This is a genomic window from Frondihabitans sp. Leaf304, assembly GCF_001423105.1.
GTDB lineage: Bacteria > Actinomycetota > Actinomycetes > Actinomycetales > Microbacteriaceae > Frondihabitans.
This window is the reverse complement of the sequence record NZ_LMNV01000002.1, coordinates 769,034-996,104: the sequence shown is the minus strand read 5'-3', so window position 1 is coordinate 996,104 and position 227,071 is coordinate 769,034. Positions and strand designations below refer to the sequence as shown.

Genomic DNA, 227,071 nt, shown 5'->3' with positions numbered 1-227,071 from the left:
CCGGCTCCGGAACCGCATGCGCTCAGCACCCCGCAGCGAGCCGATGTCGGCACCGTCGAAGTCGATGGTGCCGCGGGTCGGCGCCTCCAGGCCCAGAACGAGGCGGGCCGTCGTCGATTTGCCGGATCCTGAGCCTCCGACGACCGCGACGGTCTCGCCGCGCGCGATGTCGAAGGTCGAGTCCTCGACCGCGACGAAGGGCGTCTTGGCCCCCCAGAGGCCATTGCGGATCGGGTACTCCTTGCCGACGGATCTGAGGCTCACGAGCGGCGCCGCAGACCCCTCCGCGACTCCACCGCCGGAGGAGTCCGGAGCGGGGCGGTCGGCGACGAGGCGTATCGAGTCGAAGTCGGGTGCCGCCGCCAGTAGGCGTTGCGTGTATTCGTGCTGCGGGGACTCGAGGATCCCGGTGGCGCCGCCCTGCTCCACGACGTCGCCTCGGTAGAGCACGACGATGGAGTCGGCGCGTTCCGCGGCCAGTGGCAGGTCGTGCGTGATGAGCAGAACCGCGGTGCCGAGCTCCGTGGTGAGCCGATCGAGCTCGTCGAGGATCGTGCGCTGCACAGTCACGTCGAGCGCGCTGGTCGGCTCGTCGGCGATGAGCAGCTTCGGGCGGCAGGCGAGCCCGATGGCGATCAGGATCCGCTGCCGCATACCGCCCGAGAGTTCGTGCGGGTACTGCCGCGCTCGTCTCTCCGGCTCCGGGATGCCGACCATCTCGAGCAGCTCGACGACCCGCGAGCGGGCCGCCGCGCCCTTAGCGAGACCGTGCACCTCGAGCGCCTCCCGGATCTGCGTGCCGACCCGCTGGATGGGATCGAGGTTCGACATGGGATCCTGGGGCACGAGGCCGATGCCCCGCCCTCGGATCCTGCGCATCGTCCGTTCGTCGGAATCCTGGATGGGGGTCCCGTCGAACACGATCGAGCCGCCCGAGATGCGCCCGTTGTCGGCGAGCAGCCGATTGACGCTGGCCGCCGTCGTCGACTTGCCGGACCCCGACTCGCCGACGATCGCCAGGGTCTCACCCGCGGCGATGTCGAACGACACATGCCGGATCGCGTCGAATTCACCGGCCGGAGTCGTGAAGGAGACGCCCAGGTCGTTGACGGAGAGAAGAGCGCTCACGGATCAGACCGAGGCGAGCGGCATGGGCACGGCGACGGTCGGCTGAGGCGTGCCGGCCGACGAGACCGGCTGACCCCAGGACGTCTCGACATCCGCGAGATCGACGACGTCGCCGAACGACCAGCCGATTCCGAAGAGGGCGAAGTGGTTCCGTTCCGGCGTGAACTCGGCCACGGCGTCGCGCACGACGTAGGTCGAGTAGTCGCGTTGGCCGGCATCTCTCGCCGTGGACTCGACGCAGATGTTCGTCGTCACGCCGCAGAGCACGATGTTCCGGATGCCGAGGCCGGTCAGCACCGGTTCGAGCCGTGTCCCGTAGAACGCGCTCGGACGGGACTTGTCGATGACGATCTCATCGGGCCGGACGCCGAGCTCGGGGATGAGGGCGATCTCGTCGGTGCCGTAGCCGAGCGAGTTGGCGGCCATGCGGTCGGCGGCTCGGGCTCCGTGTGTGACCCCGAAATCGACCATGCCCGGCATGTAGACGTAGCGGGTGAAGATGACGGGGACGCCCGCTGCCCGGGCGGCATTGACGAGAGCAACGGTGCCGGGGATCGCGTGCCGGAGGGGGCTGACGTCGATTCCCGAGCGGCCCAGTGAGTCGTCGTCGTCGAAGAAAGCGCGCTGCATGTCGACGACGATGACTGCGGTGTTCTCGGTGGGGATCAGAGTGTTCACGAGGGGCTCCTAGTTGAAGAGGATCATGCCGTTGGGACGAGGGGTCCAGTCGAGACCCTTCGTGACGCCGTACGTATAGGTGTCGGCGACGAGCGGTGCGTAGTACGTCTTCGCTGCGACGATTTTCGAGATGTCGGCGATGTCCTTGTCGCGGGCTGTCTCGTCGGACTCGGCCAGCTCGTCGGAGAGGAGGGCGTCGATCTGCGGGTCGGAGACGTAACCCTGGCCGCCGGTCTTCAGCAGCATCTCGAGGGGCAGGTCGGCGTCGAGTGCCGACGGTGCGAAGGCGTAGAGGTAGAGGCCGGCGAATTTGGCGGCGAACCAGTTGGCCGAGAAGGCAGAGAACTCCTGGCCGTCAAGCTTCACGGCGATGCCGACCTTCTCGAGATACTGCTGGACCGACTGCGCGAGCTGCTGGATCTGAGGCAGTGTCGTCGTCGGGTAGCTCAGCGTGATCGTCGACCCGTCGTAGCCGGAAGCCGCGACCAGCCTCTTGGCCTCCGTCACATCCTGTTCAGTCGGCTCGATCGACGCGTCGTAGCCCTGTGTCACCGAAGCGATCAGCTGGCTCGCCGGCTCCGTGGTGCCGCTCATGAGGTTCTCCGAGATGGCCTTCCGGTCGATCGCCAGGCTCACGGCCTTGCGGAAATCAGGATCGTCGAGCCACTCCGCCTTTGCGTTGAATCCGGTGTAGATGACGCGATTCGACTTCGTGTCCACGACTTCGGCTGCGTCGGACGACGAGATGGTCGAGACGCTCGCCGGGCCGAGAAGCGCCACGTCGATGTCACCCGACTGCACGGAGTTCGCCCGCGTCGTCTCGTCCGGGACGAACTGAAGCACCACGTTTTCGTACTTGCCCTTGTCTCCCCAGTAGTCCGGGTTCCTCTTCAGAGTGATGGAGTCGCCGTGCGTCCATTTGACGACCTCGTACGGCCCGGAACCGACCGGCTTCTGGCCGAAGGCCTTCGCGCCTTCCGCCTCGTAGATCGCCTTCGGGAGGATCGACACCAGGGTGACCTGGCGGTCGAAGGGGGCGTACGCGGCCTTGAGATGGAAGACCACGGTCGTGTCATCCGTCGCCTCCAGCGATTTGATCGCCGTCATGTACCCGCCGAGGTTCGACTCGGGATTCTTCATCGCCGTCTCGTAGGTGTAGACCACGTCGTCGGCCGTCACCGGGCTGTCGTCGGAGAACTTCGCGTCGGAACGCAGAGTGAAGGTCCAGGTCGTGAGCGCCTCGTCGTGGGTCCATTTCGTCGCGAGGCCCGGCTGGACCGCGCCGTCCGCATCGATGGTCGTGAGCTGATCGAACACGTTCTGGAACACGTTCAGGGTCGGCAGGTTGGTGTCGAAGACGGGGTCGAGCGTCGAGGGCTCGCCCACGAGGGCCGCCGTCACGGTCGTTCTGGCGGAGTCCGTGCTGGTGGAGGACCCACCGGACGAGAAGTCGGCGCAGCCGCTGAGCACGAGAGCTGCGGTGCCGGTGATCGCGACTGCGGCGAGCAGGCGTCGGGCGATTGGGGCCATGGAAGATCCCTTCAGGATCGGGTGGGAGGGCAGAGAAGGAGGAGGGATTGCCTGTTGCGATAGAACGTCGGGTCAAAGAGGGGAGTGCAGGATCCTGGTCAGCGCCTTGCGCGTCTGGCCGTCAGTCCCTGAGAGACGAACTGGACGCCCCCGATGACCAGCAGGATCATCAGTGCGGGCACGATCACGAGAGCCGGGTCGGTCTGCAGGTAGTTCTTGCCGTCGGCAATGAGCCCGCCGAGGCTCGGGGTGGGCGGCTGGATCCCGAGGCCGATGAACGAGAGGGACGATTCGATCGTGATGACTGTTCCGATCTCGAAGGCGGCGAGGATGACGACCTGGGGGAGGACGTGCGGAAGCAGATGGCGGGTGATGATCCACCAGCTCGAACCACCGGCAGCTACGACGGCGGTGACGAACTCGCGTTCGCGCAGCGACACGGCTATCGACCGAGCGACGCGACCGTAGCCGACCCAGTTCGTGAGGCCGAGCATCACGACGAGGAGTCCGGTGCTCGAGCCGACGGCGGCCACGACCACGATGAGCAGCAGGACAACCGGAATCGACAGCTGGATATCCGCAACGCCCATCAGGAAGGCGTCAAGGCGGCCCCGCCGCCACCCCGAGACAAGCCCCACGGCCAGCCCGAGCGTCATCGAGATGAGCACGGCGCCGAACGCCACGATCAGAGACGTCCGCGTCGCGACCGAGAGCCGATCGAGGACGTCGCGTCCGAGAGCGTCCGTCCCCAGCAGGTGCGCCATGTCCGAGAAGGGGTGCTCCCTCACGGTCGAGAGATCCTGCGAGTAGGCGTCGAAGCCGGGGAGGAGCGGCACGACGATTACGATCAGCGCGACCACCACGAGCATGGCGGAGGCCACGACGAGCGAGGGGGCTGCCCCGAGGAGACCCGCGGTGAGGGCCTTCGCCTGGGTTCCCGAACGGAGTCGGGTGGTGGCCTGGGTCATGACAGCCTCACTCGCGGGTCGAGGACCGCGTAGAGCAGGTCGACGACGAGATTGACGACGACGAACAGGAGGGCGATGAGCACGACACCCGCCTGGACTATGGGGTAGTCGCGGTCGGTGACCCCCTGGACGATGAGGCGTCCGAGTCCCGGCCAGTTGAAGACCATCTCCAATACGACCGTGCCGCCCATGAGCACGCCGAGGTTGATACCGGCGATCGTGATGACGGGGAGGAGCGCATTCGGCAGCATGTGTCGAACGACGATCCTCGCTCGGGAGGCGCCCTTGGCACGAGCCGTCCGGACGTAGTCGAGCGATCGGGATTCGTCGAACGACGACATCAGGAGCCGAAGGTAGAGAGCGATCTCGAAGGTCGCCATAGTCGCGACCGGCAGGACGAAGCTGGCGTAGCTCGTTCGCCCGATAGCCGGAAGGAGGCCCAGCGAGACCGAGAAGACGAGAACCAGCAGGATGCCGAAGAGATACGGCGGGATGGCCTGCCGGATGGTCGCAAGCCAGAGCATCGCGCTCCGGAGGCGGCGGTTGCCGGTCGTCTCGGCGATGATCGTCAGAGCCACTGCGATGACGAAGCCGAGGACGAAGGAGGTCACGGCGAGCTCGAGCGTGTTCGGAAGCCGCTCGAGCACGAGTCCGAAAGCCGACTGACCCTGCCGGATCGAGTCGCCGAGGTCGCCCCGAGCGGCGTCGGCCAGGAAGAGGAGGTATTGCACGACGATCGGCCGGTCGAGGCCGAGCGTGTGCCGCATGGCCTGCACCTGGTCGTCGGTGGCCTGGTCGGGCAGCATGAGCCGTACCGGGTCGCCGGTGAGCCTAGCCAGGATGAAGGCGAAGGTCAGCACCGCGAAGATCGTGATGACGGTCCGCAGCAAGCGGGATCCGATGAAGCGCACCATGTCCGATCCTTCCTTCGAGATGAACGGCGTGGTGATGACGCTATGGGCCGATTGAGTCACTGCCGTGTCGGGGTCGTAACGGTTGATTTCGCCGAGCGGATCGCTGTCCTGGCGGGCATCGGAGGGGTTTCCGCCGTGGGCCGGGCACTCGTCAGACGGCGTCGTTCCGCATCGCGGGGACGCCGTCGTCCTTGGCCCAGAGCGCGACGCGGTCGCCCCGGTAGTGGCCGTAGGCCAGCATGCTCGGACGGCCGTCGGCTCCGTGGACGACCGTCTCGCGGACGAGGACCGCCGCCCCGACCGCAATACCCAGCATCTTCGCCGTGCGCTCATCGCAGTTCACGGCTTCGACCGTGGCCTCGACGTGGGAGAGCGCGACACGCCGGAGGGCGTCGAGTCCGTGGTCGATCTCGACCGTCGGCTCGGGGCCGTCGGCCGGGTAATAGCCGACCAGGATCCCCATCGGCTCACCCCCGCGACTGACGAGGTCCTCCCTCATGTAGACGTGCTCGCCGTTGAGCTGCAGCCGCGTCCGGATGTGCTCGTCCGCCAAGACGATGCCTCTCTCGAGAAACGAAAGCTCGAGGGGGACGGAAGGCCGCTCGGGATCCTCCTGGGCTCGGGTCCAGCCTCCGACCGGGAGGAGCTCGAGCAGGGGCAGTTCGGAGATGGAGGCGACGACGCTCGTGCCGACTCGCTGTCGCCGTTCGATGAGCCCTTCCTGTCCGAGTTGGACCAGCGCGGATCGAATGCTGTTTCGACTCATCATCATCGACATGATGAGGCTCTGCTCTTCGACCGGCCTCCCCGTGGCAAGGAGCCCACGACGAATGCTGGCCCGAAGGAGGACGTGCGCTCGCCGCGGCGATGACTGGAGGATGTCGCGCATCCGCTGCCGGCTGCCCGCTCGAGCGCGGCCGATGGCTTCTGTCAGTTCGGTCTGAGTCTGCATCGCGATTCTCCAGCCCGGATCTCCCACGTCGGGCGCGACCCTCGGTGGGGCGAGCATACGTGCGACGCGTGTCGGCTAGAGGCCGATTGTGTTTCCGTCTCATTGCGCCTGGAGACAGGCGCATCGGGAGGCAGTCAAGGCAACAGGTGTAGCATAAAGCCGACTCCCCCCAAGAGAGCCGGACTCGCCGCACCACACCGCTCCGAGCCCTTCATCGTCGAAGCAGGAGAAACACAGCCATGCCCAGCAGCACCCGATTCACCGGCCGCGTCGTCCTCATCACCGGAGGCGGATCCGGCCTCGGTCGCGCCACCGCCCTCCGTCTCGCCGCCGAGGGAGCGAAGCTCGCCCTCGTCGACATCTCGCAGAAGGGCCTCGACGAGTCGAAGGCCGCCGTCCTCGAGGCGACGCCCGAGGCCGAGGTTCTCACCACCCTCGCCGACGTCTCGAAGGAGGCCGACGTCGACGCCTATGTCAAAGCGACACTCGAGCGCTTCGGCCGCATCGACGGCTTCTTCAACAACGCCGGTATCGAGGGTCGTCAGAACCTCACCGAGAACTTCAGCGCCGACGAGTTCGACAAGGTCGTCGCCATCAACCTCCGCGGCGTGTTCCTCGGCCTCGAGAAGGTCCTGAAGATCATGCGCGAACAAGGATCCGGCATGGTCGTCAACACGGCCAGCGTCGGGGGCATCACCGGCATCGGCAACCAGTCGGGCTACGCCGCAGCAAAGCACGGCGTCGTCGGCCTCACCCGCAACTCCGCCATCGAGTACGGCCAGTTCGGCATCCGTATCAACGCGATCGCACCCGGCGCCATCTGGACCCCGATGGTCGAGAACTCGATGAAGCAGCTCAACGCCGACGACCCCCGCAAAGCTGCCGAGGAGTTCATTCAGATCAACCCGACGAAGCGCTACGGCGAGGCGAACGAGATCGCGTCGGTCGTCGCGTTCCTGCTGTCGGACGACGCCTCATACGTGAACGCGACGGTGCTGCCGATCGACGGCGGCCAGTCGATCAAGTACTGACAGCCCCGCCCCGCCCAACCCCCGCCCCGGGTGCCGAGTGCCGCCATTTGCCCGAGCTGGAAGCAGCAGAGGGGCATTTGGCGGCACTCGGTGTACGGCGCGGGGAGCGGACGCGGCGCGACCAGCGGGTCAGCGGGTGGCGACGGCGAAGCCTCCGGCCGGGAGGTAGATGCTGCGCTCGCCCGTGAGTGTCTGCTTGAGGCGACCCTTGTCGTCGTAGGTGCGCACCGTGGATCCTCGGCTGCCGATCGTCGCGCGCTGGGGGAGCAGCGACGTCGACTGGACGAGCTCCGACCGATTGTCACCGGCTCCCGAGAGCACGACCCGCGAGACGAGCGGCCGCACGAGCAGCGCGTCGACGGTCGTCGTCCCGCTGAGGGCACGCACCGACACCGAGGTCGCCGATCCGCGCAGCGGCAGCAGCAGCGAGGCGGGCAGAAGAGCACCCGGCACCGGGGTGACTCCCTGCGCACCGACGGTGGCACGGGTCACGCCGAGCGGTGTTCGCTTCGTCGAGCCCGTCCACAGCGCCACCGGAGCAGACCCCGTCGGCATCGCGATGACCGGATCGATGTGACGTGCACCACCCGAGGCCGTGGCGGGCACGGCGAACGTCGCCGTCTCACCGCGATCGAGCGCGAGCTCGGAGCCGCCGCTGAGCTGCGACTCGCCGTCGGAGGCCGAGGTCGGGGTGACGACGGTTCCGGTGGTGGCGGTCGCCTTCTCCGCCTCGACGACACTGAGTCCGTCACGCGAGACGACGGTCGAAGCCGACTGCGCCAAGGCCGACACGCGAGGGTGCGCATCGAGCGCGATCATCGACAGGAGGCCGTGGATGGTCGACTCGGCTCCCGATCCGGTGTTGACCGAGCCGGTCGGCTGCACGCCATCGAAGGTGACGCCGGTGGCGGGGTCGTAGGTCGGCTTGCCCGAGGTGTTGTTGCCGAAGTACCAGCTCGCCATGAGGCCGGCGAGCTGCTCGATGCCGGGGCTGTGCGCCGCATCCGCGGTGGCGAGGAGCGACTGAAGTCGAGAGTCGGCCCCGTAGGCGATCTGCGTCGTGTCGGTCGGCGCGGGCGAGAAGCCGTTGATCGGACCGGTCGAGGTCAACAGCGTCGACGAGAACGCCACCGAGTCGGTGACGGCGGGCTGGAGCAGCGACGGCTTCTTCAGCACGACCGATGCCTCGGCGAGAGCAGCCGGCATCTGTGACGCCCACGAGTGGAACTGTGACCGCGACTTCGTCTCGGGCAGGATCGCCCCGTACGGCCACTTCTGCACCGCAACGGCGGCGGAACGGGAGGATCCCATCGCGGCGATCCCCTCGGAGAGCTCTGAGAGTGCCGAGCGGGCCGGGCGATCGTGGGGTGCTGCCTTCGAGTAGGCGGCGAGACCCAGCACGGCCTCGGCCGAGGCGCCGGCACTACCGACGATGAGCCAGCTCGGCACACGAGTACCGTCGGCCACTCCGTACCTGCCGTAGGAGGCCAGTGTCGAGCGCTCGAGAGCCCTCACTCCGAGCTGCAGGCGGTCCTGCAAGAACGAGGCGAAGGCCGGGTCGGTCGACTTGAACGCCGCGTACCCCTCGCCGTAGGCCCAGAGCGTGCGTGCCAGCCAGTAGCTGTTGCCGCTGTCCGAGGGGTTCGGGAGCTCGACGGGCACCGGGCTCGGGTTGAGCGTGCCGTCGGGCTGCATCCACAGCACCACGTTGCCGGCGTCCGGCCCCGAGGTCGTCTGGAAATACGCCGTCGACCTCAGCAGCTCGTACGCCTTCTCACGGCTCGACGCCGAGCCGGTCTGCTTCCAGTCGCGCAGGTAGACGACGGCCGCACGCGACACGTCGTCGGAGTCGTACGACCCCTGACCCCAGTGCCCGGTCGCCGGGTCGAGCGGCCCGCCGCCGACCCGTTCGAACGTGTTGCCGGGCCGTGCATCGGCGTACACCCACGGCATGGTGAGCGTCGGCTGCGAGTCGAGGGCGTAGGTGGTGTGGCCCGCCGTCGCCGGGGGAGTCGTCTGATCGAGCAGGTAGTCGAGGTGCGCGAGATTGGTGAGCCGAGCCGTCGGGGTGCTCGCGGCAGGACGAGGATCCGGGGCGCTCGCGATCGCGGGGGAGGCGGCGGTGAGCCCGGCCCCGGCGGCGAGGGCGACCGTGCCGATCGCTGCGAGGGCCCGGATCCTGAAGGTCGTGCGCGACGCGGTCACGAGGCGACCCGCTCGAGGAGTGCGACGCCGATTTTGGAGTCGCCCATTCCGTAGAAGACGAAGTGCCTGCCGTCGATCTCTTCGATCGCGGTGGGGAACACGACGTTCGGCACGATGCCACCGGTCTCGTCGGCGGTGGCGGGAGCGAGGAGCGGCTCGGTGCTGCGCGAGAGGACGACAGAAGGATCCGCGGCGTCGAGAATCATCCCGCCTGCCGCGTAGTTCACGTTCTTCTGCTGCGCGAAGGCACTGTCGATCGTGCCGGTGACGCCGTGGTGCAGGAGCAGCCAGCCCTCGGGCACCCGGAGGGGTGCGGGGCCGCCGCCGATCTTGAGCTCCTCGAACGGGAACTCGGGTCCGGCGAGGAATCGGTGCTGACCCCAGCGGGTGAGGTTCGTGATGTCGCGGGCCACGTCGTCGACCGAGACGTAGCTGATCCAGATGCTCTGGCGGGTGTCGGTGGTGCCGCGGGGCACGCGAATGCCCTCGCCCGGTGCGGTCTCGCCGATGTCCCACATCGGCCGGTGCAGCACGGCGAACGAGCGCACGCCATCGGGGGCGGTGACCGGCTCGGGGAAGAACACGGTGTCTTTGTTGTGGAACAGACCGAGGTCCATGTCGAGGGTGTCGTCGTAGTCGAAGGTGACCGGGCCGAGTCGGCGCCACTCGCGGAGGTCGCTCGACACGGCGACGGCGGTGCGAGGTCCGAGGGGGCCGTAGGCGACGTAGGTCATCACGTCGAGGTCGAGCTCCGGGATCCTCGTCACTCGGGGGTCTTCGACGCCCGCGTGCGTGGCACCGCGCTCCCACCCGCGGTCGGGTTCGAGCACGATGCCGTCGCGTTCGACAGCGACGGGCACGCCGTCTTCGATGACGACCTTGGCCAGGCCGACGCGCGAGACGTTGCCTTCGGCGACCATGCGCGGGAGGAGGTGGAGGGCGCCGTCTGGCGTGCGGCCCGAGCCGGGGTTCAGGACGCCCTCGACCTCGAGGGCGTTGCCGGGCTCGGGCGTCATCACGACGCCCTGGCGGGAGAGACGGTAGGGAAATGCATCGGTCATGGGAGTTCTCCAGGTGGGTGGGATTCGAGGGTCGGAAGCGGGCCGGTCAGCCCTTGACGCTCGACCCCACGTCGGTCGAGATGAAGTAGCGCTGGAACACGATGAACAGCACGACGACGGGTGCGGCGAGCACCACGGCGCCGGCGAGCGTCGCACCGAACGGGTTGGACGCGGTGGCGGCCACGTTCGAGATGTAGTTGGCGAGCGAGACGGCAAGGGGCTGCATGCTGGCCTGCTTCGTGATGAGGAAGGGCCAGAGGAACTCGTTCCACGGGCCGATGAAGGTCAGCAGTGCCGCTGTCACGAGAGCCGGGCGCACCAGGGGGAGCGCGATTCGCCAGAGGAGCACGAACTCGTTCGCCCCGTCGATCCGCGCGGCCTCGAACAGCTCTTTCGGCAGCTGCAGGAAGTACTGGCGGAAGATGATCACGGCCGTCGAGTTGATCGCGAACGGCAGGATCATGCCCAAGTAGTTGTCGCCCAGCCCATACGTGCGGGTGATGAGCACGTAGAGCGGGATGATCAACAACTGGAACGGGACTACCTGCACGAGCAGGGCGAGAGCGAAAGTGACGCCTCGGCCCCGCCACTGCAGCACGGCGAGCGAGTAGCCGACGAGCACCCCGAAGATCAGCGTGCAGACCAGCACCCCGGCCGTGAAGATGCCCGAGTTGAGCAGCCCCGAGAAGAGGTTGATCCGATCGTTGATCGCGGAGTAGTTCGCCCCGGTGATGTTGCTCGGATGCGGAAAAGCGCCGCCGAGACTGGCATCCTGCTTCGTCTGCAGCGATCCGATGATCATGTAGTAGAAGGGGAACAGGAAGACGAGGGCGCCGAGGGCGAGCACTGCGCTCCGCAGGGTGGCTTGGAACTTCGACATCAGTCTTTTCCTCCCGCGAATCGGTTCTGGAGCAGGGCGATCACGAGCACCAGCACGACCAGCACGACGCCGATGGCACTCGCCTCGTCGGGGTGACCCTGCTCGATGCCCTTTTGGTACATCAGCAGCACGGGCGACGTCGAGGCGCCGTTCGGCCCGCCGCCGTTGGTCAGGAGGTACGGCTCGGTGAAGAGGTTCGCGCCGGTGACCGTCGAGACCAGCAGCACCAGGACGGTCGCGGGGCGCACGCCGGGAACGGTGACGGAGAAGAACTTGCGGATCGCTCCGGCACCGTCGGTCGACGCCGCCTCGTACAGCTCGTTCGGCACGTTCTGCAGGGCTGCCAGGTACAGCAGGATGTAGAAGCCCATCTGCTTCCAGGTGACGAACAGGGCGATCGACGGCATGGCCCAGTGCGAGTTGATCAGCCACGACGGACTGGGCGCCAACGGGCCGAGGATCTGATTGACGAGGCCCGAGCCGTTGAACAGGAACAGCCAGACCGCGACGACCGCGACACTCGCCGTCAGGTAGGGGATGTAGTAGGCCACCCGGTAGAACGCTTTGAGGTGGGTGACCTTGTTGAGCCCCGACGCCAGCACGATGCTGAGCACGACCGTGAGCGGCACGTTGATGATCAAGAAGATGCCGACGTTGCCGAACGACCGGATCACGTCGGGATCAGTGAAGGCGTCGACGAAGTTCGCCAACCCCACGAAGGGGCGGTCGACGACCGCCCCCGGTGCCGTGAAGAAGTAGTCGTGGAACGCGATGTAGACCGCGTACACCAGGGGGTAGGCGAAGACGACGAGCACGAACACGAGGTAGGGCGCACTGAAGAGGAGGCCGAGCGGGTGCTTGCCCAGGATCCGCGGCCCCCGACGCTTGGCGATCGTCGAGGGCGCTGTCTCAGCGCCGCCGGTGGTGGTGGTCACCGGGTCACCGTCACTTCTCGGCGGCGAGCTGATCGATCTTCGTCGCGGCGTCGTCGAGCGAGGTCTTGACGTCGCCCTTGCCGAAGATGACCGAGTCGCTCCACGCGTCGCGGAAGGCCTGCATCTCGGCAACGGTGTTGGGGCCGGACGGCACCTCGACGGTGCGGCTGGCCTGGTCGCCGAAGAGCTTGTACGACGGGTTCTTCGAGAAGTAGTCGGCGTAGGTGGTGGCCAGGTCGGTGCGCATCGGCATCTGGCCGGTGGTCTCGAGGAACTTCTGGTCGTTGCCGGTGCTCGTCGAGAACTTCAGGAAGTCCCACGCCGTGCCCTGGTTCTGGCAAGCGGTGAACATGCCGACGTTCTTCGCGTCGCTGAACGTGTAGGTCTTGTCGGCGGCGGTGCCGTTCTTCGTCGGCACGGGCACGGAACCCCAGTTGACGTCTTTGTAGACCGAGACGGCCCAGGGCCCGACGATCGCCATGGCGGCCTTGCCATCGGCGAAGGCGTCGCCCTGGTACTTCTCCTGACCGGCGAGCTTGTCGGCGTAGAGGGTGCGCCAGAAGTTCGCGGCGTCGTAGCCGGCCTGGTCGTTGAAGGTCGACTTGCCGTCTTTGACGAGCTGGGTGCCGCCCGACTCCGCCGCGTAGAGCGGGTAGAAGTCGAACGACATCTGGAAGAACTCACTCGTCGGTGCCGGCAGGATCGCGTTCGGGGCGACGCCCTTGTCGACGAGTGTCTTCGCCGTCGCAGTGAAGTCGGCGTAGGTCGAGAGCTTGGGGTTGTCGGCGTCGAGGCCGGCCTTCTTGAACAGGTCTTTGTTGTAGAAGATCATCACGGGGTTCGACTTCCAGGGGAACTGGTAGTACTCGCCGTCGGCGTCCTTGTACTGGTCCGCCTGGGATCCTGAGCGCGCCTCGATGTACTTCGCGCCGTCCGAGAACTTCGACAGGTCGACCATGCCCCCCTGCTTCACCCACTGGCCGACGGCCGAGGGGGCGGTGTTGTAGACCAGGCAGGGCGAGTTGCCAGCGGTGATGGAGGCGCCGATGACCTCTTCGGAGGTCTTGCCGGCGGGGATCTCCTGGCCGGTGACCTTTTCGTCAGGGTGGTCTTTGTTCCACGCGGCCACGGTCGCCTTGCCCCAGGCGACCTCCTGCTCGTTGTTCGAGTACCAGATCTTGATGGGGCCCTTGGCGGTGAGCGATCCGCTGCTGCTTCCGCCGCCGCTGCACGCGGTCAGGCCGATCATTGCTGCTGCGACTACGGCCGCGCCGATGAACTTTGTGCGTCGTTGCACGATGTCTCCTCCAGTGGTGACCAGGCGGGCGGCTTCGCTCGCCGACCGAAAGCCGAAACGTTTCGGTAGAGGTGACGGTAGCACAGCTTCGACCGGTAGGGCCGGTCAGCTGTGAGCGGGGGCCGGACCGGTGGAGCCGCGGGGGAGGAGCCGCGCGGGCGCGATGTCGACATCGTCGACGCGCTCACCGGCGATGGCGGCGAGCAGCATCCTGGCCGCCTCGACGCCGAGCAGACGCGGTGTCGTGGCGATCGTGCTGAGCGACGGGCGGATGTACGAGCCCAGCGCGATGCCGTCGAAACCGGCGACCGAGATGTCGTCGGGGGCGCGGACTCCGAGCTCGTCGGCCCGGGCCAAGAACCCGATGGCCGAGAGGTCGTTCGAGCACATCACGGCCGTGGGCCTCTCGTCCGGCGCGCGGTCGGTGAGGAGACGCGATGCCGCGGCCACACCGCCCTCGTACGTGAAATCACCCTCGACGACCTCACCCGGTGCGAGGTCGTGCGCCGCCACGGCCTCGCTCCAGGCCCTCAGGCGCTGACCGGCGTGGATGAACTCGGTCGGCCCGGTCACGAGGGCGAGCCGGCGGTGGCCATGCGAGACCAGATGGTCGACGAGCTCGCGGATGCCCTCGACGTGGCTCTGACGGACCGCGGGCAGGGGGAAATCGGGTTCGGCATTGACGCCGACAGCGGGCAGGCCGAGTTCTTCGACCAGGGGGATCCGCGGATCCTCGACTCCCAATTCCGACAGGAAGACGCCGTCGACCCGGCGATTCGCGGCCAGACTGCGGTATCGCTCGAGGGTCTCGATCTTCTCGGAACCCATCTGCAGGATGAGCGCGTAGTTCTGCGCGTCGAGCACCGTCTCGATGCCGCCGATAAAGCTGCCGAAGAACGGGTCGGACTCGAGCACGGACGGATCGCGGTGCACGACCAGGCCGACCGAGAACGCGCGCTTCGACGACAGGCTGCGGCCCCGGAGCGACGGCACGAAACCGAGCTCGTGGGCCGCCTCGACGATGCGCTTGCGGGTGGCCTCCGAGACGCCGGGCCGGTCGTTGAGCGCACTCGAGACCGAGCTGATAGCCACGCCAGCTCGGGCCGCGACGTCGACGATGGTCACTCGGTTGTTCACGGGGTCGACCCTAGCGGGCCTGTTGTTGCAGGCGAGTGCCGCCGATTGCTGGCGCCGGCCGCTGACCCGCTGCATTCGGCGGCACTCGACGGCGGGGGATGCGGAGGCGTGCCGGCGAGAGTGCCCAGACGGTGGCCTGGCGAGGATCCGCGGGGCCCATATGCGCACTCTCGCCGAGTGCCGCCAAATGTCGTGGGTGGCCGGCCGCCGGCGGCATTCGGCGGCACTCGGGTGACGGGCCGGAATCCAGCCCGGCTCAGCGCGGGTGCTGGTGCCCCGGCAGGTGGGCGCGCTCGCCGTCGTGGTCGAAGATCGTCAGGATCTCGACCGGCCCCTCGTGCGCGTGAATCGAGTGCGGGGTCATCGTCGAGAACTCGGCCGCTTGCCCCTCGCGCACGAGGATCGTCCGCTCGCCGAGTGTCAGCCGCACGGTGCCGCTCAGCACGGCGAACCACTCGTAGCCGGGGTGGACGCCCGGCCCACCCTCGTCGCGTTCGGCCGTGATGCGCATCTTGGCGATCGTCACCCCGCGCCGGTCGCGCTCGCGCGAGAGCAGCCAGACGGTGGAGCCCGGTCGCATCTCGGGCTCGGGGCGAATGACAACGTCGTCATCGCCTTCGGGTTCGACGAGCTGGTCGAGCGTGGTGCCGAGCGCCTGCGCGATCGGCACGAGCTGGTCGAGCGCTATGCGCCGGTGACCGGTCTCGATGCGACTGAGGGTCGAGGCCGAGAGGTAGCACCGGGCCGCGAGCGTGTCGAGCGTCCAGCCCCGGGCCACCCGGAGGCTGCGAATGCGTTGCCGGACGACCTCGTCTATTGTGTCTTGCGTCATACGCAAGAGTCTATGTCTGATAGGCACGACTCGCCTAGCGTGGTGCCTATGAACGACATACAGGAGACACGAACGACCGCAGCTCAGGATCCGGCCGACCTCGAGAGGGTCGACGTGGCCCTTCCCTTCGACGTCGTCGTCATCGGCGGCGGCGCTGCCGGCCTCGCCGCGGCAATCGCCCTTGGCCGATCGCGCCGCCGAGTGGTGGTCGTCGATGCCGGCGAGCCGCGTAATGCTCCTGCCGAGGGTGCCCACAACGTGCTCGGGCAGGAGGGTGTGTCGCCCCGCGAACTGCTCGCCCGGGGCCGTGCCGAAGCGAAGTCGTACGGCGTCTCGATCGTCGACGGGTTCGTCACGGCCGCATCCGGCGGCGTCGACGATTTCACCGTCGAGATCGACGGGGGAGCGTCGTCGGTGCGCGCTCGCCGTGTGATCCTCGCGACCGGTCTCGTCGACGAGCTTCCCGACGTGCCCGGCGTTGCCGAGGCGTGGGGGCGCACCGTGCTGCACTGCCCGTTCTGCCACGGCTGGGAGGTGCGCGACCAGCGCATCGCCGTGCTCGGCCGCACCGAGAACGCCCTGCACCAGGTCATCCTGTTCCGTCAGCTCAGCGAGGACGTCACCTTCTTCCTCCACGAGGCGCCCGAACCGACCGACGAGCAGTGGGAGCAGCTCGCGGCCCTCGGCGTCCGGGTCGTCGTGCCTCGGGTCGAGCGACTCGTGGTCGACGGCACGCAGGTGCAGGCCGTGGAAGTCGAGGGCGGCCGGTCGTTTCCGATCGACGCGGTCGTCGTCGCGCCGCGGTTCGTGGCCCGGACCGAGCTCTTCCAAGCCCTCGGCGGCGATGCGACCCCGACCCCGTTCGGTGCGCAGATCACGACCGACCCCCGCGGCGTGACCGCGCTGCCCGGGGTCTGGGCGACCGGCAATGCGAGCGACGCGATGGCGATGGTTTCGGCCTCGGCGGCCTCGGGCGTGATGGTGGGTGCCGCGGTGCACGGCGATCTCGCGCTGGCCGATCTGGCACGGGCTGTCACGGAGCGGCAGGAGCCCTTTTCGGCCGCCCGGGAGGCCGCGAACTGCGAGAAGATCCTCGGCGATCGTCGGCACGGGCTGTGACGGGCTAGCCGTCGTCGGTGGCAGGCTGACCGCATGGGGAAGAAACGTGGGGCACTGGTCGTCGGGGTAATCGCTGCGGGAGTGCTGATGCTGGGTGGGTGTTCGGCAACGGGGGGCCAAGGATCCTCGGCTCCGTCGTCGTCACCCACTGTCTCGGCCGAACCTCCCAGCCCTACCCCGACCCCGACCCCCACGCCGAGTGCGACGCCGACCACGCCCGCCGTCACACAGCCCGTGGCGAAGACCGTGAAGGCCGGTGTCGTGGCGTCCGGCGTGACGGCAACTGCTTCCGGCACCGGCCCGATGAACGTGAGCTACGAGCGCAAGGGCGAATTCGCCGTCGTGGTCGCGCTCAACTGCTCCGCCTGCAGGGGCGTTGCGACGGTGACCGCAGCGGGGCGGATGTCGCCGTTCGGTCGGGCTGCAGCGCCGTTGCGTGGATCCTTTTTGATGGACGTCTTCAAAAACGACCCCGTCAAGCAGACCTTCATCGTCGACGCGCAGGGAAGCTGGACGGTGACGCTGCAGAGCTGGAACGATCTGCCGACGGTGTCCGGAGCGCAATCGGGGACGGGGCCGGCGGTGCTGTTCTTCTCGGACGACGTCTCGAGGCTCAAGGTCGATTTCAGGCCGGCCAAGGCGGGCGAGTCGTTCTCCGGCCGAGCCTTCACGACCTCCGACAAGCCGTTGCTCTTCGGCGAAAGCGGGGCGTTCTCGAAGACGTTCGAGGTCGACCTGCCGGGCGTCCTGGCGATTCAGACGAACGGCACGTGGACGGTGACGCCGGTGTCGTGAGTGCCGGGCTTGGCGCTCCGGCGCGGCAGGGTCGTGCTGGGGGCAGCCCCTCCCTGGCGACCGTTTGCGCCGCGTCGACTTTGATCGCGCGCAATACGCCTCGACGTCGGATTCCTCGCCCGGAACTAAACGACACAAACGAGACGGCTCGTCGATACGAATGGGCCATGGCAGTCCTTAGAGCGTGTTCCACGATTGCTGACGCCCTCGGATGTCTCGACTGTCCTCGAGCTGATGCTGAACGCGGTGAGTGTCCTCCGCCCAGCGACTGTCTTCATCGTCGAGCTGGGCAGTGGGTCAGATGGCGAGGTCACCGAGCAGCTTTTCGTGGGGGCTGTACCCCCGCGCCGACACCTTCGGCCGCCTCGAACGCGGCCAGTGCCTTGTGGGCCTGTTTCCTGGTCACCGCCCCCGCAATCAGCGAAAAGATGCCGAGCATGCCCAAGATCAGCGGGAAACCGGACAGGCCTTCGAAGGCAATCTCTACGCAGCAGACCAGCGTGATTGCGACTCCGAATGCGACCGAATAGAGGCCCGAGAGGCGTTGGCGGTTGATCGCCATCCGTCGTTGTATGAGGCTGGGCACGACCGCAAGCTATCTTGCGGGTTCGTACCTGCGCAAGGCAATTTTGTGGGTGTCACGAGAACGGCCTCGTCGGCGAGTGCGTCACGATTCAAAGGAGCATGACGACGACAGGCTGACTTCGTCTCGGCGACCGCGGATCCGCGTGTCCGCTCGCTAAAACGCAGAGTCAGATCAGGGCTCTGCGGTGAGCGGGGCGTCTGGCTCGTGAGGATCGTTGCGGCTCTTTCTAGCGGCGCGAAATGAGCTGATCCAGCTGCGAAGCAGGAGGAGGAGCAGAACCACGCCAACGAAGGTGGCAGCGAACCAGGGCGGGTAGTCCTGCCACTCCCGCACAACGAAGTACGAACCAAATCCGACAAATGCGTAACCGATCACGCCGACGAAGGTCGGCTGCCAGAACCGCTGGTGCTCTGACTGTGCCGGTTCCACGGACACCCTTGGCGACGCGTCTTCTTCTTTTTCTTCTTCGTCGTCGTCAGGCTCCAAGCGATGCAGGTGAACCGCGAACACCGCGAGCAAGAACCCGGACACGGCCAGCGCCGCGAACGCGTCGATCGCTCCTCCCCGGGCAATCCCGACGACAGCAGCCGACACGAGTCCAAGGCCGATTACCGCGAAGAATCCCACGACGAGTCGGTCGAGGCGAAAAAGGCTCTCGGGATCGGAGGGCTCCTGTGTCGTCATGACTTCGCTTTCCGGGCAACCCGTAGCTGCCAACTCGTCAAGGGTAGACCGGCAGACGGCGCCAATCGGATGCCTCTCTACCCTTCGAGAGGGTCAGTGAGACTGCGCGTCCCGCGAGGATGACGGCGAACCGGGCGACCGCAAGCCACGCAGTGCGGTGGTTGGCGTCGTCAGTCGTGCTGGTTTTGCTCTCGTGGTGTGCGGGGCGGTTGGACTCCGGCACCGACGCCCTCGGCCGACTCGAACGCGACCATGGCCTTACGGGCACGCCGCCTCGTGACGAGACCAATGATCAGCCAGGCGACACCGATCAGGCCTTGACCAATGACGAAGCCGTTCAGCCTGTGGTCGACCACGTTGAGGCCGCACAGCACGATGAAGACCACGCTGCCTGTAACAAAGTAGAGGCCCGACAGGCGTTGGCGGTCGATAGCCATGCGGCGTTGAATGAGGCTGGGCACGTCCGCACGCTAACGCGCGGGCCAGGGTGTGTACAAGGGCACCCGCCCCAGTCGGTCCTTGTCAGCTTTGTCAGATCGTCGCGCAAGGAGCATTGGAAAATGCGTTCCACGGCTGCCTGCTGTCAACTGAGTACTCATACAGCAATCGTCAGCGCGCACTCTACGACTCCGCTTTCGACGGCGGTCGGGGTGCAAAGCTTCGCCTCTCGGAGAGGGCGAGTTTCTACGTTGATGCAACGAAAGGCACTTGGCTCCTGACGCAGTCCTAGTTCGTTCAAGGTCGTGATTGCACGCAAGCGTCACGCCTTTGCCTTCCTAGTGATCGTCAGACGTTGCCTCTGCGGCCACGGTCACGAGCGAAATTTCGCCAGAAGAGTTCAGGAAAATGTCCGGGTAGTTCCTGGCTCGAGCACCCACCTGTGAGGCTCGCAGTTCACCACCATCTGCTCTTCGGTAGAGATCGGCTACGTTGATGGCCGCAGCTATCTCTTTGCTAGTCTGCGGGCGGCCGACGATCAGAAGTACCTGCCGCATCGCTCGATGAAGGGTCTGCTGTTTGCCGGCCACGCTAGCTCGCGAATGTCTTGACGGCCTCGCGGATCGCGTCAGCGTGCTCGTAGATCTCGTCAAGGGCATCGATCGGGTGGCGAGTCTCGTTTTTCTCGGCGTCGAAGACGCCCAGATATTTCTGTCGCTTGCCGTTGAAGTGGAGCCGCGCGATCGGCTTGCGATTGTTGTCGTCAAGCAGGATGGCAAAATACGACTTTTGGTCCCGGTGAGCGACGCGCTGAGGTTTCACCTCGCTGCATGCGATGGCCTTGACGATCTGGTAGCCCTCGAGTTCTTCCAGCGTTGTCTCGATTTCGGTGTCTCGATCGAGGTCAGATTCCACTACGGGTTCACTGCTCATGACTGACGCGGGAGCCTGGGCAACAGGGGCAGACGGGAACGCGGTGGACCCCAGCGCCGTCTTGAGGCGGTCGTTCACTTGTTCGTTCAAGTACTGCTTTGCAGCCTTAGCGACGAGAACGGTGAATTGCTCTCGGACCTTCTGCGTGTACGTGCCGTCGTACACACGGTTGGTGAAAAACTTCACCCAGTCGTCTGCAGGCTCGCGGAACTCTGCTGCGATGGCGCGCTTCAAAGCACCCACGTACTTCAACTCTTCTGCTGCGCTGATGACAGAGTCGAGATCAAAAACCTCTTTGGTGAGCTTCTCGAGTTCTGGGAGAAGGGTTTCGTCGATGTCCGACAGATCGAGGACCAGGAAAGGTTTCTCGTCCATTCGATTTGCGGCGTCGAGGTCGGTATAGAACTGGTAGGTCTCACCGTTCGTGAGAACGGCAATGCGGGCATTGGTCACAGCGAAGTATCGAAACAGTTGCGAGGCATGCTCGATCTTGAGCGGCTCAGTCGATTTCTTGCACTCGATCAGAATTTGGACTTCGCCGTCTCGCATGATGGCGTAGTCGATCTTCTCGCCTTTTTTGACGCCGACGTCGGCGGTGAATTCGGGTACGACTTCAAGTGGGTTGAAGACGTCGTAGCCCAGGATCGTTGAGATGAACGGCATGATGAAAGCGTTTTTGGTGGCTTCCTCGGTCTGAATGGCAGCCCGCTGATTCTTTACCTTCAGCGCCAATGCTGCGAGTCGTTCGGCGAATTCCATTGCTGTTCCCCTTTGTTGAATACTTCTCATGACCTTAGGGGAGCCTGCGCCAAACCAACTGTCTTGGAGAACCCCAGTTCGCGTGTCACCTGTTCCGATCGCGGGTTCTCACGCTCTGCCGAGGATGCGCCTCAGTAGTCTCGGGCCATGACCGACGCCACCGCATTCGCAGAGATGCAACAGGCGTTCGATGCTGCCGCCGGCTGGTTCGAGCAGACGGTGGATGCCATTGACACCCGTGCTGATGAGTGGCACGTTTCGGCGCTCGGGGAGTGGACCGTGCGCGATCTCGTCGGCCACACATCGCGCGCTCTGCTGACGGTGGAGCAGTACCTCGGGCCCGGCCCATCGACGTCGAATGCATCGACGAGCGACTACTACCGGGCTGTCCGAGAGTCGCGCTCTGATCCGGAAGCAGTCGCCGAGCGGGGTCGACAGTCTGCGGCGGATCTGGGCGATGACGCTGCCGGTGCTGTCCGGGAGGTTTCAGCACGAGTGAGGCTTCTCATCGCTCACCAGCCGGCGGACGCTCGGGTCGTCACGCCGGTCGGGGAATGGCGGCTTGCCGCCTACCTTCCGACACGCGTCTTCGAGTTAGCCGTCCACACCGCCGACCTTCTCCGAGCCACCGGCCTCGAGGATGGCCGCGGTGCTCCGCCCACGGTGAATCGCGTGGCGCTGCGAGTGCTGAGCGGCCTGCTCGCGGAGGCGAGTGACGATGACGCGGGGATGCTGCTGGCGTCGTTGACCGGACGGGGATCCTTGTCGCCTGGATTTTCGCTTCTTTGACTGATGAGCGCGGATTCTTCGCCGTTCAGGGGGTGGGGGTGGGGGTCGTGACCGAGTTGATGTCGTCGGCCAGCCCCTGGTCGAAGGGGATAGCCGGGGCCGTAGCGGTACTAGCGGTCTGCAGGCCGACGACGGTATGGCCGTCAGATTTATAGACGTTCACGGTCGCAGGCTGCTCAGCTTCCACGGACTCCTTCCAGAAGACGTAACCCCATTCGCCGTTATCTGCCCTGACGCGAACGAGATCGGGGTGGCCCTTGAAGTTCTCCACACCGTAGGTCTGGCCATTCGCATTGACGCCCCAGTCAGAGGTGGTGGAGGTGGCGTAGTGGAAGACCGCGCGCCACTTGGCCTGCGGCGAGGCGTCCACACTGAGGATCGTCGTGCCATTCGCCGGCAGCTCGGCGTCTGAGATTCGCATGTGGTCTCCGGGATCGGCGATCCCGCAGCTGACCCCAGACTGAGTTCCGCCCAGGGTGTCAAACATGACGTTGCCGGTGGTACTGAGACAGGTGATGTCAACGATGACGGCATTCGCGAGGGGAGGGGCCTGACCGATGTCGACGAGAGCCGGTCCCGTGCGCGTGACGGTCGTCGTTGCGCCTAGGTCGTCGGTGACGGTCGATCCCGGGGTATTCGCGGCGACCAGTGCGGCGGCGCTGGTCGTAATGGCGATGGCCGCGACGCCGATGAGGGAGGCGGTGACGCGGGCGCGGCGTTGCCGGCGCTGGAGCCCGCTGCCCCTGGTGCCGATGGCGGTGAGTTCGGCGCGGATCGCGGCGGACGTGGCGGGCTGCATGTCGGTGTTCATCAGAACGTGCCTTCCGGAGCGGTGCGAATGGAGGGGTTGAGGTCGTGCAGGTCGGCGCGGAGTCGCTTGCGGGTGCGGTGGAGTCGTACGCGTGCCGCCGGTGGTTTCAGTCCGAGGGCCTGGGCTGCTTGCCAGACGGGCATGTCTTCGAAAGTGGTCAGCACGAGAAGCGCGGCGTCCGTGGGTGAGAGTTCTTGAAGAGCGGCGTGGAGCCTCTGGCGAATCTCGATCTCTTCCACGTCGATTGCTGGAGCGGGTTCGTCGCTGCGAGGCAGCTTGCTGAGAAGAGACCGGTAGCGGCCCGCGGCCCGACGGTTGTTGCGAGCGAGGTTGACCGTCGTCACCAACAACCACGGCAGAACGGACCCCGACACGAGCGCGACCGTCTTCCGCTTGCGCCACAGCTCATAGAAGGCAGCCGCTGTGACGTCTTCGGCGTCGTGCGGATCGGCGACCAGGCTCAGCGCGCGGCGGTAGACACGCGGTCGGTGCCTATCGAACAGCCCGGCGAAGCCGGCGCCATCATTGCGCTGGGCCAAAGCCCAAAGAGGGCCGTCGTCGTTATCGTGCTGTTCGTCCTTCACACTAGGGAGTGTCCGGCTGGCGTCGGCGCGTTACAAACTGACGGGCTCGGAGCGACAGGGTTTCTGGTGCAGGCCCGCCTTGCGTGCGGTCGACCGGGTGCCATGCGCAGTCGGAGACCAGCGGGAGCAGACCCCGCCGATCGACCGGGTGCTCTGTTCAGTCGGGGACCGTCGGGAGGCGACCCCGCCGATCGACCGGGTGCCGTGCGCAGTTCGAGCGGCCGGAAGACGACCGCCCGGGAGACGTTTTGCGCCGCATCAAATTTGATCGCGCGCAAAACACTTCTAAGAGGGACCCGTCCCCGGAACGGAGCGACACGAGCAGGCTGCTAGCGGCGTCGACCGAACGGCAGGCCTTGTGGGCTCGGGGCGTCAGCCCGCGACGTGCTCGTGGATCGCACCGTCGTAAAAAGACGGGTCATCCCACCATTCGTCGTGCAAATCGACAAGTCGCACCCAGGCGTATCCCGCAACCGAACGATCGCTGTGAGCCGTTAATTCGGCGAGGGCAACAACGCTCTCGTCACGTCCGAGCGAGACCAGCGCGTCCATCACGCCGACGTTTACACGCCAGGCGTCGAGGCCCTCGAGCTCGCGCGGCACATCGTCCACGATGCCCATGAGCACCGGAACCGCCTCCGCCGAGCCCGTCTCGCCGATCGCCTCGAGCACGTTCAGGTGGACGTCGTGCCAGTCCGCGTTCCAGAGCGCAGTAAGCGCGGGCAGATGCTCTGTGCCGAGCCCGAACTCGTTGCAGACATGGACCGCAGGCCAGACGTCGTCGCCCACCTGGGAGACTGCGACCTCCCGCAAAAGCGTCAAGCCGAGTGCGCGACCATCGACCGCGTCGAACCAGTACAGGAACTCCTCGTGCGACAACGGGTAGGGCATCGCCTTCGTGAGAAATCGCTCTCCCGCCAAAAGGCGACCGGCGATGCGAACACGGTCAATCGGAGGGATGTCGATATCGGCCAGCAGTCGGTGCATCGCGCGGAGGCGTCTGCGGGTGAGGCGGACCACGATGAGCCCGAGCGGCCAGAACAGGGCGACCGGGGTCAAGTTGTACAGGGCCTGTCCCGGTGACGCAGACGTTGCAAGCACGCCGATCCCCAGCACCACCGGCATTGCCAGCAGCATCACCGAAGCGAACCACTGCAGGAGTCGCTGCGTTCTCATCTCCCGACGCAGCGCAGAACGCCACGGGTCGAGCGGCACGTTAGCGGGAATCTCTCCACGACGCGCAGCTCGAAAGACGTCGATCCGACTGATCATCGGGCCGCTGGCGGCTCGGGCCCCCGCAGCCGGGGTGGTCGCGGCCTTGGCACGCCGCAGCACCAGAAGAGCCGGTAGCCATCCCTCTACCACTCCCCACCAGGCGCCGACGGTCGCGTCGGTGCCCAGGCCGTCGAGCATCGTGCGGAGCCGCGGAGCCGGAAACGTCCCAACGATGGTCGCGAGGTCAAGGGCTAGGCCAGCGGCACCACCGGCGAGAATGATCGAGAACCAGGTGAGCGCGAACCTAGCCGCATGATCGTCGACTCGGTTGGCCAGCGGAACGACGAGCCGAACGACAAGGGCGACGACCGCCGCCGCAAGCAGGGTCGTGCCGATTCGCCAGGCCCAGGGGTGGCTCGCGGGAGAGAACGAGCTCGTGGAGGGGAGGATCCCGCCGACGCTGCTCGGCAGTGCGCCCCTCCAGGTGATGGCGACTGCCAGCGCTCCACTGACTAGCCATAGCGCCGCAGCGACTCCGGCCGTGACCGCAGACCGTGGCGCGCGGGCACGCTCGACTGGCCCGGTACTTTCGTCTGTCTCGTCTGTCTCGTCTGTCGCGATCACCAGCGGCCCCCGTTTTCTGATCAACGTTGATTCTCGCAGGTGCCCTCAAGATCACCCCGAACCGTGACACCTGTCACGCCGCCTCGTGACATCGCGGCACTTCTCCGGGCACCGCGCCTCCGCTGAGATGGGAGAACACCCCCGCGGACTTCCGAGCCGCCCCCTGCCCGAGATGAGAACACCATGCGCAAACCCCTGAAGATCACCCTGCTGACGATCGGCGTCATCGTCGCGCTGCCGGTCTTACTGCTCACCACGACCTCGATCGTGAACGCGGTGGCGACGAAATCCGACCTGGCAGCCATCACTCCCTACGGCGAGTTAGTGTCGGTCGACGGCAAGAAGATGAACGTGGTCGTCAGCGGCACGGGAGCGGAGACGATCGTTCTGCTCCCGGGTCTCGGAACCGCCGCCCCGAGGCTCGACTTTCAGCCACTCATCTCGCAACTCGACGACAAGTACCGTGTGGTCGCCGTCGAGCCGTTCGGCACGGGGCTCAGCGACCAGACCGACGTGCCCCGCACGCCGAAGAACATCGCCCAGGAGGTGCACGAGGCACTGCACGAACTCGGTGTCGACCGGTACGTGCTCATGGGCCATTCGATCGCGGGAATCTACGCCCTCGAATACAGCAAGTTGTACGCGAGTGAGCTCATCGCGTTCGTCGGAATCGATAGCAGCGTGCCCGATCAGCCCGGCGCGAACGACCCCGTCCCGACCGGCGGGCTCGTGGAACTCCGCAACCTGGGCATCCTGCGCGCCGTCACCGCGATCTCCGGCGATCCCTTCGCCGGGATGCCCTACGACGAGCGCACGAAAGCCCAGATGCGGTTCTTGACCACCAAGAACTCGACCGCGCCCACCTTGCTCGACGAGATGAACCGCACCCCTGCCAACTTCGCGTCCGTCAGCGATGCGACTTTTCCCGCTGCCCTTCCCCTGCTGCTGTTCGTGGTGAAGGACGACGCGGGCTGGGTCAGCCTGCACGAGCGCCAGGCAGCGAGCGTCGACCACGGCGAGGTGATCACCCTCACCGGCGACCACTACCTTCACCACACGCAATCCGCACGGCTAGCGAGTGACACGTCGGCATTCCTCGACGCCCTCCCGGTACGCTGAACACGATGACGGAGGCCAGGGCAAGCCCGCCCCGACCCGCCCAAGACCTGTGGCGAATGCGCGGGTCGACAGCGGTCACGCTCTGGGTGCTGGTTCTGATCGGCGCGTACCTCCAGATCGTGCTCGGTGTCGACGGCATACCGGGGCTCCGGACGACCGTGCTCCTCGTTGCCACGAGCGCGTCCGTGATTCTGGCTCTCGTCGTCGTTCCGCTTCTGCTGCGACCTCTCACGGGGGCATCGGTGAGAAACCCGATGGTCGTCGCCCTGCTCGCCGTGAGCGGCGTGACATGGGGGTTGGCAGTCATACCTCCCTTCGCCGGATGGGGGTGGGGCTTTCTCTTCGCGCTCGCCGGGGGAATGCTCAGCTGCCTCGTGTCTCGCTGGTGGAGCGCAGTCGTGCTGGGCGCGGTCCTCTTTGTGCTCGCTCTCGGCGGCCTGTCGGCAGCGGCCTCATCATCGCGCTTAGTCGAGGGGCCGACCGCACCCGGTGACGGATTCACCCTGGTCATCGTCGGGACGCTCGCCTTGACGACGGTCCTGCCACTGAGCAGCGTCTGGGTTCTTCGCGTAGTCCTGCGCCTCGAGGTGGCCCGGCAGACCGCTTCCGACCTCGCCGTCGCAACGGAGAGACTTCGGTTCGCCACCGATCTGCACGATATTCAGGGTCACCACCTGCAGGTGATCGCCTTGAAAGCCGAGCTCGCCGAACGCCGTCTTCGTTCCGACCACCCCGCGCTCGCGGAGCAGGAACTCGCTGACATCCGCTCGATCGCCAAGGCCGCGCTCGACGACACGCGGGCCGTGGTGAACGACTACCGCACCGTGACGGTGGCCGTCGAAGCCAGGAACGCGGCGGCCGTTCTCCGCTCGGCCGGCATCGACTGTGAGGCACGCATCGAGGTGCCCGGTCTTCCCGCGGAGGTCGGAGCGGTCATGGCCGTCGCCATTCGCGAGGCCACGACCAACATCCTCCGTCACAGCCGCGCGACGCAGGCCTCCCTCGACCTGGCCCAGTCGGAAGTCGGCCCGTACGAGTTGACCGTGTCGAATAACGGGGCGGGTGCCCTCCGGTCGGGAGGAACGGGACTGGTGGGAATCAGCGAACGCGTGACGGTCTGGGGCGGAACGGTGGAGACCCGGCGGCGCGGCGATGTCTTCACACTGGTCGTCCGAATCCCCACAGACCCCACGAGCGAAGGATTCGAGGACGGCGCATGATTCAAATTCTCATCGCCGACGATGAAGAGCTCATCCGTGGAGCCCTCGTCGCGCTCCTGTCACTCGAGACCGACATCGAGGTGGTCGCCGATGTCAGTGACGGTCGCGAGGCTGTCACCGCGGGTTTGGCCCACCGTCCCGATGTCGTTCTACTCGACCTGGAGATGCCGCACCTCGATGGAATCGACGCGGCTCGAGAACTCCGAACGCTGATGGCGTGTCAGACCGTCATCGTCACTCGACATGCCCGACCCGGCACGCTCAAGCGTGCCCTGGCCGCGCAGGTCTGCGGCTTCGTGCCGAAATCGACCCCGGCGTCTCAGCTCGCCACCATCATCCGATCGGTCGCGTCCGGTGAGAGATACATCGATGTTCAGCTCGCGACAGCGGCGCTCACCGAGACGGAGAGCCCGCTGACCGACCGAGAGGCCGATGTGCTGCGCCTTACCCGGGCGGGCCTTCCCACGAAGGAGATCGCCCGAGCGCTCCACCTCGCCCACGGGACGGTTCGAAACCATCTGTCGTCGGCGATGTCCAAGCTGCATTTGTCGTCGCGGGTCACCGCGGCAGAACTGGCCCACGACAACGGCTGGATCTGACCGGGGGATTCGGCGCGGGAGGGCTGCCGGCGTCGATGACCGGACGGGGATCCTTGGTGGCTAGGCGCCGCGACGACGGCAAACTGACGCGGTTCGGCCATTCCGACCCGGCGCGCCGCGTCGTTTCGGCCGATCCGCGTCGCTTCGTGCGTGCAGGCCGTAGAGCGGCTCGCGGCGAGGTCATGCGCTCAAGTACGAGCGCGCCATGTACGAAGATGAGGTCCATTTAGTTGCCCACTGTTCACGACCAAGTCCTTCGAAATGTACAGGTAACGCACTCGGGGGAACGGCCCGGTCGGCGCGGGCCGCTTGTCGATAACCTCCGAGTATCGGAACATGATCGGGAAGCATCGGCAATGACGCCTTCATCGACTCCTCCCCACTCGCTGCCTGACGTGGCGTGGGGATGGCGGCTGCTGCGGCCAGCCCTCTATCTGCGCCTCTGGCGTTTCCGGCGCCTCGTGTCCGGCGGGTTCTATCTGCCAGATGATCCAGACGAGCAGACTCACGACGGTGACAGGATCCTTTTCGTCGGAAGCCTGGAAGCCGCGCGTTTCGGCGTCGTCGACGAGCAGCTGTCGACGCTGTCTCAGGTGGCGAGAGATCTCGAGAGGCGGCGCGACCGTCGGTGTGACTGGCTTTTTCCGCGGAACACGGTTCGTCGGCCCCGTGACGGATTCACCGAGGACTTCCGGAGCCACGGCGATATCGATGCCGCGGTGGTCGCGATCGGGTACTCCGACGTCCTCCTCATGACAACCGCACGGTCATGGTCGAGAGAGCTCCGTCGTCTACTGGAGGGAATCAGAGAGGGGTCGGGCACGTCATGCCCGATCGTCCTCGCCGGATTGCCGCCCATGGACAGGTTTCGGCAGACGCCTCGAATCGGCAGGAAGCGAATCAGGCAGCAGGTCATCCGTCTTAATCGGGCGTCGGAGGAGCTCGCGATGTCGATGCCCGAGTGCTTCTACGTGCCGTTTCCCGAAGTCACCGGCGCCGCGACTCAGGTCGGACCGGAAGAATTCTTGTGGGCGAACGTGCACCGTCTCTGGAGTTCCGAGCTCACGACGGCGGTTGTGAAAGGGCTCGACGCGCGAAACCTCTGAGCCCGAGTACTGGACGGGCTCGGGCCGTGGCGTCGGCCTTGCCTTCGTGCCATCGCGCCCGGGTCACGGGGTCAGAGGACGGCGAAGGCCGACACGAATGCGGCGGTTCCGGCGACGGCGAGAGCGACCGCGAGACCACGGTCGCGTCGGCGGCTGACGCGGCGCGCTAGCAGCCACGCGAGAACACCCACGCCGATCGCGATGCTGATGACCCAGTAGAGCCACCCCGTCTTATCGGCCACTCGCAGGAGGCCGGAGACGCCGTCGCCGATCATGACGGTTACGAAGATGCCGCCGCTGAGGGCCCGAAGAGCACCCGAGGGGAAACGCCACCAGTAGCCGGCCAGCCCGACGACCGGCCCGGCGAGGGTTGCCACGGTGAAGTAGAAGTCGCCGGGGCCGTAGGAGTCGGGAAAGCCGCGGAGTGTCGATACGACCGCGTAGCCCTGAAGAAGCGCATGGAAGACGACGAGCCCGAGCCCGGCGGCGACCCACCAGCGACGTGCACTGCTCCAGCGGGTGCAGACGACGGTGACGACGAACGCCAGGAGAGTCCAGCCGCTGTTCGAGTTGGCGAACGAGCTGACGCCCTCCGGCAGATACTGCTGGCCGAATGATGTCGCCCCGCCGAGCAGAAGACCGGCCGCCGCTCCGACCAGCCACCAGGCGAGCGTGTATCCGATGGATCGTCCCATGCGTCCACACTCGCAGAGGCGACGGGAGGGGGCGTCGCCCCAGCGGACGACTCGTGGTGGGCGCAAATACACCGCGGGGTGGACTGGGTCAGGGGTCAGCGCCCCACCCACGCCCGCGCGCCGGGCGTGGCTCGCAGCGTGCCATCGGCGAGGACGGCCACGACGTCGACGTCAGCGCTTGCTGTCAGGCGATCGAGGTCCTCGAGGTCGCCAGCAGTGATGGCGGTGGCGATGACGTCGGCGGTGACGACGTCGTCGGCCGCGACGGTGACCTGCACGAACGTCTCGGGGCCACGGCGCCAGATGTGCTGGCCCCGCTCGGCCACGCCAGAGGTGGCGAGGGCTCGACGTGTGCCCGAGAGCGTCGCGGTGCCAAGCAGACGGTCACGGGCATCCGGGTCGACGACTCCGACACGCCAGGCCGATCCGTCGGTGGAACCTCGCCCGAGGACGTCGCCTCCAACGGTGAGAAGCCAATCGGGGGAGTGCCTGTCGAGTTCCGTGCCGGCGTCGTGCATGGCGAGCGCTTTCACGACGCCCGAGAGATCGACCACGCCGTCGGGCCGATGCGGCGTGAAGGCACCGTCGGTGCGGGTGCGCCAGTCGAGGGCGAGGGCGTAGGTCTCGCGCACCACGGCGTCGGCCGCAGTCAGGGCGAGATCTCCGCGGGCGATCCGGCTGAGCGGCGACCGCTCGTCGTAGAGGCTGAACCGGCGGTCGAACGAGCGGAACACGTCTTCGATCGACTCGAGGGCGGCATCATCGAGCGGGCCGGCCGGCGTGCGCAGGCTCACCACCGTCCCCATCGTGTCGAAGACGTGGACGCTCACAGCCCAGCCTGGTCGATCGCCGACTGGAGCGAGGTCATGTAGCCCTGGCTCGTGTACGTCGCCCCACTCACCGACTGGATGCTCGCGGACTGCGCGGTGAGGGCCTCGGAGCGCAGGATCGGAGCGGCCTGGTTGCTGATCTGGACCGAGCGGCCGCCGTCGTTCGTCAGCTGAAGCGCCTTCACATCGGTGATCTTCCCGGACGAGACGACGATCTCGACCTGGACCGGCCCGAACTGGGTCTGCGTCGTGGCGCCGTCGAACGTTCCCGACACGGACGCCGAAGACGACGAGCCAGACAAGCCAGACGAGCCAGACGAGCCAGACGACGATGAGCCCGACGACGACTCGGACGACGAGCCGGAGGAGGATGAGCCCGACGAGGAGGATGCCGAGGGCGACGGGGCCGTGGTCGCGGAGCCGCTCGACGTCGACCCGGATCCTGCGCTGTTGGTCACCGGCGATGCCGCATTCAGCGCGGAGACCTGCGCGGCACCGATCTGCCAGCCGAGGGTGAGGACGGCAGCCGAGGCGACGACTCCGCCGGCAAGGGCGCGTGATCTCATGATTCGAACCTTTCCTGGTGGATCTGGTGTTCGGGAACACCCGCGCGTCGGGCGTCGCGGGCGACGAGGTCGGCCCAGACCTGCGGGCCGCAGATGTAGAGGTCCGACTCCATGAGGTGCGGAAACGTCGAGCCGAGCGTCACCCCGCGCCGGAAGTCGTCGGCGGACTGCCAGGCGTCGACCCCGGAGGGCCGGGGCCCGACCATCGCGAAGAGCTCTGAGCCCGAGCGGTGGGCGAGCGCGCCGACCTCCGCCCAGAGGTACTGCTGGTCGGCATCGGAGCCGCGCAGCAGCACTGTCGCTTCGCCCGGGCGGAGCGTCGCGTCTTCCAGCATCGAGCGCACCGGGGTGATGCCGATGCCTGAGGCGACCATCGCCAGGTAGGGGGCGGTGCGGGCGCGGGCCGTGAAGAGCCCGTAGGGGCCTTCGAGCGACACGCGTGCCCCGGGCCGGATCCTGCCCAGTCGACGGGAGCCCGCCCCGAGATCGCGCACGGTGATTCGGGCGCTGTCCGTTCCGGGCACCGCCGAGAACGAGACGGGGTGAGCGTGCCACCAGGTCTTCGCCGTCCAGAACCGCCAGATGCCGTACTGGCCTCCCTCGACGCCGAGGCGGTCGAGGTTGCGACCCGAGAGGTGGATGGAGACGACGCCGGGGGCGATCGTCTCGACTTCGCGGACGAGGATCCGATGCCGGTAGCTGAGCAGGATCGGCAGGGCGAACCGGTAGACGACCACCGCCGCGAGCACGACGACGTAGAGGGTCACCCAGTAGACGCGCTGCCAGGTGCCGTCGGCGAAGGCACTCCCGACGCTGAGCTGGTGCGGGAGCGCGACGGCCACGGCCGCGTAGCTGAGGAGGTGGATGGCGTGCCAGGCCTCGTAGGGCAGCTTGCGGCGGATGGCCACGAGCGAGGTCACGACGACGGTGATGAAGAGGCCGAGCCCGAGGTAGGCGAGCGGCATGTCGTCGACGGTCGTGAAGAGCGAGATCGTCTCGCCGATCGGGCTGCTGCCATCGGCGAGTCCGTAGCCGATCGTGATCAGGAGGCCGTGGACGAGGATCAGGTAGAGCACCGGCTTGCCGAGCGAGCGATGCACCGCGATGGCACGATCCTGTCCGAAGACCCGGTCGATCAACGGAACGCGGGCGGCGAGCACGAGCATGATCAGCACGAGGTCTGTGGCGACGAGGCCGGCGACGATGCCGAGCGAGGTCACGATGCCCGCGGTACCGGAAAGGTCGTGGGCGCCGGGGGAGGCGAGGTAGAGGGCCACCGCGATGGCGGCCGAGACCCAAACCAGGATGGTGAGCAGGTCGACGACGGCGCTGCGGCGACGGCGGTTGCGGCGACGCACGGCGGCGTCGGCGGCGACCTGCTGGGCCGGCGGTGGACGGAGTGTCGCCCGAGGGTGGGATTCGACGGTGGTGGTCACGGTGGCTCCTTTTGACGCGGTGCGTCGTGTTGGATCCATCGTGAGATCGCTCCCTATGCGTCGGCTATCGAAAGGGGGCCCGGTTCGTTCGAGGCTTCACATCTTCGGCAGATCGACGATCGCTCGTGCGCCGCCGCCGTCGCGGTTCGTCAGGTGCGCCTCGCCGCCGGCGCGCTCGGCGAGGCCGCGCACGAGGGCCAGCCCGAGACCGCTGCCGCCGCGCACGCGGCGCCGCGACTCGTCGGCTCGCGTGAATCGATCGAATGCGAGGGGCAGGAACTCCTCGGGCACACCGGGGCCGTCGTCCTCGACGACGAGCCGGAGGCGTCCGTCGTCGTTTTGTTCCAGCGTGGCCGTGACGAGCCCGTCTTCCGGGCTGAAGGTCACGGCGTTGCCGAGGAGGTTGTCGACGATGCGACCGAAGGCGACCGAGGGGATGGCGTAATTCGCCCCCGGGTCGGCGAACTCGGCGACTATGTAGTCGATGGTGACCGAACCCCGCCCCGGGCTCACCCGAGCTCGATCCACTCCCTCGAGAAGCTCCGCGAGCAGAAGCGAGAGAGACGACCCTTGGTGCTGGTAGGGAGTTCCGTCGGTCTGATCGAGCCGGGAGAGCTCGAGCAGCGTCGTCGTCAGGTGAGAAAGACGAGCGACCGAGGCCTCGGCCGCGACGATCTCGTGCTCGAGTGCCTCGGCGTCGCCGAACGACCGGTGCGCGAGCTCGAGTCGGGCAGTCAGGGCGGCGAGCGGTGTCCGCAGTTCGTGGCTGGCGTCCGAGACCATCTGCCTCTCGTGGTCGGCGCTCGCGCGGAGTCGCGCGATGAACGTGTTGAGCGTTCGAGCAAGGGTCGAGAGTTCGTCGCCGTTCGTCGACTCGGGCAGCGATCCGCCCGTGTCAGCGCGGCTCAGCAGCTCCGCTGAGCGGGTCATCGTCCGCACGGGCCGGAGCGACAGCGTGCTGAGGAGCCACGCGGCAAGGCCGAAGGCCAGGAAGGCGACCACGAGACCGATCAGGAGCGACCGATCGAGGGCGCGAATCGTGAGGTCTCCCGAGGCGGTCGACCGAGCCGCCCAGAGCGTGAAATCCCCGCCCGACGTGCTCAGATGCCGTTCCACGACGACATACGTCGTACCGCCGCTGGTCACTCGCCGGGTCGGTGCCTGCGAGTCGCGGCGGCTCCGGTCGACGCGCTCGAAGTCGCGGTCGTGCAGGTCTCGATCGTCCAGATTCCGCTGCAGCCCGGCTGGCAGTGTGTTGACGAGGAAAGTGCCCGACTCTCCGCGCACGGCGACCAAAATCCCGCTTGCCGGCTCGTCGGGATCCTCGTCCGGGTTGTTCTCGAGGTCGGCCACGTACGGGTCGAGGTCGCTGCGCGCGAGCGTCATCTCGCTCGCTGCGGTCGTCGCTCGGACCTGGTGAGCGAGCAGCACGGCCATCCCGGCGAGGACGACCCCCGCGACGAGAAGGCTGCCGAGGGTGATGCGGACCCGGATGGGCATCGAGCGCAGACGTCTCACGCGGACTCCGGGAGGTCGAGCCGATAGCCGACTCCGCGCACGGTGACGATCGAGACCGACGATCCGGCCGCCGTCAGCTTGCGACGGACGTAGCTGACGTACTGGTCGACGATCGTGGGATCGAAATGCTCGGCAGACCCCCACACATCGGTCAGGATCTGCCCTCGGCTCACGGCCTCCGGTGCGTTCTGCAGCAGGAAGCGCAGCAGAGAGAACTCCTTCACGCTGAATGCGACGACGCGGCCGGCGACCCTGGCTCGCACCGCTGTCGTATCGAGCTGCAGGTCGCCGCCCGCGACGACGTTCGGTGTCGTCGGCGCCGACGAAGCTGCCGACTGGCGGCGAAGCTGGGCACGGATCCGCGCGCTGAGCTCGGCGAGCGAAAAGGGCTTGGTCAGGTAGTCGTCGGCCCCGGAGTCGAGACCGAAGATGCGGTCGTCGACGGCATCGCGGGCCGTGACCAGGATCACCGGAAAGGTCTGCCCCGACTGGCGGAGGCGGCGGCAGATCTCGAAGCCGCTCATTTCGGGGAGCATTACGTCGATCGCGGCCGCATCGAAGGGGGTCTCGAGAGCGGCGATGAGCGCGGCGACCCCGTCGGCGACCGCCGTTACGTCGTGGCCGTCGTCGGTGAGGCTCGAGGTGACGAGCTCGCGCATCTCGACGTCGTCGTCGACCACAAGGATCCGTGCCATGGGTAGAGCATGTCCCGGCGCGTGGCGGCTCGCCAACTCGGCGCGCCTGTGCCGCCCTCGAATACGGGACCGGAGCCTCGCACATGTGAGCATTCGAGCAATATCACGCCCGTTTCGCGCGTCCGGCGCGGCCCGCTGCGCTTAGCGTCGCAGCCATGACCACTCCCACCACGCGCCAGAACGTTCCCGCCCGACCCGACGCCGCTGCGTCCGCACGCCGTCCGTACGCGATCTTCACCGGCCTCGCGGTGCTCTTCATCTTCTTGCAGTCGATCACCGCGGGGAACTTCATCGAGGACGGCCTCTCCGAGTCGGCCAAGACGGTCTGGACCGACATTCACGGCGGGTTCGCCTACCCGATCATGGTGTTCTCACTCGTCGCCGCAGTCATCGCGCTGACGCGGCTCGCCGACGCGGGAGCCCTGCGTTTCGCCGCCCTCGCGCTGTTCGTGCTCACCGTGGCTCAGTGGCTCACGGGTCACGCAATCTCCGGCCTCGGAATGGACTGGATCACGCCCTTCCACGTGGCGCTCGCCTTCGTCATCTACGGGCTCGCCATTTGGCTGTCCATCCGGTCGGCGGCGCTCCGCCGCATCGCGGCTTAGCACGGGTGCTTGTCGCTAGGCCCCTCGGTTGCTGGTCGCTACGGCCCTCCGAGCCAGTGGTCGATGCGGTGATGGTCGGGTGTGAAGCCGTGCCCGACGCCCCAGAGCACCGCCTGGGTGCGACTCTCGGCGCCGATCTTGCGGTACACCGACCGGATGTACGACTTGACCGTGTTCGGGCTGAGGTAGGTCAGCGTCGCGACCTCGGCATTGCTCTTGCCCTGGGTGATCAGGGCCAGGATCTCGGATTCACGGTCGGTGATGCCCTCGCGGCGCCCCGGCCAGTCGAGTCCGGCCGCGCTCGGCGCCCGTCGACCGGGCTCGCTCACGACGATCTCGCCGCGTGCTACAGCCTCAAGGGCCTCGACGAGCTCGCGAGCGGGCAGGGTCTTCGACAGGTATCCGTGCACGCCCTGACCGAGAGCCGTCTCGACCAGCTCGGGTTGGAAGTTCCAGGTATAGACGACGACATGACGGGCCTGCGGGTTGCCGACGAGCCCGGCGATCTCGTGATGGTCGGACTCCGGTTGGGCGAACGAGTCGTACAGCACGATGTCGATCGAGTCGTGCAAGACGGCGTTGGCGTCGATCTCGGACACGAGGATCCGATCGCGGTACGAATCGAACATGTGCGCCAGCCCCATCAGTACGACGTCGTAGTCGTCGACCAGCGTCACGGTGAGGGGCCTGGTCGTCGCGCCTGTCGCCGGGTTCGTCGTCGTGGTCATGGATTCAGCATCCCACCCCCAGGGGTGTGACGGCACACCCCACGGGGTGGTTGAGTCGACCTATCGCTGAAAATGGCGTTCCCATCCGCACCACCACCACCGCACGCCCCCCGCGTGCACCGAAAGAAAAGAGAACATCATGATCGGTCTGCTCATCACCCTCATCGTCGTCGGCCTCATCGCCGGCTTCATCGCCCGCGCCGTCATCCCCGGCAAGCAGAACCTCGGGATTCTCAAGACCATCATCCTGGGCATCATCGGCTCGTTCGTCGGTGGATTCCTCGGCTTCCTGATCTTCCAGCACGACCCGATGGACGGCTTCTTCCAGCCCGCCGGCCTCATCGGCTCGATCATCGGCGCCATCATCGTGCTGTTCATCTACACCCGCGTGGTCGGACGCAGCGCCGTCAACCGCTGACCCAGATCCTCGATCGCGCCGCGCCTCCCGGGCACGCAGCTTCGGCTGTGTCCGGGAGGCGGCTCTGTTCGGCGAGTGCCGCGAGATGACGCTGCGAGGCCCGGCTGGAAGGCGTTTGCCGACACTCACCGCGACGGGCCACCGGCGCGCGGCGGTAGGCGCGCCGCTGCCGAGGGCCCGGGTGGGTGCCGAGTGCGCGAATTCGGCCCGCGGCCTTGGTCGAGCGGGCCGTTTTCGCGCACTCGGTGGCGGCGCCGGCTGACGAGTGGCGCCGAATGTCGTTTCGGCGGCGGCCGAGCGTGCATTTGGCGGCACTCGGGGGCTGGCGGCAGGCGCGGGACTGGGCGGCGCCGGGCGCGACCGAACCTACAGCGCCCCGGCCGACACTTCGAACGTGTCGCAGGACGCAGCCCCGCGGCCGCGCCCGACCTCGAACCACTTCTGACGCTGGGCCGAGGATCCGTGGGTCCACGAATCGGAGTCGACGCCCGAGCCACTGGCGGCCTGAATACGGTCGTCGCCCACTGCCGCGGCAGCATCGAGAGCGTCGGCGACCTCGGCTCGGGTGACCGGTGCCAGGAAGGCGGTACCGGTGGAGTCGGTGGTCGTCGATGCCGCACCGACCCACGCCCCTGCATAACAGTCGGCCTGGAGTTCGAGGCGAATGGTGTCGGATCCTGGGCCCGTTTGGGTGCGGTCCGCAGTTGCAAAACTGCCGCTCTCCTGCTGGATGTGGTGACCCCACTCGTGCCCCACGACGTACATCTGGGCGAGGGGCCCCGCGGTCGCGCCGAAGTCCTGGCGGAGTTGGTCGAAGAACGCAGTGTCGACGTAGAGGGCTTGATCGGGCGGGCAGTAGAACGGTCCGGTCGACGAGCTTGCTGCGCCGCAGCCGGTGGTCGTCGAATCGGTGAAGAGGAAGAACTTGGGGGTGTTGTAGCGCACGCCGAGTTTCGGCGCCTCGGTGCTCCAGTAGGTGTCGAGGGAATCGGCGGCACCGGCCATTCGGCAGTCGATGTTGTTGTTGGCGTCGGCGCCGGTCGTGCAGCTGTCGAGGGAGCTCGATTCGATTTGCTGCGGGCCTGCCCCGGAGCCGCTCCCGTCGCCGCCGCTGAGCACGCCCGACAGGTTGACGCCGGTGAACTGCGCGATCAGATACACCGCGATCGCCACGACCCCGATGCCTCCGCCCGCGACCCCGGCCGTGCGGCCACGGCGCTTGACCTTGCTGCTGTCGATCCTCGCGTCGTCGTTGAATGACATGCCTGCACGTTAGTGGCCCGGCGCGGCGAGGGGCCGGTGCGGGCCTGGCTCGTGCGCGTTGTGCGCTCTGCAAATTCGAAGGAGAAACGCGAGGACGACCCCCGCCGATCGTGATGTCTGCGTTCGGCCGGGCGCGTTTCTCCTTCAAATTTGCAAGGGTGGGGGCATCTCGTCGCACTGGCGCGATCAGCAGGCGTTGCGCAACCCCAGTGTCGCTGCGCGCTGAGTCTCCGTCGCCGTGTCAGGGTGAGTACGCGGGAGGGTCAGCGTCGCCTCCCCTCGAGAAAGGCCGTCACCGTGTCAGAGAGAGATTCGCGCCGGGCCCTGGTGGTGCGCGGCGGGTGGGACGGCCACCAGCCGGTCGAGGCCACCAACCTCTTCCTCCCGTTCCTCCACGAGCATTTCGACGAGGTGCGGGTCGAGGAGTCGACCGCCGTCTATGCCGACACGGACTACCTGCAGACCGTCGACCTGATCGTCCAATCGGTGACGATGTCGACCATTGCAGACGACGAGTTCCGCGGCCTTCAGTCAGCGGTCGTCGCCGGCGCAGGGTTCGCCGGCTGGCACGGCGGCATCGCCGACTCGTTCCGGAACAACTCCGACTACCTGCACCTCGTCGGCGGGCAGTTCGCCACCCACCCGGGTAAGGCTCCCGGCGAACGCACCGGCACGCCCGCCGACAACTACGTTCCGTACACCGTCTCGATCACCGAGGTGGGCGCCACCCATCCGATCACGGCCGGCGTCCGCGATTTCGAGCTCACCACCGAGCAGTACTGGGTGCTCCACGACGACTACAACGACGTCTTGGCGACGACGACCCAGAAAGTCCGCCCGTGGGATCCTTTTCACCGAGAGGTCACGAGCCCCGCCATCTGGACGCGGCAGTGGGGCGAGGGTCGCGTCTTCGTCGCGACCCCGGGGCACCAGGTCGACATCCTCGAGCAGGATCCGATTCGCTCCATCATCGAAAGAGGGCTCCTGTGGGCAGCGCGCTGAAGGTCGGCATCATCGGAGTCGGCACCATCTCGGAGCAATACCTCGACAGCCTCCACCGGCTGCCCGGGCTCCGGCTCATCGCCGTGGCCGACATCGACGCGGCTCGGGCACAGCGGGTCGCCGACGAGCAGGGTGTGCGGGCGCTGAGCGTCGACGAACTCCTCGCCGACGACGAGATCGACGCGGTGATCAACCTCACGCTGCCGCAGACGCACGTCGAGATCGGAATGCGGGCACTCGCCGCCGGAAAACACGTGTTTGCCGAGAAGCCGCTCGGTCTTACCCCCGACGAGGCGCGTCCCATGCTCGAGCTGGCTGCGTCGAAGGGCTTGCGGGTTGGCAGCGCACCCGACACCGTGCTCGGCACCGGCGTGCAGACCGCTCGCAACGTTCTCGATTCCGGTCTGATCGGCGAGCCGGTTGCGGCGCAGGTGCACTGGTCGGCGCCCGGCCACGAAGCGTGGCATCCGGCGCCGCTCTTCTACTACCAGTCGGGTGGCGGCCCACTGCTCGACATGGCGCCCTACTATCTGACCGCTCTCATCACGCTGTTCGGGCCTATTGAACGCGTTACCGGTTCGTCGACCCGCTCCGGTCGGGAGCGGACGGTCGCCACGGGGCCGCTCGCCGGCACGCCGATCCCCGTCGACGTCGACACTCACGTCAGTGCGCTCGTGCAGCATACGAGCGGGGTGACGACGACCCTCACCGTGAGCTTCGAAGTGCGGGCGACGAGATCGCCGTTATTCGAGGTGTACGGAACGCAGGGCACGATCGCCGTTCCCGACCCGAACCGGTTCTCAGACGCGGTCGAGGTCTCGACGGTCGACGACCTCGCGTTCCGGGCGGTCCCGGTGTCGGCCGGCTACGAGGACGCCGGACGCGGCTACGGGCTCGCCGACATGGCCCGCGCCATCGAAACGGGTCGGCCGCACCGGGCCTCGGGCGAACTTGCGTTCCACGTGCTGGAGGCGATGGACGCGATCGTCCGGTCGAGCGCCGAGAAGCGGGTCGTCGAGCTGACGAGCACGGTTGCGCGGCCGGAGCCGGTGCCGCGCGGTGCTGCCCCCGATACGTGGTGAGGCGCGCTGGTTGCGTCTCGGCAGTGTTCCGCTGGCGACCTCGCCTACCGTTGCGCTCGTGAGTTCGTGACCTCGCGCGGATCGGCCGACCTCGCGCGCCGCGGCGTTGTGACGTTGGCCGATTCGCGCGACCTCGTAAGATCCGCTCATGACGAGCCAGTGGACGGTGCAGCGTTTCTTCGATGAGATCGTGCCGTCGGCGGTGCTTCCCGCAATAGCGACGTTGTTGACGCCGTCGGAACGCGCCTCGGTCAAAATCCGAATCGTCGACTGGGAGGGTGCCGACGTCAGCGGCGAGACACCGATTGGCGAGAACGAGCTCATGCTCGAGGTCACGGTGCTCGGCGAAGCGTGCGGGCAGTATCTTTTCGCGCCAGAGTCGGTCGAGGAGTTCGAACGCCGCTTTTACAACGGCCTTCAGGATTTCATCTCGGAAAGCACCTTCGGCTGGGGCCAGCTTCGGGGGCCGGTGCTGCCGTTGAGTCTCGACGAAAGCTGACGTGACGAGGATCGGCCGACCTCGCGCGCCGCGGCGCTGTGACGTTGGCCGTTTCGCGCGACCTCGTCGCGATCGCCGGGCGAAGCGACGCGGATCGGCCATTAGCGCACGGCTCGCCGCGTCGCTGTCGCCGATTCGCGTCGCATCACTCAGGCGTGTGAGGTCAACTGCCGAGGTGACCGGTCGGATCCTCAGCCGAGAGGTGGTCCGCCGTCGCTGCCATCGCGGGCTTTCCGTGTGGCCTCACGCTGAAACATCACGAAGTTGACGATCGCGAGCACGAAGCCAGCGATGCCAAACCAGGCGGCCGAGTAGTGGAAGACGAGCGAGCCGACCAGCGCGATTAGCAATGCGATATAGACAAACAGAAGGATCCGACGCCAGACCGTCATACGATTCCACCATTGGGGCATGCCGCTCATTATGGGCGCCCGCGCCGGCAACCTCGCGCGGATGGGCCGACCTCGCGCGCCGCGGCGCTGTAACGTCGGCCGATTCGCGCGACCTCGTAGGATCGGCGTATGACTACCCGGGCCTTGCAGCTGCGCTTCCATCTCTCGCGGCTCGCGAACGGCTTCGTGTCGGCGATGACCGATGTAGTCCGGGTCTTTCGCGGTGGGGTCTGACGGGGTCGGCGGAGGAAGCGACGCGGATCGGCCAACGGCGCACGGCTCGCCGCGTCACTTTGGCCGATTCGCGTCGCTTAGTGCGACTGCGCTGCCGCGAGGCGCACCCGAGTGACCGTCGCCACATACCCGATCACGCCGTTCGGCCGGATCAGCCCGACGCGCCGCGCGGTCGAGTCGACCTCGGTGAGCACCGTCGCCCCGCGCACTGGGAACCGCTCGCTCCTGGGTTCGCCCTCTCTCGCATACGCGTAGAGGGGCATCACCGCCCGCAACGCCGTCACCGTGCCGACGAGAGTGCTCGTGTCGGAGTCGTCGTCGCGATAGTTGTCGACCTGGCCTGCGACGGTGGGAGCGCGGTCGAACACAGTGTCCATCCACTCATCGTCGGATGCCGAGATAGTCCATTCGACGTGGTCGCCCACGTGGACGTCATCAGGCTCCTCCTCGACCTGCCAGTTGGTGAGCCAGATGGCCGTCACGCGCGCAGCAACGTCGTGCAGTTCTCTTGCGTCTACCGCGGCATCACGGGTGCGCAGCGCCGAGGCCGCCGTCCCCATCGCCAAGAGCCCGGACGCGACACCGACGACCAGAATCGACACGACGTCGAGGCTGTAGAACACGCCGATCCCGGCCCCCGTAAAGATCCCCACGAGCACGCCCTCCACAGCGCCCGTGGCGAGACGAGCCGACTTGGGTGGGAGTCGTCGCGAAAAACCAGAAAACGAGGATCCGGCAACCGCCCCCGCACCAGCCCCCAGCAGCCCCCAGACGACTGCCGCCACGACCCCGAACCCCGCGTAGAGAAGCGTCCATTGCGCTGCGGCGGCGACTCCATCGTTCGTCACGATCGTCGCTACGACCAGCCCTTCGGCGAACAGCATCGGGACGCCGTACGCGCTCAGGGCGCCGACGAGGGCACCGCGGAAAGCGAGTGTCGCGACGGGGGAGCGGATGGCGCGCGGCTCGGTCGGAGCCGCACTCACCTCTGCCGACGCCTCCCACGTCACTGGCGGCTGCGGCCGATGGCGCCGACGATGGCCGACGCAGAGATCAGGATCGCGCCCGCAATCAAGCCCGAGCCACCCAGGATCGACTCGACGACCGCACCGCCGTCGTTGGCCGTCCAGACGACGAGGACGAGGCCGAGGACGCCGAGTGGCACACCGATTCCAAACAGGATCATGGTCGTGTCGGCGGTGCGGGTTGCGGTTTTGGCCATGGTCGAGAGCCTAGGGGTGGTGGGGCCGGATCCTCGTACTGTGTCGTGTCGCGAGTGCTCGCGAGATGGCCGTGTCTGCGTCCCGCCGGCGCCGCGGCTGCAGATCAGGCCATCTCGCGGGCCTGCCCCCCCCGACGCTGACGTCGCGTGAAGCGGCCGACCTCGCGCGCCGCGGCGCTGTGACGTTGGCCGATTCGCGTCAGGTCGCGAGCCACGCCACCCGGAGCGGCGTCTCGCCCACCTACGCGGCTGGGTTGCCGTCGCGGAGGGAGCTGATCATGGAGCGCAGGATCCTGAACGCCTTTGCCTGCTCATCGCCCGACATGCCTGCGAGCATCCTCACCTCCACGGAACGCACGGCCGCCGTCGCCGCCGACAAGTGCTGCCGACCCCGGGGAGTGAGCCGAGTGGGCAGGGTCTTGCCGACCGGGGCCTGAGCTGGTCGCGTGACGAAGCCGTCGCGCTCGAGGGCCTGCAGCAGCACGTTCATCGACTGGCGGGTGACGAATGCGCCTCGCGCGAGGTCGGAGTTCGACAGGCCCGGCCGCTGCGCGAGGAGCTCGAGGCACGAGTAGTGAGTGATGGTCATGCCGAGGGGGCGCAGCACCTCCTCCATGGCGGCGCGGAGGGCGCTCGAGGCCTCTTTGAGCAGGTACCCGAGCGAGGTGTCGAGGTCGATCGCGTCTCCGTCTTGACTCATGTCAGTATTTTGACATAGGTTGATCTGTGTCAGAAAGCTGACACGACATAAGGAGAACCACATGCCCGTCACCGGCCCCGACTTCCTCTCGCTCCAGGTTCGTGATCTCGATGCGTCGCAGGCGTTCTACGAGAACTACCTCGGCCTCGTCCGCTCTAAGGCAGGTCCGCCTCACGCGGTCGTCTTCGAGACCGCGCCGATCGCCTTCGCGCTGCGCGACATCGTCGCCGGTACCGACCTCGAGTCGGTTGAGCAGCCCGGCATCGGCGCGGCTATTTGGCTCCACGCGACCGACGTACAGGCGATTCACGACGCGCTCGTCGCCGACGGGCACACGATCGTCGCGGCGCCGATCGACGGTCCGTTCGGTCGCACCTTCACCTTCGCCGACCCCGATGGATACCAGATCACGCTGCACGATCGCGCTTGAGCCGACCTCGTCGTAACCGGCGACGTCGCGGGAATCGGCCGACCTCGCGCGCCGCGGCGCTGTGATGTTGGCCAATTCGCGTCACCTCGCACTCGCTGAACGCCCGCGCCGGCGCTTCAGGCGCGTACGGTGAGCATCATGCAGAGCAGAACCGGGCGCATCGCCCTCGTGGCAGCCGGACTCGTCATCGCAATCGTCGGCGCGGTCTTCGCGGGGCAGGGTCTCAACCTGATTCCGGGGAGCACGATGACGGGCGACCGGACGTGGCTCTACGTTGGCGCCGTGATGGTCGTGGTCGGCCTCATTCTCGTGTGGCTCGGACTCCGTCGTGCGCCGAGTGGTCGCGCCTGAGGCCGGAGCAGCTCCAAACCGAGACCGGATGGATACGTCTGGCCCTCGTCCCACGACGCACGGTGAGTAAGACTCGGCTCTATGCGACACCGTCCGCTCATTCTGCTTCCGCTCTCGGCAGTATTGATCGCGTTGTCTGCGCTGAGTGGCTGTGCATCAGCGGAGGATGATCCGGCGGCATGCGTCCCTCTCGTTGATGTGACACCGAGGGCAGTCTCACCCGGAGACTCGATCACCGTGGTGATCGACGAGGGCTGCGATCGTCCCCGGCCCCGAGGTGGTTGGAGCGTCGCTGCCAGCCCTATTGACAAACCCGAGCTTGCGGTGACGTCGACCTCAGATGCTCAGCTCGTCGACGGGTTCTCGGTGAAGATGACCGTTCCCGCCTCGTTCCCGGCAGGAGAGGCATATGCCGAGATCGCGGGCTGGGATTACTCGCTCTGCAACGACAATGGAAGCTGTGCGAGCCCCTCCGGCTCGTTCATCGTCAGCGCCGGTCAGTGACCGAATCAGCCCTCGTTGCCGACCTTGTGCAGCACGTCCAAGGCGGAGTCGATCGCAGCTTCCAGTGGCCATGACGCTTTCTCGGGCTGACTCAACACGAGCCCACCCTGGAGCGCCGCGAGAATGGCCACCGCGATTCGCTGAGGGTCGGCAGCGATATCAACCCAGCCGGCGTCTTGCATTTTCGTGACCCCCGACGCCAGCAGCAGCCTCCAGGTCGTCATGCTCTCGGTGATGATTCGAGCCAGCTCAGGATCCGTCATGGCGGCCTGCGTCGCCATCGAACCGATCGGGCAGGCCCAGCGTCCGAGCCCGATGTAGTAGTCGACGAGGGCGTCACGCCAGGCGTGCCACGACTCCCAGCTCGAGAGATCGTCGATGTGCGGCTTCTGTGCCGCGAAGAGTTCGCCGCCCTCCCAGACGGCGACCTCGCGCACCAGCTCGGCCTTGCCGCCGGGGAAATAGTGGAACAGCTGGCTTTTGCTGGTGAGCGTCGCTGCTCGAACGGTGTCGAGGGTCGTTCCGCCGATGCCGGACGCGAGGATCTCGCGCCCTGTCGCCTCGATGATGCGTTGCCGAGTGGCCCGGCCGCGCTCAGTGATGTTCGCCTCCTGCATTGTTCAAGACTACCTTGATGGACTCACCGGTCCAATCCATGCTAGTAATGGACTATGAAGTCCAACGAAGAAGAACTCGTCTCCCTCACGCCCGACGCCCGCCTTGTCGGCCGAACCGCCCTCGTCACCGGATCGAGCAGCGGCATCGGCGAAGCCATAGCTCGGGTGCTCGCCGCCTCCGGTGCCCACGTCATCGTCAGCGGTCGCGACACAGCCCGCACGCAGAGCGTCGTCGCGACAATCGAACGCGCCGGCGGCAATGCCTCGGCACTCGTGGGCGACCTCGGGTCGTCGACCGCCGACATCCGCAGGTTCGCCGCCGAGGCCGTCTCTCTCGGTGGTGGCCGCATCGACATCCTCGTCAACAACGCCGGCATCTATCCCGCTACACCGACCGCCGATCTCACCGACGACGACCTCGACGCCGTGCTCGCGACCAACGTCCGTGCCCCGCATGTACTCGTAGCCGCCCTCGCGCCCGCTATGGCCGAGCGGGGGAGCGGATCCATCGTCAACATCGGTTCGTGGATGGCCCGCGTTGGCGTGCCCTTCGGGGCGATATACACGGCCTCGAAGGCGGCACTCGAGCAAATGACGCGCACGTGGTCGGCGGAGTTCGGCCCTCGTGGGGTCAGCGTCAACACGGTATCGCCGGGTGCGACAAGCACGCCCGGCAACGCCGAGAGCGCCGACGTCCTCGCTGTGATGACGGCCGGCACGGTGGCCGGCCATCCGGTGCGACCGGTCGATGTCGCCTACGCGGTGCGCTTCGCCGTCTCAGACGAAGCGGCTTTCCTGCACGGATCGGTCATCGACGTCGACGGCGGAATCGCTTACACCCGGCTCGGCTGACGTTCGACCCGCGGGCGGTTACCGGCGGGTGGCGACCCGCGACCCGCGAGGCATAACTGCTTCTTGCGTGCGTCGCAGGGTTCGGTGACAGTGGCGTCTATGGAGTTCGACGGCCCGGGCAGCGATCCGATGGGGGAGCTGTTTCGTGCGGGCGCGACCGAGACGACACCGGTGAAGAGGTCCCGTCGAGCGGCGATGCTTCTCGGCGCGATGCTCGTGCTGGCAGTGGGTTTCACGCTCGCGGGCCTCGTCTTCTTCACGGGTGTCGAGCGCGGAGTGGTCGCGGCGTACTACTTCGCGCTGCACATGATGCGCGGGCTGTAGCGGCGAGGGGCTCGTGTGCCGCTCGGTAGGCTTCGGTCGTGTCCAAATCACCCGCTGCCCCCGCGCCTCAAGGCCGCCGCCGCGCAAATATGACTCTTACCGTCACGGGCCCGGCAGTAGCCATCTTCGGGCTCGTGGTGTTGGGGGCGGCCCTCATCTTTAACTACAACACCAGCGACGACGGCAGTGGCGCGAACATCGGCGCCGGGGTGCTGGCATTGTTCGGTACGTTCATCGGCGTGTGCGGCCTCGTGGTTCTGCTGATTGCTGCGGCAATTGCTCTCGGGCGTCATCGCGCTCGCTGAGGGCTAGTGCTTCGGAGAGCTCACACGGGCTGGAGAGGCACGGCTTCGCCGGCCGGTAGCTCGACCCGAATCTCGTCGCCGGCGCGAACAGTGCCACCCGCAACGACCACGGCCATCACCCCGCCCTTGCGTTCGACGGCTCCGTCTTCGGATCGGCCGAGGACTTCCCGGAGCAACCCGGGCTCGAAGCCGTTGATCTGCTGGCAGGGGTTGCGCAGCCCGGTGACGCGGACGACGGCCTCCCCGCCGAGGCGAAGGAGAGTGTCAGCCGGGAGCGCGAGAAGATCGACACCGCGCGTGGTCACGTTCTCGCCGAGCTGGCCAGCCTCAACCCGGTAGCCGGAAGCAGCTACCTCATCGAACAGCTCCGCGTGGATGAGGTGCACCTGCCGCAGGTTGGGCTGGTTCGGGTCGCGGGCCACTCGTGACCGGTGCTGGACCGTCACGCCCGCATGGGTGTCGCCCTCGATACCCCAGCCGGCGACCAGCGTGATCTCGTCGACGACGGGCTTGCTGAAACGATGGTCAGGATCCCGGCTCACTGCCACGACGGATCCTTCTGGGCTGATCGACGGCATGCGTCGATTCTTGCTCATTGTTCGGGCGGATCGAAGTCGCGGCGAAGAGAAGACAAGACTTGGAGAAGTACACCAAGCTGGCGTTCACCCACCTCGAACGATCTTCCGAGGGCTGTTCGGCACCGCAGAACGAGCGTGCGGTCATCGGTATGAATGGAGATTCCGTAGCCCGTCAGTTGCCCGCGGTACTGCTTGTTCGCCACGCGGATGTCGTGAATCGCTGACCAGGCCACTACAACCGTTGGGACCGCGGTGTTCCGGGCCCAGCCGTGCAGTCCAGCCCGGTCGATGGTCCAGATGAGAGGCCGGGGTTCAGGGAGATCTTCGCTGATGCGGATGCCCTTGGCGATGACCGGCAAATAGAAGTGAGGCATGGATGAGGCGCGGATAATTCGCAGGATTCTTCGGTCTTGACGGCTACTAAGCCACGTGGAGATCGCGATGACGGGACCGGCGACGAGTACGAGAATTGGCAGGAGTACTAAAACAGGGCCGCGATGATGTGCCCCCGATTCTGTAACAAAACCGGGATGCGTGAACTCCGCCAGAAGTAGGACGACGCTACCGATAGTCATGACGCCGAGTCCGATTAGGAGCGGCCACAAGCGGGGAGTTCGGCCGTCGCGGAGATCCTGTACCCACTGCTCGGTCAACTGATCCACCAGAAGATAATCACATGCGGACCGATTCCGCCTTCACATCAAACCAGTGCATCGCGATCTGGGTCGACGCCTGGCCCGTGGAGGCTGAGGTAGGCCACGCGCCCGCGAGACCTCATAAACGACGTGTTTCAGCCGCGGCGAGCAGTCAAATTTGAGGTCTCACGGTGCCGACGGCAAGACGGGCGGGAGGAGGTCGGCCAGGAGCGCCTCGACGCGCGAGCGGATATCGTCGCGGATGGGGCGCACCTCGTCGATCGCCTTTCCTGCCGGGTCGACGAGCTCCCAATCGTCGTACCGCTTCCCGGGAAAGATCGGGCAGGCGTCGCCGCAGCCCATCGTGATGACCGCGTCGGATTCGCGAACCTGATCGGTCGTCAGGCGCTGGGGAACGTTGCCGGTGATATCGATGCCCACCTCGGCCATCGCGGCGACGGCTACGGGGTTGATTGCGCTGCCCGGTTCGGATCCACCGGACAGCACCTCGACGCGACCGCCCGACAGCTCTCTCATGAAACCGGCGGCCATCTGAGACCGGCCCGCGTTGTGGACACACACGAACAGCACTGTCGGCTTCTCGGCCATTGGTTCTCCAGTCAGTGACTCTCGCCGTAGTCGTTCATCTTGTCGGCGGGCAAGCGCCCCGGCAGCACGGTCTTGGCGCCTCGACGCGTAACCAGCCTAGGCGGGATCGTAGGTGTCGGTCGGCGAGACGGCGAGAGGTGGGGTCGATGGGGCCGGGTCGATGTGGCCGGGTCGGCGTCGCCGCTGAGGCCATACTCGAACCATGACTCGCGCACTCCTCCTGGTTGACATCCAGCTCGACTACTTCCCGGGAGGCGCCTTCCCCCTGGTCGAACCCGAAGCGGCAGCGGTCGCCGCGCGCACCGTTCTCGACTCGTTCCGCGAGTCGGGTGAGCTCGTCGTGCACATCTTCCATGTGGCGACCGCCCCTGACGCGACGTTCTTCGTGCCCGAGACCCCCGGCATTGGCTTCCACCCGGCAGTCGCGCCCCTCGATGGGGAGACAGTTCTCGAAAAGCACCAGCCGAACAGCTTCATCGACACCGGGCTGGAGGGGGTGCTTCGCGAGGCCGGGGTCACCGAGCTAGTCATCGTGGGGATGATGAGCAGCATGTGTATCGACTCCACCACCCGGGCCGCGCACGAGCTCGGCTTCGTCTGCACGGTCGTCTCGGATGCGTGTGCCGCCCCCGATCTGACCCTCGGCGAGACCACCGTTCCCGGTGCCAGCGTGCATGCCGCATTCATGGCAGCCCTCGACGGAAGCTTCGCGACAGTCACGCCCAGCGCGTCGCTCGTGTGACAACTGGTGGGTGCGGGGCGAGCGACGTGGGCTGAACCCCCGCGCGGCTCCGGCCCCGGCAGATGAACCCCCTGCGGCTCCGGCCCCAGCAGCTAAACCCCCCGCGCGGGCCCGGCCCCATCAGCTGAACCCCCGCACGGCCAGAGCGGGCTGGCGCAAGGTGGGTCGCCAGACCGCACGGGGGTGCAAGTGCGGTCGCAACCCGCGCGTAGGCTCGCGCACCACCCCGCGAGTCGACGCACCCGACAACCGAGATGTCCCGTCCCCGCAGACATCGGAGCGTCGGTGCCCTAGATTCTCGGCATGGCCTTTGAGCAGAAGTACGACGCCGCGACTCGCGAGGCGGCAACAGCCCGTGTCCTCGAACGCCGCGCCACGAACCCGAAAGACCGGCACGTGTTCATGGTCGTCGCCGATGAATTCGGTGTCGGCCAGCAGTCGCTCCGCACCTGGGTCGCTGCTGCGACGCCGGAATCCGACAAGCCAGCACGAAAGAAGCACCGACCGCGATTCTCGGCCGTGGTCACGACGAAGGTGGCCGCAGACGACGAACCGGCCGCGGCGTCCGACGAGATCGAGGCGGTCGCGGATCCTGAAGTACCCGTGTCTCGTTCCGCGATGACACCGGACAAGGATCCGGCCCCGGCCGACACAAAGGTCACCGCCCTCGAGGCGGAAGCAGCCGATCTGCGCCGAGGCAACGACGCTCTCAAGGCGGCTATGCGGCTGCTGCTCAACGCGTGACAGGCGAGAGGTCGCCGTTGCCGGCGAGCCCGTCGACAGGCCCGCCGGCAGCTCCTTACCGCTGACCGCGACGCGGCCGGGCCATCAGTCAGCCCAGACGTTTTCGGTGATCTTGCGCGGGGGGTTCGCCCCGACGGGCGCGTAGCCGTCGGTCGTGAAAAGGTAACCGTGCTGGGTCTCATCGGACATCCCGGTCACCTGGGCGGCCTTGTCCATGTGGTCGCTGGAGCAGATGGTCCAGGTGTTTGCGCTCTTCGGGTTGGGGTTGTGCGCAATGAGGCAGGCGCCGCCCGACTTTGTCTCGGCGATCCAGAACGTCGTGCCGTGGTCGGAGCCCGCGCGACGCTGGCTGTTCAGAACGACCTCGTCGTCCTCGACGGCGGTGGTGTCATCGGGGAGTGCATCGGTCGAGGTGAAGGCACGGTGCAGGATCGCGAACCGGTCTTCGGCATTGGCCTTGTGAGCTACCGCGGCGACGGTCTTGTGCGAGGACGGCTGCACCGTGGACGGCGCGAAAGCGGTACAGCCCGCGGTGGCGAGCGCTGCAGCGACGACGGCGACGGAGCAGAGAATGGTACGGCGATAAGACATGGTTCCCCCTTGTTGGGCCCGAGCCTAGGGGCGACTCAGCCCCCGGGGCAATCGTTACTGCCGGAGAAGCAGGGGCGATAGTCGGCGGGGAGAGGCTCGTGGACTGGATCCTGGTTCCACCGGTTCTGCGGGACGGCCAGGACGTACGCGAATCCGAACATGCCTATGGACAGAGCTAACGAGCAAACGACCGCGAGCCCTTTCCGGCGCAAGAGGGCCAGCACCAGGCTGGCAGCAACCACTGTGGCTCCGACCCCGGCCGTGACGAGGTAGCGCAGGCCGTCGCTGGGCGCCGCGGTGGGGACTGTCCCGCCAATGGCGAAGTAGACATCGAAGAACTGCCATGCGAGGGCCGCCATGATGCTGGAGCCGAGCACCCCGAGGCCGGCCTGGATACCGGCGTGACCGATCGGCTGACGGCTGGCCGCCATGGCATTGTGCTCTCCGTTCATGGGTCGAACCTACGGCGTGGGGCCCCACGGCGGCATCCTTCTCGCGAGGGAGACGCGGGCGCGCCGAGGGGGCAGAAAGTGCTTGGTTCGCGAGCAAAAGGGCCCCTAGGATCCGGGTATGAGTGATTCTCGGGTCGTCCTGGCCCCCGCTTCCGCTCCCGCACCCGAGCCCTCGGGGTCGGCCAAGCGAAGGCGACCACGCCTGATCGCAGCCGTGGCCATCGCGGCACTGCTGGTCGCGGTGGCCGCGGCCGCGGCCATTGCCTGGCCCGTGAGCGCGGCGGTCGCCCGCGGCGGCGTCGTCATCCGTCAGGACGCCCGCCCGTGGGCCTGCGCCTCGGGCGCGATCACCACGCAGCCCGTCGACGACTCGCTCGACGACGGTCAGCAGCAGTTCGATTCGCTCGTCACTGTCACGAAAGGGCTCGACTGCCGACTGCGCATCATCGTCGATAACACCGGCGGACGCGCGGTCTCGATCGACCGTCTCACGCTGCCGCTCTTCGGCCCGGGCAGCCGTGTCGACGTCGTTGCAACGCAGCTCGATGGCGACTTCTCCACGACCTATCCGGTGCAGACGGCGGGTGACGACCTCGACGCCCGCTTCGATATCGCCGGCGGCCTGACGGTCGACCCCGACACCGCCGAGGTGCTCTCGGTCGAAGTGAAGTACAGCAAGAAGGGTTCCGGCTGCTCGCTCAGCGCCGGAAGCAGCACGTCCGACTTCCGGCCGGTCGTGCAAGTCACATCCCGGCGGATGACGGGCGACGTCGTCGCAAGCCACGGCTGGTTCGGCTTCGCCGGCGCCGCAGGCTGCCCCTAACGGTTCACCAGCGAAAATGGGCCACCACCCGTGTGCGGCGATCTGCCATGATCTACCCATGACCCCCTGGTGGTGCGCGCTGTACCTAGCCGGCTTTGCCGTCGTGAGCCTCACGCCCCTGCTCCGAGCACGCCGCGAGCCGGGCCGGTGGAAGTGGAACTGGGGCATCGACAAGGGCCAGCCCCGACTCGAGCGCTGGATCGACACGGCAGCCAACGCGGCGATGTTCTTCTCGGTCATCATGGTGCAACTGCAGATCGAGTTCTCGCCCCTAGTGTCGGGAGCCGTGGTCGGTCTCAGCGTGATCGTTCCCGGGCTCCTGTCCACCGCGATCCACAACATCGCCGTCACGCGTCGGGGGCGCGGCGCTCGAGCTCTGACAGTCGACTAAAGCGCAGGATCCAGGGTGACCCCGAGGTCACAACCGCGGGTGGGCCGCCGACGTCGGCCGGGTCGGCGGTGCCCCGGATCCTCGTTGCCTGGTCGCTCGCCGAAAGTGCGCTAATGGCCCTCGTTGGCTGACTTTGAGGGCAAATTCTGCACTCTCGGCGCCTGGCCCCCAGCCCGGCGACCTACGCGATGCCGCCCGTATGAAGCAGCAGCCCGATGCCGTAGGTCGCAGCCAAAGCGACCGCGCCGCCGACCACCACGCGCACGGTGGCGCGAGTCGTCGATCCGCCGCCGATGCGCGCCCCGACGGCTCCGGTCAAAGCGAGCGCCACCAGCACCGCTGCAAAGGTGACCGGCACCCGAATCGACTCGGGCGGAAGCAACATCGCCAGCAGCGGAAGAATGGCCCCGATCGTGAAAGCCGCCGCCGACGCGAATGCGGCACGCCAGGGACTCACCACGTCGTCTTCGCTGATTCCGAGTTCGACGCTGAGGTGCGCCCTGAGGGCGTCTTTCGCCGTCAGCTCGCGAGCGACCGTGGCGGCGGTGTCGCGACTGAGGCCTTGCGCCACGTACAACTGCGTCAGCTCATCGAGCTCCTCCGCAGGATCCTGGGCCAGCTCCTGCCGTTCCTTCTCGATCAGGGCCCGCTGACTGTCGCTCTGGCTGCTGACCGAGACGTACTCGCCGAGTGCCATGGAGATGGCGCCACCCACCAGGCCTGCCGCACCGGCCGTCGCGATCGCACCCGTCGACGTGGATGCCCCGGCGACGCCGACGACGATCGCCGCGACAGACACGATGCCGTCGTTGGCCCCGAGCACGCCGGCGCGGAGCCAGTTGAGGCGGCCGGCGAGGTTTCCGCCGTGGGGTTCATCGGGGTGGGTGGCGGTGGTGTCGGTCGAGGTGGTCATGGACGTAACACTCGTCGTAATGGGGCGCTGGCGCCAGCATGCGGAGCCTTGCCTTGCTCGCCTGCTGCTGCTGCTGCCGCCGCTGCCGCCTGCCTTCGCGAATGCGCCCAAACGGCCGCTCGCCGGTGGGCTGTGGGCACTTTCTGTGCTCTCGCGGCACCCACCCCACGTCAGCGTGACCAGACGCCGAGAGCGGATCAGCTCTTCGGCACCCGCACGGTCAGACCACCGGGCTTGACTCGTGTGCGGAATCCGACGGCCTTGCCGAATCCGTCGCCGTCGATCTCGATGTCTTCGGCGTCACGCAGCTTGACGGTCACCGACTTGACCTTCACGTAGCGGAGCTCTTCGTTCTCGGTGCCCTTGAGCTTGTCGGCGAAGGGCAGTCGGCGGATGACCCCGTTCTCCCAAAACACCTTGTACAGGATCTTGAGCCAACCGAGCACGCTCTCCGGGCGCAGCAGGAGCACGTCGAACAGGCCGTCGTCGATTGCCGCATCGGGTAGCAGCAGGATGTTCGCAGGCAGAGCGCCGCAGTTGCCGATGATGATCGTGTTCGCCCGCATGGAGCGAGCGGGCTTCTCGTCGAAGCTGTAGCGGAAGTTCAGCGAGTTCTTCTCGAGCAGCGTGGTGACGAGCGCCTTCGCGTAGGCGAGCCATCCGACGCGCTTCTTGAGGTCGGCGTCGGTGTTGGCGAGCATGCGGGCGTCGATCCCCAGGCCCGCCATGACGACGTAGACGTGCTTCGTGACCGAGTCGTCTTCGCGGCGGATGTCGATCAGGCCGAGGTCGATGGCGCGATCATCGCCGCTGAAGGCGGTGTGGAGCGAGTTGTCGAGATCCTCGAGGGTCAGCTTGAGGTTGCGCGCCAGCAGGTTGCCGGTACCGGACGGCAAAAGCGCGAGCGACGCCTCGCTGTCGTGCATCGCTTCGGCCACCGCGCGCACCGTGCCGTCGCCGCCGGCAGCGATGATCATGTCGGCGCCCTGCTCGAGCGCCTTCTTGGTCACCTCCTGGCCGGCGTCCTCTTTCGACGTCTCGAACCACAGGGTCGTCTGCCAGCCGGCTTCACGCTCGGCGGTGGCGACGGCCGCTCTCACGGCGCCGACGTCGATCTTGATCGGGTTGTAAACGACAGCGGCACGGCGGGCGGCTGATGAGGAGCCGGAGGCGGAGGGCATGCGCTCAACATAGTGGGAGCGGTCGGGCGGAGCCCCGGGAGGGTGTACCCCGGCGCCTGCAAATTCGAAGGAGAAATCGCCGGCGGGCCCCCGCCGATCGCGATGTTCTCGTCGCCGGGAGCGCGTTTCTCCTTCAAATTTGCAAGGGGGGCGGAGGTGCAGCAGCGGGGAGCTACAGGCCGAGGGCGCGAGCGACCCGATCCCACCACGCGTCGGAGGCCGCGCGGATCTCGGCGACCCGCGACTCCCACGCCGAGCGGATCCCGTCGGCCGACGACCACACGTCGAGCACGCCGGCCACCGCCGACCCGTCGATCACGTCGGAGGCGGTGAGCACACCGGTCTGCCCGAAGTTGCCGAGGGCTCCGGTCAGCTTGACGGTCGTGTAGTCGTCGACGGCGATGCCCACGGTCGGTACGCCGGCCGACACGGCGAAGATCGCCGGGTGGTAGCGGCTCGATATCGCGAGCGACGCACCGCGAGCGAATCGGGCCGCGGCGATGCTGTCGGTGGTCGGCTCGATGCGGCTCGGCTGCGTCATGCGGTCGATCACGCGGCGGTGCACGAGCGAGTCGCCCGCCTCCGGAGCAGAACCGGAAGAAGCAGAGTCGGAAGAAACAGGCCCAGAAGAAGCAGACCCGGCAGGATCCGCGACACCCCCGCCAAGAGCCGCGAAGTGGGCGAAGAAGACGATCTCGAGTCCGGCCTCCTCGGCCACCCGATCGAGCAGCTTCGCCATGCCTTCGGCGAAGGCGTCGCGGTCGAGGCCGCCGACGTGGGCGGCGAGCGTCACGGCGCAGTACGGCCGAGCGGGCTCGGCGGGCGCGACGTCAGAGACCGGCGCAGGGGAGGCCGCGACGGATCCTGCACCTTCTGCCCCGAGGAAGCTCGCGTCGTCGATCGTGCCCGTCACCCGATCGCCGGTCACGCCGAGCTCGTGCACGAGTGCCAGCGACGCGGTCTCGCGGAGCCCGACGAGGTTCGCCGAGTCGAGGAGGCGGGCGACCAGATCGCGGTCGTCGCCGGTCAGCTCGGGGCCGATGGTCTGCCCGCTGACGACGAACGGCTTGTCGAAGTGGGCGGCGAGAGCGGCGAGGGTGGCGCGCTCGAAGATGTGCATCGGCCAGATGGAGGCCATGTTGCCGCCGCCCGAGACGGCGACGCCGTCGGCGGTGCGGACGGCCTCGATGACGGCCCACGCCCAGTCGTCAGTCGGCAGGGCTTCGTCGTCGCCGTCCGCCGCGGCGAGAACCCGCCGCATCCGATCCTCCTGCGCGGTTCGGAGCGCCTCGCCGGTGACCGCAAAGCTCGACGGAGCGAAGTCGACGTTGCGGATCGCCTCGACACCGTAACGCTGGCGGGTCTCGGCCGGGTTCGACGAGAGCGAGACGATCTCGACCCCGGCGTCACGGCGCCGCAGCTGCCGTACGAACTCCTCGAACATCGCTTCGTCGCCGATGTGGATCATGTCGGAGAGCACTCCGACGTCTCCGAGAAGGACAATTCGCACAGCGGTCTCCGTGACTCGTGGGGTTGCAGAACAGGGCCTCCCGATCGTACTGACTTCGCATTCGGCTGAACGACACCTGGAAGGCCTAGAGTTCGCTCGCAGGATCCGCGACGCCCTGTACCCCGCCCCGTACCCCGTCTGAGGCGTCTCCGTCCTGTCGCGCTCCACCAGAACTGCCCCGAACGAAAGGGGAATAGCCATGGGAATCCAGACTTCCCTCGACGCCCTGCACACCGCCGACCGTCTGATCGATGCGATGCGCCTCGCCGACGACCTCGCCTTCGAGGCCGGGCGAACCGGTGGCGTCCGCACCATCAGGATCCTGGCCGCGGCCATTGCCTCAGACGACCAGCTGACGGCCATCGCCGCCACCCATGCTCTCGCCGAGGTCATCGACGAGCAGGTCGACGGCATTCTCTCGGCGCTGCTGTCGAGCGAGCGGGGATTCCTGCGCGAACACGCCGCCAGCGCTCTCGGCTCCCGGTTGCCCCGGCCCGACACGGTGGGGCGTCTCATCGGCCTGGTCAGCGGCGGCGGGTTCGGCGGCATGGTCGCGCAGCGCACGCTCGAGCAGTGGTCGCCGCAGGTTCCCGACCTCGTGGCCGTCGGCCTCGAGGGCGCTTTGCTCGGCGTGCGCGAGCCCGCCGCCCGCTACCGCCTCGTCGAGACCCTCGGCCTCGTACGCGGTCGCGTCGCGACGCGACCGCTCCTCGCAATCGCCGCGGACGCCGCCGAAGAAGAGCGGGTGCGGGTCGCCGCAGTCGCGGCCCTCGGCCAGCGGCGCGGACACCGCAGCATCGCCGGCGTCGTCGAGCAGCTGGCGGTCGGCGACGGGTTCCTCGCGCAGGCGGCACGCATGGCCCTGGTCGACCTGGCCGCCGGAAGCGACCAGAACGGCCGACCCGACGACGGCCGCGACGACGAACCGCGCGAGCGCGAAACCGGTGGCCTCACCGTGGCTCAGCTCTTCCTCCACGCCGACATCGATGCGGGCCTGACCCAGGCGGGCAGCGGCGACAACGGAGGCATCGCGACCCTCCTCGTGCGTCTCGGCGATGAGCTCGTCACTGGTGACACCGTCGACCGCGTCCTTACTCTGTCGCGAGGCTCGGTCGCCGGGGCGCTCGACAGCGTCGCAGCGATCGCAGGATCCGACACGGGGCACCTCTATGGGCGCATCCCGCTTCTGAGCGACCCGGTTCCGTCGGCTGAGGCCTGGCCGCTGCGGGTGGCTGCGCGTCGCGGCATCCGCCGGATCCTTCGCGCCTCGGGTGGCGTCGACATGCTGCACCTGCGCATGGCCGATGTGGGCAGCCTGGCCGCCGCCGATGTGGCGCGCGAGCTCGACATTCCCGTGGTGTTCACCGTGGCGCCGGATCCGCACGCCGTCATTCAGTCGCTCGACCTGGCCGGCTCGCTGACGCGCTGGAACTTCGGCGACCTCGACGAGCGCGAGCACTTCTGGTTCCGCAGCCGTCTGGTGCAGGAGCTCGCGGCGGATGCCGCCCACACCGTGCTCTTTCCGCGGCCGAACCTCGAGACCGACATGCGCGAGCTCGTCGGCATCGACGTCACCGCGCACCCCGAGCGACACACGATCGTGCCCGAGGGCATCGACCTCGAGGTCGTCGATCGGGCCGTCGCCGAGGCGCGCTCCCATGCGGCGGGGGACGCGCCCTCCGCTGCTCTCGTCGAACTCCGCGGCCTCGTCGAGGCCCTCCCGGAGGAGCGTCGTGGGCTTCCCCTCATCGTCAGCGTCGGTCGCTTCCACCGGGTGAAGGGCATGGCGACGATCGTCTTCGCGTGGGCGTCGAGCGATCTGAAAGACCGCGCCAACCTCCTCCTGATCGGCGGAAACCTCGACCAGCCGAGCCCCGACGAGCGCGAGCAGCTCGGACTGATGGATCTCGTCGTGGCGTCGGCCGACCGAGCCGCAGCCGGTCTCCTGCTGCCGGGGCACCAGCCGAACGACACCGTCGCTCGCTGGGTCGCCGCGGCCCGCTTCGGTCTGCCCGGGCTGAGCGCTGCCCAGGGCGTCTACGTCTGCGGAAGCCTGAAGGAGGAGTTCGGCATCGCGCTCCTGGAGGCGATGGGCTCCGGACTGCTCGTGGTCGCTCCGAACGGTGGTGGCCCCGCCACCTATGTGCGCGACGGCGACACCGGGTTCCTCACCCGCACCTGGGATGCCGCACTGTTGCATGACGCGATGCTGTCGGCGCTCGACGCTGCCGCACGCGAAGACTCCGATGAGCGGGCCGACCGGTCGCGCGCGACGGTGGAAGACAGCTTCACCATCCAGGCCATGGCCCGGTCGCTCTCGGAGGTCTACGGGGACGTTCACGACGACGAGGTCGTCCTTCACGACTGGAGCCTTGCTACCCGATGACCCTCTTGATCATCAGCCCCGACTACGCCTCGCATCTTCTTCCGCTGGCGACTCTCGGCACGGAATGGCGCGACCGCGGTGACCGCGTCGTCGTCGCCACGGGCCCTGCGACGGCCGCCATCGTCGAGTCGTTCGGATTCGAACGCGTCAATTTGCAGCTCGCCCGCGGGTCGAACCCGGGTGTGATCCGGGCGGAGGAGCAGCCCGAAGGCGAAGACGACTCGCTCCGTGGCTTCTTCGACGCCACCCGCGAGGGCATGGTCGAGACCCTCGCGTATCAGGCCGCAGAGCGCCTCACCGACCTCATGTGGATGCCGGTCGACACGGCCCGGCAGGTGCAGCGCGTCGTCGCCGAGGTGCAGCCCGACCAGATCATCGTCGACCACCTTGCGTTCAGCGCCAGGCTGGCGCTGACCGCGGCGCGCATCCCCTTCGCCGATGTCGTGCTCGGTCACCCCAGTGCGCTGCCGGTAGCGGGAGAGGTGTACGGCTACCCGCCGGCGTGGCCGGGGGCGTTCGAGCCGGATCCTGCGTCTTTGACCGCTTTGCGCGAGCTCTGCGACCGCGTCAGCGACTCATTCACCCGCGAGTGGAACACCGCTCTCGCCGAGCTCGACCCGCAGGCGCCACCGAGCGACTCGGCGTTCGCGGAGCACGGCGACCTGCTTCTCTACAACTACCCGGCTGAGCTGCACGACCCCGCAAGGGCGCTGCCGCCTCATGCGTTCTTAGGCTCGGCCGTGCGCGACGAGCCGGTCGATGCCGAGGTCGAAGAGTGGCTCGCCTCGTCCGATTCGCCGTTCGTCTACGTGAGCTTCGGGTCGTTCCTGTCGGTGCGCTCGGACGTGGTGGCTCGGGTCGTGGACGCTCTCAAGTCGCTCGGCCTTCGGGCGGCGGTCGCGGTCGGCTCGGCCGATCGCTCCGATCTCGGTTCCCTCCCGGGTGACTGGTTGGTCCGGGAGTTCTTGCCGCAGGTGCGACTTCTTCGAGCTGCTTCGGCCGCGGTCACGCACGGGGGCAACAACAGCGTGACCGAGGCGATGACCGCGGGCGTGCCCCTGCTCGTGCTGCCGTTCTCGACCGACCAGTTCGCCGGTGCCGAGGCCATCGAGCGTGCGGGGTTCGGCATCGCTCTGGCTCCGAATACGGCTACCGTGCCGCAGCTCGGCGCGGCTCTCCTAGCGGTGTTGGACTTGCCCCGCGAGAAACTCGACGCATTGTCGGCCTCGCTCGGTCAGACGCCCGGGCGCACGCGAGCGTTCGATGCGCTCGTGTCGAACACGAACCTGGCCATGTCGTCGGAGCTGCCGGACGCCTCGCGGTAGCTCTCCATGAGGGTCGCGTTGGCGTCGTAGTGCGGCCCTTCGCGCACCTCGGCCGTGTGATGCAACGCATAGACGGCCCCCTCGTGACGCTGGGGCGGGGCGCCGAGCAGCGACTCGTGAGCGACGAACCAGGCGGCGTCTTCGAAACCCCAGCCGCGGAAGCGCTCGTCCTGCCCGCCGTGGCTCCACCAGGTCGCGGGTGTCGTGACGTAGACCCCCGAGCAGGCGCCGCGCACGAGTTCGAACTCGCAGTCGGCGAGCGGCGTTCCGGCGTGGAACTGCTCGGTGCCGTCGCGCCCGAGCCAGTGGTACTCGGTGTACGGGAGTTGCACGAGCGGCGACGTGCGGGCGGCGGCGATCGCGGACCGCAGCGGGCCGATCTCGGGGAGTGTGTCGGCGTCGCCGATCACGACGACCTCGTCGGCGTTGCGTGCGGCATCGGTCACGCCGATGTTGCGGCAGCGGGCCAGGTTGAAGACGTCGTCACCCGAGTCGACGGTGACGATCTCGGCCTCCGGAAGATGCTCGCGATACCAGGCGACGACGCGCTCGAAGGCGTCCACTCGAGAGGGCTGAGGGCGCCAGGGGAGCACGACGGTGACCATCCGTCGAGCCTAGCTGTGCGGTCAGGGCCGGGAACGCAGGATCCGGCACACGTCGCCCGGATCCTGCGCCCGTCGCGCCTCGAACTGCGCTCAGCCCTGCCGCCTGCAGGTCTGTGGGTCGTTTGCAAATTTGAAGGAGAAACCGCCGGTCGACCGCCGCCGATCGCGATGAATGCGTCGGGTGCCCGTGCATTCTCCTTCGAATTTGCAGCCTGTGCGGGTCGTTCCCGCAGGCACGGTCTCGTGCGGCAGAATACGAATATCGGTCTGGGAATCCAGGCAAGCCTAGGCCGGACTCGAAGGATAAAAGAGAAAAACCCCTGCAGGAACAGGGGTTGATCTCGCCTCGTGAGAGGCCAGTGGTCTGAGTTGCACGTAAACTCGGATAACTGACTATCCGAGTATACGTGTATCCCCTTCCTTCCGGTAGGGGTGCGCAGACCGCAAGCCTCCTGCCCTGGTGATACGGCGGCCCCGAGTCCACTCGGGGCCGCCTCGCCGGTTTCGAACCGCTCAGCGGCGGTGTGAAACGACCTTGACGACCTTGGCCTTGCCGCCGGTGCTCAGCACGGTGACCGTCTTGTTCTTGTTCAGCTGCACGGTCGCGCTCGTGGCGGCCGCGAGGTTGAGGCGCTGCCATGATCCGGTCGCCTTGCGGGTCTGGTCGAGCGGGTAGCCGGATGAGATCTCGGTCTGAGCGAGCACCGAGGTGCGCTGGGCCGCAGTGAGCGCCGGGAACGCGGTCTGGAGCAGATTGCCGGCGCCGGTGGGCACGGAGGCCTTGAGTCCACTCGTGCCGACCTTCGGAATTCCGTACGTGAGTCGGCTCGTGTAGACCTTCACGGCCGACTTTCGATCGGTGACGACCTGAGCCGTTCCGCCGGGCAGCTTTTTTCCGGCGTAGGGGTTGTTCGTGTAGGTCTTCTCCGAGGCGATGCACTTCGCGAGGGAAGCTCCGCACTGCTTCGAGAGGTAGCTCGTGAGCTCTTTGCGGGCAGGTGTTAGAACACCGTCGACGTACGCCTTGTCCGACCAGCGGGCAGCCAGCGCAGCCTCGCCGTCGATGCGACCGCCGATGATGTCGAGCGGGTAATGCACCCCGAGGACGATGCGGTTGTTGCCGGCCTCGGAAGCCCGGGTCAGGATCTCAGGCGCGAGCTGAGGCAGGAGCGTCGCGAGCGTGATTCCGGCCTGATACGCCGTCGTGGTGTGGCCGCTCGGGAGACCCTCCCGTGCAGATGCCTGTCGTGCTGTAGCTCGGCGACAGGGCGACATCGCTCGACGAGAAGCGGTGGCTCGAGTCGACCGCGTCGGCAACGCGCCTGATCTTAAGGTTGCCGGCGGCGTCGGCGTAGCTGTGGCCGACCCGGTTCGTCAGGAGTGACGAGGCGTTGACGACGGTGGGAGAGCAGCCGGCGGCGTCACCGGCGACCGGAGTCGAAGTGGAATCGGTGGGAACGAAGGGGCGCGGGTAGCTGAAGTTCGCTTTTGCGGCGCTCGTGCCGACATACGCGCCCGAGGTGCCGTTCGAGCTGTTGATGAGAGCCGACGTCAGGGGAAGCGCCCCCGAGTTGCGGCCCTTGATGTAGATCGCAGCGAGCTTCGAGCCGAGTGCATCGGCGATCGTCATCGACTGGTCGTACGCCGTGCCGGTTGCGTTCTGGTACTCGGAGTCTTGCAGCGCCCGGAACTTCTGTGCCGTGGTGGCGTGATTGTTGATCCAGACGGCGAGCTTGTCGTTGGCAGCGAGAGTGGGGCCGTCCTCAACCGTGCCGTGCAGGTCGTTCTTACCGGTCGACGTCCAGAACTGGTTGTAGCCGGTGAGCAGCGGGATGAGGTCGGGCGCGGTGGAGTCGCTCGGGTAGGTCGTCGCCGCGGTCGCCGCGGTAGCGGACAGCGGGGTCGCGACAAGAGCCGCGACGGCGACCGCGGCAGCGATACCGAAGCCGGCGCGAGTCAGTGCTCGGGAATGCGTGGGTGTGGGCATGAGTCCTTCTCCGGTTCGCCAGTGTCGCGGGCAGAGCGGCACCGAGGGGGTGGTGAAGGGCTGACGCTAAGACACGGAGTTGACCGGCACCCCACGAACTGGGGTCACGCAGGTGAACAATATTGCGCGGTGTGCACTATCGCGGGTCGGCTGCAGGCGCCGCGGGCCGCGCTGCAAATTCGAAGGAGAAACCGCCACTCGACCCCTGCCGATCGCGATGTTTTCGCCGGCCGAGCGCGGTTTCTCCTTCAAATTTGGAAGTAGGGGCTACACGGCAGACGCGACCTGCCCCAGCGCCGCTCGCGCCGAACCCCACGACGCCAACCGCTCGCGCACGTCGTCGCGTTGCTCTACCTCCAGCGCCGAAGCGAGCGACGCGTCGAGCACATCGTCGATCAGGATCCGTCGGCCCTCGCTTTTCGAGGCGATGGCCGCCTCGACCATGGCCAGGCTCAGCACGTTGCCGTGCACCTCGCCGTCGGGGCTCTCGCCCGTACGGAGGGCACTGACGAACGCCGCGAGGGATCCTGCGATTTCTACCCCGACCGATCCGAGAGCGCCTGGGTTGCCCGGCTGGCCGTCGATCTCGCTCACGGGAGCGTCGTCACCGCTCCAGATCGCGGCGCCGGCCTCGCCCGAGACCCGCCAGGAGCCGTTCCACGACGTCTCGAGGCCGGGGCTGCACCACGAGCCGTCGTACGTGTAGCGCAGGCCGCCCTCGAATTCGAAGATCGCCGAGGCTGCCGCATCGCCCCGGTACCACGACCACGACGGGTTGAACGATTCGCAGTAGACGGCGACCGGTTCGGCGTCGAGCAGGTAGCGGGCCGAGTCGAAGGCGTGGATCGCCATGTCGAGGAGGAGGACGTCGTCCATCTCGTCGCGGAACCCACCGAAGTGCGGGGCCTTGGCGAACTGTGTGCTGAGCAGGCCGAGCCGTCCGAGCAGGCGGGCGTGCTGCTTGAACGCGACGAGCTGGTCGTTGTAGCGGCGCGACTGCGACACCATGAACAGCTCGCCGGTGATCTCGGCCGCAGCGACCAGCGAGAGCGATTGCGCGACGGTCGGTGCGACGGGCTTCTCGCCGAGCACGGGCAACCCGAGGAAGAGCGCCTGGGTCGTCACCGGGTGGTGCGCGACCGGCACGGTGATATCGAGGATCGCGTCGGGCCGGGTCGACTGGACGAGGGCTTCGAGATCGACGTCTACCGGGAGAGTCGGGTCGCCGTAGTGGGCGGCACCGGCACGCGCCGTGTCGAGATCGAGATCGACGATGCCGACGAGTTCGACGTCGGGGGAGGCAGCGACCGTCGAGAGCCACGCCCGACCCATGCCTCCGGCGCCGACCTGGATCACCCGGAGTGGCCGGTCGGCGGAGTCGACCCGGCGGAAGGCGCTCACGCGGAGACCGAGGATCCGGCCGGCGCCGCGACGTCCGACCCCGAAGCGGAAGCCTCCGCCGGAGAGGCAGGGGCCTCGAGCGGGTGGTCGAACGGCCCGGCGTAGTGCTGCCCGTCGAAGTATTCGCCGAGGTCGTAGCGACGGAGCGTCGGCATCTCACGCGGGCGCTCGGGGCGTGCCCACTCGCAGCCGTTGGCGAGTACGCGACGGACGTCTTTGTGGAAGTAGACGGGGAAGTCTTGGTCGCCGGGCGAGAAGTAGAAGATCTTGCCGAGGCCGCGACGGTAGGTCATTCCGGAGCGGAACACCTCGCCGCCGGTGAAGCCCGAGATGAAGATGAGCTCATCGGGCGTCGGCACGTCGAAGTACTCGCCGTACATCTCTTGCTCGGGGATCACGATGGGGTTCGGCACGCCGCGGGTGATGGGATGCTGCGGGTTGACCGTCCACACGAGCTCCTGGTCGTGCTCGCTACGCCAGCGCAGGGTGCAGGTGGTGCCCATGAGCTTGCCGAAGATCTTCGACCAGTGGCCCGAGTGGAGCACGAGTAGGCCCATGCCCGAGAGCACGTGGCGGTGCACACGGTCGACGATGAGGTCGTCGACGTCGGCGTGGGCCGCGTGCCCCCACCAGGTGAGCACGTCCGTGTTCTCGAGCAGCTCGTCGGTGAGGCCGTGCTCGGGCATGTCCATCGTCACGACGGTGATGACGGCGTCGGGGAGGTTCTCCTGGATGCCGGCGGCGATGGCCCCGTGCATGCCGTCGGGGTAGCGCTCGGCGACGTGAGCTTCCACCTTCTCGTGGACGTTCTCGCCCCAGACGGTGATGCGAAGGGGCGCAGCGCGGAGGGGTGACGTGGTGTCAGTCATGGGGAGTCCTTTACTTGACCGCGCCACCGGTGGCACCGGCGGCGATGAATTTCTGGGCTGCGAGAAGCAGCACTATGGCGGGGATGGAGGCCATCACGGCGGCGGCCATGACGGTCGACCAGTCGGAAGTGAACGTGCCGATGTACTGGTAGATGCCGAGGGTGATCGGCTGGACGTCCTGCGTCGTCGTCAGGGTGAGGGCGAACAGGAAGTCGCTCCAGGTGAAAAGGAACGTGAACAGCCCGGCGGTGATCAGCGAGTTGACGCTGATCGGCAGCACGATGGAGCGGAAGGCCCGGAAGTTGCCGGCCCCGTCGACCTTCGCCGCCTCGATGATCGAGGTGGGGATGTTCAGCATGAAGGCCCGCATGATCAGGATCGCGAACGGGATGCCCGCGGTCGAGTCGGCGAGGATCAGCCCCGGAATCGAGTTGAGCAGACCGAGGTCGTTGTACGCGGCGTAGAGCGCGTTCGCGACCACGATGCCCGGGATCATCTGCGAGATCAGGATCCCGAACAGGAGGGCGTTCACGCCCCGCACCTTGAACTGGGCCAGCGCGTAGGCAGCGGGCGTCGCGATCACCAGGCTGATGATCACGCTCCCGAGAGCGACGAGCAGGCTGGTGACGAGGTTGCCCGCTTGATCCTGGAACGCCTGCACGTAGCCGTTGAACTGCGCGTGGATCGGGAACCAGGCCGCCTCGATGGCCGGCCCGGCGGGCTGCAGCGAGATGTTGATCATCCAGTAGACCGGGAAGAGCATGACAGCCAGGATGAGCACGCCGACGGCGGTGAGGAGGTACTTCTTCCCGTTCCCGCGGAGGCGGGGTTTGGGCGTTGCCCCGCGGCCGGAGGGGCGCCGGAGGGGGAGTGCGGTGTCAGTCATCGACGGCCTTCCTGTTGAGGCGGAGATAAACGATCGCGAACAGGGCCGAGATCACGATGAGGATGTTGCTGAGAGCGGCTCCCGAGCCGAAGTCGAACTGTTTGAACGACAGGTCGTACGACTGGGTCGCGATCGTCTGCGTGGCATTCGCCGGGCCGCCGTTCGTCAGGCCGAGGATGATGTCGAGCACCTTGACCGTGTAGACGACTCCGAGGACGAGCACGACGCTGACCACCGGTCGCAGCATCGGCCAGGTGATGTGGCGGAAGGCCTTCCACCCGGTCGCGCCGTCGAGCGAGCCCGCCTCGTACAGCTCTTCGGGGATGTCTTGCAGCCCGCCGTACAGGATCGTCGTGTTGAACGGGATCCCGATCCAGATGTTGACCAGGATCACGGTGATCAGGGCCACGCTCGGGCTTGTCAGCCAGGGCACGGGGCCGATGCCGACTCCGCCCAGGAACTGGTTGAGAACGCCGGAGTCTTGGTCGAGGATCCACTTCCAGACCGCGCTCGACACGATGAGCGGCAGCAGCCAGGGCAGCAGCAGCAGCGAGCGGAGCACGCCCGACAGCGGGAAATTGCGGCGGAAGAACAGGGCGAAGAGGAGACCGATCGCGAACTGCCCGACGATCGAGCCGATTGTGAAGAGGGCGGTGTTGAGCAGCGCGGTGCCAAAGAGCTGCGAGCCGAGCACCTTGACGTAGTTCTGCAGGCCGACCCAGGGGGCTTCGCCGGTGTAGAAGGTCGTCGTCGTGTAGGCCTGGAAGCTCATGATGACGTTCTTCACGACGGGGAAGCCGAAGAAGAGGAGGAGATAGACGGCGGCCGGCACCAGGAACAGAAGTTGGAACAGTCGTTCCAGCTTCATCCCGCCCGGCCTCCGCCGGGGCCGCGGCGACGAGACGCGAGTCTCGTCGGCCGCGGCCCGGCGCGTGGTGCGCGCCTGTGCGGTGGAGGTCATCGTCAGTTGCTCGACTGGGCGTTCTTCAGTGCGTCGGCGGGCGACGACTGACCGGTGAGCGACGACTGCACGGCGGTGTAGATCTTCGTCGCGGCCTTGGGCCAGTCTTCGCCGAGCTCGCCCGTCCGGGCACGAGCGCTGGCGACCAGGTCGACGAACACCTGCTCTGCGGGAACGTCTTTTCCGAACTGCTCGGCCGCGGCGGTCTTCGAGGGGATCGTGTAGCGGAGTTTCGCCATGCCGAGCTGGTTCTTCTCGGAGTTCATGCAGTCGACGATCTTCGCCGCGACCTTCTGCTTGGCCTTGTCGCCGGTGTTCGGCACCGTCCAGACCTCGCCGCCGAGCGGGGCGACCGCGGTGTCGCTGGCCGACTGCACGGGGATCTGGGCGATTCCGTAATCGACCTTGCTGTCTTTCAGGCCGGGGATCTGCCACGGGCCGTTGATCATCATCGCGGTCTTGCCGGCGATGAACTGGTCGTTCACGTCGGCCTGCGTCCAGTTGACGACGCTCTTCGACATCGAGCCGTCTTTCACGAGGTCGGTCCAGAGCGACAGGGCCTCCTCGGTCTGGGGCGTGTTGATGTCTTTCTCGTCGCCGCCGTTCGACCACATGAACGGCAGGAACTGCCAGGTGCCCTCGTAGGTGGCGTTCGCGTCGACCGCGAAGCCGTACTGGCTGCCCTTGGTGAGCTTCTTCGCGTCGGTCTTCAGCTCGTCCCAGGTGGTCGGGGGAGTGATGCCGGCCTTGTCGAGGATGTCTTTGTTGTAGAACAGCGCGATCGTGTTGACGGTGGGGGCGAGGCCGTAGACCTTGTCTTTGTAGGTACCGGCGTCGAGTACGCCCTTTGCGTAGCCGTCGGTCGAGATGCCGTAGTCGGTCAGCGGCGACAGGGCGCCGGTCGCGGCGATCTGCTGCAGGTCGGGGTTGTCGAGCATTAGCACGTCGGGCAGCGTCTTGGAGGAGGCCTGCTGGAGGACCTTCTGGATCAACGAGGATCCTGGCACCAGAGTCCGGTTGATCTTCACGTCGTTCGCGGCCCCGCATTTGTCGAGGTAGTCGCCGATGACGGTCTTGTCGTTGCCCTGGTTGTAGTAGTCGAGGACGGTGATGGAGTCGACCTTGCCGGACGACGTCGAACCTCCGCTGCCGGAGCAGCCGGCGAGCACGAGGGGGATGGTGGCAGCCATGGCGACTGCTCCAAGGGCGGTTCCGAATCGGGATCTAGGCTTCATTGCTTAGCTCTTCTCTTGATGGGTGCAGGGCACGGCATCGTGACTGCCGCGATCGGGAGCCGCAGCCGGATCGCTTCGTCGCGTTCCCGAGTGGGCACGACCGTAGCAGTAAAGCGCTTAGCCAGTAAAGCGCTTAACGCAGATTTTTTGTGAGTGATTCACGAGTACAGTGACTCCACCGGGACCACGAGGGGGCAGGCATGGCGACCATGCAGGAGGTGGCGATCCGCGCGGGCGTCTCGATCGCGACCGTGTCGTTCGTCGTGAACGGCACCAAGAACGTCTCGCCGGGCACGCGCGAGAAAGTCACGACGGCCATGGCCGACCTGGGCTTCCGCAATAACGTCGTGGCCCGTGCGCTAGCCAGCCGTCGCACCCGGATCCTCGCTCTGCTGTTTCCCGCGCTCGAGCACCGCCTCGGCAGCACCGCGCTGCAATTCGTGTCGAGCGCGGCTGCCCGCGCTTCCGAGCTCGGCTACCACCTCGTGCTCTGGCCCGCCGGCACCACCGCCGACGACCTCACCGAGTTGCTCTCGGGCGGTCTGGCCGACGGCGTGCTCGTGATGGAGGTCAAGATGACCGACCCGCGCATCGAGAAGCTGGTCGAGATGGACGTGCCTTTTCTGTCGATCGGGCGCACGTCGGATCCTTCGGCTCTGCCGTTCGTCGACATGGACTTCGAGACCACCGTCGAGAACGGCCTCGATTACCTGCAGGGTCTCGGCCACCGACGAATCGGTCTCGTGATCGAAGACCTCGAGGGCACCTCGATGGACGGCTACGGCCCGCACATCCGCGTCGAGCGGTCGTTCCGGAGCGGCATGCTGCGCCGGGAGCTCACCCCGGTGGTCGTGGCGTGCGGACCCTCGGCGCGAGGCGGCCGGGAGGCGGCCCGGATGCTGCTCGAGCAGGATCCGAAACTCACGGCCGTCATGATCATGAAAGACGACTCCACGTTCGGGCTCGTGAGTGGCCTTACGTCGGCGGGGCTCAGCGTGCCGGACGACGTCTCGATCCTGGCCGTCGCCTCGTCGAACGAGTCGGGGGCCGCGACCGAGCCGGTGCTCTCGACGATGAACGCCCCCGGCCACGAGCTCGGCGGCCTGGCCGTCGAGGCGCTCGTCGCCCGACTCGACACCGGATCGACCGAACTGCCGCACGTGCTGCTGCCCTGCGTGCTGAACGTCGCCGACTCGACCGTGGTGGCGCGCGAGCGGTAGCTCCGAGAAGCCGACCAGTCGCTCAGGCGCCGGCGATTCCGAGTCCCACGAAGACGAGACCCGTCACGGCGAGCGCTGCGGCGAGCAGACGGCGGAAATCCTGCCGACCGAGCCACGAGGATCCGCGAGCCGCGAGCCCGGCCACCCCGGGCAGGCGCTCCCACAGGAGGCCGAGCACGAGGTACGGCCCGATCATGGCCGCGACGAAGACGCCGTAGGCCGCGATGCGCAGGCCCCAGTCAGGGCTCAACCCGGAGATGACGCGGCCGGTGACGTACATGGTCACGACGCCGCTGATGCTCACGAGCGTATTGGCGAAGCCGAGGGCGACGAGGTCGACGGGTCGAGTTCGCCGGGTTCGGGGCCGCCTGATCTTTCGGGGTCTCCGGCTCAGACGAAAGACGACGAAAGCCGTCAGGAGAAGGAGGGCTGCGGCGACGAAGTCGACCGATCGGCGGATGAGAGCCGCCTCGACGCGTCCGCGATAGGAGTCGATGAACGTCTGCGGGTCGACGCTCCGGAACGCGACGAGGAGAAGCGTCGCAGCCACGACCATGCCGAGGCAGAGGCTGCCGATGAGGAGGAGGGGGTGTCGGTCGCCGCGGGTCAGCACGCGGAGGGCTATGCCCGTGAGGGCGGGGCTGAAGCCCATGACGAGCCCCAGACTGATCAGGGGAACCACGGGTGGATGCTAGCGGGCTTCTCAGACGAGCGTGAGTAGATCGTGTTCGACCACGTCGGTCACGCCGAGCACTTTGTAGCCCTCGCTCTCGAAGAACATGGTCACCCGGTCGCCGTCGGTGCTCATCACGGTGCCCTCGCCCCAGGCCGCGTGCGTCACCCGCGAGTCTGTGGGGAAGACCGCAGGATCCGGCGTGCCGTCTGCCGAACCGGTCGCCCCGTCGCTGCCCGGCTCGCTCTCCGCGCGCTCGCAGTCATCGCAGTTGCCGCAGCGCTCGGGCGAGTCCTCGCCGAAGTAGCCCAGCAGGCGCCGTCGCCGGCATCCTGGAGCCTCCGCGAAGGTACGCATCATGTCGATCCGCGACTTCTCGACGCGCTCCCGGGTCTTCGCGATCGCGCGAGCCGCCTCGGCTGCACCGCGCGCGTCGAAGTCACCGACGACCTCGAAGCCGTCGGTGCTCTCGGCCAGGGTGCCGGCTTCGAGCAGCAGGTCGATGAGCCTCGACACCGTGCGGGAGCCGAGAGCGAGCTGGTCGGAGACCTCCCGACGGGTGGCGGGTCGGCCGGCGGCCTCCAGGGCGGTGAACACGGCGCGGAGCTCCGAGCGACGGGGGAGCCCGGACGCGAAGAACGAGCGGAGAGAGAGATCCTCGGCCCGGTAGTGGAGAGTCGCCAGCGCGGGCTCGCCGTCGCGGCCGGCCCGGCCGATCTCCTGGTAGTACGCGTCGAGGGAGTCGGGCACATCGGCGTGCACCACGAAACGGACGTCGGGCTTGTCGATGCCCATGCCGAAGGCACTCGTCGCGACCACGACGTCGACCTCGCCGGCGTGGAAGCGCTCGTGCAGCTCTCCGCGCTCGGCGGAGCGCTGGCCGCCGTGGTAGCCGACGACCGTCCGGTCGGGGCACCGTTCGGCGATCTCGGCGGTGTAGCTCTCGGTCTCCCGGCGGGTGGCGACGTAGACGATACCGGGGGTGACTTCGTCCGCGACCTGATCGACGACGGCCCGGATTTTCTCGTCGTCGTCTTCGTGGCGGACGACCTCGAGCCGGAGGTTCGGCCGGTCGAAGCCCCGGCTGAGGATCAGCGGGTCGTCGAGACGCAGCCGCTCCACGATCTCGTCCCGGACCGGGCCCGACCCGGTCGCGGTGAGGGCGAGGACTCCTGGCCGTCCGAGACGCTCCACGATCTCGCCGAGGTGCAGGTAGTCGGGCCGGAAGTCGTGCCCCCACGACGACACGCAGTGCGCCTCGTCGACGACGACGAGCGCCACTCCCGCGTCCCGCAGTCGATCCACGGTCTCGTCGCGGGCGAGCTGCTCGGGGGCGAGGAAGACGTACGTGATCTCGCCCGCCGCGAGGCGGTCCCAGCTCTCGTCGTTCTCGGCGTCCGTCCGGCCCGAGTTGACGGCGATGGCGGCGGGCGCGTCCGGGCGTCCGATGAGGCCGGCGACCTGGTCGGCCTGCAGGGCGATGAGCGGTGACACGACGACCACGGGTGCGCCGAGTACGGCCCCGGCGACCTGGTAGATCGCCGACTTGCCAAAGCCCGTCGGCATGATGGCGAGCGTGTCGCGTCCGGCGACAACGGCCTCGATGGCTTCGAGCTGAGCCGGGTGGAGATCGTCCCAGCCGAAGAGGTCGGCCGCGGCTCGGGTGATGCGCTCGGTGTCGGTGGTGGTGCGGGTGTCGCTGTGGGTCGGCGTGCTGCGGCGGGTGCGGGCGGTGCTCATGGCGTCTCTTTCGAACGGGAACAGACGTCTAGCCCAGCCCCCCTCGGATCGACACGCCGACCACTGTCAGTTGTTCCCTGGCCGACTCGTACCCCGTCGGCGGCGCGGTCGGGAAGCGTACCCGGTCGACCGGTCGTGCGCTCCCGTCCGCCGGTACGGTCGAACGATGTCCCCCGATCTCGACGCATCGCTCGCCGCCTGGGTGCTGGCCGACTTCGATCTCACTGTGGTCGAGAGACGACGGCTCGACGGCGGTTGGGATCCCGACGCCACCGTCTGGTGGGCACGGGGTAACGACGGGCGAGAGTGGGCCGTGAAATGGACCCGCCGCGACACGCGCTACGGGCTGCGCCTCATGCGGTCCCTCGCCGAGGCCGGCACCGTCGGGGTTCCCAAACCTCTCCTGTCGGGCCGTGACCCCTGGAGCGAGCGACTCGGCGGACGCCTTTCGCTAACCGAGTGGATCTCGGGGGACGACGCCTTCGACGCCGGCCTCGACACGGCTGGCTGGCAGGCCTTCGGCCGTCTGCTCCGCCGGATCCACGAGCACGGGCCGGTCACGTCAGACGACAAGGATCCGGGCCCCGACGCCGCCGACATCATCGGGCCGCGGGCCGAGACCGCTCGGCGCGGCATCCGTCGCTCCGGCATCCACGTCCGCCGGCGGCTGTCTGAGATCGACGCCCTCGTCTCCGCCCTGCCGGACCACGCGGATCCTCGTCTGACGCTCTTCGCACGCCAGTGGCCGGCCGCTCGCGCTCGGATCGAGCGACTCCGCGAGACGGCGCGGACCCTGAGGAGCACGCGAGAGCCGACGAACCGCGTCAGCTGCCACGGCGATCCGCACCTCGGCAACGTCGTGCTCGACGCCGACGGGCGGCCCTGGCTGATCGACTTCGACGATGCCGTCCGCGCGCCACGCGAGGTCGACCTGATGCTCGTCGAGCTGGGTGTGCTCTTCTCCGTCGCCATCTCCGACAGCGATCGGGAGGCATTTCGTCTTGGTTACGGCCCATACCGGGTCGACGAAGATCGCCTCGTGCGGTTCGGCTGCGTTCGCGCCGTCGAAGACCTGGTCGAGACAGCACACGAGCTGCTCACCCACAAGTCGCGCGCCACCGTCGACGAGTTGGTCGATCTCTTCGACGGGATTCTGTCGGACGACGGTCTGGCCGGTCTCGTCGAGTCGCGCCTGCGATCGAATGCGGACGAGGCCAGACGGCTCGATCTCGCCTGAAGGTCGTTGTGACCCGGGCGCTCTCGACCATTCGCGCCTAGTTTTCCTCGTAGACGAACGCGGGGAGAACAACGGTGTCGAAGGCGATCACACGGCGAGGAGTGCTCACGGGCGCGTTCGCCACTGCGGCTGCGGCCACCCTGGCGGCCTGCACCTCGACCCCCGGGCCTGTCGCCGCGGGAGGCGCGGCAGGGTCGAAGGCGGGAAGCCGTGCCGTATCGGGCACTCTGACCTTCGCCTTCTGGGGCGGCAGCGACGGCGAGACGGCGGGCTTCGAAGAGGTCAAGGCGAAGTTCGAGGCGAGGAACCCCGGCACGACGATCGAACTCAAGACCCTGCCCTACGCCGGGTTCTTCTCGAGTATCGATCGCGGCATCGTCTCGAACACCGCTCCCGACGTGTTCCGGGTCGACTACACGTCGATCGGCAAGTACATCTCGCACGGCGTCCTGCTCGACGTGACACCGTACTTCAGCGTCGCCGAGACCGAGGCGTTCCTGCCCGCGTTCTGGAGCGCCGTCCAGTACGACGGGCGCGCGTGGGGGGTGCCGCATCAGACCGATACGAGCGCCGTCGTCTACAACACCAAAGCCTTCGCTGAGGCGGGCATCGGCGCAGTCCCCGACCGCCTCGCCGACGCGTGGTCGTGGGACGAGTTCAGCGCGGTGGCCGCCAAGCTGCGCAAATCGCTGCCGGAGTCCAAGTATCCGTTCGCCTACGACTGGACCGCCGCCGGCGCCTACCGGTGGTCGTCGTTCGTCTACCAGGCCGGCGGTTCCCTCCTCTCGGACGACCTGACGAAACCGGTCATTCCGAGCGCCGCCTCGCGGAAGGCCCTGGAGTTCACGAAGGGCTTCTTCGAGAAGAAGTGGGTGCCCGCCAACAACACCATCAAGACGACCGTCTACTCCGACAACTTCTTCCTCAACCAGACCGTCCCGATGACCTTCATCGGCGACTTCCTCGTGCCCGAGATCGCCGACAAGGCCAACGGCTACCAGGGCGGCGAGTGGGCGACGACGTTCCTCCCGCAGGACGAGACGGCCGCCGCCGACCTCGGCGGCAACGCAATCGTGGCCTGGAAGGGCACCGAGAACCCCGACCTGGCGGCGGCGTTCCTCAAGTTCCTGGTCAGCGAGGATGCGATGAAGCGCTTCTGCGAGCTCGCCACCGAGCTGCCGACGCTGCAGTCTCTCGCCGCCGAGACCCTCGACTATCAGACCCGGCCCGACTCGATGAAGGTCTTCACCCAGCAGGCCACCACGATCACCGACGTCGTCGTGAAGGAGACCACCGTGCCCGGCTTCGCCACCATCAGCACCACCCTGCAGGATCAGCTCGAGCTCGGCCTCACCGGCGGCGACAGCGACACGACACTCCGAGCCATCGCGTCGGGAATCCGCGGGGCGGTCGCCTGATGTCTGCGTCTTCGACGGCGTCGACGCTCCGCCCGGGTCGGATCGATACCAGACAGAAGACCCCGTTCAGGATCCGGGCAACGACCTCCATCGCGGCCAGTGCTTTCCTGCTGCCCAACGTGCTGATGCTCGGCCTGTTCACCCTCCTCCCGCTGGTGTACGCCTTCGTGATCAGTTTCCAGTCGCTCGACTCGCTGGGCTGGACGACGTGGGCGGGCTTCGGCAACTACGTCACGATGGTGACCGACCCGGTGTTCTGGCGCTCTATGGCCAACACGGGCGTTTTCACCCTGTTCACCGTCCCGGTGGGCATGGCCATCGGGCTCGCCATCGCCGTGCTGCTGAACGGCGTCCTCCCCGGGCGCACTGTGTTCCGCTCGATCATCTTCCTGCCCCTTGTAGTCTCCGGCGTCGCCACCGGCGTCCTCGGGGCCTGGATGTTCGACCAGAACAACGGCTTCATCGACAAGATGCTCCAGGCGATCGGCCTGCCGTCGATCGACTGGCAGTCAAACGGTGCCTGGGCGCTCACGGCGATCATCCTCGTCACGCTGTGGCAGCGGGTCGGATTCGACATGCTTATCTACCTGGCCGGCCTCCAGGGAGTCGACCCCGGGGTGCAGGAGGCCGCTCGGGTCGACGGGGCGTCCGCGTGGCAGTCGTTCCGTTACATCACGCTCCCGTTGCTCGGGCCGTCGACCTTCTTCCTGCTGATCATGAACCTCATCTACTCGTTCCAGGTGTTCGACACCGTCTGGGCGATGACCCGAGGCGGACCCGGCTACTCGACGACCACCATCGTCTCGTACGCCTACCGCCTCGCCTTCGACGAATCCGGACCGTCGTTGCTCGGCTACGGGGCCGCGGTCGGCGTCGCCATCTACCTCATCACCCTGGCGATCACCGCCATCCAGTGGCGAGCCAATACCAGGCGCGAGCGCGCCGAGCAGGGGATCTGAGATGTCGTCTCTCACCGATGTGTTCGAGGTCGCGGGCGACCTCCCCGAGATCGCCCGGACGCCGAAGCGGGCGCCCAAGCCCAAACACGGCAGACTTCTCTGGCTCCGCCTGACCGCGGCGATCGTCATCACCGTCGTCATGGCGTTCCCGCTGTACTGGATGCTCCTCACGGCGTTCTCGACCCGGGCCGACCTCTATGCGCCCGGCCTCCACCTCTGGCCGCGCCACCTCACGCTCGACAACTTCGTGCAGCCCTTCGAGGCGTTCCCCGTCTGGCGATGGTTCGGCAACTCGCTGTTCATCGCCGTGATCGTGACGGTCATCACCGTCGTCTGCAACCTGCTGGCGGGCTACGCCTTTGCCAAGCTCCGGTTCCGTGGCCGCAACGCCCTCTTCCTACTGCTGCTGTCGACCATGATGATCCCGCCGCAGGCGATCATCGTGCCGCAGTTCAAGCTCTCAGTCGGCCTGGGCCTCTACGGGTCGCTGTGGAGCGTGATTCTGCCCGAGGCGGCGGTGATCTTCGGGGTGTTCCTCGCCCGGCAGTTCTTCATCGCGATCCCCGACGAGCTGGTCGAGGCTGCACGCGTCGACGGGGCGGGGCACTTCCGGGCCTTCTGGTCTGTCGTGCTGCCGCTCTGCAAGCCCCTGCTCGCGGTTCTCGTGCTGCTGACCTTCATGGGGGAGTGGAACGCGTTCGGTTGGCCCCTCGTCGCGCTCTCGGGCGACCAGAATCAGTTCACCCTGCCCATCGGCATCGTCGCCGACCTTCAGGGTCAGTACACCTCGAACTACGGCGCGATCATGGCCATCAACCTCCTGATGATCCTGCCCATCGTCGTGCTGTTCGTCGCGTTCCAGAAGTACTTCGTCGAAGGTCTGGCGCGCTCCGGCCTTAAGTGAGCGGCCGGCCGCGAGAAGGGCTGCGGCAGCAGTGTGCCGCGCCCGGCTCGGGCTAGCGGCGCCCCGCACCCAACTCGGGGAAATCGGTGTCGCGCCACTCGCCGGTGAGGGGCTCGGCACCCGGCAGAACGGCGCGGTCTTCGCGCTCGCGGAGCTCGACCCGGCGGATCTTGCCCGAGATCGTCTTCGGCAGCGGCCCGAACTCGACGCGCCGGACGCGCTCGTAGGCGGGCAGTGCCGAGCGGGCATGCCCGAGCACGGCCAACGCGGTCTCGGCGGTGGGCTCCCACCCGGCGGCGAGCGTGACGTACGCCTTGACGACATTCAGCTTGATGTCGTCGGGCGCCGGCACGACGGCCGACTCGGCGACGGCAGGGTGCTCGAGGAGGACGCTCTCGACCTCGAACGGCGACACCTTGTAGTCGGACGACTTGAAGACGTCGTCGGTGCGCCCGATGAACGTGATGAAACCGTCGTCGTCGCGCGAGGCGACATCGCCGGTGTGGAAGACGCCGTCCCGCAGGGCCGCGGCCGTGCGGTCGGCATCGCCGAAGTAGCCCGACATGAGATTGACCGGGCCCGCCGAGAGATCGAGACAGATCTCGCCCTCGGATCCTGCCTCGCCGGTGACCGGGTCGATCAGGGTGACCGCGACGCCGGGAAGAGGCTTGCCCATCGAGCCCGGCTTCACGACGTCGCCCGGGCGGTTGCCGATGATGGCCGTCGTCTCGGTCTGGCCGTAGCCGTCGCGGATCGTCAGACCCCAGGCCTCCTCGACGCGGGCGATGACCTCCGGGTTCAGAGGCTCGCCCGCCGAGACGATCTCGCGGAGGCTGCTCGGGCGCGCGCCGAGATCGGCCTGGATCAGCAGACGCCACACCGTCGGCGGCGCACAGAAGGTCGTCACACCGGCCGATTCGAGCTGCCCGCGCAGAGCCGCGGCGTCGAACCTGCCGTAGTTGTAGACGAACACGGTCGCCTCGGCGATCCACGGCGAGAAGAAGCAGCTCCACGCGTGTTTGCCCCAGCCGGGCGAGCTGATCGCCAGCTCGACGTCGCCGGGTCGGAGGCCGAGCCAGTACATCGTGCTCAGGTGGCCGACCGGATACGAGACCTGCGTGTGCACGACCATCTTCGGCCGGGAGGTGGTGCCGGAGGTGAAGTACACGAGGCACGCGTCGTTGCGGCCGGTGGTGATCGACGGGCGCGCGGATCCTTCTGTCGCTTCGGGGTCGAGGGAATCCGGATAGTCGACCCAGGTGTCGTCGGAGGCCGCAGCCGCACCGCCCACAGCGATGCGGGTAAAGTCGCCGGTGACCGTGTCGAACTTGTGCGTCTCGTCGGCGTTCGTGATCACGTGGCGGACGGCGCCGCGATCGATGCGATCTTGAAGGTCGTGCGACTCGAGCATCGTCGAGGTCGGCAGGATGACCGCGCCGAGCTTGATCACCGCGAGCATGGTCTCCCACAGCTCGAACTGGTTGCCGAGCATGAGCAGCACGTGGTCGCCCTTGCCGACACCCAGCCGGTACAGGTGCGTGGCGAGCTGATCGGAGCGAGTGGCCATCTCGTCGTAGGTGGTCTGCGACGAGCGGCCGTCTTCCTCGACGATCCAGAGGGCCACGCGGGAGCTGCCCCGCGCGATCACATCGAACCAGTCGGTCGCCCAGTTGAACGTGTCGCCGACGGCCGGCCATTCGAACGAGTCGACCGCTGCGGCGGCCTCGGCGGCCGAGTCGGCCGAACCGGCCGAGTCGGTCGAACCGATCAGCGAATCACGGGCGGCTCGGTAGGCAGCGGTGCCCGGAGATGTCGTCATGAAGCCATCTTGCCCGCTCCACCTCCGAGTGGGTTCCCCGCTAGCGGGCCTGTACCCAGGGCGCAACCGGGGGCGCCGAGCGCGGCGACTCGGCATACTGGACCCGTAGAGCCGCCCGTGCGACAGGAAACGAGACGACGATGACCCTCCCCGATCAGGAGAGCGGCGACCCGGTGCGCATTCTCGGTGGGCGCTACCGCCTCGAGAAGGTCATCGGTCAGGGCGGCATGGCCGTCGTCTACCGCGGTCACGACGAGACCCTCGACCGGTCCGTCGCCGTCAAGGTGTTCCACGCCGGGCTCGTCGACATCGCCCGCCAAGAGGCCGAGCAGGGGGTGCTCGCCTCCCTCGAGCACCACAACCTGGTCAGCCTTCTCGACGCCGGAGTGACCGAGACCAACGGTCGGCCCGAGCGATTTATCGTCATGCCCTTCGTCGCCGGGCAAAACCTCGAGGAGCGACTCTCGGCCGGGCCCCTTGCGGCACGTCACGTCGCCGAGATCGGCTACGACCTCGCCGAAGCCCTCGACTACATCACCGCGCACGGCATCATCCACCGCGACCTGAAGCCGTCGAACATCCTCCTCGTCGACTACGGCAACCCGACCGATCGTGCCCGCGCCAAGCTGACCGACTTCGGCATCGCGCTCGCCGACGACGTCGAACGCCTGACCGCTGACGGCATGACCACCGGCACGGCGGCTTACCTCAGCCCCGAACAGGCCCGCGGAGCCCACGTCGGCCCGGCCAGTGACGTCTACTCGCTCGGTCTCGTGCTGCTGCAGTGCTTCACGCGGCGCCGCGAGTTCCCCGGCTCGCTCGTCGAGTCGGCGGTCGCCCGGCTCTCGCGCGACCCGGTGGTACCCGAGCCGCTTCCGGCGCACTGGCGGCACGCTCTCACCGTCATGACCGCGCAGGATCCGGCGACCCGCCCAGTGGGCCCCGCGCTCGTGGCGCTACTTCGCGACGTGGTCCTCGCCGAAACCGCCGCGTCAAGCGAGGGGCTTGTCGGCGGTGTCGAGGCCGGTTCTGCCGCCGCCGCTCCTTCCACTTCTGCCGCCGCCACGACCGGCGCACATCCGGCAGCTCTCGACACGCTGCCGGGCGAGGCGCTCGAGCGGCTCACGACGCTTGCGGCCCGACTCTTCGACGCGCCGATCGGTCTTCTCAACGTGATCGACGATGACCGCGTCTGGTCGCACTCGTACTTCGCCGAGGGCGTCGACGACGCGGCCCGGAACATCGCCTTCGACCCCGCATCGCCGATCTCGACCGTTCCGGTCGTCATCCCCGACGGCACGGCCCACCCCGAGATGCGCAACAGCCCCCTAGTCACCGGCTCGCTGGGCCTCCGGTTCTACATCAGCGTTCCCGTCACTCGGCACGACGGTCAGACCATCGGCACGCTGTCGGTGCTCGACGTGGTCGCGCGGAGCGTCACCGAGGGCGAGCTGGCGAACCTCGAAGATCTGGCCGCTCTCGCGGCGTCGCAACTGGAGCTGCGCCAGGAGTCGCTCCGCACCACGAGCGATGCGCTGTCGCTCGGCGACTGGGATCAGCAGACCCAGGCCATGTGAGCATGGCCGACCCGGTGGCGAGCTACCCGATCGGGTAGGGAGGCGGCGGGTAGGGTGGGCCCGTGAACGAGCTCGCGGATCCTGATGTCCATGCGTCTCGCGAGCTCCTCCTCGAGCACGCGCGCACCGTCTCCGAGCAGGCCGACCGGCATGCGGTGACGCTGGAGTCGATGCTCGCCATCCTCCGATCGGGGCGCCTCGACGACCGGGCAGCCCGAGCGCTGGCGATCGACGTGGCCGCGGCCTCGCTCGTCGAGGCGCGGATGGCGACCGACCAGCAGCGCGAGGCGATGCTCGAACCCGTCGTCGGCGCGTTCGCCCGACTTCGAGCCGACCTCCGGCCGCTCGTGCGGTTCGGTGACCTCGACGTGCAGTTCGTCGAGCCTCCCGTCACCGGCCGAGCCCTGCCCGGCGAGGTCGCCCATGCGGCGCGGGCGATCGTCCGGAGCGCCGTGCTGGCCTTCGTCGACACGGGGGAGAGCCGTCGCGTGCGCATCCAGTGGGACTGCGACGGGCTCAACCTGCTCATCGGAATTCGCGACGACGGGCTCGGCGAGTTGACCGTGCACGACGATTCACTCAGCCCGATCGCCGAGCGGGTGTCGGCTCTCGACGGCGAGCTGCGGGTGTCGTCGACTCCGGGCTGGGGGTCGGAGCTATCGGTCGCCCTCCCGCTCGATCCGCCGGCCGAGCCCGATCCGCTGCTCGAGGCCGTCGAGTTGAGCCCGCGCGAGCGCGAGGTGCTGCGGCTCGTGGCGTCGGGTGCGCGCAACCACGACGTCGCTCAGAAGCTCGGCATCAGCGACAACACGGTCAAGTTCCATGTGTCGAACCTGCTGCGCAAGGCCGGTGCGCGGTCGCGCGCGGAGCTGGTGGCGCAGGCGCGCTAGCCGGGTGCTGGCTACTGCGTGTCTGCTCGTCGCGTTGGTCGAGAGTGCGCAAATGGGCCCTGCTGCCCCGCCCGGAGGCTCATTTGCGTACTTTGGCCGGCCCTCGGCGACGGAGGTGGCTAGGGAAAGGTTGGTTAGGCTAACCTAACTACGTGACCTCCCAGGATCCGAACTCCCTCCCCCCGACTGTGGGCGACGACCTCTCGGCCCGGTCGATCGACGTCGCCTACGACGGCGTTCCCGTTGTCCGCGGTGCCGACCTTGCGTTCGAGACCGGCCGGGTCACGGCTCTCGTCGGCCCCAACGGCAGCGGCAAGTCGTCGCTGCTCCGCACCATGGCGCGGCTGCAGAAGCCCGCGGCCGGCGACCTCCGTCTTCGCGACTCCGACGCCCTCTCGCTCTCGATTCGAGACTTCGCGAAGCGGGTCGCGCTGCTCACTCAGGGGCGCCCCACGCCAGGCGGGCTCACCGTTCGCGACGTGGTCGACTTCGGTCGTCACCCGCACCGCAGCCGCTGGGGTCGGTCTGATGCCGGGGGAGCGGCAGCGATCGACCATGCCCTCGAGGTCACCGGCATGACGGCGTTCGCCGAGCGAAGCGTCGAGCACCTCTCGGGCGGTCAGCTGCAGCGTGTGTGGCTAGCGAGCTGTCTTGCACAAGAAACGGGTGTCGTGCTGCTCGATGAGCCGACGACGTACCTCGACCTCCGCTACCAGGTCGAACTGCTCGACCTCATCCGCGATCTCGCCGACGACAAGGGCATCGCAGTCGGAGTCGTGCTCCACGATCTTGACCAGGCAGCCGCGGTCGCCGACAGCGTCGTGCTCCTGGACGCGGGCCGCGTTGTCGCGACCGGCGCACCCACCGACGTGCTCACCTCCGACCTTCTGACCCGGGTCTACGGCATCCGCATCGATGTCGACACCGACCCCGCCACAGGCCGTGTGCGCACCCGCGCCATCGGCCGCCACCACATCCGCAGCGAAAGGCTCCACACCTCCTCATGATGAGACGACGACTCCTACTGACCGCCGCCCTCGCCACCTCCGCCGCGCTCGTGCTCAGCGCGTGCGGCACCACCGAGGCGGCGGCCCCCGAGACGAAGGCGGCCGCCGCGGCGATCTCTCTGACCGACGCGAGCGGCACGAAGATCACCCTCGACGGACCGGCCACGAAGGTCGTCGGAACGGAGTGGAACGTCGTCGAGAGCCTCCAGTCGCTCGGCGTCGCTCCGGTCGGTGTCGCCGATGTGAAGGGCTACAACGCCTGGGATTCCACCGTTCCGGTGGCCGCCGACACGAAAGACATCGGCACCCGCGGCGAGCCGAGTCTCGACACGATCGCCACCCTCGCTCCCGACCTCATCGTGGCGACGACCGATCTGACCACGGCTTCGCTGAAGCAGCTGCGCAAGATCGCTCCCGTGCTGGAGGTCCGCAGCGCTAACGGCACCGGCCAGATCGACCAGATGTTCGAGAACGTCGACCTCATCGCCAAGGCCACCGGCACCGAAGACAAGGCCGCCGAGCTCAAGAAGTCGTTCGACACCACGATCGCCGACAGCAAGAAAGCTCTCGCCGACGCTGGCCTGGACGGCGCGAAATACACCTTCGCCGATGGCTACGTCGACGCCAACCAGGTGAGCATTCGCCCGTACACGGCGACGTCGCTGATCGGCGAGGTGAGCAGCGAGCTCGGTCTCGAGACCGCCTGGAAGCTGAAGGGCGACGCCGACTACGGTCTCGCCGCCACCGATGTCGAGGGTCTGACGAAGCTCGGCGACGTCCAGTTCCTCTACGCGACCAACAAGGTGGACGGCGACGATCCCTTCGCGAAGACGCTCGCGTCGAACGCGGTGTGGAAGTCGCTTCCGTTCGTCGAAGACGACCAGGTGCACCGCCTGCCCGACGGCATCTGGATGTTCGGTGGCCCGGAGTCGATGGAGGCCTACGCTGACGCGGTCGTCGCCGCCCTCGTGAAGTAGCACCGTGACCGCCACCGCCGAGAAGACCGCCGGCACGAGCGCCGAGACGCCAGCGATGCCACAGTCGACAGAGACGACCGCGACGACAGCGACAAGGATCCGGCCCGCCGCCCCGAGCGAACAGCCGCTTCCGCGCCTCCGACTCACCGCGGTGGCGGTCCTCCTCCTGGCGCTCGTGGTCGTGCTCGGCTTGATCGACATCGTGCAGGGCACGGCCGCGGTCGGACCGGCGGAACTCTGGCAGGCCCTCACCGGACGGGCGAGCGAGAGTGGTTCGGCCGTGATCCTGTCGTCGCGGCTGCCGAGGATGGAAGCCGGGATCCTCGTCGGTTTCGCTCTGGGAATCTCGGGCGCCGCACTCCAGGCCATCAGCCGCAACGTCCTGGCATCGCCCGACACGCTCGCGGTCAATGCCGGTGCGTACTGCGCCCTCGCTGTCGCCGCGGTCACCGGTTTCTCGCTGCCGCTGCTCGCCTCGAGCGGCATCGCGTTCGTCGGCGGCCTCGTGGCTGCGGCCGTCGTGCTCGCCCTGTCCGGTCTCGGAAGCGGCACCGTGCGCCTGGTGCTCGCCGGCAGCGCTCTGGCACTCGGCGTCGGTTCGGTGACGAGCGCCCTGATCCTGCTGTTCCCCGAGCGCACGATCGGTCTGTATCAGTGGGGCGAGGGCAGCATCGGCCAGAGCGGCCCGGAGGGCGTGCTGCAGATGCTGCCGGTGGCCGTTGTCGGCGTGCTCGGCCTCCTCGTGCTCGGCCGCCGGATCGACGCGCTCGGCCTCGGCGATGACGCGGCACGGAGCCTCGGCGTCGGGGTGCGCTCGACCCGGACCGCCGCCGTCGCCTTCGCCGTGCTCCTCGCCGCGGTCGCCGTGACTCTGGCCGGCCCGATCGGGTTCGTCGGGCTCGCCGCGCCCGCGCTCGTCCGCCCGCTGATCCGCGTGGTCCCGGGTCTCGTCCGCTCCCGAGCTTTCTTTCCCATCGCCGGGCTCGCCGGTGCCGTGGTCGTCCTCGCCTCCGACGTGCTGCTCCGGCTCGTGATCGGTGCCGACGTGTCGGTGCGCGTGCCGACCGGGGTCGTCACCGCCTTCGTCGGGGCGGTCTTCCTCGTCGTCCTGGCGTTCCGGTCCCGCGACTCCGGGGGAGTCGTCGCGACCGACGGTCATCCGGTCAGGTCGAGGATCCGAGTCGCCACGACGATCGCGATCCTTGCGCTGGTCTTCCTCGCCGTCGTGATCGCCTCTGCCCTCCTGGGTGACGCGAAGCTGCTGCTCGGCGACGTCGCCAACTGGATCCAGGGCCGATCGGGACAGGTCGTGACTTACGTTCTCGACACCCGGGCGCCCCGCGTGCTGGCGGCCGTGGTGGCGGGTGCCGCGCTCGCGTTGGCCGGCACGATGGTCCAGGCCGTCACCCGCAATCCGCTGGCGGAGCCAGGGATCCTCGGGGTCTCCGGCGGAGCCGGCCTTGGGGCTGTGCTGCTGGTCACAACCGTGCCCGCGGCGGCGACCTGGGGAGTGGCGGGAGCCGCGTTCGCCGGCGCCGCGATCGCCGCGCTGATCGTCTTCGGCCTGTCGGCTCGCGGTGGTTTTCAGCAGAACCGCCTCGTGCTCGTCGGCGTCGGCGTCTCGGCCGCCACCACCGCGCTCATCAGTCTTCTCATCGTCCTCACCGACCCCTATAACGCCGCGAAAGCGCTGACCTGGCTGTCGGGATCGACCTACGGGCGCACTCTGCCCGATATCGCGCCGGTCGCGATCGCCCTCGCGGTCGGTCTCGTCGTCTCGGGGCTCGGCCACCGCGAGCTCGACCTCGTGGGGCTCGACGAAGACACGCCGCGCCTGCTCGGGCTCCGGCTGTCGTCGACCCGGCTGGTCTTCCTCGCGGTGAGCGTGCTGCTCACCGGCACCTCCATCGCCTCGGTCGGGGCCATCGGGTTCGTCGGCCTGGTGGCGCCCCACGCCGCGCGGGCACTGGTCGGGCGCCGCCACACGCGGGTGATCCCCGTCGCCGTGCTCCTCGGGGCGATCCTCGTCGGTCTCGCCGACGTCGCCGGCCGCACGGTCATCGCCCCCGCCCAGCTCGGCGCCGGACTCCTGACGGCGCTCATCGGCACTCCGTACTTCGTCTGGCTGCTCTGGCGGTCGAGGCGCTGACGCGAGGCCTGTGAAGCCCGGTGAACCTCGAACGCCCTGCGGCAATAGAGTTGATGGCGGCCCGCCTCGCAATGCTGCCTGAGCCGCGGGCCACGTACTGTTCCGGTATCCAGGAGGACCCCTTGACCGAATCCGCCCCCGTCGACCCCACTTCGACCGACGCGTGGAAGCAGCTCGCCGGCATCGCCGACGGCTTCACCCCCGACCTCCGCGGCTGGTTCGACGCCGACGCCAGCCGGGCCGACCGCTACACCTTCCAGGCCGCCGACCTGACCGTCGACCTGTCGAAAGGCCTCGTGACGGAGGAGATCCTCGGCCACCTGCTGAAGCTCGCCGAAGACACCGGCGTCGCCGACCGCTACCAGGCCATGATCTCGGGTGAGCACATCAACGCCACCGAAGACCGCGCCGTGTTACACACCGCCCTCCGCCGCCCGAAAGACGGCGCCGGCCTCGTTCCCGAGAAGGGCTTCGTCGTCGACGGCCAAGACGTCGACAAAGACGTGCACGCCACCCTCGACAAGGTGTTCGCCTTCGCCGACAAGGTCCGCTCGGGCGAATGGGTCGGCGTCACCGGCAAGCGCATCGAGACGGTCGTCAACATAGGCATCGGCGGCTCCGACCTCGGGCCCGTGATGGTCTACGAGGCCCTCAAGCCCTACGTGCAGGCCGGACTCGAGGCTCGCTTCGTGTCGAACATCGACCCGACCGACGTCTACGAGAAGACCGCCGACCTCGACCCCGAGACCACGCTGTTCATCGTCGCGTCGAAGACCTTCGGCACGCTCGAGACCCTGACCAACGCCCGCCTTGCCCGCGAGTGGCTCTGGAAGAAGCTGGCCGATGCCGGCGTCCTCGCCGACAGCGATGACGCCCGCAAAGACGCCGTCGCGAAGCACTTCGTCGCCGTCTCGACCGCCCTCGACAAGGTCGCCGCGTTCGGCATCGACCCCGAGAACGCCTTCGGCTTCTGGGACTGGGTGGGAGGCCGTTACTCGGTCGACTCCGCCATCGGCACCTCCGTCGTCATCGCGATCGGCCCCGACAACTGGCGCGAGTTCCTTGCCGGCTTCCACGCCCTCGACGAGCACATGCGCACCACGCCGCTCGAGCAGAACGTGCCCGTGCTCATGGGCTTGCTTAACGTCTGGTACTCGAACTTCCTCGGCGCGCAGAGCCACGCGGTGCTTCCGTACGCGCAGTACCTCAGCCGCTTCCCGGCCTACCTGCAGCAGCTCACCATGGAGTCGAACGGCAAGAGCGTCCGCTGGGACGGCTCGCCCGTCACGACCGACACCGGCGAGGTCTTCTGGGGTGAGCCCGGCACCAACGGTCAGCACGCGTTCTACCAGCTGATCCACCAGGGCACTCGCCTGATCCCCGCCGACTTCATCGCAGTGGCCAACCCCGGCCACCCGCTGAAAGACGAGACCGGCGACGGTGCCGGAGTGGAGCCCGGCCAGGATGTGCACGAGCTCTTCATGGCGAACTTCTTCGCTCAGACGAAGGCGCTGGCATTCGGCAAGACCGCTGACGAGGTGCGCGCCGAGGGGACGGCCGAGTCGGTCGTTCCGGCCCGCGAGTTCAGCGGCAACCGTCCGACTTCGTCGATCCTCGCCCCGGCACTTACTCCGAGCGTCGTCGGCCAGCTGATCGCACTGTACGAGCACATCGTGTTCGTCGAGGGCACCATCTGGGGCATCGACTCGTTCGACCAGTGGGGCGTCGAGCTCGGCAAGCAGCTCGCCCTCCAGGTGACGCCGGCCGTCGGCGGCGACGCCGAAGCCCTCGCGGCTCAAGACTCGTCGACGAAGGCGCTCATCGAGAAGTACCTCGCGCTGCGCAAGTAGACGGCAGACGCCATCGAGGCCGGGTCGCTCCACTGGGAGCGGCCCGGCTTCTTCGTCTTTGTGCGGCGATTGCCGGATCCTGCGCGATGTGGGCCTGAACTTGCTCGGCGCGGGCCCGAACCTGCGCGGCGCACAGGCGCGGTGCCTATCGTTCACGGAGCACTACCGATAGGAGAACCTCATGGACACCATCAACGGCGCACCCGACCGACGCGACAGCGACGACCCCACCTTCGACAGCCCCCGATCGGAGGAGGCCACGGAGGAGCTGCAGAACACCGACATCACGGATTCGCCCGCCGTGGACGGCGACACCGACGTCGACGCGGTAAAGGCGCTGCCCGGCACCGGCGGCCCCGACGACGGCGGCGACATCGAAGTCGACGAGTCGGAGCTCAACCTCTCAGGCGATTCGATCCCCGGTCACCCCAAGCCCGGCGATCGCCGCGCGCACTAGCTCGCACGGCTCGTTCTTGCTGCTCTGCCGAGTGGTGAGACTCCCCGAATGGCCCATCCGCACCGACGCGGATGGGCCATTTCTGGAGTCTCGCCGAAACGCGCAGGCGGCCGGAGCATACTGGGAGCAGGATCCGCGACAGGTGTCGGAGAACGACCTCCGGCAGCGCTCTTGCGGAGGAGGAGAAACACTCATGAAGGCACTTCGATACACCGCCATCGGCCAGGCTCCGGAGGTCGTCGACATTCCCGTTCCGACACCCGGCCCCGGGCAGATCCTGCTCAAGGTCACCGCGGGCGGTGTCTGCCACTCCGACGACTACGTCATGGGACTCAGCGAAGAGGAATACACCGGCGCGGGCTACCCGTTGCCGATGACTCTCGGTCACGAGGGCGCGGGTATCGTTCACGAGCTCGGCGAGGGCGTCGAAACCGTCAAGGTCGGCGACGCCGTCGCTGTGTACGGCCCGTGGGGCTGCGGCTACTGCCACAACTGCTCACAGGGTCACGAGAACTACTGCACCAACGCCGCCGCACTCGGCATCACGCCTCCGGGGCTCGGAACAGACGGCTCGATGGCCGAGTACATGCTCGTCGACGATGCCCGTCACCTCGTACCGCTCGGTGACCTCGACCCGGTCAAGAACGTCTCGCTCACCGACGCCGGTCTGACGCCGTACCACGCAATCAAGCGGAGCCTGCCGAAGCTCGGCGCCGGCACATTCGCCGTGGTGATCGGAACCGGCGGTCTCGGTCACGTGGGCATCCAGATCCTGAAGGCGCTGTCCGGGGCGACCGTCATCGCGCTCGACGTCAGCGACGAGAAGCTCGAGCTGGCCAAGCACGTCGGTGCCGACGTCACACTGATCAGCGACGCCTCTGCGGCCGAGAAGATCCGCGAGATCACCGGCGGTCTCGGTGCGAACGCGGTGTTCGACTTCGTCGGTGCGAAGCCCACCATCCCGTTGGCAGTGTCGGTCGCGGGGATCGACTCCGACGTCACGATCGTGGGCATCGGAGGCGGCGACGTGAACTTCGGCTTCGGCACCATTGCCTACGACGCCGCCGTGCGGGTGCCGTACTGGGGGTCGCGGAGCGAGCTCATCGAGGTGCTCGATCTGGCGCGTGCCGGCAAGATCGACGTCGAGGTGCAGGAGTACTCTCTCGACGACGGCGCGCGTGCTTACGCCGACCTGGCTGCGAGCACGATTCGCGGCCGGGCTGTGATCGTCCCGTAGCCGGTTCGCCCCCGACTGGCGGCGAGACTCCAGTAGTTGCGGGTGCAGGGCGCCCGCACCAGCAACTACTGGAGTCTCGCCGTTGAGCCTGACGGGGGGAAAGGGCAGCCCCGTGCCGGCAGCAACCCGGCAGCCCACTCACCGTCGTGCGAAGAGCGCCAGCGTCGGGGCGTGACGAGCAACGCCGGCCTCGACGATGTCGGGGTTCGCGGCGTACCACTCGAGGTGCTCGCGGCGGACGATTTCCGCAGAAACGTCGGCACCGTCGACGACCCAGTGGTCGCGAGGCGCGTCGGGCAGCCCGAACGCCTCGACGACGACGGGCAGGCGCGGCGCGTGCACGCGGTTCAAGAGCGGCCGCCCAGGATCCGCGACCCGCTCAGACAGCCCGAGCCGCGCGCGCACCCGGCCCGCGAGGGCCTCGAACACGGCGTTGCCGGGGTGGTTGATGGTCCGCATGAGGTCGAACGACGAGGGGTTTGCGAAGAGGTCCGAGACGGTGATCGTGTCGTGCGCCTCCTCGCGGCGCGTGAGCTCCGCGATCGACTGGGCGGCGACCGCGCGGACGACCTCGACGGACGGGTGCGCGACGGGTGCCCCGGCCGCCTCGGCGAGCAGCAGCAGGTCGTGGTACTCCACGAGGGGCGGCACGAGAGACGCGTCACGCGGCGGCCGGACGATCGCGTGGGTCGGGTACAGCCCGGCGAAGCGGATCACCGGCACGGTCACCGTGCGGCCATGAGGCATGCGCGCTGTGAGCTGACGCACGCCGAGGGGGAGGCCGTGGTAGTCGTCGCGAACGGGCTGACTGATCAGGAACGAGGCGCGGGCGAGCCACCGATCGAGGTGCGGGAGGTCGGATGCGGTGAGCTCGTGCACGGCGGGCATGCGAATCGTGGTGAGGTCGGGGCCGGAGAGCAGGATCCTCGTCGATTCCGCCTGGCAGTTACCGACCACCAGGGCGACCGGGCCCGTGTCTTCCGGCTCGTCGAGGCCGTAGAAGTGCGAGTAGTGGAGGGTGCGCGGATCGGTCACCCTCCCCATCTTCCTCGCCGCAGACGGCCCGAGTGCGATTTGCGACACCCGTGGGGAATTTCCGAGCGGTGGCCGGTTGTTGGCAGGGGAGGCGCAGGTGCGCCTCCGCCCGTCACGGGAAGTAACCGTGACTGGACACCCCGAGCGAGAAACGGAACGATCGACCAGTGCCCGACACCCTCGATACCGCAGCAGCCACCGCCGAGAGCGGACGAGACTCCTGGCGCGAAGGCCGCCTCGCCGGTGTGGCGTCGCCGCAGGGCAACCTGGCGCTCATCGAGACCCGCTGGCTCAGCGAGGGCACCGAGATCACCGACGCCGAGGCTCTCGACGGTCAGCCGAGCACGGTTACCGTCACCAGGCTCACGCGAGCCGACCTCGACACCGGTCGCCCCGAGCACGGCATCCGTCTCTGGGATTCCGCGTCGCCCGCGATCGAGCACTTCGACACGATCTCGCTCTTCCCGTTCGACCCCGACTGGGTGATCGAAGCCGAGTTCACGCCGGTGTCGGGCGACCGTGTCGTCCCTTTCGAGCACATCCGTGACAACGGCTCGTCGCGCGACCTCGTCGTGCCCGGCGACATCACCTTCCGCCGTGACGGCGTCAACTACCGGCTGAGCGCCTTCGACGATGGCGGCGTGTTGCTGCTCGTCTTCGGGGACGCCACGAATGGCAGCTCCGACCCGTCGATCTCGACCTACGGATCGGGCCGCTTCCTGTTCGTGCAGCGCCCGTCGGGCGACGCCGGATTCGCCGACGCCGGCCCGGTCGTGCTCGACTTCAACCGGGCCTTCGTGCCGCCGTGCGGTTTTTCGGAGCAGTACAACTGCCCGCTGCCGCCGAAGCAGAACCGGTTCGCCGGGCCGGTGCTGGCCGGTGAGCGCGACCTCGTGCTGCGCGACGGCTTCGACATCCACCAGCACTGACACCCCCACCAACACGCACCCCGGCACAGCCCACAGCCCTCACCCCCCCACCACAGCCCCACCCAGGAGTCCCTCCCGTGAAGAAGAAACTCGGTCTCGCGACCGGCATCGCGCTCGTCTCGGCCTTGGCACTGGCCGCGTGCTCCGGCACGTCGAGCTCGTCGACCAAGCCCGCCGACGCCACCATCAACATCGGCTCGGTCTACGAGCCGCAGAACCTCGACAACACCGCCGGCGGTGGCCAGGGAGTCACCGAGGCGCTGAACGGCAACGTCTATGAGGGCCTGTTCCGCCTCACCGACACCGGCAAGGTCGAGAACCTCCTCGCGAAGAGCTTCAAGAAGTCGGCTGATGGCCTCACCTACACGTTCGACCTGCAGTCGGGGGTGACCTTCCACTCGGGGGCAAAGCTGACCAGCGCTGACGTGAAATACAGCATCGAGAAGGTGTTGGCCGACGACTCGCAGTCGGCCCGCAAGTCGAGCCTCGCGCCGATCTCGAGCGTGTCGACCCCCGACGACTCGACCGTCGTCGTCAAGCTCTCCAGCCGCTCCATCTCGCTCCCGTACAACCTGAGCTACGTGTGGATCATCGACAGCGCGGCGAAGAATCTGAAGACCAGCGAAGACGGCACCGGCCCGTACGAGCTCGACTCCTGGAAGCGCGGCTCCACCCTCAGCCTCACGAAGTACAAGGGCTACTGGGGCACCGCGGCGAAGAACGCCGGAGTCGTGTTCCACTACTACTCCGACGCGACCGCGCTCAACAACGCGCTGCTGACGAACGCCGTCGACGTCGTCACCAGCGAGCAGAGCCCCGATGCTCTCGCCCAGTTCACGGGCAACTCGTCGTACAAGGTGACCGACGGCAAGTCGACCACCAAGCTGCTGCTCGCCTTTAACGACAAGGTGGCGCCGTTCAACAAGGTCGGCGTGCGCAAGGCCATCACCTCGGCGATCGACAACAAGCAACTTCTGAACTCGATCTGGGGTGACTACGGCACCCTCATCGGCTCGATGGTGCCGCCGACCGACCCCTGGTATGAAGACCTCACCGGCGTGAACCCCTACGACGTCACCCTCGCCAAGAAGGAGCTCGCCGCGGCCGGCTACGCCGACGGCTTCACCTTCACGCTCGACACCCCGAACTACGACCCGCACCCCGCCGCGGCGCAGATCATCAAGAGCGACCTGGCGAAGGTCGGGATCACCGTGAAGATCAACATCATCACGCCCGACACCTGGTACTCGAAGGTGTACCAGAAGCACGACTTCCAGGCGACGATGCAGGAGCACGTCAACGACCGCGACGTCGTCTTCTACGGCAACCCCGACTTCTACTGGGGCTACGACAACAAGCAGGTGACCGGCTGGGTCGACCAGGCCGAGCAGGCCTCGACGACCGACGAGCAGACCGCTCTGCTGAAGAAGGTCAACACGCAGATCGCCGACGACGCCGCCTCCGACTGGCTCTACCTCTACCCGCAGATCGTCGTCGCCTCGTCGAAGCTGTCGGGCTACCCGGTCAACGGGCTGAACTCGCAGTTCTACGCCTACGACATCGTGAAGAAGTAGGCTTTCCCGCTCGATGGTCTCGTATTTGATCCGACGCTTCGCGTTCCTCGTCGTCACCCTGGTGCTGGCGTCGATCGTGCTGTTCGTGCTGCTCCGGCTGCTGCCGGGCGACCCGGCGAACGCGTTGCTGTCGGTCGGGGCGACCAAGGAGCAGATCGCGTCGGCCCGGGCCGACGTCGGTGCCGACCTGCCGGTGATCGAGCAGTTCGTTCGCTGGTTCTCGCAGCTCGCCCGCTTCGATCTCGGCACGTCGTACATCTCGGGGCTCCCGGTGGGCCCCGAGATCGCCCAGCGTCTCGTCGTCACGGTGCCGCTGACACTCCTGGCCTTCGTGCTCGCGGTGATCATCGCCGTCCCGGTCGGGTTCGTCGCGGCGTACAAGTCGCACCGCTGGTACGGCGTCGCGCTGTCGGCGGTGTCGCAGCTCGGAATCGCCGTGCCGGTCTTTTGGATCGGCGTGCTCCTGGTGACCTTCTTCGCACTTCGCCTGCAGCTCCTGCCCGCCGGCGGATTTCCGCAAGACGACTGGCAGGATCCTGCCGCAGCACTTCGCTCCCTGGCCCTTCCGGTCATCACCGTCGCGATCGTCATGGCGGCCTCGGTGACCCGGTATGTGCGGAGCGCCGTGCTCGACGTGCTCGGCAGCGACTATCTCCGGTCGTCGAGAGCTCTCGGCGCCTCCTTCGCCGAGGCGATGTGGCGGCACGGCCTCCGCAACGCGTCGGTGCCGGTCATCTCGATCCTCGGCATCGAGCTGGCGACGACGTTCCTCGGCGCGGTCGTCGTCGAGAGCGTGTTCGCTCTGCCAGGGCTCGGCAGCATGCTCCTGACGTCGATCGCGCAGCACGACTACCCCGACATCCAGGGTGTGCTGTTCGTCAGCACGTTCGCCGTCTTGATCGTCGGGTTCCTCGCCGACACCGCCCAGCGACTCGTCGACCCGCGACTTCGGGCCAGCGTGAGTGGTAACCGTGGCGGTGGCAGCGGCGGTGGCGGTCGCCGTCGCGGCGTCGGCCCGGCGAGCACAGCCGTGCCGGTCGCCGCCCTGCCGGGTACCACCGACCCCGGGGTGGTGCGCTCGTGAGGCGCCGGTCGATCACACTCGCGATCGGTGCGGTTCTCGTCGGCATCATCCTCGCCACCGCGGTCGTCTCGTTCTTCTGGCTGCCGTACCCGCCGTCCGACATCGGCGGCGGTCGTCTCGCACCTCCGTCGGCCGCCCATCTGGCCGGCACCGACAAACTCGGGCGCGACCTGCTGACACAGCTGATGATCGGCGCCCGCATCGCCCTGCAGGTCGGCGCCGGATCGGTCGCGATCGGAGGCGTGCTCGGCATCGCCCTGGGCCTTGCCACAGCGTTCGCCCAGCGCTGGCTCGACGACGGCCTGTCGGCGGTGCTCGACGTGCTGATCGCCTTTCCGACACTGCTCGTCGCCATGCTCGTGGTCGCCGCGAGTGGAGCGTCGCTCGGTTCGGCCATTCTCGCGATCGGCCTCGCCATGAGCGCGGTCGTGGCACGACTGACGAGGATCCTGGCCAAACGCGTGCTCTCCCTCGACTACATCACGGCCGCCCGAGTGTCGGGCACGCGCTGGCCCGGCCTGATCCTCCAGCACGTTCTGCCGAACATCTGGCCGACGGTCGTGGTGAACCTCGCCCTGCAGTTCGGTCTCGCCGTGCTCGCGGAGGCCAGCCTGTCGTACCTCGGCCTGGGTAGCCCGCCACCCAACGCGTCGTGGGGGAGCATCCTGCAGGAGGCGCAGGGCACCGTTCTCGTCGCTCCGATCGGAGCGGTGGCACCGGGCGTTCTGCTCGTCGTGCTCGTGATCGGCGTGAATCTGGTGGCCGACGGGTTGCGCGACGTCGGAGACCCGACTCGGAGGGGGCGCGCGTGAGCGCTACAGCTGCATCAGCGACGGCCGCGACGGATCCTTCGGGTCTGGTCGTGACCGACCTGACCATCCGCGGGGCGTCCGGTGTCGCGCTCGTCGACGGGCTGTCGTTCGCGATCGCTCCGGGCAGGCGGCTCGGCATCATCGGCGAGTCGGGCAGTGGCAAGTCGCTCACCGCGCTGGCCGTGCTCGGCCTGCTGCCCGAGGCCCTCGTCGGCACCGGGTCGGTGAGGCTGTCGGGCCACGAGGTGATCGGCACGGCCGAACGCGCTCTCGTGCCGCTGCGGGGGAGCGAGGTCGCGATCGTGTTCCAGGAGCCGCTGACGTCGCTCGACCCGCTGATGCGCGTCGGACGCCAGCTCGCCGAGCCGGTGCGCCGGACTGCCGCACGAAGCGGCCAGAAGCTGAGCCGGGCAGAAGTGCTCGACCGCGTACGGGAGGCGCTCGTGGAGGTGAGTCTGCCGGATCCTGATCGGATCGCATCGGCGTACCCCCACGAGATCTCGGGCGGTCAGCGCCAGCGGGTGGCCATCGCCCTCGCTCTCGCCTCCCGACCGAAGCTGCTGATCGCCGACGAGCCCACCACGGCGCTCGACGTCAGTGTTCAGGCGGAGATCCTCGCCCTGCTGGATCGCGTCGTCGCCGATCGGGGCATGGCGCTGTTGTTCATCAGCCACGACCTCGCCGTCGTCTCGCGGGTCGCCGACGACGTCGTGGTGCTGCGAGAAGGTCGGGTGGTCGACCGCGGCTCCCTCGCTGTGTTGATCGATGCCCCCGGCTCCGACTACACGGCCGAGCTCGTCGCCGGCGCCCGCGTGCTCGACGACGCCCTCGATGCGCCCGGGAGGCCGTCATGACCGCCCCTCTCGTGCAGGCGACCGATCTCGGCTTCTCGTACCGGGGTGCCGCGCCCGCCCTCGCCGACGTCAGCTTCTCGGTGGAGGCAGGTCGCAATCTCGGCATCGTCGGAGAGTCGGGTGCCGGCAAGACCACTCTGCTGCGACTGCTGCTCGGGCTGACCCGGCCGACGATGGGCACGCTGTCGACGAACGGCGTCCCGTTCGATGCGGGCGATCGCGCAGCCCTTCGATCGCACCGCACGTTCGCGCAGGCCGTCTTTCAGGATCCGTATTCGTCGCTCGACCCCCGTCAGAACGTCGGGCGCATCGTCTCCGAGCCCCTGCGGTCGCTGAGGTTGGAGTCGAGGGCGTCCGGCGTCCACGAGCGCGTCGCCGCGGCCCTGACGTCGGTCGGGCTTCCCGCCGATGCCGCGACTCGCTTTCCCCACGAGTTCTCGGGGGGTCAGCGCCAGCGCATCGCGATCGCCCGCGCCATCGTGGCGCGGCCCCGCCTCCTCATCGCCGACGAGCCGGTCAGCGCCCTCGACCTGTCGACGCGCGTGCGCATCGTCGACCTGCTGTCGTCGCTGTCCGCCGACGGGCTGACTGTCGTCGTCGTCTCGCACGACCTCGGCACGGTGGCGGCGCTGTGCGAAGAGACGCTCGTGCTGGAGAAGGGCCGGGTGGTCGAGCAGGGTCCGACGGCGTCGCTGCTCGCCGCGCCCGCGCACCCGTACACGCAGAAGCTGCTGGCTGCTGTGCCGCGCCTGCCCAAGCGCTGACTCGCCCGCCGCCCCCGCTCCCTCTCTGCCTCCACCACGAAACGGCGAGACTCCAGTCGATGCGGGGCGACAACCGTCGCACCCGCACCTCCTGGAGTCTCGCCGCTGGGGGAGAAACCCCTAGATCACTTCGCCGCAGTAACCGTGAGCTTCACCGACGTGGTCGTCGCCTTTCCGGCCGAGTTGGTGAACACGGCCCGGAACAGGCGGCCGTTCGACACTGACGTCGGCTTGACGGAGTACGTCTTCGATGTGGCGCCCGCGATGGCCGCCCACGTCTTGCCTCCGTTGGTGCTCCGCTGCCACACGACGGTCGGGGTCGGTGACCCGGAGGCCGCCGCCGACATCGTCGCCGTGGCACCCGACTTGACCTTGACCGACGCCGCCGGCTGCTTCGTGATGACGGGCTTGGTCGCCGGAGCGGCCGCCACCGTCACCTTCTTCACCGCGCTGACGTTGCCCGCGACATCGGTGGCCCGGTAGCTGACCGCACCCGAGACCGTTGCCGTGCCGGAGTAGGTCTTCCAGGTCTTCCCGTCCAGCGAGTACTGGATCGAGGCGACACCGGAGAGCGCATCCGTGGCGGCGAGCGTGAGCTTGCCCTTCGCGGCGCTGGTGACCGAGGTGGTCGGAGCCGTCGTGTCGATCTTGATCGTGGCCTTGGCCAGCTTCGAGATCGAGCTGTCGGTTCCGACGGCGAGGGCGTGGATCGCGTGCTCGCCCTCTTCGGTGACGGTGATCGGCTTCGTGTAAGGAAGCAGTTCGCCGTCGTCGACCGACAAGTAGAGCTGTGCGTCGTCGTCGGTAGAGGTCACCGTGACCGCCACCGCCCTCGAGTACCAACCCTTCGCGTTCGGAGCCGTGGTGGCGCCGATCGCGACCGAGGGGCCCGTGCCGGTCTGGTTCGAGAGAACCGCGCCGCGTGTCACCGTGAGGTAGTTCGTCAGGTTGTCGAACTGGCCGGTGTACGGAACGACCTTGACGCCCGAGACGCCCTGCGCGGCAGCGAGCTGCTCGAAGCCGGCCGTCTGCATCGCGGTGGACAGCACCCGGCTGGCGCTGCGCTGGAGGTCTCCGAGACGCAGGTTGTAGCCGGTGGCCGGGTAGTCGCCCTTGACGGTGACCGTGTACGAGACGACGGCCGAAGCGGCGTCGGACGGATCCTGGTGTACGACGTCCGTGACGGTGATGCCGGCCTTCTGGGCCGCCGTCAGAGCCGTGCCCGAGAGCAGCGACTGCACGTCGGCGTACGCGGCCTGTACCGAGGCGTAGGGCGCGTTGGCCTGGAACGTCTCGTTGTTGATCGCATCGCGGGTCGTCGTGCCGGACACCGGCACCTTCGTGAGGTCGGTGCTGCCGTTGACCGTCGTCGGGATCGACTGCGTGCCCGTGGCCGACGGCACGAGGCCGCCGAACTGCCACGAGTACGAGGTGCGGGTCGGGGTGACCGTCTTGGTGTAGGCGGGAAGACCCGACACGTCGATCGTCGGCGTGATCTTCTTGAGGGCGTTCAGGATCTCGTTCGGGTTTCCGCCGGGCTCGATCAGGTCGTTTCCGGCGTACATGACACCCGTCGCTCCGGTGCGGGGGCCTGCGCCCCAGTCGGTCATGACGAGTCCTTTGAAGCCCCATTCACCCCGGAGCACGTCGGTGTCGAGGTCGTAGTCGCCCGAGGCGTAGCTGCCGTTGATCTTGTTGTATGAGGTCATGAGCGCCATCGGCTGCGCACTCTTGACCGCGATCTCGAAGCCGCGCAGGTAGATCTCGCGGCTGGCCCTCTCACTGATGACGTCGTTGCTCGTCGTGCGGGCGCTCTCCTGGTTGTTGCCGTAGAAGTGCTTGATCGTGACGCCCTCGCCGGGAACGCTCTGCACGCCCTCCGTCATGGCCGCCGCGGTCAGGCCGCTCAGCAGCGGGTCCTCGGAGTAGTACTCGAAGTTGCGGCCGTTCAGCGGGTCGCGGTGGATGTTCATGCCGGGGGCGAGCCAGAGCGAGACGCCGTACTCCGACATCTCCTGTCCGACCGCGTTGCCGACCTGGGCGACGAGCTCAGGATCCCAGGTCTGGGCGAGGAGCGTGCCGATCGGCCAAGCCGTGCCGAACTGGTAGGTCGCCGGAGTGGACGAGATCTTCTGTGTGATCCGCAGGCCTGCGGGGCCGTCGGCGAGTGTCATGCCGGGGAGGCCGAGGTTCTCGTACTTCGCGGTGGTGTAGCCCGCTGCTCCGACGGCCGTGGCCGTCGTTCCGGCGGCGCTGGCACCTTCGACGATGTTCGCCAGCTGCGTGGCGCTGAGACCGGCGACGAACTGCTCCATCGTGATCTTGCCCGACTTGACGTCGTACAGGGTTCCGGCGGGGTCGACGGTGACCGCTTCGGTCGTCTCACCGGTCTTTGCCGCATACGGTGCGCCGGTGCCCTCCCAATCGGTCGTCGCCCTGTTGAGGTAGGCGGTGACCGACGAGATGGTGTCTTTGTCGATTGCGTAGTACGGCGAGTCGGTTCCGACCGGGACGTCCTGTTCGAACTCCGACGCATTGTTCACGGTGGTGAACGACGACGAAGCGACATTGACGACGGGGGCGTCGGCGAGCTGCGCCTTCTCCTCCGGGTAGGTGTAGAAGTCGGCCGGGTCACTGGTGAGCTCCGAGGTCGGCTTCTGATCGTTCAGCTCGTTGGCGAGCTGCTCGGTGGTGACCGTGGAGTCGAGCCGGATCTTCGCTGCGACGCGCGTGTTCCGCGAGGAGTCGCCGACGCGGATCGCGTAGTCGCCGGCTTCGAGCGTGTAGGCCGCCTTCGACTCGTCGTAGGAGGCCATGTCGGTGGTGTTGTACCGAATGGTCACCGTCTGCGAGGCGCCGGGCGCGAGAGAGTCGGTCTTCGCGTAGCCGGAGAGCTGCTGGTAGGGCTTGTCGAGCCCCGTCTGCGGTGCCGAGAAGTACGTCTGCACGACGTCCTTGCCCGAGTAGGTGGTGCCGACGTTGGTCACCTTGGCCTTGACGGTGACCGAGGTGGGCGTGGCGGCGACCGACTTCGGCTCGACCTGGAACTGCGTGTACGACAGCCCGTAGCCGAAGGGATACTCGACGACGCTCGCCGGATCGGTGGCGTCGACCTTCTTGTACTGCGAGTCGAAGTAGCGGTAGCCCACGTAGATGCCCTCGCTGTACTGCTCTTCGGCGGTGTTGCTGTCGTTGCCAGCGAACGTCGCCGACGCGGGGTAGTACGAGTACTTCGAGGCCCAGCTGTCGGTGAGCTTTCCCGACGGCGTGACCGTGCCGTTCAGCACCTGGGTGAGCGCGGTGCCGGATTCCTGGCCGGCCTGGCTCATCAGCAGCATCGAGTCGAGCGGCTTGCCGCCGTCGGGGTCGTTTGCGGCTTTGTTGATGTCGTCGAAGAACGCCGTGTCGACGATGCCGCCGACGTTCAGCACGACGACGACCTTTTTATAGGTCTGCCCGATGAGCTGGAGGTCGTCCTTCTCGGTGTCGGTCAGCTGGTAGTCGCCTGCCCCCTTCGAGCGGTCCGAGCCCTCGCCCGAGTTGCGCGACACGACGAACAGCGCGGTGTCGGTCGGTGCGGTCGGCTGAACGGAGGTGCGGGTGAGACGCTGCTCGACCGACGAGTAGTCGATCGACGGGCCGAAGCCGCCGGCGTTGGCTGTTCCGTACTTCGTGTCGAACGCCGACTTCATAGCGTCGTAGTAGGCCGGGCTGGTCGTGACCTGGTACCCGGCGTTCTCCAGACCCTGCCGCACCGAGATCTGGTAGCGGTTGTTGACGTTGCCCGATCCCGTCCCGCCCTTGACGGTGGCGTAGCTTCCGACACCGAACGCGGCAACCGTGCCGGTCTTGGCGATCGGCAGCGCCTGGTCGTTATTCTGCAGAAGCACCATGCCCTGCGTGGCGGCTTTCTCGCTGAGTGCGGCGTTGGCCTTCTCGAGCGGCCCCTGGTTCGGGTTGGTGGTCGCCGCATAGGCGAAATTCGCCCCGGCGATGACGAGGGCTCCCGAGATGCCGAGAGCGATGGCGGCCTTGCAAGCGGCCCGGATGGGCCTCCGCTCGGCCTGATGCAGTGCGCTCTCCTGAGGCACAGAACTTTCGTGATGCATTGAGTTGTCCTCTCTGACAACAGTCGTCGCGTCTCGGAACGGCCGCGCAACACCCCTGTGTGCGTGCCTCTCGGCGTCCTTGCCGCGTGATCTGACGAGTCCGCCTGCGACGGAACACTCAGGACGCTATGCGCGAGGCTCTCGGCCTGTCAACGAACAAACTCAAGAATAATTCACGTTTTTTGATCGATGACCGAACAAAACCGTTCGTAGCACTTTGGCTCTAGAGTTCTGCCATGTCCGGCCAGGGTGAGCACGTCTCCGTCCGCGATCGCACGCGCGACGATCTGCTCGGCCTGATCCGCTCGTCGGGAGGCACGACCAGGCCAGAACTGGTGGCGGTGACGAAGATGTCGCGCAGCACCGTCAATCAGGCCGTCGGGCGTCTTCTCGACGAGGGTCGGGTCTACGAGACCGTGCAGCAAGAGAAGGGCCCAGGATCCGGCAGCGGCCGCCCCGCCACCCGTCTCGTGGCCACCACCTCGTCCTCGCCGGTCGCCGGCATCGACTTCGGCCACAATCACGTGCGCGTCGCCGTCGCCGATGAGCGTGGCATGCTCCTCGGTCAGGCATCGCGCGAGATCGACGTCGACCTCCGCGCCTTCGAGGCCCTCGACCTGGCCGCCGAGATGCTCGCCGGGATCGTGCGCGACTCCGGTCTCGCGGCCGTCGGGTCGGTCGTGGCTGGCATTCCCGGGCCCCTCGACGCCCGCACCGGCCGGGTCAGATCACCCACCATCCTGTCGAGCTGGGTCGAGCTGGCGCCCCGCGACGAACTGCAGAGGCGCCTCGGCGTGCCGGTCCGCGTTGAGAACGACGCCGTGCTCGGCGCCTACGGCGAGCTGCGGCGCGGCGCGGGCCGCGGCCACGCGAACTTCCTCTACGTGAAGGCGTCGCACGGCATCGGCGCCGGTCTCGTGATCGGCGGGCAGCCCTACATGGGCGCGACCGGAATCGCCGGCGAGATCGGGCACATCAACCTCCCCGGCCGAATCGAGTCGTGTCGCTGCGGAAACCGCGGCTGTCTGGAGGCGGTCATCTCCGTCGAGTCGCTCCGCGACCAGATCGCGCTGACGCATCCTGCCTGGGAGAGGAGCAGCATCGATCTGAGCGCCGAGGCGGACGAGGTGACCACTCGGATCCTGAACGAGTCGGGTCGCACCCTCGGTCGCGTGCTCGCCCAGTTGTGCGACCTGCTCAACCCCGACGCGCTCATCGTCGGCGGGGAGCTCGGGGCGCTCGGCGCACCGCTGCTCGAAGGGGTCCGATCGTCGATCAGCCGGTACTCGCAGCCCGCCATCGCCGCCGCGATCACCGTGTCGGCGGCCGAGCTGGGGGAGCGGGCCGAACTCGAGGGCGCCCTCGAGCTGGCGTCGGCGTGGATGCCTGTCGATCGCTGAGGTGGGGCCCTCAGCCCACGAGATGGTCTGAACGGGTGGGCGTTTCGACTAGAACTGCGTGATTCGGTAGGCCGAAGGCACTTATCGGCGGCGTCGACGGCTCCACCGCACGATGTCAATTCCGACGAGCACGACGACGGCACCAATGCCGAGGCCGACGAGAAGCGGTGCCGGCAGATGCAGCACCTGCGTGGCGATGAAGATCGCAATCCAGGTCACGACGAGTGTCGCGATCGACGTCAGAGCTCGCCGGGTCGAGCCGAAGGGGCCCGGGTCGGGAATCGCGTCTTGCGAGCGCACCGGTTTCATCGGCCGAATCGGGCTCTGCTCATCCATGCCCTGAGCATCTCACAGCTACTGCGAGACTCCTCGTTTGGCCCGTCGTGGCGGACTGCATGGGCCATTTGGGGAGTCTCGCGAGCGGGGCTGCGAACAAGGGGCGCGCCGGGCGCGAGCGGCGTGTGAGCAGCGTGGGCAGTTGCGCACCGGGCAGACTGCACGACCGGGCGGAAAGGTGATAACGTCACCCTGTCCTATTGTTAGAACAAAGGAGTTCCGATGTCGACCAGCACACGAGAGCAGGGGTCCGGCTCGGCTGGCGATGCCGCCGGGGCGCTTCCGCCCCTGACGAAGGGGCCGCACAGCAAGCGTCTCGGGCGAGTGGCGCTCATCGCCACCTTCGGCGGACTCCTCTTCGGGTACGACACCGCCGTCATCAACGGAGCCCTGTCTCCGATGGTGCGCGAACTCGGGCTCACCACCCTCACCGAGGGTGTCGTCACGAGCTCCCTGCTCTTCGGCGCTGCCCTCGGCGCGATCACCGGGGGTCGGCTCTCCGATGCGTGGGGTCGGCGCAAGTCGATCATCCTCATGTCGGTGCTGTTCTTCATCGGCGCCATGGTCTGTGTCGTCGCCCCGACGTTCGGCGTCATGGTCGTCGGCCGCGTGATTCTCGGCCTCGCCGTCGGTGCTGCTTCGACGGTCGTGCCGGTGTTCCTCGCCGAACTCGCGCCCTTTGAGATCCGCGGGTCGCTCGCCGGTCGCAACGAGTTCATGATCGTGTTCGGTCAGCTCCTCGCCTTCATCATCAACGCGATCATCGGCAACGTCTGGGGCGAGGGCAACGGCGTCTGGCGCATCATGCTGTCGATCGAGGCGCTCCCCGCCATCGCCCTCTTCATCGGAATGATGCGGATGCCGGAGTCGCCGCGCTGGCTCGTCAGCAAGGGTCGCGACGACGAGGCGCTGCAGGTGCTCTCGACTCTGCGCACGAAAGAGCGCGCCAAGGCAGAGCTCGGCGAGGTCGAGTCCATGACGTCGGAGGAGGCGAGCCGCAAGTCGCTGCCGATCGCCGAGATCCTGCGCAATAAGTGGTTCGTCCGCATCATCCTCGTCGGCATCGGCCTGGGTGTCGCCCAGCAGCTCACCGGCATCAACGCGGTCGTCTATTACGGCCAGACGGTGCTGAAAGAGGCGGGGTTCTCGGCCAACGCCGCTCTCATCGCCAACGTCGCCCCGGGCATCGTCGCCGTCCTCGGTGCGATCATCGCCCTCCGCATCATGGATCACTTCTCCCGGCGTCGCACCTTCCTGCTCGGCTTCTCTCTCGTCGCCGTCTGCCACCTGCTCATCGGCCTCGGCTCGGTCGTGCTGCCCGCCGGCAACCCCGCCAGGCCGTGGGTGTTGCTCGTGCTCATCGTGGCCTTCGTCGGTTCGATGCAGACGTTCCTCAACGTCGCGACGTGGGTGACCCTCTCCGAGATCTTCCCCCTCAAGATGCGCGGTTTCGGCATCGGCGTCTCGGTCTTCTGCCTGTGGATCGCCAACGCGTTCGTCGGCCTGTACTTTCCGACGGTCATCGCGGGGCTCGGCATCACGAACACGTTCTTCGCGTTCGGCGTGATCAACCTGGTGTCGCTGTTCTTCGTCTGGCGCGCTGTTCCCGAGACCCAGGGTCGCACTCTCGAGAAGCTCGAAGAAGATGTGTCGACCGGCGCAATCTACGTGCAGAACGTCACTCGTAGTTAGCTCAGGGCCGGGTGTGAAACCTCAAAATCAACGACTTCAGCGCGATCGGAAGCGTCGATTTTGAGGTTTCGCGGCGCGCCCGCTCCCGCGCAAGCGGGCGCGCGAGCGCGAGCGCGGCTAGCGCGCGAGCGTCGCTGAGGGCGACTCGCCGAAGCGCGCCGCATAGCCGGCCGCGAAGCGCCCCGCGTGCGTAAAGCCCCAGCGGTCGGCGATGGCCGAGACCGTCACTTCGCCCGGAGCCAGGTTGAGCAGGTCGACCCGAGCTCGGTCGTAGCGAATGCCCCGCAGGTAGTCGGTGGGCGAGATGTCGAGCTGGTTCTTGAAGGCCGCCTGGAGCCCGCGGAGGCTGAGCCCGGCGTGCTGCGCGACCGTGGTCGGCGTGATCGTCTGGTCGGCGTGCGAGTGCATGTACTCGACGGCCTCGCGGAGCCGCCCGTTGCGCGGCGCGAGCAGCGCCTCGGGCAGCTGCGGGCCGGTGTGGCTGAAGGTGCGCAGGAGCGAGACCGCGGCGCGACGATTGGCCTCGGAGCGGGCAAGCGCGGATGCCTCCCCACGGAGGATCGTCTTGGCGACCTCGCCGACCGTGTCGCGCCACGCCTGGAGGGACGACGCCGACGGTACGGCGGTGTGGTGGAAAGTCAGGGCGCCGGGCAGAGTGCCCTCCTCCTCGGCGGCGACCCGCTCGAGGAACCCGGCGTTGAAGTGGATGAGGCTCTGCTTGTAGGTCGACATCTCGAAGTCGAACTGCTTACCGGTCGGGAACATCATCGGCCGACCGCGCACGAAGGCGGTTTGCTCGGCCGAGGCATCGACGATTCCGCGACCCTCGGTCAGCCAGGCGACGACGTATTCGTTTTCGGGCTGGATGGCCCCGCGGATCTCGCCGAGGAACATGGACGATCGCAGAGTCATCTCGTCGTCGCCGGTGACCGTGTAGCGGTAGGCGAAGTCGGCCTCGGTCAACCCGGTCGAGAACCCTCGACCGTTGTAGTCGTCTTCGTACATGGCTCGCGCCTGATCGAGATCACGACCACCCACCTCGGTGCGGATGGGGTTGTTCTTCTCGGGCGACACAGGCCGAATTGTCGCAGAAATCCGCACCAGACCAGTTCGTCTTGCGTCGAGCGGCCTGATCAGGATCCGGCCGCACGTACCTCGACCGAAGCGCTACGCGGCCCTCTTGTCGGCGAGCACTTTGCCGAGCGCCACCTCGAGCACCGGTGCGAGCGTCGGCGGCAGGCGAGCAGCCCAGACGGACTCGCCGACGAGGGTCAGGTGGACGGCGGTGGGCTCGCGCTCGAGCGTCCACGACTCGATGGTCTGGACATCGACCGACGCTGTGGCGACAGGCACCTCGGGGCCCTCGATGACGATGTGACCGGGGTAGACGAAGAGGGCGTTGCGCTCGCCCTGCACCGAGGCGGAGCACTCGAAGAGGAGGTCGGGCTCGAATGGCTCGAAGAAGTCACCGAAATCGGTGAAGGCGGGATCGAAGCGGTCGATGGTGGCCGAACCCTTCGTCGTCGCGGGGGAGGCACCGTGCTTCCCGTGCACAACACCTAACCAGCCTCCTCTGGCTCGTGCAAGGAGGTCGCGACGACGCTATCCGATCAGCGCACTCCGGGGAACGATCTCGCCGCGGCGTCCGAACCGCACGTCGCGGGTCAGTCGGCCGGCACGCAGCAGGCCGAAGTCGCGGATGTAGTTCTGGTGCAGACGCCACGGTGATCGCGCACCCTGCTGAGGCAGCAGGCCGACGCCTCGCAGCACGTAGCCGGCCTGGAGGTCGATGAGCGGCGCGACGTCGCCGTCCGCGACGTCAGTCGGGGCGACGGGGATGACCCAGGCGATGCCCGACCGATCCATCTTCGCCAGCAGGCGGCAGACGTAGGAGGCGACGAGGTCGGCCTTCAACGTCCACGAGGCATTCGTGTAGCCGATGGTGAGGGCGAAGTTCGGCACCCCGGCGAGCATCATGCCCTTGTAGGTGAGGGCCTTGGAGACATCGACGGGGGAGCCGTCGACGGAGAGCGTCATGCCGCCCATCACGAGGAGGTTGAGGCCGGTGGCGGTGACGATGACATCGGCGTCGAGTCGCGCTCCGGAAGCCAGGTCGATTCCGGTGGGCGTGATCCTCGTGATCCGGTCGGTGACGATGTCGGCGTCGCCCGCGCTGATCGACCGGTAGAGATCGCCGTTCGGGATCGCGCAGAGGCGCTGATCCCAGGGTTCGTAGGTGGGGGCGAGGTGCGTGTCGACGGCAAAGCCCTGAGGCAGCTTCTCGGTGGCCGACTTGCGCAGCATCGCCTTCAGGGCCTCGGGTCGGCGGCGGGCGAGCTGGTACGTGAGCATCGACGACACGATGTTCTTGGCCCGGACGATGCCGTAGGCGAGCCGGTCGGGCACGCGTCCGCGAAGCCGGTCGGCGAGGTGGTCACGCGACGGCACCGCTGCGATGTAGGTGGGGGAGCGCTGCAGCATCGTGACGTGCTCGGCGCGGCCCGCCATCGACGGCACGAGCGTCACCGCCGTAGCTCCGCTGCCGACGATCACGACGCGCTTGCCGTCGTAGTCGAGGTCGGTGGGCCAGTGCTGGGGGTGCACGAGGCGGCCCGCGAACGATTCCGAGCCGGGAATCTCGGGGGTGAAGCCCTCGTCGTAGCGGTAGTAGCCCGAGCAGACCGACAGGAACCCGCAGGTGAAGGTGACCGTCTCGGATCCTGCGGTGTCGTCGCCTTCGACATACTCGCTGTCACCGGTGCGAATCGCCGTGATGGTCCACAGGGCCGTCTCGCTCGACCAGGAGGCGTCGACGACGCGGTGACCGAGAAGGATCCGCGACCGAAGCCCCTCGTCGTCGACCGTGCTCTCGATGTAGTCGCGAATCGACCCCCCGTCGGCGATGGCCTTGGCGCCCTTCCAGGGGCGGAACGAGTAGCCGAGCGTGTACATGTCGGAGTCGGAGCGGACGCCGGGGTAACGGAAGAGATCCCAGGTGCCGCCAATCGCCCCGCGCGACTCGAGGATCACGAAGGTCTTGCCGGGCAGTTCGCGCTTGAGGCGGGCCGCGGCTCCGATGCCGCTGAGGCCTGCTCCGACGATGATCACATCCACGTGTTCGCTCATGCAGGCAACTTTATCGACACCGTGTTGAGTTTGTCGACACCGTGTCGAGAAAGGTCGCTACAGTGGACAAATGGTGCAGCGCGGACGACGGACGACCCGGGTCTCGGGAGACGAGCGACAGGAGACGATCCTGGTCGCGGCCGAGAGCCTGCTCACAACCAAGTCGCTCGACGAGATCTCGATCGAAGAGCTCGCCACCGGTGCCGGCATCTCGCGCCCCACGTTCTACTTCTACTTCTCGTCAAAAGACGACGTGCTGCTGGCTCTCCTCGACCGCGTCATCGGCGAGGTCGAGCGCCGGGTCGGGGCCCTGCCCCGTGATTTCGCGGCGGCTCCGGCCGATGCCTGGCGTGAGTCGATCGGCGTGTTCGTCGAGGTCTTCTCGGACCACCGTGCGGTCTCGGCCGCAGCGGTCGCCGCGCGCCTCCGCAACCCCGAGGTGCACGCGCTGTGGTCGAAGGCCATGGCGTCGTGGGTCGACTACTCGACCGAGGTCATAGTCGCCGAGCGGGCTCGCGGCGCGGCCCCGACCGGCCCCCAGGACCTCGACGCCCGCGAGCTCGCCATCGCCCTGAACCTGATGAACGAGCGCGCGCTCACCGCCGCTTTCAACGGCGACTCTCCTGCCATCGACCCCGGCGGGATCCTCGACGTCCTCGCCGCCGTCTGGCTGCGAGCCATCTACGTCACCGACACCCCCTCCTGAAAGGAACCCCCCATGTCCGATTCCCCCATCGCCCCGATCCAGCGCGTCACCGTGCTCGGCAGCGGCGTTCTCGGCTCGCAGATCGCATTCCAGGCGGCCTTCCACGGCTTCGACGTGACCGCCTACGACGTGAGCGACGATGCCGTCGCCGCGGCTGGCCCGCGGTTCGAGCAGCTCGTCGGCGTGTACGAGCACGACCGGGTCAAAGGATCCGAGAACGGCGGAGCACGCGCGGCTCTCGACCGCATCCGGCTCACCGCCGACCTCGGCGACGCGGTCAAAGAGGCCGACCTCGTGATCGAGGCCGTCCCCGAGAGTCTCGACATCAAGCGCGATCTCTACGAGAAGCTCGCCGGGGTGGCTCCCGAGCACACGATCTTCGCGACGAACTCGTCGACGCTTCTGCCGAGCGACCTCAAGTCGTTCACCGGTCGGCCGACGCGCTTTCTCGCACTGCACTACGCGAACCACGTCTGGCAGCAGAACACCGCCGAGGTGATGGGCACCACCGACACCGACCCTGCCGTCTACGAGGCGGTCGTCGACTTCGCCGGGCGCAGTGGTCTCGAACCCATCGAGATCAAGAAGGAGAAGGCGGGCTACGTGCTCAATTCTCTGCTGGTGCCGCTGCTGAACGCGGCCGCCGGGTTGCTGCTCGAGGGTGTCGCGGATCCTGCGACCGTCGACAAGACCTGGCGGATCGGCACCGGGGCGCCGCTCGGTCCGTTTCAGATCTTCGACGTGATCGGCCTGACCACGGCGTACAACGTGTCGGTCGCCTCGCCCGACGAGGGCTCGCAGTACTTCGCCGCCTACCTCAAGGAGAACTACATCGACAAGGGCAAGCTCGGCACCGCGACCGGTGAGGGCTTCTACGTCTACTAGCGGGCCGTGACTCTCCGCGATCTGCTGATGCCGACTCTCTGGCACCAGCAGATCGCGGACGATCACCCGGCTGGGTTACGTTGCGAGACGTGGGGGAGCGCACCGCGCTGGGGGTGCTCTTTAGGGTGTTGGAGATGAGCACCTCTCCTTTCGCCGTGATCGTCGACATCGACGGAGCGGGCAGCCACCCTGCCGCGTGGCGGCACGCGGACGCCGAACCCGGCGAGCTGCTGAGCGCCGCCTGGGTCAGCGCGAACGTCAGCGCGGCCGAGCGCGCGGGTGTCACTGCCGTGACCTTCAGCGACCACCCCCTCCCGCCACGAGATGTCGATGGCCCGACGGCCCGCCTCGACGCCGTGCTCCAGGCGTCGTTCACCGCACCTCTCACCAGCGCGCTCGGCCTCATTCCGGTCGTGCACGGCCTCTACACCGAGCCGTTCCACCTGGCGACCCAGACGGCCACGGTCGACACGGCCTCGCTCGGGCGCGCCGGAGTACTGATCGAAGGCGACGAGGATCCCCGGATCGCCGCTCGACACGGCCGCGAACCGCTCCCGGCCCGGCTCGTCGCCGAAGAACTGACGGACGTCGTCGAGGCCATCCGCCGCCTCTGGGATACCTGGGAGGGCGACGCCGTGATCCGCGACGTCTCGACCGGCCGCTTCTTCGACCCCGCCAAAGTGCACTACGCCGACTTCGAGGGGCACCGCTTCTCGGTCAGGGGCCCGGCGATCCTGCCGCGCTCGCCGCAGGGTCAGCTGCCGGTCTTCTCCGCCCACTCGGGGATCGGCGCCGACGTGGTGCTGGTCGACGCGCCCCTCGACGCCTCGCTTGGCGCTGTCCGAGAGGCTCGCGCGGCTCATCCCGCCGACACCCGCGTGATCCTCGAACTCGAGACCGCCCTCGACCGGGCGGGGCAGACCGGCGCCGAACGCGTCGCGGCTCTGGACGAGCACGCCGTGTGGGCCGGCAGCGGTCGCGCGCGCTACGTCGGCAACGCCGAGGGGTTGGCGAGGATCCTGGTCTCTCTCACCGATGTCGTCGACGGCGTCAGGATCCGGCCCGCCGTGCTGGGCCACGACCTCGACGAGCTGGCCCGCGCCGTTCTGCCCCGCCTCCGAGATGTCGGCGTCTTCCGGTCGCCCCTCGTCGGAAGCACCCTCCGCGAGAGCCTCGGGCTCGGAGCTACCGTCAACCGATTCGCGGAGGTCTCTCGATGAGCATCCAATTGGGCGTCTTCTTTCAGGGCGTCAACTTCTCGACCGTGTGGTCGCACCCCGACAGCGGGTCGCAGACCGAGTTCGAGAGCTTCCGGCGCCTCATCGAGACCGCCGAGCGCGGGCTGTTCACGGCGTTCTTCCTCGGCGAAGGGCTGCGGTTGCGCGAACACCTGGGTGCACTCCACGCCCTCGACGTGGCGGGGCGTCCCGACGCCTTCACTCAGCTGGCGGCACTCGCGGCGATCACGCGCGACATCGGCCTGGTCGCGACGCAGAACACGACCTACAACGACCCGGTCGACCTGGCCCACCGGCTGCAGAGCCTCGACCTGCTGTCGGGCGGGCGAGCCGCCTGGAACGTCGTCACGACCGACAACGCCTGGACGGGCGAGAACTTCCGTCGCGGCGGCTACCTCGATCACTCCGATCGCTACTCGCACGCGGCTGACGTCATCGCGATCGCCCGGCGGGTCTGGGATTCCCGCGACCCGGCCGGCATCGCCGTGGATCGGCAGGCACCTCAGTGGGGAGCCGCGCCCGCGCCGTTCCAGTACGACACGGGCTACTACTCGGTCGACGCCTCGGGATCGCTGCCGCGCAGCCCCCAGGAGCACCCGGTGCTGTTCCAAGCCGGCGACTCCGGGGAGGGGCGCGACTTCGCCGCCCGCCACGCCGAAGTGATCTTCTCGGCCCACAACACGTTCGAGGCGGCTCGCGACTTCGCCCACGACATCCGCGCTCGCACGGTCGCCGCGGGGCGGCCCGCCGACGACCTCAAGATCTTCCCCGGGCAGGAGTTCATCATCGCCGACACCCTCGCGGAGGTCGACGACAAGGTGCGCTGGGTGCGCGAGAACCAGGTCACGCCGGCCACCGCGCTGGCGTTCGTCGAGCAGCTCTGGGGCACGAGCCTCGACGGGCACGACCCCGACGGAGACCTGCCGAGCTTCGACCCGGTGCAGGCCGAGACGGGCGAGACGCGCGGCGCGGGCTTCCGGGCCGCTAAAGCCCTCGAGACCGCGACGGCCTGGCGCGCCCTCGCCGAGACCAAGAAGCTGTCGCTGCGCGAACTCGTCATCGAGATCGGCACCCGTCGCGGCTTCGCGGGCACGGCCGACAGCATCGCCGACGAGCTGATCCCGTTCTCGGAGCAGCACGTCGTCGACGGATTCAACGTCAGCCCGTGGCTGGTGCCGACCGGGCTCGACGACATCGTGAACAAGCTCGTGCCCGCGATGCAGGAGCGCGGCATCTACTGGACCGAGTACCCGGGCGAAACGCTCCGCGAGAACCTGGGCCTGCGCGCCCCGCTCACCCGTCGGGGTGGTGCGGGCGTGCAGACCCCCACGGCAGCGGCACCTGAGCCCGCCGACGCCCATGGCTGACCGCGCGCAGCCGACGGTCGTCGCCATCATCGGTGCCGGACCGCGCGGGATCGGCCTCGTCGAACGCCTGGCCGAGAACCACGCCGAGTTCGGTGGCGCGCTGCACATCCGCCTCATCGACCCGCACCCGGCCGGGCCGGGGCGCATCTGGCGCTTCGACCAGTCGCCCCTCCTGAAGCTCAACTCGCTGGCCGAAGACGTCACCCTGTTCACCGACTCGTCGAGCACCATCGAGGGGCCGATCGTGCCCGGGCCCTCCCTCGCCGAGTGGGCGCGGTTGGTTCGGGACGGTCTCATCCGCGACGTGACCCCGTCGGATCCTGCGCTCGCCACCGAGCTCGCGGGCCTCGGCCCGAAGAGCTTCCCCACGAGGCGCCTGCAGAGCCTCTACCTCGACTGGTTCCTCCGGCGCACGCTGTCGCGGCTGCCGGAGGGGCTGACGGTGACACACGACGAGGATCCGGCGGTCGCCGTCGACGACCGGCCGGGCGGGCGCCAGCGCGTTCGGCTGGAGCACGGCGGCGCGATCGAGGTCGACGCGGTGGTGTACGCCCTCGGTCACTCCTCGAGCGCCCTCGACGCGGAGTCTGCGGGCCTCGCGGCGTTCGCCGGAGCCCACGACCTCTTCTACCTGCCACCGTCGTACACGGCCGATGCCGACCTCTCCGGCATCGCCGCCGGCGAGACGGTACTCGTGCGCGGGCTCGGACTCGCCGCCGTCGACCTGCTGGTGCTGCTCGGGGAGGGGCGCGGCGGTCGCTTCACGCGGGTCGAGGGGGCGCTCCGCTACACGCCGTCGGGGCGGGAGCCGCGGATCGTGATCGGCTCGGGCCGCGGTGTGCCGTACCACTCGAAGATCACCTCGGCCCTCGTGGGAGCGCCTCCGGCTCCGCGGTACTTCTCCGCTCCGATCGCCGCGTCGATCGTGGCCGCGCACGAGCGACTCGACTTTCGCGAGCACGTGTGGCCCGCCATCGCGAAAGAGATGCTGCACGGGTACTACGCCGAGCTCTTCTCGGGGCACCCGTCGCGGGTGCGCATCCCGTGGGAGTCGTTCGTGGCCCGGCTCGACGCGGTCGACCCGTTCGGCGACGATCGCCACGAGCTCGTCGCCGACGCGCTGGTCGACCCCGCAGACGAGCTCGATCTCGTGCGTTTCGATCGGCCGCTCGACGGGTTGTCTTCTGTTGGGCAGGCTTCGACCGGCGCGGCGTCTGCAGGCCTGCCCCTCGCCGACGTCGACGCCGCCGTGCGCGAGTACATCCGCGACGATCTCGACCGGCGCACTCACCCCCGGCACAGTGCCACCCAGGGCCTCTTCCTGTCGCTGCTGCAGGCGTATGGCGTCGTGCTCGGCATCGTCGACGCGCCGAACTGGACGGCCGAGTCGCGCGAACGCGACCTCGGCGGTGGGTGGGTGCGGTACTTCAGCTTTGTGTCGTCGGGGCCGCCCGGCCCCCGTCTGGAAGAGATGCTGGCGCTGGCCGAGGCCGGAATCGTCACGTTCTTCGGTGCGGGCATGACGGTCGCGGCCGACGAAGCCACTGGCCAGTTCACGGCGCGCGGCTCGAGCACGAGCGACGTCGTGACGGCCCGGGCCCTCGTCGACGCGTGGCTGCCCTCCGAGAGCGTGTCGACGAGCGACAACCCGGTGCTGCGGGATCTGGTGGAGAGCGGGGTCGGGGTCGAGCACGTGGTGTCGGATCCTGCCGTCGGTCTCGGTGGTGTCGATGGTGTCGACGCCGGTGCCGATGCTTCCGCGGCCGCGCCTCGCTTCGCCACCGGGCTCGTCTCGGTGATCGGCGCCGATGCTCGCGTCCGCCGCCCTGACGGCACCGCGCACCCCCGCCGTTTCGCCGTGGGGCCGTCTACGTCGGCGCCGTTCGTGGGCGCCTTCTCGCGCCCTCGCACGAACGCGCTCGCCTTCCGTGAGAACGACGCCGTCGCCCGTGGCGTCCTGTCCTCTGTCGCTCCCGCCACTCCCACCCCTCCGTCCGCCGAAGAGGTGAGTGTCCACGATCTGCTGATGTCAGGCGGCTCGGACTAGCCGATCGTGGACACTCACCTCTTGGACGACCACAGCAAAGGGGGCATCACGGGGCGGGCGGGAGAAACCTGCGGCAGCGAGACTCCAGTTCGGCGGGGGACGCGAGATCGTCGCCGGTGACGCGGAGGGTGCGCCAGCCGTCGTCCGCGAAGCGCTCCCGGCGGGCGATGTCGGAGCGGAACGTCGACGCCGACACTAGGTGGTAGTCGCCCTCGTACTCGATGCCGATCTTGCGGTCGCGGTAGGCCAGGTCGGGGCGCCCCAGGTAGCTGCCGTCGGCGGCGTACATGCGGCGGTTCAACTCCGGTGGTTCCAGCCGCCCGCACCGGACGATGAAGAGGCGCAGCTCCGTCTCTTTCGGCGACCACGATCGGAGTCGCACGAGTGCCAGCGCCTCTCGCAGCGCCAGGGCGCCTCGGCGCCCCTCCCACCGCTGCGCCAGCTGGGCGAGTTGCCGCAGAGTGCGAAACCGCGCCGGCCGATGGGGTGACCACTTCGATACCAGGGCGTCGCCCATGATCACGAGATCGTCGACGCCGAACGTCTCGGCGCACTGGCCCCAGGCGCGGAGCGGCGACACGATCGGCAGACCGAGGTGGTTCATCACGAGCGCGTCCGCACTGCGGTGGCCGGTAATGCCGGGCCGCCGTGGTTCGCGGGTCGGGCCGGTCGACGTCACGTGCAGGTTCGTGTCGTGGAGCGCGGTGCCCAGCGGAACCGGCAACCCCCAGAGCTGCGCGGCCGTGATGTGGCTGAAGCAGCGGCCCTCGCCGAGGAGTGGCACGAGTTCAAGGCATCGCGTCAGCAGATCCGTCGGGGTCTCGCCGGTGGAGCGCAGACCCGAGTGCGGTGACCGGAGGTCGAGGGCGCGAAGCCGATGCGCCGCCACCCCGCTCTCGAGAGCGTCGCTGACCCGAAACGCGGTGCCCCTGAGTTCGGCCGGGAGCTCTTTCTTCTGCATCCCGACATCGTCGCCGCCCCCTTCTCTTCCCCGTTTCCCTTCTCCACACCCCCCTGTCTTTCCACCCGTGCAACGGTGAGTGTCCACGATCTGCTGATGTTCGACACGCAACATCAGCAGATCGTGGACACTCACGCCCCGGGGGGAGAGGGGAGGGAGGGAGGGAGGGGTGGAGAACAGCTACTCGTTGTCGAGGGGCAGGCCGGGCGGGTTGACGAGCGACTTCTCGACGCCCTCGTCGGCGAGGTTGTAGGCCTTTAGCCACGTCTCGTACTGCCCGTGCTCGATCAGGTAGTTGATCGCGTCGGCCAGAGGCTCGGCGAGACCGCTGCCCTTCTTCGTGGTGGCGGCGATCAGACCCTGCAACGAGGATCCCGCACCCGAAAATGTGCCGGCCGTCCTCGTGGGGTTCGCCGAATCGGCGGACTGGGTGTTCTGGTAGGCGATCCCCGGGTTCGGGCCGAAGAGTGAGTCGATCTTGCCGGAGTTCAGGGCGAGGTAGGTGGAGTTGGTGTCGGGGAAGTACTTGAGGGTCAGCGTCTTGCCCTCCGTCTTCAACTTCTTCTGCCACTCGAGCAGCAGCTTCTCCTGGTTGGTGCCGGCGCTCACCGCGATGGTCTGGTCGGCCAGGTTCTCGTAGTCGCCGTCGAACTCCCACGTGCTCGACTTCTTGACCGCGAACGCGAGGTTGTCTTCGCGGTAGGAGGCGAAGTCGTATTTTTCTTTGCGCTGCTCGGTGTCGGTGATGTTCGAGAGGCCGACGTCGGTGGCTCCGGTGTCGATGCCGACGAAGAGGTTGTCCCAGGTGGCGGCCTTGATCTCGGGGTCGAGGCCGAGCACCTTGGCGACGAGGCGGCCGAGGTCGGGCTCGGAGCCGGTCTGGGTCTTCTGGTCGTCGCCGAGGTACGACAGCGGCGGGAATCCGGCGGGGAGGTTGCCGACACCGATCACGAGCTTTCCTGATTTCCGCACATCGGCCGGCAGCTCCTTTCGGATCGACTCGACCGTCGCCACGTTGATGGTGGTCTCGGTGGCGGCGCCATTCGAGGCGGCACCCACGGTGACGGAGGTCGACGAGCCCGAGGCGGAGTCCGAGCCAGTACCCGCATCCGCCGACGATGAGCAGGCGGCGAGACCGCCGACGAGGGAGGCGCTGAGCGCGAGGGCTCCGACGAGGCGGAGGCGTGAAAGCGAGCGCGCGGGTGATGGCGAGCGGAGAGGGGCGAGAGGCATTGCTGTGCTCCTGAGAGGTGGTGGAAGGGTGGTTAGAGGACGCGACGAAGGAAATCCTGCGTGCGGGGATGCGACGGGTGGTCGAGCACCTGCGCGGGCGACCCTTGCTCGATGATGCGACCGTCGTCGATGAAGACGACCTGGTCGGCGATCTCGCGGGCGAACGAGATCTCGTGGGTGACGATCACGAGCGTGGTGCCGGAGCCCGCGAGAGCACGGATCACCTCGAGCACATCCGAGACGAGCTCGGGGTCGAGAGCGCTCGTCGGCTCGTCGAACAGGATGAGGGCAGGATCCAGCGCCAACGCCCGCGCGATGGCGACGCGTTGCTTCTGCCCACCCGACAGCTCGGCCGGGTAGGCATCACCCCGGTCGCCGAGCCCGACGCGCTCGAGCAGCCGCTGTGCTACTTCGCGCGCCTCGGCCAGCGGGCGCCGGTGGGCGACCGGGGCCTCGACGACGTTCTCGAGCGCGGTCAGGTGCGGAAAGAGGTGGAAGCCCTGAAAGACGAACCCGATGCGGGAGCGCTGTCGGAGGATCGCCCGCTCCGGGAGCTCGGTGAACCGCTCGCCGTGCACCTTCACCCCGATCAGCTGGTCACCCACGGTGACGTAGCCCTCATCGAGTCGTTCCAGGTGATTTATGGTGCGAAGCAGTGTCGATTTACCGGATCCTGACGGCCCGATGATCGCCGTGACCGAGCCCGCCGGCACATCGAGATCGATCCCGTTCAGCACGGCCTTGGAGCCGAACGACTTGGTGGCGTGGCGGATCGAGACGGCACCGCCGGTGATGGTCGCGAGAGCGGTGCTCATCGGGCGACTCCCTTCGAGTAGTGGCGTTCGATGAAGTACTGCACGAGCGAGATGACACTGGTCAGCAGCAGATACCACATGGTCGCGACCACGAGCAGGGGAATGATGTCGGTCGGGTACGTGCTGCCGAGGTTCTGCACCACTCCGAAGAGGTCGAGCAGCGACACGTAGAAGAGCAGCGACGATCCCTTCAGCAGGCCGACGATCTGGTTCACGTAGGCCGGAACGATCGACCGGAGCGCCTGCGGCAGGATGATTCGAGAGAACTGGCGCCATCGGGGGAGCCCGAGAGCTTTCGCCGCCTCGTGCTGCCCGTGGTCGACCGAGAGCAGACCGGCCCGGACGATCTCGGAGGCGAACGCGATCTCGGCGAGGCTCAGACCGACGACGCCCAGGGTGATGTCGGAGAGGACCGCGACGGTCGGCACCGAGAGCTGCGGTCCGAACGGGACGCCGATGCCGATCGTCGGGTAGAGGCTGCCGAGGTTGTACAGAAAGATCAGGACGAGGATCAGGGGCACCGATCGGAACACCCACACGTACAGCCAGCTCAGCGACTTCAGCACCGGGTTGCGCGAGAGGCGAGCCACCGCCACGACGATGCCGCCGGCGAAGCTCACGACGGCCGAGATCAGCGTGACGATCAGCGTCACCTTCAGGCCGGTCAGGACGGCGGGGCTGACGACGTACTCCGGCACCTTCGCCCACTCCCACGCGGGGTTGGTGAAGAGGGTCTGCCCGAAGTTGAGCGCCACGACGACGACGAGCGCGGTGAGGATCCACTGGAGGGGGTGGCGGAGGGAGCGCACGGGGCGCCGGGCCAGTCGAAGCAGATCGTCGGATCGTGGCGGGGCGGGAGGGGGCGGCGTGCGCTTCTCGATCGTGGTGGGGGTGGACATGCCCTGCAGTGTTGCCGACGTCGGCGCTCGGCCGCTCGTGCATGACGCCAGATTTCCCGGTGTGACAGCGGGAGTCGCGCGCGGGGCGATGACGGAGGAACATGACGGCATGGGCGACCACATCGACGATCAGGATCCGACCTCGCACATCCGCGCGGCCCGCACCAGCATCAAGTGGACGCGCTACGCACCCGACGTGCTCCCGCTGTTCGTCGCCGAGATGGACCACGGCATCGCCCCCGAGATCGAAGAGGCCCTCGTGGCGCGGGTCCGGTCATCCGACCTCGGCTACCTCGACGGGCCGGGCCCCCTCGCGCCGGCCTTCGCGCAGTTTGCTCGGGATCGCTGGGGGTGGGCGCTGGATCCTGGTCGCGTCCACATCGCCACCGATGTCAGCGTCGGCATCGTCGAGACGATCCGGCTGGCCCTGCCAGACGCCGGTCGGGTCGCGATCTGCCCGCCCGTGTACCCGCCCTTCTTCGAACTCGTCGAGGAGGCCCGATGTCAGGTCGCTGAAGTACCGCTGCTCGAGAAGTGGGGCGTCTGGTCGCTCGACCTGGAGGGCCTCGAACGCACCTTCGCCGACGGGGTCGGCGTCTTCTTGCTGTGCAACCCGCACAACCCGGTCGGTCTCGTCCACTCCCGCGAGACGCTCGAGGCGCTCGCCGACCTGGCAGCGAAGTACGACGTGCTCGTCATCAGCGACGAGATCCACGGGCCTCTGACACACCCCGGCGTCGTCTTCGAGCCGTTCGCGCCGATCGCCGAGTCGCGCGGCGCCCGCTCGGTGGTCGTCACGTCGGCCAGCAAGGGCTGGAACCTCGCCGGCGTCAAATGCTCGGTCGTGGTCGCCGGCGACGACCGCACGGCCGCCCTGCTCGACACGTTCACCGACGAGGTCGCCTGTCGCACCAGCATCCTCGGCCTGCACGCCAACATCGCCGCTTTCACGCTCGCGACGGGCTGGCTCGACGATGCCATCGCGAAGATCGTCGCCAACGACCGCCTTTTGGCCCAGCTCATCGCCGATCAGCTGCCGGGCGTCGTCTATCACCGGCCCAAGGCGGGCTATCTCGCGTGGCTCGACTTCCGTGGATTAGGGCTGGGCGAGGATCCGGCGGTCCCGCTGCGAGAACACGCCTACGTGGCGCTCAACTCGGGCCTCGGATTCGGCGCCGAGGGCCGCGGCTTCGCCCGACTCAACCTCGCGTGCTCACCCGACACCCTCCGCGAGGCCGTCGCCCGGATCGCGGCCGCCTACCCGTCGAGCATGCAGGGCGCTCTCGTCTGGCACGTGGCCTAGTGCTGTCGCGGACGGCGTCAGCAGGCGCCGTCCGCAGTCAGGCGCTGCCGAGAGGACGACCACCTGCGATGATCGAGCATGTCGATCGCCCGCATCGTGATTCTGTTCGCCGTGGCCGCCGTCGCCGAGATCGGCGGAGCCTGGCTGATCTGGCAGGCCGTCCGCGAGGGGCGCGCCTGGTGGTGGGCCGGGCTCGGGATCGTCGCACTCGGCGCCTACGGGTTCATCGCGACGTTGCAGCCGAGCGCTGACTTCGGGCGGATTCTCGCCGCGTACGGCGGGGTCTTCGTCGCCGGCTCGCTGGTGTGGGCGGTCGTCGCCGACAAATTCCAGCCCGACCGCTGGGACATCACCGGAGCCATCATCTGCCTGCTCGGCGTGGCCGTGATCATGTTCGCGCCGCACGCCCGGGTCGCCGACTGACGGGCGCTTCCCGGTTGGTCAGTACGCGGTGGGAGAGCTTTAGGCGGAGCGCTTCTCGATGCGTTTCGTGAGGCGGCCGAGCAGCCAGTTGACCAGCCACCCGAGCCCGCCGACCAGGGGGAGGAAGACGATCGCGAGAGTCCACACGATCTTGACCAGGTCGCTTCGCGTCTTGTCGTTCCAGACCTGCGCGAGCGCGATCACGTCGAGGGCGACGATCGCGATGAGTACGAGCAGGTGGGAGACGCCGAAGTCACCAAACATCACTAACCATCAATTCTGCTCGGGGAAGGCTACCCCGTTGCTATCGCGCCGACCCTAGCAGGCGAGCAAACCAGGGAGGGCGAGCTACGCGGTAGGCGCCGCGAACCTCGTCGTCACACCCCGCGAATAAAGCACCGAGTCGGGCTGGCGTGAGGCCAGACCCTCGAACCCGGTCGCGGCCAGCAACTCGTCATCGAGCTCCAGCAGCTCGGCGGAGCGGAGCTCCCAGGCCGGGTGGTTGTTGGGCCAGAAGCGCGTCCGGCCAGCACGCCCGACATGCATGCCCCAGCGCGCCGTCAAGAAGTCCGCCAGCGGGTCGCCCGTGACCGTCTCGGATCCTGGGCGTATCTTCACGTGCGTGCGCGGGAGAGGGTCGCCCGTCGTCGCCCGGGGCCAGCGCCGCCGGCTGTCGTACGTGATGGCGCCGCCGCCACGGACGATGCTCATGTCGGCCCAGGTGTAGGGCAGGCCGAGACCGAGGCGCGCCGTCAGCACGGGAACGAGCTTTGCAGCCTCGAGGGTGCGGAAGACGACGCTCCGACGGCCGTCGGGGCCGATGCCGTAGAGGCGGACGTTGGTCTCGGCGAAACGGCCGAAGTAGGGCACCGGCGGCAACGGGCCGAACGCCGAGCGCGACAGCTCAAAGGGAATCAGCCCGACCCAGCTCGAGCCGTCGAAGACGTCGGGGCGTACTCCGTGCGGCAGATGCGGCTCGACGAGAGCGGGGTCGACGCGCCAATGCAGAAAGGCGAGGTCGCCCCAGAACTGCGAGATGACGGCGGGGCCGGCGAGATCGGGCGCCTTGGTCGAGACCGGTTCGGCCCCACGTGGATCGGCGCCGTGTCGATCGGCGGTGGGCGGGGTGGCAGGCATACGCCGAGCGTACGCATGACTTCGCGTTACGGGCGGGAGGACGGATCCTGAAGCGCAGTCGTACTGTCGATTCACCAGCTGACCCGACCCGAACAGGACGACCCATGACCGGCACCGCGACGACCACCCTGAAGACGCAGATCGACGAGTTCAACGACGGATTCACCGCGCAGATCGGACCGCGGCTGAGCGGCGTCTTCGCTGACGAGCAGGCCGCCCTGACGGCCTCGGGTGTGCCGGATGCCGCAGTGACGGTGGGGTCGCGGCTGCCGGACGCCAGCCTCGTCGCACCGGACGGCACGGCGGTGGCGCTCGCCGACGCTCTCGGCGCTGGGGGAGCCGTCGTCGTCTTCTACCGAGGATCCTGGTGCCCGTACTGCAACCTGACCCTGAAGCACTACCAGGAGTCGCTGTTGCCGACTCTTCGCGAGCGGGGCATCGAACTGGTCGCCATCAGCCCGCAGACTCCCGAGGGCAGCGAGCTCTCGGTCGCGAACGGGTCGCTCGAGTACACCGTGCTCTCCGACCCCGGCAACGTGCTGGTCCGTCAGCTGGGGCTCCTGACCGAGCCCAGCGCCGACGCGCGCAACGCCCACACCGACCTCGGATTCGACGTGGCCGACAGCAACGCCGATGCCACCGGCGACATCCCTTTCCCGACCGTGATCGTCGTCGACGGCGACCAGATCGTCACATTCGTCGACGTGCACGTCGACTACACGACCCGCACCGAGGTCGACACGATCGTCGCCGCGCTGCCGGGCGTCTAGCGCTCGGCGGTCGTCTGCTTCTCTCGGGCCGGAGACTTTTCTTGGACCGTGGCTGGCTCCGAGGAGTGGAGTGAACCTATCTCGACCACTTCACTCCTAGGAGCTGCCATGAACCCCATCAAATTTCTCTCCGACGTCGGCATCAAGAGCGAGCACGCCTACTGGGGCGGTTTCGCCTCCATCGTGATCGCTCTCGTCGCGTGGCTCGCGTCGCAGGGTAAAGACGCGTCTGACAAGGCGCAGTCCGACCGCTGGGGCATCTTCATCGGCCACTGGGCGCCAACCTTCTTCGCCCTGGGTCTCGCCCTGAAGCACGAAGAGAAGTAGCTCCGGCTCCCTTCCGCTTCAGCTCTCCCGCCTTTTGGCCGCTGCGACGTGGCCGGAGGTGCCGAGACTCCACAAATGGCCCATGCCGCTTGCGCGACATGGGCCATTTGTGGAGTTTCGACGCCCGGGCCAGAAAGAGGAGGAGGGGTCGAAGATGTCAGGCGGTTGCCAACTCCTCAGCCGCTGGGGCGAAGAAGTCGGCGTAGCAGACCTCGACGGGCTGCTTTGGGCGGGGCTGGCGCACCGGCATCGCATCGACGGTGGCGAGGCGCACGTCGTTCAAAAAGCCGCGGTGGCGCTTGGGGTAACCGGAGATGCGAACGGGCGGGACGTTCTCGGCGCGACGGTACATGCTCATGCGAGCACGCCCAGTGCCACGAGGACGGCCGTGATGAGGCAGCTCGTCGCAACGACGGTGGAAGCCGCGATGACCGCGAGGGTCTTGTTGCGCTCGATCTGGCGGATCTCGGAGAAGGGCGAGACCTGCGTGGTGGGGGGTCGGAGAAGGGACATCTGTTCATCTCATTTCTGACAGCCTGCACTGCCTGAGGGGAACTACTCGAACTGGACCCCGCCGTGAACCGGGGCCGGCACCGCCGTGAACCGGTGCCTGAGATGAGTATGGCCGGAGGTACCTAGCCGGTCTAGCTACAGCGACAAAGGTGCGTAATTCGGATAATCGCGCCCGGTGAGACATCGATTCTTCGATTCCTGCAGCGTCTAGCAATTACTGTGTGGCCATGGAGAATTCCACGCCATCAGCGGCCTCGGGCACCTTCGACGCGTCCGGCTTCTGGTACGACGTCACCGCCGAAGAACGTGCCACTGAGGTGCTCAACGCTCTCCGGCGTTACCGTCAGGCCGAGAAAGAGATGCGCGAGCGCACCCGCACGTCGATGAAGATGGGTGAGACCGATCTCGCTGCGATTCGCTTCCTCCTCCGGGCGCAGCGGGCTGGCGAGACGGTCTCGGCGAAGACGCTCTCGGAGCATCTCGCGATCACCACCGCGTCGACATCGGTGCTGATCAACCGACTGGTGAAGAGCGGCCACCTGCAACGTCACGCCCACCCGACCGATCGGCGCGGCGTGCTGATCACCGCCACGGGCGGCTCGGATGACGAAGTGCGCGCCACGATGGCGGGAATGCACGCGCGAATGATCTCGGCGGCCGAAAACCTCGACGCCGATGCTGCCCGGGCCGTGACGGAGTTCCTTCGCGAGATGACCGCGGCAATCGACGTCACCGACCAGTGACTGCGCTCGGCCGAGAGCGCACCTGGTTAGATCAACTAGCTAAGTCAACTAGCTATCTCAACTAGCGAAAAGCGGACTTGACCTGGGATTAAAGTACCTCGTGAGCAGCACGGTGTACAGGGGTAGAAATCGCATTCCGTTGTCTCGTACGGTGGGCGAGTCCGCCAAATCTGGTCGGCAACGACGTTCCGCGGGCCCGTGGGTAGCTTCACGGCAGGGCACCGGGTTCGCGGACGTCTCGATCGCACTCGTTATCGACGGGTGACCGCATCACCGAGGCGACACGCTTCGGGCGATGAGAAGGGCCGCACCTCTCAACACGAGGTACGGCCCTGACGATCGAGCGGGGCACTAGCTTCACGGGCAGGGGCGCCCGACGGTCGTCGCAAAGAATAAAATTCTTTGCACAGAGAAACCTACGCCGTTCTCGCTGCCCGGTCGAGCAGACTCCTACCGGGCACCCAGCGGAACGCCCGGGCACCCAGCGGAAAGCCCGGGTGTCAGTCGGCCAGCGTGAAGTCGGCAAACGAGAAGCCCGGCGACACGACACACGACACCAGCGCCTCGCCGTCCGAGGGCACGGTCCGCTGCCAGACTCCCGCAGGCACGAACCCCTGCGTCGACGAGCCATCGAGAAGGATCCCGGTCGACGCCCCGGGGGCCTCACCATCGCCGCCGAGTTCGAGCAGCACGGGATCCGGCCCGTGCCACAGCCAGATCTCGTCCGACGTCACCCGGTGCCACGCCGATGCCTCGCCGGGCGGCAGCAGGAACAGGATCAGCGTGGCTGCGGGCCGTTCGCCGCCGGGGGTCGAGGTCGCGGCGCAGGAAGTCCACGTACGTCGGTACCAGCCGCCCTCGGGGTGGGGTTCGAGGTCGAGGGCCGAGGCTCGCGGCGGGACAGCGAGCCACTCGAGGACGACGCCCTCGACCGAACACCTGGCGACTGCACCGGCGAATGGGGGCACGGGGGGAACGGCGTTCATGTGGGCTCCTTCTGGTGGCGGACGACGCCGCGGATGATCGTGGAGACGCATCGACCGGCGCCGTCCTCGACGAGTTCGGCGTACGCGTCGGGAACGGTGCGCGCATCGACGTCGAACACGGCGAGGTCGGCCCGGGCTCCCACGGCGAGATGGCCGACGCGGTCAGGCCCGACGTCGAGCCCCATCGCGTGGGCGCCGCCGAGAGTCGCCGCAGTGAGCAGGCGCTCGTGCAGGTCGTGCCGGGCGTAGCCCTGCGACCGGGCGATCAGGTGCAACGCGGTCACATCGGCCAGCGGGTCGAGCGAAGGCGACGACGACAGCGAGTCGGTGCCCACGGCGATGGCACTGCCCTCGAGCAGGTAGTCGGCGACGGGGGGAGGATCGAGGCCGATGACCGCGTTCGATCGGGGGCACAGGGCGACCGTGGTGCCGCGGGCCCGGAGCAGAGCGCGGTCGTCGGCGGTCATGTAGACGCCGTGTGCCACGTGGCAGTCGGGGCCGAGCACGCCGAGCCGGTCGACGAACGCCGTGGCGCTGGCACCGAATCCCAGCTCGCGGAGTGCCCGGAAGCTCGGCACGCCGACGAAATGCCAGGCGTCATGCCCACCCGCGGCCGAGTCGCCGGTCGACGAGCCACCCGGCTCCATTCCACGTTCGCCCTCGAACGCCGACTCGCCCAGGTGCAGGTGCAGGCGGAGCCCGCGCTGCCGGACGATGTCGGGCAGCTCCAGGAGCGGTTCGACGTCGAGCGAATACGGCGCGTGCGGCGAGAGGCCCACGCCCGGGTCCGCCGGGATCCTCCTCAGCTCGTCCAAGATCTGGTCGCGCCCGCGTTCGGCCCAGGCCTCGTTCTCCCAGTCCATCACCTCCCAGTAGGCGATGCCGCCGAGCCCGGCGTCGCCGAGCGCCGAGGCCGCCTCCATGTCGGTGACCACGTCGGAGACGCTCGTGACGCCCGCGACAATCGACAGCTCGGCGCCGCGAGCGGCCTCGGCGGCCCAGTCGTGCGGGCCCGAGTAGACGGCTCCGAACGACTTCGCCCAGTCGTCGAAGCCGTTGTACGAGCCCTCGCCGACGCTCGCCATTCCGGTGTACTGCAGGTGCGAGTGTGCGTTCACGAGACCGGGCAGGATCGCACCCGGCCAGTGCCGCTCGCTCCAGCGGAGCCGGCTCGCGCCGAGCCGATCGAGCACCCAGGAGCGCTCTCCGACGTGGAGGATTCGACCGCTCTGCACGGCGACCGCCCCGTCGAGGATCGGCGGCGCAGTCATCGGCACGACAATGCGTGCCGAGTGCACGACGACGGGCGAGAAGTCGCGGGCGGGGGTGGTCACGAGCGCGCCTCCGGGCCGAGGGGCCCAAAACGGGTGGTCCGAGGATCCGCGGAATCGCCGTCCGAGTCGCCGCCCCGGGGCGCCCTGGCCTCGGCGACCGCCCCCGGAGCCGCGATGCCCCAAGCTGCCAGGGCCTCGGTCGCGATCACCCGATCCGCCTTCGGGCCAAGCGCATGCACACCGGGCTCGAGCGTCGAGCCGCTGTCGACGAGCATGCGCACCGCCTCGAGCTGCACCGCGAACGAGAGGTCCATGATCTCGATCGGGTTGCCCTCGGCGGCGGTGATGTTGATGCAGCCACCGTCGTCAAGCAGGAGGAGGCTAGGGCCACCCGACATGGTCAGCCGTTCTATCTTGGGCACGACGGGCTCGCGAGTGGCCCCGGCCTCGGCAGCCGCGTCGAGCGCGACCTCCTGGTCGACGCCGCCCGCGACAGCGACCACGGCACCCTCGCGAGTGGCTCGCAGCACCTCGAGCGAGACCGTCTCGCGCACGCCGGTCGCCGAGACGATCAGGTCAGACTGGCTGGCAGCGACCGCGAGCTCTGCGACGTCGTACCCGGCGTACACGGCCTGGAGCGCTCGCACCGGATCGGTCTCGGCCACAGTCACGGTGAGGCCCAGTGCCGCGAGCACCTGGGCAACGCCCTCGCCCACGGGGCCGAATCCGGCGACGGTGGCGCGGGATCCTGCTCGAACCGGCGTCTCGGGCAGCGTGTCGAGCAGATCGAGAATCGCGAACACGCACGACTGGCCCGTGCCGTAGCGGTTGTCGAAGTACGTCTTCGTTCGCGCGTCGTTCACCGCGATCACGGGAATCACGAGTTCGTGTCGCCGGGCGAGGATCCGCAACGGCCGCAATCCGCTCGTCGTCTCTTCTGCTGCTCCGACCATCGTGTCGAGCGCCGGATGCCCGATCTCGTGAGCGAGCCGGATCACGTGCGACCCGTCGTCGAGAAGGAAGGCGGGTCGTCGATCGAGCAGGTATACCGCAAGGCCACGCTGCTCGGCGAGCGTGGCGCGGGAGTCGGCGAACACTTCGAGCCCCTGCGTGCGGAGGGCGTCGGCGACCTCGTCGTCGGTCTCATCGGCGTGCGCGTACACGACGACCTCGGCGCCGGCGTCGCGCAGCAGGAGGGCAAGCACGGCGGTCTTTGGTTCGAGCACCATCGCGATGCCGATCCGCACTCCGCGCACGATCCCGTCGTGGGTGAGCGCGGCTGCCAGCCGGCCCGACACCGTCATGTGGCGTCGAGCCCAGTCAATGCGGCCCGTCGCGTCGCCGCGGTTCGGGAGGGCGATGGTCGGCTCGGCGTCGTGGTCGACGGCCGCGAACCAGTCGAGATCGGCGTCGTGCCCTGCGGCGGCCGGTCGGGCGCCGAGATCGCGCAGGAGTAGGTCGAGTGCGGGGGCGGTTCCGCGGATCCTGAAGGTCTTTCCGGCGATGACCTGGTTCGTCGCCCGTGCGAACCGACGGACGGCGGACGAGGCGAGGTCGGCGTCGGTCTTTCGGTCGGCGTCGGTGCGGGTGTCGGTCTCGTCGTGTGGTGCGGCGGCATCCGGCTCGGGCATGCCATCAGTATGGCAAGGGTAGAGGCGTGCCCGGTCGCGGGGAGTGGCACCACGGCGGGGCCGGCCCCCGCGAGATGGCCGAATCTGCGGGGAGCAACGGCAGATGCCGTTGATAAGGCCATCTCGCGGCACACGTCCGGCACCCGCCGCCCGAGACGCTCTGTGACGCGACCGTCACACGTGCGGCGCGCGGGACGGTACTATCCAGACTTCACCCCCTGACCGAAGGCCCTCCCGTGACCCGACTCAGCCCCCGTTCCAGCCCCCGCACCTCGCGCCGCGTCGGCCGCCGCACAGCGGCCCTCGCCGGTGCCGCAGCGCTCCTCACGGCCGTTGCCCTCACCGCCTGCTCGAGCGGCGGCGGCAATGGCGGCAACGGCAGCAGCGACACCGTCACCGACGGCAAGCTGACGATCGCGACCGGCCAGCCCGCCTACTCGCCCTGGATCGACGACAACAAGCCCGAGTCGGGCAAGGGCTTCGAGTCTGCCGTCGCCTACGCGGTCGCCGACGAGCTCGGCTACAAGAAGTCCGACGTGGTGTGGACGCGCAGCACCTTCGACTCGGCCATCGCGCCCGGCGCGAAAGACTGGGATCTCAACATCCAGCAGTTCTCGATCACCGCTCAGCGCGAGAAGGCCGTCGACTTCTCTCCGGCCTATTACACGACCACGCAGGCCGTCGTCACGACGAGCAAGTCCGCCGCCGCGGGCGTGACCGACATCGCCGGACTGAAGGGCCTCAAGGTCGGCGTCGCGACCGGCACGACGAGCCTCACCGTCGCCAAAGACGAGCTCGGCACGACCCCGCAGGTGTTCAACTCGAACGACGACGCCGTGCTGGCACTGAAGTCGGGTCAGATCGATGCTGTCGTCACCGACCTCCCCACCGCGTTCTACATGTCGTCGGCCCAGCTCGATGACGGCAAGATCATCGGCCAGTTCGCCGACGACGGCAACGGCGACAAGTTCGGCATCGTCCTGCCCAAGGGATCGGCGCTCACTAACAAGGTGAAGACCGCGGTCGACACGCTGAAGAGCGACGGCACGCTGGAGGCCCTGACGAAGAAGTGGCTGTCGACCGAGGTCGACGTGCCGATCCTCAAGTGACAGCCGGCGATGGCGCCGCCGTCGTAGCGGCGCCTCCGTCTCAGATCGAGGTCGAGCGGCGTCTCTACCGGTCGCGGCGCGGGCGCCAGTCGATCCTGGTGAGCATCGTGTCGACCGTGGTCGTCGTGGCCCTCGTCTGGGTCGGCGTCGTCAACACTCCGGGCTGGGCGACGGTGCAGCAGTCTTTCTTCGATCCGGGCGTGGCGGTCGACACGTTCCCGAGCATCCTGCAGGGCCTGTGGCTCAACGTGCGGATCCTCTTCTTCGCGAGCATCGGCGTGGCGATCTTCGCCACGCTCCTCGCCGTGATCCGCGGTCTTCGCAGCCCGGTGTTCTTCCCGCTGCGGGTCGTCGCGACCGGCTACACCGATCTCTTTCGCGGTCTGCCGCTGATCATCGTGCTCTACCTCGTCGGCTACGGGATCCCGGGGCTCGGCATCTTCCCGCGGCTCCCGGCGGAGGTGTGGGGCACGGTCGCGATCATCGTCACCTACTCGTCGTACGTGGCCGAGGTGCTCCGTGCCGGCATGGAGGCGGTCCACCCGTCGCAGCGCCTCGCGGCCCGGTCGCTGGGGCTCTCGCACGCGCAGACGCTCCGCTTGGTCGTGCTGCCGCAGGGGCTTCGCAAGGTCACGCCCGCGCTCATGAACGACTTTGTCTCGATGCAGAAAGACGTCGGTCTGGTCTCGATCCTCGGGGCGGTCGACGCGGTCCGCGCGGCCAACATCGCTCAGGCCGAGACCTTCAACTTCACTCCGTACTTCGTCGCAGGGCTCCTGTTCGTGCTGATCAGCCTGCCGTTGATCCGCCTGACGGATGGCCTCGCGAGACGCCAACAGCGCCGCGAGCAGATCGGCGGTGCCGTATGAGCCCCGACACCCAGAGTCACCAGAATCAGAGCCGCGACGACCAGACATCAGCGTCCAGCACACCCGCCCCCGTCCTGGAGCTTCGCGGCATCCGCAAGTCGTTCGGCGACGTCGCCGTGCTCCGCGGCATCGATCTGACGCTGCACGCGCACGAGGTGATCGTCGTGATCGGAGCCTCAGGATCCGGCAAATCCACGCTCCTCAAGACCGCGAATCTGCTCGAATCCATCGATGACGGCCAGATCCTGCTCCAGGGGGCCGACATCAGCGACCCTCGCATCGACGTCGACCGCACAAGGTCGCGCATCGGTGTCGTCTTCCAGCAGTTCAACCTCTTTCCGCATCTCACCGTGCTGGCCAATGTCACGCTCGCGGCGCGCAAGGTTCACGGCGTGGCGAAGCCCGCGGCCGAGACGGAGGCCAGGCGGTTGCTGGAGCGGGTCGGTCTCGGATCCTTCGCTTCGTCGTATCCGGACCGCCTCTCGGGCGGCCAGCAGCAGCGGGTCGCGATCGTCCGGGCCATCGCCACGAACCCCGAGCTGCTGCTGCTCGACGAGGTGACGAGCGCTCTCGACCCGCTCCTGGTCGGCGAGGTGCTCGACTTGGTGACCGAGCTCAAAGAGCAGGGCTCGACCATCCTGATGACGACTCACGAGATGTCGTTCGCCCGGAAGGTCGCCGACCGCATCGTGTTCTTGCATCTCGGCGAGGTCGTCGAGGAGGGCCCGCCTGCCGAGCTGCTCGACTCGCCGCGGCACCCCGCTCTGAAGGAGTTCCTGTCGCGCGTCTCGCACTGACAACCTCGGCGGCGCCGACATGGGCGGACGCCGACAGTTTAAGCTAGCTTAACTTTGTGAGCGACTCCGAGACGACGACCCTGGCGCGCGAGCGCGGCCCGAAACCCGGTGCGCGCCCCGAGGCCCGACTGCTGTGGTTGTTGGGCCCCGCGTTCGTCGCTGCGATCGCCTACGTCGACCCCGGCAATGTCGCCGCGAACCTGACCGCCGGTGCCTCGTATGGCTACCTGCTCGTCTGGGTGCTCGTCGCCGCGAACGTGATGGCCGTGATCATCCAGTACCTGTCGGCGAAGCTCGGTCTCGTCACCGGCCGCAGCCTGCCCGAGCTGCTGGGGGAGCGGCTGCCTCGACGGCGACGGCTCCTCTTCTGGGCGCAGGCCGAGGTGATCGCCGCGGGCACCGACCTCGCCGAGGTGATCGGCGGCGCCATCGCGCTGCAGATCCTCTTCGGCGTTCCGCTACCCCTCGGCGGGCTGATCGTCGGCGTCGTCTCGATGGTGCTGCTGTCGATCCAGTCGCGTCGAGGGCAGCGACCGTTCGAGTTCGTCATCATCGCGCTTCTCGCCATCATCGCGATCGGGTTCCTCGCCGGGGTCGTCGTCAGCCCGGTCTCGTGGAGCGACGCGGCCGCCGGCATCGTGCCGCGCTTCGAGGGCACGCAGACGGTGCTGCTGGCCGCCAGCATGCTGGGCGCGACGGTGATGCCCCATGCCATCTACCTGCATTCGGGGCTCGCTCGCGACCGGCACGGCGCCACCCTCGAAGAGCCCAGGATCCGACGGCTCCTCAAAGCGACGCGCGTCGACGTCGTGCTCGCTCTTGTGCTCGCCGGCACGGTCAACGTCGCCATGCTGCTGCTCGCCGCCTCGAGCCTTCGTGGTGTCGACGGCACCGACACGATCGAGGGGGCCCACGCCGCCGTAGTGGCGGCCCTCGGCCCGGCCGTCGGGGTGATCTTCGGTGTCGGGCTCCTCGCGTCCGGCCTCGCCTCGACGTCGGTCGGGTGCTATGCCGGCTCCACGATCATGGCGGGGCTGCTGCACCTCCGCATCCCCCTCCTGGTGCGCCGAGTCGTCACCCTCATCCCGGCGCTGGTCATCCTGTCGACGGGATTCGAACCGACCCGGGCGCTCGTTCTCAGCCAGGTTTTGCTGAGCATCGGCATCCCGTTCGCGCTGGTGCCGCTGGTGAAGTACACCAGCGACCACTCGATCATGGGGGTGTTTGCAAACCACCGGATCCTGACCGTCGTCGCCTGGGTCGTTACTGCTTCGATCGGCCTGCTCAACGTGGTGCTCGTCGTGTTGACAGTGGCCGGGCCGTAGAGTCGACAGCCGTGGACACCGATTCGATCAGCTCCGTCGCCCAGGATTACGTCAAGGCGATCTGGGCGGCGACGGAGTGGGGCGATCCGCCGATCACGGCAAAGGGCCTCGCCGAGCGGTTCGGCACGACTCCCGCCAACGTCACCGACACGATGCGCCGGCTCGCAACCCAGGGCCTCGTCGACTACGAGCCCTATCGTCCGGTCAGTCTCACGCCTCGCGGAACGAGCTTCGCGCTCGACATGGTTCGGCGACACCGGCTGATCGAGACGTTTCTCGTCACCAGCCTCGGCTACGGCTGGAGCGAGGTGCACGACGAGGCGGAGCGACTCGAGCATGCCGTGTCGACGACGCTGATCGATCGAATCGACGACTTCCTCGGGCGGCCCGTCGCCGACCCGCACGGCGACCCGATTCCGTCTCGGGACGGCGCGACGGCCGTGCCGGGCGACGCAGTGCGCCTTGCGGTGGCGCCTCCCGGGGAGTACCGGGTCGTGCGCGTGTCTGACGCCGACCCATCGGAGCTCGTCCGGGCGCAGCAGCTCGGTCTCGTGCCCGGGGCCATTGTCAGTTCGGTCTCCGTGGGCGAGGGGGTCGGCGATATTTGGGTGGTTCCCGTCGCGTCGATTGCTTCCGGGCTCGCGACCTGACCTGATTCGGCCCGCCGACCTCGCGTGAATCGGCCAAGGTCACAGCGCCGCGGCGCGCGATGCCGGCCGATTCGCGCGACCTCGCACTGCAGAGCAGCTCACTACCGAAGCGCCCGCACCGACTCCCGAACGACGAGCGACGGCACGAACCGCGTCGGCGAGGGAGCAGCAGGATCCCGCAGCACCTCGAGCAGATGCCCCATGATCTGGCGACCCAGCGCGTCGAAGTCCTGCTTCATCGTGGTCAACGGCGGAGTGAAGTACGCGGCCTCGGGGATGTCGTCGTAGCCGATCACGCTGATGTCGTCGGGCACGTGGATGCCGGCGCGCTCGAGCGTGTGCATGAAGCCGAGTGCCATCTGGTCGTTGGCGACGAACACGGCCGTGCCGCGATCCGACCGGGCGAGCAGTTCTGTGGCCGCGTCGGATCCTGAGTCGGGTGTCCAGGATCCCTGCAGGGGGCGGGGGGCCGCGATGCCGGCCTCACCGAGCTCGTCCCGCCAGCCGCGCAGTCGCTCGAGAGCGTCGAGGGAGTCGGAGGGCCCGGCCACGTGCTCGATGCGCGTGTGGCCGAGGTCGATCAGGTGGCGGACCGCCAGGCGAGCGCCCCGGTACTGGTCGAGTGAGACGCTGTGGAATCCGGGGCGTCCGGCCGATTCGATCGTCAGCAGGGGAATGTCGAGGTCGATGCCCGAGAGCGCCTCGAGGCTTGCACTGCGGGCAGCGATCACGACGATGGCCTCGACGTTCTGCCGCACGAACTGCACGATCACGGAGCGGATGGATTCAGGATCCGACCCACCCGAGTTCGACATCGTCACGGTGTAGTTCGCGGGCCCGGCTGCCTCACACAGACCGATCGCGATGCTCGCCGGTCCGAAGTCGGCTGCGCCCGTGTTCAAGACCGCGATGGTGGCCGAGCGCCGGGTGACCAGGGCCCGCGCCGCGGGGGAGGGGGTGTAGCTCAGCTGGCGGATGGCGACCTCGACCTTGTCGCGGGTCGTCGGGCGGACGTTCGGCAGGTCGTTCAGCACGCGCGAGACGGTTTGGTGCGAGACCCCGGCCAGTCGCGCCACGTCGAAGATCGTCGCCTGTCGCGTCTTGAGTGCCTTCACGGGGGTGTCCTTCGGGTGGCATGTGATCGCTCACATCGGGCTGGCCTACGGGTGTCGGCTGAATCTCGTGTCGGGTCGCCCGACGAAAGGCGAACGGCCCCGAACGACGAGCGTTCGGGGCCGATTGCCGGGGATGTGCGCTTCGTCTACTTGATCGACGAGGCGGCGCGGCGCTTGTTGAACACGTCGAACGCGACCGCGGCCAAGAGCACGAGGCCCTTGATGAGCGACTGGTACTCCGTCTGCACACCGAGGATCGACATACCGTTGTTCAGGATTCCGATGATGAGACCACCGACGATGGCGCCCGGCACGGTTCCGATACCACCGGTGACGGCAGCGCCACCGATGAAGACGGCCGCGATGGCGTCGAGCTCGAAGCCGTTTCCGGCGCTCGGGCTGGCGAGGTTCAGCTGTCCGGTGAACACGAGTCCGGCGAGAGCCGAGATGACACCCATGTTGACGAACAGCAGGAAGGTGACGCGCTTCGTCTTGATACCCGAGAGCGCGGCGGCCTGGAGGTTTCCGCCGATTGCGTAGGTGTGGCGACCGAAGACGGAATTACGCATCACCGACGCGTAGATGATGACCAGCGCACCGAGGACGACGAGGACGATCGGCGTGCCGCTGTAGCTCGACAGCAGGTACGCCACGTAGCCGACGAGGACGACCGTGAAGGCCAGCTTGACGATGAACCAGGCGAATGGCTCGTCCTCGAGCTCGTACTTGCGTCGGACCGCCCGACCACGTAATCCGCTGATGACAAGCGCCACGGCAGCCACGCCGCCGATGATGAGGGTCAGCGGCTCGTAGCCCGACGTGCCGATTGCGGGCAAGAAGCCCGAGCCGAGGGCGCGGAACGGTGCGGGGAACGGGGAGATCTGAGCGCCGCCCAGAGCGATCTGGGCCGCGCCGCGGAATGCGAGCATTCCGGCGAGCGTGACGATGAACGCCGGGATGCCGAAGTAGGCGACCCAGAACCCCTGCCAGGCGCCGACGAGGGCTCCGAGGATGAGGCAGAGGATGATCGCCGCCCACCAGGGAAGGCCCCACTGCGTGATCATGACACCCGACATGGCACCGATGAACGCGACGACCGAACCGACCGAGAGGTCGATGTGGCCGGCGATGATGATCATCACCATGCCGATCGCGAGGATCAGGATATAGCTGTTCTGGATCACCAGGTTCGACACGTTGATCGGAGCCAAGGTGATGCCATTTGTCGTGATCTGGAAGAACAGGACGATCACGATCAGCGCGATGAAGAGGCCGATCTGGCGCAGCTGGCCCGCAAGGTAGCGGGTGGCCAACCCCAGTGGTCCGGGCTGCTTGCCAGGAACGAGGTCCTGGCGGGGTGACTTGAGCTCAGATGTCGCGCTCATTGACGGGAGCCTCTCGTTCTTGGGTCATGTGCTTCAGAAGGAACTCGGGGGTGGCCTGGTCACGCGGTACGTCCGCTGTGATGCGCCCCTCCGAGAGTGTGTAGATGCGGTCGCAGATGCCGAGCAGCTCGGGCAGCTCGGAGGAGATGACGATGACGCCCTTCCCCTGGTCGGCGAGTTGGTTGATGATCGTGTAGATCTCGTACTTCGCACCGACGTCGATGCCCCGGGTGGGCTCATCGAGGATGAGGACGTCAGGATCCGAGTACATCCACTTCGAGAGGACGACCTTCTGCTGGTTGCCGCCCGACAGCTTGCCGGTGAGCACCGAGACGTTCGGGGCCTTGATGTTCATGTCTTTGCGGTACTTGTCTGCGACGATCGTCTCTTTCGAGGCGTCGACGAAGCCGAGGTGCTCGAGCTTGTTCAGCGCCGCACCAGAGATGTTCCGCTTGATGTCGTCGATCAGGTTGAGGCCGTATCGCTTGCGGTCTTCGGTGGCGTATGCCAGACCGTTCTTGATGGCATTCGACACGGTGTTCGTCTTGATCGGCGTGCCCCGCTTGTAGACGGTGCCCGAGATGTTGGTGCCGTAGCTGTGGCCGAACACACTCATGGCGAGCTCGGTGCGACCGGCGCCCATGAGGCCTGCGATGCCGACGATCTCACCGGCGCGCACGTTCAGGTTGGCGTGATGGACGACCTCGCGGGTGGCGTCGAGCGGGTGGTGGACGGTCCAATCCTCGATCCGCAGGAGCTCCTCGCCGATGTTCGACGTGTGGTCGGGGTAGCGGCTTTCGAGATCGCGACCGACCATCGCCTTGATGATGCGGTCTTCGGAGACCTCCCCGGCATGGACGTCGAGCGTCTCGATGGTCTTGCCGTCGCGGATGATCGTGACCTTGTCGGCGATCGCCTTGATCTCGTTGAGCTTGTGGCTGATGATGATCGACGTGATGCCCTGGCCCTGCAGGCTCTTGATGAGGTCGAGCAGGTGGGCGGAGTCGTCGTCGTTCAGCGCGGCCGTCGGCTCGTCGAGGATCAGGATCTTGACCTTCTTGGAGAGCGCCTTCGCGATCTCGACCAGCTGCTGCTTGCCGACTCCGATGTCGACGATCTTCGTGATCGGGTTGTCGCGCAGGCCGACCCGGGCGAGCAGCTTGGCCGCCTCGAGGTTGGTGTCGTTCCAGTCGATGAAACCGAGCTTCGACCGCTCGTTGCCGAGGAAGATGTTCTCGGCGATCGACAGGAACGGGCTGAGGGCCAGCTCCTGGTGGATGATGACGACGCCCGCGTCTTCGGAGTCGTTGATGTTCTTGAAGTCGACGGCCTTGCCGTCGAGGAGGATCTGGCCGTCGAAGCTTCCGGCGGGGTAGACGCCGGAGAGCACCTTCATCAGCGTCGACTTGCCAGCGCCGTTTTCGCCGCAGATCGCGTGGACCTGGCCGCGTTCGACCTCCAGAGTGACGTCTTGGAGGGCTTTGACGCCGGGGAAGGTCTTGGTGATCTCACGCATCTCGAGGATGGTGTTCGCCACAGGGGCTCCTTGCTCGGGTTCTGAGTGGGGATGTGGGGCAGAAGAGCGAGGCGGGCCACGGAGTACGCGGCCCGCCTCGCCCCGGGGCGACCTACTTGAGGTCGGCCTCGGTGTAGTAGCCGCTGTCGATGAGGACCTTCTGGTAGTTGTCCTTCGTGACGACGGTGGGCTGGAACAGGTAGGTCGGGACGACCTTGACCTTGTTGTCGTAGCTCTTGGTGTCGTTGACCTCGGGGGTCTTGCCGTTCAGCAGGTCGTCGGCCATCGTGACGGACTCGGTGGCCAGCTGGCGCGTGTCTTTGTAGATGGTGGAGTACTGCTCACCCGCGATGATCGACTTGACCGAAGCGGCTTCGGCGTCCTGGCCGGTGATGACCGGGAGCGGCTTCGACGAGGTTCCGTAGCCAGCACCCTGAAGCGCCGAGATGATGCCGATCGAGATGCCGTCGTAGGGCGAGAGGATGCCGTCGACGTTCTTTCCGCCGGAGTACGACTTCGCGATCAGGTTCTGCATACGAGCCTTGGCGGTAGCCGGGTCCCACTGCAGCGTGGCGGCCTGCGTGAAGCCGGTCTGACCCGAGCCCACGACGAGGGTGCCGTCGGCGATATAGGGCTTGAGGGTGGCCATCGCGCCGTTGAAGAAGAACGTGGCGTTGTTGTCGTCGGGGCTACCGGCGAAGAGCTCGATGTTGAGGCCCTTCTTGTCGCCGGTCTTCTTGCCATCGGCGTCGAGAACGCCGAGTCCGGTCAGAAGGCTGGTGGCCTGGTCGACGCCGACCTTGTAGTTGTCGAACGAGACGTAGTAGTCGACGTTCTTCGAGCCGGTGAGGAGACGGTCGTACGAGATGACCTTGATTCCGGCCTTGGCTGCCGAGTCGAGCTGGTCGCTGAGCGAGCCACCGTCGATCGAGGCGACGATGAGCACCTTGGCGCCCTTGGTGATCATGTTGCTGACCTGCTGGGCCTGCGTCGGGATCTTGTTGTCGGCGTACTCGAGGTCGACCTTGTAGCCCTTTTTCTCGAGGTCGCTCTTGACGGCGTTGCCGTCTTTGATCCAGCGCTCGGAGACCTTGGTCGGCATCGCGACGCCGATGAGGGCACCCTTGTTGTCGCCCGAGCCGGCGTCGGTGTTAGTGGCGCCACGGCCGCCGGAGCAGGCGGCGAGGGAGAAGGCGAGGCCGATGGCGGCGGCGCCGACGAAGAACTTCTTTGTCTTCATGATGTTCCTTTTGTGTTGTGGGGATAGTGCTCTGTGTGGGTGATCGTTGTGATGCAGGGCATGCCGATGGCAAACCCGAGGGGGAGGAGAAGTGGAGCGAGTTAGGTGAGCGCAGAGGTCGTCATGGCGAGACTCCAATGTCTTGGCTGGCGAAATGTGGCTGAGAAACAGGAATGCTGTGGGGGCGGCTCCGTTGTGAGCGCTCACAAGCTGTGGGCAATCGTAAGCGGTATCGTCGCCCAAGCACAATCACCTGTGTCTCAATCGGATAACGGCGGTGTCGCCGGAAAGGGGCGAGAGCCCATGAGCGACCTCCCTCCACCCGGGGCGCCGGCCGGCTGGTATCCGGATGCGACTCCGGGCGTGTTGCGGTGGTGGGACGGCACGCGATGGACGACCGAGACGCGGGCCGGATCCTCGTCGTCACCGGCTCCCTCATCACCCGAATTACCCGCCGCAACTCTCGTCGTCCGCGGCGTGACGGGGTACGTCGAGCTCGTCGGCGACACACTCCTGTATCGGTCAAAGCTCGACCGACCGCCCCTCCAGCACATCCCTCTCAGCACCGTTTCCGAGGTGCTCGTGTCGAAGAACGGCGATACGTTCGACCTCCTTCTCATAGGTGCGCGCCCGCGTTCTCGGCCGAGTCTGTTTTCTGAGACGTCGATCCGGCGGAGCAGCCGCACGACGCCCACCGAGTGGGGCGCCTTTCTCGAGGCCCTCGGTCTGGCCGTTCTCCGCGCGCGCCCCTAGGGGTACATGATGACGCGCTCGACGCACCCCCGAATGTCCAGAAAACCCTCGTCTGCCAGGGGTGCCGTGGCCATCCGAGGGTGCGTCGCGCTTAGCTGGAGGGCATGAACGACGCCCCACGAAGCCCCTAGCGCCTAGCCCACCCCGCACCCACGCGGCGCACGAGCCCGTCGCGCTCGAAGGCCTCCAGCCAGCCGAGCATCGGCCATTCACCCCAGGTGCGCGCGAACAGGGCACCGTTCCGCAGAATGTCGTCGAGGTGCGCGACCGGAGGCGAGGTGGTCGGGTGATGCTGGTGGTAGGCGTCGGCGCCGCCCACCCAGGCCAGTGGCACCCCGGCCGATCGCAGTCGATAGGCGAAGTCGGTGTCTTCGCCGCCGTACCCCTCGAACGTCTCGTCGAACCGCGGCCCGGTACTCCACGCGGTCGAGGTCAGCGCGAACGACAGCGACCAGAACAGGCGATAGTCGTCGGCCGGGGCCAGTACGATCTGGCCTCTCGGCGGTGCCGGGCGTGCGGCATGGGGCGACCGGTGCCGGTCGAGGGCGGCCGGGTCGAGGGAATCGACGCCGGGCGGAAGGTACGTCACCGGCCCGCACAGCACGGCCTCCGGGTGCGCGGCCGAGGCGGCGGCGTAGGCGGAGAAGAGCGAAGGATCCGGCACGCAGTCGGCATCGAGGAACACGACGAGCCCGGCACCGTCTGCCACGGCCCGATCGGCGCCGGCGTTGCGCGCGGCGGCCAGGCGCAGGCCATCGGGCCCTGGCGGAACCGACAACACGACCTCCGCGTCGATGCCGGTCGGCGAGTCGTCGCCGAGCCAGACGAGGATCCGGCGCACCCCGCTCGACCGACCGACCACCGCCAGCTGGTTGTCGACGTGGGCCCGCCGGGCTGCCGAGGCCAGCGTCACCACGGCGATCGCCGGTGCCGGCGAGGGCACCGCAGAGTCAGTCGTGGACGCCGTCACCGCGACCACTCCTCTGCCAGGTCGAGGATCGCAGCCGCGGCGCGCTCGGCCGCACCGGTCGTCTGCCACGCCGACCACGTGGGATCCTGCGCTCGCGCCCGATCGAGCACCGACGGCCACTGCCACGCTTCGGGCCAGCCGCGCTCGACGACTGCGAGTCCGGCGTGTTCGAGGGCAGTCGCCATCTCGACCTGTTCGTCGAAGGGGCGCTGCTGCGGAATCACGATGCTGCGCGCGCCGGCCGCGGCCAGGTCGGCTATCGAGTTCTGACCGGCCCACGAGATGACGATCTCGGCCGACGAAAGCGCCTGCCACGGGTCGTCCTGCCAGTCTCGCCCGGGCCCGAGCACCGTGATCGTCTCCTCGGGCAGGGCCTCGTCGAGGTCACGCAGGTCGTCGTCGCTGACGTCGCCGCCGCCCGACCCGAGCATCACCAGCACTCCCGATCGTGTGTCGTCGGACAGGGGCTGGCGTCCGTCGTAGCGAGAGATTCCGCCCGTGTGGACGACGTCGACGCCGTCGCCGAAGTCCGGCTGGGTGACGACGCCCGCGGGCCAGGGGGCGAGGATCCGAGTGGCCGCCCGGAACGCCATCTTGTGCGCCTCGTCGATGCGACGCCCGGGCTGCCCGACGAGCACCACGGGGATTCCCAGCAGGCGCACGAACAGGGTCACCTCGGCTGAGACATCGACGACGAAGGCGGCGACGGGGTGCTTCACGGTCTCCGCCGCGATGCGGGCCAGCCGCGAGCGGTGCCCGCGATGGCCGAGCGGAGCCCAGTGCAGCAGACCCGCAGCGGTGGGGTCGGCGTCTGCCGGTTCGGAGAGGCTGCCGCTGGAACTGGTCTCGGCCAGGTCGTCGCGGTCGAGCTGGATCCAGATGGTCCGTTCGGGAAGGGGGCTTGGTGCTTCGAGAGTGCTGAAGCAGACCACGTCGGCGTCGAGCTGAGGGCGGATGGCGAGGAACCGAGTGATGTGCCCGTGGCCGTGATGGTGCACGTACCAGCCGATGGTCGGACGGCTCATGCGGCGGATGCTCGCTCGAGAGCACCGCTGTCGGAGTCGTCGCTGCCGTAGTCCGTCCGACCGTTATCTGTGAAGGCTTCGTCGGCGATAGCTTCGGCGAAGATCTGCTCGAGGGCCACGATGCGGCTGGAGAGCGAGAAGCGCAGGGCGGCGGCGTGACTCACCGTCGCCCGGAACGCGGGGTCGGCGTCGCTCTGGGCGATGAGTGCGGTCGCGGCTGCGGCGAGAGCGGCGACGTCGCCGACCGGAACCGTCGTGAGTCCGATCGACCCGACGGCGAGCTCGGTGATGCCGCCGATGGCGAATGCGGCGACGGGGGTTCCCGAGAGGAGTGCCTCCGGGGTGACCAGGCCGAAGGGCTCGTCCCACAGCGGCGTCGTCAGGGCGCACGCACTCCGACGAACGAGGCTCGCGAGCTCGGTCGTGCCGAGCGGTCCCACGTACTGCCGGTCGCCGTCGAGGAGGGGAGCGACCTCTTCGTCGAAGTACGTCTGATCGCCGATCCGGCCCGCGATCGTCAGCGGTCGTCCCGTCAGATGGGCGGCCTGGAGCGCGAGGTGGGGTGCCTTTTCGTGGTTGATCCGACCGAACCAGACCAGGCCTTCTCCGCCGTCGCCCCGGGGCCACACGTCGGTGTCGACGCCGTTGTGCAAGACCTCCGAGTGGACGCCCTCGACCGACCAGGTGCGGGACGTGTGTCCGCTCACCGCGAGGAACCGGCTGCCGCGCCCCCGACCGGTGGCGTGCGAGGCGACGAGCTCCGGCACGATGGGCGTGTGGAGAGTGGACACCATCGGCACGCCGATCTCTCCGGCGCGGGCGAGTGGAAGGCCGTGCAGGCAGTGGTTGACGACGATGTCGATGTCGCCGGCCGCGGCGCGCTCGGCCACCACGGCGAGAGCGCGGTCGAGAGCGGGCAGGGCGCGGCCGAGGTACCCCGGCGGGTAGGTGTCGTCAGCGGCTGCGGGGTCGCCGTGCCAGTCGACCGCGGGCAGCACGAACGGGCGCGGGCCGCCCTCGAGGTAGTCGGATCCTTCGGTTGCGATCAGTTCGACCCGGTGCCCACGGGCACGAAGTAGTCGGATCTCGTTCCAGACGGCCGATTCCAGGCCTCCCGCGAAGGGAGCGTGGATCGGAAAGCGCAGGGGAGCGATCATGACGATGCGCAGAGCCACCGTCACGACCGCTCGGCCAGAAGATCGGAGTAGAGGTCGGCGTGGGCGCGCGCCGTCATCTCGTCGGTCGTGGTGCGCTCTTCAAGGCGACGAACGGCCAGATCGTGACGCGCCTCGCTGCCGGGCTTGGGAGCCGAGTCGAGGAGACGCGCGATTGCGCCGGCCAGCGATTCGACGCGATCGCCGTCGAGGCCCTCCCGCGAGAAGCCCGCGATCGTCGCTTGGTCGTCGTGCTGCTCGCGGAGGTACCCGACGTCGGGCACGGCGACGGCGACGCCGAGATCCCAGCAGAGTTCGAGCCAGCCCGAGTGGGTGCCCGAGTGATACGGCAGCACACACACGTCGAGGTGCGCGAGGTCCTCCGCGAGAGCCTCGTCGTCGAGGCGGTTGTGTTCGATCAGCACGACGTCGGAGCGCTCCGCGCAGAGAAAACGGATCTGCTCCCGCTGCTCGTCGTCGCGCACACGCCGTTGCAGGCGGACTTCACCCGTGGCGTTGACACCCCGGTCTCGGAGGAGATCGAGCGTGCCGAGGAGGATTCGCACGGTGGCCGCCCCATCGACGCTCGGGCGCAGGTCTTTCAGATGGACTCCGATCACGGGAAGGTCGTGCGCGAGACCGCGGGGCGGTTCGACGTCGTTGGGCAGGAGGCGCGGGTGGGGGAGAACGAGGGCCGTCCGGCCCCAACGCTCGGCGATCTCTCTCGCGGCGCCGGGAGTGAGGGTCACCACGGCGTCGACGAGAGGGAGTAGCGCGTCGAGCTGTCGGACGTGGGGTGCCTGGTCGACCAGCTGGGGATTCTCGAGGTCGTGCACGGTGTAGACGACCGGCCAGCCCGCGTCGTGAGCGGCATCCACTGCGGCGACGAGTTCGTCGACGGTGAACGACTCCAGGCCGAAGTGGAGGTGCAGCAGGTCGGCGTCGGCGCGGTGCGAGTTGATCCACCCGGAAGCGACGATCGCGGGCGGCCACCACTGGCCCGCCGGTGCACCCACGGGCTGCGGATCAGGCAGAACCCGAACCTGCACTGGAGAACCGATCGGGGCTGCGAGAGCACGATCGATGTAAGGATGACCTGCGGGTACGGAAGCGACGCAGAGGGTCTGCGTCATAGAGGCTCCGTAGGGGTCGAGTCGGCACCCCCGGTGGGCACTCTGTGCACGCTACGCAGCGAGTGAGAATTCGGATCTTTCTGTGTCTACCCCATTGACGAAGGGCCAGTGGCCGTGCAAGGTTCGCCCGAGTGTCTACTTCACCTCCCGCCCAGATCCTTGTCGGCCCACTCCACCACGGGGTCACGGAATACGCCCGAGAAACGGCGGAGGCGGTGGCTCGACTACAGACGGGCGGAGACGTCCACCATGTCGACTCGGCTGACGACGCCGAGGCGCTCATCCATCGCTACGACCGCGTTCACCTGCACGTCACCGACGGTCTCTACGGCGCCACGCTAGAGGAGGCGACCGCCCGCGTAGTGCGCCTCCTCAGGGCCGGGCGGGTCACGGTCACACTCCACGATGTTCCCCAGGCTTCCGACGGCGAGCGCAACGTGGCCCGGAGGTCGACGGCCTATCGGGCGATTGCCGATGCAGCGGCCGGCGTGGTGGTCAACAGCCGCCACGAAGAGTCACTCGTGCACGAGCATCTCGGTGCCGACCTGCGGGTGGCCGTGATCCCGTTGGGTACCCGTCACCCCCTGTCGCCTCCTACCCCTTCAGTTCCGCCGACACCGGGCGCCCTCGAAGTGCTCCTCGCCGGTTACGTCTACCCGGGCAAGGGGCATGACGACGCAATCGAGGCGGCGGCCCTCGTGTCGGCGCGCACCGGCGCGTCGGCATCGGTCACGGCCCTCGGCGGAATCTCGCCCGGGCACGAGGTCGAAGCCGACCGGTTCGCGGCCCGAGCCGCCGACCTCGGCGTCGACTTCACGGTCACCGGCTACCTCGAACCCGCCGAGTACCGTGCACGCTGCGTCACCGCGGGCATCCCCCTGGTCGCGCACCGGCACTACTCGGCGTCGCGCTCGCTCCTCGATTGGGCCGAGCAGGGGCGGAGACCCATCGTGGTCGACACCCGCTACACCCGCGAGATGGCCGCACTGCGCCCCGGAACCCTGCATTTGACCGCCCTCGATGACCTGGCCGACGCGATACAGGCGAGACATCAGGATCCGGCGTCCACGTTCCTCCACCCGGGCCACCCCATCGGGCCGACGCTCGATGATGCCGCCGCCTCGTACCTCACCTGGTGGGAGAGCATCGCGTGGTGACACCCTCCGCCGCTTCCAGGCCCCGGGGCATCGCTCTGCCGCGGAACGAGTGGGACCGTCTCGACGGCGTGCGACCGGACGAGCCACCCATCGTCTCGGTGATCATCGCCCACTACGAGCAGCAGAGCCAGCTCGACCGAACGCTCCTCGCGCTAAGGCGACAGGACCACCCGCCCGAGCGGCTCGAGATCATCGTGGTCGACGACGGGTCGATCACACCGCCGACTGTGCCGGACGGAGTCATCCTCATCGTGCAGGAGGACCGCGGGTTCCGGCTCGCAGCCGCCCGAAATGCGGGGGTGGCTCGGGCGTCGGGCCGGATCCTGTGCTTTCTCGATGCCGATACCGCGCCCGAGCCGTCGTATCTGACCGAGTTGACGAGGCTTCCGGCGCTCGCCCCCGACGTCGTGACGGTCGGACGCCGCCTGCATGCCGTGTTCGACGAGGTCGACGCCGACGCACGCATCGAAGTCGTTGCGCCGCTGACCGCGCTGCCCGCCCCGCGCTGGCTCGACGACGCCTACGCGCGCAGCCGCAACCTGCTCGACGCCGACGATCGCTCGTACCGCTTCGTGATCGGCGCGGTCGTCGCCTGCAGCGCCGAGCTGTTCGACGCCAGCGGCGGCTTCGACGAATCATTCGACCGCTACGGGGGAGAGGACTGGGAGTGGGCCTACCGCGCCTGGCTCGCCGGCGCCGTTCTCGCCCACGTGCCGACGGCGATCGCCTGGCACGACGGACCCGAGTGGTCGGGGCGCCCCGAAGCGGCCCTCGCGCGCAAGAACGAGGAGTCAGTGCGGCTCGCCGAGCTGATCCCGGTGCCGGGGTCGGGGCCTCGCGGGCTGCGCGGACGGTTCGCCGATGTGCTCGTCTCCGTGCCCGATGGCGTCACTGCGCCTGAGGAGGTCACCGGGTGGGATGCCGCGTGGTTCGTCACGCTCGACTCGCTGGCCGAGGCGTTACCGCTGGCCGGGTTGCCCGGGGTTGATGCGTCGAGTGCGAAGTGCAGGATCCTCGTCGACGTCCTCCGCCCACTCCGGGTCAGGGGCTCCGCGCTCGCCGAGGCCGTCGTCCGGCTCGGCGCTGAGTCGCTCGGATCGCTGGAGGTCGTGGATGCCGACGACGGCGAGCCGCTCTGCGTCGTGCGGTCGACGCGGGCCGCTGCCCGGGCGTCTCGCTGGGGGCAGGACGACCTGTTCGAGCGTGCGTCGGTCGTGCTGCCCGGCGTCACGGCGCTCGACCCTGCGGCCGTTGACGTCGAGGCGTACCTCGGCGGCTGGGGGTAGGGCGCGGGCGGGGTGTTCTGCTGTGCTCGGCTTGGCCCCGGTCGGCCCCCGGCTCGGAGCCGCTCCGGTAGGCGCACCTTCAAGCCGGCCCGGGGGACAACCCTGCGCATCGCATCCGAGGGCAGGATCGCGCGCGGCGTACCGTTAGAAGCACCATTCCCGACATGAGAAGGAGCATTCCATGCCTTTCGTCACCGTTCCCCAGTCTTCCGGCTCCGCCGTCGAACTCCACTACGAGGATTACGGCCAGGGCAAGCCCGTCGTCCTCATCCACGGCTGGCCGCTGAGCGGTCGCTCTTGGGAGGGCCAGGTTCCCGCCCTCGTCGAGGCCGGCCACCGCGTCATCACCTACGACCGCCGCGGTTTCGGCCAGTCGTCGCAGCCGTGGAACGGCTACGACTACGACACCTTCGCCGCCGACCTCAAGGCTGTGCTCGACGAGCTCGACCTGCAGGACGTCACCCTCATCGGCTTCTCGATGGGCGGCGGTGAACTGGCCCGCTTCGTCAGCCTTTACGGCACCGAGCGCATCGCCAAGCTCGTCTTCGCGAGCGCCGTGCCGCCGTATCTCTACAAGGCGAGCGACAACCCCGAGGGTGGCGTCGACGACGATCTCGCCGCGTGGTTCCACGACGGCATCGTGGGCGACCGACCCAAGTTCCTCAACGAGTTCGTCAAGATGTTCTTCACGGCAGGCAAGCCGTCGCTCATCAACAAGCCGCTCGTGAGCGACGAGCAGGTCGCCTACAACCTGGCGATCGCCGAGCTGGCCTCGCCGAAGGGCACCCTCGACTGCACCGTTGCCTTCGCCACGACCGACTTCCGTGACGACCTCACCAAGATCGACGTGCCGACGCTTGTCATCCACGGCGACTCGGACGCCATCGTCCCGTTCGAGGTGAGCGGCAAGCGCACTCACGAGGCTGTCGCGAACAGCGAGCTCGTCGTTATCGAGGGCGCTCCCCACGGCGTCACCGTGAGCCACAAAGACGAGTGGAACGAGCACGTGTTGGCGTTCCTGGCGAAGTAGACCCGCCCAACGCGAATTGATCCAAGGATTCCCGTTCCCTTCATCGCAGGCGATGGATCGAACGGGAATTCCTTGGATCGACGTGGTTAAGCCCTAGGCGACCGAGGTGTCCCAGTCGTCGGCTCGCTCGAGGTAGCCGCTGAGCCGGGCGAGAAAGTCGTCGCTCGGCCGGTACGACGCGTCGGCCGTCGCCTTCGTGTATTCGCCCTGGAGTTCCTCGAGCACCTGGTCGATCTGCAGCACCTCGAGGGCGTTGCGCTGGGCGTCGTCGAGTGCGACGAAGAATCCGATAGCGCGGTCGATGTCTGCTGGGCCCTGGTAGCTGTATTCGGACACGGTGCCTCCCGGTGTGCTCCTCGGGCGACCGTGATGCCGCCCGATACCGAGTCTGCTCCTAGCCCTGACGTCCTTTGCCGCGCGGGTTCAGCTTGTTGATGACGAACGTCCGTCCGCGACGGCGGACGACCTGCGCCCCGGGCAGCTTCTTGAGCGACGCGAGCGAGTTGCGGACCTTCATGGTGTTCCCTTCGGTGAAATGGCTAAGTGATAACCATTATCACCTAAGGTGGCTTTCATGCGCACAGTTCGCCCTCTTCACCTCACACTCCTGAGCTCGTTGCGACCTCGGGCGGCAGGCGACCTCGCTCGGGCATTCACCGGGGCGAGTGTCGACGTCGCCGACAGCGTCGCCGAGATCGGGTCGGACCTCCCCGACGAGAGCCCTGTCGCCGACATCCCCGCCGACAGCGCGGCTTTTGCCGCTGACCTGATCGACGACCTGCTCAGCCAGGTCGACCACGGCCTCTCCGGCGACATCGTCGTGCATCTCCCGTCGCGGGCGGATCCCCTCGAGGTCGGACTCGTCGTCGGAGCCGTCTGCGACGCGCGCGAACCGGACGAGGCTCCGGTGCTCGTGCGCGACATCGTCACGGTGGTCTCGCTCCTCGACGTTCGCGCGTGGCTCTTCGCGGAGAGGGACGAGGATCCGGCACGCCCCGACTACGACACCGCCGAGCGCCTGGCAGCGCAGATCGAATACGCGACCCTGCTGGTGGTCACCGATACGGGCGGTGTTTCGCCGTCGCTCCTGAACGAGACGCTCGGCCTGCTCCGGCGACTCAACGTCGTGGCCCGCATCGTCCCCGTCGAACGAGCGACCCAGGCTCGGCGTCCAGCCGCGGCCGTCGTGCCGGGAGCGGCAGCGCTGCTGGCGCAGAACCTCGGCTGGCAACGCGAGCTCTCCGACGGCAACCTGCTCGGGCGGGCCTCCACCGGCATCGACGCGGTCGTCTTTCGCGAGCCTCTGCCGTTCCACCCCGGGCGGTTGGCCGAGGCGGTCGCCGCGGAATTCGGGCAGCAACCCCGATCGATCCTGCGCTCGCGCGGACTTGCGCGACTGGCCTCGAGGCCGTTCGCCGTCGGATCCTGGGCTTCGGCCGGTGACGTGTTCTCGCTCGATCCGACTTCGATCGACAGCTGGGATTCGGATGTGCCGCTCGGGCAGGAACTCGTCTTCTACGGGCGCGACCTGGACGCCGCTGCGCTGACCGACGAACTCGGGCGCTGTCTGCTCACGCCGGACGAGCTGCTCGGCGGCCCGATGCTCTGGGCGCGGTTCGACGATCCGCTGCCCGCGTGGGAGCTGCCGCACCGGCACTGAGCGGCGGTGCCCCCTGTCGCCCGACCCGTGCAAATTTGAAGGAAAACGCGCCTCGGCCTGGCACTTCATGCCGATCGGCGGGGGTCGCCCCGAGGTTTTTCCTTCAAATTCGGCAGCGCCCCGCCCGAAACGTCAGTCGAGGGGAGCGACGTAGGTGCGGAACTCACCCCGCTCGGAGTGCAGCCCCCAGATCGTGTCGGCGATCGTGGCCGGCTCGTGCGAGGGCTCGCCGCCACCGATCCCGCGGGGGATGATCAGCTGAGCGACGTGGATGTTCTCGGGAGCGACAGCCTCGTGCAACAGCTCGACGTAGGCGCTCTCGGCGGCGAACGCGACCGATGTGCCGGTGACGGCGTCGCGCGGACGCACTGCGCTGGCGCCGTTCACGAAGATCATCGTGCCGCCCTTGAGCGCACGCATGCCGGGCAGCACCTGCCGAACCGCCGTCACCGGCCCGTAGACCGAGAACTCGATCGGCCCAACCAGATCGTCGGCGACCGTCTCGAGTGTGGGGCGCATGTACTCCTTGGCCGGAAGCGGGCTGTACTGGAGCACTTCGATCGGACCGAGCTGCTCGGTGGCATTGACTAGCGCGGCCTGAAGGGATGCGGTGTCGCGCACGTTGGCAGCGAATCCCTGGGCGGTGAGTCCCTCCGACGTCAGCGTGGCGGCGAGGTCGTCGAGACGGCTCTGGTTGCGCGAGATGAGGGCGATGGAGAAGCCTTCGCGGCCGAAGCGGCGGGCGACCGCTGCTCCGAGCCCCGGGCCGGCTCCGATGATGGCGATGGTGGTCACGTGGGTGTCCTTTCGAGTGGATCGGCGGTCGACGGTAGTCGCTCGCCTGGGCGCCGCCCGAGAGCTGGCCGCAGCCCGTGCGTGCAAATTCGAAGGAGAAACCCGAGCCCGGGAACACAAACATCAGGATCCGCCGGGGTCTGCAGCACGGATCTCCTTCAAATTCGGAGACAGCCCCAAGGCAAGCAGCCCGAGGGGGAGCAGCCCGAAGGGAAGCAGCCCGAGGTCAGCGGCGCAGCGCCTTCCGAGCCAGCGCGTTCCCGGCGAACTGCCCGAGCTGCACGATCACGACGATCACCGCCACCGTGATGTACACGACCGGCCAGTTGTAGCGCTGCGAACCGTAGGCCACGGCGAAGTCGCCGAGCCCGCCGCCGCCGAGGATCCCGGCCTGCGCGCTCATGTCGACGATGCCTACGAAGATGAACGTGTAGCCGAGGATCAGCGGCCCGAGCCCCTCCGGGATCAGCACGGTGAAGATGATCCGTATCGGCCCGGCGCCGACCGCGCGGGCGGCCTCGATCACGCCGGGGTCGATTCCGACGAGGCTCTGCTCGACGATCCGCGACACGGCGAAGGCGGCGGCGAGCGACAGCGCGAAGGCGGCGGCGTTCGGCCCGATCGTGGTGCCGACGACCTGGGTCGTGAGCGGCTGGATCGCGGCGATGAAGATCACGAAGGGGATCGGCCGCACGATGTTCACGACGACGTTAAGCACGGTGAAGACCGCGCGGTTCGACAGGAGGTTTCCGGGGCGGAATACGTACAGGCCGATACCGAGGGCGAGACCGAGGATCCCGGCGACCACGATCGACACGACCACCATGAACAGGGTCTGGCCGATCGCCGTGATGAAGACGTCGGTGTTGCTGAGGAAGAAGTCCATCAGTTCTCCTCGATCCAGTCGATGCCGCGCGCGGTGAGGTCGGCGAGGGCCGCGTCGATCCGGGCGTCGTCACCGCTGAGCTCATAGGTCAGGGCGCCGACCGGACGTTGCTGCAATTCGCTGATGCCACCGAAGATGAGGTCGGCGGCGACGTCCTGGCCTGTGAACGCGGAGGTGACCACCCCGATGAATCCGGGGATCTCGGCGACCTGCACCGTCGCGATCCTGCCGTCGTGGTTCTGCCGAAGGCGCGTCAGCGTCTCGGGTGAGGGGCGGTCCTGCAGCACCGACCGGACGAAGCGGGCGGCCGCCGGCGTCGTCGGCTTCGAGAACACGTCGTAGACCGGTCCGCTCTCGACGATGCGGCCTGAGTCCATCACGGCGACGCGGTCGGCGATGGCGCGGATCGCGTCCATCTCGTGGGTGATGACGATGATCGTCACGCCGAGATCGCGATTGACCCTCTTCAGCAGCGCGAGCACGTCGGCGGTGGTCTCGGGGTCGAGAGCGCTGGTCGCCTCGTCGGCGAGGAGCAGTCGGGGGTTGGTAGCGAGAGCCCGTGCGATGCCGACGCGTTGCTTCTGGCCGCCCGAGAGCTGTTCGGGGTAGCTGTGGGCACGGTCGAGCAGCCCGACGAAGTCGAGGAGCTCGGCGGTGCGGGCATCGCGCTCCGCCTTGCCGAGGCCCGCCACGCGCAGCGGGTACGCCACGTTGCCGGCGACCGTGCGCGAGCGGAACAGGTTGAACTGCTGGAAGATCATGCCGATGCCCTGCCGCACCGCACGGAGGGACCGCTCGGGCAGGGCGGTCAGCTCGCTGTCGCCGACGAACACCCGACCGCTCGTGGGGAGCTCGAGGGCGTTGATCAACCGCACCAGCGTCGATTTGCCGGCGCCGGAGTAGCCGATCACGCCGACGATCTCGCCCTCGTTGACCGTGAGCGAGACGTCATCGACCGCAGTGCGCCGCCCGGCCGGGGTGTCGTAGACCTTGCTGACACCCTCGAGCCGGACGAGCGGAGTCGAAACCGCAGACGTCACTACTTCGCTGCTGCTTTCGCGTCGGACTCGACTGTGGCGAGCTCCTTCTGCAGGTCGGCGGCGGAGGTGTCGCGGAACACCGCGGTGTCGTTGTTGGCCTCCTGGACCCCTTTCTCAACACTGGCCGTGTGGTAGAGCTTCGCGAGGTCGACATAGAGGGAGTTGTTCTTGTCTTTGTTCTGGGCGACGAAGACGTTGACGTAGGGAGCTGCGCTCGTCGACGACGGGTCGTCCTTGAAGATCGCCTCGTCTTTCTGGAACCCGGCCTGAGTGGCGAAGTTCTGGTTGACGATGGCGGCGGCGACGGAGTTGCTCTTGAGGGCGTTGGCGGTCTGCGAAGCGTCGAGGGCCGTGACGTCGACCTTCTTCGTCTCGATGTCCGTCACGGTCGAGAAGGCGTTACCTCCGTCTTTCAGTGTGATCAGGTCGGCGGCCTGGAGCACCAGGAGGCCGCGAGCCTCGTTCACGGCGTCGTTCGGGATCGCGACTTTGGCACCCTCGGGGAGCTCGGACGGCGTGGAGTACTTCGTCGAGTACAGCGGCAGCGGGTAGACGGCTGTGGCGCCGATCGGCTGCAGGTCGCTCCCGGTGGTCACGTTGTAGTTGGCCAGGTACTGGATGTGCTGGAACTCGTTGAGGTCGGTCTGCCCCTGGCTGAGCGCCGGGTTGGGCTGGCTGTAGTCGGAGAAGTTCACCAGCTTGATCGTGACGTTGTACTTGTCTTTGGCGAGGGTCGAGTAGGTCTTCCAGTACGGCTCGGAGGCATCGGCGACACCGATCGAGACGGTCTTCGGTGCGGCACCCGAGGCGCTGTCGTCGGTGGCGATCGAGCGCTTGACGACGATGAGCACGATCACGACGGCGATCACGACGATCGCCGCGATGATGCCGGTCACGAGCGGTCGACGGCTTCGCTCGCGGGCGGGGAGCTGGGGTGCAGACATGGGGGCCTCTTTCGATGCGGGGCGGGGCGGCGGAGCCCGGTGTGAGCGGGGAATGGTCTCGTGCTGATCCGAGGCCTCAACCCTGCCCGCTGCTCCCGGCGAGGCCCAATCGCGCTGACTCACCGCGTAACACGGCGGTGCCCTCTGCAAATTCGAAGGAGAAACGCGCGCCGCACCCCGCCGGATCCTGATGCCCACGTTGCCGGCCGCAGGTTTCTCCTTCGAATTCGGAATCAAAAACAAATTCCGCCTCGTGTGAACCTTCCGGTGCGCTACCTCGTCGTACGGGTGACAGCGGTTCCGCCCCAGACGAGAAGAGACCCCGATGGCCCCCCGTACCCGAGCAGCACTTCTGACCATGACCGGCCTCTCGGCGATCGGCGTGCTCGCCGGATGCGCCAGCACCGGCACCGCCGACGCCGGATCAGGAACCGCAGGATCCGCCCCGGCCGCCACCACCACCACGCCCGCGGCCGGTTCTGGCGCTACGAGCGGCACGGCCACCACATCCGGCGCCTACAAGGACGGCTCGTACACCGAGCAGGGCACCTACTCGTCGCCCGGCGGCAAAGAGGTCATCAGCGTGAACCTCGTGATCGCGAGCGACGCGGTCAAGGCCGTCACCGTGAAGACCGTCAAGGCCGATCCCACGGCGACGCAGTACCAGAACAAGTTCATCGGTGGCATCGGCGACGCCGTCGTCGGCAAGAAGATCGACGACCTCAACGTCACCAACGTGGCGGGCTCGTCGCTCACCAGCCAGGGTTTCGCCGACGCCCTCGGCAAGATCAAGACCGATGCCAAGGCCTGACGTGCTGGCACCAGCCGTGCTCGAGGCACCGGACGTGCTGGAGGCACCGGACGTGCTCGAGGCGCCGGCCGTGCTCGCAGAGCTCGACGCACCGGCCGTTCTCGACGCGCCCGGCCAGCATCGCTTCGAGGCGATCGGCACCGTGTGGCACATCACGACCGATCGCGCGCTCCCCGCGGACGTGCGCCGCGCGATCGCCGAGCGCATCGAGCGGTTCGACCGCGACTGGTCGCGTTTCCGTGCCGACTCGCTGGTGAGCGCGATCGCCCGCACTCCGGGGCAGTACGTCCTTCCGGCCGATGCTGCGCCCTTGCTCGACCTCTACGCCCGGCTCGACCGCGCGACCGACGGCAGCGTCAACCCCCTGGTGGGGCGCCGCCTCGAGGGTCTCGGCTACGACGCCGCCTACTCGCTGGTCGCGTCGGCCGACCCGGTGGGCGTTCCCGCCTGGAGCGACGCGGCGACCTGGGACGGTCGGGTGCTCACCACCCGCGAGCCCGTGATGCTCGACATCGGGGCGGCCGGCAAGGGTTACCTCGTCGATCTGGTGGCCGGGATCCTTCGGTCTTTCGGGGTCGACGAGTACGTCGTCGATGCCGGGGGAGACCTGCTGCACCGTGGTGCCACGCCGGCCCGGGTCGCCCTGGAGCACCCCGACGACCCGTCGCTCGCCATCGGCGTCATCGAACTCGACAACGCCGCACTGGCCGCTTCGGCGCCGAACCGCCGCACCTGGGGTGACGGTCTCCACCACATCCTCGACGCGCGCACCGGCGAGCCGACCCGTGACGTTCTCGCCACCTGGGCGCTGGCGCCGACGGCGCTCGAGGCCGACGGTCTGGCGACGGCGCTGTTCTTCGGCGGAGTCGACGAGCTGCGAGCCGCGGGGGTCGGTGATCGGTTCGAGGGGCTCAGGATCCTCCGCGGCCCGGTCGTCGAGGCCTCTCCCGTGTTCGAGGCGGTGCTCTTCGCATGACCGCCACCTCGCCCTCCGCGGCCCGGGCGTCGCTCGGCCGATCGCCCCGGAGCCTCTCGACCTGGCTCGACTCCGTCACCGCCCGCGTCACCATGTACCGGCTCGTGCTCATCGCACTGCTGGTCGTGGTCGCGGCTGCCCTCGTGACGAGCGCCGCCGGACTCATCGCCTACGAGCCTCTCGCGATTTTGGCGAACGGCGCGGCGGTCGTCGTCGCAACGCTCGTCAGCAATCGGCTGTTCGCGCTGGTCTTCCGCGTCCGACCGCACACCGAGTCGTCGCTCGTCACGGCGCTGATCCTGCTGCTGCTCTTCCAGCCGTCGCTGACGACCCTCAGCGTGGGAGCGGTCGCCCTCGCCGGCGTGATCGCCTCGGCGTCGAAGTACCTGCTGGCCGTTCGCGGACGCCACGTGGTCAACCCGGCCGCGTTCGCCGCCGTCGTGATCAGCGTCGCGCTGCCGGCGGCCTTCCCCGGGTGGTGGGTCGGCGCTCCGGCTCTGCTCCCGGTCGTTCTCGTGGCCGCCCTCGTCATTCTCCACCGCACCCGCAAGCTGCCGCTCGGAGCCGTCTTCGTCGTGGTCGCCACGGTCGGCGTGACCCTCGCCGGGTTGTCGTTCGGCAGTTCGCTGTCGGCGGCTCTCTCGGCGGCCGTGCTCTCGTCGCCGATCGTGTTCTTCGCCGGATTCATGCTGACCGAGCCCCTGACGCTGCCGCCCCGTCGCTGGCAGCAGCTCGCGTTGGCCGTGGTCGTCGGCGTGCTCTTCGCCGTTCCGTTCCACTTCGGTCCGCTCTACGGCACTTACGAGCTCGCCCTCGTCATCGGGAACATCCTGGCGTTCGCCGTCGGGCAGCGCCGCGGTGTGCGGTTGGAGTTCGTCGAGCGGCGTCGACTGTCGCCGTCGAGCTGGGAGCTGTCGTTCCGCCCAAGGAAGCCGATCCGTTTCCAGGCCGGCCAGTACCTAGAGCTCGGCCTGCCGCACTCCGGTGCCGACACCCGGGGTCAGCGACGCACCTTCAGCATCGTGTCGCCGCCCTCCGAGCGCGACGTCGTCCGCTTCGGCATCAAGACCGCTGATCGTTCGAGCAGCTTCAAGACCCGGCTTCTCGACCTCGACCCCGGCGAGCGAGTCACCGGAACCCTCGTGGGCGGCGACTTCCTCCTGCCGCGCGACGAGTCGGTTCCGCTCCTGCTCGTCGCCGGAGGCATCGGCATCACGCCGTTCGTCAGTCATCTTCGCGACGTGCAGGCCCGGTCCGCCTCCACCGACGCCGTGGTGATCTACTCGGTGTCGACGTCCGACGAGGCCGCCTACCTCGACGAGCTGCCCCTCGGCGGTCGGCTCCGCGGCGTCCTTCTTGCACCGGAGAGCCCGTCGGCGCTTCCCGCCGGGTGGACCTACGGCGGGAGCGGGCCCCTCACCGCCGACCTGCTGCAGAGCACCGTGCCGGACGCCGGGTCGAGGCGCGCCTACGTGGCGGGATCGCCGCGGCTCGTGAGCGGCGTGCGCCGGATCCTGCGCTCCTCGGGTGTGAAACGCGTCGTCACCGACGCCTTCACCGGATACTGAGACGCAGGAGGCGACCATGCCCGAGAAACGAACGCCGCGCGGCGACCGCGGAGCGCTGCTCCAGGCGGTCCACGACGCGCATGCGCCCGCGCTCCACCGGTACGTCGCCCGGCTCACCAGCGATCCCGCTCTCGCCGAAGACATCGTGCAGGAGTCGCTGCTGCGGCTCTGGAAGAACCACTCGCTGCTCGAATCGGACGACCTGGCCGCGCGCCGGTGGCTGTTCACCGTCGCGCGCAACCTCTCGGTCGACGAAGCTCGCAGCGCCAGGAGTCGGCACGAGATCCAGGCGGAGCTCGTGCCCGAGCGCGCCAGCCCGGACGAGACCGACGCCAGCCTGTCGAAGTGGTTGCTGCAAGACGCCCTCAAATCGCTCAGCCGCGAGCATCGGGCCGTCGTGATCGGCGCCTATCACCTAGGGCTGCCGATTGCCGAGCTGGCCGCGCAGGCCGGCGTTCCCGAGGGAACGATCAAATCGCGCCTGCACTACGGCCTGCGGGCCCTCCGGCTGGCACTGCAAGAACGAGGAGTGACCCAATGACGAATCACCCCGGATCGGTTCCCGGAGATCATCCGAGGCGCTGGGACGCCGCCTACGTGCTCGGAGCGCTGACCCCCGCCGAGAGCCTCGAATACGAGGCGTACCTCGACGAGCACCCGGCGGCGCGCGATGACGTCGCCGATCTCGCCCGCCTGCCAGGCCTGCTCCGATCGATCTCGGTCGACGAGGCGGTGGCGCTGCTCGACGACGAGCCGACCCACGACGTCGCCGCCGGCACCTGCACGGTGCAGGCACTCGCCGCTCGCGTCTCGGCCCGTCGACGTCGCCGCCGTGTCGGAGCGAGCCTCGTCGCGGCGGCAGCAGTCGTCGCGCTGGTCGTCGGCGGCTACACGCTGGGAGGCCTCACGGCGGGGGCATCAGGATCCTCGGGACCCTCTGCCGCCATGACGCCCGCGGGCGGAAGCCAAGTCACCGCCGACATCGCCCTCGCCTCGACGAAGTGGGGCTCACGTCTCGACTGGGAGTGCTCGTATGCCACGGCGTGGAAGGGCGGATCGGGGTCGTACGACCTCCTCGTGACCGACGACAGCGGCGCCCAGACCGTCGTGGCCTCGTGGCAGGCGATCGGCGGGAAGGCGACGGGTCTGACGGCGGCGACCGCTATTCCCGCGTCGTCGATCCGGGCCGTGTCGATCACCGTGACGGGCAGCACCGTGCCGCTCGCGACGCGTCACTTCGAATAGCTCGCGCCCCGCGTCGTCGCTGCCGCCTTCGAATTTGAAGGAGAAACGCGTGCAGCACCCCGCCGGATCCTGATGTTTCCGGTTCCGGCGGGGTGCTTTTCCTTCGAATTTGCAAGCGGGGGGCGGCCAGGTCCGGCTAGGCGCGGTGGGTCGGGTGCGGCTCGTGCGGCGCCGAGCTCGGCGCGTCGACGGGTGCCGGTGCGGCGTGAGCGTGAGCATGCGAGCCCGGAGCGGCCGAGGATCCCTCGCCAGCCGTCTCGGCATCGGGGTGCGAGCGCTCGAGCTTCGCGCCTTCCACATCGACGTCGGGCACGATGCGGTCGAGCCACTTCGGGAACCACCAGGCCGACTTGCCGAGCAGGTGCATCGCCGCCGGGATCAGCAGCATGCGCACGACGAAGGCGTCGAGGAGCACACCGAAGGCGAGCCCGAAGCCGATCGGGCGGATTGTCGACGACTCCGAGAAGATGAAGCCGGAGAACACCGAGATCATGATGATCGCCGCGGCCGTCACGACGGCGCGACCGGCGTAGAGGCCGCGCTGAACCGCGATCTTGGCGGGGGCGCCGTGGGCGTACGCCTCGCGCATGCCCGACACCAGGAACAGTTGGTAGTCCATCGCGAGACCGAACAGCACACCGACCTCGATCACGGGCAGGAAGCTCAGGATCGGGGCGGGGTCGTGCACGCCGAACACTGCGCTGGCCCAGCCGAACTGGTAGACCGCGGTGAGGGCGCCGAAGGTCGCGAGCAGCGAGAGCACGAAGCCGGCGGTCGCGGTCAGCGGCACGAGGATCGAACGGAACACGAGGATCAGGATCAGCAGCGACAGCCCGACCACGAGCACGAGGTAGATCGGCAGCGCGGTGGCGAGCTTCTCCGAGACGTCGATGTTGGCGCTGGCGTTGCCCGCGACACCGAGGGTGATGTCACCGGAGTCGGACGTGACGGGCGACATGTCGCGCAGAGCGTGCACGAGGGTCTCGGTCGATTGGCTCGACGGGCCGCCCTTCGGCACGACCTGGAACGCCACGAGCGTGCCGTCGTTCGAGGCGCCGATCGGCACGACCGCCGACACGTCGCTCTTGGCCGAGATGGCATCGCCGACCGTGATCTCCTGCTTCAGGAGGTCGTCGCCGGTCGCCTTCTCTGGCAGATTCGCCACGACGACCAGCGGGCTGTTCTGCCCGGCACCGAACTCCTTCTCGAGGGCCTTGTAGGCCTTGTACTGGCTGGAATCGGTGGCCTCCGACGAGCCGTCGGGCAGGCCGAGCCGCATCTGCATGGCGGGCAGGGCGACGACGCCGAGCACGACGACCCCGACGATGAGGGTGACGACGGCGCGCCAGGTCTTCATCGGCGAGTTCGGCACCCGGGTCGAGCCGGTGTTGCCGATGGCCGCGCGCTCTTTCTTGCGCAGGATCCGGATGCCCACCAAAGAGAGCATCGCCGGCGTGAACGTGATTGCCACGAGGATTGCCACGAGAACCGCCGCAGCGCCGACCGTGCCCATCAGGCCGAGGAACGGAATGCCGGTGACGTTGAGCGCGAGGAGCGCCACGATCACGGTCGAGCCGGCGAAGACGACGGCGTTACCCGAGGTGCCGTTGGCGAGGCCGATCGACTCGTGCAGCTCCATGCCCTGCTTGAGCTGCTTGCGGTGCCTGTTGAGGATGAAGAGGGAGTAGTCGATGCCGACGGCGAGACCCAGCATGATGCCGAGCACCGTCGTGACCGAGTTGAACTCGACCACGCCCGAGAACGCCATGGCGCCGAGTACGGATGCGCCCAGTCCGACGACCGCGCTGAGGAGCGGCAGGATGGCGCCGATGATGGTCGACAGCATGATCAGCAGCACGATGGCCGCCACGATCACGCCGACCACCTCGCCCGGCCCCACGATGCTCGGCACGCCCGCGGCGATGTCGCTCGAGACGTACACGTGCACGCCGTCGATGCCCTTGTCGGACTTCTCGACGATCGCGGTCTTGAGGTCGGGGTCGACCTCGTAGGTTCCGGTGGTGAACTGGACGGAGCCGACGGCGGTGGTGTCGTCTTTCGAGACGAAGCGGATGTTCGACGAGAGGTCGAGCACCTTCGAGTTCAGTTCGAGCGTGGTGCTCTGGGCCTCGAGCTTGGCGGTGCCCTCATCGATCTTCTTCTGGTTGGCCTCGAGGGTCGCGGTCTGCGAGTCGAGCACCGACTGCTGCTGGTCGAGCTGGGCCTTCGCGGCCGCGTACTGACCGGCGGCCTTGGCCTGAGCGACCGCGGAGTCGAGCTGCTTCTGGGCGCCGGCGAGCTGGGTCGTGCCGGCGTCGAGCTGATCCTGCGAGTCGGCGAGGGTCGTCTTCGCGTCGGCGATCTGCGCACGACCATCGACGATCTTCTGCTTGCCGTCGTCGAGCTGCGCCTGCGTCGTGAACGGATCGGTGGTCGCTTTGACTCCCGACATGTCGCCGACGTCTTTCAGCCACGCCGAGATGTCGGACTTCTCGGTCGACGTGAACGCCTTGCCGTCGTCGGTCTCGAAGACGACGCTGCCCGACCCGCCCGAGGCCTTCGGGAACTCATCGGCGAGCTGGTTCGTCACCTTCTCGGTAGCCGTGCCGGGAATGCTGATCGACGACGAGATCGTGCCCTTGAAGAGCGAGAACCCGACACCGGCGAGACCGATGATCACGATCCAGGCGACGATGACGACCCAGTGTCGGCGCGCCGAAAAGCGCCCGAGACGGTAGAGGAGACCGGCCATTGTGGAGCCCGAGCCTTTCAGTTCTGTGCGGTGGAGGAGGTGGGGTGCGCCGGTGAACCCCGGGGAGCCGTCTGGCGACGGACGAATAGGTCAGGAGCCCGAAGAGTAGCCGGATCGGAGTGTGCTCGTGAGGCGGTTCAACAGGTGTCGCCACTGGCTTCGCGAGTCGTCGTCGAGCCGGACGCCGCAGAGCAGCACCCAGCGTTTCGCGATGACCAGGACGCCGCTCATCAGCGAGTGGACCAGGATCTCGACGTCCAGGTCGTCGACCCCGGGGTGGCGGCGGGAGGCTTCGACCAGCAGTCTCTCGGCCACTCGGGTGAACGCCTCGTCGCTGAGCGTGTCGCCGCGCGGATCGTCGACGTCGGGCGCGCCGAGCAGGCGGCCTATGCTGGCGATCGTCGCCGGCAGGTCGGTCGACTCGAGGCTGGCAGTGATCTCGTCGAACAGGGCGAGAAGCGTGTCGGCTCCGACCGGCCGGGTCGCCACGGCCGACACGAAGTCGTCGATGATCACGTCGAGGATCTCGGCGCAGAGCGTCAGGAGGATCTCGTCGATCGACGCGAAGTGGTTGAACACGGTGCGCCGGGCGATGTCGGCGCGTTCGGCCAGTTCGTCGGCGCTGAAGAAGGGCCCGGAGCGTTCCGCGACGAGCGACTTGGCAGCCTCGAGAATGGCCGCACGGTGTCGCGCCTTGAGGGCTGCTCGGCGATCGGGTGCGGTGGTCACCGGGGCAGCGGATGAGGGGCGAGCGTCGGGCACCCGTTCACACTAGGTGCATCGATGCACCGAGTGCACAAGCATGCATGCGATTCGCAGGAAGACCCCGTCGATCTTGCTCACCCTCGACCAGCAGTTGACAGATCCTTAGCTGTGGGCGATCGTCAGCCCATGCCAATGGCCGATCTCGTTCTCGAAGGTGGGGGAGTCAAAGGATCCGGTCTGGTCGGCGCGGTCGCGGCCCTCCAGTCCGGCGACGACCCCTACGTGTTCCAGCGCTACGCCGGTTCCAGTGCCGGAGCCATCGTGGCCGCGCTCCTCGCCGCCGGGTACTCGGTCGGAGAGCTCAAGACCGTCATGGACGAGCTCGACTTCCGCCGCTTCCGCGATCTGCCGCTGCCCTGGCGTGTCGTTCCCGGAGCCGCCACTGTCGGCGCCGCTTTCGGCCTGGTGTTCCGTCGCGGACTGTACCGGACCGCATTTCTCCGCACGTGGATCGCGGAGAAGCTCGCGGCTAAGGGTGTCGAGACATGGGCCGATCTGAGAGACGAGGATCCCGACAGCGCCCTGCCTGCCGAGCGCCGCTACCGGCTCGTCGTCGTCACCTCCAACGTCTCGGCCGGCCGCATGCTGCGCGTGCCGTGGGACGTCCGCGACCAGCTCGGCATCGACCCCGACACGATGCTCGTCGCCGATGCCGTCACCGCGTCCGCGTCGATTCCCTTCTTCTTCCGGCCGAAGCGGCTCGGCCGCGCTCTCGTCGTCGATGGCGGGCTCCTCTCCAACTACCCGATCGCGATCTTCGACCGGCACGACGGGCGATCGGCGCGCTGGCCGACCCTCGGCATCAAGCTGTCCGCCCGGGAGGCGGCAGGCGCCGAGAAACCCGGGGAGGCGCGTTCGATCTTCGCATTCGCGGTGTCGGTCGCACGGACCCTGATCGGTGCGCATGATCGCGTCTATGTCGCGGATCCTTCGTTCGCCTCCCGTACCGTCTTCGTCGACACGACCGGGTACTCCTCGATCCAGTTCGATCTGTCGGCTGTCGACAAGGACGTGCTGTACCGGCGCGGAGTCGCCGCGGGGGAGAAGTTCGTGCGCTGCTGGGACTACGAGAAGTGGAAGGCCGGCGACTATGCCTCGATCATCGCCGGGGTGCCCCGCGACGCCTGACCCGCCCGCCCCGCCCCGTCCGAATTTGAAGGAAAAACGCGAGGCAGCGGCCCCCGATCGGCATGGAGTCGTCGGCCGGGCGCTGTTTCTCCTTCGAATTCGGAGGCGGGGGTCAGGGAACTACTCGCCGTCGCGCTTCGCCTGCTGGCCCGGGTCGCGTCCGGTGATGGGGAAGGGGCCGGTGACGCCCTCGCGGATCGCGGCGATCTGCAGGATCCGGTCGCGCTGCAAGAACCAGCCGAGGATCAGTAGCGGAATGATGATGACGAGCGAGGCGACCGTGATGGTGCCGATCGGCCAGTCGATGGCCATCAGCACCAGCACTGCGACGAGGAACGCCAGGGTGATCCACGAGGTGTAAGGCGCACCGGGCATCCGGAAGGTGGGCGCTTTCGCCTTGCCCTCCTTGACGAACTGGCGGAACTTCATCTGACACAGGATGATCGTCGCCCACGCCGTCACGATGCCGAGGGCCGAGACGTTCAGCACGATCTCGAACGCCTGGTCGGGCACGATCGCGTTGAGGCCGACGCCGAGGAGCGTGATGGCCGCGGTGAGCAGGATTCCGCCATAGGGCACCCCGCCCTTCGACATGACCGTCGTGAACTTCGGGGCAGAGCCGTTCATGCCCATCGAGTGCAGCACGCGACCGGTCGAGTACAGGCCGGCGTTGAGGCTCGACAGAGCCGCGGTCAGCACGACGAAGTTCATGATCGAGCCGGCGATCTCGCCGACCTGGGGGTTGCCGAGGCTGCCGAAGAAGGTGACGAACGGGCTCTCGCCGGCCTTATACGACGTGTAGGGGAGGAGGAGTGAGAGCAGCACGAGCGAGCCGACGTAGAAGACAGCGATGCGGATGATGACCGTGTTGATCGCCCGAGGCACGACCTTCTCGGGATTCTGCGTCTCGCCGGAAGCCGTGCCGACGAGCTCGATCGCCGCGTAGGCGAACACGACGCCCTGGATGATCAGGACGGCCGGCAGCAGACCCTTCGGGAGGATGCCTCCGTTGTCGCGGAGCACGGCGAGACCGGTGTCGATGCTGTTGCCGTCTTGCGTGACCGGGAACGCTGCAGCGAGCCAGACGACGCCGATGATCAAGAAGATCACGAGGGCCGTGACCTTGATGAGAGCGAACCAGAACTCCATCTCGCCGAAGACCTTCACGGCCACGAGATTCAGGCTGAGCACCACGGCCAGCGCGATGAGCGCGAGAAGCCACTGGGGCGCCGACGTGAAGGCACTCCAGTACTGCAGGTAGAGGGCTACAGCGGTGGTGTCGACGATGGCGGTCATCGCCCAGTTCAAGAAGTACATCCAGCCGGCCGCGTAGGCGAACTTCTCACCGAAGAACTCGCGGGCGTACGAGATGAACGAGCCGGACGACGGGCGATGCAGCACCAGCTCGCCGAGCGCGCGCAGGATGAAGAACGCGAACACGCCGCAGATGGCGAACACGATCGCGAGGGCCGGGCCCGCCGTCGCGAGGCGCCCGCCGGCGCCGAGGAACAGCCCGGTGCCGATCGCGCCGCCGATGGCGATCATCTGCAACTGGCGCGGCTTCAGGCCTTGATGAAAGCCCTCCTGCTCGTGCGAGAAGTCTTGGGCGACGAACTCGTCATTCGCCGTGCTGTCGGGGCCGGCTGCCTTTTTCGGGGAGCCAGTGCCCCCCGTGGTGGGGGTCGTCATTGCGGCACGGTACAAGTATTCCAGGCTCGCCGCCAGTCGGCATTTCAGGATCCGCGGGGTGGTTCTCAGCGGGCACCGGGTGACAACCCGGCAAACGTCTTGGAGAAAACGGGCGTTCTCGAAGACGCCGTCACTAGGTTGATGAGCGTGTCACTAGCTCCCCTCGACCGGCCCCGCCGCCCCGTCTCCATCAGCACTCGCGCTCTCTCCGACGACCTCGCGCAGTTCTCCGTGCCCGGCCAGGTGCTCGGTTACGTCCGCTCGCAGTGGAACGGCTTCGCCGCCCTCCGCGGGGTACATCTGGCATCCGCGCAGCTCGTCGGAACCTACGCGACTCGCGGCCTGGCGCTCGAGGCTCTGCGGCTGCGCCCTCGCTCGATCTAGTACTCCGTAGGCTGGGTCGATGACCTGGTTACAGCCCGTCCTGTCCGTGGCCGCGGCCGTCGTGATCGCCTTCGTGGTGTCGGCGATCGTCTCCCTCGTGTTCAAGCTCGTCGCCAAGAGGGAGGAGTGGGCGTCGCGCCTCGTCGCACGGGTGCGTCGGCCGTTCCGAGTGACCCTGCTGGTGGCCCTCGTGTGGATCGCGTTCTCGCTGTCGATGGACGACGTGGCACCGAAATACCTGGGGCACGAGATCGTGGCCCAGGTGTTCCGGTGCCTGTTGATCGTCGTCGTGGCGTGGCTCATCGGATCCTTGGCCATCTTCTTCGAAGACCTCGGGCTCGCCCGCTACCGTCTCGATCAGCCCGACAACCGGGTCGCCCGGCGTCTGCGCACGCAGGTGCTGATCATCCGGCGTCTGACGGTCGCGTTGATCGTGATCATCGCGGGTGGCGCGATCCTGCTCGGCTTCCCGGGCGTCGAGGCCGTCGGCGCCAGCGTCCTGGCGAGCGCCGGCCTCGTCTCGGTGATCGCCGGTCTCGCGGCCCAGTCGACTCTCGCGAACGTCTTCGCCGGGATTCAGCTCGCCTTCAGTGATGCGCTGCGGGTCGACGACGTCGTGGTCGTCGAGACCGAGTGGGGCCGCATCGAAGAGATCACCCTCACCTATGTCGTCGTCCACATCTGGGACGACCGCCGCATGGTGCTGCCCTCGACGTACTTCACGACGACCCCGTTCCAGAGCTGGACGAGGCGCAACTCGGAGTTGCTCGGCTCGGTCGACTTCGACCTCGACTGGAGAGTGACGCCGGGATCGATGCGACAGGAGCTCGACCGGATCCTCGACTCCACCGAGCTGTGGGATCAGCGTGTCAAGGTGCTGCAGGTGACGGACGCCGTGGGGGGTTTCGTGCACGTGCGCATTCTCGTATCGGCGGTCGACTCCGCATCGTTGTTCGACCTGCGGTGCCTCGTGCGTGAAGAGCTGATCTCGTGGATGCACGAGCACAGCCCGCAGTCGATGCCGCGCACCCGCGTGCAGATGGCCGAGCAGGAGGTCGCACCGCGCGGCGCGAAGCCGAAGTCGACCGCGGGGGAGTCGGCCCTCTTCACCGGCGAGAACGCCGACGCCGACCGGGCCGCGCTCTTCACGACGTCCATTCCCGTGATCGATCGCGACGAGGTCTAGCCGCATAACGACGCGGTTCGGCCCAACCGACCTGGCGCGCCACGTCGATTCGGCCGAACCGCGTCGGTTCGCTCGCTTGGATCAGTCGGCGTCGTTGGCCGCGTCGACGACGTTGCCGACCGCGATCGCGGTCGATGCGGCCCAGGCGACCCAGAGCAGCACGAGGCGCCAGTCACGCGGACCGCTCTTCGTGGCCTTCAGCGCGCTGAAGCCGCTGAACGCCGCGCTGATGATGGCTCCGTTGAAAAGAAACTTGCGCACGCAGTACTCCTAAAGTCGAGGAATTCCGAGCGTACCCGGACGCAGCCCCGTCCTGCCCGATCGCCGCTGTCCGCCCACGACACCGCAACCCACTAGGGTTTCAATTCTCATGAAGACAGCCCTCATCGGCGCGGGTCTCGCTGTGGTCGGCATCGTCGCCGCGCTCACGGGAATCCTGTCGCCCTCCGCCCTCGTCGAACTCCTCGACCGCGTCGCCCCCGTTCTCGGTTTCGTGATCGGTCTGACGATCGTCGCCGACCTCGCCGCCGAGGCGGGTCTGTTTGCCTGGCTTGCCAGCGCTGCGGCTCGTTTCTCGCTCGGCCGAGTGTGGGTGCTCTGGCTGCTGGTCGTCGTGCTCTCCGTGCTCTGCACGGTGTTCCTGTCGCTCGACACGACCGCCGTGCTGCTCACGCCGGTCGTCGTGCTCGTGGCCCGCCGGGTGGGAGCATCGCCGCTCCCGTTCGCCTTTACGGCCATCTGGATCGCGAACTGTGGATCGCTCCTGCTGCCGGTGTCGAACCTGACCAACCTGCTGGCCGTGCATGCGCTCGGCAACCCCGCACCGCTCTCGTACGCGGCATTGGTCGGGCCCGCGGCGGCGGTCGGGATCCTCGTCCCGGTCGTCGCCATCGCGATCCGCTACCGGCGTGAGCTGTCGGGGCGTTTTCCGGCCGTCTCGTCCGAACCCGCCTCCGACCGGCCGCTCTTCGTCGTCGCGGCCGTGGTCGTCGTGCTGCTCGTTCCGGCTCTGGTCTCGGGCATCGAGGTTTGGATTCCGGCGGCGGGTGCCGCTCTCGTGCTCGTCGTGGCGTTCGCGATCCGGCGCCGGGCCGCATTGAAGCTCACGCTGGTGCCGTGGGGAACGCTCTTGTTCGCGTCCGGTCTCTTCCTCGTCGTGGCGGCCGCTCAGGCGCTCGGGCTTGCTCGGCTGCTCGGCGACTTGGTGGGCACCGGCGACGACTTCGGGTCGCTGCTCCGTCTGTCGGGGGGCGCCGCCCTGTCGGCCAACGCCGTCAACAACCTTCCCGCCTATCTGGCGCTCGAGCCGGTCGGCGGCTCCGAGCTGCGGCTGGTCGCGATCCTCATCGGCGTCAACCTCGGCTGCATCGTGACGCCGTGGGCTTCGCTCGCGACGCTGCTGTGGCACGGCCGACTTGCCGCCCTCGACGTCGAGGTGCCGTGGAAGAGGTTCATCCTCGCCGGCCTCGTGCTCACCGTCGTGATGCTGCCGCTGTCGATCCTGGCGCTGGTCGCCCTCTAGTCGGCGTCGTTCCGCCGCCGTGTCACGTCAACGAAGAATCCGCTAGCGCACCCACACGACAGTGCCGTTGAGGTCGCTCAGCACGGCGGCGATACCCGCGCGCAAGGCCCGGCCCGCTCGCTCGTCGGTGAACGTCGAGGCGTCGTAGTGGCTCGGGGTGCCGAGACCCTCGCCACGGAACCCAGCGCCGGTCCAGTCGGCCGCGGTGACGTTCGAGGTCGGCTCGGCGATCTCGGCGCCCAGCACCAGGAACTGCTGGTGCAGGGCACTGGGCGAGAGGGCGGCGAGCGGGTCGACCATGGCGTTGCCGACGCTGATCACCAGGTCGGCCTTCCTCTCGACCGCTCTCGTGACGGCAGCGAGCCGGTCGTCAGCGGACGAAGCGACGACGGGCGTCACCCTCACATCAGCCGAGGAGGCCCACGACTTCACCGAGCGGACCAGCGTTCGTGTCGCGGCGTCGTCTCCGCTCGACAGGAGGACGACCCGGTATCCGGCCGGCGGGTGCACGGCGTCCCACGAGCCGGGCTCGGGGCGGAGCGTTCCTTCCGGCGCGGGCGGCTTGTCGGGGTCGTAGAAACCGGCACCGAGCGCCGAGGCGGAGCTCGTGACGGTTGGCGCCGAATCGGTCCCGTTCGAGTCGATCCCGGTGGGCGACAGTGCGCTGCCGCACCCGCTGAGGAGGAGCGCCGCGGTGACGGCGAGCGGCCCCAGGGCGAGGAATGCGCGGCTCTTCACGAGATCTCCCGACGTGTGATGGTGCGTGATCGCCACAATGCAATCACGGCGATCGGGCGCGAAAGGGGCGAGCGTCGATCTGTCTGCGGGCCGGTCACCGACTGTTCCCCTCCCGTCCACCCGCACGCGCAATCGTCTTGCCAGTGACCCGTCTCAGCAGTGCCCTGCTCCTTCTCGCCCTCCTCGCGGCGTCCGTGTTCGTCGGCGCTTCGGCTGCCTCAGCCCACGGATTCTCGTCCGTCGTGTACGCGCACGTCTCGTCGACCGAGCCGGAGCGCGTGCAGGCGAAGCTCGCCCTCGAGTACGACCTGACGCTGGTGTCGGTGGGCACCAGCGAGAAAGACGACGCCTTCTATCGCGTGGGCCAGAAGGCCTGGGACGACGGCGACTATCCCGGCATGGTCGAGGCGGCGGAGCAGAACCACGACGCCCTGGCCGACTACGTGTCGAAGCGGTTCAGCGTGAGGGCGGCCGGCGGCGAGCAGTGCACCGCCGAACTGCAGAAGAACGTCACCGTCGACCTCCAGGACGAGGTGCCCTACGCGAACCTCGTCGTCGACTACAGCTGCCCGGCCCCGTCGAAGACTCGGAGCGGGCACACGGTCACGTCGACGCTCTTTCCCGACAGCGAGACGTTCGTGACCGGCACCAAGACGATCGTGGTCTACGCCGTCGACGGGAAACAAGGATCCGCGACCCTCGACGCTCAGCAGAAGTCGTTCTCGACCGAGCAGACCTCGTTCCAGCGGTTCGGTGAGTTCTTCCGCCTCGGGGCCGAGCACCTCCTCGGCGGCATCGACCACCTGCTGTTCCTCGTCGCGCTGATCGCCGGATCGCGTCGGCTCCGGGAGGTCGTCCTGGCCGCGTCGGCGTTCACCGTCGCGCACTCCATCACGTTCATCCTCGCCGCTCTCGGCGTCGTCAGTCCGCCGTCGATCGTCGTGGAGCCGCTCATCGCCCTGTCGATCGCTGCGGTCGCCGGGTGGTATCTGTGGCGGCTCTGGCGTCGTCGCTCCGGCGCCGACGAGCTCGTCGTGCCGGCGTCGGCAGGGCACTTCGCCCTCGATCGTGCCGGCTGGTCCCGACTCGCGGTGGTCTTCGGATTCGGCCTCATCCACGGGCTCGGCTTCGCGGGAGCCCTGGGCATCCACGAGGCGTTCTCGGGGCAGTTGCTGATCTCGCTGCTGATCTTCAACGTCGGAATCGAGGCGGTCCAGCTGGCGATCATCGTCCTCGTGTTCCCGCCCCTGTCGGTGCTCCGCAAGCGGGCACACCGGGCGTCACTCGTCGTGACCGGCATCGTCACGGCGGGGGTGTTCGTGATGGGGATGATCTGGTTCGTCGAGAGAGTAGCCGCGGGCTGAGGTCGGCCGGGCCGGATCCTGCGTTCCGTGCAAGAAGGCCATTCAGCGTTTACTTATCGTTTGTGCGGCTTCGGCAAAGTCTTTCGTGCATGACCTCCTCTGATCACGAGAAACGGACCATACGCATGAGCTTCACCACAGTCGCCGCCAGCCGGCGCAGATCGACCTCACTCCGTGTCGGCGGGGTGTTCCTCGGGGCAGCGCTGCTCGCCGGCGCCTCCTTCATCGGCACCAGCCAGGCGGAAGCCGCCACGAACACCCCCACCAGCAACATCTCGGCCACTGGCGCGCCGATCCACATTCTGCTCGGCGTCGGCGCAACTGAGAGCCAGCGCATCGCCTCCTGGTACTTCCCGACGAACGTCGACCAGTCGCTCGTGATTCAGAAGACCAGCGAGATGACCGGCGGCGCCTTCACTCCGGCCGCGCAGACCATCTCCGCCAGCAAGGCGCTGAACACGGCTGCCGACACGAGCACCACCGACTCGAACACGAAGTCGATCCCCGGCATCACCGCGGAGTCGGGCTACATCAACGCGCACGCGACGATCTCCGACCTGCAGCCGAACACCAGCTACACCTACCGCGTCGGCGCGGCGGACGGCAGCGCCTGGTCGACGTCGTACACGTTCACGACGAAGAGCTTCTCGGGTGACTTCGACTTCCTGTTCTTCGGCGACCCGCAGATCGGCTCGTCGGGCTTCACCGACGACGACGGCGCCGGCTGGGCTGCGACGCTCAACTACGCCACCACGAACACGCCGAACGCCGAGCTCCTCGTCTCGGGCGGCGACCAGATCGAGCACGCCAACAACGAGTACGAGTGGGGCGCCTTCGCCGACAGCTCGTCCATCCTGAAGCAGTACCCCTGGGCTTCGACGATCGGCAACCACGACGTGGGCGGCAAGTCGTACGAGCAGCACAACAAGGTGCCGAACTCGCTCAAGGTGCCAGACTTCTACCCGGGCGGCGCGACGACGACGACCTCGGGCGGCGACTACTGGTACATGTACAAGGGCGTCCTGTTCATCGACATCAACTCGAACGCCTACTCCGGCGGCTCCGACGCTCAGCACGTGAGCTACGTCCGCGACGTCATCAACCGCTATGGCGACGACGCGAAGTGGACCGCGCTCGTCTACCACCACTCGATCTACTCGCCGGCCGACCACGCGAACGACACCGACAACCAGCAGCGTCGCTTCGACTTCACGAAGGCCTTCTCGGATCTCGGCGTCGACGTCGTGCTCCAGGGCCACGACCACAGCTACTCGCGCAGCTACGCCATCAAGAACGGCAAGAAGGCGAACAAGGCCGAGCAGCCCGCAGCCCCCGAGGTCTTCGCCGGCCCCGGCGGAGTCATCTACGTGACCGCTAACTCGGCCTCCGGCTCGAAGTACTACGACCTCACCACGCCCGACGCCACCCAGGGCGGCTACGGAGCCGACCCGCTCGACCCCACCGGCAAGCGCCACTGGGCCAACTCGGTCGAGAACCAGGAGCACGTCCGCACCTACACGAAGGTGTCGGTCACCGATTCGAAGCTCAAGGTCGACACCGTCCGGGCCGGTGACTGCTCCGCTCCGAACTCGGCCGTCGTCAACGGCAAGGTCTCGAGCTGCGGCGTCACGCTTCAGCCGACGGCCACCGCCGACCCGGCCGCGATCGGTTCGCTCGTCGACAGCTTCACGCTTCTCGGGGCGCTTCCGACGACCACCACCACGGTGAGCGTCTCGAAGTCGTCGCAGGCCTACGGGTCGGCTTCGCCGGTGACTGTCACCGCGACCGTCTCGGGCGGAATCGGCACGCAGGGCGGCGAGGTCACCTTCTTCGAGGGCACCACGAAGCTCGGCACGGCGACCGCGACAAACGGCAAGGCCAGCCTCACGCTCCCGAAGACCTTCGCGATCGGCAGCCACGCCATCACGGCGTCGTTCGCGAACGACTCGGAATACTCAGGATCCGACTCGGCGTCGAAGAGCACGGCGGTCACGGTCACCAAAGCTCCCTCGACCACGACCCTGAAGTACTCGGCCAAGAAGGTCACCGTCTCGGTCAAGGCGTCCGGCCTCACGGTCGGCGGCACCGCGACGATCAAGGACGGCACGACATCGATCAAGAAGGTCACGATCGCGTCCGGCACCGGGTCGGCAACGGTCTCGCTGAAGAAGGGCACGCACAAGCTGCACGTCGTCTTCTCGGCGACGCCCAAGATCGCCTCCAGCACCAGCTCCACGCTGTCGGTGACGGTCAAGTAGCCCGAATGGCACGACGGCGCTGAGTCGCCGAGAGTGCAGAAACGGCCCCCGAACTACGGTTCGGGGGCCGTTTTCGTGCACTCGCCAGGGCACGAAAAGAAGGCGCGACTAGCGGGCGAGCTCGACGCGCGGGGCGGCAGCCGCGCGGCCTTCCTGCAGTGCCACACGAGCGAATGCCAGCGTCTCGCGGAGCAGTGCAAGCCGGACCGTGTCGGATCCTGCCTTCTTGGTATTTACCTCGGCGATGATGGATCCCGACCAGTCCCGCGCCGCCAACTCGCGGAGCACTGCGGCGACCGGCTCTTTGCCGCGGCCAGGTACGAGGTGCTCGTCGAAGATGCCCCCATCGTCCGAGACGCGCGAGCCGTCGCAGAGGTGCACGTGGCGGAGACGTCCGTCGAGGGCCCGGGCCAGCTCGAGCGAGTCGCGGCCCGACAGCGAGGCGTGCGAGAAGTCGAGGGTGGCGGCGTCGCAGTCCATCAGGCTCGGATCCCAGCCGGGCGCGTACATCTTCATCGACCGACCCGCGATCTTCCACGGGAACATGTTCTCGACGGCGACGGTGACTTCGTAGCGGCAGGCCACCGCGCGCACGACGTCGAGGAACTCCTCGGCGTAGCCCTGCTGCCAGCGGAACGGCGGGTGCACGACGACCGTCGACGCACCCACTTCGCGGGCGAGTTCGGCCGACCGCTCGAGCTTGACTCGCTGGTCGCGGCCCCAGACGAAGTGCGTGAGCAACAACACGGGTGCGTGGATTGAGAGGACCGGTTGCCCCGTGTCGCGAGAGATCTCGAGGATCCGAGACGCGCGGTGCGTCGCCGGATCGTTCGTGACCATGATCTCGACGCCGTCGAATCCGACCTCGCGCGACAGCGAGAAGGCTTCGGCGAGGCCGAGGGGGAAAGCGCAGGAGGTGCTCATGCCGACGCGAATCATGCCGCCACGGTAGATCGTGCATGTGGCGTATCAGTGAACGCTACGTGGCTTGTTACAGCCAGTCTCGCCGCTTGAAGGAGGCATACAGCGTCAGCGAGACCGCGACGATTGCGATGCTGGAGAAGATCACGCCGCCCTCGTGCCCGAAACCGGGAAAGGGCACGTTCTGGCCGAAGTACCCCGTGATGGCCGTGGGCACCGCGATGATCGCGGCCCAGCTCGTCACCTTCTTCATCACCAGGTTCATGCGATTGCTCTGGATGCTGAGGTTCGTGTCGAGGATCGTCGACACCAGGTCACGCAGGCTGTCGGTCTGCTCGATCACCCGCAGCACGTGGTCGTAGACGTCCTGGAAGTACGGACCCATGTCAGGGGCGAACTTGGTGTCGTCGCGTCGCAGCAGGGTGTTCAGGATCTCGCGCATCGGGTTCACGACGCGGCGGAGGGTCACGAGGCTCTTGCGCAGGGCGAACGACCGGCGCTGGATCTCCATCGTCTGCTGCTTGATGTCGAAGAGGTTCTCCTCGAGCCCGTCGATCGCGTCGTCGAGGGCGTCGGCGGTGTCGTACTGGTTGTCGACGATGCGGTCGAGGAGTCCCCAGACGAGAAAGGCCACGCCCTTCGACGAGAGGTCCTTGTTGTCGTCCCAGGTCTTCATCAGCTGGGTCGCGTCGAATCCCTCGTCGTGGATCGTGACCATCGCCCGCTTGGTGATGAACGCCTTGACCTCGTGCGTCGCCATGGTGCCCGAGTCCTGATCGAAGGCGACGTTGTACATCACCGCGAACAGGAAGTTCTCGTACCGGTCGAGCTTCGGTCGCTGGCTGGGCTCGAGGGCGTCCTCGATCGCGAGCTCATGCAGGTTCATCTCGTCGCCGACCTTGTCGATGTCGGCTTTGGTCGGATTCACGAAGTCGACCCAGATCATGCAGTCGTCGGATTCGAGGTAGTCGCTGACGTCGTCGATGGCGAAGTCTTCGCCGACGAGTTCGCCGGCGCGGTAGGCGCGGGTGCGGTGCATTCCGCGATCGTAGCCCGGCGCTCCGGTGCGAATTTGCGAGCGATCCTATCGACGCACCCCTGCACGGCAGTAACGGGTGAGAACGCCGCCGCCGATCGCTCTCAAATTATCGATGTGCAGGACGCACTCCTCGGGTCGGGCATCTCCCCGGCCTCTGCGTCTTCACCGCCATCCGGGCGGCGTTCGGGCACTGACGCGGGGCAGACTGAAGCGATGAGCTTTGTCAAGACCCGGCCCGACGCACCCGACGGCTTCTTCGAGGCCGAGGCGGTGGGGCTCGAGTGGCTCGCCGAAGCCACCGCAGACGGGGGAGCGCGCGTCGTGGGCGTCGACGAGGTCGCACCCGGCCGCATCGCCCTCGAAGAGATCCATGAGGCGCGGCCCACCGTTGACGCGGCGCGCGCCTTCGGCACCGCACTCGCCGTCACGCACGCCGCCGGAGCCGCCGCCTTCGGCGCACCGCCCACCGGCTGGAGCGGCCCCACCTTTATCGGCAGCCGCCCGATGCGAACCGACCCGAAGTCGACCTGGGGCATCTTCTACGCGCAGCAGCGCGTCCTGCCGTACGTCGAAATCGCCGTCAAAGCCGGAACAGTCACCGAGACCGAAGAGCGCAGGATCCGAGACACCTGCGACGCGATCTCACATGGAGCGTTCGATGACGGCGAGGCGCCCGCAAGGCTTCACGGCGACCTCTGGGCCGGCAACGTGCTCTTCTCGGCCGGCGGCGTCGTCCTCATCGATCCTGCAGCGCACGGCGGCCACCGTGAGACCGATCTGGCGATGCTCGCGCTCTTCGGGTGCCCGTTCCTCGACGACCTCCTCGCGGCGTACGACGATGCTGCGCCGCTTCGTGCGGGCTGGCAGGAGCGGGTGCCGCTGCACCAGCTGCACCCGCTCGCGGTGCACGCGGCCGGTCACGGCCGGAGCTACGGGGTCGCGCTGGCCCGAGCCGCCGACGCGACCCTCGATCTGCTCTCGTAGCCTGCGGGGCTCGGCCCGTCGGATCCTGCCCGCTCGCAACGACGCTGAACCGACCGGTTCGACCCGCTGATAGCCTTTGAGCGCCCGGGGCGAAGCCCCCGAGAGATCGAGCGGAGCACCTCTTCACCATGTCTGACCAGGCCGAACACCCCGCCACTGAGCCGACCACCGGCGAGACCTACGGTTTCGTCGTCGTCTCGAACCGCCTTCCCGTCGACCACACCGTCGACGAGAACGGCGACGTGAAGTGGGAGCACTCTCCTGGCGGGCTCGTCACCGCGCTGGAGCCCGTCATGCGCGTCAACGACGGCGCCTGGATCGGCTGGGCCGGCAAGCCCGACCTCGAGTTCGAGCCCTTCGAGAACGACGGCATCAACGTCGTGCCGGTACCTCTCAGCGCCGAAGAGGTCGAGCGCTACTACGAGGGATTCAGCAACGACACCCTCTGGCCGCTCTACCACGACGTCATCTCGGCGCCGACCTACCACCGCGTCTGGTGGGAGTCGTACGTCAAGGTCAACCGACGCTTCGCCCAGCGTGCCGCCGAGGTCGCCGAGCAGGGTGGTGTCGTCTGGGTGCAGGATTACCAGCTTCAGCTCGTGCCGCAGTACCTCCGCGAACTGCGCCCCGATCTGACCATCGGCTTCTTCAACCACATCCCGTTCCCTCCCCTCGGCATCTTCTCGCAGCTGCCCTGGCGCGAGGCGATCCTGACCGGCCTGCTCGGGGCCGACGTGATCGGGTTCCAGCGCGCCGACGACGCCTCGAACTTCTCCCGGTCGGTTCGTCACCTCCTGGGCTACGCGACCACCCGCCCCTACATCGACGTGCCGGTCGACGACGAGTCGGCCCCGCTCGAGCGACGCGGCAAGAAGGTGCGCCGGGTGCTCGCGAAGCAGTTCCCGATCTCGATCGACTCCGCGGGCTACGAGGCGCTGTCGCGGCGCCCCGATATCCAGGCTCGGGCGCGGGAGATCCGCGAGGGTCTCGGCAACCCCAAGACGGTGATCCTGGGCGTCGACCGCCTCGACTACACCAAGGGCATCCGCCACCGCATGAAGGCGTTCGGCGAGCTCCTCCACGACGGCCGTCTGGATGTCGAAGACGCAACCCTCGTGCAGGTGGCCTCACCGAGCCGTGAGCGGGTGGCCGCTTACATGGAGCTCCGCGACGAGATCGAGCTGACCGTGGGGCGCATCAACGGCGACTTCGCGACGATGAGCCACACCGCCATCAGCTACCACCACCACGGCTACCCGCGCGAAGAGATGGTCGCGCTCTATCTCGCGGCCGACATCATGCTCGTCACGGCCCTTCGCGACGGCATGAACCTCGTCGCCAAGGAGTACGTGGCTGTGCGCCACGACAACGACGGTGTGCTCATCCTGAGCGAGTTCGCCGGTGCGGCCGACGAGCTGCGAAGTGCGTTGTTGATCAACCCGCACGACATCGGCGGCCTCAAGAACACGATCATGCGCGCCATCGAGATGCCGAAGCGCGACCGGGTCACGCGTATGCGCGCCCTCCGCCGCCGTGTGCTCGACAACGACGTCGCCGCCTGGTCGGCGAAGTTCTTGGAGGCGCTGGCCGATGTGCGGCCCGGCCATCGCGTCGCCGCTCCACCGAAGGGCACCGAGGTGGCGTCGAACGACGCCGCATCGACCGACGGCTCGGCCTCGTCGGAGCCCGCAGCATGAGCGCCGTGACGCCAGACGCCGCCTCGACCCCGGCCGAATCCTCCGACACCGCTTTCGCTGACGCCCTCGGCATTCTCGCGACGGCCCCGCGCCTCCTGGTCGCGCTCGACTTCGACGGCACCCTCGCCCCCGAGGTCGATGCGCCGCTCCACGCGCGTGCTCTTCCCGAGGCGCACGAGGCCATGCTCCGTCTGGCCGGACTGCCCGAGACGCACGTCGCCCTCGTCTCCGGTCGTGCTCTCGATAGCCTGATCGAGGTCTCGGAGGCGCCCGACTCGATTTTGCTGGTGGGCTCGCACGGGGTGGAGTACCGCGTCGACGGCGATGCCGAGGTCGGGCTCGACGACGACGAGCAGGCTCTCCGGGCCGAGCTCCAGACGATCCTCACTGAGGTCGCCGCTCCCTTCGACGAGGTCCACGTCGAAGAGAAGCCCGCCGGGTTTGCTCTGCACACTCGGCTCGCCGACGCCGAGGTCACCGCCACCGTCGAGCGAGAGGCTCGGCGTCGCGTCGCCGAGACGGCCGCCGGAGCCACCGAGCGGGCGGGCAAGAACGTACTCGAATTCGCAGTTCGCAGTGCCTCCAAGGGTGACGGCCTCGATCGACTTCGCGAAATGACGGGTGCAACGGCGATCTTCTTCGCGGGCGACGACGTGACCGACGAAGACGGATTCCGCGCTCTGACGGCCACCGACTTCGGCCTCAAGTGCGGCCCCGGCGAGACGGCGGCGGGCTACCGGGTAGCCGATCCGGCTGCTGTGGCTCACGTGCTGGCCGACCTTGCCGAGCTGCGCGCGCACCTCGGTCGCTCCTAGCCTCCGCCCGCCTCGCCGGCCGCCGGAGGGCGTCCAGCGTTGGCTGTCGGCGGTCTGCTCTCCGGGCGGCAACGCCTCCCGTGCCGAGAGTGCCGAAGTGGGGGTCTTCGACGGCCTTAGGGCCCCATTCGGCCACTCTCGTCGTGCTGCAGGCCCGGTAGCGGGCGCCCTCGACAATCTTGACCTAATAACGCCAAGCGTTACTATTGAGACGTGATCCAATCCTTCTCCACCACCGAGACCGAGCGGGTCTGGCGTCGCGTCCGGGCAGCGCGACTCGGCCCTGATCTTCAGAGGATTGCCCACCGAAAGCTGCTGATGCTCGATGCCGCAGAGCTCCTCAACGACCTCCGAGTGCCGCCCGGCAACCGGCTCGAGCAACTGAGAGGCGATCGAGCCGGCCAGCACAGCATCCGGATCAACGACCAGTACCGAATCTGCTTCGTCTGGAGCGACCAGGGGCCGGGCGACGTTGAGATAACGGACTACCACTGATGAAACCAACCCGTCACGACATCGAGCCGAGGAGCGAGCGATGACCGAGATCCACGCACCCATCCACCCGGGAGAAATTCTCCTGGAGGAGTTCCTGGCACCCCTCAAGATCAGCCAGTACCGTCTCGCGAAGACGGTTGGGGTCCCGCCCCGCCGCATCAACGAGATCGTCCACGGCACGCGCGGCATCACTCCCGACACGGCCCTCCGCCTCGGAAGGGCCCTTGGCACCACGGCACGCTTCTGGCTGAACCTCCAGACGAGATACGACCTCGACATCGCGACAGAGTTGCACCGCGACGAACTCGTCGGCATCGTCTCCCTCGTCGGGGCCTGAACAATCCTCGGAGTAGCCCCCGAAACAGCCCGCAAAAGCGCACAATCGACCCATGGACGATCGTCGTCGTGACCTCGAGCGCCGGGTTTACGGCCAAGCAGCGCCCGACCCGGCCGATGTCGCGGAGCTGAACCGCCTGCTCGGCGGCACGTCCGTGACGAAGCAGGCAGCCCAGGATCCTGCGCTCGCCCCCGCCGAAGGCGACGCCGGGGGGCAGCACGAGCCTCTGGCCCGCCCCGCTCGCGCCTGGCTGGCCGGGGGAGCGGTGGCCGTGATCGCCGCCGCCCTCATCGGGGCCGGCGTGTCGCAGTCCATTCGTGCCGCAGGCACCGGCGACAGTCCGGGCACCCCCGTGTCGAGCGCCGTTCAGCGGGCGAGCGCGGCCGACGGTGCCGTCGCCGAAACGCTCGGAGGCGAGTACTTCGACCAGGTGCAGACGAAAGGCGACATCCCCGACGTGACCCTGCCCCGCATCGACGCCTCGAGCACGCGGCGCGTCTTGGCGCAGTGGGGCCAGTCCGACGACGGGGCCGGCATCTGGGTCGCCCGGGGCACCGATCGGTCGTACTGCCTCGTCTTGAGCGTCGGATCCACGCGCGGAGCCAGCTCGTGCACGCCGCGGGCCCAGGCTGCGGCGACGGGCGTGCGCCTCGATCTGATCACGGCCGGTGGCGCCTCGATCTCTGCGCGGTGGAACATTTCCGCTGGGATCCTCGAGGTCTCGCCGTTCCCCGCCGGGCAGAAATCGCCGGAGTCCGTCGACCTCTCGGCCACGCCGCAGGCGAGCACCCACGTCACCCTCGACACGAGTTCAGGCGCCATCGTCGTCCGGTCCGGTGCGCCCTCGACGAAGCCCTAAACTGAGCGACATGTCTGAGAACTTCACGGCCAGGGCTTCTGACGACGGCGTCGACGCGGCAGCTACCGACGCGGCACCTACCGACGCGGCACCTATCGACATCAAGCCCCGCAGCAGAGACGTCACCGACGGCATCGAAGCCACCACCTCGCGGGGAATGCTCCGCGCGGTCGGAATGGGCGACGCCGACTGGGAGAAACCGCAGATCGGCATCGCCTCGTCGTGGAACGAGATCACGCCCTGCAATCTGTCGCTCAACCGTCTCGCCCAGGGTGCCAAAGAGGGCGTCCACTCGGGCGGCGGCTACCCGCTGCAGTTCGGCACGATCTCCGTCTCGGACGGCATCGCTATGGGCCACGAGGGCATGCACTTCTCGCTCGTCTCGCGCGAGGTCATCGCCGACAGCGTCGAGACCGTGATGATGGCCGAGCGTCTCGACGGATCGGTCATGCTCGCCGGCTGCGACAAGTCGCTCCCGGGCATGCTCATGGCTGCGGCCCGTCTCGACCTCGCCAGCGTATTTCTCTACGCCGGATCGATCGCCCCCGGCTGGGTCAAGCTGAGCGACGGCACCGAGAAAGACGTGACGATCATCGACTCGTTCGAGGCGGTGGGCGCGGCGAAGGCCGGCACCATCTCGGAGGAAGACCTCTACGCCATCGAGTGCGCGATCGCCCCGGGCGAGGGCGCCTGCGGTGGCATGTACACGGCCAACACGATGGCCTCGGTCGCCGAAGCCCTGGGTATGTCGCTTCCAGGATCCGCTTCGCCGCCCTCCGCCGATCGTCGCCGCGACTACTTCGCCCACCGCTCGGGCGAGGCCGTGGTCAACATGCTTAAGAAGGGCATCACGGCGCGCGACATCCTCACCAAAGACGCCTTCGAGAACGCGATCGCCGTTGCTATGGCATTCGGCGGCTCGACCAACGTCGTTCTCCACCTGCTTGCGATCGCCTACGAGGCCGAGGTCGAGCTGACCATCGACGACTTCAACCGCATCGGCGACAAGGTGCCTCACATCGGCGACCTCAAGCCCTTCGGCAAGTACGTCATGAACGACGTCGACCGCCACGGTGGCGTGCCCGTCGTCATGAAGGCACTGCTCGACGCCGGTCTGCTGCACGGCGACTGCCTCACCGTCACCGGCAAGACCGTGGCCGAGAACCTGGCCGACATCAAGCCGAAGCCGCTCGACGGCGAGGTGCTCCGCACCCTCGACAACCCGATCCACCCGACCGGCGGACTCACGGTGCTCAGCGGATCCCTTGCTCCCGAGGGCGCCGTCGTCAAGACCGCCGGGTTCGACGCCGAGGTGTTCGAGGGCCCAGCTCGTGTCTTCGAGCGAGAGCGTGCCGCGATGGACGCACTTACCGAGGGGCGTATCGCCAAGGGCGACGTGGTGATCATCCGCTACGAGGGTCCGAAGGGCGGTCCTGGCATGCGCGAGATGCTCGCCATCACGGCCGCAATCAAGGGCGCTGGGCTCGGCAAAGATGTACTACTGTTGACGGACGGACGATTCTCAGGCGGCACAACCGGCCTGTGCATCGGCCACATAGCACCCGAAGCGGTCGACTCCGGTCCGATCGCATTCGTGCGCGATGGTGATCTGATTCGGGTCGATATCGCAGCTCGTTCGCTTGACCTACTCGTCGATGCAGCAGAGCTAGAAGCCCGCCGTGACGGCTGGGCACCTCTGCCTCCCGTGTATACCCGGGGGGTCCTCGCCAAGTACGCACGCCAGGTGAGATCCGCAGCAGAGGGCGCCGTCACCTACTGACGCCCCGTCGTCGCCTGACACTGCCCGGGCGGGCAGCCTCTCGTCAATCACCAGCTCCCAAGGAATCGGCACCGATGCCTCCAGAAATCAGCCCCCTGCCCACGGCCCCGGCGCGCACGCGTCCGGCCGGCCCCGAGATCCTGACCGGTTCGGGCGCGATCCTCCGCTCGCTCGAGAAGCTCGGCGTCACCGACGTCTTCGGTCTGCCCGGTGGGGCGATCATCCCGTTCTACGACGAGCTGATGGCCTCGACGACGATCCGACACATCCTCGTGCGCCACGAACAGGGCGCCGGCCACGCCGCCGAGGGCTACGCCTCGGCCTCCGGTCGGGTGGGCGTCGCGATCGCGACCTCCGGCCCCGGTGCGACGAACCTGGTGACGGCGATCGCCGACGCCTACATGGACTCGGTGCCGCTCCTCGCCATCACCGGCCAGGTGTTCTCGACCCTGATGGGAACGGACGCCTTCCAGGAGGCCGACATCGTGGGCATCACGATGCCGATCACGAAGCACTCGTTCCTCGTGACCAAGCCGGAAGACATCCCGGCGACCCTCGCGGCCGCGTACCAGATCGCCTCGACCGGCCGTCCCGGCCCGGTGCTCGTCGACATCACCAAAGACGCCCAGCAGCTGAAGGCACCGTTCGTCTGGCCCGAGTCGGTCGACCTGCCCGGCTACCGCCCGATCACGAAAGCGCACGGCAAGCAGATCACGGCGGCCGCCCAGATGCTGGCCGAGGCCAAGCAGCCGGTCTTCTACGTCGGGGGAGGAGTGATCCGCTCCGGTGCGTCCGCCGAGCTCAAGACGCTCGTCGAGGCCACCGGCGCTCCCGTCGTCACGACCCTCATGGCGCGGGGAGCTTTCCCCGACACGCACCAGCAGCACCTCGGCATGCCCGGAATGCACGGCACCGTGCCCGCCGTCCTCGGGCTCCAGGAGAGCGACCTGATCGTGGCTCTGGGTGCGCGGTTCGACGATCGCGTCACCGGCAAGGCCGACCTGTTCGCGCCGAACGCGAAGGTCGTCCACGTCGACATCGACCCCGCCGAAATCTCGAAGATCCGTATCGCCGACGTGCCGATCGTGGGCGACGCCCGCGAGGTCATCATCGACCTCACGGCGGCCTTCGCCGACGCGACCTCGGGCGGCCAGCCCGACATCTCCGCGTGGTGGACGCGCCTCAACTCGCTTCGCGAGCAGTTCCCGCTCGGCTATACCGAGCCCGATGACGGACTCCTCTCTCCGCAGAAGGTCATCCAGCGCATCGGTCAGCTCTCGGGCCCTGAGGCTGTCTACGCCTCGGGGGTCGGTCAGCACCAGATGTGGGCCGCCCAGTTCATCGAGTACGAGCGCCCGCACGCCTGGCTCAACTCGGGCGGCGCCGGCACGATGGGCTACTCGGTGCCCGCCGCGATGGGCGCCAAGGTCGGCCAGCCCGACCGCGTCGTCTGGGCGATCGACGGCGACGGCTGCTTCCAGATGACCAATCAGGAGCTAGCCACCTGCGTCATCAACGACATCCCGATCAAGGTCGCGATCATCAACAACTCGTCGCTCGGCATGGTGCGGCAGTGGCAGACGCTCTTCTACGAGGGCCGCCACTCGTTCACCGACCTGAACACCGGCCACGAGACCAGGATGGTCCCCGACTTCGTGAAGCTGGCTGACGCCTACGGTGCGCTCGGCATCCGGGTCACCCGCGAAGACGAGATCGACGCGGCGATCCAGCTCGCTCTCGCCACCAACGACCGCCCGGTCGTGATCGACTTCGTCGTGAGCCGCGACGCCATGGTCTGGCCGATGGTTCCGCAGGGCGTCTCGAACTCCGAGATCCAGCACGCGCGCGAACTCGCCCCCGAGTGGGACGACGAGGCGCCGGGTACCAGTGCGTCCGACACTACCCGCGACGGCGACATGACAGGAGAGCACGCATGAGCCACGTCCTTTCGCTGCTCGTCGAAGACAAGCCGGGTCTGCTGACCCGTGTCGCGGGGCTGTTCGCCCGTCGCGGCTTCAACATCGAGAGCCTCGCCGTCGGCAAGAGCGAGATCCCCGGCCTCAGCCGCATCACGGTCGTCGTCGACGTCGAGGAGCTCCCGCTCGAGCAGGTCACGAAGCAGCTCAACAAGCTGATCAACGTGATCAAGATCGTCGAGCTCGACTACTCGCAGTCGGTTCAGCGCGAGCACATGCTGATCAAGGTGCGCGTCGACAACAACTCTCGCTCCCAGGTGCTCGAGGCCGTCAACCTCTTCCGCGCCAGCGTGGTCGATGTGTCGACCGACGCCCTGGTGATCGAGGTCACCGGCGACACCGGCAAGACGACGGCTCTGCTCCGCGTGCTCGAGCCCTACGGGATCAAAGAGATCTCGCAGTCGGGCTTGCTCGCGATCGGTCGCGGTGCCAAGAGCATCACCGACCGCGTGTTCAAGAACTAGCAGTACCCAGCTGTTCTCGAACCAGACCAGATCTTCTCGAACTAGAACTGCTTCACCCAACACAAGGAGAACCACGAACGTGACTGAAATCGTCTACGACAAAGATGCCGACCTCTCGATCATCCAGGGCAAGAAGGTCGCTGTCATCGGCTACGGCTCGCAGGGTCACGCGCACGCGCTGAACCTCCGCGACTCCGGCGTCGAGGTCGTCATCGGTCTGAAGGAGGGCTCGAAGAGCCGCGCCAAGGCCGAAGAGGCCGGATTCCAGGTGCTCACTCCCGACGCGGCGTCCAAGTGGGGCGACGTCATCGTGATCCTCGCGCCCGACCAGGTGCAACGCCACGTCTACAAAGACGACATCGCACCGAACATCGAGGCCGGCAACGCCCTCGTCTTCGGCCACGGCTTCAACATCCGCTTCGGCTACATCGAAGCTCCCGAGGGCATCGACGTCGTTCTCGTCGCCCCCAAGGGCCCGGGTCACACCGTCCGCCGCGAGTTCGAGGCCGGCCGCGGCGTCCCTGTGATCGTCGCCGTCGAAGAAGACGCCACCGGCTCCGCCTGGGATCTCGCCTGGTCGTACTCCAAGGGCATCGGCGGCCTTCGCGCCGGCGGCATCAAGACCACCTTCACCGAAGAGACCGAGACCGACCTCTTCGGTGAGCAGGCCGTCCTCTGCGGTGGCACCTCGCAGCTCATCCAGTACGGTTTCGAGACCCTCACCGAGGCGGGCTACCAGCCGCAGATCGCCTACTTCGAGGTGCTGCACGAGCTGAAGCTCATCGTCGACCTCATCTGGGAGGGCGGCCTCGCCAAGCAGCGCTGGTCGGTCTCCGACACGGCCGAGTACGGCGACTACGTCTCGGGCCCCCGTGTGATCACTCCCGACGTGAAAGACAACATGAAGGCCGTTCTCGCCGACATCCAGTCGGGTGCCTTCGCGAAGCGCTTCATCGACGACCAAGATGCCGGCGCCCCCGAGTTCAAGTCGCTCCGCAAGAAGGGCGAGGAGCACCCGATCGAGGCCACGGGCCAGGAGCTCCGCGCGCTGTTCGCCTGGAAGCAGCAAGACTCCGACTACGTCGACGGTTCCGCCGCGCGCTAGTTCCTTCCAGTCAGTTGTGACAGAAACGACACCGCTTTCGGGCCGAGACACCGGCGATCACCGGTATCTTCGGCCGAAGGCGGTGTCGTTTTGCTGCGCCTCACCCGTGCGATGATCGAAGGATGGTTGTGAGCAAGAAAGCCGTCCACTTCGGCGCCGGAAACATCGGCCGCGGATTCATCGGCCAGTACCTCCAGGCCAGTGGGTACGAGGTCGTCTTCGCTGACGTCAACACCGAACTGGTCCGCACTCTCAACTCGACCCCGTCGTACGACGTCCACGCCATCGGCGGCGACTCCGATAACACCACCACGGTCAGCGGTTACCGCGCGATCGACAACCGGCTCGACGAGGCCGGGGTCGTGCACGAGATTTCAACAGCCGACATCGTGACGACTTCGGTGGGGCCGAGGATCCTGCCCTCCCTGGCATCGCTCCTCGCCCGCGGTCTCGCTCAGCGCCCCGCGCACCTGCCCCCGCTCACCGTGATCGCGTGCGAGACCGCCATCGGCGCCTCGTCCACCCTCGCCGCCGTCGTGGGGCGGATCCACGACCACGGCGAGCAGTTGGTCCGCGAGCGGGCGGTTTTCGCGAACTGCGAGATCGATCGAATCGTGCCCGAGCAGACTCCGGGCCTCGACGTCACCATCGAGTCGTTTGCCGAATGGATCGTCGATCGGGGGGCGTTCGGTGACGCCGAGCACCCGACGATCGACGGCGTCACCTGGGTCGACGACCTCGAGCCGTTCATCGAACGCAAGCTCTTCACCGTCAACACGGCTCACGCTGCGGCCGCCTACTACGGCTGGTCGCACGGGATCGCCAGCATCCGTGAGGCTCTGGCTGCGCCCGACGTGCACTCCGAGGTGCTCTCGGTGCTGGCCGAGACGAAGACGCTGCTCGTCGCGAAGTACGGCCTCGATCCGGCCGAGCAGCAGGCGTACATCGATCGGAACCTCGAGCGCATCGCCGACCCGCACCTGCCCGACACGACCGGGCGTGTCGGCCGCAACCCCCTCAGCAAGGTCAGTCGTCACGAGCGGCTCGTCGGGCCCGCGGCTCAGCTCGCCGAGCGTGGGCTTCCGTTCGATGCACTGGTGCGCGCTGTCCGAGCGGCGCTCGACTTCGACGTGCCCGACGACGTCGAAAGCCGAGAGCTGCAGTCGCTGCTCCGCTCGGGTGCCGGTGCTCCGCTTCTCGCCGAGACCCTGACCGGCGTGTTCCCCGGCCATCCGCTCTTTCCCGCTCTCGTCGACGCGGTGGCCGACCGGGTCGCGGCGAGGGTTCCCGCATGAGCCGCCCCGACCAGGTGGGCTCTGAGCCGGTCGAGTCCGAGCCGGTCGACTCCGACGACGAGGCATTGAGCTGGGGCACGTCGAGCGACAAGAGCTACGTCGAGGGCCCCGTGGGTTCCCGTGCGGCTACCGCCCCCGATGACGAATACGACGACGAAGAAGACGACGACGAACTGCCCGAGGGTGTGCTCTCGTCGGGCATGCTCGTGGCACACGGAGTCTTCGGTGCTCTTCTGCTGCTCTACACGGTGGCCTGGCTTCGCGGTGTCGGCAGCGTCCAGCCGTCGTTCGACAGCACCCTCGCCGCGGTGATGTGGCGCATCGGCACCTGGCTGGCCGTCGCCGCACCGGCCATCTGGTTCGCCGCGACCGTGTGGCTGGTCCCGACGACTCGATCGCGCACCAGAATTCTGTCGTTCATCGCGGCCGTCGTGATTCTCGTTCCGTGGCCCTTTGTGATCGGAAACCTCCTGTGAGCAGCACCACCGACACCGACGCTCTGGAAGTCCAGCCCACTGAAGAAGCCTCGCCCGGCTTCGCCGGCTTGGCGATCCTGTTCACCGTCACCGCGCTGATCTTCGCCTGGAGCGTCTGGGCAGCGGTAGGCAACCTGATCCAAGTGCCGGCGCTCTTCGACCAGTACCGGTCGTTCGTCACGCAGAACGGTGCCGGCGAGCTCGCCAAATCGACGCCGTGGCCCGCGCTCATCGCGACCCTGCTCCTGCCGGTGCTCGGGTGGGGTGCCGCGTGGTGGCTGGGTCGGGGTCGCGGCCTGCGGGCTCGCATCGTGTTCTTCGTCGTCGCGTATGCCGGGGTCTGCGCGCTGACGGTCAGCCTGACGAGCTACGTCTTTCGGGCATCGTCCGTGCTCTGACGCTCCTGAGATCAGGTTGCGCTGGCGCTAAACGCGGGTGCGCGCCTCCTGTGTTCAGGTGCACGGGTGCCTGTTCAGGTTGAGCGTCCCCCTACGTTGCCTTTGCAGGACCCGCCTCCCGGTCGGATCCTGAACTCCGGTACGACGCCACCTCCCTTCTGAATTCAGGAGACCTGGGCCGCGCCTCGCACCAGAAGGCAGGATCCGAGGCGCCCCGGCCACGGCGGTCGTCGCGATCCAAGAGACGCGCGGCCCACGGCTCGCCTGAACAGGTGCACGGAAGTGAACGGCGGAGATCCCTTTGAAATGGCCGGAGCGAATATGGTCCGGCCACGCTGGGCATGCACTGCGGATTCCCAGGAATGGCGTCGTGCCGGGGTCGGGTGGCCCGGATCCTCGTGGCCCCGTGGCTAGGGTGGAACGACTTCCACCCCGCAAGCGTTAGGATTCCTCGTGGCCAAGCCGATCGTGCTGATTGCCGAAGAACTGTCACCCGCCACCGTCGATGCCCTCGGGCCTGACTTCGACGTGCGCAGCGTCGACGGCACCGATCGACCCGCGCTGCTCTCGGCGCTGTCGGACGCGAACGCGATCCTCGTGCGCTCGGCCACGAAGGTCGACTCCGAGGCGATCGCCGCCGCCCCGAACCTGCAGGTCGTCGCGCGCGCCGGGGTCGGCCTCGACAACGTCGACATCAAGGCCGCGACGAACGCGGGCGTCATGGTGGTCAACGCTCCGACATCGAACATCATCTCGGCCGCCGAGCTGACAGTCGGGCACATCCTGAGCCTCGCCCGCCACATCCCGGCCGCTCACAGCGCTCTGGCCCAGGGGCAGTGGAAGCGCTCGAAATACACCGGAGTCGAGCTGTTCGAGAAGACCGTCGGCATCATCGGCCTCGGCCGCATCGGCGCGCTCATCACCGCTCGCCTCCAGGCCTTCGGCATGAACGTCGTCGCCTTCGACCCCTACATCACGCCGACGCGCGCGCAGCAGCTGGGCGTGACCCTGCTGACCCTCGACGAACTGCTCGAGACCAGCGACTTCATCACGATCCACATGCCGAAGACGCCCGAGACCACCGGCATGATCTCGACCGAGCAGCTCGCGAAGATGAAGCCGACCGCCTTCATCGTGAATGTCGCCCGCGGCGGCTTGATCGACGAGGAGGCGCTCTACGAGGCGCTCACCAGCGACACCATCGCCGGAGCCGGCCTCGACGTCTTCGTCTCGGAGCCACCCACGAACCACGACCTGCTCGGCCTCGACAACGTGATCGTCACGCCGCACCTCGGCGCCTCCACCGACGAGGCGCAGGAGAAGGCCGGCGTCTCGGTCGCTCGTTCCGTTCGTTTGGCTCTCGGCGGTGAACTCGTGCCCGACGCGGTCAACGTCGCCGGGGGAGTGATCGACGAGTACGTCCGCCCCGGCATCCCACTGGTCGAGAAGCTCGGCCAGGTCTTCGCCGGCCTCGCCGACAGCCCGCTCACCTCGATCGACGTCGAGGTGCACGGCGACCTCACCGAGTTCGACGTCAGCGTCTACAAGCTCGCAGCGCTCAAGGGGGTCTTCTCCGATGCGGTGCAAGAGACCGTGAGCTACGTCAACGCGCCGATCCTCGCCGAGCAGCGGGGTGTGACGGTGCGTCTCCTCACCGACTCGGTCTCGGAGGAGTACCGCAACATCATCACGATTCGCGGCGCGCTGTCCGACGGCCGCCAGATCTCGGTTTCGGGCACTCTGACCGGCACGAAGCAGGTCGAGAAGATCGTGGAGATCAACGGCTACGACGTCGAGGTGCCCATCGCGGCCCACCACATCGTGATGCTCTACACCGACCGGCCCGGCATCGTCGCCGTCTACGGCAAGGAGTTCGGCGAGGCCGGAATCAACATCGCCGGCATGCAGATCGCGCGGACGTCGCCCGGGGGAGTCGCGCTGAGCGTGCTGACCATCGACAGCCCGGCGCCCGAGGGGCTTCTGGAGAAGGTCCGTCGCGCAATCGACGCCGACGTGCTGCAAGAGATCGACGTCACCCTCTGACGCCGCATCCGACCTGCTGAACCGCGGCCGGCACCCTGTGGAGAACGCTCCTCGGGTGTCGGCCGTCTCGGTAAGCTGGAATCCGATCCCGGCCGCGGAAGTCGCGGCGTCGATTCGACAGGAGAACGCATGAGTCGCACGGTCCGTCTGGCAAGCATTCCGGGCGATGGCATCGGTCCCGAGGTCGTCGCGGAGGCGCTCAAGGTGCTGCGGGCCGCGACTCTCGGAGGCGAGACAAAGTTCGACGTGACCGAGTTCTCCCTTGGTGCGGCGCGCTTCAAGGCCACCGGCGACATCCTCACCGACGACGATCTCGCTGCCATCGCAGGGCACGACGCGATTTTGCTGGGCGCCGTCGGCGGAGATCCGCGCGACCCTGCTCTCAAGGGCGGCATCATCGAGCGGGGGCTGCTGCTCAAGCTGCGCTTCGCGCTCGACCACTACGTCAACCTGCGTCCTACCAAGGTCTACCCCGGCGTGCCGTCGCCGCTATCGGCGCCAGGCGAGGTCGATTTCGTCGTCGTCCGCGAGGGCACCGAGGGCCCGTACGTCGGCAACGGCGGGTCACTCCGCACGGGCACTCCCCACGAGATCGCCAACGAGGTCAGCGTCAACACGGCCTACGGCGTCGAGCGCGTCGTCCGTTACGCGTTCGAGCTGGCACAGAAGCGGCCGGCTCATCGGCTGACTCTCGTGCACAAGACCAACGTGCTCGTCTTCTCGGGTTCGCTCTGGCAGCGCACCGTCGACGCCGTCTCCGCCGAATACCCCGGTGTGGCAGTCGACTACCAGCACGTCGACGCTGCGACGATCCACCTCGTTGCAGATCCTGCTAGGTTCGACGTCATCGTCACAGACAACCTCTTCGGCGACATTCTCACCGATCTGGCCGGCGCGATCAGCGGCGGTATCGGCCTGGCAGCCTCGGGCAACATCAACCCCGACGGCGCCTTCCCCAGCATGTTCGAGCCGGTGCACGGTTCCGCTCCCGACATCGCCGGCCAGCAGAAGGCCGATCCCACGGCTGCGATCCTCTCGACGGCACTCCTGCTCGACCACCTCGGTCTCGAGACCGAGTCGGCCCGGGTCACCGCGGCAGTCGAGAGCGACATTGCTGACCGCACTGCTGGGTCACCCCGCACCACGGCCGAGATCGGCGATGCAATCGCCGCTGCCGTGAGCCTCACTTCTTCATCCCGTTAGGTGGCAACCACAATGTCTACGAACACCACAACCCCATCGAGCGATACCTTTCCGCTCCACTTCGAGCTGACCCCCTCGGCGGCATCGCGCGCCGACGCTGAGCGCGAGGTCATGCTCTCCGACCCCGGTTTTGGCAAGTTCTTTACCGACCACATGGTGCAGATCGAGTGGAACACCGAAGACGGCTGGCACGACGCCGCGGTGATTCCGTACGGCCCGCTGTCGCTCGATCCGGCCGCCTCGGTGCTCCACTATGGCCAAGAGATCTTCGAGGGCATCAAGGCCTACCGTCATGCCGACGGCTCGGTCTGGACGTTCCGCCCCGACGCCAACGGCCGCCGCCTGCAGCGCTCGGCAGCTCGCCTCGCCCTTCCGCAACTGTCGGTCGACGACTTCGTCGAGTCGCTCAAGCAGATAGTCCAGATCGATAAAGACTGGGTGCCCTTCGCCGAAGAGACGAGCCTCTACCTCCGGCCCTTCATGATCGCGACCGAGAGCTTCCTCGGGGTGCGAGCCGCCCACAAGGTGGGCTACTACGTGATCGCGAGCCCCGCTGGCGCGTACTTCCCCGGTGGTGTGGCTCCGGTCTCCATCTGGCTGTCGACCAACTACTCGCGTGCGGGCAAGGGGGGCACTGGAGCCGCCAAGACGGGTGGCAACTACGCCGCTTCGCTCCTCCCGCAAGAAGAGGCCTACGCAAACGGCTGCTCGCAGGTGTTGTTCCTCGACTCGGTCGACACGACCTACATCGAAGAGCTCGGGGGCATGAACGTCGTGCTCGTCTACAAAGACGGCACTCTCGTGACGCCGCAATCCGACTCGATCCTCGAGGGCATCACACGCGACTCAATCCTCCAGCTCGCCGAAGACCGTGGGCTCACTGTCGAACGGCGCCGCGTCAGCTTGGCGGAGTGGAAAGAAGGCGTCGAATCCGGCGACATCGTCGAGGTGTTTGCGTGCGGTACCGCCGCCGTCGTCGTGCCCATCGGCGAGCTTAAGGGCGAAGGCTTCACGATCACGTCGCCGGTGGCCGGCCCCGATTCGCTCACCCTGGCTCTTCGGGCCGAGCTCACCGACATCCAGTACGGCCGTCAACCCGACCCTCACGGCTGGCTGACACGCCTCGACGCCTAGGTAGCCGAGCCGCAATGCCGAGATCGCACTTGTGGTCGGGTCCTCCCGACTGCAAGTGCGATCTCGTTGTGGTTGTTGCCTGAACGAACGCCGCTACAGCTCGATGGACTCGCCGGCTGCGACGACCGTCGACGTACCGCCGACACCCTCGACGGCGGCCTTGAGCCGGTCGGCGTGCATGGCGAATCCGACGTCCGACAGGGTCGCCTCGTGAATGGGCAGGATCGACCCGGGCGCAACGGCCGTCACGTAGTCGATGGCCTCGCCGATCTTCAACCAGGGCGCGCCCACCGGGGTCGCGAGCACGGCGACGGGGAACTCCGGCACCGTGAACGAGTCGCCGGGGTGGAAGAGCGTGCCGTTGACGAGTACACCGGTGTTGTCGATCGTCGGAAGGCTCGAGTGGATGACGGCGTGTGTGGTTCCGGCGAAGCGCAAAGTGAAGGGGCCGACCTCGACCGTGTCGCCGTCGGCCACCGTCTCGACCGTGAAGCCGGCCTTGCCCGCAGCGGTTGCCACTCCCAGCGGGCCCAAGATGCGGGCCTCCGGGTTCGAATCGAGGAGCGACTCGAGCTGCGCGGCCGTCCAGTGATCGGGATGCTCGTGCGTGATCACGATCGCGGCGACGGAGGTGAGTGAACCGAGAGGGCGTGTGAACGCGCCGGGGTCAATGACGAGGGTCTGCCCCGACTCGTCGATGGCCAGCGCGGAATGCTCGAACTTCGTGACTCGCATGGATTCAGCGTACGCTCGGAGACAGCTCGGGAACCCCGGCAAAGCGCTCAGGATCCGACGCCACAGACACGAGAGTGCCTCAATTTGTGGCGACTCCCGCCCTGTGGCATACTCGACGAGTCGCAAAAACGGCCCCATCGTATAGCGGCCTAGTACGCTGCCCTCTCACGGCGGTAACACCGGTTCGAATCCGGTTGGGGTCACGACCGAAATGGCTTCTCCCTTCGGGAGGAGCCATTTTCGTCTCTGTGCTTATTTCACGACACTAAAGGAAATGGCTTCTCCCTCCGGGAGGAGCCATTTTTGTCTCTGTGCTTATTTCACGACGCTAAAGAGGCGGCTTCGCAGCATAGGGCGCGCGACCCGGGATTGGCTTGCGAAGTGAATGAGGCAAGACTCTCGCGCGCGGCACAGACCCTCGCGGGCGGCCTCCGAGGCGGTCCTAGGCCGAGGGTTTCTGCCGGTCGTGAGGGTTTAGCTGACGCCGACCCGGACTCACTCCGACCGCGAACGCACGGAGTCAGTCCGCCAACCGCCGCACCAACCCGTCGAGGCCGACGTCGACGAGGTGCCCGCCCCAGAGCGATACCTGCAACTGCGAGGCGCGGCTCCAGAGCCGGCGGCCGCTCGACAGGTCGAAGGCGATCATGGTAGTGCGGGATCCTGAGATTCCATAGGCCAGCACGTAGCCGACCGTCTGCCCGGTCGCAACGACGTAGGAGCCCGACGAGACGTCGGCGCGATACCGCTCGCGGCCGGTCGCCCCCTCGAGCACGACGACCTGAGGGGTGTCGCTGGTCGACACGGTGTAGATGTCGTCGGAGCGCTGCCCAGGCGCGGAGCCGGCAAACGAGATGGAGCCGACGTCGCGAGTCCAGAGCGCACGCCCGGTGCGGTAGTCGAGGCAGCTGAGACGGTCGCCCCGGAAGTTCGTCACGGCCAGACAGGAGCGCGTCAGTGAGAACGATCCCCGAAGGGTCAGATCGGAGGTCCAGAGCACCGTGCCGTCGCGGGAGATCGCCGAGAAGCCGCCGGCCGCGGTCGTCGTGACGCCGGTGCCCGCGGTCCGTGGGGCGTAGACGATGCCGCCGCGGAAGGCGTAGCCGAGCGAGGTGTTGATGGGGCCGCCCCAGGCGGACGACCGGCCCGTTGACAGGCGGATCTGTCGCGTGCCCTCCTCGCCGAGGAGCAGGCGGTCGTCGAGGGCGATCATCGTCGCGGTCGGATTTCCCTGACCGCGCCAGACCACCTCGCCGAGGTCGGACGCATTTCGGAGTTCGTACTCGTATGTCAAACCATCGTCCGATCGCCGGCCGACGGCCACGACGTCGCCCTCGGCGGCGAATCTGTTCTCGGCGCTCCACGGCTGGCTGCCCGTCGACGACATCACGTCACCCGTGCGGAGCGAGAGCGATTCGACGACCGACGAGTCGGAGTCGGCCGCGTTGACGAGGAGTCGTTCGCCCTTCTGCACGATCGACGCGGAGGTGATGGCGACTCCGCCGCCCCCGTCGAGGTCGCTCGAGGTGTCGTGCACCCAGTCGACTGTGCCGTCACCCGTGTCGAGCAGAGCGATGCGGGCCCGGAAGCCGTCGGGCACGACCGAGCACACCGAGTCGTCGGCGAAGCCCAGCGAGCGCGATGATTCGGCCCGGACGGCAACCAGACCCCGGCCGACGTCGAGCGTCGTGAACCGCAGGCACTCGGCGGGCGCGCCGGGAGCCAGAGTCGCGGCGAGGTCGAGGGCCCAGAGCGACGCGGAGGGCTCGGTCCGCAGGTCGTCGATCGCGATGCCCCCGAGCGGTGACAGCGAGCCGTAGTTCGGCTGGAGGGCTGCGCCGAAACCGACGACCCCCGCGATGGCGGAGGCCAGAGCGACATAGGCGACGAGGATCCGACGGGCCGACGACGCCCTCGACCACCGCCGCGCGAGCAGGCCGGGCCGCGGCGCGGAACGTGCAGCGGCCGGCGGCCGGCGCGGCGTGGGGGATCCGGGGGAGGCGGTGTGCGCCGGCGACCGTGAGCCCGGGCCCGGGGTCGCGGATCCTCGCTGGGTCTCCGCTTGCCGGGTCTCCGCTCGCCAGACCTCCGCCTGCAAGGGCGGCCGCTCGGGCGACCAGGGCGCCGGGTCGATGTCGGCCATCGAGCCTCCTTGCGCGACGGGGTGGAACGGCGTGAACGTTAGTCGTTCGCGCCCAGCACGGTGGCGGATTGGTCGACGAGCTCGCGGGCGACCCCCCGAGAGTCGAGCGTCACCAGGTGGCCGCCCCAGATCTCGGTGTCGCCGTCGTCGAGGTCGCTGCGCCGCCAGAGGATCTCACCCGTCTCGGTGTCGAACGCGGTGATCGCGGTCGGCGTTCCGGTGAGGGTCGTCGACTGCAGGTAGCCCGTCGTGCGGGACGCGGCCAGGACCTGGGTCTGCGGCAGCAGTTCCAGGGCGAACTTGGTGCGCCCCGTTGATCCGTCGAGGATCTCCGCTTTCGCTTCGCCGCCGAAGTCACGGGTCACGACGACGTCGTCTGTCGTCTGCCCGTCGATGGCTGCGGGGAACCCCTCCGAATCGAGGTCGCGGGTCCAGCGCATGTCGCCGGTGTCACGGTCGAGGCAGGTGATGGTGGAGGTCCCAGGGAGGGTAGCCAGCACGCAGCCCCGGCTGAGCCCCGAGATATCGCCGAACCCGCCTCGCGTCCACAGCTTCTTGCCCGAGGCGGCCCAGGCGGTGATCGAGATACCGCTCGTGACGACGCGAACGCCGAAGTAGGTGGTCGGACTCGACGGGCCGGTGCCGAGGAAGACGGACCCGTTGCCGAGAGGGGTCTGCTTGCCCGTGGTGCCGTCGATTCGGACGGACTGGCGGTTGATGGTGACGAAAAGCGCGCCACGGAGCAGGATCGGACTCTGCGACTGGCGTAAACGCCCCGTCCAGATGGTGTGTCCGAGGTCTCGCGTGTCGGCGAGGCTCCAGGTGGTGTCTCCCGCGTCGCCGGTCGAGGTGCCGTACAGCAGGAGGGTGCCCTGCACATCGATCCATCCGGCGACCTGGCCCCGGTCGAAGGTGCGAATGTCGACCATCTCGCCGCTCGACATCGACAGTGTCACGAGGGTGGGGCGGCCGTTGACGTTGAGCTGGACGACCACGCGCGAGGCCTCCTCGACGATCACCTCCTGGTCGAGAGTGACGGAGCCGGAGGCGGCGCCCAGCTCGTGTTCCAGATCGGTGCTCCAGAGAACGCGACCCCGCGCCGGATCGAAGAGCGCCACGGTCGACGAGATCTGCGATGCGGTCTGCGCCGAGCACCGTGACGACGAGCCGAGGGGCGGGCTCGAGGCGGTGAGCACGACGAATCGACCGACCGGGGATGAGGCCTGAAACGAGACACAGCGCACCGGCACTCCGGGAAGGACCTCCCGCGCGAGATCGACCGACCAGCCGTTCGGCCCGGGAGCGCTCCGCACGTCGGCCACCGGGGCGGCGCCGAGCGGTGGCAGGTCTCCGTACTGCGGCGTCACAGCGGCGCCCACCCCGGCGACGAGGGTAATGGCGAGGCCGAGGGCGGCGAAGACCGTGGCTACCCGCCAGGGCGGCGAGAGCCTGCGGAAGAGACTTCGGCGTGGACGACGGACCGCAGGATCCTGCGGCTCGCCCGGCAACGCCTCGCCCGTCTCGCGAGTCGGCACGGCCGTCTGAACAGGCTGCGGGCCGGCGTTCCAGCCGGGCTCCGACCGCTCCGGTCGCGCAGGGGTCCAGCCGGACATGATCTGCCTCCCGCGTCGATTCCCGTCATGCTACCGAGCGGGGAAGAATGCCGGGGGACGCCGCGTTGGCCCTCCCAGAAACACGGCCGTAACACGGATAGACTCGGCAATCCGATAACCGATGATGGAGGGCACACCCTTGGGTAGAACGCTCGCAGAAAAAGTATGGGACGACCACGTGGTCGTCGAAGGCACCGACGGTGCTCCCGACCTTCTCTACATCGACCTCCATCTCGTTCACGAGGTCACGAGCCCCCAGGCGTTCGACGGCCTCCGCCAGGCCGATCGACCCGTGCGCCGGCTCGATCTCACCATCGCGACCGAAGACCACAACACGCCGACCCTCGCCATCGATCGGCCGATCGCCGACCTGACGAGCCGCACTCAGATCCAGACGCTCCGCAACAACGCCGAGGAGTTCGGCGTGCGCCTGCACTCGCTCGGCGATGCCGAGCAGGGCATCGTGCACGTCGTCGGGCCGCAGCTCGGCCTGACGATGCCGGGTATCACCGTCGTCTGCGGAGACTCGCACACCTCGACCCACGGTGCCTTCGGGGCGATGGCGTTCGGAATCGGCACGAGCGAGGTCGAGCACGTCCTCGCCACTCAGACGCTGCCGCTCAAGCCGTTCAAGACGATGGCCATCACGGTCGAGGGCACGCTCCGCCCCGGCGTCACCGCGAAAGACATCATCCTCGCGGTGATCGCCAAGATCGGCACTGGCGGTGGCCAGGGCTACGTGCTCGAGTACCGCGGCAGCGCAATCCGCGCCCTCTCGATGGAGGGCCGCATGACGATCTGCAACATGTCGATCGAAGCGGGTGCCCGCGCCGGAATGGTCGCTCCCGACCAGACCACCTACGACTACCTCGAGGGTCGCGCACACGCCCCCGAGGGCGACGACTGGACGGCGGCGGTCGAGTACTGGAACACGCTCGCCACCGACGACGACGCCGTCTTCGACGCCGAGGTATTCCTCGACGCCGACACCCTCGAGCCGTTCGTGACCTGGGGCACCAACCCGGGCCAGGGCGTGTCGCTGAGCGAGGCCGTGCCGGATCCTGCCGTCATCGACGACCCGAACGAGAAAGCGGCCGCGTCGCGCGCCCTTGAGTACATGGCCCTCGAGGCCGGCACGCCGATGAAAGAGATCGCTGTCGATGCCGTGTTCATGGGCTCGTGCACCAATAGCCGCATCGAAGACCTGCGTGCCTTCGCCTCGATCGTCCGCGGTCAGAAGAAGGCCGAGGGGGTGCGCGTCATGGTCGTGCCAGGCTCGGCGCGCGTACGCATCGAGGCCGAGGCGGAGGGTCTCGACAAGGTCTTCACCGACTTCGGCGCCGAGTGGCGCTTCGCCGGCTGCTCGATGTGTCTCGGCATGAACCCCGATCAGCTCGCACCGGGGGAGCGCTGCGCCTCGACCTCTAACCGTAACTTCGAGGGTCGTCAGGGCAAGGGCGGGCGCACCCACCTGGTGTCGCCGCTCGTCGCCGCGGCCACCGCGATCCGCGGAACACTCTCGAGCCCGTGGGATCTCTCGATCGGACAGACGACGGGTTCCGCCGCCGGCGAGCTGCAAGGAGCCAACTGATGCACAAGACCACCATCGTGTCGGGCCGGCCCGCGCCTCTCAAGCGTTCCAACGTCGACACCGACCAGATCATCCCGGCCGTGTTCCTCAAGCGGGTCACGAAGACCGGGTTCGAAGACGCCCTCTTCCACGGGTGGCGGCAAGATCCCGAATTCGTGCTCAACAAGCCCGAGTTCCAGGGTGCGAAGGTGCTTGTGGCCGGCCCCGACTTCGGCACCGGCTCGAGCCGTGAGCACGCCGTCTGGGCGCTCCGCGACTTCGGCTTCGAGGTCGTGCTGAGCCCTCGCTTCGGCGATATCTTCCGCGGTAACTCGGGCAAGCAGGGGCTTCTCGCCGCTGTCGTCGCCGAGCCCGACATCGAGAAGATCTGGGCGCTCATCGACGAGTCGGTTGCTGCCACCGGGTCGGCACCCGAGATCACGGTCGACCTGCCCGAGCAGACGGTCGTCGTGCGAACCGCCACGGGTCCCGGCCTCACGGTTTCCTTCGAAGTCGATGCTTACACTAAGTGGCGACTCCTCGAAGGGCTCGACGACATCGCCCTGACGCTTCGCGACGAGGCGGCCATTACAGAATTCGAATCACGCCGCGCAACCTGGCGGCCCAAGACATTGCCGGTGAAGTAGTGAACTCCCTTGTGCAGGATGCAGCAGCAGCAGGAGCCCGAGTGGGTTTGAAGTCCGACGAGATCGTCATCCGCGGCGGCAAGCCGCTGATCGGACGCATCGAGGTGCGCGGGGCCAAGAATCTCGCGACGAAGGCCATGGTGGCCTCGCTGCTCGGCGATACCCCGAGCATCCTCCGCGATGTGCCCGACATCAGCGACGTCAACGTCGTCCGCGGCCTCCTGTCGATCCACGGGGTTCGCATCACCGACCCCGCTCGCGGCGAGATGATCCTCGATCCCTCGAACGTCGAGACCGCGCACTTCGCCGAGATCGACGCCCACGCCGGCTCGAGCCGGATCCCGATCCTCTTCTGTGGCCCGCTCCTGCACCGCCTGGGCGAGGCCTTCATCCCCGACCTCGGCGGCTGCCGCATCGGCGACCGACCGATCGACTTCCACATGGACGCCCTCCGGGCCTTCGGTGCCGTCGTCGACAAGTCGTACAACGGTATCCACCTCACGGCACCCAACGGCCTCAAGGGCGCCGACATCGAGCTGCCCTACCCGAGCGTCGGGGCCACCGAGCAGGTGCTGCTCACCGCGGTTCTCGCCGAGGGCGTCACCGAGTTGCGCAACGCCGCGATCGAGCCCGAGATCATGGACCTCATCGCGATCCTCCAGAAGATGGGCGCGATCGTCAACGTCGAGCCGAACCGGGTGATCTTCATCGAGGGCGTCAAGTCGCTCCGCGGCTACACGCACCGGGCCATCAACGACCGCAACGAGGCCGCCTCCTGGGCCGCTGCCGCGCTGGCGACCAAGGGCGACATCTTCGTCGAGGGTGCCAAGCAGCAAGACCTCATGACGTTCCTCAACGTCTTCCGCAAGGTCGGCGGCGAGTTCGACGTGCACGAAGACGGAATCCGCTTCTACCACCCGGGCGGAGAGCTCAAGCCCGTCGTCATTGAGACCGACGTGCACCCAGGCTTCATGACCGACTGGCAGCAGCCGCTCGTGGTGGCGCTGACTCAGGCGCACGGCGTCTCGATCGTGCACGAGACCGTCTACGAGAACCGCTTCCAGTTCACTGAGGCGCTCAACGACATGGGTGCGAAGATCGTCGTGCACAAAGACGGTCTGAAAGACGTGGAGCGCCGTGTCGCGCGTCGCGACTTCGAGCAGGCCGCAGTCATCACCGGTCCGACCCCTCTTCACGGCGCCGACATCCGCGTGCCCGACCTCCGTGGAGGCTTCAGTCACCTCATCGCCGCTCTGACGGCGGAGGGGGAGTCGAAGATCACCAACGTCGGCATCATCGCGCGCGGATACGAGCACTTTGTGGCGAAGCTGCGCAAGCTCGGTGCCGATTTCGATTTCGCAGGATAGCTAGGCGTCGCGCCGCATGGTGGACACGCTCTCCGGAGAAGGTCATGTCGATCCCGACGCCCCGCTCCCGCCATCCTCGGTGCGCCGCCGGAAACGGCGCCGCGAACCCAACGCAGTCTTCGCGGTCGCCGGTCGCGTCGCGTACCTGCCGCTGCTCGCGCTGTCGAGCTACGAGGTGCGCGGCGCCGAGAAGCTGCCCGAGACCGGGGCGTTCGTGCTCGCCCCGAACCACTACAGCAACTTCGATCCGCTGGCCAACGCGTTCGTGCTGTGGCGGCTCGGCCGCATCCCGCGGTTCCTCGCCAAGGCATCGCTCTTCAAGGCACCCGTGCTCGGCTGGATCCTCAAGCACACCGCGCAGATTCCCGTTGTCCGATCGGGGCATCACCGCGGCGCCGATCCGGTTGCAGCGGGCGTGGCCACTCTCGCCACCGGAGCCGGCGTGATCGTCTACCCCGAGGGATCCTTGACTCGCGAACCCGACCTCTGGCCGATGCGGGGTAAGGCCGGGGCGGTGCGCATGGCCCTCGAGGCCGGCGTGCCCCTGATCCCGGCGGCATCCTGGGGGATCCAGGAGATCCTTCCGGCGAGCACGAACCGCTTCAGCGTCTTCCCGCGTAAACGCCTCGTCTTCGCTTTCGGCGACCCGGTCGATCTCTCGGCCTACCGTGGCAGGCACGTCGACGGCCACGAGGTCGCCGAGGCGACCGAGCTCGTGATGCGACGAATCGAGTCGCTGCTGGCAGAGATCCGGGGCGGAACGCCGCCCGCCGTCCGCTACGACCCCGCGCACCACAACCAGAGTGAGATCGGACGTTTTGAACGCGATAGCTAGGGATTCATCGGGTCCGCAGGCCGGGCTCGACCGTCTGAACCGAGGATCGGTGACGACCGAGGCGATCTCGATCGTCCAGGCGGCCTCGCTCGAGCGTCGCGTCGCCGTGCTCGGTGCCGGCAGCTGGGGCACCACGTTCGCGAAGGTGCTCGCCGAGGGAGGCGCCGAGGTGCAGCTGTGGGCCCGACGCCCCGAGCTCGCCCGCGAGATCACCGAGACGCACCGCAACAGCGACTACCTGCCCGGCATCAACCTGCCCATCACCCTCACCGCGTCGCCGAAGATCCCCAGCGTGCTCGATCGGGCCGAGCAGATCTACGTCTCGGTGCCGAGCCAGACGTTGCGGCAGAACCTCGCCGAGATCCGCGACCTCATTCCCGAGGGGGTGCCCGTTGTCAGCCTCATGAAGGGCGTGGAGAAGGGCACCGGGCTCCGCATGAGCGAGGTCATCATCGAGGCCCTCGGTATCGATCCGTCGCTCGTCGCGGTCGCGTCCGGGCCCAACCTCGCCCTCGAGATCGCCAAGCGTCAGCCGACGGCTGCTGTCGTGTCCTCCGAGAGCCTCGAGACCGCGACCCTCGTGGCCGCGACGGCGACCAACCCCTACTTCCGCTCGTTCGTCAACACCGATGTCATCGGGACCGAGTTCGGCGGCGTTCTCAAAAACCTCATCGCGGTTGCCATCGGCATCGTCGACGGCGTCGGCTACGGCGAGAACACCAAGGCGTCGATCATCACGCGCGGTCTGGCCGAGATGACGAGCTTCGCCGTCTCGTTCGGAGCGAAGCCCGAGACACTGGCGGGCCTGGCGGGGCTCGGCGACCTCATCGCGACCTGCCAGTCGCCGCTGTCGCGCAACAACACGGCCGGTCGTCTGCTCGGCCAGGGCTATCGGTTCGACGACGTGGTGCGGCAGATGAACCAGACGGCCGAGGGTCTCGCGTCGGTCGCCCCCATCCTCGACCTCGCCCGCTCGCGCGGCGTCGACATGCCCATCGTGCAGCAGGTCAGCGAGGTGCTCGCGGGTACTCTGGATCCGCGCAACATCGCGCCGCATCTCACCGAGACCGACGAGCCCCAGGGCGAGTGAGCCTCGGGGCCGCCCGGCCCCGACTCCTCGCCTGGGCAGGCTTCGAGGCCCCGCACTCCCGTCGAAAGGCGCCCGTGACCATCGCATCCTCGCTCTCCTCCACTCCGGAGGCAACCTCGCCGCGGCTGCGCGTCGTCCTGCTTTTCGGTGGCCGTTCCAGTGAGCACTCGATCAGCTGCGCCACAGCGGGCGGCGTGCTCGCGGCGCTCGATCGCGAGAAATACGAGGTGATCCCGGTCGGCATCACCCGCGAGGGTGCCTACACGCTCCAGCCGGACGACGCGGCGCACTTCACCCTCGACGCCGAGCGCCTGCCCTCGGTCGACGAGAACGGCACGCGCGTGCGTTGGCCCGACTCCGCCGCGACCCGCGAGCTCACCGTCGTCCACGACGACGGCCGGGTGGAGTCGCTCGGCGACATCGACGTCGTCTTCCCGATTCTGCACGGCCCATTCGGCGAAGACGGATCGGTGCAGGGCATGCTCGAGCTGGTCGGTCTGCCGTACGTGGGGGCCGGGATCCTGGGTTCCGCCGTCGGCATGGACAAGCACTTCTCCAAGACGGTGCTGCAGCAGGCGGGCATCGACGTCGCCCCCTGGGTCACGGTTCGCGCTCGAGAATGGGCCGATCACCGCGCGGTGGTCGAGGAGCACGTCGAAGAACTCGGCTGGCCCGTGTTCGTGAAGCCCGCGCGGGCGGGGTCGAGCGTCGGCGTATCCAAGGCGTCGTCTCTCGCCGATCTCGACACGGCGATGCAGATCGCCCTTGCCGAAGACAACAAGGTGCTGATCGAGGCGGCCGTGGTGGGTCGCGAGCTCGAGATCGCCGTGCTCGGCGGTCGTGACGGTGCGGCACCGCGCACCTCGGTCGCGGGCGAGATCGTTCTCGCGGGCGACAGCTTCTACGACTTCGACGCGAAATACCTCGGAGCACCCGGCGCCGACCTCGTCTGCCCGGCCGTCATCACCGATGCCGAGCTCGCCAAGTTCCAGACGCTCGCCGCCGCGGCCTTCGACGCCATCGGGGGAGCGGGGCTCGCCCGGGTCGACGTCTTCCTCACCGAGACAGGTTTCGTGGTCAACGAGCTGAACACGATGCCCGGCTTCACGCCGATCTCGATGTTCCCGGCGTGCTGGCTGGCGTCGGGGCTCAGCTACCCGGCGCTGCTCGACGAGCTCATCGCGCTCGGGCTCGAGACCGAGCGCTAGGGCTCACGACACCGCTTTCCGGGGTCGGCACCAGCTATCGGCGGTGTCGTCGCCGGAAAGTGGTGTCTCTGCCGAGGGCGGCGTCGCTACGGCGCAGGCACGTCCGACGCCGACAGGCACTTGCGCGTCTGCGGCAGCGTGCCCACGGCGGTCGACAGGTCGAACAGGACGTTCGTGTTCGACGGCACGAGGGTCGTGTCGACGACCACCTGCACGCCGGGCTCGCGGCCGTAGGTCGTGTAGACGGCGATGGTGCCGCCCTTGCCCTTGTGATCCACGAGCCAGTCGACGCCATCGACCGTGTTGCACGCCAGGTCGGAGACCTTGGGCGTCGTGATGCCGCACGTGAGCAGCACGCCGGCGGGCGACCCCCACGCGCCCGTCGCCTGGGCACTGGTGTCGCGAAGGGACTGCCCTTCGAGCGTCGTCGGCAGCCGGACCGTCACGTCGGCGCAGCTCACCGTGTTCGCGGAGGGGGCGGGGCTCAGGGGAACCGTGGTGCAGCCGGCCAGGAGCGGCAGGCTGATGGCGGCGACGGCGAGGGCGGCGAGACGGCCGCGCGACAGGAGTGACATCGCGCCTCACGTTACCGTGAGTCCATGAGCGCTTCAGGATCCGAGACAGTCCGCTCCGTCGGCGAGACCGAAGCGCTGCGTCGTTTTCTGCCGCATCTCCCGGCGGGTGACGCGACCCTTCTCGGCCCGGGAGACGACGCCGCGGTGGTCTCCGCGCCCGACTCCCGCTTCGTCGTCACGACCGACCTGATGGTGCACGGGCCCGACTTCCGTCTGGCCTGGTCGACGCCGCACGACCTCGGCTGGAAGGCCGCCGCCTCGAACCTCACTGACGTGGCCGCGATGGGCGCCCGGGCGACGGCCCTCGTCGTCGCGTTGGCCGTGCCGGGGGAGACCCCGGTCGACTTCCTGGTCGAGTTCGCCGACGGTCTGCGCGACGGGTTGGCCGCGATGGCGCCCGGCTGCGGCGTCGTGGGCGGCGACATGTCCGTCTCGGGCACGATGACGATCGCGGTGACGGCGTTCGGCGATCTGGAGGGCCGCGAGCCGGTGCGTCGGAGCGGAGCGCAGCCCGGAGACGTCGTTGCGGTGTCGGGCGTGCTCGGGCGATCCGGGCGGGGGCTCGACCGCCTGTTCGCCGAGGGGATCGACGGGGTCGGGGATCCTTCGGCCCTTCGGGGGTTCGAACTCCGCGACGACCCGGACGTGCTCTGGCATCTCGCACCGACCCCGCCCGTGGCCGACGGCGTGCTGGCCGCGCTCGGGGGCGCGACGAGCATGCTCGACCTGTCGGATGGCCTTGCGCTCGACGCGGGGCGGATCGCTCGGGCCTCGGGCGTCGTGCTCGATCTGGCGGCGGAAGCGCTCGGGGGCGGCCCTCTCGAGGCGCTCCGGGGCGGTGAGGATCACTCGCTGCTGGCGACGTTCCCCCGGGGGGCGGTGCTGCCCGGCGGGTTCCGTGCAATCGGACGGGTGCTGCCCGCGGTGGATGAACCCCGCGTCACTCTCGACGGCGAGGGCCTCGCCGATGCCACCGGCTGGGACCCGTACCTCCGGTGGTCCGGCGCCGCTGGCTAGCGGCGACTCCTGTTTCTGCAGTGCCGGCTACTGCAGGCGAGCCGACCAAAGCACGGTGTCGCCGTACGATTTCGACGACTCGAGGGCGAGACCGTCGGGCCAGCCGGGTTCACCGCTGCGGGCGCGCCTCTCGACCACCACGAGGGCGTCTTCGTCGAGGGCCGGAACGAGTGCTTCGAGGTCGAGGCGCAGGTCGTCGTCGCTCAGCTCGTACGGCGGGTCGATGAGCACCAGGTCGAGCGAGCGAGCCGGCGCGTGGTGCAGGTACGAGCGCACGGCCTGAGCCGACACGGCGACGGTCGGTGCAGAGCCCCGAGGAGCCCGTGCGACCACGAGCGCCGCGTTCGCCCGGCAGACCCGAGCGGCCTGCTGCCCCTTCTCGACCAGGGTGACGTGCGACGCTCCCCGCGAGGCCGCCTCGAGCCCGAGCGCGCCGGTGCCCGCGTAGAGGTCGGCGACCCGAAGGCCGTTCACCTCGTCGCGCGCCTCGAGCGCCGAGAAGAGAGCCTCGCGCACTCGGTCGCTGGTCGGCCGGGTGCCCGATTTCGGAACGCCAAGGGTCGTGGAGCCGGCGAATCCGGCGATGATACGAGTCACGCGTCCATCCTCTCAGCAGACGACACGAGGATCCGACTGCCCCTGTCGGTCGTGCCGGGTACCGTTGGCGTGTGGTCACCCCCGTCACCTCGTCTTCGGCCTCGAGCGCCGATGCTTCGGCGTTCGCTGGCGCGCCGTCTGCCCGCGGCACGAAGTCGAGCACTGCGACGCGCGCCGCCCGGCGCCCCGACCCGTCACCGCTCGACGAGACGCTGACGAACGCACTCGGGGGTCGCACGGCGGGGGCGCTCAAGCGGGCGTTCGGCCACGAGACCGTCGGCGATCTGCTCGCCCACTACCCCCGCCGCTACGCGCGGCGCGGCGAGCTGACCGCGCTGAGCGAACTCGCCATCGGCGAAAGCGTCACCATCGTCGCCGAGGTGCTCGACGTACGAGAGCGCACGATGCGCGCGCGGCGCGGCTCGATTCTCGAGGTGCGGATCAGCGACGGGCAGGGCATCCTCACCCTCACCTTCTTCAACCAGGCGTGGCGGGCCAAAGACCTCGTCACGGGCGTCCGCGGCATCTTCGCAGGCAAGGTCGGCGACTACCGGGGCAACCGGCAGCTCGCGCACCCCGACTACGAGCTCTTCGAATCGGGCGACGACCGGGCGGCCGAGGCCGGCGACGCCGAGGCGCAGCGGTGGGCGAAGCAGCCCATTCCGATCTACCCGGCCAGCGCTTCGGTCGCGTCATGGCAGGTCGCTAAGTCAGTGGAGGTCGCGCTCGACACGCTGCCACCGCTGCCCGACTCGGTCCCCGAGGGCATCCGGGGCGAGCTGCAGCTCATGCCCCTCCGCGAGGCATACGAGAAGGTGCATCGGCCGGAGCGCGACCGAGACTGGAAGGCCGCCCGCGAGACGCTGAAGTTCGACGAGGCGTTCGTGCTGCAGAGCGCCCTCCTCCAGCAGCGCGCCGAAGTGCGGCAGTCGCCCGCGACGTCGCGCACGCCCAAGGCTGGGGGGCTCCTCGACGTCTTCGACCGGGCGCTGCCCTTCGACCTCACCGGAGACCAGTCGCTGGTCGGCTCCGAGATCGCGCGCGACCTCGAGGCCGACGTGCCGATGAACCGCCTCGTGCAGGGCGAGGTCGGCTCGGGCAAGACCCTGGTGGCGCTGCGAGCGATGCTGGCCGTCGCCGAAAGCGGCGGTCAGTCGGCGTTGCTCGCTCCGACCGAGGTGCTCGCCTCCCAGCACCTCCGCTCGATCGTCCAGACGCTCGGCCCCGATCTCGCTGCCCGTCTTCGGCCCGTTCTGCTCACCGGGCAGATGCCGGTGGCCCAGCGCCGCAAGGCGATGCTCGCCATCGTGAGCGGCCAGGCGCACATCGTGGTGGGCACGCACGCGCTCATTAGCGACGGCGTCGAGTTCTACGATCTCGGGTTGGTCGTCGTCGACGAGCAGCACCGTTTCGGCGTCGAGCAGCGCGAGGCGCTGCGCCAGAAAGGCGCGGCCGGCACGTCGAGGCAGTCGCCGCACGTGCTGGTCCTCACCGCGACGCCGATACCGCGCACCGTCGCCATGACGGTATTCGGCGACCTCGACGTCTCGACCATCGCCGAGTTGCCGAAAGGCCGACAGCCGATTGAGTCGTTCGTGGTGCCGCTCGTCGATCGTCCAGGCTGGATCTCGCGGGTCTGGGAGCGGAGCGCCGAAGAGATCGCCCGGGGTCGTCAGGTCTTCGTGGTGTGCCCGGCCATCGATCGCGCGACCCCCGAGGCAGGAGACCCCGCCGACGAGTCGCCGACCGACCCCGATGGCCTCGACGGTGGCCGACCGGTAGAGCACGCCGGTGTCGACGACACCGCCGCCCCGCCCACGGCCCCGCGCCCGCCGATCGCCAGCGTCGAAGAGGTCCTCGCCGCGCTCCGGGTCGCGCCCGCCCTCCAGGGGCGTCGCATCGAGCCGTTGCACGGGCGGATGTCGTCGGCCGAGAAAGACGAGACGATGCAGCGCTTCGCCCGGGGCGAGATCGACGTGCTGGTCGCGACCACCGTGATCGAGGTCGGCGTCGATGTGCCCAACGCCTCCACGATGGTCGTGCTCGACGCCGAGCGCTTTGGCGTCTCGCAGCTCCACCAGCTGCGCGGCCGAGTGGGGCGAGGCGGGTACGCCGGCCTCTGCCTGCTCGTGACCCACTCCGAAGAGGGCTCCCTCGCCCGCCAGCGGGTCGAGGCGGTCGCGTCCACCGCCGACGGCTTCGAACTGGCGCAGATCGACCTCGACCTGCGCCGCGAGGGCGATGTGCTCGGCAGCGTGCAGTCGGGCGGGCGCTCGTCGCTGCGCCTTCTGCGCGTAGCCCACGACGGCGACGTGATCACTCTCGCGCGCGAGCATGCCGCCGAGGTGATCGAGTCGGATCCTTCGCTCGCAGACCACCCGGCGCTTGCCGCCGCTCTCGCCCGCCGACTCGACGATGCCTCCCGCACCGCGATGTCGAAGAACTGATGCCTCGCGCACCGCGCTGTCGAAGAACTGATGCCTCGCGAACCGCGCTGTCGGAGAACTGATGCCTCGCGCGGCGCGCTCCCGGCCAATTTGGCTAGGGTGAGCGAATGAGCACGATCGCCGTCGTCCCCGGGTCGTTCGACCCGGTCACCCTCGGGCACCTCGACGTCATCGTCCGCGCCGCAGGCCTCTTCGACGAGGTGCACGTCCTCGTTGTGCACAACCCGGAGAAGACCGCGTTCATCCCCGTCGAGCAACGGGTCGACTTCATCGCGGACGCCGTCGCCGAGGCGGGTGTCGATCTGCCCTCGCCACTCGAGAACGTCGTCGTCACGAGCTGGAGCGAGGGCCTCCTCGTCGACTACTGCACCCGTGTCGGCGCGAAGGTGCTCGTCAAGGGCATTCGGTCGCAGGTCGACGTGGCCTACGAGACCCCGATGGCGATCATGAACCGCAGCCTGGCGGGCGTCGAGACCGTGTTCATGTTGCCCGATCCGGCGCACGCGCTCGTCTCGAGCTCGCTCGTCCGCCAGGTCGCTGGGCTCGGGGGCGACGTCTCGCCCTACGTTCCCGCCGACGTGACCGCCTACCTCCAGTCGAGAAGCGACTCGGCTGGGAATACTGGAGCACGATGATGACCACGACCCAGACGACCGCCGCTGACTCGACTCTGATGGAGCTCGGCGAGGTCCAGCACCACGCCCGCACGATCCTGGATGCGATCGGCACGGTGATCGATGGCAAGGCGGGCGCGATCTCGACGGCGCTCACGGTCTTGCTCGCCGAAGGGCACCTGCTCATCGAAGACGTGCCGGGCGTCGGTAAGACGCAGTTGGCGAGGGCGTTGGCGAAAGCCGTCGACGCGTCGGTGAGCCGAATCCAGTTCACCCCCGACCTGCTTCCGAGCGACATCACCGGCGTCTCGATCTTCGACCGCCAGTCGAACGACTTCGAGTTCAAGCCGGGCCCGGTGTTCGCGAACATCGTGATCGGCGACGAGATCAACCGCGCTTCGCCGAAGACCCAGTCGGCCCTGCTCGAAAGCCTCGAAGAGCGCCAGGTGACGGTCGACGGCATCTCGCACCCGCTGCCGACCCCGTTCCTCGTCGTCGCGACGCAGAACCCGGTCGAGATGGAAGGCACCTACTCACTGCCCGAAGCGCAGCGCGACCGGTTCATGGCACGGATCTCGCTCGGTTACCCGGACGCCGAGAGCGAGCTGCGGATGCTCCGCCAGCGTGAGACCGGCAGCCCGCTCGACGCCCTGACGCCCCTGGTGTCGCTCGAGCAGCTCCGTCGCATGATCGCTGCCGTCCGAGCGGTCTACGTCGCCCGCGTCGTGGAGCGCTACGCCGTCGACATCGTGCAGGCGACCCGTGTCCACCCCGACCTGCGTCTCGGCGCCAGCCCCCGCGCCACGCTGCAGCTCATGCGGGCGGCCAAGTCGTGGGCGGCTCTGAACGGGCGCGGTTTCGTTATTCCCGACGACGTCGACGCGCTCAGCGGTCCCGTGCTCGGGCATCGTCTGATCCTGGCCGGCCGGTCGGGTGCGGGCGCCGTCTCGGCGGCCTACGACATCGTGGAGTCGATCGTGCGGGCGACGCCCGTGCCCCTCGACGAACCCGCCTCCTGACCGTGCGCCGCCCGACCGTCCCCGCGCGCCTGGTGGCGGTTGCGGGATCCTGGCCCCTCCCGACCCGGCGCGGCACCCTCGCGATCGTCGCGGGTCTCGTCGTGGCCGTCGTCGGCTACGTGCTGGCCGCCATGCCGCTGGTCTTCGCGGGCGTCGTGCTCCTTGCGCTCGTCGTCGCGTCCGTCGTCTCGGTCTCCGTATCGGCGCCACGCGTGGTGGTCACCCGGCACTTCACCCCCGACCGTGCCGTCGCGGGCTGGTCGGTCGTCGAGACGCTCACGCTCACTGCGCCTTCGGCTTCAGGATCCGTAGCGGTCCGCGTGCGAGAAACCGTGCCCTGGCGCATCATGGCGCCCTTCGAAGCCGTGGCCATGGTCATCGAGCCGGGCGGTCTTGCCCGCGTGGTCTTCGAGCACGTCGATCTGCCCCGCGGGAGGCACCGCGTCGGTCCGACGCTGGTCGACGTCATCGAGACGTTCGGCCTGGCCCGTCGTCGTCTAGCCGTGCCGGGGCGAGACGAGCTGCTGGTGTTTCCGGAGGTCGTGAGCGTGGGCGGTGGGCGTGAATCCCGTTCTCTTGGCGAGGGCGCTCGACAGCGTCGCGACCACAGTCTCGCCGGGGGCCAGGACGACCCGATCACCCGGGAGTACCGGCGCGGCGATCCGATGCGGCGCGTGCACTGGCGCGCGACGGCGCGGCAGGGTGAGCTCATGGTGCGGCAGGAGGAGCAGCACGGCCTCCCGAGCGTCCGCGTGATCCTTCCGGTCGGTCGGTCGCACTGGCGTGATTGGCATCCCGCGCTTGGCTCGGGCGTTCCGGTCAGCGACGGCTTCGAGTGGGCGGTTTCGCTGACGGCCTCGATTGCCGTCGAATTCGGTCTCGCCGGATCGCAGACGCGCGTGGTGTCGCTCGACGGCGCGACCATCGCCCTGCACGACCCGTCGACCACGCCGATGTTCCTCGAGCTCCTTTCCGACGTGGTGTTGGACGACGAGATCGACGAGCCCAGCCCCGAGGCGGCTCCGCGCGAGCCCGTCGTGGCCGTCGTCTCGAGCCTCACCGCCGCCGAGCTCGACCGACTGGGCCACGCGCGCGGGCCGGGTGTCGCGGGGGTGGCAATCGTGGTGCACCTCGATGCCGACCTGCTGACCCCCGACGACCGAGAGCGCGATTCGCCACGAGATGTCGCGAAGGCCCTGGCCGAGAGTGGCTGGCGCGTGATCGAGACCGCGTCCAATGCCGACCGCGAACCCATTCTCCAGACGCCGGGGGTGCTCCGTGGTTGATCTGCGATCGCCGCTTCAGAGTCGAGAGGCTCCGAGAAGCGGCACGTCGAAAGTCGACTCCACCGACCGTTTCGCGCCGGGTAACGCCCGCTGGCTCCTCTCGACCGTCCTCTGGCTGACGCTCGTCTTCGCGCTCGCCAGTCTCCACCCGCTCTTCCAGGGCGCCGTGTGGTGGTTCGTTCCCGCGCTGGTGTCGGCCGCGGTTCTAGCGGCGTCGGCCGCGGCCCGGGCAGCTCACTGGCCGTCCGCGGTCGCGTCGCTCGCCGGCCTCGTCGTCGGGGGCCTCGCCACGACGCTGGTCGTCTCGGGCGGAACGGCGATCCTCGGTGTCATCCCGACGGCCGAGACTCTCGAGCGCGTCCGCGTCCTCGCCGCTCAGGCGCAAGACTCGATCGTCTCCGATCAGGCGCCCATCGCCGTCAGCGACGCGATGCTCGGCGTCGTTGTCGTTGCCGTGGCGGCTGCCGCGGTGGTGCTCGACGTCGTGGCACGGGTGTGCAAGATGCCGGCGCTCACCGGCGTGCTCTACGCCGTGGTGATCGTGGTCCCCTCGCTCATTCCCGATGTCGCTCCGAGCTGGGCGTGGGTGGTGGCCACCGTCGTCGGCTACCTGGCGTTGCTCATCGTGTCGAGCGGCCGTCGACCGTCCCGCGCGGGCGTCGTCTCGGGGCTCGCCGCCGTCGTCGTGGCGGGCGTGGTGACGAGCCTGCTGCCGACATCGCTCATCGCACCGATCACGGGCGTGGGGTCGGGCACCGGCATCTCGACCGGGGTCAACCCGGTCATCAACCTCGGTGACGACCTGCGTCGCGGCGATCCGATCACAGTCCTCAGCTATCGCAGCTCGGCTCCCGAGGGCGACTACTTGAAACTCGTCGATCTCGTCGACTTCTCGGGCACCCGCTGGAGTCCGGCCTCCACCCAGCTCGACCGCCGCAACTCGGTCGACGATCTGCCCGCCGCCCCCGGCATCTCCACCTCGACGCGCCGAGACACCGTCACGACTGACGTTTCGGTGAATCTCCTCCGAAGCCCCTACCTGCCCCTGCCCGTGCCGGCGACGAAGATCACCGGCATCAGCGACGCCTGGAAGTACGTCGACGACTCCGGCGTCACGGTCCGAAGCACCAGCGAAGGATCCCAGGGGCTCGATTACCGGGTCACCTCGCGTCCGGTCGATCCCACCCGTGAGCAGATCGTCAGTGCGCTTGCACAGCCCTCCGACGACCTCTCCGCCTATCTCGACGTCGATGGCGTTCCCGCATCCATCACACGGCTGGCATCGAGCGTGACGGCCGACTCGGCCAATCCGTTCGACGCCGCCGTCGCGCTCCAGAACTACTTCCGCAACGGCGACTTCAGCTACTCAGAAGACACGCCCGTCCGCGAGGGATACGACGGAAGCGGTCTCGACATGGTCGAGACGTTCCTCCAGCGCAAGAGCGGCTACTGCGTCCACTTCGCCTCGGCGATGGCCGTCATGGCTCGCACTCTCGACATCCCCTCGCGCATCGCCGTGGGGTTCCTGCCCGGCACGAGGGTCGGTTCGGGGGAGGAGTGGACGGTGTCGAGCAACGACCTCCACACCTGGCCCGAGCTGTACTTCCAGGGCCTCGGCTGGGTGCCGTTCGAGCCCACGGTCGGCATGGGAACGACGTCGAGCTATCTGCAAGAGACAGGCGCCGAGGCGACACCCAGCGCCGGGGCCACCGATCCGGCGAGCCCGTCGGCATCCGCGACGCCGACCGCCTCGGCCCCGTCGGCCGCGACACCGACGTCGACCGCGTCGGATCCTTCGTCGACCGCGGGAGCATCCGCGAGCAGCGGTGCCGGCGGCATCGGTGGAACGCCGCTTGTCGTCGGGGGAGTGGCTGCTCTCGTCGTCGTCCTGGCGCTGCCCTGGTGGCTGCGGATGGGCCGCCGACGACGCCGACTCGGTCAGGGTCCGCCCGACGCGGCTCTCTCGGCCTGGCGCGAGGTGATCGATACGGCCCGAGACCTGGGCATCAGCGTCGACCAAGCGGCGACGCCGCAGCAGACCGCGACAGTTCTGCTCGCGAGTGTGGGCGCCCAGAGCTCCGCCGCGGCCGCGCTCGACACACTGACCGCGGCCCTCTCGCGGGAGCGCTTCGGCGGCGTTCCGGCCGGCGAAGAGGCCTCGCGGTCCGCGCGCGCGATCCTGTCCGCGCTGCGCTCGGGATCGTCGGGCTTCGAGAGGGCCCGTGCTTCGCTCGTTCCCCGGAGTCTCTTCGTGCAGGCTCACCCGCGCACGGCGGAAGGCGCGTAGACTCGTCTCTCGTGCCTCATTTCACCCCGACTCCGTACAGCGTCTCCGTGTACGACCTGATGCGCCGCCCAGGCGAGATGCGCGAGAACGAACTCGATGTCGTTGTCCCGTCGAAGCTCGGTGAGGGTGTCATCGCGATTCCCGAGGGCGCACAGCTCACGGTCAATGCCCGTGTCGAGGGTCTGCACGAGGGCATCCTGGTGTCGGCGCACGTCTCCGGTGAGGCCGTCGGCGAATGCAGCCGTTGCCTGAAACCCATCTCCGAGAGTGTCGAAGTCGATTTCGCCGAGCTTTTCGCGTACTCTGACGACGAAGCTTTTGACTACACGGTTCAAGACGATCACGTGGATCTTGAACCCGTGGTCAGAGATGCAGTGGTTTTATCACTGCCCTTCCAACCGGTTTGCCGGCCAGACTGCCCTGGTCTCGACCCCGAAACGGGCGAGCGCATCGAAGATCTGGACGACTACCAGCCCCGTGAAGTGATCGACCCCCGCTGGTCGGCTCTGTCCGAGCTCGTCGGTGATACGACGAGGCCGGCAGACTCGCAAAACGAGGCACCTTCACGCTCCACCGACTCCAAGCCAACCGATTGACGTCTGCCACCTGGCAGACACGGCCGTAGATTTCCTCCGGCTCCCAATCCTTACGAAATAGAGAAGAGACAGTCATGGCCGTTCCCAAGAGGAAGCAGTCGCGCGCTAACACGCACGCACGCCGTTCGCAGTGGAAGGCCACGCCCGCCACTCTCGTCAAGACCATCGAAGGCGGCAAGACCGTCTACAGCCTTCCGCACCGCGCCAAGGTCGTCGAAGACTCCGCCGGCACCGCCCTGTACATGGAGTACAAGGGCCGCAAGGTCGCCGATATCTGAATCTCGCTGCTTTCGCAGTAAGATCACTACATGAGCCAGCCCGTGTCAGAACCCGTTTCTGACCGGGCTGATCTCGTTAAGCTTCTCGACGTCGCGATCACCCCCGACCTGCTCGAGCTCGCATTGACCCACCGCTCGTTCGCGTACGAGAACGGCGGCATCGGCAACAACGAGCGCCTCGAGTTCCTCGGCGATTCGATTCTCGGCCAGGCCGTGACGGTCATGCTGTTCCGCGAGAACCCCGATCTCGACGAGGGCGACCTCGCTAAGCGGCGTGCCAGCCTCGTCTCGACCGTCGCGCTGGCGGAGGTCGCCAAGCACATCGGTCTCGGGCAGTACCTCCGACTCGGGCGCGGCGAAGAGCTGACCGGCGGGCGGGCCAAGCAGTCGATCCTCGCCGACACCGTCGAGGCGATCATCGGCGCGACCTATCTCGATGCCGGTCCGGTCGCCGCGACCGGTCTGGTGATGCGACTCATCGCGCCCCTCCTGGCCGACCCCGAGCGCTTCGGTGCCGCGATGGACCCGAAGACGAGCCTGCAAGAGCTGGCTTCGGCGCAGGGGCGGAGCAATCCCAACTACGTGATCACCGATTCGGGTCCCGATCACGACAAGCGCTTTCACGCGGTCGTCCGCCTCGGCACCGACGAGATCGCCTCCGGCGTCGGCAGCAGCAAGAAGATGGCCGAGATGGCTGCGGCCCTCGAAGCGTGGACGACCCTCAGCACGCCCCCGTCCGCGCCCGACCAGATCTAGGTGCCCGAGCTCCCCGAGGTCGAGGTCGTTCGCGCCGGTCTCCACCCCGCCGTCACCGGCGCAGTCATCGAGCGTGTCGAGGTGCTCGAGCCACGCAGCCTCCGTCGTCACGACGGCCCCGTCGACGACTTCGTCGACCGCCTGGGCGAGGCGACGATTCTCTCCGCGGTCCGTCGGGGCAAGTTCCTCTGGTTCCCGTTTGCGGCAGCCGACGGCGACACGTCGCACGCGCTCGTCGCTCATCTCGGCATGAGCGGCCAGGTGCTTCTGCGCGAACGCCACGCTGACGACGACCGCCTCCTTCGCATCCGCCTCGACCTCGCCCATCCCACGCACGGCGACATCCGCCTGGCCTTCGTCGACCAGCGGATCTTCGGCTCGATGGCCCTCGACACCCTCGAGCCCACTCCTGACGGCGAGCCGGCGGGGTATTCGGGTTCGCGGCTGCTGGGCCACGACGCCGAGCAGGGCGACGAGCCCCAGGATCCTGCGCCCTGGCTTTCATCGATACCGCACCAGGTGGCGCACATCGCCCGCGATCCGCTCGACCCGGCGTTCGATGAGCACGCCTTCTTCGCGCGGATGGCGTCGCGCGGCTCCGGCGTCAAGCGTGCCCTGCTCGACCAGGGGCTCGTGTCGGGCATCGGCAACATCTACGCCGACGAATCGCTGTGGGCGGCTAAGATCCACTTCGATCAGCCGTGCTCGTCGCTCACCCGGGGTCGCGTGAAGCTGCTCCTTGTCGAGATTCGCGCCGTGCTCTACAAGGCCCTGGCAGAGGGCGGCACCAGCTTCGACGCGCAATACGTCAACGTGAACGGGCAGTCCGGCTACTTCGCCCACAGCCTCAACGCCTACGGGCAGCAGGGCAAGCCGTGCCCGCGGTGCGGCACCCCGATCAAGCGGGTGTCGTTCATGAACCGCGGGAGCCACTTCTGCCCGCGGTGTCAGCGGTTGCGCTGAGCTCTGCCGTCCTGTCTCGGCTTTCCTCCGCGGCGTTCACACCCGCCCGATCGGCCTAAACCCGCCCGATCGGCCTGGGCCCCCTGGCGAGGCGTGCTGTTTAGGCCGGTTTTGAGGGTCTGTGCCGGTCTAGCGGGTCTGTCGTCGCGGCTCAGCCCGGACCTGTCCAGGACGGTCCGCGCCTCCACAGGTTGTGTCTTGTCCCCACCGCGCACCAGTCGAGTCGCGCCATTGACCGAGTCCGCAACGCTAGTGCGATGACACGTCCTCTTCCACTCGTCGTCCGCGCCGCCGACCTCGAGGCCGCTGACATCGGATCGCGCGACCTTCGTCGGGCGTCCGAGCGTGGGCTCATGACGCGGGTCGTTCCTGGTTCGTATATCCGCACGTCCACATGGGTCACGCTTTCGGCACGAGATTGATACATCACGCGAGTGCATGCGGTTGCCTCAAGGCTGACGGGCCCCATCGCGATTTCACATTGGTCTGCCGCGGCGATCTGGGGCCTACCCATTCCGGACACGTGGCCGCGCGCCGTTCAGATCACCGATCCACGGAGGCAGTCGAGTACGACACGATCGAGCTTGCATCGTCGGCCTGGCACCGTGACTCACGGCGATGTGATCGCGTGGGAGGGGTCGTGGATCACGACGGCGTCCCGCACCGCAGCCGACATCGCTCTTACCTCGCCCTTTGACGAAGCCGTCGTGGTGTTCGATCAGGGGCTGCGACTGGAGCTGTTCACGAAGGAGCAGGTCGCGACCCATCTGGCGCGGCGGCCCAATGCGAGGAGATCTCGAAGCGCTCTTGCAGCTCTGGAGTTCGCGACGGCGGCGGCGCAGTGGCCCGGTGAGAGCTTCAGCCGAGTGGGCATGGCTACCCGAGGAATCGCGACGCCGGTCTTGCAGAAGCCCTATTTCGATGCGCGCGGCAAAATCGGCGACGCCGATTTCTCCTGGGAGCAAGCTCGCCGAATCGGAGAATTCGACGGCCAGTGGAAGTACACAGACCCGCGATTCATGCTCGGACGGACGGCGGCGGAGGTGATCCGCGATGAGAAACGTCGGCATGCGCGCCTCGAGGCTCATCCCGACATCGATGTCGTGGTGCGCTGGGACTACGCGGTGGCCCGAGACCCCGACGAGCTCGCGAGGCGTCTGCTCGCCGCCGGTGTTCCTCGCGCGGATCGACATGCGCCGCGCAGACCCGCTTAGCCGGCGCAGACCCGCTCAGCCGGCGCAGACCCGCCCGGACGGCCTACACACCCCGGCTAGGCGTGCCGCGAACGCCGCCCGTGCGGGTGCAGGCCGACTGAGCGGGTCGAGGGAAGCGTGATCGGCCAACTCCGGAGCAGCAGGGGCGAGCCGCCGGGCCAGGCCTCGACACGCCGCTAACCTAGGGGCATCGCGCGGCGCAGGGCCGCGCCCCAGCGAACGACCCGAAGGGCGGCGGCGTGTACCTCAAGAGCCTCACGCTCAAGGGCTTCAAGTCGTTCGCCCAGACCACGACCTTCGCCTTCGAGCCCGGCGTCACCTGCGTCGTCGGCCCCAACGGCTCCGGCAAGAGCAACGTCGTCGACGCGCTCGCGTGGGTGATGGGGGAGCAGGGCGTCAAGACGCTCCGCGGCGGCAAGATGGAAGACGTCATCTTCGCCGGCACGTCGACTCGTGGCCCCCTGGGTCGTGCACAGGTCGTGCTCACGATCGACAACTCCGACGGCGCCCTGCCGATCGACTACACCGAGGTGACGATCAGCCGCACGCTCTTTCGCAACGGTGGCAGCGAGTACGCGATCAACGGCGACAACTGCCGCCTCCTCGACGTCCAGGAGCTGCTGAGCGACTCGGGGCTTGGCCGCGAGATGCACGTGATCGTCGGGCAGGGTCAGCTCGACGCCGTTCTGCGCGCCACGCCGGAGGAACGCCGCGGCTTCATCGAAGAGGCGGCCGGCATCTTGAAGCACCGCCGCCGCAAAGAGAAGACCCTGCGCAAGCTCGACGCGATGCAGACGAACCTCACCAGGCTGTCCGATCTCGCCGGCGAGATCCGCCGCCAGCTGAAGCCGCTGGGGCGTCAAGCCGAGATCGCGCGGGAGGCGCAGGGCATCGCCAGCATCGTCCGCGATGCCCGGGCGCGCTTGCTGGCCGATGAGGTCGTCGGGCTCCGCACTGTTCTGACGGCGCAGGCCGCTAGCGAGAACGAGCGCAAGAGCGAGCGCATCGTGCTGCAAGAGAAGCTCGACCAGAACAAGATCCGAGAGCAACGGCTCGAGCAGGCCATGGTCGGCGACGCCGTTGACGACGCCCGCCGAGTCGCCTTCGGGCTCGAGTCCGTCCAGGAGCGTCTCCGCAGCCTCGCCAGCCTGGCCAACCAGAAGCTGACCCTGCTGGCGCAGCAGGCCGACACGCCGGGTGTGGCGACCACCGTGTCGTCGGGGATGGTGGCCGACGCCCGCGATGAGGCCGAACGCTTGCAGGAGGGCGTCGCCGAGGCCGAGGTCGCCGTGGCGCTGGCCGCCGGTGAGCTGGCCACGTCGCGGGCTTCGCTCGACTCCCTCGACGACGAGATCGCCGCTCAGAGCGCCCTGGTCTCCGAGCATGATCTGGGGGTGGCGCGTCTCTCAAGCGCCGTCGAGGTCGCCCGGTCGAAGCTCGCCGCGGTCAAGGGCGAGCAGCTCCGTCAGGCGAATGCGCTGGAGGCCTCGGAGGCCCGACGCGAGAAGAGCCGCGCCGAGTTCGCCGCGCTCGAAGAGGAGTTCGCCGATGTCGACACGGCAGAAGTCGACCCAGCAGATGCCGACACGGCAGCAGCGGGCGAAAGCGCAGGATCCGACACCACACGACCCGAGACCGATCACGCGGCGATCTCGGCAGCCGCCGACGAGAGCGCCCAGTCCGCTCAGCAGGAGGTCGACGGGTTGCGCGACACTCTGCACCGCGCCGAGCGCGAGCGCGACGCCCTGGCTGCCCGCACGAGCGCCCTGTCGCTGGCCCTCGACCAGAAAGACGCCTCCAGCGCGCTCGTCAAGGCCGACCGACCGGGCGTTCGCGGGCTGGTGGCCGAGCACGTGCAGATTCAGCCGGGCTTCGAGGTCGCCATCGCCGCGGCGCTCGGATCGGTGGCCGACGCCGTCCTCGCCGACGACCTCGATGCGGCCGTAGGGGCCGTCCAGCACGTGACGGCCGAGGAGTTGGGGCGGGTCGAGATCGTCGTCGCCGCCCCGGGGCGCGGAGTCGGTGCCACCGCGGTGCCCCTGCCCGCCGGGGTCGTCTCGGCGACGAGTGTCGTGACGGCGCCGGACGGGATCCTCGGCGTCCTGTCGTCGACCGTGATCGCCGACGACCTCGATGCAGCTCGCTCGGCCTCGACGGCGTTGGCCGACCAGGCCGTGGCGTTCACGGTCATCACCAGGTCGGGGGAGGTGCTCACCGACTACGTCGTCCGCGGTGGTTCGGCCGGGGGGCGGTCTCGTCTCGAACTCGTCTCCGAGCGTGACACCGCGGCTGAGGCTCTGACGGCCGTCAGCCTCGAGATCGAACGCGTCGGGCCGCTGCTCGAGGCTGCGCGCGTGCGACTCGCCGAGGCGCGAACCGCCGCCAAGCAGGCGCAGGTCGCTGCGCGCGAGCACGAATCGCGCGTCGCCGCTCACGGCCAACGCGCCGGGCGCCTCCGGGCCCAGGTCGAGGCCGCCGAGGCTGAGGCGGAGCGCTTGTCGGCCTCGCTGGCTGCATCGGCCGAGACGGTGCACCAGGCCGAGCGGGCAGTCGTCGCCGCCGTGACCGCGCTCGACGAGTACAGCTCGACGCCTAGGCCGATCCTCGATGTCTCGGCGCGCGACGGAATGCTCGCTGAGGTCGAGAACGCACGCGGCGTCGAGATCGAGAAGCGCATCCAGCTCGAGACGATCCGCGAGCGGGTGCGGGCCGAAGTGGCCCGGGCGAAAGATCTGCAGCGGCAGCTCGACGAGCAGCGCGCCGCCGCCGAGGAGCACGCCCGGCAGACGGTCGTCCGTCAGCGTCAGATGGCTGCCACCACGAGCGTGCTCGACGCGCTTCCCGCCGTGCTCGACGCGGTCGATCGCTCCGTCGCCGAGGCTCGCGCTAGCCTCGCGGCGCGTGAGGCGGCTCGGTCCGAGCAGAACTCCGAGCTCGCGGCCCTCCGTCGCGACGAGCGCGAGCTGCGGGAGCGCCTCCACACCGTCACCGAGGGTGTGCACGGACTCGAGATGGAGATCTACGAGAAGAAGCTGCACCTCTCGAGCCTCCTGGAACGCGCAGGATCCGAGCTGGGTCTCGTCGAATCGGTGCTTGTCGACGAATACGGGCCCGACGTGGCGGTGCCCGGCGCCACCGAAGACGACGAGCCCGTGCCTTTCGATCGTGACGCTCAGAAGAAGCGGCTCGCCGCGGCCGAGCGGACCCTCGCTCAACTGGGCCGCGTCAACCCGCTGGCGCTGGAGGAGTTCGCTGCGCTCGAACAGCGCCACAAGTTCCTCACCGACCAGCTCACCGACCTCACGTCGACGCGCAAAGACCTGCTCACGATCATCGACGAGATCGACGAGAAGATGCAGGTCATCTTCAAGAGCGCCTTCGACGACACGCACGACGCCTTCAACCGGGTGTTCCCGATCCTGTTCCCGGGTGGCAGCGGCTCGATTCATCTGACCGACCCCGAGAACCTCCTCGAGACGGGCATCGAGGTCACGGTCAAACCCGCCGGCAAGAAGATCGAGCGGCTGTCGCTGCTGTCGGGCGGCGAACGCTCTCTGGCCGCCGTTGCGCTGCTGATCGCGATCTTCAAGGCCCGGCCGTCGCCGTTCTACATCATGGACGAGGTCGAAGCCGCGCTCGACGACGCCAACCTCGGGCGGCTGCTGACGATCTTCCGCGACCTGCGCGAATCGTCACAGCTCATCGTCATCACGCACCAGAAGCGCACCATGGAGATCGCCGACGCTCTCTACGGCGTCTCGATGCGACAGGACGGCGTCTCCGCGGTCGTCGGGCAGCGCGTCGTATCACCCGACGAGAAGCAGCAGGTGGCTGCGGCAGCAGCCGTCGATGCCGGCGGCTCGGCCGACTCTGTCAGCGGGCCGGGCCCCGAACGGGGACAGGATCCTGCGCCCACCGCCGACTAGCCTCGAGTGATGCGCACCAACTGGCCACCGCCGATCTGGATCGTCGGCGAGAAGCCCGTCGATCGCTGGATCGGCCGCTTCGGCGGACTCTGGATCGCCGCCGTCGGCGCTGTCTTCTTCGTCTTCTTGATCCTGGTCGGCGGCCTGCTGCTCGACAACGGCGCCGCCGTCACGGTCGGTCTTCTCGTGGGAGCCGTCACCGTCGCCGCGTCGTTCGTCTACACCATGGCCTACCGACTCGTGCCTCGCGACACGATGAGCCTGTCGCGCCTGTTGCTCGCCTTCGGCCTCGGCGGCCTGATCGCGGTCGCGCTGGGCTCCACCCTCGACAGCTCCGTGCTGAAGCTCACCGGTGGGGGATCGGCCCCGACCTTGACGGTGCTCGCCCTGGCCGGCATCACCGAAGAGCTCGCGAAGATCATCGCGGTCGTCGCCGTCTCGTACAAGCTCCGAGATAAGAGCATGCGCAACGGGCTGTTTCTCGGCGGCGCGGTCGGTCTCGGCTTCGCCGCGCTCGAAGACCTGGCGTACGCCGTCAACTTCTACCAGCACCCGCCCGAGCAGCTCCATTTGACGCCGATCCTGTCGGCCCTCGTGCTCGTGCCGGTGCGTGGCCTTCTGACGCCGCTGCTGCATCCGCTCTACACGGCCTTGCTCGGCGCGGCCTTGTTCGCAGCGTCGAAAAACGGCCGGTTCCGCGTTCGTCCGCTTGTTATCGCCGCGTACCTCGCCGTCAGCTTCGCCCACGGCCTTTGGGATTTCTCGGCCGGAATCCTCCAGGTCGTCCCCCCGCGCCTCCAGCTCGTGCTGGCCCCGCTCGTCGTGCTCGTGATCTACCCGGGCATCATCGTCGGCTCCGGGCTCCTCTGGATCAAGGTCGCCCGCCGCGCCCGGCACGCATTCCACTCGCGGGTGCTGTGGTGGCTGGCGGCGCCCCCGGGTGGTGGCCCTTCTTCGCTGCCGCAGGATCCTGCGTTCCCGCCCCCGGCCGTGCCGTCGTGGGCGCCGCCCGCCCCGCACACTCGCGCCTGACGCCGCTCCGCGCCGACGCACCCCCGCCTGGCCATTTTCGGGGTGGCATCTCAGGGTTATTTGGCCATTCGGGGGTGCCTCACCGGCAGACGGAATGAGGGCGCTGCTACCCCTCCGCCTTCACGCACGGGCTCTGCGTAATGAGCGAAGTGACGCCGGTCGACGCGAAGAAGTTAAGAGTCGAGCCGTCAGGAACCGATGCGGTGATCTCCATGTCGTCACTCGTGTCGGCTACAGACTCGACGGTGTAGCCGAGATCCTGCCAATGGCGAGTCATCTCGTCGACCGTCTTCGCGGGGTCGTCCGATGCCGGTCCGAAAAGGCCGAGGTCGTACTGCTCGGCCGATGAATCCGAGAGGCATTCCTGAGGCTTGTCTTTGCGGGCTTCACCAACAGAGAACGGCGTCGTCTTGTCTCCGAATGTCCACTGGCCGCCGGATACCGCGATCGCATCGGTCACGTGATCGAGGAAGACCTCGTGCGGCTGGGCGGGTCTGGCGTCACCGGCGAAGCAGAGGCTCTGTGAGTCGATGCTGCTCCGCCTCGTCGAGACGCTGTACACGAGGGTGCCGCCGTCCGGCAGGTCTGCTGCAATCTCGGTGTTATCGGAGATGCTTGGGTTTGGTGGAGCGACTGTCCGCACACTGTAACCGCGTTGTTTCCAATCGGCCGTGACGAGGTCGACCGAGTGTCCGACGTCGGTGCGACCTGGGCCGACTGTATTGATCTGGTACTGCAACTCATCGCTCGACGAACTCAGGCAGGGCTCTGGCGTGTAAGTCTCGGCTATTTCGTGAGAGAAGGCCGTCTTGCCGTCTTCGAAAAGCCAGGATCCACCGGCCACCCCCATTGTCTCCCCCAAGTGCGTCAGGTAGGCCTGCTTCGACTCCGCCACGGTCGCCCGACTGTCCGGTGTGCTGCGGAACACAGCCACGGCTGTTACCAGGATCGCGACGGCCGCGACAGTGCTGACGGTGACGACAAGGATCCGACGCCCGTTCCGTTCCACTCTGTTACCCGACCGATCTCGTGCAGGCGCTCTGAAACAGAAGCGAGCTGAGTTCGGGCGAGACCGCAAAATCGAGAAGCGACCCGTCGGGGGTGTCGGCTCTGATCTCTATGCCGTCGGAATTGTCGACGACCGTGGTGACGTTGAACCCCCGCTTGCTCCACTGGGACGCCATGGCGTCAGAGGCCGCGCGCGGATCGGCGGGGGCGTCACCGTAAAGTACGAGGTCGTACTGCTCCATCCGGCTGTCCGAGAGGCACTCGGCGGCGGAGTGCGTTCGAGCCCGCGCCACGGAAAACGGCGTCTTCTTGTTCTCGAAAGTCCACGAGCCGCCGGCCGTCGAGACCGACTTGGAGACGTTTTCGAGAAATTCCTCCTGCAGTGCGTTGGTCGTGCTCGTGGGAGCAGCCTCAACGCATGGGCCCTGCACGGTGATCGATGTGGTGCCCGTCGACGCGAAATAGCCGATCTCGGAACCACCGGGAACGGCGGCTGCGATCTCGATGGCGTCATCCGTATCGACAACGGTCCTTACTGAGTAGTCGAGGGCTTGCCAATGGCGGGTCATGCTTTTGATTGTCTCTGAAGGAGTATTTGTGGCTGGTCCGTAGAGGGTGAGCGAGTACTGCTCGGCAGAGGAATCCGAGAGACATTCCTCCGGCTTATCTTTGCGAGCCTCGCGAAGTGAAAACGGTGTCTTCTTGTCGTCGAAGGTCCATTCGCCGCCGGCCGCCGCCATGGTGTCGGTAGCGAGGTGGATGAAGGACTCATGTGGTGACGCGGATGCCGTGACGCGGGGAGTGTTGGTCGGCCGAAAGAGAATGCCAATAACAACCCCGGTGGCAATGAGCGTGAGAACGCCGCCGAGTACCAGCAGGACGCGTGTTCGCTTGGTGAGCACCACGTCAGTTCGCGGACTTGACGCAAGGGCCTTCTGCCGTGACGGCTATCGGGTCTGTCGAAGCGTAGTAGCTGATGTAAGAACCCCCGGGAACAGTCGCCGTAATTTCGGTGTCGTCACTCGTTTCGGTCACGACCCTGACCTTGTAACCGAGTCCTTGCCAATGTTGCGTCATAGTCTCAACAGCCCTCGCGGGGTGACTTGTTGCTGGGCCAAAAAGGGTAAGCGTGTACTGCTCCGTAGTGGGGTCCGGAAGGCACTCCTGGCGCTCATCCTTGAAGGCCTCAGACATAGAGAACGGCGTCTTCTTATCTTCAAATGTCCACTCGCCGCCCGGCACCGCGGTTGTGTCAGTTGCGAGGCGACGGAAGGATTCGTGGGGAGACACGGAGGGCTTGTCACGGGAGGTGTCTCTTGCTCCAAGGAGAACCACGAGCGTCACCCCGGCTGCAACGACACAGAGCATGCCGCCCACCGTCGGCAAGCCGAGCATCCGCGTCAAGAGCACGATTTCACCTCGCCGACGTGACGCAGGGCCCCTGTGCGGTGATGGACGTGACGCCAGTGGACGCAAAGTATCCGATCTGCGAGCCGCCGGGAACGGTGGCGGCGATCTCGATGTCGTCGCTTGTCGCGACAACTCTCCTGACTGAGTAACCGAGTCCCTGCCAATGCAGAGTCATCTGTTTCGTGGCCTCGGTGGGGTCGACCTTGGCCGGGCCGTACAAAGTCAACGAGTACTGCTCGGTCGAGGAATCCGAAAGGCATTCCTCGCGCTTGTGCGTGAGAGCCCGGCGGACCGAGAAGGGAGTCTTTTCGTCGGCGAACGTCCAGTCGCCACCGGATACAGAGATTGCATCGGTCACGAGTCCGAGAAAGGCCTCATGGGCCGTTTGGGTCGTCGTCGGGGACGGAGAAGGAGCCGGGGATGATCGGTTCACAAGAATTGCTCCAGTGATGAGGACGGCAACGATAAAGAGCCCGACAGTCGCAAGGGCCCAGGTTCGGAATCGACGGCGCGTGGCAAGTCGGCGTGGTTGCAGGGTCACAGGTGTCTTTTTACCTTCATGGTTGGGGCATCACTGACTGTGGTGGCGCGATGGGAGATAACTCTCCCGTACCGGTGGTCGTGACGGCCATGTTCCAGAGGGACTGGGTGTAGTAGTCATAGTATCCATGTCCCTTGGAGGCAGAAATAAAGGGCGGTCCTCCCGTGCCTAGGGCGTCGTGGCCACCAGTGCCCAAGAGATCACCGTTTCCGTCTGAGCTGTAACGAATTGCGCCAAAGTTCGAGTCCGGATTGACTCGATGGTTCTGCGGAATAGTTTGCAATTCACGGGTCTCGCCATAATTCATGCCGCTCGGGTCGCTACTCACCCCGCTGAGAAGCAGACCAAGGAAGTGCGGGTCTGTGTTCCTACCGATGCTCGCGATGAAATCGGCGGAAGCTTGCGTGGCGTACACGTTCTGATGCCCTTCACTCGATTTAACGTGAAGGTCATTTGCGCTTGAGACGACGGACGAATCGATACCCGCCGAGGCGGTGAACGTCACTGAATCTACGTTGTATTGGGTCTCGGTAAGTGCGTAGGACGACACCGTGGTGCCATACGAGTGTGCGGCGACGGCGATTCGGGGCAGACCCGATTGGCCTAGTGCTCGGGTCGTATGAAGCGCGTCGAGCTCTGAAGCCAACCGACCGGCGCCTTTCTCAGCAAGAGAGTTGGAGAGCACACTGTCACTTCCGCCAAAGTCTCGTTTCGTCGAGTCGAGCGTGGGGGTCTCGTAACCAATCCACGACACAACTGCATGTGTCGCCGTTCTGTCTACCGCTTTCTGCTGGTCCAGGAGATTCCGCCCCGCTACCGTCCAGCCGTTCAGGTTCTCCGACGCTGAATTGTCCATGCCGGGCACCGACCACGTGACTTTATCCGCCGTGTCGACATCGCCGATCGCAACAGCGCCGAATGGCGGGTTAGAGCCGAGGTTGAGGTCTACGAGACCACGCGGGGGGCCGTCCTGGCCACTGCCCAACGCCTTTTTCGCCTGCTCCACCGTCCCGCGCTGCGCCTTGGTGAGGTCGCTCCGTGCCGCCGCCTGATCAAGCTGGTTCTGGTTGGCGACGATCCGGTCGGCGTAGGGCACGCCACCGAGGTTGCCGATCACCGACGGCGCCCCGGCGAGGAGGGCAGCGCGCTGATCGTCAGAGAGGGCCGCCCACCAGCTCGACGCGGTCGAGGGCTCGGGCGGATTCGTCCAGAAGTCCTGAGCGATCGCGGGTTCGGCGGCCATCAGGTCGGCCAGGTCAGTGGCCGAGAGGGCGCTGAGCGTCGTCAGGAGGGTCGTCGGCGTCATACCCGCAAGCGACTCCTCGGTCAGCCCGGCTGGCAACACTGGCGTTCCGGCCGCGGTGACTTCGACGTAGGCTTCGCGGATACTCGCGACGAGGGCGTCGTCGGCTGCCTGACGCTCTGCCGCAAGCGCTTTCATGGCGCTGAGATAGGACGACTGCGCCTGTTCGAGGGCGAGCTGTTCCGGGGCGATCGAGGGAGACGGGCCGGGAGAGGGAGACGGCAGGCCGGATCCTTGAGGGGACGCCACCGCCTGCGACACGCTCGTCGCCTGTTCGGCTCTCGTAGCGTCCGCCTTGGCGTCGGCCAGAAGGCCTTTCTGTCGGTCGGCACGCGTTTTGATGCCGGTGACGGTTTCGACGTAGCTGCCCAGAGCCTTCTGCTCGTTCGACGCCCAGGTCTGCAGCGTCGCCCACGCGACGGTGGTCTGAGCGGCCTTGTTCGCCCACCCATCGTGGCCGGTGCCCGTCCACGCCCCGGCGACGACGGCCTCCTGCTGCCCCACGAGCGCCTGCATCTCGCCGGCGTGCTGCGCCTGCAGCGCGAGTTTCTGGGCCCGGTCGCCTAGCGTCGACAGGTCGCCGGCACCGGGATCGTCGTCGGTCCAGTCGCTCATCGCGAGCCCCCGCCCGCATCGGATGACGCCGCCGCAACACCCTCTTCGGTCGTGCGGTACGTCTCGACGGCCTTGGTCGCGCTTGTGGCAAGGGCCATCGTGGCGGCGTTCGTCGTGCGCCAGAGGGCATGGAACTTGTCGCCGTCGGTGTCGAGAACGCCGGTGACCCGCGAACTGCCCACATCCCACGCCTCGGTCACGAACCCACTCGGCCCGGAGTCGGCGCCGGCACTCAGGCTCGACGCGGCGCCCTGCACCACATCAGGATCGACGCGGTAGTCAGCCATAGATCCCCCGATCTCGTGTCGCTCACCACGTTACCCAACACGGGGCGCAGGATCCGGCCCCCGACGTAGGCACTTAGACCTACGATTTCGGGGCTTCCACTGCCTGCCAGGCCTCCCGCTGCCTCAGCGTCGCTCCGCCTCAGGCGTCGCTCGACCTCACGCGTCGCTGCGCACGATCTCGTCGACGGGGGCGCCGTTGACCGTCAGAACGCGCCATTCGCCGTTCGCCCACTCGACCGTGTTCGCCGCCGCGTTGTCGATGTGGCCGACCTCGAAGCCGAGGATCGCCGACAGGGTGAACCGGATGATCGTGCCGTGGCACACCACGACGATGTTGCTGTCGTCGCCGTCGAGCGGAAGGCGCGTGTCGCGGATGTCTTCGAGCGCGCCGATGCCGCGCCGCGCAACTGACTCGCGAGGCTCGATGTCAGGAAAGTCTTCGTCCGGCTCGTCGGGGATCTTCGACGTCGCCACGGTGCCCTCACGCGAGGCGTAGTCGCGTTCGATCAGCTCCGGGTAGGCCGCGCCCAGCTCGATACCGAGCTCACCGGCGATGATCTCAGCTGTCTCGCGAGCCCGGGAGAGGGGAGACGACACGATCGCCGCCCAGTCGTAGGGAGCAAGGAGCGCGGCGGCGGTGTGAGCCTGGGCCCGCCCCGTGTCGTTCAGGGGAGTGTTGCTCGACCCCTGCAGCTGGTCGTGGAGGTTCCAGTCGGTCTGTCCGTGTCGGATCAGTTCGAGGCGCATGCGATCGGTCTTCTTCTCGTGGTCGTTCGTGTCGGGCAAGGCCCGCAACACGAAAGATCCGAGGGCCGTGGGGCCCTCGGATCCGTCGGTGGATTTCGGCTACCGAGGCCGGGAAACTAGTGCTTCGCTGCGACCTCGTCGGCTCGCTCGATCTGGGCCGACTTGCGAAGGCTGAGGATCGTCGAGACCGCGATCGTGAGCACGATGAACCCGAGAGAGAACCAGATGGGGATCTCGGGGATCCATTCGATCGGACGACCGCCATTGATAAAGGGTACTTCGTTCACGTGCAGGGCGTGGAACAGGAGCTTCACACCGATGAACGCGAGGATCACGGCGAGGCCCTGCGCAAGGTAGACGAGCTTCTCGAGCAGGCCCGAAATCAAGAAGTACAGCTGACGCAGTCCGAGGAGCGAGAACGCGTTCGCGGTGAACACGATGTAGGGGTCTTGGGTCAGGCCGAAGATCGCCGGGATCGAGTCGAGCGCGAACAGCACGTCGGTCAGACCGATGGCCAGCATCACCAGGAAGAGCGGGGTGAACAGGCGACGGCCGTTGACACGGGTGGTCAGGCGGTCTTCGACGTAGTCGTCACTGGTGGGGACGATGCGGCGAAGGATCCGAATGAGGCGGCTATCGGCCTCGTCCTTCTCGTCGCCGTCGTGTCCGCCCTTGACCTGGCTGTACGCCAGCCAGAACAGCAGGATGCCGAACAGGTAGAAGACCCAGGAGAAGTTCTCGATGATCGTGACACCGAGAGCGATGAACACACCACGCGACAGAAGCGCGATTCCGATACCGACGAGCAGCACTTTCTGCTGGTAGATCCGCGGCACGGCGAAGCTGGTCATGATGATGAGGAAGACGAAGAGGTTGTCGACGCTCAACGCCTTCTCGGTGATGTACCCGGCGAAATACTCGCCGCCGGAGGTCCAGCCACCGAAGACACCGACGCCGACACCGAACAGGATGGCGATCGCGATATAGACGATCGACCAGGTGGCCGACTCGCGGATGGTCGGTTCGTGCGGTGTCTTGACGTGGCTATAGAAGTCGAAGATCAGAAGGCCGAGGATGCCGGCGATCGTGATCAGCCAGACGAGAAGAGAGGTTTCCATTGGACTCTTTCAGTGCAGGGCCCTGCACGCCGTTCTACGGGTCGTTCAGGCAGGGCGATTCACTGAAGGTCTCTAACACCCTGACCAGGACTGTAAGGACCTGGAATAGGGCCGACGGTACGGAACCAGATCTTCCTGGAACGTATTGACGACACCGCCGCGTTGGGAATACTCCCCTTCAACGAAGACCACGCTACGTGACGACGATTACCGAGGCAAGCCTCCCGGCTAAAGTTGCAGGCATGGCAAATCCCTGGTCCCTCTCCGGTGCCCTCCGAGGCGTTTTCGCCCGCAAGACGATCGACGACACGACCTGGGACGACCTCGAGACCTCCCTCATCGGTGCCGACTTCGGGCCCGACGTCACCGAGCAGATCACCGAGGACCTGCGCGAGAAGGTCGCGCGCTACAACACGACCGACCCGGCCGATCTCCGCCGCATGCTCCGCGAGACCCTCGAAGAGCGCCTCTCTAAGCTCGACTCCACCCTCAAGCTCACGAATCGCCCGGCCGTCGTACTCGTCGTCGGCGTCAATGGAGTCGGCAAGACCACGACCATCGGCAAGTTCGCCAAGTTCCTCCGCAACTACGACCGCACAGTCGTGGTGGGCGCGGCTGACACCTTCCGAGCGGCAGCGGTCGAGCAGCTGGCGACCTGGGCAGAACGCGCAGGGGTGCAGATCGTCAAGCCCCAGGCACAGGGGCAGGATCCTGCGTCCGTCGCCTTTCAGACCGTTGACCTCGCCAAGCGCGAAGGCATCGAGATCGTCATCATCGACACCGCCGGTCGCCTCCAGACCAAGTCCGGGCTCATGGACGAGCTCGGCAAGATCAAGCGCGTCGTCGAGAAGCAGTCCGAGATCGCCGAGGTGCTCCTGGTGCTCGACGCGACCACCGGGCAGAACGGCCTCGCGCAGGCGCAGGCATTCATCGAGCACGCGGGAGTCACCGGCCTCGTGCTCACCAAACTCGACGGATCAGCGCGAGGCGGGTTCGTGCTCGCCGTGCAGGAGCAGACCGGAATCCCGATCAAGCTCGTCGGGCAGGGGGAGAAGATCGGCGACTTGACGGGTTTCACCCCGCACGTGTTCGTGCAGAACCTTATTGGTTGATCGGGGTCGGCGGCGCCGGGCCTTCGACAGGCTCCGGCCGTCCGGCGCTGCCGGCCCCGATCAACGCCATCGCGCCGAGCTGACTCCGTCGTGCGGGCGGTGCGACTCACGCCCGCGGCGCCGGGCCTTCGACAAGCTCCGGCCGTCCGGCGCTGCGGCCGCCGATCAACGCCATGGCGCCGAGCTGACTCCGTCGGGCGGGCGGTGCGACTCACGCCAGCGGCGCCGGGCCTTCGACAGGCTCCGGCCGTCCGGCGCTGCAAGCTGGTTCGGGCCCGCCTCCGAATTCGAAGGAGAAACCCTCCCGGTCCGACGACGGCATGCGGATCGGCCGGGGTCGCCTGCACGAATCTCCTTCGAATTCGGCACGGGCCCGAGTGCGTTAAGATCGGAGCACCATGGCAACCTTCGGATCCCTCTCTGACCGCCTCGCGGAAACCCTCAAAAACCTCCGCGGCAAGGGCAAACTCAGCCCGGCCGACGTCGACGGCACCGTCCGCGAGATCCGGCGCGCCTTGCTCGACGCCGACGTCGCACTCGACGTCGTCAAGTCGTTCACTGCGGCGATCCGCGAACGTGCTCTCGGCGACGAGGTCAACAAGGCGCTGAACCCGGCTCAGCAGGTCGTCCAGATCGTCAACGAAGAGCTCGTCGGCATCCTCGGTGGCGAGCAGCGTCGCCTCGAGTTCTCGAAGCGCCCGCCGACCGTCATCATGCTCGCGGGTCTCCAGGGTGCCGGTAAGACGACGCTCGCGGGCAAGCTCGCGAAGTGGCTGAAGAAAGAGGGCCATACGCCTCTCCTCGTGGCCTCCGACCTCCAGCGCCCCAACGCCGTGACGCAGCTGCAGGTCGTCGGTGAGCAGGCCGGCGTGCCGGTCTTCGCGCCCGAGCCCGGCAACGGTGTCGGCGACCCGGTCAAGGTCGCGAAGAACGGCGTGAAGTTCGCCGCCGACAAGCTCTACGACACCGTCATCGTCGACACGGCCGGCCGCCTCGGCGTCGACGCCGACATGATGAAGCAGGCCGCCAACATCCGCAAGGCCGTCGATCCTGACGAGGTTCTCTTCGTCATCGACGCGATGATCGGTCAAGACGCCGTCGCCACGGCCAAGGCCTTCCAAGAGGGCGTCGACTTCACCGGCGTGGTGCTCACGAAGCTCGACGGTGATGCCCGCGGTGGTGCAGCCCTGAGCGTCGCGCACGTGACGGGCCGCCCGATCATGTTCGCCTCGACGGGTGAGGGGCTCGACGAGTTCGAGCCGTTCCATCCCGACCGCATGGCGTCTCGGATCCTCGACCTCGGTGACATCCTCACCCTCATCGAGCAGGCGCAGGGCGCCTTCGACGAGGCCGAAGCGCGCGAGATGGCCGAGAAGTTCGCCACCGACAGCTTCACGCTCGACGACTTCCTCAAGCAGATGCAGCAGCTTCGCAACATGGGCTCCATCAAGGGCATGCTCAGCATGCTTCCCGGGGCGAAGGGCATGCGCGAGCAGCTCGACAACTTCGACGAGAGCGAGATCGTCCGCACCGAGGCGATCATCCAGTCGATGACGAAGGCCGAGCGGGCCAACTCCAAGCTCCTCAACGGGTCGCGTCGCCTCCGTATCGCCAAGGGTGCCGGTTCGACCGTCACCGAGGTCAACCAGCTCGTCAATCGCTTCGAGCAGGCCGCGAAGATGATGAAGACCGTCGCGAAGGGCGGCGTGCCTCAGGTGCCTGGAATGGGGCCGATCCCCGGCGCCGGATTCGGCGGCGGCCGCAAACAGGTCGCCAAGAAAAAAGGATCCAAGGCGGGCAACCCGGCGAAGCGCGCGGCAGAGAATGCCCGGATCGCCAGTGGTGAGAAGGCTGCGCCCGCGGCACCCACCGGTGGCGGCTTCGGTCTCGGTGGCCGCAAGGGCCAGGCGGCTCCGACCGAAGAAGAGCTCGCGAGCCTCCAGAAGTTCCTCGGCCGCTAGGCCGGGGCGGGCTCGCCGTTTCGAGCCCGTTTACCGGGTCGTCGTCACCCCGTCGCGAAGTTCGGCGACGAGCGAGGCGACGACGGCTTTCAGCGAGCCCTCGTTGCGGGCGGCCACTGCCAGCTGGCGCTGATACGAGGCCCCTCCGTCGATGATGGTCCGCACCGACTGCAGCTCGGCCTGGCACCCGAGACGCTCGGCTGCCGGCTCGAGCCGGGCCATTAGGTCGATCGTGTCGTCGGTAACGAGCCGCTCGTCTCCCTCGGAGTTCTGGATCACGATGGCGTCCATGCCGTAGCGGGCGGCGCGCCACTTGTTCTCGCGAACGAACCAGGGCTGCATGCGGGGGAGTTCCTCGCCGTGGTCGAGGCGCTCGGAGAGGTCATCGACGAGGCATTGCACCAGTGCCGCGACACCCGCGACTTCGGCGACGCTCGAGATGCCATCGAAGACGCGCACCTCGAGGGTGCCCCACTTCGGCGAAGGGCGGACGTCCCACCGCAGTTCGGAGAAGTCGTCGATCACTCCGGTGTGGGTCATGTCGGCGACCATCGCCTCGTACTCGGCGTACGAGTCGAACTGGGGTGGCAGCCCCGCGGTGGGCAGTTGCTGGAACATCATCGCCCGGTTGGAGGCGTATCCCGTCGACTCGCCGACCCAGAACGGGCTCGATGCGCTGAGCACCTGGAAGTGGGGGAGGTAGGTGAGCAGTGCGTTGAGGATCGGGAGCACCTTGCGGTGATCCTCGATGCCGACGTGAGCGTGGACGCCCCAGATCATCATCTGGCGGCCCCACCAGCGGGTCCGGTCGATCAGCGTCTCGTAGCGTTCGGAGCCGGGGGTGACGTCTTGCTGGAACCACTGGCTGAACGGATGCGTTCCGGCGCACATGAGGTCGGCGTTCAGGATCTCCGCCTCGGCGCGCACGAGGTCGATCGTGCCGGTGAGGTCGGCGATCGCCTGGTCGACCCGGTGGTGCACCCCGGTCACGATCTCGACCGTGTTCGTCAGGAGCTCCTTGGTCACGCGATCGCCGTCGTCGTTCAGGTGACGCAGAGCCGGGAGGATCGCGGGTGCGTGTGGCGCGAGTTCGCCGCTCGCCCGATCGACGAGAGCCAACTCCCATTCGAGACCGAGCGTCGACCGCTCCGACGACGCGAACGGAATGGGCTGCGGTGCTCTCATGCGTTAATCCTGCCAGCCCCGGCCCTTGGAACGTGCAATGGAGGGCGTCAACAGGCGTAACGTGTTGTGGCGGGACCGCCGCATTCCGAGGTTCGCACTCCAATGACGTAGATGGGTCCCGTCGTAGCAGGAGGAGAACAGACAAATGCAGCTTGTCGTTCGTGGAACAACTACCCGCCTCGAGGGCGTTCTCGATGTGCCGGTCTCGAAATATCACGCGCACCGTGCGCTCGTGCTGGCGTCGTTGGCTCCGGGTCGAAGCGTCATCACGGGGGTCTCGACCACTCGTCAGGTGGAGTGGACGATCGGTACGCTCCGGGCACTCGGAACGAAGATCACGGTCGACGGCGACCGCTACATCGTCGAGGGCGGGCCCTACCGGGCGACCGACGTGGTCGACCACGGTTCGAAAGGCGCCGAGGGTCTACTCAACATGGGCTCGTCGGGAACGACGCTCTACTTCATGGTCGGCCTCGCTTCTCTCGCCGACCAGCCGGTGACGCTGACGGGAATGAAGTACTTCCGCAGGCGGCCTATCCGGGCTCTGCTTGACTCCCTCCAGCAGATGGGCGTCCAGCTGGAGGCTGATCAGGATCGACCGCCGGTCCATGTGCA

The 227,071-nt window shown here is 67.8% G+C and carries 219 protein-coding genes and 1 tRNA gene (2 of these 220 cut by a window edge); 117 read left to right on the top strand and 103 right to left on the bottom strand.

All coding sequences use genetic code 11. The features are described 5' to 3' along the window. The 6 genes from ASF54_RS04480 to ASF54_RS04455 form a co-directional block, all read right to left on the bottom strand. Positions 1–1,128, bottom strand: partial view of a dipeptide ABC transporter ATP-binding protein gene (locus tag ASF54_RS04480; protein ID WP_055959288.1) — the 5' portion only. It extends 528 nt beyond the left edge of the window; 1,128 of the gene's 1,656 nt are visible here — the first part of the coding sequence; its start codon is at positions 1,126–1,128; the stop codon falls past the left edge of the window. Between the two features lie 3 nt (positions 1,129–1,131). Further along, complete coding sequence (locus ASF54_RS04475; protein WP_055959286.1) at positions 1,132–1,806, bottom strand: cysteine hydrolase family protein; 675 nt, start codon at positions 1,804–1,806, stop codon at positions 1,132–1,134. A 9-nt stretch (positions 1,807–1,815) separates the two neighbouring features. Then, positions 1,816–3,336: an ABC transporter substrate-binding protein gene (locus ASF54_RS04470; RefSeq protein WP_055959284.1), complete on the bottom strand. Its 1,521-nt coding sequence runs from the start codon at positions 3,334–3,336 to the stop codon at positions 1,816–1,818. Positions 3,337–3,434: 98 nt separating this feature from the next. Beyond that, complete coding sequence (locus ASF54_RS04465; protein ID WP_055959283.1) at positions 3,435–4,304, bottom strand: ABC transporter permease; 870 nt, start codon at positions 4,302–4,304, stop codon at positions 3,435–3,437. Next, positions 4,301–5,218: an ABC transporter permease gene (locus ASF54_RS04460; RefSeq protein ID WP_157510024.1), complete on the bottom strand. Its 918-nt coding sequence runs from the start codon at positions 5,216–5,218 to the stop codon at positions 4,301–4,303. The genes ASF54_RS04465 and ASF54_RS04460 overlap by 4 nt, the downstream gene beginning before the upstream one ends. Before the next feature lie 151 nt (positions 5,219–5,369). Continuing rightward, on the bottom strand, positions 5,370–6,170 hold the full coding sequence (locus ASF54_RS04455) for a GntR family transcriptional regulator (RefSeq protein ID WP_055959279.1): 801 nt from the start codon (positions 6,168–6,170) through the stop codon (positions 5,370–5,372). A 239-nt stretch (positions 6,171–6,409) separates the two neighbouring features. Here ASF54_RS04455 and ASF54_RS04450 point away from each other — a divergent pair, with 239 nt between their 5' ends. After that, positions 6,410–7,201, top strand: a complete 792-nt coding sequence (locus ASF54_RS04450; protein ID WP_055959277.1) for a glucose 1-dehydrogenase — start codon at positions 6,410–6,412, stop codon at positions 7,199–7,201. Between the two features lie 129 nt (positions 7,202–7,330). On the opposite strand, the gene ASF54_RS04445 is transcribed toward ASF54_RS04450, so the two are convergent. The 7 genes from ASF54_RS04445 to ASF54_RS04415 form a co-directional block, all read right to left on the bottom strand. Continuing rightward, complete coding sequence (locus ASF54_RS04445) at positions 7,331–9,406, bottom strand: hypothetical protein (protein WP_055959275.1); 2,076 nt, start codon at positions 9,404–9,406, stop codon at positions 7,331–7,333. Further along, positions 9,403–10,467, bottom strand: coding sequence for a glycoside hydrolase family 130 protein (locus ASF54_RS04440; RefSeq protein WP_055959274.1), 1,065 nt, complete (start codon positions 10,465–10,467; stop codon positions 9,403–9,405). The genes ASF54_RS04445 and ASF54_RS04440 overlap by 4 nt, the downstream gene beginning before the upstream one ends. A gap of 46 nt (positions 10,468–10,513) precedes the next feature. Further along, complete coding sequence (locus ASF54_RS04435; RefSeq protein WP_055959272.1) at positions 10,514–11,347, bottom strand: carbohydrate ABC transporter permease; 834 nt, start codon at positions 11,345–11,347, stop codon at positions 10,514–10,516. Further along, positions 11,347–12,282 (bottom strand): carbohydrate ABC transporter permease, encoded by a 936-nt coding sequence (locus ASF54_RS04430; protein ID WP_055959270.1) that lies wholly within the window; start codon positions 12,280–12,282, stop codon positions 11,347–11,349. The genes ASF54_RS04435 and ASF54_RS04430 overlap by 1 nt, the downstream gene beginning before the upstream one ends. 10 nt (positions 12,283–12,292) lie before the next feature. Beyond that, positions 12,293–13,579 (bottom strand): extracellular solute-binding protein, encoded by a 1,287-nt coding sequence (locus ASF54_RS04425; RefSeq protein WP_442855772.1) that lies wholly within the window; start codon positions 13,577–13,579, stop codon positions 12,293–12,295. Between the two features lie 105 nt (positions 13,580–13,684). After that, the gene (locus ASF54_RS04420) at positions 13,685–14,716 is read right to left on the bottom strand and encodes a LacI family DNA-binding transcriptional regulator (protein WP_055959266.1); all 1,032 of its coding nucleotides are present in this window, start codon (positions 14,714–14,716) and stop codon (positions 13,685–13,687) included. Positions 14,717–14,972: 256 nt separating this feature from the next. Next, the gene (locus ASF54_RS04415) at positions 14,973–15,548 is read right to left on the bottom strand and encodes a helix-turn-helix domain-containing protein (protein WP_055959264.1); all 576 of its coding nucleotides are present in this window, start codon (positions 15,546–15,548) and stop codon (positions 14,973–14,975) included. Between the two features lie 48 nt (positions 15,549–15,596). Between ASF54_RS04415 and ASF54_RS04410 the strand changes: the two genes are divergently transcribed. Beyond that, positions 15,597–16,667: an NAD(P)/FAD-dependent oxidoreductase gene (locus ASF54_RS04410; RefSeq protein ID WP_084815938.1), complete on the top strand. Its 1,071-nt coding sequence runs from the start codon at positions 15,597–15,599 to the stop codon at positions 16,665–16,667. 33 nt (positions 16,668–16,700) lie between these two features. Continuing rightward, complete coding sequence (locus tag ASF54_RS04405; RefSeq protein ID WP_157510023.1) at positions 16,701–17,462, top strand: hypothetical protein; 762 nt, start codon at positions 16,701–16,703, stop codon at positions 17,460–17,462. Positions 17,463–17,772: 310 nt separating this feature from the next. Here ASF54_RS04405 and ASF54_RS04400 read toward each other — a convergent pair whose 3' ends face one another. The 4 genes from ASF54_RS04400 to ASF54_RS04385 all read right to left on the bottom strand — a co-directional run bounded on the left by ASF54_RS04400 (position 17,773) and on the right by ASF54_RS04385 (position 20,862). After that, a complete protein-coding gene (locus tag ASF54_RS04400; protein WP_055959261.1) occupies positions 17,773–18,024 on the bottom strand; it encodes a hypothetical protein in 252 nt (83 codons plus the stop codon). Positions 18,025–18,219: 195 nt separating this feature from the next. Continuing rightward, entirely contained in the window at positions 18,220–18,765 is a 546-nt protein-coding gene (locus tag ASF54_RS04395; protein ID WP_157510021.1) for a hypothetical protein, read from the bottom strand. 137 nt (positions 18,766–18,902) lie between these two features. Further along, positions 18,903–19,193: a hypothetical protein gene (locus tag ASF54_RS04390; protein WP_157510020.1), complete on the bottom strand. Its 291-nt coding sequence runs from the start codon at positions 19,191–19,193 to the stop codon at positions 18,903–18,905. Between the two features lie 568 nt (positions 19,194–19,761). Beyond that, entirely contained in the window at positions 19,762–20,862 is a 1,101-nt protein-coding gene (locus ASF54_RS04385) for a type I restriction endonuclease (protein WP_055959255.1), read from the bottom strand. A 147-nt stretch (positions 20,863–21,009) separates the two neighbouring features. Here ASF54_RS04385 and ASF54_RS04380 point away from each other — a divergent pair, with 147 nt between their 5' ends. Next, entirely contained in the window at positions 21,010–21,651 is a 642-nt protein-coding gene (locus ASF54_RS04380) for a maleylpyruvate isomerase N-terminal domain-containing protein (protein ID WP_055959253.1), read from the top strand. Between the two features lie 25 nt (positions 21,652–21,676). Here ASF54_RS04380 and ASF54_RS04375 read toward each other — a convergent pair whose 3' ends face one another. The 3 genes from ASF54_RS04375 to ASF54_RS04365 all read right to left on the bottom strand — a co-directional run bounded on the left by ASF54_RS04375 (position 21,677) and on the right by ASF54_RS04365 (position 24,885). Beyond that, entirely contained in the window at positions 21,677–22,462 is a 786-nt protein-coding gene (locus tag ASF54_RS04375; RefSeq protein WP_055959252.1) for a hypothetical protein, read from the bottom strand. Then, positions 22,462–23,046, bottom strand: a complete 585-nt coding sequence (locus ASF54_RS04370) for an RNA polymerase sigma factor (RefSeq protein WP_084815937.1) — start codon at positions 23,044–23,046, stop codon at positions 22,462–22,464. Before ASF54_RS04370 ends, ASF54_RS04375 begins: the two co-directional genes overlap by 1 nt. Positions 23,047–23,418: 372 nt before the next feature. Continuing rightward, positions 23,419–24,885, bottom strand: coding sequence for a hypothetical protein (locus tag ASF54_RS04365; RefSeq protein ID WP_055959248.1), 1,467 nt, complete (start codon positions 24,883–24,885; stop codon positions 23,419–23,421). Positions 24,886–25,068: 183 nt separating this feature from the next. On the opposite strand from ASF54_RS04365, the gene ASF54_RS04360 reads away from it, so the two are divergent. From ASF54_RS04360 to ASF54_RS04345, 4 genes are all read left to right on the top strand, one after another. Then, positions 25,069–26,004, top strand: a complete 936-nt coding sequence (locus ASF54_RS04360; RefSeq protein ID WP_055959246.1) for an alpha/beta fold hydrolase — start codon at positions 25,069–25,071, stop codon at positions 26,002–26,004. 5 nt (positions 26,005–26,009) lie between these two features. After that, positions 26,010–27,224 (top strand): sensor histidine kinase, encoded by a 1,215-nt coding sequence (locus ASF54_RS04355; RefSeq protein WP_084815936.1) that lies wholly within the window; start codon positions 26,010–26,012, stop codon positions 27,222–27,224. Then, positions 27,221–27,823: a response regulator transcription factor gene (locus tag ASF54_RS04350; RefSeq protein ID WP_055959242.1), complete on the top strand. Its 603-nt coding sequence runs from the start codon at positions 27,221–27,223 to the stop codon at positions 27,821–27,823. The genes ASF54_RS04355 and ASF54_RS04350 overlap by 4 nt, the downstream gene beginning before the upstream one ends. Before the next feature lie 461 nt (positions 27,824–28,284). After that, positions 28,285–28,929: a hypothetical protein gene (locus tag ASF54_RS04345; RefSeq protein ID WP_157510019.1), complete on the top strand. Its 645-nt coding sequence runs from the start codon at positions 28,285–28,287 to the stop codon at positions 28,927–28,929. 71 nt (positions 28,930–29,000) lie between these two features. Here ASF54_RS04345 and ASF54_RS04340 read toward each other — a convergent pair whose 3' ends face one another. The 6 genes from ASF54_RS04340 to ASF54_RS04315 all read right to left on the bottom strand — a co-directional run bounded on the left by ASF54_RS04340 (position 29,001) and on the right by ASF54_RS04315 (position 34,669). Beyond that, entirely contained in the window at positions 29,001–29,624 is a 624-nt protein-coding gene (locus ASF54_RS04340) for a DUF6518 family protein (RefSeq protein ID WP_055959238.1), read from the bottom strand. Positions 29,625–29,719: 95 nt separating this feature from the next. After that, entirely contained in the window at positions 29,720–30,454 is a 735-nt protein-coding gene (locus tag ASF54_RS04335; protein WP_235480937.1) for an FAD:protein FMN transferase, read from the bottom strand. Beyond that, entirely contained in the window at positions 30,451–31,020 is a 570-nt protein-coding gene (locus tag ASF54_RS04330) for an FMN-binding protein (protein WP_055959237.1), read from the bottom strand. Before ASF54_RS04330 ends, ASF54_RS04335 begins: the two co-directional genes overlap by 4 nt. After that, positions 31,017–32,456, bottom strand: a complete 1,440-nt coding sequence (locus ASF54_RS04325) for a ferredoxin reductase family protein (RefSeq protein ID WP_235480936.1) — start codon at positions 32,454–32,456, stop codon at positions 31,017–31,019. Before ASF54_RS04325 ends, ASF54_RS04330 begins: the two co-directional genes overlap by 4 nt. A 96-nt stretch (positions 32,457–32,552) precedes the next feature. After that, positions 32,553–33,956 (bottom strand): sensor histidine kinase, encoded by a 1,404-nt coding sequence (locus ASF54_RS04320; RefSeq protein ID WP_055959232.1) that lies wholly within the window; start codon positions 33,954–33,956, stop codon positions 32,553–32,555. A gap of 14 nt (positions 33,957–33,970) precedes the next feature. Next, complete coding sequence (locus ASF54_RS04315) at positions 33,971–34,669, bottom strand: response regulator transcription factor (RefSeq protein ID WP_055959230.1); 699 nt, start codon at positions 34,667–34,669, stop codon at positions 33,971–33,973. A 155-nt stretch (positions 34,670–34,824) separates the two neighbouring features. Between ASF54_RS04315 and ASF54_RS04310 the strand changes: the two genes are divergently transcribed. Continuing rightward, positions 34,825–35,274, top strand: coding sequence for a hypothetical protein (locus ASF54_RS04310; RefSeq protein ID WP_055959228.1), 450 nt, complete (start codon positions 34,825–34,827; stop codon positions 35,272–35,274). Between the two features lie 38 nt (positions 35,275–35,312). Here ASF54_RS04310 and ASF54_RS04305 read toward each other — a convergent pair whose 3' ends face one another. Beyond that, the gene (locus ASF54_RS04305) at positions 35,313–36,002 is read right to left on the bottom strand and encodes a response regulator transcription factor (RefSeq protein WP_055959225.1); all 690 of its coding nucleotides are present in this window, start codon (positions 36,000–36,002) and stop codon (positions 35,313–35,315) included. 139 nt (positions 36,003–36,141) lie between these two features. Between ASF54_RS04305 and ASF54_RS04300 the strand changes: the two genes are divergently transcribed. Further along, a complete protein-coding gene (locus tag ASF54_RS04300) occupies positions 36,142–36,420 on the top strand; it encodes a GlsB/YeaQ/YmgE family stress response membrane protein (RefSeq protein WP_055959223.1) in 279 nt (92 codons plus the stop codon). Positions 36,421–36,786: 366 nt separating this feature from the next. Here the strand turns inward: ASF54_RS04300 and ypfJ are convergent, their stop codons facing one another. Continuing rightward, positions 36,787–37,683 (bottom strand): KPN_02809 family neutral zinc metallopeptidase, encoded by an 897-nt coding sequence (gene ypfJ / locus ASF54_RS04295; RefSeq protein WP_055959221.1) that lies wholly within the window; start codon positions 37,681–37,683, stop codon positions 36,787–36,789. Positions 37,684–37,980: 297 nt separating this feature from the next. Between ypfJ and ASF54_RS04290 the strand changes: the two genes are divergently transcribed. The 3 genes from ASF54_RS04290 (at position 37,981) to ASF54_RS04280 (ending at position 40,266) form a co-directional block, all read left to right on the top strand. After that, positions 37,981–38,685 (top strand): ThuA domain-containing protein, encoded by a 705-nt coding sequence (locus ASF54_RS04290; RefSeq protein WP_055959220.1) that lies wholly within the window; start codon positions 37,981–37,983, stop codon positions 38,683–38,685. Further along, the gene (locus tag ASF54_RS04285) at positions 38,670–39,767 is read left to right on the top strand and encodes a Gfo/Idh/MocA family protein (protein WP_055959218.1); all 1,098 of its coding nucleotides are present in this window, start codon (positions 38,670–38,672) and stop codon (positions 39,765–39,767) included. The genes ASF54_RS04290 and ASF54_RS04285 overlap by 16 nt, the downstream gene beginning before the upstream one ends. Before the next feature lie 148 nt (positions 39,768–39,915). Then, positions 39,916–40,266 carry a hypothetical protein gene (locus tag ASF54_RS04280; protein WP_055959216.1) on the top strand — a complete coding sequence of 117 codons (351 nt, stop codon included), beginning with the start codon at positions 39,916–39,918 and terminating at the stop codon, positions 40,264–40,266. Between the two features lie 191 nt (positions 40,267–40,457). On the opposite strand, the gene ASF54_RS16620 is transcribed toward ASF54_RS04280, so the two are convergent. The 4 genes from ASF54_RS16620 to ASF54_RS04260 form a co-directional block, all read right to left on the bottom strand. After that, positions 40,458–40,688: an ATP synthase subunit I gene (locus ASF54_RS16620; protein WP_162237094.1), complete on the bottom strand. Its 231-nt coding sequence runs from the start codon at positions 40,686–40,688 to the stop codon at positions 40,458–40,460. Between the two features lie 281 nt (positions 40,689–40,969). After that, a complete protein-coding gene (locus tag ASF54_RS04270; protein WP_157510016.1) occupies positions 40,970–41,878 on the bottom strand; it encodes a DUF6578 domain-containing protein in 909 nt (302 codons plus the stop codon). 20 nt (positions 41,879–41,898) lie between these two features. Continuing rightward, the gene (locus ASF54_RS04265) at positions 41,899–42,114 is read right to left on the bottom strand and encodes a hypothetical protein (RefSeq protein ID WP_055959210.1); all 216 of its coding nucleotides are present in this window, start codon (positions 42,112–42,114) and stop codon (positions 41,899–41,901) included. A 241-nt stretch (positions 42,115–42,355) separates the two neighbouring features. Beyond that, positions 42,356–42,814, bottom strand: coding sequence for a MarR family winged helix-turn-helix transcriptional regulator (locus ASF54_RS04260; protein WP_055959209.1), 459 nt, complete (start codon positions 42,812–42,814; stop codon positions 42,356–42,358). A gap of 61 nt (positions 42,815–42,875) precedes the next feature. Here ASF54_RS04260 and ASF54_RS04255 point away from each other — a divergent pair, with 61 nt between their 5' ends. The 3 genes from ASF54_RS04255 (at position 42,876) to ASF54_RS04245 (ending at position 44,099) form a co-directional block, all read left to right on the top strand. Further along, a complete protein-coding gene (locus ASF54_RS04255; protein ID WP_055959206.1) occupies positions 42,876–43,244 on the top strand; it encodes a VOC family protein in 369 nt (122 codons plus the stop codon). Positions 43,245–43,382: 138 nt separating this feature from the next. Then, positions 43,383–43,595 (top strand): hypothetical protein, encoded by a 213-nt coding sequence (locus ASF54_RS04250; protein WP_055962050.1) that lies wholly within the window; start codon positions 43,383–43,385, stop codon positions 43,593–43,595. A gap of 324 nt (positions 43,596–43,919) precedes the next feature. Further along, positions 43,920–44,099 (top strand): hypothetical protein, encoded by a 180-nt coding sequence (locus tag ASF54_RS04245; RefSeq protein WP_055959203.1) that lies wholly within the window; start codon positions 43,920–43,922, stop codon positions 44,097–44,099. Between the two features lie 5 nt (positions 44,100–44,104). Here ASF54_RS04245 and ASF54_RS04240 read toward each other — a convergent pair whose 3' ends face one another. Continuing rightward, complete coding sequence (locus ASF54_RS04240) at positions 44,105–44,716, bottom strand: TetR/AcrR family transcriptional regulator (protein ID WP_055959199.1); 612 nt, start codon at positions 44,714–44,716, stop codon at positions 44,105–44,107. Positions 44,717–44,770: 54 nt separating this feature from the next. Between ASF54_RS04240 and ASF54_RS04235 the strand changes: the two genes are divergently transcribed. The 3 genes from ASF54_RS04235 to ASF54_RS04225 all read left to right on the top strand — a co-directional run bounded on the left by ASF54_RS04235 (position 44,771) and on the right by ASF54_RS04225 (position 46,197). Further along, on the top strand, positions 44,771–45,568 hold the full coding sequence (locus ASF54_RS04235) for an SDR family NAD(P)-dependent oxidoreductase (protein ID WP_055959195.1): 798 nt from the start codon (positions 44,771–44,773) through the stop codon (positions 45,566–45,568). Positions 45,569–45,667: 99 nt separating this feature from the next. Beyond that, positions 45,668–45,892, top strand: a complete 225-nt coding sequence (locus ASF54_RS04230) for a hypothetical protein (RefSeq protein WP_055959194.1) — start codon at positions 45,668–45,670, stop codon at positions 45,890–45,892. A gap of 38 nt (positions 45,893–45,930) precedes the next feature. Further along, the gene (locus ASF54_RS04225) at positions 45,931–46,197 is read left to right on the top strand and encodes a hypothetical protein (protein ID WP_157510014.1); all 267 of its coding nucleotides are present in this window, start codon (positions 45,931–45,933) and stop codon (positions 46,195–46,197) included. 20 nt (positions 46,198–46,217) lie between these two features. Here ASF54_RS04225 and ASF54_RS04220 read toward each other — a convergent pair whose 3' ends face one another. From ASF54_RS04220 to ASF54_RS04210, 3 genes are all read right to left on the bottom strand, one after another. Continuing rightward, positions 46,218–46,775, bottom strand: a complete 558-nt coding sequence (locus ASF54_RS04220; RefSeq protein WP_055962047.1) for an MOSC domain-containing protein — start codon at positions 46,773–46,775, stop codon at positions 46,218–46,220. A 14-nt stretch (positions 46,776–46,789) separates the two neighbouring features. Beyond that, complete coding sequence (locus ASF54_RS16285) at positions 46,790–47,437, bottom strand: hypothetical protein (protein ID WP_157510013.1); 648 nt, start codon at positions 47,435–47,437, stop codon at positions 46,790–46,792. Positions 47,438–47,596: 159 nt separating this feature from the next. Further along, positions 47,597–48,019 carry an arsenate reductase ArsC gene (locus ASF54_RS04210; protein ID WP_055959185.1) on the bottom strand — a complete coding sequence of 141 codons (423 nt, stop codon included), beginning with the start codon at positions 48,017–48,019 and terminating at the stop codon, positions 47,597–47,599. 202 nt (positions 48,020–48,221) lie between these two features. Here ASF54_RS04210 and ASF54_RS04205 point away from each other — a divergent pair, with 202 nt between their 5' ends. Together ASF54_RS04205 and ASF54_RS04200 are read left to right on the top strand one after the other, a co-directional pair. Further along, a complete protein-coding gene (locus ASF54_RS04205; protein WP_055959182.1) occupies positions 48,222–48,761 on the top strand; it encodes a cysteine hydrolase family protein in 540 nt (179 codons plus the stop codon). A gap of 303 nt (positions 48,762–49,064) precedes the next feature. After that, positions 49,065–49,505: a hypothetical protein gene (locus tag ASF54_RS04200; RefSeq protein ID WP_055959179.1), complete on the top strand. Its 441-nt coding sequence runs from the start codon at positions 49,065–49,067 to the stop codon at positions 49,503–49,505. A gap of 84 nt (positions 49,506–49,589) precedes the next feature. On the opposite strand, the gene ASF54_RS04195 is transcribed toward ASF54_RS04200, so the two are convergent. Both ASF54_RS04195 and ASF54_RS04190 read right to left on the bottom strand, forming a co-directional pair. Continuing rightward, a complete protein-coding gene (locus tag ASF54_RS04195) occupies positions 49,590–50,096 on the bottom strand; it encodes a hypothetical protein (RefSeq protein WP_055959176.1) in 507 nt (168 codons plus the stop codon). 35 nt (positions 50,097–50,131) lie between these two features. Beyond that, complete coding sequence (locus tag ASF54_RS04190; protein WP_055959173.1) at positions 50,132–50,548, bottom strand: DUF6234 family protein; 417 nt, start codon at positions 50,546–50,548, stop codon at positions 50,132–50,134. Positions 50,549–50,666: 118 nt separating this feature from the next. Between ASF54_RS04190 and ASF54_RS04185 the strand changes: the two genes are divergently transcribed. Then, positions 50,667–51,371: a hypothetical protein gene (locus tag ASF54_RS04185; protein WP_157510012.1), complete on the top strand. Its 705-nt coding sequence runs from the start codon at positions 50,667–50,669 to the stop codon at positions 51,369–51,371. 58 nt (positions 51,372–51,429) lie between these two features. Continuing rightward, positions 51,430–51,762: a hypothetical protein gene (locus tag ASF54_RS04180; RefSeq protein WP_055959167.1), complete on the top strand. Its 333-nt coding sequence runs from the start codon at positions 51,430–51,432 to the stop codon at positions 51,760–51,762. Between the two features lie 181 nt (positions 51,763–51,943). Here ASF54_RS04180 and ASF54_RS04175 read toward each other — a convergent pair whose 3' ends face one another. The 3 genes from ASF54_RS04175 to ASF54_RS04165 all read right to left on the bottom strand — a co-directional run bounded on the left by ASF54_RS04175 (position 51,944) and on the right by ASF54_RS04165 (position 55,366). Continuing rightward, a complete protein-coding gene (locus tag ASF54_RS04175) occupies positions 51,944–52,675 on the bottom strand; it encodes a VIT1/CCC1 transporter family protein (protein ID WP_055959164.1) in 732 nt (243 codons plus the stop codon). 197 nt (positions 52,676–52,872) lie between these two features. Beyond that, positions 52,873–53,856, bottom strand: a complete 984-nt coding sequence (locus ASF54_RS04170) for a diacylglycerol/lipid kinase family protein (RefSeq protein ID WP_055959161.1) — start codon at positions 53,854–53,856, stop codon at positions 52,873–52,875. Positions 53,857–54,028: 172 nt separating this feature from the next. Then, on the bottom strand, positions 54,029–55,366 hold the full coding sequence (locus ASF54_RS04165) for a polysaccharide pyruvyl transferase family protein (protein ID WP_055959158.1): 1,338 nt from the start codon (positions 55,364–55,366) through the stop codon (positions 54,029–54,031). A gap of 199 nt (positions 55,367–55,565) precedes the next feature. Between ASF54_RS04165 and ASF54_RS04160 the strand changes: the two genes are divergently transcribed. Both ASF54_RS04160 and ASF54_RS04155 read left to right on the top strand, forming a co-directional pair. Beyond that, on the top strand, positions 55,566–57,752 hold the full coding sequence (locus ASF54_RS04160) for a glycosyltransferase (protein WP_055959155.1): 2,187 nt from the start codon (positions 55,566–55,568) through the stop codon (positions 57,750–57,752). Further along, a complete protein-coding gene (locus ASF54_RS04155; protein WP_055959152.1) occupies positions 57,749–59,077 on the top strand; it encodes a glycosyltransferase in 1,329 nt (442 codons plus the stop codon). Before ASF54_RS04160 ends, ASF54_RS04155 begins: the two co-directional genes overlap by 4 nt. On the opposite strand, the gene ASF54_RS04150 is transcribed toward ASF54_RS04155, so the two are convergent. From ASF54_RS04150 to ASF54_RS04120, 7 genes are all read right to left on the bottom strand, one after another. Continuing rightward, positions 58,987–59,682, bottom strand: coding sequence for a hypothetical protein (locus ASF54_RS04150; RefSeq protein WP_055959149.1), 696 nt, complete (start codon positions 59,680–59,682; stop codon positions 58,987–58,989). The genes ASF54_RS04155 and ASF54_RS04150 overlap by 91 nt on opposite strands. 513 nt (positions 59,683–60,195) lie before the next feature. Next, positions 60,196–60,957 carry a phosphatase PAP2 family protein gene (locus tag ASF54_RS16735; RefSeq protein WP_200919563.1) on the bottom strand — a complete coding sequence of 254 codons (762 nt, stop codon included), beginning with the start codon at positions 60,955–60,957 and terminating at the stop codon, positions 60,196–60,198. A 979-nt stretch (positions 60,958–61,936) separates the two neighbouring features. Continuing rightward, positions 61,937–63,070, bottom strand: a complete 1,134-nt coding sequence (locus ASF54_RS04140; RefSeq protein ID WP_055959146.1) for a Gfo/Idh/MocA family protein — start codon at positions 63,068–63,070, stop codon at positions 61,937–61,939. Next, the gene (locus tag ASF54_RS04135; protein WP_055959143.1) at positions 63,067–63,939 is read right to left on the bottom strand and encodes a ThuA domain-containing protein; all 873 of its coding nucleotides are present in this window, start codon (positions 63,937–63,939) and stop codon (positions 63,067–63,069) included. The genes ASF54_RS04140 and ASF54_RS04135 overlap by 4 nt, the downstream gene beginning before the upstream one ends. A gap of 10 nt (positions 63,940–63,949) precedes the next feature. After that, entirely contained in the window at positions 63,950–64,825 is an 876-nt protein-coding gene (locus tag ASF54_RS04130; RefSeq protein ID WP_055959140.1) for a carbohydrate ABC transporter permease, read from the bottom strand. After that, positions 64,818–65,693, bottom strand: a complete 876-nt coding sequence (locus tag ASF54_RS04125) for a carbohydrate ABC transporter permease (RefSeq protein WP_233573182.1) — start codon at positions 65,691–65,693, stop codon at positions 64,818–64,820. The genes ASF54_RS04130 and ASF54_RS04125 overlap by 8 nt, the downstream gene beginning before the upstream one ends. 95 nt (positions 65,694–65,788) lie before the next feature. Beyond that, on the bottom strand, positions 65,789–67,021 hold the full coding sequence (locus ASF54_RS04120; RefSeq protein ID WP_055959136.1) for a sugar ABC transporter substrate-binding protein: 1,233 nt from the start codon (positions 67,019–67,021) through the stop codon (positions 65,789–65,791). Positions 67,022–67,221: 200 nt separating this feature from the next. Between ASF54_RS04120 and ASF54_RS04115 the strand changes: the two genes are divergently transcribed. Further along, entirely contained in the window at positions 67,222–68,241 is a 1,020-nt protein-coding gene (locus tag ASF54_RS04115) for a LacI family DNA-binding transcriptional regulator (protein WP_235480933.1), read from the top strand. A gap of 22 nt (positions 68,242–68,263) precedes the next feature. Here ASF54_RS04115 and ASF54_RS04110 read toward each other — a convergent pair whose 3' ends face one another. Together ASF54_RS04110 and ASF54_RS04105 are read right to left on the bottom strand one after the other, a co-directional pair. Beyond that, positions 68,264–68,923: a hypothetical protein gene (locus ASF54_RS04110; protein WP_055959133.1), complete on the bottom strand. Its 660-nt coding sequence runs from the start codon at positions 68,921–68,923 to the stop codon at positions 68,264–68,266. Positions 68,924–68,944: 21 nt separating this feature from the next. Next, positions 68,945–70,654 carry a RecQ family ATP-dependent DNA helicase gene (locus ASF54_RS04105; protein ID WP_084815934.1) on the bottom strand — a complete coding sequence of 570 codons (1,710 nt, stop codon included), beginning with the start codon at positions 70,652–70,654 and terminating at the stop codon, positions 68,945–68,947. 166 nt (positions 70,655–70,820) lie between these two features. Between ASF54_RS04105 and ASF54_RS04100 the strand changes: the two genes are divergently transcribed. The 4 genes from ASF54_RS04100 (at position 70,821) to ASF54_RS04085 (ending at position 75,172) form a co-directional block, all read left to right on the top strand. Next, positions 70,821–71,891 carry an aminoglycoside phosphotransferase family protein gene (locus tag ASF54_RS04100; protein WP_055959130.1) on the top strand — a complete coding sequence of 357 codons (1,071 nt, stop codon included), beginning with the start codon at positions 70,821–70,823 and terminating at the stop codon, positions 71,889–71,891. Between the two features lie 74 nt (positions 71,892–71,965). Further along, entirely contained in the window at positions 71,966–73,309 is a 1,344-nt protein-coding gene (locus ASF54_RS04095; RefSeq protein WP_084815933.1) for an ABC transporter substrate-binding protein, read from the top strand. Then, entirely contained in the window at positions 73,309–74,268 is a 960-nt protein-coding gene (locus ASF54_RS04090; protein WP_084815932.1) for a carbohydrate ABC transporter permease, read from the top strand. Before ASF54_RS04095 ends, ASF54_RS04090 begins: the two co-directional genes overlap by 1 nt. A 1-nt stretch (position 74,269) precedes the next feature. After that, positions 74,270–75,172, top strand: coding sequence for a carbohydrate ABC transporter permease (locus tag ASF54_RS04085; protein WP_084815931.1), 903 nt, complete (start codon positions 74,270–74,272; stop codon positions 75,170–75,172). 52 nt (positions 75,173–75,224) lie between these two features. Here ASF54_RS04085 and ASF54_RS04080 read toward each other — a convergent pair whose 3' ends face one another. Next, complete coding sequence (locus ASF54_RS04080; RefSeq protein WP_055959124.1) at positions 75,225–76,991, bottom strand: AMP-binding protein; 1,767 nt, start codon at positions 76,989–76,991, stop codon at positions 75,225–75,227. Between the two features lie 140 nt (positions 76,992–77,131). Here ASF54_RS04080 and ASF54_RS04075 point away from each other — a divergent pair, with 140 nt between their 5' ends. From ASF54_RS04075 to ASF54_RS04040, 8 genes are all read left to right on the top strand, one after another. After that, a complete protein-coding gene (locus ASF54_RS04075) occupies positions 77,132–78,568 on the top strand; it encodes a protein kinase domain-containing protein (protein ID WP_055959123.1) in 1,437 nt (478 codons plus the stop codon). A gap of 62 nt (positions 78,569–78,630) precedes the next feature. After that, entirely contained in the window at positions 78,631–79,458 is an 828-nt protein-coding gene (locus ASF54_RS04070; protein WP_055959120.1) for a helix-turn-helix transcriptional regulator, read from the top strand. Between the two features lie 152 nt (positions 79,459–79,610). Continuing rightward, positions 79,611–80,465: an ABC transporter ATP-binding protein gene (locus tag ASF54_RS04065; protein ID WP_200919562.1), complete on the top strand. Its 855-nt coding sequence runs from the start codon at positions 79,611–79,613 to the stop codon at positions 80,463–80,465. Then, complete coding sequence (locus ASF54_RS04060; RefSeq protein ID WP_200919561.1) at positions 80,462–81,442, top strand: ABC transporter substrate-binding protein; 981 nt, start codon at positions 80,462–80,464, stop codon at positions 81,440–81,442. The genes ASF54_RS04065 and ASF54_RS04060 overlap by 4 nt, the downstream gene beginning before the upstream one ends. Positions 81,443–81,497: 55 nt before the next feature. Then, positions 81,498–83,591, top strand: coding sequence for an iron ABC transporter permease (locus ASF54_RS04055; RefSeq protein WP_055962026.1), 2,094 nt, complete (start codon positions 81,498–81,500; stop codon positions 83,589–83,591). 122 nt (positions 83,592–83,713) lie between these two features. Then, a complete protein-coding gene (pgi, locus tag ASF54_RS04050; protein WP_228514436.1) occupies positions 83,714–85,441 on the top strand; it encodes a glucose-6-phosphate isomerase in 1,728 nt (575 codons plus the stop codon). A gap of 181 nt (positions 85,442–85,622) precedes the next feature. Further along, positions 85,623–85,898: a hypothetical protein gene (locus tag ASF54_RS04045; protein ID WP_055959117.1), complete on the top strand. Its 276-nt coding sequence runs from the start codon at positions 85,623–85,625 to the stop codon at positions 85,896–85,898. Between the two features lie 193 nt (positions 85,899–86,091). Continuing rightward, the gene (locus tag ASF54_RS04040; RefSeq protein ID WP_055959116.1) at positions 86,092–87,135 is read left to right on the top strand and encodes an NAD(P)-dependent alcohol dehydrogenase; all 1,044 of its coding nucleotides are present in this window, start codon (positions 86,092–86,094) and stop codon (positions 87,133–87,135) included. Between the two features lie 138 nt (positions 87,136–87,273). Here the strand turns inward: ASF54_RS04040 and ASF54_RS04035 are convergent, their stop codons facing one another. After that, positions 87,274–88,179, bottom strand: coding sequence for a WcbI family polysaccharide biosynthesis putative acetyltransferase (locus ASF54_RS04035; protein WP_055959113.1), 906 nt, complete (start codon positions 88,177–88,179; stop codon positions 87,274–87,276). A 158-nt stretch (positions 88,180–88,337) separates the two neighbouring features. Between ASF54_RS04035 and ASF54_RS04030 the strand changes: the two genes are divergently transcribed. From ASF54_RS04030 to ASF54_RS04005, 6 genes are all read left to right on the top strand, one after another. Next, on the top strand, positions 88,338–89,099 hold the full coding sequence (locus ASF54_RS04030; protein WP_055959109.1) for a DUF1684 domain-containing protein: 762 nt from the start codon (positions 88,338–88,340) through the stop codon (positions 89,097–89,099). A 77-nt stretch (positions 89,100–89,176) separates the two neighbouring features. Next, on the top strand, positions 89,177–90,673 hold the full coding sequence (locus tag ASF54_RS04025) for an ABC transporter substrate-binding protein (RefSeq protein WP_055959106.1): 1,497 nt from the start codon (positions 89,177–89,179) through the stop codon (positions 90,671–90,673). A 13-nt stretch (positions 90,674–90,686) separates the two neighbouring features. Continuing rightward, the gene (locus tag ASF54_RS04020; RefSeq protein ID WP_084815929.1) at positions 90,687–91,757 is read left to right on the top strand and encodes an ABC transporter permease; all 1,071 of its coding nucleotides are present in this window, start codon (positions 90,687–90,689) and stop codon (positions 91,755–91,757) included. Next, positions 91,754–92,569 (top strand): ABC transporter permease, encoded by an 816-nt coding sequence (locus ASF54_RS04015; RefSeq protein WP_055959103.1) that lies wholly within the window; start codon positions 91,754–91,756, stop codon positions 92,567–92,569. The genes ASF54_RS04020 and ASF54_RS04015 overlap by 4 nt, the downstream gene beginning before the upstream one ends. After that, positions 92,566–93,423, top strand: a complete 858-nt coding sequence (locus tag ASF54_RS04010) for an ATP-binding cassette domain-containing protein (RefSeq protein ID WP_235480930.1) — start codon at positions 92,566–92,568, stop codon at positions 93,421–93,423. Before ASF54_RS04015 ends, ASF54_RS04010 begins: the two co-directional genes overlap by 4 nt. After that, entirely contained in the window at positions 93,420–94,187 is a 768-nt protein-coding gene (locus ASF54_RS04005; RefSeq protein WP_055959099.1) for an ABC transporter ATP-binding protein, read from the top strand. Before ASF54_RS04010 ends, ASF54_RS04005 begins: the two co-directional genes overlap by 4 nt. Before the next feature lie 125 nt (positions 94,188–94,312). Here ASF54_RS04005 and ASF54_RS04000 read toward each other — a convergent pair whose 3' ends face one another. Then, the gene (locus tag ASF54_RS04000) at positions 94,313–98,278 is read right to left on the bottom strand and encodes a glycoside hydrolase family 3 C-terminal domain-containing protein (protein WP_055959097.1); all 3,966 of its coding nucleotides are present in this window, start codon (positions 98,276–98,278) and stop codon (positions 94,313–94,315) included. Between the two features lie 254 nt (positions 98,279–98,532). On the opposite strand from ASF54_RS04000, the gene ASF54_RS03995 reads away from it, so the two are divergent. After that, positions 98,533–99,696, top strand: coding sequence for an ROK family transcriptional regulator (locus ASF54_RS03995; RefSeq protein WP_055959094.1), 1,164 nt, complete (start codon positions 98,533–98,535; stop codon positions 99,694–99,696). An 81-nt stretch (positions 99,697–99,777) separates the two neighbouring features. Here ASF54_RS03995 and ASF54_RS03990 read toward each other — a convergent pair whose 3' ends face one another. After that, positions 99,778–100,032: a hypothetical protein gene (locus ASF54_RS03990; RefSeq protein WP_055959091.1), complete on the bottom strand. Its 255-nt coding sequence runs from the start codon at positions 100,030–100,032 to the stop codon at positions 99,778–99,780. A gap of 222 nt (positions 100,033–100,254) precedes the next feature. Between ASF54_RS03990 and ASF54_RS03985 the strand changes: the two genes are divergently transcribed. Beyond that, complete coding sequence (locus ASF54_RS03985; protein WP_055959088.1) at positions 100,255–101,724, top strand: sugar porter family MFS transporter; 1,470 nt, start codon at positions 100,255–100,257, stop codon at positions 101,722–101,724. Positions 101,725–101,841: 117 nt separating this feature from the next. Here the strand turns inward: ASF54_RS03985 and ASF54_RS03980 are convergent, their stop codons facing one another. From ASF54_RS03980 to ASF54_RS03970, 3 genes are all read right to left on the bottom strand, one after another. Then, on the bottom strand, positions 101,842–102,798 hold the full coding sequence (locus ASF54_RS03980; RefSeq protein WP_055959086.1) for a helix-turn-helix transcriptional regulator: 957 nt from the start codon (positions 102,796–102,798) through the stop codon (positions 101,842–101,844). A 93-nt stretch (positions 102,799–102,891) separates the two neighbouring features. Beyond that, positions 102,892–103,278, bottom strand: a complete 387-nt coding sequence (locus ASF54_RS03975; protein ID WP_055959083.1) for a hypothetical protein — start codon at positions 103,276–103,278, stop codon at positions 102,892–102,894. A 48-nt stretch (positions 103,279–103,326) separates the two neighbouring features. After that, the gene (locus ASF54_RS03970; RefSeq protein ID WP_055959080.1) at positions 103,327–104,850 is read right to left on the bottom strand and encodes a flavin-containing monooxygenase; all 1,524 of its coding nucleotides are present in this window, start codon (positions 104,848–104,850) and stop codon (positions 103,327–103,329) included. Positions 104,851–104,920: 70 nt separating this feature from the next. Here ASF54_RS03970 and ASF54_RS03965 point away from each other — a divergent pair, with 70 nt between their 5' ends. The 5 genes from ASF54_RS03965 to ASF54_RS03945 all read left to right on the top strand — a co-directional run bounded on the left by ASF54_RS03965 (position 104,921) and on the right by ASF54_RS03945 (position 111,093). Then, positions 104,921–105,556, top strand: a complete 636-nt coding sequence (locus ASF54_RS03965; RefSeq protein ID WP_055959077.1) for a TetR/AcrR family transcriptional regulator — start codon at positions 104,921–104,923, stop codon at positions 105,554–105,556. Between the two features lie 12 nt (positions 105,557–105,568). Further along, positions 105,569–106,441 carry a 3-hydroxyacyl-CoA dehydrogenase gene (locus ASF54_RS03960; RefSeq protein WP_055959073.1) on the top strand — a complete coding sequence of 291 codons (873 nt, stop codon included), beginning with the start codon at positions 105,569–105,571 and terminating at the stop codon, positions 106,439–106,441. Positions 106,442–106,575: 134 nt separating this feature from the next. Then, positions 106,576–107,661 (top strand): LLM class flavin-dependent oxidoreductase, encoded by a 1,086-nt coding sequence (locus tag ASF54_RS03955; protein WP_055959070.1) that lies wholly within the window; start codon positions 106,576–106,578, stop codon positions 107,659–107,661. Next, complete coding sequence (locus ASF54_RS03950; RefSeq protein ID WP_055959067.1) at positions 107,658–109,046, top strand: NtaA/DmoA family FMN-dependent monooxygenase; 1,389 nt, start codon at positions 107,658–107,660, stop codon at positions 109,044–109,046. The genes ASF54_RS03955 and ASF54_RS03950 overlap by 4 nt, the downstream gene beginning before the upstream one ends. Beyond that, positions 109,039–111,093: an FAD/NAD(P)-binding protein gene (locus ASF54_RS03945; protein ID WP_055959063.1), complete on the top strand. Its 2,055-nt coding sequence runs from the start codon at positions 109,039–109,041 to the stop codon at positions 111,091–111,093. Before ASF54_RS03950 ends, ASF54_RS03945 begins: the two co-directional genes overlap by 8 nt. Before the next feature lie 46 nt (positions 111,094–111,139). On the opposite strand, the gene ASF54_RS03940 is transcribed toward ASF54_RS03945, so the two are convergent. The 4 genes from ASF54_RS03940 to ASF54_RS03925 form a co-directional block, all read right to left on the bottom strand. Continuing rightward, positions 111,140–112,054 carry a hypothetical protein gene (locus tag ASF54_RS03940; protein ID WP_055959060.1) on the bottom strand — a complete coding sequence of 305 codons (915 nt, stop codon included), beginning with the start codon at positions 112,052–112,054 and terminating at the stop codon, positions 111,140–111,142. Between the two features lie 180 nt (positions 112,055–112,234). Further along, the gene (locus ASF54_RS03935; RefSeq protein WP_055959057.1) at positions 112,235–113,287 is read right to left on the bottom strand and encodes a transporter substrate-binding domain-containing protein; all 1,053 of its coding nucleotides are present in this window, start codon (positions 113,285–113,287) and stop codon (positions 112,235–112,237) included. Between the two features lie 32 nt (positions 113,288–113,319). Continuing rightward, on the bottom strand, positions 113,320–114,102 hold the full coding sequence (locus ASF54_RS03930) for an amino acid ABC transporter ATP-binding protein (RefSeq protein ID WP_055959054.1): 783 nt from the start codon (positions 114,100–114,102) through the stop codon (positions 113,320–113,322). Continuing rightward, positions 114,099–115,001, bottom strand: coding sequence for an amino acid ABC transporter permease (locus ASF54_RS03925; protein ID WP_084815927.1), 903 nt, complete (start codon positions 114,999–115,001; stop codon positions 114,099–114,101). The genes ASF54_RS03930 and ASF54_RS03925 overlap by 4 nt, the downstream gene beginning before the upstream one ends. A 109-nt stretch (positions 115,002–115,110) precedes the next feature. On the opposite strand from ASF54_RS03925, the gene ASF54_RS03920 reads away from it, so the two are divergent. Both ASF54_RS03920 and ASF54_RS03915 read left to right on the top strand, forming a co-directional pair. Further along, positions 115,111–116,304, top strand: coding sequence for a MalY/PatB family protein (locus ASF54_RS03920; protein ID WP_055959051.1), 1,194 nt, complete (start codon positions 115,111–115,113; stop codon positions 116,302–116,304). A gap of 78 nt (positions 116,305–116,382) precedes the next feature. Then, on the top strand, positions 116,383–116,727 hold the full coding sequence (locus ASF54_RS03915) for a YnfA family protein (RefSeq protein ID WP_055959049.1): 345 nt from the start codon (positions 116,383–116,385) through the stop codon (positions 116,725–116,727). Between the two features lie 39 nt (positions 116,728–116,766). Here the strand turns inward: ASF54_RS03915 and ASF54_RS03910 are convergent, their stop codons facing one another. Both ASF54_RS03910 and ASF54_RS03905 read right to left on the bottom strand, forming a co-directional pair. Further along, complete coding sequence (locus ASF54_RS03910; RefSeq protein WP_055959047.1) at positions 116,767–116,991, bottom strand: PLDc N-terminal domain-containing protein; 225 nt, start codon at positions 116,989–116,991, stop codon at positions 116,767–116,769. 84 nt (positions 116,992–117,075) lie between these two features. Continuing rightward, complete coding sequence (locus ASF54_RS03905; RefSeq protein ID WP_084815926.1) at positions 117,076–117,864, bottom strand: YqjF family protein; 789 nt, start codon at positions 117,862–117,864, stop codon at positions 117,076–117,078. A 104-nt stretch (positions 117,865–117,968) separates the two neighbouring features. On the opposite strand from ASF54_RS03905, the gene ASF54_RS03900 reads away from it, so the two are divergent. Both ASF54_RS03900 and ASF54_RS03895 read left to right on the top strand, forming a co-directional pair. Continuing rightward, positions 117,969–118,634 (top strand): peroxiredoxin-like family protein, encoded by a 666-nt coding sequence (locus tag ASF54_RS03900; RefSeq protein WP_055959044.1) that lies wholly within the window; start codon positions 117,969–117,971, stop codon positions 118,632–118,634. A 108-nt stretch (positions 118,635–118,742) separates the two neighbouring features. Further along, positions 118,743–118,961 carry a hypothetical protein gene (locus tag ASF54_RS03895; protein ID WP_055959041.1) on the top strand — a complete coding sequence of 73 codons (219 nt, stop codon included), beginning with the start codon at positions 118,743–118,745 and terminating at the stop codon, positions 118,959–118,961. A 157-nt stretch (positions 118,962–119,118) separates the two neighbouring features. Here the strand turns inward: ASF54_RS03895 and ASF54_RS03890 are convergent, their stop codons facing one another. Both ASF54_RS03890 and ASF54_RS16280 read right to left on the bottom strand, forming a co-directional pair. After that, positions 119,119–119,319 (bottom strand): hypothetical protein, encoded by a 201-nt coding sequence (locus ASF54_RS03890; RefSeq protein ID WP_123944480.1) that lies wholly within the window; start codon positions 119,317–119,319, stop codon positions 119,119–119,121. Beyond that, positions 119,316–119,474 carry a hypothetical protein gene (locus ASF54_RS16280; protein ID WP_157510008.1) on the bottom strand — a complete coding sequence of 53 codons (159 nt, stop codon included), beginning with the start codon at positions 119,472–119,474 and terminating at the stop codon, positions 119,316–119,318. Before ASF54_RS16280 ends, ASF54_RS03890 begins: the two co-directional genes overlap by 4 nt. A 227-nt stretch (positions 119,475–119,701) precedes the next feature. Between ASF54_RS16280 and ASF54_RS03885 the strand changes: the two genes are divergently transcribed. After that, a complete protein-coding gene (locus ASF54_RS03885; RefSeq protein ID WP_055959036.1) occupies positions 119,702–120,217 on the top strand; it encodes a MarR family winged helix-turn-helix transcriptional regulator in 516 nt (171 codons plus the stop codon). Between the two features lie 500 nt (positions 120,218–120,717). On the opposite strand, the gene ASF54_RS03880 is transcribed toward ASF54_RS03885, so the two are convergent. From ASF54_RS03880 to ASF54_RS03870, 3 genes are read right to left on the bottom strand one after another with little or no spacing between them, the layout of a single operon-like run. Further along, positions 120,718–121,203: a cupin domain-containing protein gene (locus ASF54_RS03880; RefSeq protein ID WP_084815925.1), complete on the bottom strand. Its 486-nt coding sequence runs from the start codon at positions 121,201–121,203 to the stop codon at positions 120,718–120,720. Further along, positions 121,200–122,537 (bottom strand): amidohydrolase family protein, encoded by a 1,338-nt coding sequence (locus ASF54_RS03875; protein ID WP_326934238.1) that lies wholly within the window; start codon positions 122,535–122,537, stop codon positions 121,200–121,202. The genes ASF54_RS03880 and ASF54_RS03875 overlap by 4 nt, the downstream gene beginning before the upstream one ends. After that, the gene (locus ASF54_RS03870; protein WP_055959034.1) at positions 122,534–124,108 is read right to left on the bottom strand and encodes an adenosylhomocysteinase; all 1,575 of its coding nucleotides are present in this window, start codon (positions 124,106–124,108) and stop codon (positions 122,534–122,536) included. Before ASF54_RS03870 ends, ASF54_RS03875 begins: the two co-directional genes overlap by 4 nt. Before the next feature lie 236 nt (positions 124,109–124,344). Between ASF54_RS03870 and ASF54_RS03865 the strand changes: the two genes are divergently transcribed. Genes ASF54_RS03865 through ASF54_RS03845 form a run of 5 tightly spaced genes read left to right on the top strand, consistent with a single transcriptional unit; the run spans position 124,345 to position 128,858 of the window. Then, positions 124,345–125,217, top strand: a complete 873-nt coding sequence (locus tag ASF54_RS03865; protein WP_055959031.1) for an ABC transporter substrate-binding protein — start codon at positions 124,345–124,347, stop codon at positions 125,215–125,217. Continuing rightward, positions 125,214–126,086: an amino acid ABC transporter permease gene (locus ASF54_RS03860; RefSeq protein WP_055959028.1), complete on the top strand. Its 873-nt coding sequence runs from the start codon at positions 125,214–125,216 to the stop codon at positions 126,084–126,086. The genes ASF54_RS03865 and ASF54_RS03860 overlap by 4 nt, the downstream gene beginning before the upstream one ends. Next, on the top strand, positions 126,083–126,883 hold the full coding sequence (locus ASF54_RS03855; RefSeq protein ID WP_055959025.1) for an amino acid ABC transporter ATP-binding protein: 801 nt from the start codon (positions 126,083–126,085) through the stop codon (positions 126,881–126,883). The genes ASF54_RS03860 and ASF54_RS03855 overlap by 4 nt, the downstream gene beginning before the upstream one ends. A gap of 56 nt (positions 126,884–126,939) precedes the next feature. Further along, positions 126,940–128,208 (top strand): Nramp family divalent metal transporter, encoded by a 1,269-nt coding sequence (locus ASF54_RS03850; protein ID WP_442855768.1) that lies wholly within the window; start codon positions 126,940–126,942, stop codon positions 128,206–128,208. A gap of 11 nt (positions 128,209–128,219) precedes the next feature. After that, complete coding sequence (locus tag ASF54_RS03845; protein ID WP_055959022.1) at positions 128,220–128,858, top strand: metal-dependent transcriptional regulator; 639 nt, start codon at positions 128,220–128,222, stop codon at positions 128,856–128,858. Between the two features lie 101 nt (positions 128,859–128,959). Here the strand turns inward: ASF54_RS03845 and ASF54_RS03840 are convergent, their stop codons facing one another. The 4 genes from ASF54_RS03840 to chvE all read right to left on the bottom strand — a co-directional run bounded on the left by ASF54_RS03840 (position 128,960) and on the right by chvE (position 134,114). Beyond that, on the bottom strand, positions 128,960–129,973 hold the full coding sequence (locus ASF54_RS03840) for a LacI family DNA-binding transcriptional regulator (protein ID WP_055959017.1): 1,014 nt from the start codon (positions 129,971–129,973) through the stop codon (positions 128,960–128,962). A 146-nt stretch (positions 129,974–130,119) separates the two neighbouring features. Next, on the bottom strand, positions 130,120–131,358 hold the full coding sequence (gene mmsB / locus ASF54_RS03835; protein WP_055959014.1) for a multiple monosaccharide ABC transporter permease: 1,239 nt from the start codon (positions 131,356–131,358) through the stop codon (positions 130,120–130,122). Next, the gene (mmsA, locus tag ASF54_RS03830) at positions 131,342–132,895 is read right to left on the bottom strand and encodes a multiple monosaccharide ABC transporter ATP-binding protein (protein WP_157510007.1); all 1,554 of its coding nucleotides are present in this window, start codon (positions 132,893–132,895) and stop codon (positions 131,342–131,344) included. Before mmsA ends, mmsB begins: the two co-directional genes overlap by 17 nt. A gap of 91 nt (positions 132,896–132,986) precedes the next feature. Further along, positions 132,987–134,114, bottom strand: coding sequence for a multiple monosaccharide ABC transporter substrate-binding protein (gene chvE / locus ASF54_RS03825; protein ID WP_055959011.1), 1,128 nt, complete (start codon positions 134,112–134,114; stop codon positions 132,987–132,989). Positions 134,115–134,417: 303 nt separating this feature from the next. Here chvE and ASF54_RS16025 point away from each other — a divergent pair, with 303 nt between their 5' ends. Beyond that, a complete protein-coding gene (locus tag ASF54_RS16025; RefSeq protein WP_084815924.1) occupies positions 134,418–134,867 on the top strand; it encodes a DUF2510 domain-containing protein in 450 nt (149 codons plus the stop codon). A 127-nt stretch (positions 134,868–134,994) separates the two neighbouring features. On the opposite strand, the gene ASF54_RS03815 is transcribed toward ASF54_RS16025, so the two are convergent. From ASF54_RS03815 to ASF54_RS03800, 4 genes are read right to left on the bottom strand one after another with little or no spacing between them, the layout of a single operon-like run. Continuing rightward, complete coding sequence (locus tag ASF54_RS03815) at positions 134,995–135,837, bottom strand: glycosyltransferase family 2 protein (RefSeq protein ID WP_235480928.1); 843 nt, start codon at positions 135,835–135,837, stop codon at positions 134,995–134,997. After that, complete coding sequence (locus ASF54_RS03810; protein WP_055959005.1) at positions 135,834–136,862, bottom strand: glycosyltransferase; 1,029 nt, start codon at positions 136,860–136,862, stop codon at positions 135,834–135,836. The genes ASF54_RS03815 and ASF54_RS03810 overlap by 4 nt, the downstream gene beginning before the upstream one ends. Next, a complete protein-coding gene (locus ASF54_RS03805; RefSeq protein ID WP_235480927.1) occupies positions 136,859–138,043 on the bottom strand; it encodes a glycosyltransferase in 1,185 nt (394 codons plus the stop codon). The genes ASF54_RS03810 and ASF54_RS03805 overlap by 4 nt, the downstream gene beginning before the upstream one ends. Further along, on the bottom strand, positions 138,040–139,149 hold the full coding sequence (locus ASF54_RS03800; RefSeq protein ID WP_055959002.1) for a hypothetical protein: 1,110 nt from the start codon (positions 139,147–139,149) through the stop codon (positions 138,040–138,042). The genes ASF54_RS03805 and ASF54_RS03800 overlap by 4 nt, the downstream gene beginning before the upstream one ends. 131 nt (positions 139,150–139,280) lie before the next feature. Between ASF54_RS03800 and ASF54_RS03795 the strand changes: the two genes are divergently transcribed. The 3 genes from ASF54_RS03795 (at position 139,281) to ASF54_RS03785 (ending at position 142,622) form a co-directional block, all read left to right on the top strand. Further along, positions 139,281–140,306, top strand: coding sequence for a hypothetical protein (locus ASF54_RS03795; protein WP_157510006.1), 1,026 nt, complete (start codon positions 139,281–139,283; stop codon positions 140,304–140,306). Beyond that, entirely contained in the window at positions 140,303–141,592 is a 1,290-nt protein-coding gene (locus ASF54_RS03790; protein WP_055961998.1) for a glycosyltransferase, read from the top strand. Before ASF54_RS03795 ends, ASF54_RS03790 begins: the two co-directional genes overlap by 4 nt. 181 nt (positions 141,593–141,773) lie before the next feature. Then, positions 141,774–142,622: an alpha/beta fold hydrolase gene (locus ASF54_RS03785; protein WP_055958996.1), complete on the top strand. Its 849-nt coding sequence runs from the start codon at positions 141,774–141,776 to the stop codon at positions 142,620–142,622. Positions 142,623–142,715: 93 nt separating this feature from the next. Here the strand turns inward: ASF54_RS03785 and ASF54_RS03780 are convergent, their stop codons facing one another. Together ASF54_RS03780 and ASF54_RS03775 are read right to left on the bottom strand one after the other, a co-directional pair. After that, positions 142,716–142,958, bottom strand: a complete 243-nt coding sequence (locus ASF54_RS03780; protein ID WP_055958993.1) for a hypothetical protein — start codon at positions 142,956–142,958, stop codon at positions 142,716–142,718. 58 nt (positions 142,959–143,016) lie between these two features. After that, entirely contained in the window at positions 143,017–143,139 is a 123-nt protein-coding gene (locus ASF54_RS03775; RefSeq protein WP_055958990.1) for a ribosomal protein bL36, read from the bottom strand. A gap of 57 nt (positions 143,140–143,196) precedes the next feature. On the opposite strand from ASF54_RS03775, the gene ASF54_RS03770 reads away from it, so the two are divergent. Continuing rightward, the gene (locus ASF54_RS03770) at positions 143,197–144,282 is read left to right on the top strand and encodes a GTP-binding protein (protein WP_055958987.1); all 1,086 of its coding nucleotides are present in this window, start codon (positions 143,197–143,199) and stop codon (positions 144,280–144,282) included. A 132-nt stretch (positions 144,283–144,414) separates the two neighbouring features. Here ASF54_RS03770 and ASF54_RS03765 read toward each other — a convergent pair whose 3' ends face one another. From ASF54_RS03765 to ASF54_RS03750, 4 genes are all read right to left on the bottom strand, one after another. Further along, positions 144,415–145,077 carry an SDR family NAD(P)-dependent oxidoreductase gene (locus ASF54_RS03765; protein WP_055958984.1) on the bottom strand — a complete coding sequence of 221 codons (663 nt, stop codon included), beginning with the start codon at positions 145,075–145,077 and terminating at the stop codon, positions 144,415–144,417. A 226-nt stretch (positions 145,078–145,303) separates the two neighbouring features. Then, a complete protein-coding gene (locus ASF54_RS03760; protein ID WP_055958981.1) occupies positions 145,304–145,963 on the bottom strand; it encodes a methionine ABC transporter permease in 660 nt (219 codons plus the stop codon). Further along, positions 145,963–147,003, bottom strand: coding sequence for a methionine ABC transporter ATP-binding protein (locus ASF54_RS03755; RefSeq protein WP_055958978.1), 1,041 nt, complete (start codon positions 147,001–147,003; stop codon positions 145,963–145,965). Before ASF54_RS03755 ends, ASF54_RS03760 begins: the two co-directional genes overlap by 1 nt. Beyond that, positions 147,003–147,947, bottom strand: coding sequence for a MetQ/NlpA family ABC transporter substrate-binding protein (locus ASF54_RS03750; RefSeq protein ID WP_055958975.1), 945 nt, complete (start codon positions 147,945–147,947; stop codon positions 147,003–147,005). Before ASF54_RS03750 ends, ASF54_RS03755 begins: the two co-directional genes overlap by 1 nt. 325 nt (positions 147,948–148,272) lie before the next feature. On the opposite strand from ASF54_RS03750, the gene ASF54_RS03745 reads away from it, so the two are divergent. From ASF54_RS03745 to ASF54_RS03725, 5 genes are read left to right on the top strand one after another with little or no spacing between them, the layout of a single operon-like run. Continuing rightward, the gene (locus ASF54_RS03745) at positions 148,273–148,758 is read left to right on the top strand and encodes a hypothetical protein (protein WP_084815923.1); all 486 of its coding nucleotides are present in this window, start codon (positions 148,273–148,275) and stop codon (positions 148,756–148,758) included. Continuing rightward, positions 148,745–149,734, top strand: coding sequence for an FAD:protein FMN transferase (locus ASF54_RS03740; protein ID WP_084815922.1), 990 nt, complete (start codon positions 148,745–148,747; stop codon positions 149,732–149,734). The genes ASF54_RS03745 and ASF54_RS03740 overlap by 14 nt, the downstream gene beginning before the upstream one ends. Beyond that, on the top strand, positions 149,731–151,302 hold the full coding sequence (locus ASF54_RS03735; RefSeq protein WP_055958970.1) for an FAD-dependent oxidoreductase: 1,572 nt from the start codon (positions 149,731–149,733) through the stop codon (positions 151,300–151,302). The genes ASF54_RS03740 and ASF54_RS03735 overlap by 4 nt, the downstream gene beginning before the upstream one ends. Positions 151,303–151,318: 16 nt before the next feature. Then, positions 151,319–151,843, top strand: a complete 525-nt coding sequence (locus ASF54_RS03730) for a sigma-70 family RNA polymerase sigma factor (protein WP_055958967.1) — start codon at positions 151,319–151,321, stop codon at positions 151,841–151,843. Further along, on the top strand, positions 151,840–152,547 hold the full coding sequence (locus tag ASF54_RS03725; RefSeq protein ID WP_055958964.1) for an anti-sigma factor family protein: 708 nt from the start codon (positions 151,840–151,842) through the stop codon (positions 152,545–152,547). The genes ASF54_RS03730 and ASF54_RS03725 overlap by 4 nt, the downstream gene beginning before the upstream one ends. A 136-nt stretch (positions 152,548–152,683) precedes the next feature. Here ASF54_RS03725 and ASF54_RS03720 read toward each other — a convergent pair whose 3' ends face one another. Together ASF54_RS03720 and ASF54_RS03715 are read right to left on the bottom strand one after the other, a co-directional pair. Continuing rightward, entirely contained in the window at positions 152,684–155,299 is a 2,616-nt protein-coding gene (locus ASF54_RS03720; protein WP_055958960.1) for an MMPL family transporter, read from the bottom strand. Between the two features lie 90 nt (positions 155,300–155,389). Further along, the gene (locus ASF54_RS03715) at positions 155,390–156,028 is read right to left on the bottom strand and encodes a TetR/AcrR family transcriptional regulator (protein ID WP_162237093.1); all 639 of its coding nucleotides are present in this window, start codon (positions 156,026–156,028) and stop codon (positions 155,390–155,392) included. A 162-nt stretch (positions 156,029–156,190) separates the two neighbouring features. Between ASF54_RS03715 and ASF54_RS03710 the strand changes: the two genes are divergently transcribed. Then, positions 156,191–157,192 (top strand): patatin-like phospholipase family protein, encoded by a 1,002-nt coding sequence (locus tag ASF54_RS03710; RefSeq protein ID WP_162237092.1) that lies wholly within the window; start codon positions 156,191–156,193, stop codon positions 157,190–157,192. A 120-nt stretch (positions 157,193–157,312) separates the two neighbouring features. On the opposite strand, the gene ASF54_RS03705 is transcribed toward ASF54_RS03710, so the two are convergent. Next, positions 157,313–158,881 (bottom strand): amino acid permease, encoded by a 1,569-nt coding sequence (locus ASF54_RS03705; RefSeq protein ID WP_084815919.1) that lies wholly within the window; start codon positions 158,879–158,881, stop codon positions 157,313–157,315. Between the two features lie 147 nt (positions 158,882–159,028). Here ASF54_RS03705 and ASF54_RS03700 point away from each other — a divergent pair, with 147 nt between their 5' ends. Together ASF54_RS03700 and ASF54_RS03695 are read left to right on the top strand one after the other, a co-directional pair. Beyond that, complete coding sequence (locus ASF54_RS03700; RefSeq protein ID WP_157510005.1) at positions 159,029–159,265, top strand: hypothetical protein; 237 nt, start codon at positions 159,029–159,031, stop codon at positions 159,263–159,265. Positions 159,266–159,284: 19 nt separating this feature from the next. After that, positions 159,285–160,451 carry a mechanosensitive ion channel family protein gene (locus ASF54_RS03695; protein WP_055958953.1) on the top strand — a complete coding sequence of 389 codons (1,167 nt, stop codon included), beginning with the start codon at positions 159,285–159,287 and terminating at the stop codon, positions 160,449–160,451. Between the two features lie 81 nt (positions 160,452–160,532). On the opposite strand, the gene ASF54_RS03690 is transcribed toward ASF54_RS03695, so the two are convergent. After that, positions 160,533–160,712 (bottom strand): hypothetical protein, encoded by a 180-nt coding sequence (locus ASF54_RS03690; protein WP_055958951.1) that lies wholly within the window; start codon positions 160,710–160,712, stop codon positions 160,533–160,535. Between the two features lie 22 nt (positions 160,713–160,734). On the opposite strand from ASF54_RS03690, the gene ASF54_RS03685 reads away from it, so the two are divergent. Continuing rightward, entirely contained in the window at positions 160,735–161,973 is a 1,239-nt protein-coding gene (locus ASF54_RS03685) for an SLC13 family permease (protein ID WP_326934335.1), read from the top strand. Between the two features lie 42 nt (positions 161,974–162,015). On the opposite strand, the gene ASF54_RS03680 is transcribed toward ASF54_RS03685, so the two are convergent. Further along, positions 162,016–162,711 carry a hypothetical protein gene (locus ASF54_RS03680; protein ID WP_084816132.1) on the bottom strand — a complete coding sequence of 232 codons (696 nt, stop codon included), beginning with the start codon at positions 162,709–162,711 and terminating at the stop codon, positions 162,016–162,018. Between the two features lie 143 nt (positions 162,712–162,854). On the opposite strand from ASF54_RS03680, the gene ASF54_RS03675 reads away from it, so the two are divergent. Both ASF54_RS03675 and ASF54_RS03670 read left to right on the top strand, forming a co-directional pair. Beyond that, complete coding sequence (locus tag ASF54_RS03675; RefSeq protein WP_055958945.1) at positions 162,855–164,075, top strand: HupE/UreJ family protein; 1,221 nt, start codon at positions 162,855–162,857, stop codon at positions 164,073–164,075. A 125-nt stretch (positions 164,076–164,200) separates the two neighbouring features. Further along, the gene (locus ASF54_RS03670; RefSeq protein WP_055958943.1) at positions 164,201–166,333 is read left to right on the top strand and encodes an Ig-like domain repeat protein; all 2,133 of its coding nucleotides are present in this window, start codon (positions 164,201–164,203) and stop codon (positions 166,331–166,333) included. A 108-nt stretch (positions 166,334–166,441) separates the two neighbouring features. Here ASF54_RS03670 and ASF54_RS03665 read toward each other — a convergent pair whose 3' ends face one another. Further along, positions 166,442–167,272, bottom strand: a complete 831-nt coding sequence (locus ASF54_RS03665; RefSeq protein WP_055958940.1) for a sugar phosphate isomerase/epimerase family protein — start codon at positions 167,270–167,272, stop codon at positions 166,442–166,444. Between the two features lie 52 nt (positions 167,273–167,324). Then, the gene (locus ASF54_RS03660; RefSeq protein WP_055958937.1) at positions 167,325–168,293 is read right to left on the bottom strand and encodes a magnesium transporter CorA family protein; all 969 of its coding nucleotides are present in this window, start codon (positions 168,291–168,293) and stop codon (positions 167,325–167,327) included. 213 nt (positions 168,294–168,506) lie between these two features. Between ASF54_RS03660 and ASF54_RS03655 the strand changes: the two genes are divergently transcribed. The 16 genes from ASF54_RS03655 to ASF54_RS16610 all read left to right on the top strand — a co-directional run bounded on the left by ASF54_RS03655 (position 168,507) and on the right by ASF54_RS16610 (position 185,354). After that, positions 168,507–169,277, top strand: a complete 771-nt coding sequence (locus tag ASF54_RS03655; RefSeq protein WP_055958934.1) for a fructosamine kinase family protein — start codon at positions 168,507–168,509, stop codon at positions 169,275–169,277. 128 nt (positions 169,278–169,405) lie between these two features. Continuing rightward, on the top strand, positions 169,406–170,974 hold the full coding sequence (locus ASF54_RS03650; RefSeq protein WP_055958932.1) for an alpha,alpha-trehalose-phosphate synthase (UDP-forming): 1,569 nt from the start codon (positions 169,406–169,408) through the stop codon (positions 170,972–170,974). Further along, entirely contained in the window at positions 170,971–171,789 is an 819-nt protein-coding gene (otsB, locus tag ASF54_RS03645) for a trehalose-phosphatase (RefSeq protein WP_055958929.1), read from the top strand. The genes ASF54_RS03650 and otsB overlap by 4 nt, the downstream gene beginning before the upstream one ends. Before the next feature lie 213 nt (positions 171,790–172,002). Continuing rightward, the gene (locus tag ASF54_RS03640; protein WP_055958926.1) at positions 172,003–172,284 is read left to right on the top strand and encodes a type II toxin-antitoxin system RelE/ParE family toxin; all 282 of its coding nucleotides are present in this window, start codon (positions 172,003–172,005) and stop codon (positions 172,282–172,284) included. 40 nt (positions 172,285–172,324) lie between these two features. Next, positions 172,325–172,621 carry a HigA family addiction module antitoxin gene (locus ASF54_RS03635; protein WP_055958923.1) on the top strand — a complete coding sequence of 99 codons (297 nt, stop codon included), beginning with the start codon at positions 172,325–172,327 and terminating at the stop codon, positions 172,619–172,621. Between the two features lie 52 nt (positions 172,622–172,673). Continuing rightward, on the top strand, positions 172,674–173,480 hold the full coding sequence (locus ASF54_RS03630; RefSeq protein ID WP_055958921.1) for a hypothetical protein: 807 nt from the start codon (positions 172,674–172,676) through the stop codon (positions 173,478–173,480). 10 nt (positions 173,481–173,490) lie between these two features. After that, a complete protein-coding gene (ilvD, locus tag ASF54_RS03625) occupies positions 173,491–175,260 on the top strand; it encodes a dihydroxy-acid dehydratase (RefSeq protein ID WP_235480924.1) in 1,770 nt (589 codons plus the stop codon). Between the two features lie 74 nt (positions 175,261–175,334). Further along, positions 175,335–177,197 carry an acetolactate synthase large subunit gene (locus ASF54_RS03620; RefSeq protein WP_084815917.1) on the top strand — a complete coding sequence of 621 codons (1,863 nt, stop codon included), beginning with the start codon at positions 175,335–175,337 and terminating at the stop codon, positions 177,195–177,197. Further along, a complete protein-coding gene (gene ilvN, locus ASF54_RS03615) occupies positions 177,194–177,700 on the top strand; it encodes an acetolactate synthase small subunit (RefSeq protein WP_055958918.1) in 507 nt (168 codons plus the stop codon). The genes ASF54_RS03620 and ilvN overlap by 4 nt, the downstream gene beginning before the upstream one ends. A 79-nt stretch (positions 177,701–177,779) precedes the next feature. Continuing rightward, entirely contained in the window at positions 177,780–178,805 is a 1,026-nt protein-coding gene (gene ilvC / locus ASF54_RS03610; protein ID WP_055958915.1) for a ketol-acid reductoisomerase, read from the top strand. 122 nt (positions 178,806–178,927) lie between these two features. Continuing rightward, positions 178,928–180,100, top strand: a complete 1,173-nt coding sequence (locus ASF54_RS03605) for a mannitol-1-phosphate 5-dehydrogenase (protein ID WP_055958911.1) — start codon at positions 178,928–178,930, stop codon at positions 180,098–180,100. Next, positions 180,097–180,576, top strand: coding sequence for a hypothetical protein (locus tag ASF54_RS03600; RefSeq protein WP_055958909.1), 480 nt, complete (start codon positions 180,097–180,099; stop codon positions 180,574–180,576). Before ASF54_RS03605 ends, ASF54_RS03600 begins: the two co-directional genes overlap by 4 nt. Next, positions 180,573–180,974 carry a hypothetical protein gene (locus ASF54_RS03595; protein WP_055958906.1) on the top strand — a complete coding sequence of 134 codons (402 nt, stop codon included), beginning with the start codon at positions 180,573–180,575 and terminating at the stop codon, positions 180,972–180,974. Before ASF54_RS03600 ends, ASF54_RS03595 begins: the two co-directional genes overlap by 4 nt. Positions 180,975–181,427: 453 nt before the next feature. Beyond that, entirely contained in the window at positions 181,428–183,017 is a 1,590-nt protein-coding gene (gene serA, locus ASF54_RS03590; protein WP_055958903.1) for a phosphoglycerate dehydrogenase, read from the top strand. Between the two features lie 129 nt (positions 183,018–183,146). After that, entirely contained in the window at positions 183,147–184,220 is a 1,074-nt protein-coding gene (locus ASF54_RS16615) for a 3-isopropylmalate dehydrogenase (RefSeq protein WP_055958900.1), read from the top strand. A 12-nt stretch (positions 184,221–184,232) separates the two neighbouring features. Continuing rightward, positions 184,233–185,354, top strand: a complete 1,122-nt coding sequence (locus tag ASF54_RS16610) for a branched-chain amino acid aminotransferase (RefSeq protein ID WP_055958897.1) — start codon at positions 184,233–184,235, stop codon at positions 185,352–185,354. A gap of 93 nt (positions 185,355–185,447) precedes the next feature. On the opposite strand, the gene ASF54_RS03575 is transcribed toward ASF54_RS16610, so the two are convergent. Then, positions 185,448–186,089 (bottom strand): MBL fold metallo-hydrolase, encoded by a 642-nt coding sequence (locus ASF54_RS03575; RefSeq protein WP_055958894.1) that lies wholly within the window; start codon positions 186,087–186,089, stop codon positions 185,448–185,450. A 130-nt stretch (positions 186,090–186,219) separates the two neighbouring features. On the opposite strand from ASF54_RS03575, the gene ASF54_RS03570 reads away from it, so the two are divergent. Then, positions 186,220–186,292 (top strand) — tRNA-Glu (locus ASF54_RS03570). A 317-nt stretch (positions 186,293–186,609) separates the two neighbouring features. Here ASF54_RS03570 and ASF54_RS03565 read toward each other — a convergent pair. After that, positions 186,610–188,232, bottom strand: a complete 1,623-nt coding sequence (locus tag ASF54_RS03565; RefSeq protein WP_055958891.1) for an outer membrane protein assembly factor BamB family protein — start codon at positions 188,230–188,232, stop codon at positions 186,610–186,612. 38 nt (positions 188,233–188,270) lie between these two features. Further along, complete coding sequence (locus ASF54_RS03560) at positions 188,271–189,845, bottom strand: outer membrane protein assembly factor BamB family protein (protein ID WP_084815916.1); 1,575 nt, start codon at positions 189,843–189,845, stop codon at positions 188,271–188,273. A gap of 124 nt (positions 189,846–189,969) precedes the next feature. Here ASF54_RS03560 and leuC point away from each other — a divergent pair, with 124 nt between their 5' ends. The 6 genes from leuC to ASF54_RS03530 all read left to right on the top strand — a co-directional run bounded on the left by leuC (position 189,970) and on the right by ASF54_RS03530 (position 196,562). Beyond that, complete coding sequence (gene leuC, locus ASF54_RS03555; RefSeq protein ID WP_200919560.1) at positions 189,970–191,436, top strand: 3-isopropylmalate dehydratase large subunit; 1,467 nt, start codon at positions 189,970–189,972, stop codon at positions 191,434–191,436. Further along, positions 191,436–192,062, top strand: a complete 627-nt coding sequence (gene leuD / locus ASF54_RS03550; RefSeq protein WP_055958886.1) for a 3-isopropylmalate dehydratase small subunit — start codon at positions 191,436–191,438, stop codon at positions 192,060–192,062. Before leuC ends, leuD begins: the two co-directional genes overlap by 1 nt. Beyond that, on the top strand, positions 192,062–193,429 hold the full coding sequence (murA, locus tag ASF54_RS03545; protein ID WP_055958884.1) for a UDP-N-acetylglucosamine 1-carboxyvinyltransferase: 1,368 nt from the start codon (positions 192,062–192,064) through the stop codon (positions 193,427–193,429). The genes leuD and murA overlap by 1 nt, the downstream gene beginning before the upstream one ends. A 16-nt stretch (positions 193,430–193,445) precedes the next feature. Beyond that, the gene (locus ASF54_RS03540) at positions 193,446–194,264 is read left to right on the top strand and encodes a lysophospholipid acyltransferase family protein (RefSeq protein ID WP_084815915.1); all 819 of its coding nucleotides are present in this window, start codon (positions 193,446–193,448) and stop codon (positions 194,262–194,264) included. 49 nt (positions 194,265–194,313) lie between these two features. Then, on the top strand, positions 194,314–195,354 hold the full coding sequence (locus ASF54_RS03535) for an NAD(P)H-dependent glycerol-3-phosphate dehydrogenase (protein WP_233573166.1): 1,041 nt from the start codon (positions 194,314–194,316) through the stop codon (positions 195,352–195,354). A gap of 74 nt (positions 195,355–195,428) precedes the next feature. Next, entirely contained in the window at positions 195,429–196,562 is a 1,134-nt protein-coding gene (locus ASF54_RS03530) for a D-alanine--D-alanine ligase family protein (RefSeq protein ID WP_235480922.1), read from the top strand. Positions 196,563–196,648: 86 nt separating this feature from the next. Here the strand turns inward: ASF54_RS03530 and ASF54_RS03525 are convergent, their stop codons facing one another. Next, complete coding sequence (locus ASF54_RS03525; protein ID WP_055958881.1) at positions 196,649–197,137, bottom strand: DUF3515 domain-containing protein; 489 nt, start codon at positions 197,135–197,137, stop codon at positions 196,649–196,651. A 24-nt stretch (positions 197,138–197,161) separates the two neighbouring features. Between ASF54_RS03525 and thiL the strand changes: the two genes are divergently transcribed. Beyond that, positions 197,162–198,154: a thiamine-phosphate kinase gene (thiL, locus tag ASF54_RS03520; RefSeq protein WP_055958878.1), complete on the top strand. Its 993-nt coding sequence runs from the start codon at positions 197,162–197,164 to the stop codon at positions 198,152–198,154. A gap of 27 nt (positions 198,155–198,181) precedes the next feature. On the opposite strand, the gene ASF54_RS03515 is transcribed toward thiL, so the two are convergent. Then, a complete protein-coding gene (locus tag ASF54_RS03515) occupies positions 198,182–198,751 on the bottom strand; it encodes an RsmD family RNA methyltransferase (protein WP_055958876.1) in 570 nt (189 codons plus the stop codon). 212 nt (positions 198,752–198,963) lie between these two features. On the opposite strand from ASF54_RS03515, the gene ASF54_RS03510 reads away from it, so the two are divergent. From ASF54_RS03510 to ASF54_RS03455, 13 genes are all read left to right on the top strand, one after another. Then, positions 198,964–201,198 (top strand): ATP-dependent DNA helicase RecG, encoded by a 2,235-nt coding sequence (locus ASF54_RS03510; RefSeq protein ID WP_055961972.1) that lies wholly within the window; start codon positions 198,964–198,966, stop codon positions 201,196–201,198. A 107-nt stretch (positions 201,199–201,305) separates the two neighbouring features. Further along, a complete protein-coding gene (coaD, locus tag ASF54_RS03505) occupies positions 201,306–201,833 on the top strand; it encodes a pantetheine-phosphate adenylyltransferase (RefSeq protein ID WP_055958872.1) in 528 nt (175 codons plus the stop codon). Then, the gene (locus ASF54_RS03500; protein WP_442855767.1) at positions 201,833–202,831 is read left to right on the top strand and encodes an AAA family ATPase; all 999 of its coding nucleotides are present in this window, start codon (positions 201,833–201,835) and stop codon (positions 202,829–202,831) included. The genes coaD and ASF54_RS03500 overlap by 1 nt, the downstream gene beginning before the upstream one ends. Positions 202,832–202,833: 2 nt before the next feature. Then, positions 202,834–204,117 (top strand): DUF58 domain-containing protein, encoded by a 1,284-nt coding sequence (locus tag ASF54_RS03495; RefSeq protein ID WP_055958867.1) that lies wholly within the window; start codon positions 202,834–202,836, stop codon positions 204,115–204,117. Further along, a complete protein-coding gene (locus tag ASF54_RS03490; RefSeq protein WP_055958864.1) occupies positions 204,110–206,404 on the top strand; it encodes a transglutaminase family protein in 2,295 nt (764 codons plus the stop codon). The genes ASF54_RS03495 and ASF54_RS03490 overlap by 8 nt, the downstream gene beginning before the upstream one ends. A gap of 47 nt (positions 206,405–206,451) precedes the next feature. Beyond that, positions 206,452–207,000: a YceD family protein gene (locus ASF54_RS03485; RefSeq protein WP_235480921.1), complete on the top strand. Its 549-nt coding sequence runs from the start codon at positions 206,452–206,454 to the stop codon at positions 206,998–207,000. Positions 207,001–207,074: 74 nt separating this feature from the next. After that, positions 207,075–207,278, top strand: coding sequence for a 50S ribosomal protein L32 (rpmF, locus tag ASF54_RS03480; protein ID WP_055958861.1), 204 nt, complete (start codon positions 207,075–207,077; stop codon positions 207,276–207,278). A 30-nt stretch (positions 207,279–207,308) separates the two neighbouring features. Further along, the gene (gene rnc / locus ASF54_RS03475) at positions 207,309–208,034 is read left to right on the top strand and encodes a ribonuclease III (RefSeq protein ID WP_055958858.1); all 726 of its coding nucleotides are present in this window, start codon (positions 207,309–207,311) and stop codon (positions 208,032–208,034) included. Continuing rightward, complete coding sequence (mutM, locus tag ASF54_RS03470; protein ID WP_055958854.1) at positions 208,035–208,997, top strand: bifunctional DNA-formamidopyrimidine glycosylase/DNA-(apurinic or apyrimidinic site) lyase; 963 nt, start codon at positions 208,035–208,037, stop codon at positions 208,995–208,997. Between the two features lie 257 nt (positions 208,998–209,254). Then, positions 209,255–209,419, top strand: coding sequence for a hypothetical protein (locus tag ASF54_RS16270; protein WP_157510002.1), 165 nt, complete (start codon positions 209,255–209,257; stop codon positions 209,417–209,419). A gap of 183 nt (positions 209,420–209,602) precedes the next feature. Next, positions 209,603–210,211, top strand: coding sequence for a hypothetical protein (locus tag ASF54_RS03465; protein WP_055958851.1), 609 nt, complete (start codon positions 209,603–209,605; stop codon positions 210,209–210,211). Positions 210,212–210,450: 239 nt separating this feature from the next. Further along, complete coding sequence (gene smc / locus ASF54_RS03460; RefSeq protein ID WP_084815914.1) at positions 210,451–214,137, top strand: chromosome segregation protein SMC; 3,687 nt, start codon at positions 210,451–210,453, stop codon at positions 214,135–214,137. Between the two features lie 9 nt (positions 214,138–214,146). After that, the gene (locus tag ASF54_RS03455; RefSeq protein ID WP_055958848.1) at positions 214,147–215,169 is read left to right on the top strand and encodes a PrsW family glutamic-type intramembrane protease; all 1,023 of its coding nucleotides are present in this window, start codon (positions 214,147–214,149) and stop codon (positions 215,167–215,169) included. Positions 215,170–215,275: 106 nt separating this feature from the next. Here ASF54_RS03455 and ASF54_RS03450 read toward each other — a convergent pair whose 3' ends face one another. The 8 genes from ASF54_RS03450 to ASF54_RS03415 form a co-directional block, all read right to left on the bottom strand. Then, positions 215,276–216,178, bottom strand: coding sequence for a hypothetical protein (locus ASF54_RS03450; RefSeq protein ID WP_055958845.1), 903 nt, complete (start codon positions 216,176–216,178; stop codon positions 215,276–215,278). 4 nt (positions 216,179–216,182) lie between these two features. Further along, positions 216,183–217,082, bottom strand: coding sequence for a hypothetical protein (locus tag ASF54_RS03445; protein WP_055958842.1), 900 nt, complete (start codon positions 217,080–217,082; stop codon positions 216,183–216,185). Position 217,083: 1 nt separating this feature from the next. Continuing rightward, complete coding sequence (locus tag ASF54_RS03440; RefSeq protein WP_157510001.1) at positions 217,084–217,581, bottom strand: hypothetical protein; 498 nt, start codon at positions 217,579–217,581, stop codon at positions 217,084–217,086. Between the two features lie 10 nt (positions 217,582–217,591). After that, positions 217,592–217,945, bottom strand: coding sequence for a hypothetical protein (locus tag ASF54_RS03435; protein WP_055958836.1), 354 nt, complete (start codon positions 217,943–217,945; stop codon positions 217,592–217,594). Between the two features lie 199 nt (positions 217,946–218,144). Continuing rightward, positions 218,145–220,046 (bottom strand): alpha/beta hydrolase, encoded by a 1,902-nt coding sequence (locus tag ASF54_RS03430; protein ID WP_055958833.1) that lies wholly within the window; start codon positions 220,044–220,046, stop codon positions 218,145–218,147. After that, on the bottom strand, positions 220,043–220,333 hold the full coding sequence (locus tag ASF54_RS03425; protein ID WP_055958831.1) for a hypothetical protein: 291 nt from the start codon (positions 220,331–220,333) through the stop codon (positions 220,043–220,045). The genes ASF54_RS03430 and ASF54_RS03425 overlap by 4 nt, the downstream gene beginning before the upstream one ends. 156 nt (positions 220,334–220,489) lie before the next feature. After that, complete coding sequence (locus ASF54_RS03420) at positions 220,490–221,119, bottom strand: histidine phosphatase family protein (protein WP_233573169.1); 630 nt, start codon at positions 221,117–221,119, stop codon at positions 220,490–220,492. A 77-nt stretch (positions 221,120–221,196) separates the two neighbouring features. Beyond that, complete coding sequence (locus ASF54_RS03415; protein WP_055958828.1) at positions 221,197–222,198, bottom strand: TerC family protein; 1,002 nt, start codon at positions 222,196–222,198, stop codon at positions 221,197–221,199. A 242-nt stretch (positions 222,199–222,440) separates the two neighbouring features. Here ASF54_RS03415 and ftsY point away from each other — a divergent pair, with 242 nt between their 5' ends. Both ftsY and ffh read left to right on the top strand, forming a co-directional pair. Beyond that, entirely contained in the window at positions 222,441–223,310 is an 870-nt protein-coding gene (gene ftsY, locus ASF54_RS03410; RefSeq protein ID WP_055958824.1) for a signal recognition particle-docking protein FtsY, read from the top strand. 398 nt (positions 223,311–223,708) lie between these two features. Next, a complete protein-coding gene (ffh, locus tag ASF54_RS03405; protein ID WP_055958821.1) occupies positions 223,709–225,271 on the top strand; it encodes a signal recognition particle protein in 1,563 nt (520 codons plus the stop codon). A 30-nt stretch (positions 225,272–225,301) separates the two neighbouring features. Here the strand turns inward: ffh and ASF54_RS03400 are convergent, their stop codons facing one another. Next, positions 225,302–226,456, bottom strand: a complete 1,155-nt coding sequence (locus ASF54_RS03400) for a glutamate--cysteine ligase (RefSeq protein WP_055958818.1) — start codon at positions 226,454–226,456, stop codon at positions 225,302–225,304. Between the two features lie 145 nt (positions 226,457–226,601). Here ASF54_RS03400 and aroA point away from each other — a divergent pair, with 145 nt between their 5' ends. After that, a protein-coding gene (aroA, locus tag ASF54_RS03395) for a 3-phosphoshikimate 1-carboxyvinyltransferase (protein ID WP_055958815.1) crosses the window boundary here: on the top strand, positions 226,602–227,071 show its start. The gene runs 2,683 nt beyond the window's last position; the window shows 470 of its 3,153 coding nt (coding positions 1–470); the start codon lies at positions 226,602–226,604; its stop codon lies off the right edge, out of view.

Bases quoted from the DNA above. Each gene is read 5' to 3' on its own strand.
- ASF54_RS04265 (WP_055959210.1), bottom strand. From the start codon at position 42,114: ATGGCCAAAACCGCAACCCGCACCGCCGACACGACCATGATCCTGTTT.
- ASF54_RS16620 (WP_162237094.1), bottom strand. From the start codon at position 40,688: ATGAGCGGCATGCCCCAATGGTGGAATCGTATGACGGTCTGGCGTCGG.
- ASF54_RS04175 (WP_055959164.1), bottom strand. From the start codon at position 52,675: ATGACCACCTCGACCGACACCACCGCCACCCACCCCGATGAACCCCAC.
- ASF54_RS04155 (WP_055959152.1), top strand. From the start codon at position 57,749: ATGACCCTCTTGATCATCAGCCCCGACTACGCCTCGCATCTTCTTCCG.
- ASF54_RS04460 (WP_157510024.1), bottom strand. From the start codon at position 5,218: ATGGTGCGCTTCATCGGATCCCGCTTGCTGCGGACCGTCATCACGATC.
- ASF54_RS04250 (WP_055962050.1), top strand. From the start codon at position 43,383: ATGCAGAGCAGAACCGGGCGCATCGCCCTCGTGGCAGCCGGACTCGTC.
- ASF54_RS04150 (WP_055959149.1), bottom strand. From the start codon at position 59,682: ATGGTCACCGTCGTGCTCCCCTGGCGCCCTCAGCCCTCTCGAGTGGAC.
- ASF54_RS04115 (WP_235480933.1), top strand. From the start codon at position 67,222: ATGGCGACCATGCAGGAGGTGGCGATCCGCGCGGGCGTCTCGATCGCG.
- ASF54_RS03990 (WP_055959091.1), bottom strand. From the start codon at position 100,032: ATGGATGAGCAGAGCCCGATTCGGCCGATGAAACCGGTGCGCTCGCAA.
- ASF54_RS03750 (WP_055958975.1), bottom strand. From the start codon at position 147,947: ATGTCTGCACCCCAGCTCCCCGCCCGCGAGCGAAGCCGTCGACCGCTC.
- ASF54_RS04130 (WP_055959140.1), bottom strand. From the start codon at position 64,825: ATGACTGACACCGCACTCCCCCTCCGGCGCCCCTCCGGCCGCGGGGCA.
- ASF54_RS03775 (WP_055958990.1), bottom strand. From the start codon at position 143,139: ATGAAGGTCCGCAACTCGCTCGCGTCGCTCAAGAAGCTGCCCGGGGCG.
- ASF54_RS03745 (WP_084815923.1), top strand. From the start codon at position 148,273: ATGGCCCCCCGTACCCGAGCAGCACTTCTGACCATGACCGGCCTCTCG.
- ASF54_RS03430 (WP_055958833.1), bottom strand. From the start codon at position 220,046: ATGAGCGACTGGACCGACGACGATCCCGGTGCCGGCGACCTGTCGACG.
- ASF54_RS16735 (WP_200919563.1), bottom strand. From the start codon at position 60,957: ATGTCGCCCTGTCGCCGAGCTACAGCACGACAGGCATCTGCACGGGAG.
- chvE (WP_055959011.1), bottom strand. From the start codon at position 134,114: ATGAAGACAAAGAAGTTCTTCGTCGGCGCCGCCGCCATCGGCCTCGCC.
- ASF54_RS03920 (WP_055959051.1), top strand. From the start codon at position 115,111: ATGGGCGACCACATCGACGATCAGGATCCGACCTCGCACATCCGCGCG.
- ASF54_RS04375 (WP_055959252.1), bottom strand. From the start codon at position 22,462: ATGAACACCGACATGCAGCCCGCCACGTCCGCCGCGATCCGCGCCGAA.
- ASF54_RS03695 (WP_055958953.1), top strand. From the start codon at position 159,285: ATGACCTGGTTACAGCCCGTCCTGTCCGTGGCCGCGGCCGTCGTGATC.
- ASF54_RS04470 (WP_055959284.1), bottom strand. From the start codon at position 3,336: ATGGCCCCAATCGCCCGACGCCTGCTCGCCGCAGTCGCGATCACCGGC.
- ASF54_RS16270 (WP_157510002.1), top strand. From the start codon at position 209,255: ATGACACGTCCTCTTCCACTCGTCGTCCGCGCCGCCGACCTCGAGGCC.
- ASF54_RS04440 (WP_055959274.1), bottom strand. From the start codon at position 10,467: ATGACCGATGCATTTCCCTACCGTCTCTCCCGCCAGGGCGTCGTGATG.
- ASF54_RS03945 (WP_055959063.1), top strand. From the start codon at position 109,039: ATGGCTGACCGCGCGCAGCCGACGGTCGTCGCCATCATCGGTGCCGGA.
- ASF54_RS04190 (WP_055959173.1), bottom strand. From the start codon at position 50,548: ATGAACGGAGAGCACAATGCCATGGCGGCCAGCCGTCAGCCGATCGGT.
- ASF54_RS03910 (WP_055959047.1), bottom strand. From the start codon at position 116,991: ATGTTTGGTGACTTCGGCGTCTCCCACCTGCTCGTACTCATCGCGATC.
- ASF54_RS04020 (WP_084815929.1), top strand. From the start codon at position 90,687: ATGGTCTCGTATTTGATCCGACGCTTCGCGTTCCTCGTCGTCACCCTG.
- ASF54_RS03635 (WP_055958923.1), top strand. From the start codon at position 172,325: ATGACCGAGATCCACGCACCCATCCACCCGGGAGAAATTCTCCTGGAG.
- ASF54_RS03650 (WP_055958932.1), top strand. From the start codon at position 169,406: ATGTCTGACCAGGCCGAACACCCCGCCACTGAGCCGACCACCGGCGAG.
- ASF54_RS03890 (WP_123944480.1), bottom strand. From the start codon at position 119,319: ATGAGCATGTACCGTCGCGCCGAGAACGTCCCGCCCGTTCGCATCTCC.
- thiL (WP_055958878.1), top strand. From the start codon at position 197,162: ATGAGCGCTTCAGGATCCGAGACAGTCCGCTCCGTCGGCGAGACCGAA.
- ypfJ (WP_055959221.1), bottom strand. From the start codon at position 37,683: ATGTCATTCAACGACGACGCGAGGATCGACAGCAGCAAGGTCAAGCGC.
- ASF54_RS03660 (WP_055958937.1), bottom strand. From the start codon at position 168,293: ATGCACCGCACCCGCGCCTACCGCGCCGGCGAACTCGTCGGCGAAGAC.
- ASF54_RS04045 (WP_055959117.1), top strand. From the start codon at position 85,623: ATGGACACCATCAACGGCGCACCCGACCGACGCGACAGCGACGACCCC.
- ASF54_RS04160 (WP_055959155.1), top strand. From the start codon at position 55,566: ATGGGAATCCAGACTTCCCTCGACGCCCTGCACACCGCCGACCGTCTG.
- ASF54_RS04255 (WP_055959206.1), top strand. From the start codon at position 42,876: ATGCCCGTCACCGGCCCCGACTTCCTCTCGCTCCAGGTTCGTGATCTC.
- ASF54_RS03735 (WP_055958970.1), top strand. From the start codon at position 149,731: ATGACCGCCACCTCGCCCTCCGCGGCCCGGGCGTCGCTCGGCCGATCG.
- ASF54_RS04090 (WP_084815932.1), top strand. From the start codon at position 73,309: ATGTCTGCGTCTTCGACGGCGTCGACGCTCCGCCCGGGTCGGATCGAT.
- ASF54_RS03620 (WP_084815917.1), top strand. From the start codon at position 175,335: ATGCCTCCAGAAATCAGCCCCCTGCCCACGGCCCCGGCGCGCACGCGT.
- ASF54_RS04310 (WP_055959228.1), top strand. From the start codon at position 34,825: ATGACCACTCCCACCACGCGCCAGAACGTTCCCGCCCGACCCGACGCC.
- ASF54_RS16025 (WP_084815924.1), top strand. From the start codon at position 134,418: ATGAGCGACCTCCCTCCACCCGGGGCGCCGGCCGGCTGGTATCCGGAT.
- ASF54_RS03500 (WP_442855767.1), top strand. From the start codon at position 201,833: ATGACCACGACCCAGACGACCGCCGCTGACTCGACTCTGATGGAGCTC.
- ASF54_RS04125 (WP_233573182.1), bottom strand. From the start codon at position 65,693: ATGAAGCTGGAACGACTGTTCCAACTTCTGTTCCTGGTGCCGGCCGCC.
- ASF54_RS03970 (WP_055959080.1), bottom strand. From the start codon at position 104,850: ATGAGCGAACACGTGGATGTGATCATCGTCGGAGCAGGCCTCAGCGGC.
- ASF54_RS04105 (WP_084815934.1), bottom strand. From the start codon at position 70,654: ATGAGCACCGCCCGCACCCGCCGCAGCACGCCGACCCACAGCGACACC.
- ASF54_RS16280 (WP_157510008.1), bottom strand. From the start codon at position 119,474: ATGTCCCTTCTCCGACCCCCCACCACGCAGGTCTCGCCCTTCTCCGAG.
- coaD (WP_055958872.1), top strand. From the start codon at position 201,306: ATGAGCACGATCGCCGTCGTCCCCGGGTCGTTCGACCCGGTCACCCTC.
- ASF54_RS04220 (WP_055962047.1), bottom strand. From the start codon at position 46,775: ATGCCGTCGATCAGCCCAGAAGGATCCGTCGTGGCAGTGAGCCGGGAT.
- ASF54_RS03785 (WP_055958996.1), top strand. From the start codon at position 141,774: ATGCCTTTCGTCACCGTTCCCCAGTCTTCCGGCTCCGCCGTCGAACTC.
- ASF54_RS04080 (WP_055959124.1), bottom strand. From the start codon at position 76,991: ATGACGACATCTCCGGGCACCGCTGCCTACCGAGCCGCCCGTGATTCG.
- ASF54_RS04380 (WP_055959253.1), top strand. From the start codon at position 21,010: ATGACCGACGCCACCGCATTCGCAGAGATGCAACAGGCGTTCGATGCT.
- ASF54_RS04195 (WP_055959176.1), bottom strand. From the start codon at position 50,096: ATGTCTTATCGCCGTACCATTCTCTGCTCCGTCGCCGTCGTCGCTGCA.
- ASF54_RS04320 (WP_055959232.1), bottom strand. From the start codon at position 33,956: ATGCCCATCCGGGTCCGCATCACCCTCGGCAGCCTTCTCGTCGCGGGG.
- ASF54_RS04260 (WP_055959209.1), bottom strand. From the start codon at position 42,814: ATGAGTCAAGACGGAGACGCGATCGACCTCGACACCTCGCTCGGGTAC.
- leuD (WP_055958886.1), top strand. From the start codon at position 191,436: ATGCACAAGACCACCATCGTGTCGGGCCGGCCCGCGCCTCTCAAGCGT.
- ASF54_RS16615 (WP_055958900.1), top strand. From the start codon at position 183,147: ATGAGTCGCACGGTCCGTCTGGCAAGCATTCCGGGCGATGGCATCGGT.
- ASF54_RS03960 (WP_055959073.1), top strand. From the start codon at position 105,569: ATGTCCGATTCCCCCATCGCCCCGATCCAGCGCGTCACCGTGCTCGGC.
- ASF54_RS04410 (WP_084815938.1), top strand. From the start codon at position 15,597: ATGAACGACATACAGGAGACACGAACGACCGCAGCTCAGGATCCGGCC.
- ASF54_RS03985 (WP_055959088.1), top strand. From the start codon at position 100,255: ATGTCGACCAGCACACGAGAGCAGGGGTCCGGCTCGGCTGGCGATGCC.
- ASF54_RS03870 (WP_055959034.1), bottom strand. From the start codon at position 124,108: ATGCCCGAGCCGGATGCCGCCGCACCACACGACGAGACCGACACCCGC.
- ASF54_RS04085 (WP_084815931.1), top strand. From the start codon at position 74,270: ATGTCGTCTCTCACCGATGTGTTCGAGGTCGCGGGCGACCTCCCCGAG.
- ASF54_RS03415 (WP_055958828.1), bottom strand. From the start codon at position 222,198: ATGGAAACCTCTCTTCTCGTCTGGCTGATCACGATCGCCGGCATCCTC.
- ASF54_RS03905 (WP_084815926.1), bottom strand. From the start codon at position 117,864: ATGCCTGCCACCCCGCCCACCGCCGATCGACACGGCGCCGATCCACGT.
- ASF54_RS03400 (WP_055958818.1), bottom strand. From the start codon at position 226,456: ATGAGAGCACCGCAGCCCATTCCGTTCGCGTCGTCGGAGCGGTCGACG.
- ASF54_RS03565 (WP_055958891.1), bottom strand. From the start codon at position 188,232: ATGGCCGACATCGACCCGGCGCCCTGGTCGCCCGAGCGGCCGCCCTTG.
- ASF54_RS04185 (WP_157510012.1), top strand. From the start codon at position 50,667: ATGAGTGATTCTCGGGTCGTCCTGGCCCCCGCTTCCGCTCCCGCACCC.
- ASF54_RS03950 (WP_055959067.1), top strand. From the start codon at position 107,658: ATGAGCATCCAATTGGGCGTCTTCTTTCAGGGCGTCAACTTCTCGACC.
- ASF54_RS04450 (WP_055959277.1), top strand. From the start codon at position 6,410: ATGCCCAGCAGCACCCGATTCACCGGCCGCGTCGTCCTCATCACCGGA.
- ASF54_RS03930 (WP_055959054.1), bottom strand. From the start codon at position 114,102: ATGAGCACCGCTCTCGCGACCATCACCGGCGGTGCCGTCTCGATCCGC.
- ASF54_RS04455 (WP_055959279.1), bottom strand. From the start codon at position 6,170: ATGCAGACTCAGACCGAACTGACAGAAGCCATCGGCCGCGCTCGAGCG.
- ASF54_RS03965 (WP_055959077.1), top strand. From the start codon at position 104,921: ATGGTGCAGCGCGGACGACGGACGACCCGGGTCTCGGGAGACGAGCGA.
- leuC (WP_200919560.1), top strand. From the start codon at position 189,970: ATGGAGGGCACACCCTTGGGTAGAACGCTCGCAGAAAAAGTATGGGAC.
- ASF54_RS04305 (WP_055959225.1), bottom strand. From the start codon at position 36,002: ATGACCACGACGACGAACCCGGCGACAGGCGCGACGACCAGGCCCCTC.
- ASF54_RS03885 (WP_055959036.1), top strand. From the start codon at position 119,702: ATGGAGAATTCCACGCCATCAGCGGCCTCGGGCACCTTCGACGCGTCC.
- ASF54_RS04035 (WP_055959113.1), bottom strand. From the start codon at position 88,179: ATGGGGAGGGTGACCGATCCGCGCACCCTCCACTACTCGCACTTCTAC.
- ASF54_RS03670 (WP_055958943.1), top strand. From the start codon at position 164,201: ATGAGCTTCACCACAGTCGCCGCCAGCCGGCGCAGATCGACCTCACTC.
- ASF54_RS03605 (WP_055958911.1), top strand. From the start codon at position 178,928: ATGGTTGTGAGCAAGAAAGCCGTCCACTTCGGCGCCGGAAACATCGGC.
- ASF54_RS03760 (WP_055958981.1), bottom strand. From the start codon at position 145,963: ATGGACTTCTTCCTCAGCAACACCGACGTCTTCATCACGGCGATCGGC.
- ASF54_RS04180 (WP_055959167.1), top strand. From the start codon at position 51,430: ATGACCCCCTGGTGGTGCGCGCTGTACCTAGCCGGCTTTGCCGTCGTG.
- ASF54_RS03425 (WP_055958831.1), bottom strand. From the start codon at position 220,333: ATGGCTGACTACCGCGTCGATCCTGATGTGGTGCAGGGCGCCGCGTCG.
- ASF54_RS04205 (WP_055959182.1), top strand. From the start codon at position 48,222: ATGACTCGCGCACTCCTCCTGGTTGACATCCAGCTCGACTACTTCCCG.
- ASF54_RS04300 (WP_055959223.1), top strand. From the start codon at position 36,142: ATGATCGGTCTGCTCATCACCCTCATCGTCGTCGGCCTCATCGCCGGC.
- ASF54_RS04405 (WP_157510023.1), top strand. From the start codon at position 16,701: ATGGGGAAGAAACGTGGGGCACTGGTCGTCGGGGTAATCGCTGCGGGA.
- mmsB (WP_055959014.1), bottom strand. From the start codon at position 131,358: ATGAGCGCGACATCTGAGCTCAAGTCACCCCGCCAGGACCTCGTTCCT.
- rnc (WP_055958858.1), top strand. From the start codon at position 207,309: ATGAGCCAGCCCGTGTCAGAACCCGTTTCTGACCGGGCTGATCTCGTT.
- ASF54_RS03730 (WP_055958967.1), top strand. From the start codon at position 151,319: ATGCCCGAGAAACGAACGCCGCGCGGCGACCGCGGAGCGCTGCTCCAG.
- ASF54_RS03800 (WP_055959002.1), bottom strand. From the start codon at position 139,149: ATGACGCAGACCCTCTGCGTCGCTTCCGTACCCGCAGGTCATCCTTAC.
- ASF54_RS04330 (WP_055959237.1), bottom strand. From the start codon at position 31,020: ATGAGATCACGCGCCCTTGCCGGCGGAGTCGTCGCCTCGGCTGCCGTC.
- ilvN (WP_055958918.1), top strand. From the start codon at position 177,194: ATGAGCCACGTCCTTTCGCTGCTCGTCGAAGACAAGCCGGGTCTGCTG.
- ASF54_RS04135 (WP_055959143.1), bottom strand. From the start codon at position 63,939: ATGACTGACACCACGTCACCCCTCCGCGCTGCGCCCCTTCGCATCACC.
- ASF54_RS03895 (WP_055959041.1), top strand. From the start codon at position 118,743: ATGAACCCCATCAAATTTCTCTCCGACGTCGGCATCAAGAGCGAGCAC.
- ASF54_RS03705 (WP_084815919.1), bottom strand. From the start codon at position 158,881: ATGACGACCCCCACCACGGGGGGCACTGGCTCCCCGAAAAAGGCAGCC.
- ASF54_RS04100 (WP_055959130.1), top strand. From the start codon at position 70,821: ATGTCCCCCGATCTCGACGCATCGCTCGCCGCCTGGGTGCTGGCCGAC.
- ASF54_RS04200 (WP_055959179.1), top strand. From the start codon at position 49,065: ATGGCCTTTGAGCAGAAGTACGACGCCGCGACTCGCGAGGCGGCAACA.
- ASF54_RS03630 (WP_055958921.1), top strand. From the start codon at position 172,674: ATGGACGATCGTCGTCGTGACCTCGAGCGCCGGGTTTACGGCCAAGCA.
- ASF54_RS04355 (WP_084815936.1), top strand. From the start codon at position 26,010: ATGACGGAGGCCAGGGCAAGCCCGCCCCGACCCGCCCAAGACCTGTGG.
- ASF54_RS04055 (WP_055962026.1), top strand. From the start codon at position 81,498: ATGCCACAGTCGACAGAGACGACCGCGACGACAGCGACAAGGATCCGG.
- ASF54_RS04005 (WP_055959099.1), top strand. From the start codon at position 93,420: ATGACCGCCCCTCTCGTGCAGGCGACCGATCTCGGCTTCTCGTACCGG.
- ASF54_RS04400 (WP_055959261.1), bottom strand. From the start codon at position 18,024: ATGGCGATCAACCGCCAACGCCTCTCGGGCCTCTATTCGGTCGCATTC.
- ASF54_RS03455 (WP_055958848.1), top strand. From the start codon at position 214,147: ATGCGCACCAACTGGCCACCGCCGATCTGGATCGTCGGCGAGAAGCCC.
- otsB (WP_055958929.1), top strand. From the start codon at position 170,971: ATGAGCGCCGTGACGCCAGACGCCGCCTCGACCCCGGCCGAATCCTCC.
- ASF54_RS04240 (WP_055959199.1), bottom strand. From the start codon at position 44,716: ATGCAGGAGGCGAACATCACTGAGCGCGGCCGGGCCACTCGGCAACGC.
- ASF54_RS04340 (WP_055959238.1), bottom strand. From the start codon at position 29,624: ATGGGACGATCCATCGGATACACGCTCGCCTGGTGGCTGGTCGGAGCG.
- ASF54_RS03525 (WP_055958881.1), bottom strand. From the start codon at position 197,137: ATGTCACTCCTGTCGCGCGGCCGTCTCGCCGCCCTCGCCGTCGCCGCC.
- ASF54_RS03575 (WP_055958894.1), bottom strand. From the start codon at position 186,089: ATGCGAGTCACGAAGTTCGAGCATTCCGCGCTGGCCATCGACGAGTCG.
- ASF54_RS04040 (WP_055959116.1), top strand. From the start codon at position 86,092: ATGAAGGCACTTCGATACACCGCCATCGGCCAGGCTCCGGAGGTCGTC.
- ASF54_RS03900 (WP_055959044.1), top strand. From the start codon at position 117,969: ATGACCGGCACCGCGACGACCACCCTGAAGACGCAGATCGACGAGTTC.
- ASF54_RS04170 (WP_055959161.1), bottom strand. From the start codon at position 53,856: ATGCCCTCCGCCTCCGGCTCCTCATCAGCCGCCCGCCGTGCCGCTGTC.
- ASF54_RS04435 (WP_055959272.1), bottom strand. From the start codon at position 11,347: ATGTCGAAGTTCCAAGCCACCCTGCGGAGCGCAGTGCTCGCCCTCGGC.
- ASF54_RS03725 (WP_055958964.1), top strand. From the start codon at position 151,840: ATGACGAATCACCCCGGATCGGTTCCCGGAGATCATCCGAGGCGCTGG.
- ASF54_RS04360 (WP_055959246.1), top strand. From the start codon at position 25,069: ATGCGCAAACCCCTGAAGATCACCCTGCTGACGATCGGCGTCATCGTC.
- ASF54_RS04060 (WP_200919561.1), top strand. From the start codon at position 80,462: ATGATGAGACGACGACTCCTACTGACCGCCGCCCTCGCCACCTCCGCC.
- ASF54_RS04120 (WP_055959136.1), bottom strand. From the start codon at position 67,021: ATGAAGCCTAGATCCCGATTCGGAACCGCCCTTGGAGCAGTCGCCATG.
- ASF54_RS04385 (WP_055959255.1), bottom strand. From the start codon at position 20,862: ATGGAATTCGCCGAACGACTCGCAGCATTGGCGCTGAAGGTAAAGAAT.
- ASF54_RS03855 (WP_055959025.1), top strand. From the start codon at position 126,083: ATGAGCCCCGACACCCAGAGTCACCAGAATCAGAGCCGCGACGACCAG.
- ASF54_RS03600 (WP_055958909.1), top strand. From the start codon at position 180,097: ATGAGCCGCCCCGACCAGGTGGGCTCTGAGCCGGTCGAGTCCGAGCCG.
- ffh (WP_055958821.1), top strand. From the start codon at position 223,709: ATGGCAACCTTCGGATCCCTCTCTGACCGCCTCGCGGAAACCCTCAAA.
- ilvD (WP_235480924.1), top strand. From the start codon at position 173,491: ATGTCTGAGAACTTCACGGCCAGGGCTTCTGACGACGGCGTCGACGCG.
- ASF54_RS04230 (WP_055959194.1), top strand. From the start codon at position 45,668: ATGGAGTTCGACGGCCCGGGCAGCGATCCGATGGGGGAGCTGTTTCGT.
- ftsY (WP_055958824.1), top strand. From the start codon at position 222,441: ATGGCAAATCCCTGGTCCCTCTCCGGTGCCCTCCGAGGCGTTTTCGCC.
- ASF54_RS03740 (WP_084815922.1), top strand. From the start codon at position 148,745: ATGCCAAGGCCTGACGTGCTGGCACCAGCCGTGCTCGAGGCACCGGAC.
- ASF54_RS03560 (WP_084815916.1), bottom strand. From the start codon at position 189,845: ATGTCCGGCTGGACCCCTGCGCGACCGGAGCGGTCGGAGCCCGGCTGG.
- ASF54_RS03655 (WP_055958934.1), top strand. From the start codon at position 168,507: ATGAGCTTTGTCAAGACCCGGCCCGACGCACCCGACGGCTTCTTCGAG.
- ASF54_RS03770 (WP_055958987.1), top strand. From the start codon at position 143,197: ATGCGCACAGTTCGCCCTCTTCACCTCACACTCCTGAGCTCGTTGCGA.
- ASF54_RS04465 (WP_055959283.1), bottom strand. From the start codon at position 4,304: ATGACCCAGGCCACCACCCGACTCCGTTCGGGAACCCAGGCGAAGGCC.
- ASF54_RS04350 (WP_055959242.1), top strand. From the start codon at position 27,221: ATGATTCAAATTCTCATCGCCGACGATGAAGAGCTCATCCGTGGAGCC.
- ASF54_RS04075 (WP_055959123.1), top strand. From the start codon at position 77,132: ATGACCCTCCCCGATCAGGAGAGCGGCGACCCGGTGCGCATTCTCGGT.
- ASF54_RS03665 (WP_055958940.1), bottom strand. From the start codon at position 167,272: ATGATTCGCGTCGGCATGAGCACCTCCTGCGCTTTCCCCCTCGGCCTC.
- ASF54_RS03540 (WP_084815915.1), top strand. From the start codon at position 193,446: ATGGTGGACACGCTCTCCGGAGAAGGTCATGTCGATCCCGACGCCCCG.
- rpmF (WP_055958861.1), top strand. From the start codon at position 207,075: ATGGCCGTTCCCAAGAGGAAGCAGTCGCGCGCTAACACGCACGCACGC.
- ASF54_RS04235 (WP_055959195.1), top strand. From the start codon at position 44,771: ATGAAGTCCAACGAAGAAGAACTCGTCTCCCTCACGCCCGACGCCCGC.
- ASF54_RS03955 (WP_055959070.1), top strand. From the start codon at position 106,576: ATGAGCACCTCTCCTTTCGCCGTGATCGTCGACATCGACGGAGCGGGC.
- ASF54_RS03710 (WP_162237092.1), top strand. From the start codon at position 156,191: ATGCCAATGGCCGATCTCGTTCTCGAAGGTGGGGGAGTCAAAGGATCC.
- ASF54_RS03810 (WP_055959005.1), bottom strand. From the start codon at position 136,862: ATGAGCCGTCCGACCATCGGCTGGTACGTGCACCATCACGGCCACGGG.
- ASF54_RS03925 (WP_084815927.1), bottom strand. From the start codon at position 115,001: ATGTCCACCCCCACCACGATCGAGAAGCGCACGCCGCCCCCTCCCGCC.
- ASF54_RS04315 (WP_055959230.1), bottom strand. From the start codon at position 34,669: ATGGCACGGATCCTTGTGGTCGACGACGACGTCGAGATGCGCGAGCTC.
- ASF54_RS03880 (WP_084815925.1), bottom strand. From the start codon at position 121,203: ATGAACGCCGTTCCCCCCGTGCCCCCATTCGCCGGTGCAGTCGCCAGG.
- ASF54_RS03940 (WP_055959060.1), bottom strand. From the start codon at position 112,054: ATGCAGAAGAAAGAGCTCCCGGCCGAACTCAGGGGCACCGCGTTTCGG.
- ASF54_RS03915 (WP_055959049.1), top strand. From the start codon at position 116,383: ATGTCGATCGCCCGCATCGTGATTCTGTTCGCCGTGGCCGCCGTCGCC.
- ASF54_RS16610 (WP_055958897.1), top strand. From the start codon at position 184,233: ATGTCTACGAACACCACAACCCCATCGAGCGATACCTTTCCGCTCCAC.
- ASF54_RS03995 (WP_055959094.1), top strand. From the start codon at position 98,533: ATGTCCGGCCAGGGTGAGCACGTCTCCGTCCGCGATCGCACGCGCGAC.
- ASF54_RS03720 (WP_055958960.1), bottom strand. From the start codon at position 155,299: ATGGCCGGTCTCCTCTACCGTCTCGGGCGCTTTTCGGCGCGCCGACAC.
- ASF54_RS04210 (WP_055959185.1), bottom strand. From the start codon at position 48,019: ATGGCCGAGAAGCCGACAGTGCTGTTCGTGTGTGTCCACAACGCGGGC.
- ASF54_RS04415 (WP_055959264.1), bottom strand. From the start codon at position 15,548: ATGACGCAAGACACAATAGACGAGGTCGTCCGGCAACGCATTCGCAGC.
- ASF54_RS03935 (WP_055959057.1), bottom strand. From the start codon at position 113,287: ATGCCTCTCGCCCCTCTCCGCTCGCCATCACCCGCGCGCTCGCTTTCA.
- ASF54_RS04280 (WP_055959216.1), top strand. From the start codon at position 39,916: ATGACGAGCCAGTGGACGGTGCAGCGTTTCTTCGATGAGATCGTGCCG.